The organism is Hymenobacter terricola (assembly GCF_017921975.2).
Classification (GTDB): domain Bacteria; phylum Bacteroidota; class Bacteroidia; order Cytophagales; family Hymenobacteraceae; genus Hymenobacter; species Hymenobacter terricola.
Genome location: NZ_JAGEMO020000004.1, coordinates 1 through 229754 on the forward strand (window position 1 = coordinate 1; position 229754 = coordinate 229754).

The 229754-nt window shown below is 61.9% G+C and carries 199 protein-coding genes, 3 tRNA genes, 2 pseudogenes and 1 riboswitch (1 of these 205 running past the window's edge); of the genes and pseudogenes, 116 read left to right on the forward strand and 88 right to left on the reverse strand.

The annotated features are described in order from the left end of the window. Window positions 1–157: 157 nt before the first annotated feature. The 3 genes and pseudogenes from J4G38_RS05025 to J4G38_RS05035 all read left to right on the forward strand — a co-directional run bounded on the left by J4G38_RS05025 (window position 158) and on the right by J4G38_RS05035 (window position 2659). Window positions 158–964 (forward strand): hypothetical protein, encoded by an 807-nt coding sequence (locus J4G38_RS05025; protein WP_210516356.1) that lies wholly within the window; start codon window positions 158–160, stop codon window positions 962–964. A 627-nt stretch (window positions 965–1591) separates the two neighbouring features. Beyond that, window positions 1592–1861 (forward strand): annotated as a pseudogene (locus J4G38_RS05030) (IS982 family transposase); the annotation flags it as partial. 117 nt (window positions 1862–1978) lie between these two features. Then, window positions 1979–2659, forward strand: coding sequence for a hypothetical protein (locus J4G38_RS05035; RefSeq protein ID WP_210516352.1), 681 nt, complete (start codon window positions 1979–1981; stop codon window positions 2657–2659). Here J4G38_RS05035 and J4G38_RS05040 read toward each other — a convergent pair. After that, on the reverse strand, window positions 2568–2855 hold the full coding sequence (locus J4G38_RS05040) for an SRPBCC family protein (RefSeq protein ID WP_210516350.1): 288 nt from the start codon (window positions 2853–2855) through the stop codon (window positions 2568–2570). The genes J4G38_RS05035 and J4G38_RS05040 overlap by 92 nt on opposite strands. Before the next feature lie 3 nt (window positions 2856–2858). Then, a complete protein-coding gene (locus J4G38_RS05045) occupies window positions 2859–3317 on the reverse strand; it encodes a peroxiredoxin (protein ID WP_210516348.1) in 459 nt (152 codons plus the stop codon). 94 nt (window positions 3318–3411) lie between these two features. Here J4G38_RS05045 and J4G38_RS05050 point away from each other — a divergent pair, with 94 nt between their 5' ends. The 3 genes from J4G38_RS05050 to J4G38_RS05060 all read left to right on the forward strand — a co-directional run bounded on the left by J4G38_RS05050 (window position 3412) and on the right by J4G38_RS05060 (window position 7025). Continuing rightward, window positions 3412–4110 carry a glycosyltransferase family 2 protein gene (locus tag J4G38_RS05050; RefSeq protein ID WP_210516346.1) on the forward strand — a complete coding sequence of 233 codons (699 nt, stop codon included), beginning with the start codon at window positions 3412–3414 and terminating at the stop codon, window positions 4108–4110. A gap of 78 nt (window positions 4111–4188) precedes the next feature. Next, on the forward strand, window positions 4189–5643 hold the full coding sequence (locus J4G38_RS05055; protein WP_210516401.1) for a glycosyltransferase: 1455 nt from the start codon (window positions 4189–4191) through the stop codon (window positions 5641–5643). 26 nt (window positions 5644–5669) lie between these two features. After that, the gene (locus J4G38_RS05060; protein ID WP_210516344.1) at window positions 5670–7025 is read left to right on the forward strand and encodes a glycosyltransferase 87 family protein; all 1356 of its coding nucleotides are present in this window, start codon (window positions 5670–5672) and stop codon (window positions 7023–7025) included. Between the two features lie 49 nt (window positions 7026–7074). Here J4G38_RS05060 and J4G38_RS05065 read toward each other — a convergent pair whose 3' ends face one another. The 7 genes from J4G38_RS05065 to J4G38_RS05095 all read right to left on the reverse strand — a co-directional run bounded on the left by J4G38_RS05065 (window position 7075) and on the right by J4G38_RS05095 (window position 11633). Beyond that, complete coding sequence (locus tag J4G38_RS05065) at window positions 7075–7980, reverse strand: hypothetical protein (RefSeq protein ID WP_210516342.1); 906 nt, start codon at window positions 7978–7980, stop codon at window positions 7075–7077. Between the two features lie 29 nt (window positions 7981–8009). Then, complete coding sequence (locus tag J4G38_RS05070; RefSeq protein WP_210516340.1) at window positions 8010–8699, reverse strand: TIGR04282 family arsenosugar biosynthesis glycosyltransferase; 690 nt, start codon at window positions 8697–8699, stop codon at window positions 8010–8012. Continuing rightward, window positions 8692–9234: a rhodanese-like domain-containing protein gene (locus tag J4G38_RS05075; protein ID WP_210516338.1), complete on the reverse strand. Its 543-nt coding sequence runs from the start codon at window positions 9232–9234 to the stop codon at window positions 8692–8694. Before J4G38_RS05075 ends, J4G38_RS05070 begins: the two co-directional genes overlap by 8 nt. A gap of 20 nt (window positions 9235–9254) precedes the next feature. Continuing rightward, complete coding sequence (locus tag J4G38_RS28910; protein WP_317198182.1) at window positions 9255–9341, reverse strand: DUF3641 domain-containing protein; 87 nt, start codon at window positions 9339–9341, stop codon at window positions 9255–9257. A gap of 118 nt (window positions 9342–9459) precedes the next feature. Next, window positions 9460–9999, reverse strand: a complete 540-nt coding sequence (locus tag J4G38_RS05085) for a heme NO-binding domain-containing protein (protein ID WP_226163166.1) — start codon at window positions 9997–9999, stop codon at window positions 9460–9462. 142 nt (window positions 10000–10141) lie between these two features. Next, window positions 10142–11065 carry an anti-sigma factor gene (locus J4G38_RS05090; RefSeq protein WP_210516333.1) on the reverse strand — a complete coding sequence of 308 codons (924 nt, stop codon included), beginning with the start codon at window positions 11063–11065 and terminating at the stop codon, window positions 10142–10144. 7 nt (window positions 11066–11072) lie between these two features. Continuing rightward, window positions 11073–11633, reverse strand: a complete 561-nt coding sequence (locus tag J4G38_RS05095; protein WP_226163168.1) for an RNA polymerase sigma factor — start codon at window positions 11631–11633, stop codon at window positions 11073–11075. A 246-nt stretch (window positions 11634–11879) separates the two neighbouring features. Between J4G38_RS05095 and J4G38_RS05100 the strand changes: the two genes are divergently transcribed. Then, on the forward strand, window positions 11880–13274 hold the full coding sequence (locus J4G38_RS05100) for an NAD-dependent succinate-semialdehyde dehydrogenase (RefSeq protein ID WP_210516331.1): 1395 nt from the start codon (window positions 11880–11882) through the stop codon (window positions 13272–13274). 91 nt (window positions 13275–13365) lie between these two features. On the opposite strand, the gene J4G38_RS05105 is transcribed toward J4G38_RS05100, so the two are convergent. From J4G38_RS05105 to J4G38_RS05115, 3 genes are all read right to left on the reverse strand, one after another. Then, on the reverse strand, window positions 13366–14133 hold the full coding sequence (locus J4G38_RS05105; protein ID WP_210516329.1) for a YdcF family protein: 768 nt from the start codon (window positions 14131–14133) through the stop codon (window positions 13366–13368). Window positions 14134–14196: 63 nt separating this feature from the next. After that, the gene (locus J4G38_RS05110) at window positions 14197–14556 is read right to left on the reverse strand and encodes a thioredoxin domain-containing protein (protein WP_210516327.1); all 360 of its coding nucleotides are present in this window, start codon (window positions 14554–14556) and stop codon (window positions 14197–14199) included. Between the two features lie 114 nt (window positions 14557–14670). Further along, on the reverse strand, window positions 14671–16422 hold the full coding sequence (locus J4G38_RS05115) for a DUF885 domain-containing protein (protein ID WP_210516325.1): 1752 nt from the start codon (window positions 16420–16422) through the stop codon (window positions 14671–14673). A gap of 248 nt (window positions 16423–16670) precedes the next feature. Here J4G38_RS05115 and aspA point away from each other — a divergent pair, with 248 nt between their 5' ends. The 5 genes from aspA to J4G38_RS28560 all read left to right on the forward strand — a co-directional run bounded on the left by aspA (window position 16671) and on the right by J4G38_RS28560 (window position 23863). After that, entirely contained in the window at window positions 16671–18077 is a 1407-nt protein-coding gene (gene aspA / locus J4G38_RS05120) for an aspartate ammonia-lyase (RefSeq protein WP_210516323.1), read from the forward strand. Window positions 18078–18229: 152 nt separating this feature from the next. After that, complete coding sequence (locus J4G38_RS05125; RefSeq protein ID WP_210516321.1) at window positions 18230–20038, forward strand: SWIM zinc finger family protein; 1809 nt, start codon at window positions 18230–18232, stop codon at window positions 20036–20038. A 122-nt stretch (window positions 20039–20160) separates the two neighbouring features. Next, window positions 20161–21180: an aldo/keto reductase gene (locus J4G38_RS05130; protein WP_210516319.1), complete on the forward strand. Its 1020-nt coding sequence runs from the start codon at window positions 20161–20163 to the stop codon at window positions 21178–21180. Between the two features lie 53 nt (window positions 21181–21233). Beyond that, entirely contained in the window at window positions 21234–22262 is a 1029-nt protein-coding gene (locus tag J4G38_RS05135) for an aldo/keto reductase (RefSeq protein ID WP_210516317.1), read from the forward strand. 140 nt (window positions 22263–22402) lie between these two features. Beyond that, window positions 22403–23863: a DNA/RNA non-specific endonuclease gene (locus tag J4G38_RS28560; protein ID WP_262905924.1), complete on the forward strand. Its 1461-nt coding sequence runs from the start codon at window positions 22403–22405 to the stop codon at window positions 23861–23863. 19 nt (window positions 23864–23882) lie between these two features. Here J4G38_RS28560 and J4G38_RS05150 read toward each other — a convergent pair whose 3' ends face one another. From J4G38_RS05150 to rsmA, 8 genes are all read right to left on the reverse strand, one after another. After that, window positions 23883–24851 (reverse strand): hypothetical protein, encoded by a 969-nt coding sequence (locus J4G38_RS05150; protein ID WP_210516315.1) that lies wholly within the window; start codon window positions 24849–24851, stop codon window positions 23883–23885. 442 nt (window positions 24852–25293) lie between these two features. Beyond that, window positions 25294–25599, reverse strand: a complete 306-nt coding sequence (locus J4G38_RS05155) for a hypothetical protein (protein WP_210516313.1) — start codon at window positions 25597–25599, stop codon at window positions 25294–25296. After that, the gene (locus J4G38_RS05160; protein WP_210516311.1) at window positions 25581–26039 is read right to left on the reverse strand and encodes a hypothetical protein; all 459 of its coding nucleotides are present in this window, start codon (window positions 26037–26039) and stop codon (window positions 25581–25583) included. The genes J4G38_RS05155 and J4G38_RS05160 overlap by 19 nt, the downstream gene beginning before the upstream one ends. 12 nt (window positions 26040–26051) lie before the next feature. Next, window positions 26052–26894, reverse strand: a complete 843-nt coding sequence (locus J4G38_RS28915; RefSeq protein WP_210516309.1) for a nuclease A inhibitor family protein — start codon at window positions 26892–26894, stop codon at window positions 26052–26054. A 215-nt stretch (window positions 26895–27109) separates the two neighbouring features. Continuing rightward, the gene (gene greA, locus J4G38_RS05175) at window positions 27110–27586 is read right to left on the reverse strand and encodes a transcription elongation factor GreA (RefSeq protein WP_210516307.1); all 477 of its coding nucleotides are present in this window, start codon (window positions 27584–27586) and stop codon (window positions 27110–27112) included. Window positions 27587–27714: 128 nt separating this feature from the next. Further along, a complete protein-coding gene (locus J4G38_RS05180; RefSeq protein WP_210516305.1) occupies window positions 27715–28653 on the reverse strand; it encodes an NAD(P)-dependent oxidoreductase in 939 nt (312 codons plus the stop codon). 4 nt (window positions 28654–28657) lie between these two features. Beyond that, window positions 28658–29023, reverse strand: coding sequence for a hypothetical protein (locus J4G38_RS05185; protein ID WP_210516304.1), 366 nt, complete (start codon window positions 29021–29023; stop codon window positions 28658–28660). 40 nt (window positions 29024–29063) lie between these two features. Continuing rightward, complete coding sequence (gene rsmA, locus J4G38_RS05190) at window positions 29064–29891, reverse strand: 16S rRNA (adenine(1518)-N(6)/adenine(1519)-N(6))-dimethyltransferase RsmA (RefSeq protein WP_317198180.1); 828 nt, start codon at window positions 29889–29891, stop codon at window positions 29064–29066. Window positions 29892–30059: 168 nt separating this feature from the next. Then, window positions 30060–30153: riboswitch (SAM riboswitch) on the forward strand. A 320-nt stretch (window positions 30154–30473) separates the two neighbouring features. Between rsmA and J4G38_RS05195 the strand changes: the two genes are divergently transcribed. From J4G38_RS05195 to J4G38_RS05320, 25 genes are all read left to right on the forward strand, one after another. Then, window positions 30474–31211, forward strand: coding sequence for a phosphoadenylyl-sulfate reductase (locus J4G38_RS05195; RefSeq protein ID WP_210516303.1), 738 nt, complete (start codon window positions 30474–30476; stop codon window positions 31209–31211). An 81-nt stretch (window positions 31212–31292) separates the two neighbouring features. Beyond that, window positions 31293–32207, forward strand: a complete 915-nt coding sequence (gene cysD, locus J4G38_RS05200) for a sulfate adenylyltransferase subunit CysD (protein WP_210516302.1) — start codon at window positions 31293–31295, stop codon at window positions 32205–32207. Window positions 32208–32311: 104 nt separating this feature from the next. Continuing rightward, entirely contained in the window at window positions 32312–33553 is a 1242-nt protein-coding gene (locus J4G38_RS05205) for a sulfate adenylyltransferase subunit 1 (protein ID WP_210516301.1), read from the forward strand. A gap of 115 nt (window positions 33554–33668) precedes the next feature. Then, window positions 33669–34478: a uroporphyrinogen-III C-methyltransferase gene (gene cobA / locus J4G38_RS05210; RefSeq protein WP_210516300.1), complete on the forward strand. Its 810-nt coding sequence runs from the start codon at window positions 33669–33671 to the stop codon at window positions 34476–34478. 57 nt (window positions 34479–34535) lie between these two features. Further along, entirely contained in the window at window positions 34536–36419 is a 1884-nt protein-coding gene (locus J4G38_RS05215) for an assimilatory sulfite reductase (NADPH) flavoprotein subunit (protein WP_210516299.1), read from the forward strand. A gap of 308 nt (window positions 36420–36727) precedes the next feature. After that, window positions 36728–39625: a TonB-dependent receptor gene (locus J4G38_RS05220; protein WP_210516298.1), complete on the forward strand. Its 2898-nt coding sequence runs from the start codon at window positions 36728–36730 to the stop codon at window positions 39623–39625. Between the two features lie 145 nt (window positions 39626–39770). Beyond that, window positions 39771–41465, forward strand: a complete 1695-nt coding sequence (locus J4G38_RS05225; RefSeq protein WP_210516296.1) for an NADPH-dependent assimilatory sulfite reductase hemoprotein subunit — start codon at window positions 39771–39773, stop codon at window positions 41463–41465. A 20-nt stretch (window positions 41466–41485) separates the two neighbouring features. Next, a complete protein-coding gene (locus J4G38_RS28920; protein WP_210516294.1) occupies window positions 41486–43012 on the forward strand; it encodes a TSUP family transporter in 1527 nt (508 codons plus the stop codon). 149 nt (window positions 43013–43161) lie between these two features. Continuing rightward, the gene (locus J4G38_RS05240) at window positions 43162–44616 is read left to right on the forward strand and encodes a leucyl aminopeptidase family protein (protein WP_210516292.1); all 1455 of its coding nucleotides are present in this window, start codon (window positions 43162–43164) and stop codon (window positions 44614–44616) included. 52 nt (window positions 44617–44668) lie between these two features. Next, window positions 44669–45697 carry a 4-hydroxythreonine-4-phosphate dehydrogenase PdxA gene (gene pdxA, locus J4G38_RS05245; RefSeq protein ID WP_210516290.1) on the forward strand — a complete coding sequence of 343 codons (1029 nt, stop codon included), beginning with the start codon at window positions 44669–44671 and terminating at the stop codon, window positions 45695–45697. Between the two features lie 104 nt (window positions 45698–45801). Next, a complete protein-coding gene (locus J4G38_RS05250; RefSeq protein WP_210516289.1) occupies window positions 45802–46335 on the forward strand; it encodes a YceD family protein in 534 nt (177 codons plus the stop codon). A gap of 70 nt (window positions 46336–46405) precedes the next feature. Then, window positions 46406–46636 carry a 50S ribosomal protein L32 gene (gene rpmF / locus J4G38_RS05255; protein ID WP_210516287.1) on the forward strand — a complete coding sequence of 77 codons (231 nt, stop codon included), beginning with the start codon at window positions 46406–46408 and terminating at the stop codon, window positions 46634–46636. A gap of 116 nt (window positions 46637–46752) precedes the next feature. Beyond that, a complete protein-coding gene (gene plsX / locus J4G38_RS05260; RefSeq protein WP_210516285.1) occupies window positions 46753–47694 on the forward strand; it encodes a phosphate acyltransferase PlsX in 942 nt (313 codons plus the stop codon). A 150-nt stretch (window positions 47695–47844) separates the two neighbouring features. Beyond that, entirely contained in the window at window positions 47845–48855 is a 1011-nt protein-coding gene (locus J4G38_RS05265; protein ID WP_210516283.1) for a beta-ketoacyl-ACP synthase III, read from the forward strand. Window positions 48856–49022: 167 nt separating this feature from the next. Then, window positions 49023–49586 (forward strand): elongation factor P, encoded by a 564-nt coding sequence (gene efp / locus J4G38_RS05270; RefSeq protein ID WP_210516281.1) that lies wholly within the window; start codon window positions 49023–49025, stop codon window positions 49584–49586. Window positions 49587–49661: 75 nt separating this feature from the next. After that, window positions 49662–50123, forward strand: a complete 462-nt coding sequence (gene accB / locus J4G38_RS05275) for an acetyl-CoA carboxylase biotin carboxyl carrier protein (RefSeq protein WP_210516393.1) — start codon at window positions 49662–49664, stop codon at window positions 50121–50123. Between the two features lie 104 nt (window positions 50124–50227). Continuing rightward, the gene (accC, locus tag J4G38_RS05280) at window positions 50228–51574 is read left to right on the forward strand and encodes an acetyl-CoA carboxylase biotin carboxylase subunit (protein ID WP_210516279.1); all 1347 of its coding nucleotides are present in this window, start codon (window positions 50228–50230) and stop codon (window positions 51572–51574) included. 93 nt (window positions 51575–51667) lie between these two features. Beyond that, the gene (locus J4G38_RS05285) at window positions 51668–51943 is read left to right on the forward strand and encodes a hypothetical protein (protein WP_210516276.1); all 276 of its coding nucleotides are present in this window, start codon (window positions 51668–51670) and stop codon (window positions 51941–51943) included. Continuing rightward, window positions 51943–52314 (forward strand): type II toxin-antitoxin system VapC family toxin, encoded by a 372-nt coding sequence (locus J4G38_RS05290; RefSeq protein WP_210516274.1) that lies wholly within the window; start codon window positions 51943–51945, stop codon window positions 52312–52314. The genes J4G38_RS05285 and J4G38_RS05290 overlap by 1 nt, the downstream gene beginning before the upstream one ends. 41 nt (window positions 52315–52355) lie before the next feature. After that, a complete protein-coding gene (locus tag J4G38_RS05295; RefSeq protein WP_210516272.1) occupies window positions 52356–52733 on the forward strand; it encodes a hypothetical protein in 378 nt (125 codons plus the stop codon). A gap of 122 nt (window positions 52734–52855) precedes the next feature. Further along, on the forward strand, window positions 52856–53215 hold the full coding sequence (locus J4G38_RS05300; protein ID WP_210516270.1) for a hypothetical protein: 360 nt from the start codon (window positions 52856–52858) through the stop codon (window positions 53213–53215). 297 nt (window positions 53216–53512) lie between these two features. Beyond that, entirely contained in the window at window positions 53513–54118 is a 606-nt protein-coding gene (locus J4G38_RS05305) for a hypothetical protein (RefSeq protein WP_210516268.1), read from the forward strand. 510 nt (window positions 54119–54628) lie between these two features. Next, a complete protein-coding gene (locus J4G38_RS05310) occupies window positions 54629–55249 on the forward strand; it encodes a Uma2 family endonuclease (protein WP_210516266.1) in 621 nt (206 codons plus the stop codon). A gap of 112 nt (window positions 55250–55361) precedes the next feature. Continuing rightward, complete coding sequence (locus J4G38_RS05315) at window positions 55362–56765, forward strand: dihydrolipoamide acetyltransferase family protein (RefSeq protein WP_210516264.1); 1404 nt, start codon at window positions 55362–55364, stop codon at window positions 56763–56765. 161 nt (window positions 56766–56926) lie between these two features. After that, window positions 56927–57124, forward strand: coding sequence for a hypothetical protein (locus tag J4G38_RS05320; RefSeq protein WP_210516261.1), 198 nt, complete (start codon window positions 56927–56929; stop codon window positions 57122–57124). A 72-nt stretch (window positions 57125–57196) separates the two neighbouring features. On the opposite strand, the gene J4G38_RS05325 is transcribed toward J4G38_RS05320, so the two are convergent. Beyond that, window positions 57197–59887 carry a valine--tRNA ligase gene (locus J4G38_RS05325; protein ID WP_210516260.1) on the reverse strand — a complete coding sequence of 897 codons (2691 nt, stop codon included), beginning with the start codon at window positions 59885–59887 and terminating at the stop codon, window positions 57197–57199. Between the two features lie 372 nt (window positions 59888–60259). Between J4G38_RS05325 and J4G38_RS05330 the strand changes: the two genes are divergently transcribed. After that, window positions 60260–61174: a carbon-nitrogen hydrolase family protein gene (locus tag J4G38_RS05330; RefSeq protein ID WP_210516258.1), complete on the forward strand. Its 915-nt coding sequence runs from the start codon at window positions 60260–60262 to the stop codon at window positions 61172–61174. Between the two features lie 121 nt (window positions 61175–61295). Then, the gene (locus J4G38_RS05335; RefSeq protein ID WP_210516256.1) at window positions 61296–62504 is read left to right on the forward strand and encodes an N-acetyl sugar amidotransferase; all 1209 of its coding nucleotides are present in this window, start codon (window positions 61296–61298) and stop codon (window positions 62502–62504) included. Between the two features lie 67 nt (window positions 62505–62571). Here the strand turns inward: J4G38_RS05335 and J4G38_RS05340 are convergent, their stop codons facing one another. After that, window positions 62572–62922, reverse strand: a complete 351-nt coding sequence (locus J4G38_RS05340) for a 4Fe-4S dicluster domain-containing protein (protein ID WP_210516254.1) — start codon at window positions 62920–62922, stop codon at window positions 62572–62574. A 192-nt stretch (window positions 62923–63114) separates the two neighbouring features. Here J4G38_RS05340 and J4G38_RS05345 point away from each other — a divergent pair, with 192 nt between their 5' ends. Then, window positions 63115–64128 carry an aldehyde dehydrogenase family protein gene (locus tag J4G38_RS05345; RefSeq protein WP_210516252.1) on the forward strand — a complete coding sequence of 338 codons (1014 nt, stop codon included), beginning with the start codon at window positions 63115–63117 and terminating at the stop codon, window positions 64126–64128. A gap of 108 nt (window positions 64129–64236) precedes the next feature. Further along, entirely contained in the window at window positions 64237–64542 is a 306-nt protein-coding gene (locus tag J4G38_RS05350) for a hypothetical protein (protein WP_210516250.1), read from the forward strand. A 5-nt stretch (window positions 64543–64547) separates the two neighbouring features. Here J4G38_RS05350 and J4G38_RS05355 read toward each other — a convergent pair whose 3' ends face one another. From J4G38_RS05355 to xerD, 8 genes are all read right to left on the reverse strand, one after another. Further along, window positions 64548–65417 (reverse strand): nucleoside phosphorylase, encoded by an 870-nt coding sequence (locus J4G38_RS05355; protein ID WP_210516248.1) that lies wholly within the window; start codon window positions 65415–65417, stop codon window positions 64548–64550. A 108-nt stretch (window positions 65418–65525) separates the two neighbouring features. Next, complete coding sequence (trhO, locus tag J4G38_RS05360) at window positions 65526–66467, reverse strand: oxygen-dependent tRNA uridine(34) hydroxylase TrhO (RefSeq protein WP_210516246.1); 942 nt, start codon at window positions 66465–66467, stop codon at window positions 65526–65528. 233 nt (window positions 66468–66700) lie between these two features. Continuing rightward, complete coding sequence (locus J4G38_RS05365) at window positions 66701–67333, reverse strand: NeuD/PglB/VioB family sugar acetyltransferase (RefSeq protein ID WP_210516244.1); 633 nt, start codon at window positions 67331–67333, stop codon at window positions 66701–66703. Window positions 67334–67433: 100 nt separating this feature from the next. Then, on the reverse strand, window positions 67434–68765 hold the full coding sequence (locus tag J4G38_RS05370; protein ID WP_210516242.1) for a hypothetical protein: 1332 nt from the start codon (window positions 68763–68765) through the stop codon (window positions 67434–67436). Next, window positions 68762–70063, reverse strand: a complete 1302-nt coding sequence (locus tag J4G38_RS05375) for a DUF2851 family protein (RefSeq protein ID WP_210516240.1) — start codon at window positions 70061–70063, stop codon at window positions 68762–68764. The genes J4G38_RS05370 and J4G38_RS05375 overlap by 4 nt, the downstream gene beginning before the upstream one ends. A gap of 156 nt (window positions 70064–70219) precedes the next feature. Continuing rightward, complete coding sequence (locus J4G38_RS05380) at window positions 70220–70864, reverse strand: LolA family protein (protein ID WP_210516238.1); 645 nt, start codon at window positions 70862–70864, stop codon at window positions 70220–70222. 146 nt (window positions 70865–71010) lie between these two features. Next, window positions 71011–73980, reverse strand: a complete 2970-nt coding sequence (locus J4G38_RS05385) for an FtsK/SpoIIIE family DNA translocase (protein WP_210516236.1) — start codon at window positions 73978–73980, stop codon at window positions 71011–71013. Window positions 73981–74245: 265 nt separating this feature from the next. Then, window positions 74246–75145: a site-specific tyrosine recombinase XerD gene (gene xerD / locus J4G38_RS05390; RefSeq protein ID WP_210516234.1), complete on the reverse strand. Its 900-nt coding sequence runs from the start codon at window positions 75143–75145 to the stop codon at window positions 74246–74248. Window positions 75146–75322: 177 nt separating this feature from the next. Here xerD and J4G38_RS05395 point away from each other — a divergent pair, with 177 nt between their 5' ends. From J4G38_RS05395 to J4G38_RS05420, 6 genes are all read left to right on the forward strand, one after another. Then, window positions 75323–75769, forward strand: a complete 447-nt coding sequence (locus J4G38_RS05395; protein WP_210516232.1) for a type II 3-dehydroquinate dehydratase — start codon at window positions 75323–75325, stop codon at window positions 75767–75769. Between the two features lie 312 nt (window positions 75770–76081). Further along, entirely contained in the window at window positions 76082–77149 is a 1068-nt protein-coding gene (locus J4G38_RS05400) for an aminotransferase class V-fold PLP-dependent enzyme (protein ID WP_210516230.1), read from the forward strand. A gap of 158 nt (window positions 77150–77307) precedes the next feature. Further along, entirely contained in the window at window positions 77308–77868 is a 561-nt protein-coding gene (locus J4G38_RS05405) for a MarC family protein (protein ID WP_210516228.1), read from the forward strand. A gap of 59 nt (window positions 77869–77927) precedes the next feature. After that, window positions 77928–78398: a ribonuclease HI gene (gene rnhA, locus J4G38_RS05410; protein WP_210516226.1), complete on the forward strand. Its 471-nt coding sequence runs from the start codon at window positions 77928–77930 to the stop codon at window positions 78396–78398. A gap of 8 nt (window positions 78399–78406) precedes the next feature. Further along, entirely contained in the window at window positions 78407–78811 is a 405-nt protein-coding gene (locus tag J4G38_RS05415) for a hypothetical protein (protein WP_210516224.1), read from the forward strand. 43 nt (window positions 78812–78854) lie between these two features. Then, window positions 78855–79580, forward strand: coding sequence for a tRNA1(Val) (adenine(37)-N6)-methyltransferase (locus tag J4G38_RS05420; protein WP_210516222.1), 726 nt, complete (start codon window positions 78855–78857; stop codon window positions 79578–79580). Between the two features lie 59 nt (window positions 79581–79639). Here J4G38_RS05420 and J4G38_RS05425 read toward each other — a convergent pair whose 3' ends face one another. The 3 genes from J4G38_RS05425 to J4G38_RS05435 are packed head-to-tail and all read right to left on the reverse strand — an operon-like array spanning window position 79640 to window position 83057. After that, a complete protein-coding gene (locus J4G38_RS05425; RefSeq protein ID WP_210516220.1) occupies window positions 79640–81286 on the reverse strand; it encodes an AMP-binding protein in 1647 nt (548 codons plus the stop codon). Between the two features lie 45 nt (window positions 81287–81331). Further along, the gene (locus tag J4G38_RS05430) at window positions 81332–82024 is read right to left on the reverse strand and encodes an ATP-binding cassette domain-containing protein (protein WP_210516218.1); all 693 of its coding nucleotides are present in this window, start codon (window positions 82022–82024) and stop codon (window positions 81332–81334) included. Window positions 82025–82082: 58 nt separating this feature from the next. Then, the gene (locus J4G38_RS05435; RefSeq protein ID WP_210516215.1) at window positions 82083–83057 is read right to left on the reverse strand and encodes a hypothetical protein; all 975 of its coding nucleotides are present in this window, start codon (window positions 83055–83057) and stop codon (window positions 82083–82085) included. Window positions 83058–83776: 719 nt separating this feature from the next. Between J4G38_RS05435 and J4G38_RS28925 the strand changes: the two genes are divergently transcribed. Both J4G38_RS28925 and J4G38_RS05445 read left to right on the forward strand, forming a co-directional pair. Then, window positions 83777–86005 (forward strand): fibronectin type III domain-containing protein, encoded by a 2229-nt coding sequence (locus tag J4G38_RS28925; RefSeq protein WP_210516213.1) that lies wholly within the window; start codon window positions 83777–83779, stop codon window positions 86003–86005. 51 nt (window positions 86006–86056) lie between these two features. Then, complete coding sequence (locus J4G38_RS05445; protein WP_210516211.1) at window positions 86057–86533, forward strand: hypothetical protein; 477 nt, start codon at window positions 86057–86059, stop codon at window positions 86531–86533. A gap of 190 nt (window positions 86534–86723) precedes the next feature. On the opposite strand, the gene J4G38_RS05450 is transcribed toward J4G38_RS05445, so the two are convergent. Beyond that, a complete protein-coding gene (locus tag J4G38_RS05450; protein WP_210516209.1) occupies window positions 86724–88070 on the reverse strand; it encodes a saccharopine dehydrogenase family protein in 1347 nt (448 codons plus the stop codon). Window positions 88071–88200: 130 nt separating this feature from the next. On the opposite strand from J4G38_RS05450, the gene J4G38_RS05455 reads away from it, so the two are divergent. Then, window positions 88201–88719 carry a cytidine deaminase gene (locus tag J4G38_RS05455; protein WP_210516207.1) on the forward strand — a complete coding sequence of 173 codons (519 nt, stop codon included), beginning with the start codon at window positions 88201–88203 and terminating at the stop codon, window positions 88717–88719. Beyond that, window positions 88716–89369, forward strand: coding sequence for an alpha/beta hydrolase (locus J4G38_RS05460; RefSeq protein ID WP_210516205.1), 654 nt, complete (start codon window positions 88716–88718; stop codon window positions 89367–89369). Before J4G38_RS05455 ends, J4G38_RS05460 begins: the two co-directional genes overlap by 4 nt. Before the next feature lie 27 nt (window positions 89370–89396). On the opposite strand, the gene J4G38_RS05465 is transcribed toward J4G38_RS05460, so the two are convergent. From J4G38_RS05465 to J4G38_RS05480, 4 genes are all read right to left on the reverse strand, one after another. After that, entirely contained in the window at window positions 89397–90146 is a 750-nt protein-coding gene (locus J4G38_RS05465) for an SDR family NAD(P)-dependent oxidoreductase (protein ID WP_210516391.1), read from the reverse strand. Between the two features lie 92 nt (window positions 90147–90238). Next, on the reverse strand, window positions 90239–91042 hold the full coding sequence (gene porT / locus J4G38_RS05470; RefSeq protein WP_210516203.1) for a type IX secretion/gliding motility protein PorT/SprT: 804 nt from the start codon (window positions 91040–91042) through the stop codon (window positions 90239–90241). Further along, window positions 90991–91719: a bifunctional demethylmenaquinone methyltransferase/2-methoxy-6-polyprenyl-1,4-benzoquinol methylase UbiE gene (gene ubiE, locus J4G38_RS05475; protein WP_210516201.1), complete on the reverse strand. Its 729-nt coding sequence runs from the start codon at window positions 91717–91719 to the stop codon at window positions 90991–90993. The genes porT and ubiE overlap by 52 nt, the downstream gene beginning before the upstream one ends. A 178-nt stretch (window positions 91720–91897) precedes the next feature. Continuing rightward, window positions 91898–94138 carry an OmpA family protein gene (locus J4G38_RS05480; protein ID WP_210516199.1) on the reverse strand — a complete coding sequence of 747 codons (2241 nt, stop codon included), beginning with the start codon at window positions 94136–94138 and terminating at the stop codon, window positions 91898–91900. Window positions 94139–94574: 436 nt separating this feature from the next. On the opposite strand from J4G38_RS05480, the gene yihA reads away from it, so the two are divergent. The 3 genes from yihA (at window position 94575) to J4G38_RS05495 (ending at window position 96424) form a co-directional block, all read left to right on the forward strand. Continuing rightward, entirely contained in the window at window positions 94575–95195 is a 621-nt protein-coding gene (gene yihA / locus J4G38_RS05485) for a ribosome biogenesis GTP-binding protein YihA/YsxC (protein ID WP_210516197.1), read from the forward strand. 85 nt (window positions 95196–95280) lie between these two features. Next, window positions 95281–95742 (forward strand): energy transducer TonB, encoded by a 462-nt coding sequence (locus tag J4G38_RS05490; RefSeq protein WP_210516195.1) that lies wholly within the window; start codon window positions 95281–95283, stop codon window positions 95740–95742. A gap of 121 nt (window positions 95743–95863) precedes the next feature. Then, the gene (locus J4G38_RS05495; protein ID WP_210516193.1) at window positions 95864–96424 is read left to right on the forward strand and encodes a DUF5606 family protein; all 561 of its coding nucleotides are present in this window, start codon (window positions 95864–95866) and stop codon (window positions 96422–96424) included. Between the two features lie 68 nt (window positions 96425–96492). On the opposite strand, the gene fbp is transcribed toward J4G38_RS05495, so the two are convergent. After that, window positions 96493–97551 carry a class 1 fructose-bisphosphatase gene (fbp, locus tag J4G38_RS05500; protein ID WP_210516191.1) on the reverse strand — a complete coding sequence of 353 codons (1059 nt, stop codon included), beginning with the start codon at window positions 97549–97551 and terminating at the stop codon, window positions 96493–96495. Window positions 97552–97793: 242 nt separating this feature from the next. Here fbp and J4G38_RS05505 point away from each other — a divergent pair, with 242 nt between their 5' ends. The 5 genes from J4G38_RS05505 to rsgA all read left to right on the forward strand — a co-directional run bounded on the left by J4G38_RS05505 (window position 97794) and on the right by rsgA (window position 102902). Further along, on the forward strand, window positions 97794–99059 hold the full coding sequence (locus J4G38_RS05505; RefSeq protein WP_210516189.1) for an aspartate kinase: 1266 nt from the start codon (window positions 97794–97796) through the stop codon (window positions 99057–99059). Window positions 99060–99130: 71 nt separating this feature from the next. Continuing rightward, window positions 99131–99904 (forward strand): enoyl-CoA hydratase-related protein, encoded by a 774-nt coding sequence (locus J4G38_RS05510; RefSeq protein WP_210516187.1) that lies wholly within the window; start codon window positions 99131–99133, stop codon window positions 99902–99904. Window positions 99905–100054: 150 nt separating this feature from the next. After that, a complete protein-coding gene (locus J4G38_RS05515; protein WP_210516185.1) occupies window positions 100055–100639 on the forward strand; it encodes a peroxiredoxin in 585 nt (194 codons plus the stop codon). A gap of 47 nt (window positions 100640–100686) precedes the next feature. Further along, window positions 100687–101937: a 3-deoxy-D-manno-octulosonic acid transferase gene (locus J4G38_RS05520; RefSeq protein WP_210516183.1), complete on the forward strand. Its 1251-nt coding sequence runs from the start codon at window positions 100687–100689 to the stop codon at window positions 101935–101937. Window positions 101938–101951: 14 nt separating this feature from the next. Further along, window positions 101952–102902 carry a ribosome small subunit-dependent GTPase A gene (gene rsgA, locus J4G38_RS05525; protein WP_262905927.1) on the forward strand — a complete coding sequence of 317 codons (951 nt, stop codon included), beginning with the start codon at window positions 101952–101954 and terminating at the stop codon, window positions 102900–102902. A 71-nt stretch (window positions 102903–102973) separates the two neighbouring features. Here rsgA and J4G38_RS05530 read toward each other — a convergent pair whose 3' ends face one another. Further along, window positions 102974–103576 (reverse strand): fasciclin domain-containing protein, encoded by a 603-nt coding sequence (locus J4G38_RS05530; RefSeq protein ID WP_226163171.1) that lies wholly within the window; start codon window positions 103574–103576, stop codon window positions 102974–102976. Window positions 103577–103781: 205 nt separating this feature from the next. Between J4G38_RS05530 and J4G38_RS05535 the strand changes: the two genes are divergently transcribed. Then, on the forward strand, window positions 103782–104243 hold the full coding sequence (locus J4G38_RS05535; protein ID WP_210516177.1) for a peptidylprolyl isomerase: 462 nt from the start codon (window positions 103782–103784) through the stop codon (window positions 104241–104243). 154 nt (window positions 104244–104397) lie between these two features. Here the strand turns inward: J4G38_RS05535 and J4G38_RS05540 are convergent, their stop codons facing one another. Next, window positions 104398–104979, reverse strand: coding sequence for a DUF3109 family protein (locus J4G38_RS05540; RefSeq protein ID WP_210516175.1), 582 nt, complete (start codon window positions 104977–104979; stop codon window positions 104398–104400). 101 nt (window positions 104980–105080) lie between these two features. On the opposite strand from J4G38_RS05540, the gene J4G38_RS05545 reads away from it, so the two are divergent. From J4G38_RS05545 to J4G38_RS05560, 4 genes are all read left to right on the forward strand, one after another. Then, window positions 105081–107330 (forward strand): ATP-dependent helicase, encoded by a 2250-nt coding sequence (locus tag J4G38_RS05545; protein ID WP_210516173.1) that lies wholly within the window; start codon window positions 105081–105083, stop codon window positions 107328–107330. Between the two features lie 86 nt (window positions 107331–107416). Continuing rightward, a complete protein-coding gene (locus tag J4G38_RS05550) occupies window positions 107417–108157 on the forward strand; it encodes a DUF4290 domain-containing protein (RefSeq protein WP_210516171.1) in 741 nt (246 codons plus the stop codon). Between the two features lie 119 nt (window positions 108158–108276). Further along, window positions 108277–109581, forward strand: coding sequence for a UDP-N-acetylglucosamine 1-carboxyvinyltransferase (gene murA, locus J4G38_RS05555; protein ID WP_210516169.1), 1305 nt, complete (start codon window positions 108277–108279; stop codon window positions 109579–109581). A gap of 147 nt (window positions 109582–109728) precedes the next feature. Further along, entirely contained in the window at window positions 109729–110610 is an 882-nt protein-coding gene (locus tag J4G38_RS05560; RefSeq protein WP_210516167.1) for a DUF4349 domain-containing protein, read from the forward strand. A gap of 65 nt (window positions 110611–110675) precedes the next feature. Here J4G38_RS05560 and J4G38_RS05565 read toward each other — a convergent pair whose 3' ends face one another. The 7 genes from J4G38_RS05565 to J4G38_RS05595 form a co-directional block, all read right to left on the reverse strand. After that, entirely contained in the window at window positions 110676–111014 is a 339-nt protein-coding gene (locus J4G38_RS05565; RefSeq protein ID WP_210516165.1) for a phage holin family protein, read from the reverse strand. 27 nt (window positions 111015–111041) lie between these two features. Then, complete coding sequence (locus J4G38_RS05570; protein WP_210516163.1) at window positions 111042–112139, reverse strand: agmatinase family protein; 1098 nt, start codon at window positions 112137–112139, stop codon at window positions 111042–111044. A gap of 122 nt (window positions 112140–112261) precedes the next feature. Then, the gene (locus J4G38_RS05575; protein WP_226163172.1) at window positions 112262–112894 is read right to left on the reverse strand and encodes a chemotaxis protein CheC; all 633 of its coding nucleotides are present in this window, start codon (window positions 112892–112894) and stop codon (window positions 112262–112264) included. A gap of 56 nt (window positions 112895–112950) precedes the next feature. Further along, on the reverse strand, window positions 112951–114591 hold the full coding sequence (locus tag J4G38_RS05580; protein ID WP_210516161.1) for a chemotaxis protein CheA: 1641 nt from the start codon (window positions 114589–114591) through the stop codon (window positions 112951–112953). Window positions 114592–114696: 105 nt separating this feature from the next. Continuing rightward, the gene (locus J4G38_RS05585) at window positions 114697–115098 is read right to left on the reverse strand and encodes a response regulator (RefSeq protein ID WP_226163174.1); all 402 of its coding nucleotides are present in this window, start codon (window positions 115096–115098) and stop codon (window positions 114697–114699) included. A 63-nt stretch (window positions 115099–115161) separates the two neighbouring features. Continuing rightward, window positions 115162–115692, reverse strand: coding sequence for a chemotaxis protein CheW (locus tag J4G38_RS05590; protein ID WP_210516159.1), 531 nt, complete (start codon window positions 115690–115692; stop codon window positions 115162–115164). Window positions 115693–115796: 104 nt separating this feature from the next. Beyond that, window positions 115797–120701: a HAMP domain-containing protein gene (locus J4G38_RS05595; protein WP_226163176.1), complete on the reverse strand. Its 4905-nt coding sequence runs from the start codon at window positions 120699–120701 to the stop codon at window positions 115797–115799. Window positions 120702–121055: 354 nt separating this feature from the next. On the opposite strand from J4G38_RS05595, the gene topA reads away from it, so the two are divergent. Next, a complete protein-coding gene (gene topA / locus J4G38_RS05600; RefSeq protein WP_210516157.1) occupies window positions 121056–123530 on the forward strand; it encodes a type I DNA topoisomerase in 2475 nt (824 codons plus the stop codon). 90 nt (window positions 123531–123620) lie between these two features. Continuing rightward, window positions 123621–124490 carry a DUF4846 domain-containing protein gene (locus J4G38_RS05605; RefSeq protein WP_210516155.1) on the forward strand — a complete coding sequence of 290 codons (870 nt, stop codon included), beginning with the start codon at window positions 123621–123623 and terminating at the stop codon, window positions 124488–124490. Window positions 124491–124540: 50 nt separating this feature from the next. Here J4G38_RS05605 and J4G38_RS05610 read toward each other — a convergent pair whose 3' ends face one another. Beyond that, entirely contained in the window at window positions 124541–125203 is a 663-nt protein-coding gene (locus J4G38_RS05610; protein WP_226163178.1) for an HAD family hydrolase, read from the reverse strand. 255 nt (window positions 125204–125458) lie between these two features. On the opposite strand from J4G38_RS05610, the gene J4G38_RS05615 reads away from it, so the two are divergent. The 7 genes and pseudogenes from J4G38_RS05615 to J4G38_RS05645 all read left to right on the forward strand — a co-directional run bounded on the left by J4G38_RS05615 (window position 125459) and on the right by J4G38_RS05645 (window position 130717). Then, window positions 125459–126346, forward strand: a complete 888-nt coding sequence (locus J4G38_RS05615; RefSeq protein ID WP_210516153.1) for an oxidoreductase — start codon at window positions 125459–125461, stop codon at window positions 126344–126346. 23 nt (window positions 126347–126369) lie between these two features. Continuing rightward, window positions 126370–127202 (forward strand): annotated as a pseudogene (locus tag J4G38_RS05620) (SDR family oxidoreductase). Window positions 127203–127236: 34 nt separating this feature from the next. Beyond that, entirely contained in the window at window positions 127237–128046 is an 810-nt protein-coding gene (locus J4G38_RS05625) for a helix-turn-helix domain-containing protein (protein ID WP_210516151.1), read from the forward strand. Between the two features lie 192 nt (window positions 128047–128238). After that, window positions 128239–128955, forward strand: coding sequence for a pirin family protein (locus J4G38_RS05630; RefSeq protein WP_210516149.1), 717 nt, complete (start codon window positions 128239–128241; stop codon window positions 128953–128955). A 108-nt stretch (window positions 128956–129063) separates the two neighbouring features. Then, on the forward strand, window positions 129064–129354 hold the full coding sequence (locus J4G38_RS05635) for a hypothetical protein (RefSeq protein WP_210516147.1): 291 nt from the start codon (window positions 129064–129066) through the stop codon (window positions 129352–129354). A gap of 53 nt (window positions 129355–129407) precedes the next feature. Continuing rightward, window positions 129408–130004, forward strand: coding sequence for a nitroreductase family protein (locus tag J4G38_RS05640; RefSeq protein WP_210516145.1), 597 nt, complete (start codon window positions 129408–129410; stop codon window positions 130002–130004). Then, a complete protein-coding gene (locus J4G38_RS05645; protein WP_210516142.1) occupies window positions 130001–130717 on the forward strand; it encodes a pirin family protein in 717 nt (238 codons plus the stop codon). Before J4G38_RS05640 ends, J4G38_RS05645 begins: the two co-directional genes overlap by 4 nt. Before the next feature lie 146 nt (window positions 130718–130863). Here the strand turns inward: J4G38_RS05645 and J4G38_RS05650 are convergent, their stop codons facing one another. Further along, the gene (locus J4G38_RS05650) at window positions 130864–131364 is read right to left on the reverse strand and encodes a hypothetical protein (protein ID WP_210516140.1); all 501 of its coding nucleotides are present in this window, start codon (window positions 131362–131364) and stop codon (window positions 130864–130866) included. Window positions 131365–131396: 32 nt separating this feature from the next. Then, window positions 131397–132773, reverse strand: coding sequence for an AAA family ATPase (locus tag J4G38_RS05655; protein ID WP_210516137.1), 1377 nt, complete (start codon window positions 132771–132773; stop codon window positions 131397–131399). 367 nt (window positions 132774–133140) lie between these two features. Here J4G38_RS05655 and J4G38_RS05660 point away from each other — a divergent pair, with 367 nt between their 5' ends. Continuing rightward, window positions 133141–133851: a hypothetical protein gene (locus J4G38_RS05660; protein WP_210516135.1), complete on the forward strand. Its 711-nt coding sequence runs from the start codon at window positions 133141–133143 to the stop codon at window positions 133849–133851. A gap of 105 nt (window positions 133852–133956) precedes the next feature. On the opposite strand, the gene J4G38_RS05665 is transcribed toward J4G38_RS05660, so the two are convergent. The 4 genes from J4G38_RS05665 to J4G38_RS05680 all read right to left on the reverse strand — a co-directional run bounded on the left by J4G38_RS05665 (window position 133957) and on the right by J4G38_RS05680 (window position 137433). Continuing rightward, window positions 133957–134814: an SDR family NAD(P)-dependent oxidoreductase gene (locus J4G38_RS05665; protein WP_210516133.1), complete on the reverse strand. Its 858-nt coding sequence runs from the start codon at window positions 134812–134814 to the stop codon at window positions 133957–133959. A gap of 83 nt (window positions 134815–134897) precedes the next feature. Continuing rightward, window positions 134898–135800, reverse strand: a complete 903-nt coding sequence (locus J4G38_RS05670) for a helix-turn-helix domain-containing protein (protein ID WP_210516131.1) — start codon at window positions 135798–135800, stop codon at window positions 134898–134900. Window positions 135801–135899: 99 nt separating this feature from the next. Then, entirely contained in the window at window positions 135900–136391 is a 492-nt protein-coding gene (locus J4G38_RS05675) for a hypothetical protein (protein ID WP_210516129.1), read from the reverse strand. A gap of 28 nt (window positions 136392–136419) precedes the next feature. Continuing rightward, window positions 136420–137433 carry a carboxypeptidase-like regulatory domain-containing protein gene (locus J4G38_RS05680; protein ID WP_210516128.1) on the reverse strand — a complete coding sequence of 338 codons (1014 nt, stop codon included), beginning with the start codon at window positions 137431–137433 and terminating at the stop codon, window positions 136420–136422. 224 nt (window positions 137434–137657) lie between these two features. Here J4G38_RS05680 and J4G38_RS05685 point away from each other — a divergent pair, with 224 nt between their 5' ends. The 6 genes from J4G38_RS05685 (at window position 137658) to J4G38_RS05710 (ending at window position 145030) form a co-directional block, all read left to right on the forward strand. Next, window positions 137658–138350: an SIR2 family NAD-dependent protein deacylase gene (locus tag J4G38_RS05685; RefSeq protein WP_210516126.1), complete on the forward strand. Its 693-nt coding sequence runs from the start codon at window positions 137658–137660 to the stop codon at window positions 138348–138350. 2 nt (window positions 138351–138352) lie between these two features. Next, window positions 138353–138691: a metal-dependent hydrolase gene (locus tag J4G38_RS05690; RefSeq protein ID WP_210516124.1), complete on the forward strand. Its 339-nt coding sequence runs from the start codon at window positions 138353–138355 to the stop codon at window positions 138689–138691. Continuing rightward, a complete protein-coding gene (locus J4G38_RS05695; RefSeq protein ID WP_210516122.1) occupies window positions 138688–138921 on the forward strand; it encodes a hypothetical protein in 234 nt (77 codons plus the stop codon). Before J4G38_RS05690 ends, J4G38_RS05695 begins: the two co-directional genes overlap by 4 nt. A gap of 342 nt (window positions 138922–139263) precedes the next feature. Continuing rightward, the gene (locus tag J4G38_RS05700) at window positions 139264–142998 is read left to right on the forward strand and encodes a BamA/TamA family outer membrane protein (RefSeq protein ID WP_210516120.1); all 3735 of its coding nucleotides are present in this window, start codon (window positions 139264–139266) and stop codon (window positions 142996–142998) included. A 152-nt stretch (window positions 142999–143150) separates the two neighbouring features. Continuing rightward, window positions 143151–143945 (forward strand): hypothetical protein, encoded by a 795-nt coding sequence (locus tag J4G38_RS05705; protein ID WP_226163180.1) that lies wholly within the window; start codon window positions 143151–143153, stop codon window positions 143943–143945. Window positions 143946–144040: 95 nt separating this feature from the next. Then, the gene (locus tag J4G38_RS05710; RefSeq protein ID WP_210516116.1) at window positions 144041–145030 is read left to right on the forward strand and encodes a Ppx/GppA phosphatase family protein; all 990 of its coding nucleotides are present in this window, start codon (window positions 144041–144043) and stop codon (window positions 145028–145030) included. Between the two features lie 187 nt (window positions 145031–145217). Here J4G38_RS05710 and ppk1 read toward each other — a convergent pair whose 3' ends face one another. After that, on the reverse strand, window positions 145218–147578 hold the full coding sequence (gene ppk1, locus J4G38_RS05715) for a polyphosphate kinase 1 (protein WP_226163182.1): 2361 nt from the start codon (window positions 147576–147578) through the stop codon (window positions 145218–145220). Window positions 147579–147772: 194 nt separating this feature from the next. Here ppk1 and J4G38_RS05720 point away from each other — a divergent pair, with 194 nt between their 5' ends. From J4G38_RS05720 to J4G38_RS05740, 5 genes are all read left to right on the forward strand, one after another. Then, window positions 147773–148339, forward strand: a complete 567-nt coding sequence (locus tag J4G38_RS05720; RefSeq protein ID WP_210516114.1) for a hypothetical protein — start codon at window positions 147773–147775, stop codon at window positions 148337–148339. Between the two features lie 4 nt (window positions 148340–148343). Beyond that, window positions 148344–148676 (forward strand): sigma factor, encoded by a 333-nt coding sequence (locus J4G38_RS05725; protein ID WP_210516113.1) that lies wholly within the window; start codon window positions 148344–148346, stop codon window positions 148674–148676. Between the two features lie 51 nt (window positions 148677–148727). Next, window positions 148728–148925 (forward strand): DNA translocase FtsK, encoded by a 198-nt coding sequence (locus J4G38_RS29125; protein ID WP_210516111.1) that lies wholly within the window; start codon window positions 148728–148730, stop codon window positions 148923–148925. A 121-nt stretch (window positions 148926–149046) separates the two neighbouring features. Continuing rightward, complete coding sequence (locus J4G38_RS05735) at window positions 149047–149772, forward strand: hypothetical protein (protein ID WP_210516109.1); 726 nt, start codon at window positions 149047–149049, stop codon at window positions 149770–149772. Between the two features lie 47 nt (window positions 149773–149819). Next, the gene (locus J4G38_RS05740) at window positions 149820–150722 is read left to right on the forward strand and encodes a helix-turn-helix transcriptional regulator (protein ID WP_210516107.1); all 903 of its coding nucleotides are present in this window, start codon (window positions 149820–149822) and stop codon (window positions 150720–150722) included. Between the two features lie 5 nt (window positions 150723–150727). Here J4G38_RS05740 and J4G38_RS05745 read toward each other — a convergent pair whose 3' ends face one another. The 3 genes from J4G38_RS05745 to J4G38_RS05755 all read right to left on the reverse strand — a co-directional run bounded on the left by J4G38_RS05745 (window position 150728) and on the right by J4G38_RS05755 (window position 154893). Beyond that, complete coding sequence (locus J4G38_RS05745) at window positions 150728–151108, reverse strand: RidA family protein (protein WP_394371009.1); 381 nt, start codon at window positions 151106–151108, stop codon at window positions 150728–150730. 67 nt (window positions 151109–151175) lie between these two features. Beyond that, window positions 151176–153170: a DNA topoisomerase (ATP-hydrolyzing) subunit B gene (gene gyrB / locus J4G38_RS05750; RefSeq protein WP_210516105.1), complete on the reverse strand. Its 1995-nt coding sequence runs from the start codon at window positions 153168–153170 to the stop codon at window positions 151176–151178. Window positions 153171–153408: 238 nt separating this feature from the next. Beyond that, window positions 153409–154893, reverse strand: a complete 1485-nt coding sequence (locus tag J4G38_RS05755) for a T9SS type A sorting domain-containing protein (protein ID WP_210516103.1) — start codon at window positions 154891–154893, stop codon at window positions 153409–153411. Window positions 154894–155600: 707 nt separating this feature from the next. Here J4G38_RS05755 and J4G38_RS05760 point away from each other — a divergent pair. Beyond that, window positions 155601–158399, forward strand: a complete 2799-nt coding sequence (locus J4G38_RS05760) for an N-acetylmuramoyl-L-alanine amidase (RefSeq protein WP_210516100.1) — start codon at window positions 155601–155603, stop codon at window positions 158397–158399. Window positions 158400–158475: 76 nt separating this feature from the next. Continuing rightward, entirely contained in the window at window positions 158476–160467 is a 1992-nt protein-coding gene (locus J4G38_RS05765; protein ID WP_210516098.1) for an IPT/TIG domain-containing protein, read from the forward strand. Window positions 160468–160557: 90 nt separating this feature from the next. Here J4G38_RS05765 and J4G38_RS05770 read toward each other — a convergent pair. The 3 genes from J4G38_RS05770 to J4G38_RS05780 all read right to left on the reverse strand — a co-directional run bounded on the left by J4G38_RS05770 (window position 160558) and on the right by J4G38_RS05780 (window position 160891). Next, window positions 160558–160631, reverse strand: a tRNA-Arg gene (locus J4G38_RS05770). A 19-nt stretch (window positions 160632–160650) separates the two neighbouring features. Beyond that, window positions 160651–160724, reverse strand: a tRNA-Pro gene (locus J4G38_RS05775). Between the two features lie 79 nt (window positions 160725–160803). Then, window positions 160804–160891 (reverse strand) — tRNA-Ser (locus J4G38_RS05780). A gap of 156 nt (window positions 160892–161047) precedes the next feature. Here J4G38_RS05780 and J4G38_RS05785 point away from each other — a divergent pair. The 9 genes from J4G38_RS05785 (at window position 161048) to hisS (ending at window position 173895) form a co-directional block, all read left to right on the forward strand. Beyond that, entirely contained in the window at window positions 161048–162028 is a 981-nt protein-coding gene (locus J4G38_RS05785; RefSeq protein ID WP_210516096.1) for a VWA domain-containing protein, read from the forward strand. Then, window positions 162025–163029, forward strand: coding sequence for a hypothetical protein (locus J4G38_RS05790; protein ID WP_210516094.1), 1005 nt, complete (start codon window positions 162025–162027; stop codon window positions 163027–163029). Before J4G38_RS05785 ends, J4G38_RS05790 begins: the two co-directional genes overlap by 4 nt. Window positions 163030–163187: 158 nt before the next feature. Continuing rightward, window positions 163188–164372 carry an acetyl-CoA C-acyltransferase gene (locus J4G38_RS05795; RefSeq protein WP_210516092.1) on the forward strand — a complete coding sequence of 395 codons (1185 nt, stop codon included), beginning with the start codon at window positions 163188–163190 and terminating at the stop codon, window positions 164370–164372. Between the two features lie 120 nt (window positions 164373–164492). Beyond that, window positions 164493–165944, forward strand: coding sequence for a toxin-antitoxin system YwqK family antitoxin (locus J4G38_RS05800; protein ID WP_210516090.1), 1452 nt, complete (start codon window positions 164493–164495; stop codon window positions 165942–165944). Between the two features lie 604 nt (window positions 165945–166548). Next, window positions 166549–169086: a TonB-dependent receptor domain-containing protein gene (locus J4G38_RS05805; protein WP_210516088.1), complete on the forward strand. Its 2538-nt coding sequence runs from the start codon at window positions 166549–166551 to the stop codon at window positions 169084–169086. 109 nt (window positions 169087–169195) lie between these two features. Beyond that, the gene (locus tag J4G38_RS05810; protein WP_210516086.1) at window positions 169196–169945 is read left to right on the forward strand and encodes a DUF4386 domain-containing protein; all 750 of its coding nucleotides are present in this window, start codon (window positions 169196–169198) and stop codon (window positions 169943–169945) included. Between the two features lie 73 nt (window positions 169946–170018). Then, window positions 170019–171965 carry a M28 family peptidase gene (locus tag J4G38_RS05815; protein ID WP_210516084.1) on the forward strand — a complete coding sequence of 649 codons (1947 nt, stop codon included), beginning with the start codon at window positions 170019–170021 and terminating at the stop codon, window positions 171963–171965. Window positions 171966–172033: 68 nt separating this feature from the next. Further along, window positions 172034–172162 carry a hypothetical protein gene (locus J4G38_RS28570; RefSeq protein WP_262905928.1) on the forward strand — a complete coding sequence of 43 codons (129 nt, stop codon included), beginning with the start codon at window positions 172034–172036 and terminating at the stop codon, window positions 172160–172162. Between the two features lie 311 nt (window positions 172163–172473). Further along, on the forward strand, window positions 172474–173895 hold the full coding sequence (gene hisS, locus J4G38_RS05820; RefSeq protein WP_210516082.1) for a histidine--tRNA ligase: 1422 nt from the start codon (window positions 172474–172476) through the stop codon (window positions 173893–173895). A 60-nt stretch (window positions 173896–173955) separates the two neighbouring features. Here the strand turns inward: hisS and J4G38_RS28930 are convergent, their stop codons facing one another. From J4G38_RS28930 to J4G38_RS05835, 3 genes are all read right to left on the reverse strand, one after another. Continuing rightward, entirely contained in the window at window positions 173956–175323 is a 1368-nt protein-coding gene (locus tag J4G38_RS28930; RefSeq protein WP_210516080.1) for a T9SS type A sorting domain-containing protein, read from the reverse strand. A gap of 618 nt (window positions 175324–175941) precedes the next feature. After that, on the reverse strand, window positions 175942–176313 hold the full coding sequence (locus tag J4G38_RS05830) for a hypothetical protein (protein ID WP_210516076.1): 372 nt from the start codon (window positions 176311–176313) through the stop codon (window positions 175942–175944). An 80-nt stretch (window positions 176314–176393) separates the two neighbouring features. Next, the gene (locus tag J4G38_RS05835; RefSeq protein ID WP_210516074.1) at window positions 176394–176882 is read right to left on the reverse strand and encodes a nuclear transport factor 2 family protein; all 489 of its coding nucleotides are present in this window, start codon (window positions 176880–176882) and stop codon (window positions 176394–176396) included. Window positions 176883–177165: 283 nt separating this feature from the next. On the opposite strand from J4G38_RS05835, the gene J4G38_RS05840 reads away from it, so the two are divergent. Genes J4G38_RS05840 through J4G38_RS05850 form a run of 3 tightly spaced genes read left to right on the forward strand, consistent with a single transcriptional unit; the run spans window position 177166 to window position 180185 of the window. Further along, window positions 177166–178350: a sensor histidine kinase gene (locus J4G38_RS05840; RefSeq protein ID WP_210516072.1), complete on the forward strand. Its 1185-nt coding sequence runs from the start codon at window positions 177166–177168 to the stop codon at window positions 178348–178350. Further along, entirely contained in the window at window positions 178347–179471 is a 1125-nt protein-coding gene (locus tag J4G38_RS05845; protein WP_210516071.1) for a sensor histidine kinase, read from the forward strand. Before J4G38_RS05840 ends, J4G38_RS05845 begins: the two co-directional genes overlap by 4 nt. A gap of 6 nt (window positions 179472–179477) precedes the next feature. Continuing rightward, complete coding sequence (locus J4G38_RS05850; RefSeq protein WP_210516068.1) at window positions 179478–180185, forward strand: LytR/AlgR family response regulator transcription factor; 708 nt, start codon at window positions 179478–179480, stop codon at window positions 180183–180185. 102 nt (window positions 180186–180287) lie between these two features. Here J4G38_RS05850 and J4G38_RS05855 read toward each other — a convergent pair whose 3' ends face one another. After that, window positions 180288–180773: a DUF305 domain-containing protein gene (locus tag J4G38_RS05855; protein ID WP_226163184.1), complete on the reverse strand. Its 486-nt coding sequence runs from the start codon at window positions 180771–180773 to the stop codon at window positions 180288–180290. Between the two features lie 178 nt (window positions 180774–180951). Here J4G38_RS05855 and J4G38_RS05860 point away from each other — a divergent pair, with 178 nt between their 5' ends. The 5 genes from J4G38_RS05860 to J4G38_RS05880 all read left to right on the forward strand — a co-directional run bounded on the left by J4G38_RS05860 (window position 180952) and on the right by J4G38_RS05880 (window position 186582). Continuing rightward, window positions 180952–182367: a chloride channel protein gene (locus J4G38_RS05860; RefSeq protein ID WP_210516064.1), complete on the forward strand. Its 1416-nt coding sequence runs from the start codon at window positions 180952–180954 to the stop codon at window positions 182365–182367. Window positions 182368–182414: 47 nt separating this feature from the next. Beyond that, window positions 182415–183656, forward strand: a complete 1242-nt coding sequence (locus J4G38_RS05865; RefSeq protein ID WP_210516062.1) for a cation:proton antiporter — start codon at window positions 182415–182417, stop codon at window positions 183654–183656. A gap of 41 nt (window positions 183657–183697) precedes the next feature. Next, complete coding sequence (locus tag J4G38_RS05870) at window positions 183698–184117, forward strand: hypothetical protein (protein ID WP_210516060.1); 420 nt, start codon at window positions 183698–183700, stop codon at window positions 184115–184117. 92 nt (window positions 184118–184209) lie between these two features. Continuing rightward, window positions 184210–185151: a mechanosensitive ion channel family protein gene (locus J4G38_RS05875; RefSeq protein WP_210516058.1), complete on the forward strand. Its 942-nt coding sequence runs from the start codon at window positions 184210–184212 to the stop codon at window positions 185149–185151. Between the two features lie 18 nt (window positions 185152–185169). Further along, window positions 185170–186582, forward strand: a complete 1413-nt coding sequence (locus tag J4G38_RS05880) for a DUF389 domain-containing protein (protein WP_210516056.1) — start codon at window positions 185170–185172, stop codon at window positions 186580–186582. 161 nt (window positions 186583–186743) lie between these two features. Here the strand turns inward: J4G38_RS05880 and J4G38_RS05885 are convergent, their stop codons facing one another. Continuing rightward, window positions 186744–188096 carry a vanadium-dependent haloperoxidase gene (locus J4G38_RS05885; protein WP_210516054.1) on the reverse strand — a complete coding sequence of 451 codons (1353 nt, stop codon included), beginning with the start codon at window positions 188094–188096 and terminating at the stop codon, window positions 186744–186746. Between the two features lie 346 nt (window positions 188097–188442). On the opposite strand from J4G38_RS05885, the gene hutH reads away from it, so the two are divergent. Then, the gene (gene hutH / locus J4G38_RS05890) at window positions 188443–189936 is read left to right on the forward strand and encodes a histidine ammonia-lyase (RefSeq protein WP_210516052.1); all 1494 of its coding nucleotides are present in this window, start codon (window positions 188443–188445) and stop codon (window positions 189934–189936) included. A gap of 195 nt (window positions 189937–190131) precedes the next feature. Further along, window positions 190132–192039, forward strand: coding sequence for a T9SS type B sorting domain-containing protein (locus J4G38_RS05895; protein WP_210516050.1), 1908 nt, complete (start codon window positions 190132–190134; stop codon window positions 192037–192039). A gap of 182 nt (window positions 192040–192221) precedes the next feature. Here J4G38_RS05895 and J4G38_RS05900 read toward each other — a convergent pair whose 3' ends face one another. The 6 genes from J4G38_RS05900 to J4G38_RS05925 all read right to left on the reverse strand — a co-directional run bounded on the left by J4G38_RS05900 (window position 192222) and on the right by J4G38_RS05925 (window position 198346). Then, complete coding sequence (locus tag J4G38_RS05900; RefSeq protein WP_226163186.1) at window positions 192222–192938, reverse strand: LytR/AlgR family response regulator transcription factor; 717 nt, start codon at window positions 192936–192938, stop codon at window positions 192222–192224. Continuing rightward, a complete protein-coding gene (locus tag J4G38_RS05905; protein WP_210516048.1) occupies window positions 192938–194044 on the reverse strand; it encodes a sensor histidine kinase in 1107 nt (368 codons plus the stop codon). Before J4G38_RS05905 ends, J4G38_RS05900 begins: the two co-directional genes overlap by 1 nt. A gap of 100 nt (window positions 194045–194144) precedes the next feature. Beyond that, entirely contained in the window at window positions 194145–195479 is a 1335-nt protein-coding gene (locus J4G38_RS05910; RefSeq protein WP_210516046.1) for a TolC family protein, read from the reverse strand. Continuing rightward, a complete protein-coding gene (locus J4G38_RS05915) occupies window positions 195479–196606 on the reverse strand; it encodes an ABC transporter permease (RefSeq protein WP_210516044.1) in 1128 nt (375 codons plus the stop codon). Before J4G38_RS05915 ends, J4G38_RS05910 begins: the two co-directional genes overlap by 1 nt. 112 nt (window positions 196607–196718) lie before the next feature. Beyond that, the gene (locus tag J4G38_RS05920; protein WP_210516042.1) at window positions 196719–197654 is read right to left on the reverse strand and encodes an efflux RND transporter periplasmic adaptor subunit; all 936 of its coding nucleotides are present in this window, start codon (window positions 197652–197654) and stop codon (window positions 196719–196721) included. A gap of 2 nt (window positions 197655–197656) precedes the next feature. Then, window positions 197657–198346: an ABC transporter ATP-binding protein gene (locus J4G38_RS05925; protein ID WP_210516040.1), complete on the reverse strand. Its 690-nt coding sequence runs from the start codon at window positions 198344–198346 to the stop codon at window positions 197657–197659. Between the two features lie 552 nt (window positions 198347–198898). On the opposite strand from J4G38_RS05925, the gene J4G38_RS05930 reads away from it, so the two are divergent. Then, the gene (locus J4G38_RS05930) at window positions 198899–199192 is read left to right on the forward strand and encodes a hypothetical protein (RefSeq protein WP_210516039.1); all 294 of its coding nucleotides are present in this window, start codon (window positions 198899–198901) and stop codon (window positions 199190–199192) included. A 316-nt stretch (window positions 199193–199508) separates the two neighbouring features. Here J4G38_RS05930 and J4G38_RS05935 read toward each other — a convergent pair whose 3' ends face one another. Together J4G38_RS05935 and J4G38_RS05940 are read right to left on the reverse strand one after the other, a co-directional pair. Beyond that, window positions 199509–200345: an oxidoreductase gene (locus tag J4G38_RS05935; RefSeq protein WP_210516038.1), complete on the reverse strand. Its 837-nt coding sequence runs from the start codon at window positions 200343–200345 to the stop codon at window positions 199509–199511. A gap of 27 nt (window positions 200346–200372) precedes the next feature. Then, window positions 200373–200990, reverse strand: a complete 618-nt coding sequence (locus J4G38_RS05940; protein WP_210516037.1) for an FMN-dependent NADH-azoreductase — start codon at window positions 200988–200990, stop codon at window positions 200373–200375. A gap of 184 nt (window positions 200991–201174) precedes the next feature. Here J4G38_RS05940 and J4G38_RS05945 point away from each other — a divergent pair, with 184 nt between their 5' ends. Further along, on the forward strand, window positions 201175–201738 hold the full coding sequence (locus J4G38_RS05945; RefSeq protein WP_210516036.1) for a Crp/Fnr family transcriptional regulator: 564 nt from the start codon (window positions 201175–201177) through the stop codon (window positions 201736–201738). 14 nt (window positions 201739–201752) lie between these two features. Continuing rightward, window positions 201753–202247: an ester cyclase gene (locus J4G38_RS05950; protein WP_210516035.1), complete on the forward strand. Its 495-nt coding sequence runs from the start codon at window positions 201753–201755 to the stop codon at window positions 202245–202247. 8 nt (window positions 202248–202255) lie between these two features. Here J4G38_RS05950 and J4G38_RS05955 read toward each other — a convergent pair whose 3' ends face one another. The 3 genes from J4G38_RS05955 to J4G38_RS05965 form a co-directional block, all read right to left on the reverse strand. After that, on the reverse strand, window positions 202256–203146 hold the full coding sequence (locus J4G38_RS05955; RefSeq protein WP_210516034.1) for a helix-turn-helix transcriptional regulator: 891 nt from the start codon (window positions 203144–203146) through the stop codon (window positions 202256–202258). A gap of 82 nt (window positions 203147–203228) precedes the next feature. Continuing rightward, complete coding sequence (locus J4G38_RS05960; protein ID WP_210516032.1) at window positions 203229–203630, reverse strand: VOC family protein; 402 nt, start codon at window positions 203628–203630, stop codon at window positions 203229–203231. A 67-nt stretch (window positions 203631–203697) separates the two neighbouring features. After that, window positions 203698–203955 (reverse strand): hypothetical protein, encoded by a 258-nt coding sequence (locus tag J4G38_RS05965; RefSeq protein WP_210516030.1) that lies wholly within the window; start codon window positions 203953–203955, stop codon window positions 203698–203700. Between the two features lie 161 nt (window positions 203956–204116). On the opposite strand from J4G38_RS05965, the gene J4G38_RS05970 reads away from it, so the two are divergent. The 4 genes from J4G38_RS05970 to J4G38_RS05985 all read left to right on the forward strand — a co-directional run bounded on the left by J4G38_RS05970 (window position 204117) and on the right by J4G38_RS05985 (window position 206489). Continuing rightward, the gene (locus J4G38_RS05970) at window positions 204117–204698 is read left to right on the forward strand and encodes a TetR/AcrR family transcriptional regulator (RefSeq protein ID WP_210516029.1); all 582 of its coding nucleotides are present in this window, start codon (window positions 204117–204119) and stop codon (window positions 204696–204698) included. A 96-nt stretch (window positions 204699–204794) separates the two neighbouring features. Further along, complete coding sequence (locus J4G38_RS05975; protein WP_210516028.1) at window positions 204795–205238, forward strand: DoxX family protein; 444 nt, start codon at window positions 204795–204797, stop codon at window positions 205236–205238. 10 nt (window positions 205239–205248) lie between these two features. Further along, complete coding sequence (locus J4G38_RS05980; RefSeq protein WP_210516027.1) at window positions 205249–205827, forward strand: GNAT family N-acetyltransferase; 579 nt, start codon at window positions 205249–205251, stop codon at window positions 205825–205827. Window positions 205828–206147: 320 nt separating this feature from the next. Further along, window positions 206148–206489, forward strand: a complete 342-nt coding sequence (locus J4G38_RS05985; RefSeq protein ID WP_210516026.1) for a hypothetical protein — start codon at window positions 206148–206150, stop codon at window positions 206487–206489. Window positions 206490–206565: 76 nt separating this feature from the next. On the opposite strand, the gene J4G38_RS05990 is transcribed toward J4G38_RS05985, so the two are convergent. The 8 genes from J4G38_RS05990 to J4G38_RS06025 all read right to left on the reverse strand — a co-directional run bounded on the left by J4G38_RS05990 (window position 206566) and on the right by J4G38_RS06025 (window position 221225). After that, window positions 206566–208755 (reverse strand): alpha-galactosidase, encoded by a 2190-nt coding sequence (locus tag J4G38_RS05990; RefSeq protein WP_210516025.1) that lies wholly within the window; start codon window positions 208753–208755, stop codon window positions 206566–206568. A 57-nt stretch (window positions 208756–208812) separates the two neighbouring features. Beyond that, a complete protein-coding gene (locus J4G38_RS05995) occupies window positions 208813–210168 on the reverse strand; it encodes an MGH1-like glycoside hydrolase domain-containing protein (RefSeq protein WP_210516024.1) in 1356 nt (451 codons plus the stop codon). A gap of 158 nt (window positions 210169–210326) precedes the next feature. Continuing rightward, on the reverse strand, window positions 210327–212330 hold the full coding sequence (locus tag J4G38_RS06000) for a sialate O-acetylesterase (RefSeq protein WP_210516022.1): 2004 nt from the start codon (window positions 212328–212330) through the stop codon (window positions 210327–210329). Window positions 212331–212595: 265 nt separating this feature from the next. After that, window positions 212596–214911, reverse strand: coding sequence for a beta-glucosidase BglX (gene bglX / locus J4G38_RS06005; protein ID WP_210516020.1), 2316 nt, complete (start codon window positions 214909–214911; stop codon window positions 212596–212598). A gap of 74 nt (window positions 214912–214985) precedes the next feature. Further along, entirely contained in the window at window positions 214986–216563 is a 1578-nt protein-coding gene (locus J4G38_RS06010; protein ID WP_210516018.1) for an ADP-ribosylglycohydrolase family protein, read from the reverse strand. 158 nt (window positions 216564–216721) lie between these two features. Beyond that, the gene (locus J4G38_RS06015) at window positions 216722–217717 is read right to left on the reverse strand and encodes a GRP family sugar transporter (RefSeq protein WP_210516016.1); all 996 of its coding nucleotides are present in this window, start codon (window positions 217715–217717) and stop codon (window positions 216722–216724) included. 146 nt (window positions 217718–217863) lie between these two features. Then, entirely contained in the window at window positions 217864–218781 is a 918-nt protein-coding gene (gene rbsK, locus J4G38_RS06020) for a ribokinase (protein ID WP_210516014.1), read from the reverse strand. Window positions 218782–218939: 158 nt separating this feature from the next. Next, a complete protein-coding gene (locus J4G38_RS06025) occupies window positions 218940–221225 on the reverse strand; it encodes a glycoside hydrolase family 3 C-terminal domain-containing protein (protein WP_210516012.1) in 2286 nt (761 codons plus the stop codon). Window positions 221226–221536: 311 nt separating this feature from the next. On the opposite strand from J4G38_RS06025, the gene J4G38_RS06030 reads away from it, so the two are divergent. Then, a complete protein-coding gene (locus J4G38_RS06030; RefSeq protein ID WP_210516010.1) occupies window positions 221537–223885 on the forward strand; it encodes a GH92 family glycosyl hydrolase in 2349 nt (782 codons plus the stop codon). Window positions 223886–223981: 96 nt separating this feature from the next. Beyond that, window positions 223982–226261 carry a glucosidase family protein gene (locus J4G38_RS06035; RefSeq protein ID WP_210516007.1) on the forward strand — a complete coding sequence of 760 codons (2280 nt, stop codon included), beginning with the start codon at window positions 223982–223984 and terminating at the stop codon, window positions 226259–226261. A 238-nt stretch (window positions 226262–226499) separates the two neighbouring features. Here J4G38_RS06035 and J4G38_RS06040 read toward each other — a convergent pair whose 3' ends face one another. Together J4G38_RS06040 and J4G38_RS06045 are read right to left on the reverse strand one after the other, a co-directional pair. Then, a complete protein-coding gene (locus J4G38_RS06040; RefSeq protein ID WP_210516005.1) occupies window positions 226500–227234 on the reverse strand; it encodes an IclR family transcriptional regulator in 735 nt (244 codons plus the stop codon). Window positions 227235–227325: 91 nt separating this feature from the next. Then, complete coding sequence (locus J4G38_RS06045; protein WP_210516003.1) at window positions 227326–228093, reverse strand: SDR family oxidoreductase; 768 nt, start codon at window positions 228091–228093, stop codon at window positions 227326–227328. A 388-nt stretch (window positions 228094–228481) separates the two neighbouring features. On the opposite strand from J4G38_RS06045, the gene J4G38_RS06050 reads away from it, so the two are divergent. Then, on the forward strand, window positions 228482–229754 hold the 5' portion of the coding sequence (locus J4G38_RS06050; protein ID WP_210516001.1) for a SusC/RagA family TonB-linked outer membrane protein. 1883 nt of this gene lie beyond the right edge of the window; only the first 1273 of its 3156 coding nucleotides appear in the window; the start codon lies at window positions 228482–228484; its stop codon lies off the right edge, out of view.

The following is a 229754-nucleotide window of genomic DNA, read 5'->3' on the forward strand; positions in this document are numbered from 1 at the left end:
CAGCGCAGCCGCCAAAGTACGGCCTCCACGAACAAGCGCGTGTCCTTGGCCGTCACGCCGCAGGCATTCGCTTGGCCCGGCAAGAGTGGCGAAAGGCGTTGCCAGTGCGGGTCGGTCAGGAATGTGCGGTCTTTTTGCATCTTCAAAGCTACCTTAATTGTTCACACGTCCTAGCTCTCCGTTTGAGAACGTCCGCGACACAGCTGCTTGGAGCAAAGGCGAAAACAACTTGTACCTAAGCCACCTCAACCTGCTGTTGGGTTCCTACGCTCGGCAGGTACCAGCAGGTGAGCGCAACGCTTACGCTGCGTTGCATGCGCAGCTCTCCCGCTTTTTAACGGCCCGCCTGCGCGCAGCCTCGACATTGAATGCTCCCTCCTACGGTGAAACGCCGGATTCCCTGTGGGTAGCAGATAATGCGGTGACGTTGCAGAGCCTTTATTTACATGACCAGCTTGCGCGAACCAACGCATCGGCTTTGCTACGGCAGCAGTGGGTAAGCTTCATTACCAACAAGGGCTCTCGGCCGGATGGCTTGCCCTTTTCTGAGCTTACTCTGCATCGCCCGCCCCGGGGATGTGCCAACTCGTGGATGGCTAAATACGGTGCTACTTCAACCCCGGCTTTTACCGCGGCGCTCTGGAGTCAATACAAAAAAGCTTTTAAATACAATCTCGGCCTGCTGAGTGTGTTTCGCGAGTACCCGTCGGAGAACAGCCTGCCCGCCGATTACGACTCTGGACCAATCATTTTTGGGGCGGGTGCTGCTGCCACAGGCCTAGCGCTGTGCGGAGCCAAGTACCAAGGAGATTACTACACGTATTTTCAGTTGGTTAATGCCCTCAAGGCTGCCGAATTAGGTGCTAGTGCGCTGACTTTTGCTTTGAGGGATGAACAATGGGCTTCGGTCAGTGAGAGCTGGCTTTCCAAAGCCATTCAATTCAATGCCGCTAGCCACCAATAAGTCGCTTACCGCGGTTTACCATGTAGCGAATCCATGGGATGGCAATTGCCCATTTAGGAGAAGTTATAGCGAATAGCCACAATCATTGCCATCTAGTATTTAGTGTTTGCCGTTACGTATATTTGGCTATCTAAAAGGGTGTAAAATGGGTCCGGCCCCACCACCGCCCCCAATAATTTTAACCAAAGGACTTAATTATTTTAATTAACTAATTCGCAACGCGTTACACTGCACTATACAGGGCTTGCACTGGTTCCGTCCAGACCGCTACCGCTTGCTAAAAAGGCCATTTCCAGTACGGAAATGGCCTTTTTGTTTTTTCGGTGGCAGAGCAGGAGGTTTATGTTGGCTTGTAAGCCTATATCATATAGAGAAGAACCGGGGCCGGCAACGCGATGGCTTACCCATATGTGCTCAGAAGCATTGAAGGTGACATTGCGCCAGCTGTGTTACCAAAGCGCCCATCTCTTCAGTTAGTAGGTTTCGCACATCATCACGACCAGCGCGTTGAGCAGAGAGTTCTTGCAAACCCAAGTTGCGGAGGGCCGGATTGGGGCATAAAAAAGTCTGTTCCAGCAGGAACAGAGTAGGTTTGAAGTATTCAACGCTTCACTCCTTGCTTTGACCATGACGGAACAGACGGTGGCAATAGACTGCTTTATTGACGATTTGCTGACCCAATGCCGCCCGGCGTGGGCACCCGCACCGGACCCCCGCCAGCACCTGACGGATGCGCAGGTGTTGACCACGGCCTTGGTCGCGGCTCGTTACTTCGGCGGGAACCTCGCCCAGGCCCGGCGGTGCATGCAGGCGCATTGGGGGCAGCGGCCGTTGCATAAAAGTGGTTTCTCGCGCCAGTTGCACCGGTTGCAGCAGGAGCTGACCGAGGCCGTCGCCATCCACGCCAAGCAGGAGCGCTACGAAGAAGCAGCCAACCTGATTTGGCTCAAGAGTGCCCTGGAGAACGGGTACGACAAGCTCCGCCGAGCCTAAGAACGCCGCCCACCGCCACCCTTGCAACCATTACCTAGCAACCTAACCCAACAGGAACTGACCAACGCCGTAGCCAAGAACTACCCCCTCTACCTGTCAAAGGTGAAGGACGGCGTACGCTTCAAGCTGCGCATCAACCTCACCCAAGAGCAGGTGACCGAATTGGTGCACGACGTCGTGGCCAGCATGCTGGAGCGGCACGAGAAGGGACTAATCACCTTCGAGAGCGAGGAGAAGTCTACCGGCTACGTGCTCTTCGGGGCGTGGTGCAACTACCGGGCGCAGGCGCAGAAGGCGAGCAACCACGTCAAGCGTGAGCGGGGCATCGTCCACGACGGCGAGAACCAGCACCTCATCCCCAAGGCAGTGAAGTCACACTTCGACGTCTACCAGTACGACGACTGGGCCGGCACCGAGGGCGGCATCAGCACCGCAGAGCGGACCGAGCAGGACTACCGTGACGACTACTACGCCGAGCTATACACCCTATTGTTTACATATCTCGATGACTGCGTAGCCGATGAGTTCTTCAAGTTTGACGAGGTCAACATCTACAAGCAGTATATCCTGAACGACTGGACTATGAAGAAGTTGGTAGCCAATAGTAATTTCAAGAGGGCTTACGTGAGGTCCGGAATGCGCCCCGCACCAGCTCATCCCGCAAATGATGCGGCGGCGTGGCGGCTGTTATCCGCACCGTGAGCCGCTGCCGGATGCCGAAGTGCCGCGCCTCCCAGGCCACCACATCGCCGAGGGCAAGCTGGCCGCTGGCGGGGCGGGCCACCACCCGCTCGCCGGTCTGTTGCGCAGAATCGAGGTGGGCCTGCACATTCAGGGCCAGCGCATAGCAGGCAGCGGGCGGGGCCTGCACCAGCATTTCCAGCTCGATGCGCGCCACGGGCTAGGCGGGCAGGCCCTCCAGCACTTTCTTGGCGTTGCTCACATGGTCCGTCGCTCCGCTCAGGGAGTTGAAGATGTACTGGATGACGCCGTTTTTGTCAATCACGAACGTGACACGGCCGGGCAGCAGGCCCAGCAGGGCGCGGGGCACTTCGTAAAGCTTGCGCACTTTTCCGTCGGTGTCGGCCAGCAGCTCGAAGGGCAGGCGATGCTTCTGGGTGAATTTCTGGTGCGACTGCTCACTGTCGGAGCTGACGCCCACTACTTCAGCGCCAAGGTCTTTAAAATCCTCGTACTGGTCGCGGAACGAGCAGGCTTCGGCCGTGCAGCCGGGCGTGTCGTCCTTGGGATAAAAATACAGCACGATGCTGCGCTTGCCGCGCTGGTCGGCAAGGCGAAACGTGGCACCGGAAGTAGTGGTGAGGGTGAAATCGGGAGCGGGCTGGCCTACCTGGAGCATGTGACGGAATGGTTGAATAACAGCCGCAAGGTAGCGGCGCAGTTCGGCTTTACGGCGGTGGCGGCATCTTTGTGGTCTTTTAGCAGTTGTTTCCATGCCCCAGCCCCGCGTCAGCGTCATCATTCCCGCCCACAACGAAGCGGGGGCCATTGCTTTAGTGCTGGCTGAAATCCCGGCGGGGTTGGCCCAGGAGGTCATTGTGGTCGATAATAATTCGACCGACAACACCGGTGAAATTGCCGGCGCCGGCGGGGCCACCGTGCTCCGCGAGCCGCGCCCGGGCTACGGCTACGCCTGCCTGGCCGGCATGGCCCACGCCTACGGGCAGCCGCAATCCAAGCAGCCCGACATCGTCGTATTTCTCGACGGTGACCACTCCGATTTTCCTGAACAGATGCCCGAGCTCCTGGCGCCGCTATTAAGCGGCACGGCCGACATGGTCATCGGCTCGCGGGCGCTGGGGGTGCGCGAAAAAGGTTCGCTGCTGCCCCAGCAACGGTTCGGCAACTGGCTGGCTTCGCGGCTGCTGCGCCTGCGCTACGGCGGCACCGTTACGGATTTGGGTCCTTTCCGGGCCATCCTCGCGCCTGCCCTGTTGGCCCTGCACATGGAAGACAAAACCTATGGCTGGACCGTGGAAATGCAGGTAAAAGCCGCCCGGCAGGGCCTGCGCACCGTGGAAGTGCCCGTGCGCTACCGCAAGCGCATCGGCACCAGCAAGGTATCGGGCACGGTGCGCGGCACCATCGGGGCGGGCTACAAAATTCTGTGGACGATTTTTAAATATTGGTAAGCTTCGGGGCAATGGCCCGTCTACTGGCTCACCCGGTTACAATTCAGCTGTGTTGTTCGCTTCTATTTCCTGCTTTTGATGCCCCTGCTGGCCATTTTTCTGGTAGTGGTGTACGGCCTGTGCCTGCTGTTTATTCTGTTTTTCAGCGTGGGCCAGTGGCAGCTCACGCGCCTGGCGCTGCGCGCCTACGCCGCGCCGCCCGCCTTGCCCCCACCAGCCCCGGCCGCCTGGCCCCGCGTGCTGGTGCAGCTGCCGCTTTACAACGAGCAAAATGTGGTGGAGCGCATAATTGACGCCGCCGCCGCCCTCGACTACCCGCCCGAGTGGCTGCACATTCAGGTCCTCGACGACTCGACCGATGCTACCGTGGCGCTGGCAGCGGCCCGCGTGGCCCATCACGCGGCCCAGGGCCTCAGCATCAGCCACGTGCGCCGGCCCACCCGTGACGGCTACAAAGCCGGGGCCCTGCGCCACGGCCTGCTGGAAAATGATGATGAATTCATCGCCATTTTTGACGCTGATTTCGTGCCTGAGCCCGATTTCCTGCGCCGCACCATTCCGTACTTCTTACAGGATGCGCGAGTGGGCGTGGTTCAAACGCGCTGGGGCCACCTCAACGAGAATGAGTCGCTGCTGACGCGCCTGCAAGCCTTTGGACTCGATGCGCACTTTCTGGTTGAGCAGGTGGGCCGCACGTTTGCCGGGTATTTTATCAACTTCAACGGCACGGGTGGCGTGTGGCGGCGCGCCTGCATCGACGATGCCGGCGGCTGGCACGTCGACACCCTCACCGAAGACCTCGACCTGAGCTACCGCGCCCAGCTGCGCAGCTGGCGCTTCGTGTACCGCCCCGAAATAGTGTCCCCGGCCGAGCTGCCCGCCGTGATGGACGCCCTCAAATCGCAGCAGTTCCGCTGGACCAAGGGCGCGGCCGAAACCGCCCGCAAGCACCTGGGCACCATGTGGCGGTCGTCGCAGCCGCTGGCGATTAAGCTGCAAGCCACCTTCCACTTGCTCAATAGCAGCGTGTACATCGTCATCATGCTCATGGCGCTGCTGAGCGTGCCGCTGGTGTTTGTGCGCGAGCAATACCGCGAGTATAAGGTGGTGTTTCAGCTGGCTTCCGTTTTTTTGGTGGGGTTCACGCCGCTGATTTATTACTACTATTCGGCGTGGCGGCTAGCTCATCCCGACAAGCCGCTGTGGCACTATCCGGGCTTTTTTCTCTTGTTTTTGTCGGTTTCAATGGGGCTGGCGCTGCACAACGCCCGCGCCGTGACGCTCGGCTGGCTGGGCCGGCGCACGCCCTTTGTGCGCACGCCCAAGGTGGGCACCGGCGGCGCGGCGCGGCGGCGCTACCGCACGGGCGGCGTTGGAGGGCTGGTGGTGCTGGAGGGGGTGCTGGCGGTGTATTTTGCGGTTGGGCTCGGGGCCGGCGTTTATTTTGGTGATTTCGGCTTGCTGCCCTTTCATTCGCTGCTCACGGTTGGCTTTGCAGCGGTATGCTATTATTCAGTCCGCCATGCCCGATAAGGACGCGGCATTTTTTTAGACAAAAATTGGCAGCCAGGCTTCCCTCGATTTCCCAAATCATTGCGCTGCTGCTCTCCGGGGCGGCCTACGCGGGCCTGGCGTATGCTACGCCGCGCGCGGAGTTTGGGCAATTGACGGGCTTGTTTGGGGTGGCGCTGCTGGCTTATGCGTGGCTATTGCAAAGCAAGCTGCCGGCGCGCTGGGGCTTGGCGGCGGCGCTGCTGTTCCGGCTGCTGTGGCTGCCGGCCATGCCGGCTTTGTCCGACGATATTTACCGCTTCCGCTGGGATGGCTTGCTGGTGGCGCACGGGGTCAATCCCTTCCAGTTCCGGCCCGATGAAATCATTGCCGACGGGGCCCGCACCGCTATGCAGGATGCACCCAGCCGGAACCAGGTCCTGCCGCAGCTGCAGCAGCTTTACCGGCTGCTCAACTCGCCGCACTATTACTCGGTGTACCCGCCAATTTGCCAGTTCATCTTTGGCGCGGCGGCCCGCCTGTTTCCAACTTCCGATGCCGGCTTTGCTTTCAGCCTGCGCGTCGTCATTCTGGCGGCCGAGATGGGCACGGCCTGGCTGCTCCTGGCCCTGCTGCCGGCGCTGGGCTGGCCTCCTGAACGGGCACTTCGCTACCTGCTGCACCCGCTGGTCATCACCGAGCTTTCGGGCAACCTGCACTTTGAGGGACTGCTGGTTTGCTTTGTCCTGCTGGCGCTGTGGCTGCTGAGCCGGCAGCGCTGGGCCATTTCGGCGGTGGCGCTGGGGCTGGGCGTGGCCACCAAGCTGCTGCCACTGCTGGCGCTGCCGCTGCTGTGGCGGCGGCTGGGCTGGCGTCGCCTGGGGCGGTATCTGGCGGTGAGCGCGGGCACCTTGCTGCTCCTGTTCAGCCCGTTTCTTTCGGAGGCCCTGTTCATCAACGTCAGCCGCAGCCTCAACCTGTACTTCCGCAGCTTCGAATTCAATGCGAGCATCTACTACCTCCTGCGGCCCATTGGAATCTGGCTTACTACGTACAACCAGATTGCCATTATCGGGCCTTCGCTGGCGCTGCTCAGCGGCCTCATTGGCCTGGCACTGACCTGGCGGGAACGCCGCCCGAGCCTGGCCAGCCTGCCTCAAACGCTGCTGCTCATGCTCACGGCCTACTACGCCCTGGCCACCACGGTGCACCCCTGGTACCTCACGCTGCTCATCGGCCTAAGCCCGTTGTCGCGTTTCCGCTACCCGCTGGTGTGGGGCGGCCTGGCCATCCTCTCCTACGCGGCCTACCGCACCAGCTCATACACCGAAAGCCTCTGGCTGGTGGGCCTCGAATATGCCGTCACATTTGCCGTACTGGCCTGGGAGCAGGCCCGAAGCTCACCAGGGAACGCGGAAATCTGAGGCCGAACAGCCCGTTTTCACCACCCCATCCTCCGGCAAGTCCCGCGCTTTATTTCGGCCAGTAGGCGAAGCGGCGGGTTGATTTCAGCAGCAGGGTGCGGCCGTCCCAGGTGGTTTGCCGGAGCAATACGTTGGGGTACTCTTTGGCAAACCAGTACACGTTTTCCTTGCCCGGGGCCAGGGCCACGGCCACCCGCCACGCGGGAGCGGCGGTTTCGGCAGGGGGCGCCGGGGTAGTGGCCAGGTGCGCCTGGTAGTACACGGGCGGCTTGGCCTGGTTGGTTTGCTGCAGGTCCAGCACCACGAGCTTGAAAACGGGCAGCTGGTCAAACTTCAGGGTGCGCAAGGTGTACGGCAGGGCATCTTCGAGGAAGACATCGCGGCGCAGGTCGCGGCTGTTGGCGCCCTGGCCGTCCCAGTAAGAATGGTACCACATTTCAAAGTTCACGCCGTCGTCGATGATGGATTTGAACGTGTTGCCGCACCATTCCTGCGACGAGGACGTCATTTTGTACAGCGCCACGGGCTGGTCGCGCCGGAAGAACAGCGACGTCAAATAATGGTACGGGTACTCATCGGCCGCAATGCTGCAAAACTGGTTGACTTTCATCACCGGGAACAAATCGACCCGCTTGTAGTCGTCGGTTTTGACGTTGAACTCCTGGTTGAATTCCTCCTTTACCGTAATCTGAGTATACTCGAACGTGCGCTTCTTTTTGTAAATAGTGCGCTCTGCATCGTAGGTCGCCACCTCGGCCAAGCCATCTTCCCAGTACTTGCGCAGGGCCCATTGCTGGTCGAAATAGGGCAGCATGGCCTGCAATGCCTGCGCCGAAGCCGGCACCCGGCCCGCCGCTTTCTCCTCGTTGGGCCCCGTGCAGCCCATCAGCCAGCCGCCCAGCACCATTGGCAAGAAGAGACGTCGGACAGGGAATTGGGGGAAAGCAAACGGCATTGGTTCAGCAAATGTAGTTGGCAGCAGCCCTATTGTTGGATGCGCATTGCTCCTGGAATTGCCTTATCCTCGGGGAGCATGGCGGCCCGCCACGTCGCCAAATCGGCGACCGTGTCTACGTCGTGCAGCTCGGGCAGCAGGGCCACTCGCCGGCCCAGTCGGTGGGCATCGGCCAGGGTATCGGCCAGCACCGAAGCCGTACTCCAGGCCTTGTGCCGGAACAGCTCCGGGTGCGGCTGGCGCAGGCCCAGCAGGTAATAGCCGCCGTCGGTGGCCGGGCCCAGCACCACGTCGTGGTCGGCCAGCAGGGCAAATGCCTGGGTTAAATGACTCGCGCGCAAGCCGGGGCAATCGGTACCGATGATGGCTACCCGGCCGGCCCCCGCCGCGAAGGCCGCCGCAAAAGCAGCCGTCATGCGCGCGCCCAAATCGCCGGCTTGCTGGCAGCAGGTGGTGATTTCGGCCCACTCCCGCCCCTCCGCAGCCGTGGGCGCGGCGCCGGCGGCATCGGCCAGCCAGACGGTAGCGGGCACGCCCGATTCGGTAATGGCCGTGCGGGTAATGGCCAACAGCTCGTGGTAAACCGCCAGCGCCGCCGGCTCGCCAATGCCGGCCGCCAGGCGGCTTTTTACCCGGCCCAAAGCGGGCACCCGGGCAAACACCAGCAGGTGTTCGCCCGCGCCTGGCAGGTGGGCTTCCATCGAATTTAGTTTACTCATACACTTTGTTTCCGCGCTTCAGCCACGGGCTCCACAACGCCGAATACGGGTGAACATTGCTCGTGGCACCTTCGGCATTATACACTGGATGTCCTTCGTTCACCCACTCGAATAAGCCGCCGTACAGGTTGCGCACATTTCGAAATCCCAAGGCGTGCAGCCGCTCCCCCAGCCGCTCGCTGCGCACGCCCACCGAGCAGTACACCACCACGGGCAGCTGACGGCTGATGCCTTCGAAATTTTCGGTGGCGAGCGAATCGTAGTTCACGAACTGCGCGCCCCGGAGGTGGCTCACCCGAAATTCGGCCGGGGTGCGGGCATCGAGCAGCAGCGGAGCCGGCCGCTGCTGCAGCTCTTGCGCCAGCGTGGCGGCGGGCACGGTGGGCACCGTGTTGCGGTACATGGCCCGCAACAGCTGGCGATAAGCACCACTTGGTCTGCTGGGCTGCTTCACGTCGGCATCGGGATGGCTACAGGCGCTCGCGGCCAGCAAGCCACAGCAAAGGCCGGAAAGAGCTGCACGTGTGAAAGCCATGGAATGGGTTTAGAAAGGAATCAGGCGGTGACCCCGCCGCAACTGGAGCCAGCCCCCGCCGTGCAGCCGTAGCAGTGCCCGCTCACCACACTGCTGCGCGCCTCCAGAGCAGCTTAGTCGCGGATGTGGCGCGTGGCCGGGGTCGTCACGGGCAGGGCCCGCATCTGAGCGTCGCTCATGGTAAATACGGGTGCGTAAGAAAGTAAAACAGCGCGGTTTTCCGGGCTAGGAGCGGCGCACGTGAATGCGTACCCGCTCGCCATCCTCGGTAGTGGTGGGCTGCACGTCGATGCGGTCGGCCTCGTCGTAATAAGTGGCCAGCCCACGCACGATGCCCACGGCAAGGCCGCCCATCCGCCGGGGCGAAACGTAGTCAATCAGCAGTTCATTCGGCCCTAACCGACTGACTTCGAGCACGGGCGGAGAGTTTTCGAGGTTTTCATGGCGCACCTGCTTGTGCATGGTCAGCTCGGTATGTTCCAGCATGTCGAGCGTTTTCCACTCGGGCTTCAGCAGCTTCTGGTACATATACATGAGGTCGGGCACGAGGTATTCGCCGAATTTTTCATGCAGCTCACCCGCTGAAAGGCCGGTCATCTCCGCGGCATGGCCCACCAGGGCATAAATATGCGCGTCGGGATACACCGTTTTGTGGTCAAACTCCACATTTTCCAGCCCGGAAAGCTCCACGAGTTTCACCCAGGTACTGTGGTCATACTGGGTCTGAACGTAGCGTTTCAATAACGTAAGAATGGTGCCGTGCATGAGGGGTAAACGCTATGGGGTTGAACGGTAAATACAAGTACCGCCTGCCAGCCGCATTGGCTAACAGGCGGCAAGTAACAGAATCGCGCGAAGACGGGCCAGAGGCCTACTTACCTTTTTCCTGGTTCAATTGTTCACTGCGCTAAATATTGCCTACCACCGTCATCGTGCTCAGGGTGGGGCTGGCGCTCCCGCCGGCGGGTTCTATCGTCATGGCGAAGGTTTGGGCGCTGGCAATGTCTTTCATGTGCTGGATTCCTTCGCCGGTGGCAGTGGCCACGGTGAGCACGCCGGCGTCAATCGGCTTGCCTTTGTCGAGGGCCCACAGCTGGTATTGCTTATCGGCCGGCAGCGCGGGCAGGCTCCTCACATCAACGTACACCTTGTGGGTGGCGGCGTTGAAAAGGACCTTGGCGTGGGCCGTGGGCGAGGTTTTGGTGCCGGCCAGGGCCACGGCGCGGAACTCGTCGCTGCGCAGCACCTGGTTTTCCTGGCGCAGGTCGCCGAGCTTCCGTTCCACCACGGTGGTGGTGGTGGCAAACTGGGCTTTGTCGTTTTGCAGGGCCACCACATCCGCGCTGGCGTCGCGCCAGCGGGAATACAGCAGGGCATTGCCCGCGAGGCTCAGAATGAGGGCCACCGAGGCGGCCATGGCCCAGCTCGACCGGCCGGCCGGGGCCGCTGCCGGCATGGGCGCCGATGACATGGGGCGCACCACGGCTTCGCCGGCGGCACTGGGCTGGGGCACATAGGCCGGAGTCGCGGTAGTTGAGCTATTGGCCTGGGCCACGGCGTCCACATCGGCGCGTAGGGTGCTGCTGGTTTTCGGCGCGGCAATCCGGGCCATCACGTTCGCCAATACCCGTTCGCGCATGCCGGCGGGCGGCGTGATGGCGTGGGCTTCGGCATAAAACCCGAGGGCCTGCTGCACTTGCGTGAGTTCCTCGCGAATTTCCGGGTGCTGAGCGGCCTGGGCTTCCACGGTGGCCTGCTCAGCCGCTGAAAGCTCACCGAGAGCGTATTGCTCCAGGATGCCCGATTCTATATAGTCTTGGATGTTTTCCACGATTTATTCAGCGAATAAGTTTGCTAAGGACTTTGATGGCGGTGCGGGCGCGGGTTTTCACCGTACCGAGGGGAATGTTAAGCTCCTCCGCCACCTCACTTTGCGTGAAGCCTTCGAAATAGAGCAGGTCGATTATCTGACGCTGTTCGGGAATCAATTTTTGGGTAATTTCCTGCAGGCCGATGTGCTCGGGGCGGAAGGTCGTGGGCGCTGCCTGGCGCTGCGCCGTCAGACTATCGTCCAGCCCCTGAGTGCGGCTACCTACGCGGTGCTGTCGGGAGCGGATTTTATCGATGCTTAGATTCCGGCAAATATTAAGCACCCAGGTGAAGAGCCGGCCCTTGCCGGGGTCGTAGCTGGCAAACGCATGCCAGATTTTTACCAGCGCTTCCTGCAACACATCTTCCGACTCGTCTTCGGCCTTGACGATGCGAAAAATGACACCGTAGAGCGCCGCCGAATACCGTTCGTAGAACAGCGTCATGGCCGACTCGTCGCGCGCCTGCAGGCGCCGGACAAGGTCCGCCTCGGCGGCGGGCGGTAGGGAAATAAGGGAATTATCGGACACGGGAGTAACAGAAAGTGAGAATTGTGAAGCCGGAATCAGCTAGTAAAGCCGCCATCAACGCTTTTGTTAGGGGCACGAAAATACAGTACCCGGCGCATTTGGCCGTATACGGCACAAGCTGGGCTGCAACCGAACTTTGCGCGCGCAACCCGACGGGGCGGCGGGCGGCCCACCGCCACTGCCCGAGGCCCGCCTGCTGGCGCGGCCGGTCGCGCCCTTCCACTCTCCTATTTCCCCCACTCTATCATGCCCATCGAATCGTTTAACCCCCATACTGGCCGCGTGCTGCGCCGTTTCACCGCCTTCAGCTGGGCCAAAACTGCGCGCATTCTTGGCCAGGCGCACCGGGCGGCGGCTACCTGGCCGGCCACCACGTTTGCCCACCGGGCCGGCATCCTGCGCCGCGCGGCGGCCTTGCTGCGCGAGCGCCAGCACGACCTGGCCCGCCTCATGGCCCTCGAAATGGGCAAGCCCGTGACCGATGGCCGCGCCGAAGCCCTGAAATGCGCCGCCTGCTGCGACTACTACGCCGAGCACGCCGAAAGCTTCCTCAGCGACGAAATCATCAAAACCGACGCTGGCCGCAGCTTCATCAGCTACCAGCCGCTGGGCGTGGTGCTGGCCGTGATGCCCTGGAACTTCCCGTTCTGGCAAGTGGTGCGCTTTGCCGCCCCGGCCCTGATGGCCGGCAACGTGGGCCTGCTCAAGCACGCTTCCAACGTGCCGCAGTGTGCGCTGGCGCTGGAAAAGATTTTTCACGACGCGGGCCTGCCGCCGGCCTGTTTTCGCACCCTGCTCATCGGGTCTGATTTGGTGGAGCAGCTCATTGCCGACGACCGATTGAAGGCCGTCACGCTCACCGGCTCGGAGGGCGCGGGCGCGGCCGTGGCGGCGGCGGCCGGGCAGCACATCAAGAAAACCGTGCTGGAGCTGGGCGGCTCCGACCCCTTCATTGTGCTGGCTGATGCCGACGTGGCCCTGGCCGCCAAAACCGCCGCCCAAAGCCGCATGATTAACAGCGGCCAAAGCTGCATCGCCGCCAAGCGCTTCATCGTGGAAAAGCCCGTTATCAAAGAATTCATCAACCTAATGAAAACCCACCTGCTGGCCCTGCGCCCGGGTAACCCACTCGATGACACGACTCAGTACGGCCCCCTGGCCCGGCCCGACCTGGCCGATGAGCTGAGCAAACAAGTGAGCGACTCGGTGGCGAAGGGCGCGAAAGTCGAGCTATTCGGTGGCCAGGCCAAGCCCGGCACGGCCCTGTTCCGGCCCATGATTTTATCGAATATCAGCCCCGGCCAGCGTGCTTACTCGGAAGAGTTGTTCGGCCCCGTGGCCCTGGTGCTGGAAGCCAAAAACGCCGATGATGCCGTGCGCCTGGCCAACGATTCCCGGTTCGGCCTGGGCGCGGCCGTGTGGACGAAGGACGTGCGGAAGGGTGAGCAAATGGCCCGGCAAATTGAAAGCGGCGCCGTTTTCGTCAACGGCCTCGTGAAATCCATGCCCGAGCTGCCGTTTGGCGGGGTGAAAAAGTCCGGCTACGGACGAGAACTGTCCTACCTCGGCATCCGCGAGTTCGTCAACCAGAAGTCGATTTGGATTGGCAAGGAAGCCGTGCCAGTGGCCAAGACAGAGTAGGAACGCGCCACGGCGCGTTCGATACAAGCACAGTTCCTGTTTTGGGTTGCCGGAATTATCCTTCGCACGCCGAACACGCCGTGGCGCATTCCTACAAATACCCCATCACCTTATAGGTGAGCCAGCCCGCCATTTCGTGAATTAACAGGCTCCAGTTTTCCAGGGCGGTAGGGCTGGGAACCAGCCAGTAATCGGGCGTCACGCTCCGGTCGGAACTGCGGAAGCCCGCCGGAAAAATAAGAGGGCGGAGTCCCGCTTTCTGAAAGCAGCCCAGCGCCCGCCGCTCATGAAAGGCCGATGTTACCAGCACCAGTGTGTCCAGCCCGGGGTGCGCGGCCACTATTTGTTTGGTAAATAGTGCGTTTTCGTGGGTGTTGCGGCTTCTTTCCTCCTCGATGATGGCCGAGTTGGGCACGCCGCCCAGGCGCAGCAGCGTTGCCAGCTCGCTGGCTTCGGTGTGCGCCTTCCCAAGCACTGCGCCCGAGCCTCCGGAGATGATGATGCGGCGCACCCGCCCCGCCCGGTACAGCCACAGCGCGCTGGTAAGGCGGTCGGCGCCGGGGCCGAGGTACACCCGGTCGTGCGGCGATTTATCGACCTGCGAGATGCCGGTGAGCAGCACGGCGGCATCGGCGTGGCGTGGCAGGGCGGCGAGTGGCACGGCGGGCCGCTCCCAGGCCAGCATCGCCTCGTTGCTGAGGGCCGGGCTGGTGAGGACGAGTAGTAGCCCAAACGCGGCCCACAGCCATTGCCGTTTCCGTCGGGGCTGCCGGGCCACGAGGGCCGCAATCAACAGCCCGAACAGCCACACCGTGGGCAGCAGCACGAGGTCGAGAATTTTGGAGAGCAGAAAAAACACGGCCAAATGTAGCCCGCAGGCACTAAAAAGCGGCTCCCTTTAGATTTACAGGTTACAGATGCCTTATCCTTTGGACGGGGAAAAGCGGCGCAGGCGGTCAAGCTGGGCCCGAACGTCGGCATCGGTGGCGTGCGTGTTGCATTCCAGCAGACGGCCCTGGCAGTAGCTCACAAAAAACGGGGAGGCACGCTCGGCCATCAACAGCCTGGCCACGGGGTTTTCCTCATGGCCGAGGCGCATGAAAAGAATGTCCTGGTACACCGCTTCCCCGGCAAATTTATTAAAGGAAGGCGCTAGCAACTCACAGATAGCACAGTTTTCGGCAGTGAATTTGGCAAATACCTTGAGGTGGTTATTGGTGTATTGGCGAAGCCCTGCGTCGTTGGTGTCGAGGACAGCGGAGACGGGGATGGTTTCAGACATGGAATGGCAGCAAAAATACCCCTAATGGGCCACCGCAAATACGGTGGCCTACACACAAGAACAATCCTCCAATAGTTCAGGTCTGGCGCGAATAAGATGCGTGAAATCCTGCTATTACTTCCGCAACAGCAGCTCGCGAATGTATTTCACCGGCGCGCTGCCGTAGCTGAGGAAGTTTTCGTGGAAGGCTTTCAGGTTGAACTCCTTGCCCTCTTTCTGCTTCAACTCCTCGCGCAGGGCATAAATTTCGGAGTAGCCGGTGAAGTAGCTGCTGAGCTGCACCTGGCTGAGCGTGGCGCGCAGCCACTTGCCCTCGGCCTCTGCTTTTTCCTGAAAGCCCTCGCGGCGCAGCATGGTCACCACGTCGCTCTGGCTCATGTTATCCACCTGAATGGCGTGGTCGATGACGGCGTTCAGGGTCGAGCGCATGTTCCATTTGTCCCAGAGCAGCCACATTTCGTCGGAGTTGTGGCCGTAGCCGTTTTCCAGCATCATGCGCTCGGCGTACACGGCCCAGCCCTCCACCATGGCCCCGTTACCGAAAATGCTTTTCACCAGCGAGGGCGAGCGGTTGGCGTACACCAGCTGGGTATAATGGCCCGGAATGGCCTCGTGGATGTTGAGAATCTGGAGGGTGTAGTCGTTGTATTCGCGCAGGTAGCTTTCGGCCTGGGCGGGCGTCCAGTCGGCGGGCAGGGGCTCCACGTTGTAGTAGGTGTTGGCGCCCTTGTCGTAGGGGCCGGGGGCCGACACGCTGGCCCCCGCGCCGCTGCCGCGCATGTAAAGCGGGGTTTCGCGCACCACCAGCGGCTTGGTAGGGTCCTGGGTGAGCAGCTTGTGCTCGTTCACAAAGGCAATGAGCGTGGGAATCTGGCGCTTCACGGCGTCCACGAAACCGTCGCGCGGGGCGTGCTTCAGCGTCAGCTGGTTGATGACGGCCGTGATGAGAGCCAGCGTATCGGCGGGGGCTGGCTGGCCGGGCAGGTACTTGGGAAAGAGCCGGGCGGCGCGGTGCCCCATGTCGTGCAGCAGCACGGCCTTGTGCTGCAGGGCCTGCTGATAAATCTCGGCCGCCGTGAAATGCGACTGGATTTCGTAGGCAAATTTGGCATCAAAAAGCTCCTTGCCGATGCGGAACGAGCGAAACGGGCCCTTGGGCAGCACCTCGGTTTTGAGGAAGCCGAGGTAGTCCTGCACGGCGGTGCGGGTGGCCGCGATGCGGTCGGTCAGCGTCTTTTTCTCCGCCGCGCTCAGGCTGGATTTCCGTACCGAATCGGCCAGGGCCGCCCCGAATACAGCCATGCCGCCTTCGTTTTGCTTGATGCCCAGCCGGGTGTGCTCCTGCGTGGGCGTGCGGAGGTTGGCCCTGGCGGCGGCGTAGAACTCGGCGGCGTGGCTGATTTTATCGGAAATGTTACGCAGGCGGCGGGCGAGCGGAAAGTGGCGGCCATTCAGCAAGTCGCCCACCGAGGCCCCGAGGTTGTAGCCGGCGGGGTTCCACTGCCAGGTTTTGAGCGTGTCGGTGTACCAGCGTTCGGCGCGCAGCTCGTTGCGCAGCAGGCGCAGGTCAATCTGGTTGTTGGGCGAGAGGCTGTCGAGGCCGAAGCCGCCCAGCGTGGCCAGGTATTTCCGGGCGAAGGCGTCGTCATTCTGCCGCTGGGCGGCGTTGGGAATCAGCAGCAGCGAGTCGTAGTTGTGGTAGCCCTGGCTGGACGCGTAATCGGGATTTTGCCGCCACAGGGCTTCAATAAACTGATTTTTAACGGCGTCGAAACGGGCATCGGGGCCGGTGGCAGCAGCAGGTTTATCGGCGTGGGAGCAGCTGGCAGCGGCCAGGGCCAGCAAGGGCAGGTAGCGGAGTTTCATGGGTGGGATTTGGGGGTTAAACAGACCGTCATGCCGAGCGCAGCGAAGCATCTCGCGTGCAATAGTGACTCAACCGATTGGGTTATTGCCCCGAGCGAGATGCTTCGCTGCGCTCGGCATGACGGCCAACGGACCCAATGGCCCCAAAGGAACGCCCCAAACCGGCCACGTTGCAAAGCGCCGCCGTAGGTTTGTCCTGCCATCCGGCCATTCCGTACAAGCTCCACCATCCCACCCAAAAATTCCTCATGCCAACCTCCCGCATCGAACACGATTTCCTCGGCGAACGCAGCCTGCCCGATACTGCCTACTATGGCATTCAGACGCTACGTGCCCTCGAAAACTTTGCCATCACCGGCATTCCCATCAAGAACGAGCCGCTGTTTGTGCAGGCGCTGGCCTACGTGAAAAAAGGCGCGGCCCTGGCCAACAAAGAGCTGGGCGTGCTGCCCGCCACCATCGCCGAGGCCATTGCCGCCGCCTGCGACCGGGTGGCCACCGGCGAGTTCGACAACCAGTTTCTCACCGACATGATTCAGGGCGGCGCGGGCACTTCCGTGAACATGAATGCCAATGAAGTCATCGCCAACGTGGCCCTCGAAATCATGGGCCACGGCAAAGGCGAGTACCAGTTCTGCCACCCCAACAACCACGTCAACTGCTCGCAAAGCACCAACGACGCCTACCCCACCGCCTTCCGCATCGCGCTCAACAACAAGCTGGTGGGCTACCGCGAAACCCTCGGCGCGCTGGCTGATGCCTTCGCCCAGAAGGGCGAGGAATTCCGCGACATCCTCAAAATGGGCCGCACCCAGCTCCAGGACGCCGTGCCGATGAGCATGGGCGACGAATTCCGCGCCTTCGCCACCAACCTGCGCGAGGAGCTGCTGCGCATCGACGACTCGCGCCGGCTGATTGACGAAATCAACATGGGCGCCACGGCCATCGGCTCGCGCATCAACGCGCCCACCGGCTACCCCGAGCTCGTGACCGAGCACCTGCGCACCATCACCGGCCTCAACCTGAGCCTGGCCGGCGACCTGTTCGAAGCCACCTACGACACGGGCGCTTACGTGCAGCTTTCCGGCGTGCTGAAGCGCACGGCCGTGAAGCTTTCCAAAATCTGCAACGACCTGCGCCTGCTCTCTTCCGGGCCGCGCACGGGCATCAACGAAATCAACCTGCCGCCCCTGCAGCCGGGCTCCAGCATCATGCCCGGCAAGGTGAACCCCGTGGTGCCCGAAGTGGTGAACCAGACGGCCTTTTACGTCATCGGGGCCGACCTCACGGTGACCATGGCGGCCGAAGCCGGCCAGCTCCAGCTCAACGTGATGGAGCCGGTTATCAGCTTTGCCCTGTTCACCTCGATTTCCTACATGACCAACGCCTGCCGCACCCTGCGCGACAAGTGCGTCATCGGCATCACGGCCAACAAGGAGCACGCCGAAAGCCTCGTGCGCAACAGCATCGGCATCGTGACCCAGCTTAACCCCGTCATCGGCTACGAAGCATCGGCCGACATCGCCAAGGAAGCGCTGAAAACCGGCAAGTCGGTGCACGACATCGCCGTGACCGAACGCGGGCTGCTGACCCAGGAAAAATGGGACGAGATTTTCACGTTTGAGAACCTGATTCGGCCGGTGTTCATGCGGTAGAAACGCATATTTGCGTCTCATCGTTTAACGTCATGCACACCTGGCGTCCGCGCAGCCGAAGCCAGGTGTGCATGACGTTCAGGTTTCAGGACGTCCTGTTGCCGCATGACGGGCTTTTTCACCCTAACCCCGTCATCCATCCATTCTGTCCCATGTTCACCCGTCAAACCCTGCGCCACCTCGCCAATGCCAGCAGCTTCGAGCGCGGCGAAGACTACTACGACGAAGGCAACGTGACCCGGCTGCGCCGCGAGGAAGACACCTTCCGGGCCACCGTGCGGGGCAGCCGGGGCTACCGCGTGGCGCTGCGGCTGGCGGCGGCCGGCCCCGAATTCGAGTGCAACTGCCCCTATGAGTTCGGCGGCATCTGCAAGCACGAAGTGGCGCTGGGCCTGGCCGTGCTCGATGCCTACGGCACCAACCTGGCCCCGGCTACCCCCGCCAAACCGGCCGCCGCCAGCGAGCTGGCCGCCGCTGTGCAGGCCGCCTGGGCCAACCGCAAAAAAGGCGACAAGCTGCGCTTCCTCAAGCAGGCGCTGGCCAAGAGCGACGACCTGGCCCGCCAGTTCCTGGGCTTCGGCCGCCAGCCCCCGGCCGTGTCCGGCGAGGCCCTGCTGGCCAGCCTGCCCACCCGCCTCGCCGAGACGCTGGAGGTATTGGAATTCGACGAGGAATTCTACGAGAATAGCGAAAGCTACTATGAGGAGGACGAAGGCGACGGCCTCGCCGAAGCCGTGGAAGCGGCCCTGCGGGAAGCCCTGGCTCCGTTCGTGGCCGAGCTGCTGGCCCTGGCGCGGGGCGGGCAGCTCACCGATGCCCTGCGCTACTGGACCACGGCCAGCGCGGCCATCTACCAGATTGAGGAGCCGGCCAGCGACGACTACGGCTCCTTCGGGCACTACGGCACCGACGTGCTGCGGCAGTGGCACGCCGACCTCACGGCCGCCGGCTGGCCCGCCGGGCTGCTGGCGGCCGTGCTTCCGCCCGCCGAGCTCAAAGCCGCCCTCAACTGGCTGGGCCAGTACCTGGCCAACCCGCCCGCCCGGTGGCCCGATTTTGAAGCCAGCTGGCAGCCCCTGGTTCTGGCCCTGGCCGCCGACCCCACCGCCGTGGACCTGCTGCCGACGGCGCTAAAAAAAGCCGACTTTACTCCCGACACCCTGGCCCGCCTGGCCCTGCAAAGTGCCCAAACCCGGCCCAACGACGCCGCCTGGGCCGAAGCCGCCGAAAGCCTGCTGCCCACTGATGCCGCCGTAGCCCAGCAGCTCCTGAACTTCTACGCCACCCGCGCCGAGCGGCCCGCCCTGCTCCGCGCCGCCACCACGGCCTTCACCACCTGGCCTGACCAGTTTGGCAACTTCGTCCTGGCCACTTTCACCGCCGCTCAGGCCCCCGACCTCTACCGCGCCGCCCTGCGCCACCGCACCCTGGCCAACGCCAGCCTCGAAGACTTTGAGCGCCTGCGCCCGCTGCTCACGCCCGCCGCCCTGGCCGCCTTCGTGCAGGCCGCCGTGGCCGCCGCCCAGGCCCGGCGCGGCAGCGTGGCCTTCGCTGCCGAGCTGCTGGTCCGCACCGCCGATACCGCCGCCCTTCAGGACTTTGTGCTGGGCCTGGAATGGCTGGCCATCAGCCCGCCCTACCACACCGAGATGGCCCTGCTGCGCCTGGCGGCCCAGGCCCCCACGCCCCTCATGCTGGAGCTGGAAACCCGCACCCGCGCCTACCTCAACGGCCGCGCCAACGCCAAGCGCGGCCACTTCCTGTATGAGCGCATCGGCCGCTGGCTGGCCACCGTGCGCGGCGAAGCCCCCCGCCTCACCGAGCCCGTGCTCCGCCTGGCCCTGGAGCTGCGCCAGGAATTCCCGACCCTGCACGGCCTGCGCGACGCCTTGCGCGCCGAAGGACTGTTACCCGGCGAGCCCGCTACCCCGAAGAAGGCCCCTGGCCGGCGCGGCCGGTGAGCACTGGCGCCAGGCCAACCCGCCTGAACATTACGGCGCTGGGGGCCGGGGGTGAGGTGAACCCACCGCCCAACAATCCCTCCCTTCCCCTCGTTACCCCCCCTCACCTCCGCTCTTCAAGCATGAAATACAACCTGCTGGGCCGCACTGGCCTCAAAGTTTCCGAGCTCTGCCTCGGCACCATGACCTTCGGCACCAACCCCGGCCGCTTCGCCGCCATCAGCGGTGTCGACCAGGCCGGCGCCGATGCCCTCACCAAGCGCGCCGTGGAGGCGGGCATCAACTTCATCGACACGGCCAACGTGTACTCCGAAGGCGCGTCGGAAGAAATGACCGGCCAGGCCATCCGCAACCTCGGCCTCAAGCGCGACGACCTCGTGCTGGCCACCAAAGTGCGCGGCAAAATGGGCGACGGCCCCAACGATTCCGGCCTCACCCGCAAGCACATCATGGCCCAGGTAGAAGCCAGCCTCAAGCGCCTCAACACCGATTACATCGACCTCTACCAGACCCACTCCTTCGACCCCCTCACCCCCCTCGATGAAACCCTGCGCGCCCTCGACGACCTCGTGCGCTCCGGCAAAGTCCGCTACCTTGGGGCCAGCAACGTGGCCGCCTGGCAGCTGACGAAAGCCCTCGATATTTCGCACTACGAGCACCTGGCCCGCTACGTGTCGCTGCAAGCCTACTACACCATCGCTGGCCGCGACCTGGAGCGCGAGCTAGTGCCCCTGCTCCTCGACCAGCAGGTGGGCCTCATGGTGTGGAGCCCCCTGGCCGGCGGCTTCCTCAGCGGCAAATACACCCGCGAAAACCAGCGGGGCGAAGGCCGCCGCAGCGGCTTCGACTTCCCGCCCGTCAACAAAGACCTGGCTTTCGATATCATCGACCAGCTAAAGCCCCTGGCCGATGCCAAAGGCAGCACCGTGGCCTCGCTGGCCCTGGCCTGGCTGCTGCACCAGAAAGTGGTGAGCACTGTCATCATCGGAGCCAAGAAAATGGACCAGCTCGAAGACAACCTCAGAGCCGTCGACGTCCAGTTCACGCCCGAAGAGCTCCAGCAGCTCGACGAAGTAAGCAAGCTCACCCCCGAATACCCCGGCTGGATGCTGGCCTTCACTGGCGGCGACCGCCAGGCATAAAAGGAGCGGGCACAGCCCTACCGGGTACGACCCCGCGCCATCATAACATTTCTATGGAATACCGTCAATTAGGGGCCTCCGGCCTCCAAATCCCCGTTCTCAGCTTCGGCACCGCCACTTTCGGGGGCGGCAACGAATTCTTCAAAGCCTGGGGCAATACCGACGTGGCCGAAGCCCGCCGCCTCATCGACATCTGCCTCGAAGCCGGCGTCAACCTCTTCGATACGGCCAACGTGTACTCGCGCGGCCGGGCCGAAGAAATTCTCGGCAAAGCCCTCGAGGGCCGTCGCAACGAGGTACTGATTTCGACCAAAGCCACTTTCCCGATGGGCGACGGCCCGAACGATTTCGGGTCCTCCCGCCAGCACTTGCTCAAGGAGTGCGACGACAGCCTGCGCCGCCTCGGCACCGACCACATCGACATCTACCACCTCCACGGCTTCGACGCCCGCACCCCCGTCGATGAAGCCCTCCGCACCCTCGACGACCTGGTGCAGAGCGGCAAAGTCCGCTACATCGCCTGCTCCAACTTTTCCGGCTGGCACCTCATGAAGTCGCTTTCCGTGTCGGAGCGCCACGGCTGGGCGCGCTACGTGGGCCACCAGGTGTATTACTCGCTCATCAACCGCGAGTACGAGTGGGAGCTGATGCCGCTCGGCCAGGACCAGGGCGTGGGGGCCATCATCTGGAGTCCCCTGGCCAGCGGCCGGCTCAGCGGCAAAATCCGCCGGGGCCAGCCCGCTCCGCCCGAAAGCCGCCTCCAGCAAGGCGGCGGCCAGGGCCCCGACGTGCCCGACGAATACCTGTTCGGCATCATTGACGTGCTCGACCAGCTTGCCGCCGAAACCGGGAAAACCGTCCCTCAAGTGGCCCTCAACTGGCTCTTGCAGCGCCCCACCGTCACCAGCCTCGTATTCGGGGCCCGCAACGAGGAGCAGCTCCGCCAAAACCTGGGGGCCGTGGGCTGGAACCTCACCCCCGGGCAAGTGGCCCGTCTCGATGCCGCCAGCGCCACCCCGCCCATCTACCCCTACTGGCACCAGCGCGGCTTCCCCATGCTCAAGTCCTCGGTGGTGCTGTAGGTAAGCACCCATTTCCATCAAAAAGCCCCGCTGGTAATTCCAGCGGGGCTTTTCTTGCTTTAACCGATTCAGAACGTCCTGTGTCGATGCGGATGCGGCCAAAACCCCGCTCCCAGCACGCCGCCTTTTATCTTCGCCCCATGCTTCGCCTCATTCCCTTTGCCGCCGCGTTTGCCCTCCTGGCCTGCTCCCAGCAGCCCACCGAAACGGCAACTTCTTCCCAAACCTCCCGCGCCCGCAGCTCGCAGGTGCCCGCCCCCAGCCCATTCCCCGAAACATTCGAGGCCGGCAGCAAAGGGGCCTACGAAGAGGCCGACGAGCCGCTGGCCACCGGCCCCTGGCATTTTCAGGATGCCCTTATCGGCAGCAGCCCGCAGGACCACAAGTCCGGCCAGCACGCCGCCCGCCTGCGCAACCTGGGCCGCATCACCATGCAGTTTGATGCGGTGGCCGGGGTGCAGCGCATCACCATCAGCGCCGCGGCCTATGGCCAGGACGGCCCCAGCACCTGGGAGCTGTGGCTGAGCCGCGACGGGGGCCGCACCTTCGCCCGCACCGGCGCACCCGTCACAACCAGCGGCCCCACGCTCGTGCCCCATGTGTTTGCCGGCACCGCCAATGAGCCCCTGCGCCTGGAAATCCGCAAAACCAGCGGCCCCAAAAACCGGCTCGATTTCGATGACATCACCCTCGAAACCGCCACCGGCCCCGCCGTGGCCACCGGCAAGGGCGTCACGGGCGGCTACTTCGAAAACCGGAACCAGCCCCAGCCGCCCCAAACCGGCCAGCCGCCCGCGCCCGCCCAGCCCACCACCCCCGTTGGCCCGGACGCCGCCACCGCCGATGGCAACCTCGCCCTCGGCAACCCCAGCGGGGCCACTTCCGACCCCGCCAACGCCACCAACTACCTGTTGGTGCACCCCGAATACACGGTGGGCTACAACGCCACGCGCGGCATCCCAACGTGGGTGAGCTGGCACGTTGGCCGCGCCAGCCTCGGCCAGGCCCCGCGCCAGAACAACTTTCGCCCCGATGCCGCCCTGCCCCGGCAGTTCTACCAGGTGACGCCCGCCAGCTACGCCCGCTCCGGCTTCGACAAAGGCCACAACTGCCCCAGCGGCGACCGCACCGCCGACCTCGACGCCAACGCCGCCACCTTTCTCATGACCAACATGGTGCCCCAGGCCCCGCACAACAACCAGCAAACCTGGGCTCACCTCGAAGAATACGGCCGTTCCCAAATCCAGCGCGGCCAGGAAATCTACGTCATCATGGGCAGCTACGGCCGCGGCGGTACCGGCGCCAACGGCTTCGCCACCGCCCTCGACCAAAACCGCGTGACCGTGCCCGCCCGCATCTGGAAAGTCATGGTCATCCTGCCCGAAGGCCGCAACGACCTCCAGCGCCTCAGCACCGACCCCACCGTGCGCGTGCTGGCCGTAGACACGCCCAACGACAACGGCATCGACCCCGATTGGAAGAAGTACCTCACTTCCATCGATAAAATCGAAGCCGCCACCGGGCTGGATTTGCTCAGCGCGCTGCCCACCGCCACCCAGGCCCGCCTGCAAAAGCTGGTCGACAGCGGCCGGGCCCAGTAGCGCAGGCTTTGTACTTGGCTTAAAACCGCCGCGTGAGCGCCAGCCCCGCGCCCCCGGCCCGGCCCGGGAAGCTCACCACGCCCACCGCCGTGTGCTTTAGCCCGGCTTTATGATGGCTCAGCAGGTTCCACGCACTCAGCGCCACCGTGGCTGCGCCCACCCCAATGTTCAAGGTTGACACCGTGCGCTCCTGCGCGTAAGATTTGCCCGCTGGTGGGTTCCAGCCGATGTATAGCCCCCCGCCCGGCTCATCGGCCGGCATCCGCAGTGCGCCCAGCACTATTTGTGCGGTACCGCTCAACACGCCCGCATACGCCGCGCCCCGGCCCGCTTCCGGCCGGTTAAACCGGCTGGCGTTGGCGGCACCCAGCATCACGTTCACCCCGCTCCACACCGCCGAGCCCACCGCGTAGCTCGTGGGAACTGGCTCCGAAGTAACGGTCGGCGTCGAGGAGCCATAGGTGGGCTGAATGAGCGCGCATTCGGCTTTGGTCAGGCCCGAAGTCCGGACCCATTCCGCCAATGCGGGCGTGCTCATATCGGCAATAAGGTCATACTGGTGCACTTTATTGATGCGTTCGGCCACGGGCCGCCCCGCCGTTTCGGCCACCAGATAGCCCACGGCGCACAGCCGCCCGGCGCGGTCGATGAAGCAGGCGCGCCGCTCGCCGGGGTAGTCGTAGTTGCGCGGGAATACGCCCGCCACCCAGTAGCGGTGCAGCAAATCCAGCACCTGCGTGCGCCGTTGGGCCAGCGCGGGGCCAAGGCCGGCGGCCGGGTGCTGCCGCAACCAGCGCTCCGCATACGCCAGGTGCGCCTGCACCCGCACGTCGTCGTTGGTCGCGGCCGTGGGTTCGTGGCCATAGGCGGCCACGTAGCCGGCATTGCCCACCAGGACATTCACTTGGTCGCTAGCCAGCGGGGCCGGCTGCTGCTGGCAGGCGTTTAGTCCCAGGCTGAACAACAGGAAAGCATACAGTTTTTTCATCGGACAGGGAAGGCATAATCCGTGGGAACGTCCCCACGTTTCTGCCTGACCGCCAGCCACCAGTTGAAGTTGCGTGTCGTCACAAATTAGTTGAGCACAACTAAATAGGCACTGCTTTGACGCACGTCGACCCAATTAGGGTCGCAACCACATTGCTTGTGCACAATCACTTGAATAGTTATAATAAGAACGTTCTCCTTGCTTAAACGCAAGGGCTTACCTCGGTTTAACTGCCTAAAACTGGCTTGCTTCCCAAACGTACTTGCCACCTCCGACAGCACTGGAATCTTCTGTAAGTGCTGGCCCTCGAACCCGCAGATGCGCCTAGGAACGTGGAAACGGGCTATGTTGCACTGCCTATGAATTGAGTTCAGGTAAGGAGCAGTTTGAAGTGTAGTACGTTTCAGATAGCGAACATTGTTATTTATTGTGCTGCTAAAATCTAGCTGTGTAAGCCTTCTGATTTAGCAAAAACCTCCGTATCGGCTTCGTGCGGGCTAACACGCAGCGAGGAAATAGCTCCTCTTGTTTCGGGGTCAGTAGTCTGCCATAATAGCTCCAACAAAGGGTCCATTATTTCATCGAAAGATTTACCAACTGACCATGGCGCAAAAATGCGAACGATGTAGGTACCATTTCCGAAACCAGAATCATCCTCATCCAACCGCGCAATGCGGAACTTGAGGTTGCCTGCATAACCTAATTCCTCGAACTTATGTAGGCGCTTTTTTAATTCGTCTCTATCCATTGTAAAAACCCGTTGGGCCCCGTTAAGAAATTCAAAAAGCTTTGTACGTCAACAACATTAACCGGCTCTGGCAATTGGTATCGCAAACCTTCATTCCAGCTCTCAAGCAATTGTTTATATTTCAAAAAACCTATTTCGTTCTGCTTCCTTTGGTCATAAGCAGGTTTGAGGCCACTCACAGCCAATAACAAAATCAGTTTGTGGGTTTTCACTAAATTACGCAAATCTCGCAGCCCAAGGAATTCGTCATTTTTATCTGTGCCTTTCTCGTCAAACAGCCAAGGTAAACCAAGGCGTTCAGCAATCTTAGCTTTGAGTGCAAGCTCAACGCCATAGCCAGCTAAGTAAAAAGCTCCATCAATACGGCCGTTTGTCACCAACACCTGCGCCTCATCAAGTCGCAATTGAGCAAGTAATCGAATATCCTCTGGTGTTTTCATATTCTCATATTCTCAGGTTTCCGTCAGCACCGTTTTGAAGCCAGTCAGCGTCCCGTCCATTGCGCGGCCCAGCGCGTAGGCGTGGAGTTGCGGACCGCTGCCCACGCGGTACACCTGCGTGCCATCAAGGTCCTGCTTCATAAACATTTGCAGGGCCTTGTAGCGATTGGAAAGCGCCACGTCATTCAGCACGCCGTCATCGGCCGTGTGATTGCGCAGGAACTGCGTCAGTTCCACGGTTTCTACTTTGGCCCCGTCGGGCTCGCCCAGTAGCTGGAGCAGCGCGGTGGTGGCCAGCGCACCGCCGGGCGCGGCGTAGGCCACGGCTTCCAGCGGCGCGTCCGATTCACTCATGAAGTGCAGGCCGGCCACCAGTTTTTGCAGCTCCGGCGGCACGGCGGCCCCGGCGGCCGTTCTGGCGGCCGTTCCGGCGGCCTTGGCCTCGGTCAGCCCGCTGCCGCCGTCCACTTTGGCGGCGATGGCGGCGGCCAGCTCCTGCATTCGCGCCTCGGCCACTTTGATTTTGGGGTTGGCGAAGTTCATATCCGCCACCTTGTTCATCGGGATGAGGTGAATGTGGGCATGCGGCACTTCCAACCCAATCACGGCCACGCCAATGCGCTTGCACGGCACGGCCGCCTGCACGGCCTTGGCCACGCGCTGCGAAAAAACATGCAGCGCCGCCAGCTCATCGGCCGGCATATCAAAAATGTAGTCAATTTCCTGTTTCGGAATTACCAGCGTGTGGCCTTCCACCAGCGGCGTGATGTCGAGAAAAGCCAGGTGGCGGCCATCCTCGGCCACTTTGTACGCCGGCAGCTCGCCGGAAACGATGCGGGAGAAAATCGAAGGCATGGGGCGTTAGTTGTTAAGTATTCGTTGTCAGTTGCTGGCCAACCGACGCAAGTAAACGAGAACCAGTCACTCAAAGCCACGCAACCGCCAAAAAACAAGTAGGGCAGCACCTCACGGCACTGCCCTAACAACTGACAACGAGCAACTGACAACGAGCAACTGACAACGAGCAACTGACAACGAGCAACTGACAACGAGCAACTGACAACTAAAAGCTACCGCGAAATCTCCAGAATCTCGAACTGCAGCTTGCCGGCCGGCACCGTGATTTCGGCCAGGTCACCAGCCGATTTGCCCAGCAGACCCTTGCCAATCGGCGACTTCACGGAGATTTTGCCGGCGGCCAGGTTGGCTTCTTCCTCGGCTACGAGCGTGTAGTCGAGCACCATGTTATTTTTCAGGTTTTTGAGCTTCACCTTGCTCATGATGAGCACCTTGGTGAAGTCCATGTTGGTTTCGTCGATGACGCGGGCATTGCCCACCACCTCTTCGAGCTTGGAAATTTTCAGCTCCAGGAGGCCCTGGGCGTCCTTGGCGGCGTCGTATTCGGCGTTTTCGCTTAGGTCGCCTTTGTCGCGGGCTTCACGCAAGTCCTCGGCCGCTTTGGCCCGGCCCCGGACCTTGAGGTCCTGGAGGTCGTCTTTTAGTTTTTGCAGGCCCTCGGGGGTGTAATAATTTATCGTGGTGGCCATAAGAGTAGATGCTTGACGGTTTGGCTAAAAAGCAAGGAGAACGGCTGGCAATGCCAACCGTTCTCCCTCCTTAGGTTCGCTGCAAAGATACGCAAAACGAATTAGCCGCCCGCCGCCTCGCCCTGCTGCTACGCTCGAAAGGCCCGAATCTTCTCCACCAGCACTTCATTAATACGAACGTAGCTCTGGTGCGTCCAGCCCCCGATATGCGGCGAAAGCACCACGTTCGGCGCGCTGCTCAGGAAGTTGAACGCGGCTTGCTGGCCGGCCGTGAGGCTGTTTAACTTTTCGTTATCGAGCACGTCGAGCGCCGCGCCGCGCACCGCGCCCGCTTGCAGCCCTCGCACCAGGGCGGCGTGGTCCAGCACCTCGCCACGGGCTGTATTCATCACCCAAACAGGCTTAGCAAAACCGGACAACAGTGCCTCATTCACGAAATGATGGTTGGCCGGCGAGTACGGAATGTGCAGGCTCAATACCTCAGTGCGGGCCTGCAATTCGGGCAGACTCACTAAGGCAGCGCTAGCATCGGCCACCACGGCCGGGTCCTTATCATGCGCCAGCACGGTGCAGCCAAAGGCGCTGAGCCGCCGCGCAAAGGCCCGCGCCATGTGCCCGTAGCCCAGCAAGCCAATGGTTTTGCCGCCAATTTCCTCGCCCCGGTTGGCCTCGCGCTGCCACTGGCCCTGGCGCACTTCCATATCGGCCCGGGCAATGTTGCGCAGCAGGGCCAGCAGCAGCCCCACGGCGTATTCGCCCACGGCGTCGCGGTTGCCCTCGGGGGCGTTGAGCAGAGTCACGCCGGCGGCCGCCATCGCGGGCTCGTCGATGTTGTCGGTGCCGGCGCCGGCGCGAGCCACGTAGCACAGCTGCGGCCCCTGGGCCAGTAAGTCGGCCGTCACGCGCAGCTTGCTGCGCACCATCAGGCCTTCGTAGGGAAAGGCGGCCAGGGCGGCTGGGACTTCGGCGGCGGTCAGGTTGGGCCGGTAGTCGGCGCTGACGCCGATGTCCGTCAGCATTGGCAGCAGTGACGGATGCATTTCGTCAATAATGAGGCAATGACTCATGGATTTAAAATTCTGTCGAAAGTCGTAAGATAGTATCGCCATTAGGTTGCTGCCGTTTCAGCCGAAACGTGCGGGCATCCACCGGGCCTATGGTTGTTTTTCTGGCTACCGCATCAGTGGCCGCACGCTGCACAAACAGGTAATACTGCGCTTCCTCCCGCACCGCCCGATGCCCGGAATCTACTCCAATTGCGCTGACGTTTTCAATCAATGGTACATTGTTTTCACCCGATAAGCCTTTGAAATACAAAACGGTTCTGGTGTCCGTCGATGTCTCAGCGAAATGTTTGCCGACCATAAGATGCTGGTTATTTTCATCAAACCAAAAACATCCCGTGAGGAAGAAGGCACACCCCAATCCCATTGCCAAGCGCTCGACCAGACGCGTAATCAGGAGGTTTAGTCCGCGCTTATTCTGAAATGTCGCTCAAATCCAAGTCGGGCAGTTCTACGCCCAAACCGGCATTGTGCTGGGCCACGCGCTGCGTGAGGCCCACGAATTCGGCCACGCCCAACTGCTCGGCCCGCTTGTCGAAAATGGGGTCGGTGGTGGCTTCAGCGGGCATTCCGAAGGGTTTCAGGGCGTTGCGCAGCGTCTTGCGGCGGGTTTGGAACGCCTGCTTTACGACCCGGAAAAACAGCTTTTCGTCACAGTCCAGCCGGAAGGTTTCGTTGCGGGTGAGGCGCACCACGGCCGACTCGACTTTGGGCGGCGGCAGGAAAACGTGCGGCGGCACGGTGAACAAATACTCGATTTTGTAGTAGGCCTGGAGCAGCACGCTCAGGATGCCGTAGGTCTTGGAGCCGGGCGGCTCGGCCAGGCGCTGGGCCACTTCTTTCTGAATCATGCCCACCACTTCGCGCACCTGCTGGCGGTTGTTGAGCACCGCAAAAAATATCTGACTGCTGATGTTGTAGGGAAAATTCCCGATGATGGCCAGCGGCTGGTCCGGGAACATCGTGGCCAGGTTCTGCTTCAGGAAATCGGTGGCGTAAATGCGGCTTTCCAACGCCGGATAATGCTTTTTCAGGTAGGCCACCGACTCCGTATCAATCTCCACCACACTGGTTTGGTAAGCGGGGTTTTCGAGTAGGTATTGGGTCAGCACGCCCATGCCAGGGCCGATTTCGAGGACTTGCTGCACGCCGTCGGGCAGGCGCAGGGCCGCCACAATGTTGCGGGCAATGTTGGGGTCGGCCAGGAAGTGCTGGCCAAGGTGTTTTTTGGGTCTAACCACAGAATGAAGCAGCGGCGGCTGGGTGCACCGACAGTGGAACAAAGGTAGCAGCGGCACCGGGCGGACTGGCCGCAACCCGAATTTTTGCCACCTGTTTCAGGGTGTCATTTGCAATTACAAAATTTTGGCATTTATCTTTGAGCCATCAATTCTTCCAAAAAAGGATTGTTTTTATACAGAGGCGTGGAGAGACAGGCTCGACGAAACGCCGGCAACCCTCAGCTAATCACTGAAACGGTGCCAAGTCCTGGACATATAAAAACAAGTTGCCGTGGAAACTTCCAACACCCCCCGCTTACTCCGTACCACCGCCTTTGCTTCGTTGCAAGCGTGTTGTTGTATGCAGTGCCTGCCCGTCTGTATGATGACGTCGGCAACGGGTTGTTGAGCTAGTTCCTCTCCCCTTCCGGCCGGTTTCGTAGCTCCAAAGCGCTGAATTCAGCGCGCTTTGGCTGCGCCCATTTCCGACTATTTCCGGCATAGTCTGCCCGCGTCCGCCCGAACAGGTTTCGGGCACCGGGCGCCCCCTCCATCTGGCGTTTCCCCACTCCCACCCAGGGAAAGCCACATCCTTTTTGCATCATGCAAGTCGCATCGGAGGCGCTGGTCACGGACCTGCGCCAGCAGGTGGCGGGGCGCACCGCCCTCGAAACCCTGGCCCTCGTGGCCGAAACCTTCCCCGGAAAAGCCATTTTCTCGACCTCCTTCGGGCTCGAAGACCAGATTATCAGCCACCTGATTTTCACGCACAACCTGCCCATCAAGGTATTCACGCTGGATACGGGCCGCAATTTCCAGGAAACCTATTCGACCTGGAACAAGACCCTGCTGAAGTACGAGCGGCCCATTGCCACCTATTTCCCGCGTCAGGAAAGTGTAGAGCTGCTACTCCGCACTAAGGGACCCAACAGCTTCTACGACAGTGTGGCAGCCCGCAAGGAGTGCTGCGGTATCCGCAAAGTGGAGCCGCTGGCGCGGGCCCTGGCCGGCCAGCAGGCCTGGCTCACGGGCATCCGGGCCGAGCAGTCGGCCAACCGCCAGGAGATGCACCCCGCCGAGTGGGACGCCAGCCACCAGCTGGTGAAAGTGCACCCGCTCTTCAACTGGACCTGGGACGACTGCTGGGATTTCGTGCACGAGCACAGCATTCCTTTCAACCCGCTGCATCTGCAAGGGTTTGTGAGCATTGGCTGCGCGCCGTGCACAAGGGCCATCGCGGCGGGCGAGGACTTCCGCGCCGGCCGCTGGTGGTGGGAAGACCAGTCCGCCAAGGAGTGCGGCCTGCACGACACGGCCGCTGAAATCGTGGCGGAGCGCTAACCAAGGCCCTTTTTATTCACTGTCATTTTATGGATTCCTACCCGCCGGGCTTTTGAATCCGCCTACTTTTTCATCCTTCTGATGAGCTCAATACCCTCCCTCGACTATCTCGACCGGCTCGAAGCCGAAGCTATTCACATCCTCCGCGAAGTAGCCGGCCAGTTCGAGCGGCCCTCGCTCCTGTTTTCCGGCGGCAAAGATTCCATCGTGCTGGTGCATCTGGCTAAAAAGGCCTTTCGGCCGGGTCGGTTTCCGTTTCCGCTGGTGCACATCGACACCGGCCACAACTTCCCCGAGGTGCTGGAATTTCGCGACCAGCTGGCGGCTGAATTGGGCGAAAAGCTCATCGTGCGCAGCGTGGAGGCCACCATTAAGAAGCAGAAGCTGCGCGACGGCACCGGCAAATTCCCCAGCCGCAACCCACTCCAGACCTACACGCTGCTCGAAGTCATTGAGGAATTCGCGTTCGACGCCTGCATCGGCGGGGCCCGGCGCGACGAGGAGAAGGCCCGCGCCAAGGAGCGCATCTTCAGCATCCGCGACGAGTTTGGGCAGTGGGACCCCAAGCGCCAGCGCCCCGAGCTGTGGAACATCTACAACGGCCGCATTCAGCGGGGCGAAAACGTGCGCGTCTTCCCCATTTCGAACTGGACGGAGCTGGACGTGTGGCGCTACATCCAGCGCGAAAGCATTGCCCTGCCCAACATCTATTTCGGCCATTCCCGCACCTGCGTGGTGCTGCCCAGCGGCCAGCTGCTGGGCCTGAGCGAACACCTCACCCTCGACGACGACGACGAAATTGTGGAGCGTCAGGTCCGCTTCCGCACCGTGGGCGACTCCACCTGCACGGCCGCCGTGGAAAGCGACGCCGTGACCATCGACGACATCATCGCCGACCTGCTGCTGGCCAAAGTGAGCGAGCGCGGCGCCACTCGTTTGGACGACAATATCTCCGAAGCTGGCATGGAAGACCGGAAACGCAACGGATATTTTTAATTTTTTGATGTGAAAATGTGCTGGTGTGCTTGATGTAAAAATCCATCGAAAACGGCCTTCAATCAGCACATTCATCATATTTCCGCATCAGCACATTATATAAAATGGACCTTCTCCGATTCATCACCTGCGGCAGCGTCGACGACGGCAAGAGCACGCTTATTGGCCGCCTGCTGTACGACAGCGACTCCGTTTCCTTGGATGTACTGGCAGCCATCGAAAACCGGCCCGCCGTGCACGGCGCCATCGATTTGGCTTTGCTCACCGACGGCCTGCGGGCCGAGCGCGAACAGGGCATTACCATCGACGTGGCGCACAAATATTTCACCACGCCACGCCGCAAATTCATTATTACCGACGCGCCCGGCCACGTGCAGTACACCCGCAACATGGTCACCGGCGCGAGCAATGCCGACCTCGCTATTGTGCTGGTGGATGCCCGCCTGGGCGTGATTGAGCAGACCCGCCGGCACACGCTGGTAGCGGCGCTGCTGGGCATCAGGCAGTTTGTGCTGGCCGTGAATAAGATGGATTTGGTGGGCAACGACGAGGCCGTTTTCGACGCCATCGTGGCCGAGTATACGACCGTGACGCGCCAGCTCGACGTGGCTGATGTGGTGGCCATTCCGCTCAGCGCCCTGCACGGCGATAACGTGGTGCGGCGCTCCCACAAGCTGGCCTGGTACGCCGGTCCCAGCCTGCTGGAGCATCTGGAGCAAATCGACGTGACCGAGGATGTGAGCGCCGACGAGCCGCGCTTCCAGGTGCAGTATGTAATTCGGCCGCAGCAGGTTGACTTGCCGGACTACCGGGGCTATGCCGGCCGGATTCAGAGCGGCGTGTACCGCAAGGGCGACAAGGTGCGGGTGCTGCCTTCGGGCCTCGAAACCGAGATTGAAGCCCTCGAAGTGGGCCAGCAGGAAGTGGACACGGCCGTGGCGCCGCAGGGCGTAATCATCCGCCTGCGCGATAATGTGGACGTGAGCCGGGGCGATTCCATCATCGTGGCCAGCAGCAAGCCGCACGTGACGCGGGCCTTCGAAGCCACGCTCTGCTGGATGGACGAGCGCACCCTGGAGCCGGGCCAGAAGTTCCTGCTTCAGCACCACACAGCCCTGGTGAAAGCCTCCGTATCGGCGCTGCTGAGCAAGACCAACGTGGAAACCCTGCTTCGCTCCGCCGCCGAATCGGCCCACCTGAACGACATCGTGCGGGTGCGCATCAAAACCGCCGTGCCGCTGGTGGCCGACGCCTACCAGAAGAACCGCGCCACGGGCGCCTTCATCCTGCTCGATGAGCAAACCGGGGCCACCCTGGCCGCCGGCATGATTGACGCGACGGAATAGCTTATAGCTGTTAGTTGCTGGTTGTCAGTTGCTAGTCCATTCTAAAACTGCTGCTAACACCAAAACTTTGACAACCACACCTGACAACCAACAACTGACAACTGACAACTAGAAAATGTCCAGCCTCACTCCTTCTTTCGTGCCTCGCCTGACCGTCGTCGGGGCCGGCCCCGGCGACCCGGAGCTGCTTACCCTCAAGGGCCTGCGGGCGCTGCACGAGGCCGATGTGGTGCTGTACGACGCGCTGGCGAACGACGAGCTGCTGGCCCATATGCGGCCCGGCGCGCTGGCTGTTTTCGTGGGCAAGCGCCGGGGCGTGCGGGCGCATTCGCAGGACGAAATCAACGCGCTGATTGTGCGCTACGCCTGGCAATATGGCCACGTGGTGCGCCTGAAGGGCGGCGACCCGTTCGTGTTTGGGCGCGGCCGCGAGGAAATGCTTTATGCCGAAGCGCACGGCTTGGCCACGGCTTACGTGCCGGGCATCAGCAGTGCGGTGGCGGCGGCGGGCAGCATCGGAATTCCGGTTACGCACCGGGGGCTGAGCGAGGGCTTCCGGGTGATTACGGCCACTAATGCCCAGGGGCAGCTTTCGAATGAAATCCGACAGGCGGCCCGCACGCCCCGGGTCACGACGGTTATTCTAATGGGATTGAATCAGTTGCCGACCATTACCGCCTTGTTTCAGCAGTTTGGCGGGGCGACGGTGCCGGTAGCCATCATCCAGAACGGCACGCTGCCAAATGAGCGCATCGTGACCGGCACCGTGGCCGATGTGGCCGCCAAAGCCGCCGATGCCGGCATCGGCGCGCCGGCCGTCATCGTGATTGGCGAAGTGGTGCGGCTGGTGAAAGAAGCGCCGCTGGCCCGGGTTGCTTTTTCGGTCCTGCTGACGGTGCGCGAGCAATATGCCAAAGCTGCCTGATAGTCTAACCCTCTCCTTCCGTGCCCATTTTTTTCTCCTGAATTCTTTCCTATCGATATGCCTACGCCCGCAAATATTTCAGCCAATCCCGCTGGCTTCGACGACGATACGCTGCAACGCCTGACCTCCGGTCTCAACGCCCAGCAGCTGCTGTGGCTGAGTGGCTACCTGTATGGCCGCGCCGGTGCCGGCGCATCGGCACCGGCGCCGGCAGCATCATTTGCCAAATCGGTGGGCGCCGCTCCGCAGCTGCCGCGCCTCACCATTCTCTACGGCTCCCAAACCGGCAACAGCAAAAAGGTGGCCCTGCAAACAGCCGAATTAGCCCGCCAGCGCGGCCTGACCGATGTGGTGGTGCAGGACATGAACGACTATGCCGGCCGCACCCTCCAAACCGAGCGCCGCCTGCTGGTGGTGGTGAGCACCCAGGGCGAGGGCGACGCGCCCATCTCGGCCGAGGACCTGCACCAGTTCCTCGGCAGCAGCAAGGCTCCGAAATTGCCCGAGCTGCGCTACGCCGTACTGGCCCTCGGCGACCGCAGCTACCTGCAATTCTGCCAGACCGGCCAGGAATTCGATGAGCGCCTGGCCGCCCTCGGGGCCCAGCGCCTGGTGGAGCGGGTGGATTGCGACGTGGATTTCCAGGAGCCCGCCCGGCAGTGGGCCGAGCGGGTGCTGGCCGAATTGCTGGCCGGGGCGCAGTTGGATTCCGTTGCGGCCGAAGTCGGCATTCGGCAGGAAGCCACGCCGTCGAGCCGGATAGTGGTGCCCGCCGGGCCGGCCGTGAATTTCCCCCTCGGCATCGAGTTGGAAGAACCGCTGGAATACTCGCGCCACAACCCGTTTTTTGCGCCGGTGCTGGAGAAAATTCAGCTCAACGGCCGGGGTTCCTCCAAAGAAACGTTCCACCTGGAATTGTCGCTGGCTGGGTCGGGCCTACGCTACGAGCCGGGCGATTCCCTGGCCGTGCTGCCCGTGAATGGGGCCCAGTTGGTTGCCGAAGTCGTGCAGGCCGCCCGTCTGCACGCCGATGCGCCGGTGCGGCTCGATGAGACGGAGCTGGACCTCGCCACCGCCCTCACCGGCCACCGCGAGCTGACCACCCTCACCCGCGACGTGCTGGAGCGCTACGCGGGCCTGTCCCCCCGGCACGGCCGCCTGCGCGAGCTGCTCGATGGTGACCGCACGCAGCTGCAACACTACCTCTACGGCCGCGATGTAGCCGATTTGCTCACCGAATACCCGGCCGAATTATCGGCCCAGCACCTGGTTGCGGTGCTCCGGCCCCTGCAGTCGCGGGCCTATTCCATCGCCTCCAGCCTGTTGGCCCACCCCGACGAAGCCCACCTGACCGTGGGCGCGCTGCGCTACCACGCGCAGGGCCGCCACAAGCGCGGCGCGGCTTCGACCTTTTTAGCCGAACAACTGGGCATCGACGGGCTGGCGCGGGTTTTCGTGGAGCGCAACGAGTACTTCAAGCTGCCGACGGACCCCGATACCGACATCATCATGGTGGGCGCGGGCACGGGCGTGGCCCCGTTCCGCGCCTTTGTGGAGGAGCGGGTGGAGCTGGGCGCTGCCGGCCGCAACTGGCTGCTGTTCGGCAACCCGCACTTCACCACCGATTTCCTCTACCAAACCGAGTGGCAGCAGCACCTCAAGCGCGGCGGCCTGCATCAGTTCGACGTGGCCTTTTCCCGCGACCAGGCCGATAAGCTCTACGTGCAGCATCGCCTGCTCGAAAACGCCCGCGACGTATTCGGCTGGCTCGAAAACGGCGCACATTTCTACGTCTGCGGCGATAAAACGCGCCTGGCCAGCGCCATCCAAACGGCCCTCACCACCATTGTGCAGCAGCAAGGCGGCTTCTCGGCCGACGATGCTGCCGCCTACGTGCATAACCTCAAAAAGCAGCGCCGCTACCTGGAGGACGTGTATTAAACGGCCGTCATGCAGAGCGCAGCGAAGCATCCCGCGTGCCACTACTAATCCAATCGATTGAATTACTACCACCCGCGAGAGGCTTCGCTGCGCTCTGCATGACCGCCTAAAATGGTCTAAAACTACTGGCTACTCCACTCTTTCTGAGCTATGAAAACGCTTACCATCCCAACGCTAATTGCCCGATACAGCCTCATTGGCTGCTGTTGTTGAATCTGCCTTCGCCCCTGCACCAGGCCCAAACGCTGGCACTGCCCATCAAGCCCGGCTGAGTCCCTTCAACAACTTCCCTGCAATCATTTTTTGAGATGAAATTTTATTCCTCCACCTTTTGGCTGTTTTTACTGCTGCTGCTGGTCAGCGCGACGGCCGCTTTTGCCCAAACCGAGCTCATTGCCATCAGTGGTGAAGTGCGAGAGAGAGGCACCAACGAACCCCTGCCCGGCGTGAGCGTGAGCGTGAAAGGCGCTACGATGGGCACCCAAACCGACCCTGCGGGCAAATTTGAGCTGCAAGCCAAGCTGCAATATCCGTTTGTGCTGGTGTTCAATGCCATCGGCCACGATGCGCGGGAAATCGAAATTGCCAAGGGCAGCCGGCGCATCGCCGTGTCGCTGGATTCCCGCGAAATCATCACCAACGAAGTCGTGGTATCGGCTTCGCGGGTGGAGGAAAGCCGGCTGAAATCGCCGGTGGCCATTGAAAAGCTCGATATCCGGGCCATCAAGGAAACGCCCGCACCGAGTTTTTACGACGCCTTGGAAAACGTGAAAGGCGTGCAGATGACCACCAGCAGCCTCACCTTCAAAGTGCCGAACACGCGGGGCTTCAACATTCCGAACAACTTCCGCTTCATGCAGCTGGTGGATGGCGTGGACATGCAGGCGGCCACTCTGGGCGTGCCGCTGGGCAACGCCATCGGGCCGACGGAGCTGGACATTGCCAGCGTGGAAATCACGCCCGGCGCGGCCTCGGCGCTCTACGGCATGAACGCCATCAACGGCATGGCCAACCTCACCACCAAAAGCCCCTTCACCTACCAGGGCCTGAGCGTGTACCAGAAAGTGGGCGTGAACCACGTCGACGGCATCGACCGCGACCCGAGCGTGCTCAACGAAACGGCCATTCGCTATGCCCAGGCAGTCAATAACCGCTTTGCCTTTAAGGTGAACGGCAGCTTTATGCGCGGCACCGACTGGCTGGCCAACACCCAAACCGACCAGAACCCGCAGAATCTGGCCTCGGCCAACCCGCGCTTCCCCGAGCTGAGCGGCCCCGCCAACCCCGCCGCCGACCTCTGGAACCGCTACGGCGACGACAACAGCGGCAACGTGAGCATCACCATCCCCTACAACGGCCGCAACGAAACCTTCAACGTGCGGCGCACCGGCTACTACGAGCAGGACCTCACCAACCCCATCGTGCGCAACATCAAGGCCGACGCCAGCCTGCACTACAAGCTGAAGGAAAACCTGGAGCTGAGCTACGGCTACCGCTTCGGCCTGATGGACGGCGTGTTCCAGCGCGGCAACAAGATTCAGCTCGACGGCGTGACCGTGCAAAACCACAAAATCGAGTTGAAAGGCAAGGACTTCACCGCCCGCGCCTATATGCTGCTTGAGGACACCGGCAACTCTTACAACCTCAACCCGCTGGCCCTGAACCTGGACCTGCAAAACGGCTCCAATACCGTGTGGGGCAACAAATTCAGGACCGAGCTGCAAAGCCGGCTCACCGCTGGCACGGCCCTGGCCGCCGCCATGCAGCAGGCCCGCGTGGTAGCCGATGCCGGCCGCGCCCAGCCCGGCACGGCCGCCTTCAACGACCTGAAAAACCAGATTATTCACACCAATAACTGGGACAGCGGCGTGAACGTACCGGGCGCGCCCACCCCCGGCGGCGCGGCCCTCACCCAGCGCAGCCGCACCTACCACACCGAAGGCACCTGGAGCCTCGGCGACCGCATCAAGTTCGCCGATGTGCTGCTCGGGGCCGATGCCCGCCTCTACGAAGTCATTCCCGACGGCAACAACTTTGTGGATTTCAGCCGCCCGCTGGCCGAGCGCATTCAGGCCGGTGGCAACAACCTCTACTACAAGAAAGCCGGCGTGTTCGGCCAAGCTACCAAGCTCTTGCTGCAAGACCGGCTGAAGCTAACCGCCTCGCTCCGGGCCGACTACAACCCCGAATTTTCGCCCAAAATCAACCCGCGCATCGCCGCCGTCTACACCGTGGCCGAGCAGCACAACTTCCGCGCCTCCTACCAGAACGGCTGGCGCTTTCCCTCGCTGTTCGAAGCCCTGTCCTTCGTGAACAACGGCAACGTGCGCCGCGTGGGCGGCCTGGCCCGCGTGAACGAAGGCCTGAACTACCTCGATAATTCCTACACGCTGGCGTCCATCACCAACTTCAACGCCGCCGTGAATGCCTACGTGGCCGCCAATTCCGGCAGCACCGCTGCCCAGGCCGCCGTCCGCCCCGAAATCCGCAGCCTGCTCACCGTCGGCCACCTGCCCACCGAGCAGCCCGAGCAAATCAACGCCTACGAGGTCGGCTACCGCAGCGTACTCTTCGACAACAAGCTTTCCATCGACGCCGACGCCTACTATAACATCTACTCCGGTTTCCTGGGCCAGGTCGAAGTAAGCGTGCCCAAAAACGCCACCGGTCAGCAAGTAGCCGTGGGCTCCGATGACGCCGTGCTGGCCGCCCTCAACGCCAACCGCTCGGCCCGCCAGGACCGATACCGCGTCTATACCAACGCGTTGAACAAGTACAAGAGCTACGGCTCGACGCTGGGCCTGACGTATAACTTCTACCAGAAATTCACTATTGGCGGCAACGCCAGCTACAATAACATCTCGGCCAATAGCCAGTCCGACATCTTCGTCACTGGCTTCAACACCCCGAGATGGGCCACCAACGTGAGCTTCGGCAACCGCGAAATCGTGCACAACATGGGTTTCAACGTGGTGTGGCGCCACCAGGACTCGTTTTACTGGGAAAGCCCGCTGGCCAACGGCCAGGTGCCCGCCTACCAAACCGTGGACGCCCAGGTGAACCTGCGCGTGCCCGTCCTCAAAACCACCATTAAAGTAGGCGGCGCCAACCTGCTGAACAACCGCTACATCCAGTACGCCGCCGGCCCCACCATCGGCGGGCTGTATTACGTGGCGTTGACGTTTGATAATACGGTAATCCGGTAACGATTAACCTCACCCCCGGCCCCTCTCCTGCGGAGAGGGGAGCCTGACAATTTCTGACAGGAGCATAACCAGTGCCCCCTCTCCGCGGGAGAGGGGGGCAGGGGGTGAGGTTACCTAGCCGCGCAGCCTTTACAAATTCCATATCATGTCCTCCAAACCATCCGAAGTAGAAGTCGTCAAGGACGCCAGCAACTACCTGCGCGGCAGCATCGTCGAGAGCCTGGGCAACCGCATCACCGGCGCGCTGAACCACGACGACACCCATCTCATCAAGTTCCACGGCTCGTATCAGCAGACCGACCGCGACCTCGACAGCGAGCGCAAGCGCCAGAAGCTGGAGCCGCTGTTCTCCTTCATGATTCGGGTGCGGGTGCCCGGCGGCGCGGCCACGGCCCCACAGTGGCAGCGCATGACCGAGCTGTCGGACGAGTACGGCAACGGCACCATCAAGCTCACCACCCGCCAGGCGTTCCAGCTGCACGGCGTGCTGAAGCGCGACCTCAAAAGCACCATTCAGGGCTTCAACGACGTGCTGCTGGACAGCATCGCGGGCTGCGGCGATGTGAACCGCAACGTGATGTGCAACCCCAATCCGCACGAGTCGGCCGTGCACCAGCAGGTGTACGAGGCGGCCACCGCCATCAGCGCCCACCTCACGCCGCGCACCACCGCCTATTGGGAGCTGTGGCTGAACGGCGAGCAGCAGACCACCACCGAGGCCGCCGACGAGGAGCCGATTTACGGCAAAACCTACCTGCCGCGCAAGTTCAAAATCGCGCTGGCCATCCCGCCCTACAACGACGTCGACATCTTCGCCAACGACATCGGCCTCATCGCCATCGAGGAAAACGGCCGGCTGCTGGGCTTCAACGTAGCCGTGGGCGGCGGCCTGGGCATGACCTTCGGCATGCCCGAAACCTATCCGCGCCTGGCCGACCTCATCGGCTTCGTGCCCGCCGATAAAGTGGTGGAGCTCTGCGAGAAAGTCGTGACCATTCAGCGCGACTGGGGCAACCGCGAAAACCGCAAATTTTCCCGCCTCAAATACACCATCGACCGCGTGGGCCTGCCGGTTTTTCAAGCCGAGCTGAACCAGCGCCTGGGCTACGACCTCATCCCGGCCCGCTCCTACCGCTTCGAAAGCTCCAGCGACGCCTTTGGCTGGTCGGGCGATGCCCAGGGCCTGTCGCACCTCACCTTGTTCATCGAAGGCGGCCGCATTCACGACCTGCCCGGCTACGGCCTGAAAACCGCGCTCAGCGAAATCGCCAACTTTCACACCGGCGATTTCCGCCTCACCGGCAACCAGAACCTGATTCTGGCCAACATCGAGGCCACCCATCGCAGCCGCATCCAGGCCATTCTGGAAGCGCACGGCGCCTGGCCCGGCACCGCCCGCCAAACGGCATTGCGCCAGAACTCCCTGGCCTGCGTGGCCCTCAACACCTGCTCCCAGGCCTTTGCCGAAGCGGAGCGCTACCTTCCTCAATTACTTGACAAGCTGGAAACGGTAATCCGCACTCACGGCCTGGCCCAAGCAGGCATTCTGATTCGGATGACGGGCTGCCCCAACGGTTGCGCTCGCCCCTACCTCGGCGAAATTGGCCTGGTGGGCAAAGCTCCCGGCCGCTACAACCTGTACCTGGGGGCCAACTACGCCGGCGAGCGTCTGAACAAGCTCTACCGCGAAATGCTGGACGAAGAAGGCATTCTGCGCGAGCTCACGCCCCTGCTGGCCGCCTATGCCGCCGGGCGTAACCAAGATGAACGGTTTGGCGATTTTGTCATCCGGCAAGGCTACGTGGCAGCAACTACCCACGGCCTGAACTTTCATAATTGATATTTCCTCTCGATATTGTCATGCCAACCTCGCTCATGGACCATCCCCTGCCGGCCTCCCCAACGGCCGGAGCCGCTGGCTCCGATGCTACGCCCAACCCGCTGTTTCCGGTTTTTCTGAAGCTGGAGCAGTTTCGGGTTTTGCTGGTGGGCGGCGGCAACGTGGGCCTGGAGAAGCTGGGGGCTATTCTGCGCAACAGCCCGGCCACGACCGTGACGGTAGTAGCCACCATTTTCCTGCCCGCCCTGCGCGAGCTGGCCGCCCGCCATACCCGCGTCCGGCTCATCGAGCGCCCGTTTCACGACAATGACCTGCCGGGCCACGACCTGATATTTGTGGCCACCGACGACCCCGCCCTCAACCGCCACATAAAGGCCGGAGCCAGCGAGTTGGGCATCCTCACCAACGTGGCCGATACGCCGGCCGAGTGTGACTTCTATCTGTCCTCCGTGGTGCAGAAAGGCGACCTGAAAATCGCCATTTCTACCAATGGCAAATCGCCCACTGTGGCCAAGCGCCTGCGCGAAGTGCTGGAAGAAACCCTGCCCGAAGAGTTGGACTCCCTGCTTCAGCAGATGACCATCATCCGCGGTCGGCTCAAAGGCGACTTCGCCCAAAAGGTAAAATCCCTCAATGCCGTGACCGCCGAACTGGCCAACGGCCCGGCCTATGAATCGCCGGCTACGGCCTACTGGCGGCGCACGGCCACCGGCGCGCTCATCGCCTTCGCTGGCTTCATCGCGCTCAATATTCTCTCCTATTATTTCACCTGGGCCCAGGCCGTTCACCTGCTGGAGTCTTCCACCACGTTCTACACCTTTGTGGCCGTGGGCTTTATCGCGCAGCTGATTGACGGCGTGCTGGGCATGGGCTACGGCGTGGTGTCGGCCATCAGCCTGATGTCCTTGGGCCTGCACCCGGCGGCCGTGAGTGCCAGCATTCACACCGCTGAAATGTTTGCCAGCGGCGCATCGGGCTACCATCACTACAAGTTTGGCAACGTCAACAAGAAACTGTTCAAAGTGCTGCTGCTGCCGGGCATTGCCGGCTCGGTGGGCGGCGCCCTGCTGCTGGCCCACTACGGCGAGCAGTACGCCGCCTGGATTAAGCCCATCCTGGCCGTGTACCTGCTCATTCTGGGCGTTCGCATCATCACCCGGGCTTTCAAAAAAACCGATAAGCGCCGCAAGGTGAAGCACGCGGGCTGGCTGGCCGGGGCCGGGGGCTTCCTCGATTCGTTCGGCGGCGGGGGCTGGGGGCCGCTGGTTACCAGTACCCTCATTGCCAACGGCCGCACCCCGCAATACGTCATCGGCACGGTGAGCATTACCGAATTCTTCGTCACGTTTGCCAGCGCCTTCACTTTTTTTGCCGTCATGGGGCTTTCGCACTGGGAAATTGTGCTGGGTCTGATTGTGGGCGGCGTGGCCGCCGCGCCCATTGCGGCCCGGCTGGCCGGGCGCATCCCCACCCGCTGGATGTTTGTGGGCGTGGGCCTGATGGTAATTTTCTGGAGCCTGTGGGCCCTGCGCAAGGTGTACTTTTGAGGCTATTCTATGGATAGAACGTCATGCTTCGGCTGCGCTCAGCGTGACGTTCTTCTCTTACCAAAAAACTACGAATTAGTAATAGTAAACCGGCCCGTTGCCCGGACTCGGCTACCTTCGCGTCCGTATTACCTCAGCTACTCCCGTTCATGTCCCTCGCCCTTGCCCACGTAGCCGCCGCGCCGGCCCAATCCACGCAGGTATTCATCCTGCCCCACGGCACCACGGCCCTGCCCACGGCCGCTGCCGGAGACTTGCCCGCCGCTGCCACCAGCTACGTGGAAAAAGCATTGGCCGACGACCAGAAGCTTATCCACCTCAACCATTTCAGCCACCACCACTACTATGTAGTGCTGGCCGATAAGCCCACTGCCGCGCAAGTAGCCGAAGCCCTGCGCCGCAGCGGCCACACCCTGCTGGGCCTGCTGAAAACCGAAAAAGTAAGTGAGGTTTTCCTCCAAAACCTCACCAGCACGTCCAATGCGGCCCTGCTGCTGGCCGAAGGCCTGGCCCTGAGCGCTTACCGTTTTGACTACAAAACCGACGAGAAATCGCGCAAAGCCCCGACGCTGACTCACGTTTATCTGGTCGATAAAGCCGCCACCGTGGCCCAAATCCATGAGCTCAACGGCCTGCTGCAAGGTGTATTTCTGGCCCGCGACCTCGTGAACGCGCCGCTCAACAAGCTCAACGCCATGCAGCTCGCCGAGCGCATCGCCGAAGCCGGCGACGAAGCCGGCTACACCACCGACATCTTCGACCTGGCAAAAATCGAAGCCCTGCGCATGGGCGGCCTGCTCGCCGTCAACCTTGGCTCGCCCGAGCCACCCACCTTCAGCATCCTCGAATACAAGCCCGCCAACGCCCGGAACGCCAAGCCCTACGTGCTGGTGGGCAAAGGCGTGGTGTTCGATACCGGCGGCCTCAGCCTCAAGCCCACGCCCAACAGCATGGACATGATGAAGTGCGACATGGCCGGCGGCGCGGCCGTGGCCGGCACCATCTTCGCCCTGGCCAAAAACCACGTTCCGCTGCACGTTATCGGCCTCGTGCCCGCCACCGACAACCGCCCCGGCGGCCTCGCCTTCGCCCCCGGCGACGTGCTCACCATGCACAGCGGCCTCACCGTCGAAGTGAAAAACACCGATGCCGAAGGCCGCCTGCTCCTCGCCGACGCCCTCAGCTTCGCCAGGAAATACGAGCCCGAGCTGGTCATCGACCTCGCCACCCTCACCGGCGCGGCCGTGCGCGCCCTCGGCACCGAAGCCTCCGCTTCCATGGGCACCGCCGGTGCGGCCACCATGCAGCAGCTCTCCGAAGCCGGCTATGCTGTGCACGAGCGCCTGCTGGAATTCCCCCTCTGGGACGAGTACGCCGACCACATTAAGTCCGACATCGCCGACCTCAGCAACCTGGGCAAAGGCGAAGCCGGCCACATCTCGGCCGGCAAATTCCTGGAGCGTTTCGCCGTCGGCTACCCTTGGGTTCACCTCGACATCGCCGGCCCCGCGTACCTGACAGCTGCCGAAAGCTACCGGGGCAAAGGCGGCACCGGCATGGGTGTGCGCTTGCTCTATGAGTTTTTAACGAAACAGCTTGCTTAAATAGCACGTCGTGCTGCGCGCCGCGCAGCACGACGTTTCAGTATAATATAAAATGCCCCACAACCTCCCCCGCCTCGGCTTTTCCGTGGGCGACCTTGCCGGAATCGGCCCCGAAGTCATCTACAAAACCCTGCTCGATGAGCGGCTGCTGAAAATCTGCACGCCCGTTATTTACGGCACTGCCACAGCTCTTTTCGCGGATTTCCCCGACGCCTCCGACGCGGAGCACCTCACCTTCCGTCAGTTGCGCGACGCCGCCGATATTGCTCCCGGTCGCCTCAACGCCGTGACCTGCTGGGATGAAGACTTCGTGCTCGCGCCCGGCCAGCCGTCGCCCGCCACTGGCCAGGCGGCCCGCGAGAGCCTTCTGGCTGCCAGCCGCGACCTCAAAGCCGGCAAGCTCGACGCCCTCGTCACGGCCCCCATCAGCAAGGACAACACCCAGGCCGACGACTTCCGCTACCCCGGCCACACCGAGTTTCTGACCAGCTTTTTCGAAGCCCCCGAGAGCCTCATGTTCTTGGTTGATGAGGACTTGCGCATTGCCACCGTCACGGGCCACGTCCCGCTCAAAGACGTGCCTGCCCGCCTCACGCCCGAACTGCTGCGCACGAAAATCACCTTGTTGCTTAAGTCGCTGAAGCAAGACTTTGGCATTCTCAAGCCGCGTATTGCCATCCTGGGCCTCAACCCCCACGCCGGCGAAAACGGCCTGCTGGGCAGCGAAGAAGGCGACGTAATAACGCCCGTTATCCAACAGTTTGCCCAGGACGGCCACCTCGTTTTCGGCCCCTTCCCGGCCGATGGCTACTTCGGTACCCAACAGTTCCGGCAGTTCGACGCCACGCTGGCGCTCTACCACGACCAGGGCCTGATTCCGTTCAAACTCATGGCCTTCGAGCGCGGCGTAAACTTCACCGCCGGCCTGCCGGTGGTGCGTACCTCGCCCGACCACGGCACTGCTTACGGCATCGCCGGGCAGTTTAAGGCCGATGAGTCATCGTTTCGCGCCGCCGTGTATCTGGCCTGTGAAATATGGAAGCAGCGCTGGACGGAAGCCCAGCCGCGCTCGGTCCGGTAGCCCGGAAGTAGCCCGCTGAGCACACTATCGCAGAGAAAGTTGGAGGTGTTTTTTGGCAAAAAGCCGAAATTTCACTACTTTTGCCCCCTGCTATCAAGCCGCTCGTGAAAAAAGAAAGCCAATACGACCTCAATCTTGCCAGACTGACGCTGAAAACGCATCATTTTGAGTACGAGTTGGGTCCCGACTTTTTTGCCTTATTCGACCAACCTTTGGTGGAAGAAGGCCAGCTGCACGCCGATGTGGAGGTGGTGAAAACCGAGCGGTTGATGACTCTCAACTTTCACATCACCGGCACCGTGCGCCTGACCTGTGACCGCAGCCTCGACGAGTTCGACCAGCCGCTGGACATTCAGGAGCAGCTGCTGGTACGCTTCGGCGATGAAGCCAAAGAGCTGGACGACAACGTGCTGCAAATCACGCCCGAAACCCAGACCCTACCGCTGGCCCAGCACCTCTACGATTATATCGGCCTCGCCCTGCCCATGAAGAAGCTGCATCCGCGCTTCCAGGACGAAGCCGACGACAACCCCGACGCTCCCACCAAGCTCATCTTCAGCACCCGTCCTGCCGATGATGCGCCCGATGACGACGAGCCGGCCGACCCGCGTTGGGCCGCCCTGCGCAACCTGAATTAATCCGTCAGCGCCCCGAGTCGCTTCCCCAACTCCTAACCCGTAATTCAAAAACTCATAATTCTCCGCAACCATGGCTCATCCTAAGCGCCGCACCTCTTCCGCCGTTCGCGACAAGCGTCGTACCCACTACAAGCTGACTCCTAAGGCCGTGACCTTGTGCCCCAACACGGGCGAGCTGCACCTGCGCCACAAGGCGTACGTGGTTGACGGCGACCTGTACCACAACGGCCAGCTGGCCATCAAAAACTACTCGAAGGTGAGCGCTGCGCCCGCCGCCGACGCCTCGGGCGACGACGAATAGCGCATCAGGTTGTTACTTCGCGGTACCAAACGGTCCGGCTTCGCTCCTTTTTTAAGCCAGCGGAGCCGGATTTTTGGTAACTTCTCTCTCCGCTGACTTCCCCAAACACCTCGTTCATGAAAATAGCCCTCGACGCGATGGGCGGCGATTTCGCCCCCCAAGCCGCCGTGGCGGGTGCCCTGCTGGCCGCCGAACAACTCGCCGGCCGGGCCACCATCGTCCTTATTGGTCAGGAAGATGCCGTACGGCCCCTACTCCAGGCCGCCGGCCCCGCTGGAGCGGCGCTGGAGTTTGTCCACGCGTCGCAGATTATCGACATGGGCGAACACCCGGCCAAAGCGTTCCAGCAGAAGCAGGACTCCAGCATCGCTGTGGGCTATAAAATGTTGCTGGCGGGTGCAGTCGATGCTTTTTGCTCGGCTGGCAATACCGGGGCCATGCTCGTGGGCGCCATGCTCACGGTGAAGGCCGTGCCCGGCGTTATCCGGCCCGCCATCGCCAACTTTGTTCCCAAGCTGGCCGGCCACTTCGGCATCCTGCTCGACGTGGGCGCCAACGCCGAGTGCAAGCCCGAGATGCTGGAGCAATTTGGCGAATTGGGCTTTTTGTATGCGCAGTATGTGCTGGGCATTGCGGAACCGAAAGTGGGCCTCGTGAACCTGGGTGAAGAAGAAGGCAAGGGCACGCCCATCACCCAAGCCGCGCACCAGTTGCTGAAAGCCAACCCGCACCTGCATTTCGTGGGCAATATCGAAGGCCGCGATATGTTTAACGACAGGGCCGACGTGATTGTGTGCGACGGCTTCACAGGCAACATCCTGCTCAAAATGGCCGAGTCCATCTACGAGATGATGGAGGAAAAGCACCTTCACGACCCGTTCTTCGACAAGTTTAATTACGAGGCCGTGGGCGGCTCGCCCATCCTCGGCATTAATGACAATGCCATCATCGGACACGGCCGCAGCACGCCGCTGGCCATTGGCAATATGCTGGTACAGGGCTTCAACATGGCCGACTCTGGCATTGTCGACCAAATAAAAGCTACTTTTAAGACCTGAACACGGCCCCCAGCCGTGGAAAAACCTCCGGCTCCGGCCGGATTTTTTTTAGATACTTTTCGGCTCATTGCCGGTGCGTTAAGGACTTGGCAGGAACACTTGCCCGGCCCCGATTCCCATATCTCGCTTGCCCCGCCTACTTTTGCCCGTATGAAGATTACTGCTGCCATTACCGGCGTGGGCGCCTATGTGCCCGATTATGTGCTGACCAATGCCGAGCTTGAAAAGCTGGTCGATACCAACGACGAATGGATTATGTCCCGCACCGGTATCCGGGAGCGCCGCATCCTGAAGGGCGTCGACCAAGGCTCGTCCGTAATGGGCACAAAAGCAGTGCAACAGCTGCTTGACAAAACCGGCACCAATCCCGATGACGTGGAGTTGCTGATTTGCGCTACCGTGACGCCCGACGTGCTGTTTCCGGCCACGGCCAACATCATTTCCAACGGCGTGGGCATCACCAAAGCCTTCAGCTACGACCTGAATGCGGCCTGCTCCGGCTTTCTCTACGCGCTGGCGACGGGAGCGCAGTTCATTCAGGCGGGCACGTATAAAAAGGTGATTGTGGTGGGGGCCGACAAGATGTCGGCCATCGTAGACTACACCGACCGCGCCAACTGCATTCTCTTTGGCGACGGCGCTGCTGCGGTGCTCCTCGAACCCAGCACCGAGGGTTTAGGCATTCTCGACCAAGTGCTGCGCTCCGACGGCAGCGGCGAGGCCTACCTGCACCAGAAAGCGGGCGGTAGCCGCCGCCCGCCATCCCACGAAACCATTGACCGCCGCGAGCATTTCATTTACCAGGAAGGTGCTACGGTGTTTAAGTTTGCGGTGAAGAGCATGGCCGACGTGGCCGCCCAGGTGATGGAGCGCAACCACCTCAGCAACGACGACGTGGCGTGGCTGGTGCCCCACCAAGCCAACAAGCGCATCATCGACGCCACCGCCAACCGCATGGGCGTGGGCCCCGAGAAGGTCATGCTCAACATTCAACACTACGGCAACACCACCAACGCCACCATTCCGCTGTGCCTGACCGATTACGAAAGCCAGCTGCGCAAGGGCGACAACCTGGTGCTGGCAGCTTTCGGCGGCGGCTTCACCTGGGGTTCAATTTATCTCAAATGGGCCTACGACGGCGATAAAGTGGCGGCGAAATAGCCGCTGTATACTGGCGGTTCGCTGGTAGTCCCGGTCCTTATCCCCCAGGGCCTCGTACTTCAAATGCCAGAGCTGATATCCACACGTTTATCTCAGCCTACAGTTCAAAAAACACCCACAACAACAAGCCAACGGCTAGCCGCTAGTAGCTTACAGCAACAACAACCATGGCAAGTACCGCCGACTTCCGCAACGGCCTCGTTCTGAACTACAACAACGAGCTGCACGTCATCACCGAGTTTCAACACGTGAAGCCCGGCAAAGGCCCCGCTTTTGTGCGCACCAAAATGCGCAACATCAAAACCGGCCGCACCATCGACAATACCTTCAACGCCGGGGTGAAAGTGGAGACGGCCCGCGTGGAGCAGCGTCCGCACCAGTTCCTCTACAAAGACGATTACGGCTACAACTTCATGGACAATGCGACCTTCGAGCAGGTGGTGCTGCCCGAGGCCATGCTGCCCTTTGCCGACCTGATGAAGGAAGGCCAGGAAGTAACCATCCTCATGCACGCCGAAACCGAGCAGCCGCTGACGGCGGAGCTGCCCACCACTGTTGACCTGGTGGTGACGTACACCGAGCCCGGCCTGAAAGGCGACACCGCTACCAACACCCTGAAGCCCGCCACGGTGGAAACCGGTGCCCGCATCCAGGTGCCGCTGTTTATTGATGTGGATACCAAAATCCGTATCAAAACCAGCGACTACAGCTACGTCGAGCGCGTGAAATAGCCGTTAGTGAACAGCTAATAGCGCTCAACTAACCGCTCATTGAATATGTCAAATTCGCCCAAAAAGGACGCTGCCATGAAAGCCAAAGAAATACAGGAATTGCTCGATTTTATTGCCAAATCGGGTTTGAACAAAGTCAACATTGAAACCGAGGAATTCAAAATTTCGGTGCAGCGTGACCCTAATACCAAACAAGTAGTGAGTGTGGCCGCCCCCATGGCCCATGCGCCGGCCCCGGCGGCCGCACCAACTCCGGTGGCCGCCCCCACCCCGGCCACTCCGGCCGAGGCACCAGCAGCCAGCTACAAGTCCCTGAAAGCGCCCATGATTGGCACTTTCTACCGCAGCAGCGGCCCCGATACGCCGGCCTTCGTGCAAGTGGGCGACATGGTGGAGAAAGGCCAGGTTATCTGCATCATCGAAGCCATGAAGCTGTTCAACGAGATTGAGGCGGAGGAAAGCGGCCGCCTTGTGAAGGCGCTGGTGGAGAATGCCACACCCGTGGAATACGACCAGCCGCTGTTTTTGATTGAATAGCGCCGTTTGAATTATGAGTTATGAGTTATGAATTATGAGTTCTCATCCAACTCGTAACTCATAACTCATAACTCATAATTTTTTACCTCATAACTCAACGAACCGTGTTTAAGAAAATTCTCATCGCCAACCGGGGCGAAATCGCCCTGCGCATTATCCGCACCTGCAAGGAAATGGGCATCAAAACGGTGGCCGTGTACTCGACTGCCGACAAGGAAAGCCTGCACGTAAAGTTTGCCGATGAGGCCGTGTGCATCGGCCCGCCCGCTTCGGCACTCTCCTACCTGAGCATGCCCAATCTGATTGCGGCGGCTGAAATCACCAATGCCGACGCCATTCACCCCGGCTACGGCTTCCTCTCGGAAAACGCGGAGTTCTCGCGCATCTGCGCCGAAAACGGCATCAAGTTCATCGGGGCCTCGCCCGAGATGATTAACCAGATGGGCGACAAGGCCACGGCCAAAGCCACCATGATTAAAGCCGGCGTGCCGGTGGTGCCGGGCTCGGTGGGCCTGCTCGAATCGGTGGAGCAGGGCAGGAAGATTGCCAATAAAATCAAGTACCCCGTCATCATCAAGGCCACGGCCGGCGGCGGCGGGCGCGGCATGCGCATCATCCACAGCGACGACGAATTCCAGAAAGCCTGGGACGATGCGCGGACGGAATCGAAGGCCGCGTTCGGCAACGACGGCATGTACCTGGAGAAGTACGTGGTGGAGCCGCGCCACATCGAGGTGCAGATTGTGGGCGACCAGTTCGGGCACGTCGCGCACCTGTCGGAGCGCGATTGCAGCATCCAGCGCCGCCACCAGAAGCTGGTGGAAGAGGCCCCGTCGCCGTTTATGACGGACGCGCTGCGCGAGAAAATGGGCAAGGCGGCCATTGCCGGGGCCTCGGCCATTGGCTATGAGGGCGTGGGCACGATTGAGTTTCTGGTGGATGCCAACCGGGATTTCTACTTCATGGAGATGAACACCCGCATCCAGGTGGAGCACCCGGTGACGGAGGAAATCATCAACTACGACCTCATCAAGGAGCAAATCAAGGTGGCGGCGGGCATCCCGATTTCGGGCAAAAACTACTTCCCGAAGATGCACGCCATGGAGTGCCGCATCAACGCCGAGGACCCGCGCAACGGCTTCCGGCCCGCGCCCGGCCGCATTACCACGCTGCACATCCCCGGCGGCCACGGCGTGCGCGTGGATACGCATGTGTATGCCGGCTACCAGATTCCGCCCAACTACGATTCGATGATTGCCAAGCTCATCACCGTGGCCCAGACCCGGGAGGAGTGCATCGTGAAAATGAAGCGCGCCCTGAGCGAGTTCGTGGTGGAAGGCGTGAAAACGACCATCCCCTTCCACCTCGCGCTGATGGATAATGAGCAGTTCCGCGAAGGGAATTTCACGACGGCTTTCCTGGAGCAGTCGTTCGATTTCTCGACGATATAAGCAGTTGAAGTAGCCGTGGAAAAGGCCGGTTAAATAACCGGCCTTTTCTATTTGCCTGAACGGCTTGCCGTTTCTTTCCGTTATCTTGGCACTATGCAACCGCACATTCTGACTATCCCAGACGATGAAAACTACCGCCAACTTGTTCGGCTGGTGGAAGCTATTGGCTTACAAATTAGTACTGATGGCTTGGTTTCCAAACAGGAAAATCTAGCTTCAGCCCACGTTATCCGGCCCGCCCTGACGGAAACCGAACGGCAGCGCCACTTGGCCGTCATTGCCCGTGGTGGCAGCGGCCAGAGCATCGCCGACCCCTTGGCCTGGCAATGCGAAGTGCGCCAGGACCGCCCGTTGCCCGGCCGCGACTAATGGCGTACCTGCTCGATAGCAACCTGCTTATCTATTCGGCCGACGCGGCGCATGCGTTTTTACGGCCGCTGGTGCAAGACCCGGCCAATTATGGTTCGGCTGTTTCGCAGGTAGAAACGCTCGGGTTTCACCGGTTGGTTTTGGCCGACAAGTTCTATTTAGAGTCAATATTTACCCTCCTCGGCGTTTTGCCCGTTAGCCAACCGATTATTGAGCGGGCAACTGTTTTGCGCCAACAGCAACGCATGACGCTTGGCGATGCCCTCATCGCGGCAACCGCTTTGGAGTATGGCTTGGCAGTAGCAACCCGCAACATGAGCGACTTTACGCCCGTTGTGGTCTTATCCGTATACAATCCTTTTGTATCGTGATGGGCCGGGTAATTCGTCCTAGTGAATCCCTCATGGGCTCAATGAAAACACGCACTAAAAACAACCAGTTGCTGGCCTGCTTTCTTTTAAGCGCGGCCGCCCTCGCCCTCACAGCCTGCGCCGATGCCTGCAACGGCAACATCGAAACCCTGGTGCTCTTTGCCAAGCCGGGGCCAAAGGGCGTGGGCCGCGCCACCTACGTCGATGTGCTGAACAAGCCCGGCCTGGGCATCAAAAAGACGCTGCTCTACGAGGGCAAGGAGTTCGGCACGTTCGAGCACGTCGTCATCATCAACGACCCGGAAGGCCGGTTTGCCAAAAACAGCAAAATCTGCTTCACCACCTACCGCACGAATGCCCCCGAGACGGGCGGCGACCTGACCGAGGAAGGCATTCCCGAAATCACCGTGGAGAAGTAACCGGTCGCCTCCGGCCCCTAGCCGTGCAACCCCACCAGCGGGCCGGAACTCTTACGTGGAGTTCCGGCCCTTTTCTTTGCTTGATGCGTCCATTGCTACTTGCCTGCCTGCTGCAATCCCTTATGTCCTGTCCGCTGAGCCGGGCGATGGCGCAGGCCGCAATGACGCCCCCGCCGCCTCGGGATACGGCCTACGCAGTGCACAACTTGTTTCGGGAGCGCCGGCACGGGGCCTTGCAGGGAGCTTCGCTGGGCCTGGCCGGGGTGTCGGGGGCAGTATTCGAGGTGGTGAACCATCAGCCCAAAACGTCGGCGGCCATTATTATCGTCACCGCCTTCTTCACCGTGCTGGATATCCGGCAGCTGGCCCGCTACAGTGAAAGCCGGGAAGGCCTCATCGTGCGGCAATACGAGCAAGGCTGGCCGGTGCCGGCCGATGTTCGCCGCCGGCTGCGGCGCAAGCATTTTCGGGCGCTGAAGTAGCCCCGGCTCTGGCTGGGGCCGCGCGGCCCCTGACCAGAGCCGGAAGCAGGCGCGGCAGCGCGGGCCTTTCCCCAGTCGCGGCGGGGTTTTTCCCCGCCTCGGCGGGGGGCGGCCCAGGCGCGGCTGGCTTTTCTCCCGCCCCGGCCGGGCCACCTCCCGCCGAGGCAGGCTTTCCTCCGGCCCCGCCCGCCGGGCAGCCAGTCCCGGCCCCAAGAAACCCAGGAGCCGCGGCACGCGAAATTCATTCAAAATCAGCTACTATTGTACAGTTACTACCCCCAACTCTCTGTTTTACTTATGGCCGATTTCTTTCCCAACTCGCTACCGACTCTCACCGACTGGGTGGCCCTGCAAACCCGCAAGCGCCCCGACTACGCCGCCGCCCTCGGCCTCACGCCCCAGGACGTGCAGGAACGCGCCGCCGCCGACGCGGCCGTGCTCAAGGCCACCACCGACGCGGCCGATGCCCTCAACACCTCGGCCGCCCTGGTGAGTGCCCGCGACGAGGCCATCCGCAGCTACTCGGCCCAGGCCCGCGCCGACATTGCCCGCGCCAAAACGGCCCCCGGCTACACCGAGGCCATCGGCAAAGATTGCGAGTGGCTCAGCTCAGCTGGCGCCCTCGACCCCGCCACCCTCCAGCCCACCCTCGCCATCAGCGACTCGGCCGAGGGCCTGGTGCTGAAATGGAGCAAAAACGGCCAGGACGGCGTGAACGTGTACCGCCGCCCCGCCGGCACCGCCGTCTGGGGCCGCGTGCTGGCCTTCGATTCCCGCTCGCCCTACATCGACACCGAAACCGGCCTCAGCGGCTCCTACGAGTACTACGTGCAGCTGATGAAGGACGACCGGCCCGTGGGGCAGGCCTCGGACATCGTGGCGGCGATGCACGGGGGGCGGTAGTTAGGCCCTTTTGACTTCTACAATTAAAAAAAGGGTTGGTGCGTTTCCCGAAAGGAAATTCACCAACCCTTTTTGGCCTTATGACTCTTCGTTTTACTGTACTACAGAAAGGCTATTTCTGGCAGTTTATAGGCATCCTGTTCTGTATTGGCATACCCATTCTGATTGAGTTGATATGGAATTGCGACCCGCTTGAGGACTGTGACACCAAATTGCCCAGCCCCTGGGGCGAACTGTGCGGAGTATCACTCGTCCCCGCGTTCCTGTTGGGGATGGGGTTTTACTGGGTTGGGGCTGCCCACATTTTTATTTCTAATGCCCGGCCAGTACATAAGCTGTTAGCCGTTGGGGTACCACTCGTGCTCATTTGGTTAATGATGCGGAGTCTGTCCTGAGCGTCCGAAGACTTAGCCACCGTTTTCTAGCCTCACCATGTAAAACTCCGCCCCTGTCGCCCCACGTGCGGTTTGCTTCTGCCGCTACCTTTGCGGCTCTCGAAACCCTGGCCCCATGCACCCCGACGATTCCATGTACCAGCGCCGCTACACGGTGGCAGAATATTTCGCCCTGGAGGAGCAGTCCGACATGCGGCACGAGTATTACCGCGGCGAGATTTTCCCGATGGACGGGATTGGGCCGGAGGCGATGGCCGGGGCCACCTTCGCCCACAACACCCTCAAGCAGAACTGCGTGATGGCCCTGCGCCAGGGCCTGCGCGGCAGCGGCTGCCGGGTATTCGATGAAAACGTGCGGCTCGCCAGCGCCGACGACGACCATTTCACCTACCCCGACGTGCTGGTGACCTGCCACCCCGCCGACCGGGCCGAAACCCGCGTGGTGCGCCACCCCGGCCTCATCATCGAAATCCTGTCGGCCAGCACCGAGCTGCGCGACCGGGGCTGGGAATTCCAGCAGTACCAGCGCCTGCCCGACCTTCAGCAGTACGTGCTGGTGCCGCAGAAGCGGATGCTGGTTGAGAGCTATACCCGCACCAACCACGGCACTTGGGAGCTCACCACCCTGCGCCAGCTCACCGACACGCTGGAACTTGTTTCGTTGAAAATGGGCGTGCCCCTGGCCGCTATTTACGAAGATGTTGAGTTGCCGCCGCTCCGATTAGCCGACGTTTAACTCACTCTGAACGCCCCCGCCGCTCCTTGCGGCGGGGGCGTTCGGCTTTCTGGCTACCTTTGCCCCACCAAACTCCCACCCCAACTACATTCCCAAAAATACCCCACATACTATGGCACGAGTGGAAATGACGATGCCCAAAATGGGCGAAAGCATCATGGAAGGCACTGTCCTGAAATGGCTCAAGCAAGTTGGCGACGCAATTGAGCAGGACGAATCAGTACTGGAAGTGGCCACCGACAAAGTTGACACCGAAGTGCCGGCCATCTATGCCGGTGTGTTGCAGGAGATTCTGGTGCAGGAAGGCCAGGTAGTGGCCGTGGGTGCGCCTATCGCCATCATGGAAACCGATTCTGCTGCGGCTGGTGCTGCCGCTCCGGCCAGTTCGCCCGCCGCCCCGCAGGCCGCCCCCGCGCCTTCCAGCAACGGCAGCGCCGTACCCTACCTGCCCGAGCCCCAAGCTCCCCAGGCGGTCCAGCCAGTGGCCGGCGCCGAGCATCAGCCCGGCCGTTTTCTCTCGCCACTGGTGCTCAGCATCGCCCGCGAAGAAGGCGTGAGCATGACGGACCTGGAGTACCTGCCCGGCACCGGCAAGGAAAACCGCGTCACCAAAAAGGACATTCTCGACTACGTGGCCGCCGGCAAGCCGGCCCTGACGGGAGTGGCCGCAGCCACGGCGTCGGTGGAAGCGCCTGCGGTGGCCCCCGCGCCGCAGCCACAGGCCGCCCCGGCCGTGCAACCCGAAAAGCCTGCCGCCAGCACCTCGCCAGCCGCCCCGGCCACCAGGCCCGCGCCCAGCGTGAGCGGCGGCCAGGAGCTGATTGAGATGGACCGCATGCGCAAGATGATTGCCCAGCGCATGGTGGATTCGGTGCGGATTTCGCCCCACGTCACCAGCTTCGTGGAAGCCGATGTGACGGAGTTGGTGAACTGGCGCAACAAACACAAAGACGCGTACAAGAAGCGCGAAGGCGAAAACCTCACCTTCACGCCTATTTTCATCCAGGCCGTGGCCCGCGCCATCCAGGATTTCCCGATGATTAACGTGTCCATCGACGGCGACTACATCATTAAGAAGCGCGACATCAACATTGGCGTGGCCGTGGCCCTGCCCAGCGGCAATCTCATCGTGCCCGTCATCCACAACGCCGACCAGCTCAACCTCAACGGCCTGACCAAGAAGGTGAATGACCTGGCTGCCCGCGCCCGCATCAACAAGCTGAAGCCGGAAGACCTCGAAGGCGGCACCTACACGCTGAGCAACGTGGGCTCGTTCGGCAACGTGATGGGCACGCCCATCATCATGCAGCCGCAGGTGGCCATCATGGCCGTGGGCGCCATCAAGAAGAAGCCGGCCGTGATTGAGACGCCGCAGGGTGACCTCATCGGCATTCGTCACTTCATGTTCCTCTCGCACAGCTACGACCACCGCGTGGTGGACGGCTCGCTCGGCGGCATGTTCGTACGCAAAGTGGCCGATTATTTAGAGCAGTTTGACCCGAACACGGCCATATAAGCAGCCTGATTGAACAATAACAGGACGTCATGCTCATCTGGCGTCCGCGCAGCCGAAGCATCTCGCGGGTGGTGGTAATCCAACCTACTGGGTTTACTATGGCACGCGAGATGCTTCGGCCGCGCGCAGCATGACGTTCTGTTTTAGCCTTCTTAACTCTTATGAAAAACATTGTTTTCCTCGGGGCGCTGGTGCTGGCGCTGGGCCTTATCGGCTATTTGTACCAGCAGCTTGACGCTACCGAAAAGGCCTTAAAGCTGTCGGAGCAACGCTTTGCCGATTGCCAGAAAGTCACGTTCCAGCTGCAAAATCAGTTAGCTCCGCTGCAAAAGAAGCAGCCCGGCGGCGTGCCGCAGTAAAGTGCCCGCCCCGCACAAAAAAAGCCGCTTCTCAGTACTGAGAAGCGGCTTTTTTTGTGTTGAAGCTGCTGCTTACAGGCCTTTCAGCGCTTGCTCCAGCGCGGCAATTTTCGCTTCGGCATCGGCCAGCTTCTGGCGCTCGCGCTCCAGCACGTCGGGCTTGGCATTTTGGGCAAACTTCTCGTTGCCCAGTTTTTTCTGCACCGAATCGCGGAAGCCCTGAGCATATTCCAGCTCCTTTTCGAGGCGGACGCGCTCGGCGGCCAGGTCGATGTGACCTTCAAGGGGAATAAAAAACTCGCTGCCGCCCAGCACGAAATTCACCGAAGCGGCGGGGCCGGCATCGGCAAAAGTAACCTCCGAAATGCTGCCCAGCTTGCGGATAATGCCGTCGTAGGCAGTTACCAGGGCGGGGTCGTCGGTTTTAGCAACCAGGGCCAGCGGCTTGTTCGGACCAAGGTTCTTCTGGTTGCGCACGGTGCGGATGCCGGCCACGATGGCCAGGGCCTTGTCCATATCGGCCAGGGTGCGGGCAGCATTGGCGGGCACTGCGGCTTTGGGCCAAGAGGCCACGGTCACGTAGTCGCGGGGGCCGCGCTCGGCCAGCTCGTGCCACAGCTCTTCGGTGATGAAGGGCATGAACGGGTGCAGCAGTTTGAGCAGCGTTTCGAGGAAGCCGATGGTGTGGCGCAGGGTTTCGGCATCGATGGGGTGCTGGTAGGCGGGCTTCACCATTTCCAGGTACTGCGCGCAGAAATCGTCCCAGGTCAGCTTGTACACCGTCATCAGCGCGTCGCTCATCCGGAACTTCTCGAAATGGTCGTCGAGCTCCCCAATGGCGGCCTGCAACCGGGCATTGAACCACGCCACCGGCTTTTCATTCACGAAGGGCAGCGCGGCATCTACTTCCCAGCCTTTCACGAGGCGGAAGGCGTTCCAGAGCTTGTTCGAGAAGTTGCGGCCCTGTTCCACCAGCTTGATGTCGTAGAGCAGGTCGTTGCCGGCGGGGGCCGAGAAGAGCATGCCCGTCCGCACGCCGTCGGCGCCGTACTGGGCAATTAGCTCCAGCGGGTCGGGCGAGTTGCCGAGTTGCTTGCTCATCTTGCGGCCCTGCGCATCGCGCACAATGCCGGTGAGGTACACGTTTTTGAACGGCACTTCGTGGCGGTATTCCAGGCCGGCCATAATCATGCGGGCCACCCAGAAAAACAGGATGTCCGGCCCCGTCACCAGGTCGTTGGTGGGGTAGAAATAGTTGATGTCGGCGTTATCGGGGTCTTTGAAGCCGTCGAACACCGAAATCGGCCACAGCCACGACGAAAACCACGTATCGAGCACGTCCTCATCCTGGCGCAGGTCGCTGAGTTGCAAGTCGGCCCTGCCAGTTTGGGCGCGGGCGTGCTGCAAGGCGTCCTCGGCGGTGAGGGCCACTACGAAGGTGCCATCGGGCAGGTAGTAGGCCGGAATCTGCTGGCCCCACCAGAGCTGGCGCGAGATGCACCAGTCGCGCACGTTCTCCATCCAGGCCCGGTACATGTTCTTGAACTTGGGCGGGTGCAGGCGCACGGTGTCGTTTTCCACCACTTCGAGCGCCGGCTTGGCGAGGTGCTCCATTTTCAGGAACCACTGCAAGCTGAGCTTGGGCTCAATCACGGCCTTGGTGCGCTCCGACGTCTGCTGAATGCTGGCGTACTCCTCAATTTTAACGAGCAAGCCGGCCTCCTGCAAATCCTTGGCAATCTGCTTGCGCGCCGCAAACCGGTCCTGGCCCACGTAGAGCACGGCCTTTTCATTCAGCGTCCCGTCGTCGGCCAGAATGTCGATGACGGGCAGGTTGTGCTTCACGCCCAGCTCGTAGTCGTTCAGGTCGTGCGCCGGGGTCACTTTCAGCGCCCCGGTGCCGAAATCCATCGACACGTATTCGTCAAAAATCACCGGAATTTCGCGGCCCAGCAGCGGAATCCGCAATTTAGCGCCCGCCAAGTGCGCAAAGCGCGGGTCGTTGGGATTCACGGCCACGGCCACGTCGGCCATAATCGTCTCGGGCCGCGACGTAGCCACGGTTAAATAGCTTTTAGCTGCTGGCTGCTGGCTATTAGCTTCGTTCGAAGAAGGGCTAACGGCTAACTGCTGAGAGCTATCAGTTATAATTTCGTAGTTGAGGTAATACATTTTGGCCTGTACGTCCTTGGCAATCACCTCCTCATCGGAGATGGCGGTGCGGCCTTCGGGGTCCCAGTTCACCATGCGCACGCCGCGGTAAATCAGGCCCTTGTTGTACAAATCAACAAATACGCGGAGCACGGCCTGGGTCAGTTCGGGCTCCATGGTGAAGCGCGTCCGGTCCCAGTCGCAGGAAGCCCCGAGCTGCTTAAGCTGCTCGAGAATGATGCCGCCATACTTCTCTTTCCACGCGAAGGCATGTTCCAGAAACTGCTCGCGGGTGAGGTCGGTTTTCGCAATGCCCTGCTCCTTCAGCAAGGCCACCACTTTGGCCTCGGTGGCAATGCTGGCGTGGTCGGTGCCGGGCACCCAGCAGGCTTCCTTGCCCTGCATGCGGGCGCGGCGCACCAGCACATCCTGGATGGTATTGTTCAGCATGTGCCCCATGTGGAGCACGCCCGTCACGTTGGGCGGCGGGATGACCACGGTGTAAGGGACTTTTTTCGGATTGGGTTTGGCCTTAAAAAAGCCTTGTTCCTGCCAACGCTGGTACCATTTGGCTTCAACGTCGGTGGGCGAATAGGTGGTGGCGAGAGACATGGGGAATGATAGGAGAAGCAGAAAGGGCAAAAATAGGCATTAGAACCGGGCCCGGTCACCAGCCAGCCTGGTAGCGCCGCCGACTCAGTGCAGTATCGGAAACGCTTCACAGAAACTTCACATCCAACAACTTTTCGTTTGAAAAGCGCTTCCTTCAATAAACGATGCCCACAGGCAAGCATCGGGCTGAAATAGTCCTTGACTTTCAGAAGACTGACCCCACGGCTGGTTCTGATTTGCTTTCGTACCGGCTACTATTTGGTGCTGTGCCAATGGAGTTTTTTTTTCCGACGACTTCATTTGAGCATCAAAGTCTAATCACGCGTTTGTACCTTCCGGGTGCTTACGACTTTTTCATCCGCAACTCATTCGATGGCTTCGCTATTTCGTTTCCGGAAAGCTCCTCCCGTTGCGCCGCCATTGTTCGAAGTACCTGCTCCAGTGGGCATCCTGCGGGTAGGCCTGGGCCAGTTGCTGGTAGAGGGCGGTGAGCCGGCCCGCAATCTTGCCCGCGCCGTGGAGCAAATTGCCCAGGCCGCCGCCGAAAACTGCGACCTGGTGCTGCTGCCCGAAACCCTGGATTTTGCCTGGACGCATCCCAGCGCCCTCTACGAAGCCCAACCCATCCCCGGCCCCTTCAGCGACCTATTATGCCAGGCCGCAGTGCAGCACGGCATTTATGTGTGCGCCGGCCTCACCGAGCGCGGGCCCGACGGCCGCAACTACAACGCCGCTGTTCTCATCGACCCGCAGGGCGATATTATAGTTAAATATCACAAGATTAACTTGTTGAGTATTGAGCAACCCTTCTACGCCGTGGGCCAGACCCTGAACGTAGTGGATACCCCGCTGGGAAAAATCGGGGTGAATATCTGCGCTGACAATTACCTCGACGGCCTTTCCATCGGCCACACGCTGGCCCGAATGGGTGCCGAATTCATCATCGCCCCAGCTTCCTGGACCGTGGATTACTCCATCACCGAAGAGCACGACCCGTACGAGGAAAAATGGGTTAAGCCATTTTCAATCCTTGCCAGGCTTTATAACGTAGTGGTAATTAGCACGACATCGGTCGGCTACATTGTGGGCGGACCCTACGAAGGCAAGAAAAGCGTGGGCTGCTCCCTGGCCGTTGATGCCAACGGGGTGCAGGCCCGCGGGGCCTTCAATGAGTTTGCCGGCCAGCTGGTGGTGGCCGATTTGGCTCGCCCCCACCGCCCCGAACGGGGCACCGACATTGGCGTCATGCTCCTATGCAAAGGCTATAAGTTTGACCAGTTGCCCTAGTTTTTTCCCTGCTAGCCTTCTTTTATCTACTTCCTTTTATTCTTTTCCTTTCCAGTGCTACCCTCCTCGTCTTTGCTGCCAACTCACTTTTCCTTTTGCAGCCCTTCTATTTCAGCCGCCTTTGCTCACTCAATTACACCCCACCGACAACCGGATTTCAACGGAACACGCCGCTGATTATCAGCGCTGCACCCGTTGCGTAATGGACACCACCGCGCCAGGCATTACTTTTGACGACGCGGGAACCTGTTCTTTTTGCGAGGTCCATGACCGTATGGAACAGGCGTTTCCGTTGGGCGAAGCCGGCCGCCAGAAGGTGCGAAACCTGGCCGGCGGCATGCGCCGGGCGGGCCGCGGCCGCCGCTACGACTGCGTGGTGGGCCTGAGTGGCGGCCGCGACAGCACCTATACCCTGTGGTATTGCGTCACCCAGCTCCAGCTGCGGCCGTTGGCGGTACACTTCAACGATGGATTTGGCAACCCCGTGGCTGGCGAAAACATGGTACGCACCTGCCAGCGCCTGGGCGTGGAACTGCGCACTATCACCTCGGACTGGCGCGAATCAAAAGACTTAAAAATCGCCTTCCTGAAAGCATCCGTGCCCGATATGGAAGAAGGTACTGACCTCGGCATTGCTACGGCGCTCTATGGCGTTGCTGCGAAGGAGGGCGTTCAGCACGTCGTCATTGGCCAGTCGTTTCGGACGGAGGGCATTGCCCCGCTGAGCTGGAATTTCCTTGATGGCCGTTATTTACGCGCCGTGCACAAGCAATTTGGCACCGTGCCGCTGCGGCGCTGGCAGCCCAACGACCCCGGCTTCAATCTGGGCATCAAGGAGATGGTTTATTACGCCTTCGTCCGGCGAATCAAAACCGTAACGCTGCTGTATCACCTCGACTACGTGCGCACTGAAGTCGACGAGTTGCTGGAGCGCGAATTGGCCTGGAAAAGCCCGGGCGCGCACTATTTTGATGACCTCTACCAAAGCCTTATTTATTACCTCAACCGCGTCAAGTTCAATATCGACCGGCGGCTATTTAATTATTCGGCCCTGGTGCGCTCGGGCCAAATGAGCCGGGAAGTGGCCCTGGACCGTATTTCCCGCATCAATTCCATCGAGGACGATGCGGTCATAGCCCTCTGCATAAAGCGCCTGGGCCTGACAAGGGCAGAATTTGATAACATGGTGGCCGCACCGCCCAAAACATTTCACGACTACCCCAACAGCTACGCGTTTCTGCGGCTGTTCAAGTGGCCCATTAAGCTGATGAGCCGGTTGAATCTGATTCCAGAATCGGCTTACGACAAGTTCTTTAATTGCGGCACCTGAACTTTTGTGCGCAAAAAAGGCCGCTTCCTGAGAAGCGGCCTTTTTTGTCGGGTATTGGCAGAAAAAGCTACGCGGCGATGTGCAGCCACTCTTTCTTTTCCAGCAGACGCTCGCGGGTTTCGCGGTAGTCCGGGTCATCCACGCAGCAATCCACGGGGCACACGGCAGCGCACTGCGGCTCTTCGTGGAAGCCCACGCATTCGGTGCACTTATCCGATACGATGTAGTAGTATTCGTCCGAAACCGGGGTTTGTGGGGCCGTACCGGCTACTATGCTGCCGTCGGCGGCAGCCACCTCTTTGAGGCTTGTGCCGTCGGACCAGCGCCATTGGGCACCGCCTTCGTAAATGGCATTGTTGGGGCATTCCGGCTCGCAGGCACCACAGTTGATGCACTCGTCGGTTATCATGATGGCCATGGGGCGTCGGGGGGTCTGGGTGAAGAAGAACCAAAGCGGAACGAGCAGGCTTTACGTAAAACGCTCGCGCCGCGCCGTCCTTTGGGCCTACAAAATTAACCAACAACGGGCGGGTTTGCATGGTTTGACCCAATTTTGCCGGGTATTCTTCTGCCGTCCCCGGGAAACTGCCCGGCCCGCCCCACTTTTTATATGAATCACGCCGAACGTTTAGCTGCCTTTATTGCCCTGGGCCAGCGCCTTGCCACCCTTCCTGCCGACGAGCTGACTACCCTGGCGGCCCGCGCCCGTAACCAAAACGCCTGGTTCGACGAGCCGAGCGTGACTGCCGCCGTGGCCGGCATTGCGCACCTGCTGGCCGAGGAACCGCTGCGGCGCTGGGCGGCGCGCTACCCGCCCGAGCCCACCACCGTGCACCGCATCGGCGTGGTGATGGCCGGCAACATTCCCCTGGTTGGTTTTCATGATATGCTGTGCGTGCTGCTCAGCGGCCACGTGTTGCAGGCCAAGCTCAGCGCTTCGGATACCGTACTGATGACCTGGGCGATAGAGGGGCTAACCCGGCTGGAACCGCGCTTCGCGGACTTCATTCAGGTGCTGCCCCGACTGAACGAGGCCGAAGCCTTTGTTGCCACCGGCTCGGACAATACGGCGCGCTACTTTGAATTTTATTTTGGCAAAAAGCCGCACCTCATTCGTCGCAATCGCACCAGCGTGGCCGTGCTCACGGGCCAGGAAACCAGCGCGGAGCTGGCCCTGCTGGGGCCCGATATTTTCCAGTATTACGGCCTGGGCTGCCGCAACGTGAGCAAGCTGTTTGTGCCCGAAGGCTACGATTTTGTTCCCTTGCTGGATGCCCTGCAGGTGTGCGAGGGCGTGCTCAACCACCACAAATACAACAATAACTACGACTACAACAAGAGCATTCTGCTGGTGAACCGGGTGCCGCATTTCGACAACGGCTTTTTTCTGATTACCCGCGACCCGAAGCTGGTTTCGCCCATTTCGATGGTGTACTACGCCGAATACACTAGCGAAATCGACCTCGTGGACCAGCTCACCGACGTGGCGGCCCAAACGCAGTGCGTGGTGTCGGCCGGGGGGCGGTTTGCGGGCAGTATGCCGTTTGGCCAAGCCCAGTCGCCCGGCGTGGCCGAGTACGCCGACCGCGTGGACACAATGGAATTTCTGGCCCAGCTACCCTAAATTTTTTTTGGCAAAAGCGTAGACTGACGCGGTTTATTTACCGTTTATGGCTGTGTCCGGGCCATTTTTTCCGCCCGGCATTTCCACCCCCTCGCTTCATCCCTTGCCATGTCGTTTACATCATCCGCAGCAACCGTCGAAATCGTTGAAAAAGAAGACTTAACCACCATGCACTTCGCTCACGACGATGTATTGACCGACGAAACGGCCCGCCAGCACCGCCGGGCCGATGCCGAACGGGCTGTGACCCTCGGCAACGCTTACCACGGCAAGCTGGATATTTATTTTCAAACCGCTGACGGGGTCACCAAGCGCATGGCCACCACCGTTTGGGCCGCCGATGCCAACCACATCACCCTCAAGTCGGGCGCTTCGTTGCCGCTGCGTGCAGTGTTGGGCTTCGATTTTTACTAATCCGGCTAAATCCGTGATAAGGTGCGCTCAATCATGGCATCGACCACGGCCCCGGCGTTTTCAGCGAATTCGCCGGTAGCCCGGTTGGCCACGATGGCATTCAGGGAAAGGACTTCATGGCCCAGCAGGCGGCCTAGGGCATAATAGCCGGCCGTTTCCATCTCAAAATTGCTGAGGCGGAATTCCCCCTCCGCACTTTGGTGACGGAAGTTCTGGAGCCGGCTGATGTAGTCGGGCTGGCGCAAATCGAGGCGCAGGCTGCGGCCCTGCGGCCCGTAAAAGCCCGGGCAAGTGAGGGTGTTGCCCATCGTCATGCCCGCGCCCAGCTGCTCCCGCAACAGGTCGGAGCCCCGCACCACGTAGGGCGCGTAGGGCAGCGCCAGCGCCTGCTGCAGCTCGGTGGCAATTTCGGTTTCCAGGCCGGTTTCCATCAAGGGGTAGAATTGCATAAGGCTGTCGAGGCCGACGGCGTGCTCGGTGGCCAGCATCGTGCCAATGGGTACATCGGCCTGCAAGCTGCCGCTGGTGCCCAGCCGAATGATGCGCAGGCTGAGCCGCTCCTCAACCGGGCGCACGGTGCGGGCCATGAAGTCGATGTTGACCAGCGCATCCAGTTCGTTCATCACGATGTCGATGTTGTCGGTGCCCATGCCGGTGCTGAGCACGGTGAGGCGCTTGCCGCGGTAGTAGCCCACGTGGGTCACAAACTCGCGGTGCGTGCCCTCAAACTCGATGGAGTCGAAATGCCGGCTCACCTGCGCCACCCGGCCGGGGTCGCCCACGGTCAGGATGGTGTCGGAAATGTGGTCGGGCAGCAGGTTGAGGTGGTAAATGCTGCCGTCGGGGTTGAGGATGAGCTCGGAAGAGGGAATCATAATGTGAATTAAGAATTAAGAATTAAGAAGGAAGAATTCAAAATGAGAGGTTAAAACTGTCGCATACGACGACCTATTTTTACTTCTTCATTCTTAGTTGCTACTTCTTCACTTGGCGTAGGAGGCGAGCCCCTGGGCGGGGTTGTAGTGGTTGCTGAGTTTGGGATATGCGCCGGTGCCGTCATACGCCCGCTTGTCGGGGTGGGTGGTGCAGGCTTCGGAGCAGGCACCTTGCAGCGTTTCGCCGCAGGCTTCGCAGAGTGGCAGGTGGGCGTTGCAGTGCGGGTTGGCGCAGTTAACGAGGCGGTTGCTGGGCTGCTGGCAGTGCTGGCAGCGCGAAATCACGGTGGGATTTACGCGGTTCACGTCCACGGCCACGCGGTTGTCGAATACGTAGCACTGGCCATCGAAGTCCTCGCCGCCCGCCTCAATGCCGTACTTGATGATGCCGCCGTGCAGCTGGTACACGTTTTCGAAACCTTGCTCCAACAGGAATGCGCTGGCTTTTTCGCACTTCACGCCACCGGTGCAGTAGGTCAGAATTTTCTTATCCTTGAACTCCATCAGCCGCTCCACCCGCTCGGGGAAGTCGCGGAAGTTTTCCATGTCCAGCGTCACGGCATTTTTGAAGCGGCCGAGGTTGTACTCATAATCCGAGCGCACGTCTACCACCACCACGTCGTCGCGGTCCTTCAGGGCCTTAAATTCTTCGGGCGAAAGGTGCTGGCCGGTTTTCTCGTGCGGCCGCACGTGGCGCAGGCTGCTGTGCACGATTTCGGGCTTCACCCGCACGTGCAGCTTCTGGAAAGTGTGGGCCGGCACCTCGTCCACTTTGAATTCGAGGGCGGCGAAGCGCGGGTCGGCCTTCACGACAGCCATGTAACGCGCGCAGCTTTCGTGGGTGCCGGACACGGTTCCGTTCAGCCCCTCGGCGGCCACGATGATGCGCCCGCGCAAGTCCAGCTCCAGGCACAGGCGGTGATGCTCGTCCCGAAACTGCTCCGGGCTGTCGAGCGGTGTATAGCAGTAATAAAGAAGAACCTGATACATGTTAAGCTATGAGTTAAAAAATGAAGCTGTTTAGGAATTCACCAGAACATTTGCGTCTCGTCGTTGAACGACAAAGGCGGGATTCGTTCAACGACGAGACGCAACTATGCGTCTCTACATCCTCGAACTGAATTTCTAACCAGCTTCAATATGAGTTATGAATTACCAGTTATAAGTAAGTCGGCCCGCCGATGGAAACTCACAACTCATAATTTTTAACTCATAATTCCCTTTTACACTTTCACGGCCGGGTTGCCAAATACCGTTTGACCGTTCGGCACATCGGCCACCACCACCGAGCCCGCGCCAATGCGCGCTTTGTCGCCGACTTTGACCCCGGCCACCACCACGGCCCCGGCCCCGATGAAAGCCAGCTCGCCCACCTGCGCATCGGCCCCGATGAGGGCACCGCTGCCCAGCTGCGCAAAGTCACCAACGGTGGCGCGGGCTTCAATCACGGCGTTGGCGCCCACCAGGCAGCCGTCGCCGAGGATGGCGGTGGCAGCCACTACCGCATTGGGCCCCACGTAGTTGCCGTGGCCCAGCGTGGCGTGCCCCGATACGCTGGCACGCTGATGTATGGCGTTCACGGGCACGGCTTCGTACTCCGTGCGCAGCATTTGGGTGAGGCTGCGGCGGCTCGCGGTATCTTCGGTGGCCACAAACACTTCGCATTTTTTACCGAGGAGCTTCAGCAGCTCGCCGTCGTCGGTGTTGCCCATCACGGGCACATCGAGCAATTCGGTGCCTTGCAGCTTTTTGTCGTCGTCGAGCAGGCAGTACACCACAACATCGTTGGAGAGAAACGCGTCGAGGGCGGCGGTGCCAACTGTTTGGGCACCAAGAATGATAACGGGGTTTTCCATGGGTGGGGTTTCGGAGTGCGGGGCCAATTGGCCAGCGGCAACGGGCCGCCGGAATTTCGCCTGGAAAGGCAAAGGTACGGCAACCGCCGCAGGAGCTGTTTTATGCGGGAACCTTCGGCGCCAGGGCAGCAGGCCAACCGCGCTGATTGTTCAAACCAAGGCGCCGGAAGGCGGCGGCCGCGTAATCGTTTTGCAGCAGCAGCAGCAGCAAATAAGGCGTCATAACGCTCCGGTAGCGGTGCAAGGTGCCCAGATTGGCAGTGCTTATGCCCAAAAGCGCGGCCAGCGCCAAACACTGAATAACCAACGCCAGGACCAGGCCAAAAGGCAGATGCCCATATTTACCGCGCCAAGCCGCCAGCAGAGCCGCGGCCAATGTACTCAGGAGCAGCAAGTTTTCAAGGCCGGCAAGGATGTATGGCCCTTCGAACGACTCACCCAGCCAAGGCCGCGTAAGGGTGTTTGCAATTGCCTGAGGAACGTGGCGCAGGACGCTTTCGGGAGTGGGCCGCAGGTCCGGATAATCGATAAAGGTTTTTCCAGCCGATGCGTGGACGCCCTGAGTGCGCATATACATCAGCTGGCTGGTGAACTTATTCAGCCGGAAAACGATGCTCACCTCCGAAGCTACCCAGGCACCACCACTCAGCACCAGCACAGCCACCCCTACTTGCAACCACCGGCTGCGAACAAGCCCTAAGCGTTGCAGCACGCTCACGACAATCAACACGGTTAAACCACCAAAAAGCGGCACAGCGAAGAAGTAGCGCATTTTAAAATGCAGTATTCCCAGCAAGAGCAGGCCCGTAATTCCTAACCAAAGCCTGGTCCCCGTCACCCTTTTCCCTCCATAAAACAGCTCGATAAACACCGCTAGCATCCAGGCTCCGCTCCCCAGAACCACCGATTCTTTCACAATTCCTGATGCCCAATAAATGACCGATGGCCAGAGCACAAAGGCAAGCATTCCGGCCGCGACCGGCGTTTTTGGAAACGTCTGGCTCAGAGCTCGCACCAGTTGCCAACACCCCACAAAGCAGAAAATTGACAGATACACTGCATTGAGCCAATTGGTGCCCATTGAAGCCAAATTGGTAACGCCCAGCACTTTGGCAAAAAAGAAAGTGTTGGACATTCCGTAAAAAACCACTTCCCTTCCTGCGAAACGCATTTCGTCACTCCCCAGCGTATGAATTGCGGCCGCCGGGTCGACCCAAAACTGGGCCGTCAGCAGCCGCCCATAGCCACTCATGCGTTCGGCATCCTGGACCAAATGCCGGGCGTGCACGATGCCAACCAGCAGCCGCGCTCCCAACCCGAAAGCCAGGGCCGCCCGCACCCAGCCCCGCGCCTGCCGCCACTGCCGCCCCAGCCACGGCAGCAGCACGGCCAGCAGGGCGGCATTGAGGAAAATAGCCAGCGCCATCTTCATCGGGCCACCCGGGGCTGCTGCACCAGGCGGCTGCCAATGGCGCAGTGCAGGCAGCGGCGCGGGGTGCAATAGTTCTTGTGCAACGCCAACAAGCCCTGCGAATCGGCGGCCGTGCGGTGGGCAAAGCCCAGGGCAGCATACACGTCGGTGTACTGGTTATGTTCAGCCGGCAATTCGCTGAGCAACGCTACGCTGCTTTCGACCAGCGCGGGCTGGCCCACGTGCCGGGCGTAGGCCACGCGCAACGGCACCACCACGTTGGTGATGAGCAAATCGGTGCTGCTTTTGCCCAGGGCCGGCACCTTGCCCGGCCGGCCGGGCCGGAAGTGCGTGCGCCAATACTCCGGCACCGGAGCGCGAAAAAACTCCGTGAGCGCGGCTACGCTTTGTGCCGTCAGCAAGGCATCGAACAGGGCCGGGCGGGCGTGCAGCAAGCCCGCAAGCTGGCCCAGCCGCACCGGTGGAAAATTGGCCGGCCGCAGGCGCAGGTAGTTCCAGTCGTGCACCGCCAGAGCGGCCGCGCCCAGGGCGTATTTGTGCCGCAGAAACTCGTATTCCTGCTTCAAGTCCTGAATGTACTTGTCAGCCACAGTTTCCTCATTATCAACAAGAAATCCGGCCTGCCCAAACAGTAACGCCTCTAGTTGCCGCTGGTCGTGGCGGTGGCGGCGCAGCACGGCCAGGGGCAGGGCTTTGGCCAGCTGGGTCAGGGGCTCACTGTTTTTCTGGAAGCCGAATGCCGCCATCAAGGCGTGGTAAGTGGTGGCTTCCCAGTCCTGAGCCAGGTGCTGGTGCAGCGCCATGATGGCGTCGGCTTTGTGCTCGACGCGCTCCATCAGGGCGCGCTCGGTCATCATCGTTTTGGTAATTTCAGCCACCAGACCGAGCAGCGGAGCACAGGGCAAGGACGCGACTGCGGGAGCCTCTACCAGGGCGTGGTAGCGCGCCAACAGCTCGGGCGCCAGGCGGGCTTGCAGCGCCAGGGCCGGGATGCGGCTGCCGTTGGTGCGGGCCACATCGGCATCGTGGCTGCCCACGACGTGCAGGATTACCTGGTCGTACTTGGGGTCAGTCTGGTGGCTATGCCGGACCCAGTCCGAGGCGCGCAGATGGATTTCCACGGCCCCGTTCCATTCCACTTCGCCGAGGCGCAGGCGGGCATTGAGGAAGTCGGGGCCGGCGTCGGCGTTGCGGTGGCCGGGACGGAGTACCTGGATTTCCTCCCCCCCGGCCGTGCGCAAGTCGGCCTTATCGAAATACTGGTGCTGCCAGACGTAGTGGAGGAAATCTTCGCGCATGGCGGTAAAATTAGTTGTCAGTTACTCATTGTCAGTTGTTAGTTCAGGAACCAGCGCCTGGGCCGCAAAAAACACAAGCGGCCCGCTCCTTCAAAGAGCGGGCCGCGGTTCAGTATCAGCCTGACAACTGACAACGAGCAACTGACAACCAAACACCTAGCGCAGGTCTACCACTTTCACGCCCTTGTACTTGGCCTTATCGAAGGCAAACGTACCGGCATCGGTAGGCGGGTTAGGCTGAAATTTCTTGATGTAGAACGTGTACTGGTTGCCGTTCTTTTTGAACATCTGCCAGCTTTTCACGGAAGCATCCTTTTTGCGCACCTTCAGGCGCACTTTAAACACGTCATTCTGGCGGTTTTCCGGCGAAAGCTCGATGACATCCAGGGCTTCGCCGCCCTCCTGCACCTGTTGCACATAGTTGTACTTGTAGCCCTTTTTATACATCGTATAAATCTGGGATGGCGACATTTCCTGCGAATCCGGGTCAGAATCGGAGATATTTACCTCGTTTTCGTTCTTGAGATAGGTCCAGGTGGTTTTGCCGTCGTTGATGACTTCCTGGCCGCTGATTTTCAGTCGGAATTTCTGGCCACTCACCACAATATCGCCGTTGATGTTCTGCTTCACTTTGGCGCCGGGGTTTTCCAGCGTCTGGGTAAAAGTGGCCTGGAACGCTTTCAAGGCCTGATACTTGGCGCTCATCTGGTCCAGGATTTTACCAGCTTTGGGGTCCTGCTGAGCGGCGGCGGGCAAGGCCAGCGAAGCCGCGAGCAACAGGAGAGAGAATGATTTTTTCATTAGAAGGGGGGAACTGAGAGCTTCTGTCGGATGCTCAGATAGCCAGATACGGGTTTCGTTTAACAAACGACCGGCCAGAATGCGAATGAAGACCCGATGAAGACAAAAATAGTTCGCCGTGAAAGCACGAGCTTATGCGGCCACGTTTACTTCATGCTGTTCAACAGCTGCTCCAGCTGGTACTCGTCGGGAATGAGCACGTCGCGGGCCTTGCTGCCTTCGAACGGACCCACGATGCCGGCGTGCTGGAGCTGGTCGATTAGGCGGCCGGCCCGGTTGTAGCCCAGCTTCAGCTTGCGCTGGAGCAGGCTGGTGCTGCCCTGCTGGTGCAGCACGATGCAGCGGGCGGCTTCGTCAAACATGGTGTCGCGCTCGGAGGGGTCCATTTCCTCGTTGCCGCTGCCGGCGTCGCCGTCGGCCCCGGCCACTTCGGGCAGCAGGTAGGCGTCGGAATAGCCCTGCTGCCCGCCGATGAAGTCGCAGACGCGGTCCACTTCCGGCGTGTCGATGAAGGCGCACTGCACCCGAATCAGGTCCGAGCCGGCCGAGAACAGCATGTCGCCCTGGCCGATGAGCTGGTCGGCCCCGCCGGTGTCCAGAATGGTGCGCGAGTCAATTTTGCTGGTCACCTTAAAGGAAATCCGGCAGGGAAAGTTGGCTTTGATGATGCCGGTGATGACGTTTACGCTCGGGCGCTGGGTGGCCACGATGAGGTGAATGCCGATGGCGCGGGCCAGCTGCGCGAGGCGCGCAATGGGGGTTTCCACTTCCTTGCCGGCGGTCATCATCAGGTCGGCCAACTCGTCGATTACCAGCACGATGAAGGGCAGGAAGCGGTGGCCTTTCTTGGGATTGAGGCGGCGCTCGATGAACTTAACGTTGTACTCCTTCAGATTGCGGCAGCCGGCTTCTTTCAGCAGGTCGTAGCGCCGGTCCATCTCCATGCACAACGAGTTGAGCGTGTTCACCACCTTTTTGGTGTCAGTGATGATGGCCTCGTCGGTGTCGGGCAGCTTGGCCAGGTAGTGGCGCTCAATTTTATTGAAGATGCTCAGTTCTACCTTTTTGGGGTCGACGAGCACAAATTTCAGCTGGGCCGGGTGGCGCTTGTAGAGCAGCGAGGCCAGAATTACGTTCAGCCCCACCGACTTGCCCTGGCCCGTGGCCCCGGCCATGAGCAAGTGGGGCATCTTGGCCAAATCGGCCACGAACACCTCGTTGGTGATGGTGCGGCCGAAGGCGATGGGCAGGTCCATTTCGGTGCGGGCAAACTTCTCCGAGCCCAGCACCGAACGGATGCTCACCATCTCCTTTTTCGTGTTCGGCACCTCGATGCCGATGGTGCCTTTGCCGGGAATGGGCGCGATGATGCGGATGCCCAACGCGGCCAGGCTCAGGGCAATATCGTCTTCGAGGGCCTTGATTTTGGAGATGCGCACGCCGGCTTCGGGCACGATTTCGTAGAGCGTGACCGTGGGGCCGATGGTGGCCTTGATGCTGGCAATGCTGATGCCGTAGTGGCCCAGCGTTTCCACGATGCGGTCCTTGTTGGCTTCGAGCTCTTCCTTCGTGACCTGGGCCTTGGCCTGGCCGTAGTCATTGAGCAGCTCCAGGGTGGGAAATTGGTAGCGGGGCAGGTCCAGCGTGGGGTCGTAGTTCACGTTGGGCATGGCCTCGGTGTCCTCGTCCTCATCGGCCACCGCAGCGATGTCGGCCCCGGCGTTCGGGTCCAGGTCGTCGCGGCCGGGCAGGGTAATTTCCAGGGAGCGGGCCTGGGGAGCGGGAAGTGGGGAGCGGGGAGCGGGCAGGTCGCCATCGGCCAAATCGGCCAGCGAAAGCGGTGTGGGAATGGTGGACGCGGGCACGCCTGGAGTCACGGCTGGCGCTTCCGGCGTGGGCATTTCAATGGAGAACGCCGGGCCCGTAGGCGCCAGCGGCACGGCAGCAGCGGCAACCGCCGCAGTGGCGGGCATCACAGCAGCGGGCGCGGCCAGCGTACTGGCCACGCTTAGGGCCACCCCTGCGCCGGGGCGTGGGGCGGGCTCAAACTCCTTGGTGGCCGGCGCTGCTTCCTCTGGTTCGTCGGTGCTGAGCTGCAGAGCCGGGCGGGCGGCTTGCGCGCCGCTGGCGGCCACGGTAGCCGTCGAAATTGCTGCCGATTCCTGCACCGGGGGTTTTGCTTTGGGCGGCGCCGCCACAGCCGCAGGGGCTACGGCGGCAGCTTGCTCGGCGGCAATTTCGGCTTCCAGCTCGGCGTCTTCGTCGGCATCGTCCTCGGTGCGGAGGCGGCGGAAACTGCCCAGGTTGAGGCTGGTGACGTTGAAGAAGAACACTACGAACGAAATCAACGCGAAGGCCAGCAGCAGCACCGTGCCCCAGCCAATGAGGCTGTCGAGCCAGGACGCGGCCTCGAAGCCCACGCCGCCGCACAGAAAATCGAGCCGGTGGGCCAGGGCAGGGTCGGCGCCGGGCGAGGCCAGGCTCACCACCACGTAGCCCAGCAGCACGCTCAGCCAGGCCATGGTGAACAGGCCCAGTGCCAGCACGTAGCTCACCGAGCCGCCTGCGGTGCGAAACACAATCTTATACCCCAGAAAAAACACGATGGGAATGAGGGCAAACGCCGCCACGCCAAACAGCTTGTAGATGAACAGCTGCGCGGCCCAGGCGCCCAGCAGGCCCAGCCAATTGCCCGATTCCTGCCCGGCTTCTTTCACGGGAACGGTTCCCATGGCGGCCACTACGCTCTGGTCGGCGTGGCCCGTGAACAGGAACGAGGTGAAGGCGATGGTGAGGTATAGGCTCCCCAGCAGGAGGCCAAAGCCAATGAACAGGTGAAAGCGCCGGTCGCGCAGCATGGCCAGCACATTGCTCACCCCCGGCAACGGCCCCCGTGGGGCGCGGGGTGGCCTGGGGGCGGCGGGCCGCTGACCGGGAGCCGCGGGCCGGGCATTTTTAGGCACGTTGGCGGCCGCGGGACGGGGCTCCGGGCGGGCCGGAGCGGGCTCGGGGGCCGCGCCGGCGGGGCGCGCCTCGTTGCGCCGCGGCTGCCGGGGCTCGGCGGGGCGGTTGGCAGAGGAGCCGGCGGGGGTGTTTTTATAACGATTATCTGCCATTCTACGGAAGCATAAAGGCCAAATCTACGCAATTCACGGCGGTTTTTAGCGCGGCGTGCCCCGCTCCTGCCCTGCTGTGCGCTGCAACTTGGGCTGCTGTTCAGCTTGTTCGTCACGGGCGCGGGCCGCTGCCTTCACCGCTTCTACTACTCCTGCCTTTTGCGCACCTGGGCCATGCCCACGCCCATTTTTCGTCATCAACAAAGCCAGTGGTTAATGTGCGGTCTGTTTCGACGGCTCCAACTACTAGCTGGCTGGCGGCGACCTAGCTGCGCGGGTGAAACTCGGTGATGACCTGCCGCAGATAGTCCCGGTCGAGGTGCGTGTAGATTTCGGTGGTGGTGATGCTGGCGTGGCCCAGCATTTCCTGCACGGCGCGCAGGTCGGCGCCGCCCTCAATGAGGTGCGTGGCGAAAGAATGCCGCAGCGTGTGCGGGCTGATGGTTTTGCGCAGGCCCGCCTGCTCGGCCAGTTTTTTGAGGGTGGTGAACACGGTGATGCGCGACAGCGGCCGGCCGCGCTGGCTCAGAAACGCAAAATCCTCGGCTCCGCTTTTGATGTCGAGGTGCCCGCGCACGCCGCTGAGGTAGAAATTGAGGTGCTTGAGGGCTTCGCGGCCAATGGGCACGAGGCGCTCCTTGTTGCCCTTGCCCACCACTTTCACAAAGCCCTGCTCGGCGTACATATTGCTCAGCCGCAGGTCGCAGAGCTCGCTCACGCGCAGGCCGGAGGAATACATGACTTCAAGCAGGGCGCGGGCGCGTAGGCCGTCGTCGGTACTCAGGTCGATGATGGCCAGCAGCTGCTCGATTTCGGGGTAGCTGAGGGTGTCCGGGAGATGGCGGCCGGTTTTGGGGGCTTCCAGGGTATCGGTGGGGTCCAGCTTCAGCAGGTCTTCCATGATGAGGAAGTTGAAAAACGCCTTGAGGCCCGACAGCGTGCGGGCCTGCGAGGTGGCGCTCAGGCCCAGCCCTTGCAGCGTGGCCAGAAAATCGCGCAGCACCGGCGTGGTGATTTGCGTGGGGCCAACGTGCAGCTTCTCAAACAACAAAAACTGCTGGAGCTTGCCTACGTCGCGCACATAGGCTTCCACCGAGTTGGGCGAGAGCGACTTTTCGAGGCGCAGGTAGCCGTCGAATTGTTTAATTGCCTGGGGCCAGGTCATTTCATTTACCAACTATCAATTAACCTTTAACGCCCAGACGGGCGCTAATGGCGCGGGAAAGCCGCCGATGTAGCTTGCAGCCCCAAAGAACGCAGCCAATTACCGAAACGGCCGGCATGTTAATGAACCTGCGCCGCCGGCGTGCTAAATGTTAACTGATAATTGTTAAATGAACTAATGGACATCCTCATCCTCAACGGCCCCAACCTCAACCTGCTCGGCCGCCGCGAGCCCGGCATCTACGGCAACCGCTCGTTTGAAGACTTTTTCCCCGAGCTGGCCGAAGCTTTTCCCAAACTCACGCTCACCCAGTTCCAATCGAACCATGAAGGCGCCATTCTCGACAAGCTCCACGAAGTGGGTTTCTCGCTCGATGGCATCGTGCTGAACGCCGGCGGGCTCACCCACACCAGCGTGGCCCTGGCCGATGCCGTGGCCGCCATCAACACGCCCGTGGTGGAGGTGCACCTGAGCAACCTGGCCGCCCGCGAGGATTTCCGCCAACGCAGCTTGTTTGGCCGGCACTGCGCCGGCAGCATCAGCGGCTTCGGGCTGGAGAGCTACCGGCTGGCTGTGCAATGGTTCGTGAACCAGCAGCCCAAGCGGGTGGGGTTTCGGGTGTGAGGCAACGTCGAATGTTTACACTGGCTGTGGGACGGAGGCGCCGGGTCCTCGTGTAAGTTACATTAGCCTTGGGAGGGAGGCGCCGGGCACCAATGTAAGTTGCATTGGCCATGAGAAGACGGTGCCGGGTGCCGATGTAACTTACATTGGTTATGGGAAGACGGTACCGGGTGCCGGTGTAAGTTACATTGGCAAGGCAATAGCCCGGCCGAGCATCTCGTGTCAAACCGCGTGCAAAATCCTTCCCATGCGGGTTTGCGTACCCGCTACCTTTGCCCCGGCGGTGCCCCTCCCCTCTAGCTTCAACTCCTCATGTATACTTTCAATCCCGGGCCTTCGGCCGTATATCCCGCCGTTCGCCAGTACCTCACCGATGCCTTCGACGAGGGTTGGCTCTCGGCCCCGCACCGCTCCGAAAAAGTAACCAGCCTGGTGCGCCAGACCGTCACCGACCTCAAAACCAAGCTCAACGTGCCGCAGGACTACACGGTCCTGTTCACCAACTCGGCCACCGAATGCTGGGAAATCCTGGCTCAGAGTCTCACCCCGCGCCGCTCGTTTCACCTTTATAACGGCGACTTTGGCGAGAAGTGGATGAAGTATGCCCAGGCCCTGCGGCCGGCCAGCACGGGCCTGTCGTTCGGCCTCGATGAGGTGCCCGACGTGGCCAGCCTCCCCTTCGCCCCCGACGATACGGATTTGGTTTGCATCACCCAGAACGAAACCAGCACCGCCACCCAGCTGCGCGAGGGCTTCATCCTGAACCTCTACAACCGCCTCGGCGGGGCCCTGCTGGCCGTGGATGCCACCAGCTCGCTGGCCGGCCTGAACCTGAAATACATCAAGGCCGACGTCTGGTTTGGGTCGGTGCAGAAGTGCTTTGGGCTGCCCGCGGGCCTGGGCGTGATGATTTTGTCGCCCCGCGCCGTGGCCCAGGCCAAAGTCGTGAACGACCGGGCGCATTACAACGGCCTGCCCGCCGCACTGGCCCAGATGCTGAACTACCAGACCAACTACACGCCCAACGTCCTCGGCATTTACCTGCTGAGCCGCGTGCTGGCCGACCGCGAGCCCATCAAAACCGTGCACCAGCACCTCGTGGACCGCGCCGAGAAGCTCTACGCCTTCTTCGAGCAGGCCACCCCGCTCCAGCCCTTCGTCACGAACCCCGAAACCCGCTCCACCACCGTCATCGGCCTCAAAGGCGAGCCGGCCCTCATCGAGGAAATCAAAGCCAAAGCCAAGGAAGCCGGCCTGCAGCTGGGCAGCGGCTACGGCCCGCTGAAAAACACCACCGTCCGCATCGCCAACTTCCCCGCCGTGCCCGATGCCGCCATGGAAGCCCTTGTGCAGTTTTTCGCCAAGGAATACCCTGGGTAATTAGAGATGAATAAGGAGTAAAAGAACGTCATGCTGAGCGCCGCCGAAGCAGCTCGCTTCGGGCAGTAAATCAATCGTGAAAAGGCCCTTGATTAGTAGTAGTAGCAGGCGAGCTGCTTCGGCGGCGCTCAGCATGACGTTCAAAAATCAGTTCAACCGTGCTCAACTTCCAGCAAATCCTCTCCGTTACGCTCACCCTTTTCGCGGTGATTGACATCATCGGCTCCATTCCGATTATCATTCAGATTCGGCAGCGCGAGGGGCAGATTAAGGCCGAGCTGGCCACCTTCGTGGCGGGCTGTCTGATGGTGGCTTTCCTGTTTCTGGGCCAGAGCATTCTGCGGCTTTTTGGGGTTGATAATGAGAGTTTTGCCCTGGCCGGGGCGGTCATCATCTTCCTCATCGGGCTGGAAATGATACTCGGCATCGAACTGTTCAAATCCAACCTCACGGCCAGCACGGGCTCCATCGTGCCCCTGGCGTTTCCGCTCATCACCGGGGCCGGCACCATGACCACGCTGCTCTCGCTGCGCGCCGCCTACACGCTGCCCAACATCCTGGTCGGCATCCTGCTGAACCTGGTTTTCGTGTACGTCGTGCTCAAAACCAGCCCCTGGATTGAGCGCCAGCTTGGCAAAGCCGGCGAAGATGTGCTCCGCCGCGTGTTCGGCGTGATTCTGCTGGCCATCGCCATCAAGTTATTCAAAGCCAATTTTTAACCATTGACCGTCATGCTTCGGCTGCGCTCAGCATGACGGTCTTATCATTCCTGATTCCCTTGATTCACCTGTTCACCGACGGCTCGGCCCGCGGCAACCCCGGCCCCGGCGGCTACGGCGCCATCCTGCGCTACGGCCCCCACGAAAAGGAGCTGACCCAGGGCTTCCGCCGCACTACCAACAACCGCATGGAACTGCTGGCCGTGATTGTGGGCCTCGAAGCCGTGACCCGCCCCGAGCTGCCCATCCGCGTCGTCTCCGATTCCAAGTACGTGGTCGATGCCGTGGAGAAAAAGTGGGTGTTCGGCTGGGAAAAGAAGCCCGATTTTGGCAAGAAGGCCAACGAGGACCTGTGGCGCCGCTTCCTGCGCATCTACAAGCAGCGCAACGTCACCTTCCACTGGATAAAAGGCCACGCCGGCCACGCCGAAAACGAGCGTTGCGACGTGCTGGCCGTGCAAAGCGCCCTGGGAAAAGGGCTTTTGGTGGATGAGGGGTACGAGGCCATTGTGGGAGCGTCGTCACTCTAAGCAAACTCATGTACAACCACATTAATTTCTCGGCAGAAAGCCCTGATTACAAGGTTTATGCTCTTGATGAGACTGTCTATCTTAAACAAAAAGCTCAATGCCACACGCTAACCGATTTTGAGGAAACGGATATTTACGTTGGGCATCACTACGGCAACCCGACTTCAGCCTTGATTATGAAGGCCGAAAAATATGTTATCGTGGCTGGACACGGTTTAACGATTTTTGATATCAGGACTGGGACAGAAATTACACCACTAAATCTAGAAAATATAAGCTGGACCAATGCGCTTCATCAAGACGAATTGGACGATGTAAACCTAGAGTTTAGATCTATTGCTTACTCCAAAGAAGACAAGCTTCGAGTCTTCAAAATGAATATATTAACCAGCGAATTGACCTTGCTGGATTAAAAACTATACTCATTCAGCAGGCCCAACGGCACTATTTCCTCTTTTGCCCAACGACTTCTTCCAGTTCCAGCAATTCCGCATCGAGCAAAGCGCCTGCGCCATGAAAGTGAGCACCGATGCCTGCCTGCTGGGCGCGGCCGCCGACCTCACCGGCGCCACCCGCCTGCTTGATATCGGCACTGGCACCGGCCTGCTGGCCCTCATGGCCGCCCAGCGAAATGCCAGGGTGGAGATTGAAGCAGTCGAGATTGAAGCCGCCGCCGCCGCCCAGGCGGCGGCCAATGCGGCGGCCAGCCCGTGGGCAGCGCGCCTTAGGATTCACGGCCTGAGTCTGGCCGATTACGCGGCGACGCAGCCCGCGCCGTTTAGCCACATCGTCTGCAACCCGCCGTTTTTCCGGCAGTCCCTGCGCTCGCCCGATGCGGGGCGCACCACCGCCCGGCACGAGGCGGCCGACACCCTTTCCTTTGAGGCCCTGGCGGCTGGTGCGGCGGAGTTACTGGAGCCAGTTGGCTTGCTGACGGTATTGCTGCCGCCGCCGGAGATGCACGAATTTGAGCAAGTAGCGGCGGCGATGGAACTGCGGCCGGCCACGCGGCTGGTGGTGCGGCACCGGCCCGGCAGCCGGCCGCTGCGGCACATCACCGGGTTTCGGCGAGGGGCAACTAGGGCTGTGGAAACGGAAATGACTATTCGGATGGCGGAAGATGATACCGTTTATTCCGCCGAGTTCCGGGCCCTGCTGGCGGGGTTTTACCTGGCACTGTAGCGCGGACTTGTAGTTCGCGAGTTGATACTATTTTCATACTCGCGGACTACAAGTCCGCGCTACGCCGTTTTCACGGCGGCAGCGGCTTGCAGGCCCAGCTCTTCCACGGCTTGCTCACGCATCAGGTATTTCTGAATTTTGCCGGTTACCGTCATCGGGAAACCGTCCACAAATTTCCAAAAAACCGGGATTTTACTGGTGGAAATGCGGTTTTTGCAGAAGACCATGATTTCCTCGCCGGTGGCGGCGTGGCCTTCTTTCAGCTTCACCCAAGCCATCACCTCCTCGCCGTAGCGCAGGCTGGGCACGCCGATAACCTGCACGTCGGCCACGGCCGGGTGCGTGTAGAGAAACTCCTCCACCTCGCGAGGATAGATGTTGTCGCCACCCCGCAAAATCACGTCCTTGATGCGGCCCACGATGTTCAAGTACCCCTCGGCGTCGATGGTGGCGAGGTCGCCGGTATGCATCCAGCGGGCAGAATCGATGGCGGCGGCCGTGGCTTGCGGGTTGTTCCAGTATCCCAGCATCACGGAGTAGCCGCGGGTGCACAGCTCGCCGGGCGTGCCGCGCGGCACGAGGCGGCCGGTTTCGGGGTCCACCACTTTCACTTCGAGGTGCGGGTGGACGTGGCCCACGGTGCTCACGCGCTTGGCCAGTGGGTCAGCGGTATAGCTTTGGGCCGAAACGGGCGAGGTTTCCGTCATGCCGTAGCAGATGGTGACTTCGCGCATGTTCATCAGGGTTTGCACCTTGCGCATCACTTCCTCGGGGCAGGGCGAGCCGGCCATCACGCCGGTGCGCAGGCTGCTGAAGTCGAACTGCGAAAATTCGGGGTGCTCCAGCTCGGCAATGAACATGGTGGGCACGCCGTAGAGCGAGGTGCAGCGCTCATCCTGCACCGCCCGCATGGCCGCTTTCGGGTCGAATGCCTCGGAAGGAATGACCATGCAGCTGCCGTGCGACACGCAGGCCAGGTTGCCAATCACCATCCCAAAGCAGTGGTAAAACGGCACCGGAATGCACACCCGGTCGGCGGCCGTATAGCGCAGCGTTTCGCCAATAAAATAGCCGTTGTTGAGGATGTTGTGGTGCGAGAGCGTGGCCCCTTTGGGGAAGCCGGTGGTGCCGCTGGTGTACTGAATGTTAATGGAATCATCGAACTGCAATTCGGCTTCGCGGGCAGCCAGCTCTTCATCGGGCACCCCCGCACCGCTGGCCAGCAGGTCCTCCCAGCCGTCTTCGAGCACGATGACGTGCTCCAGCGCCGGGCACTCGGCGCGCACGCTGGCGAGCAGCGCCACGTAATCGGTTTGCCGGAATTTAGCCGCCAACAACAGCACCCGGCACCCCGATTGGTTAAGCACGTATTGCAATTCGGAAGCCCGGTAGGCGGGGTTGATATTCACCAGAATGGCCCCCACCCGCGCTGAGCCAAACTGCGTGACGACCCATTCCGAGCGGTTCGGCGCCCACAGGCCCACCCGCTCGCCGGCTGCTACGCCCAGCGCCAGCAGGCCCTTGGCCAGCTGGCTGGTTTGGGCCCACAGCTCCCGATACGTGGCGCGGTAGCCCTGGTGGGCCACCACCAGGGCCTCCTGCCTGGGGTAGCGGGCCACGGTACGGCGCAGGTTTTCGCCAATGGTTTCGCCTAATAGCGGCGTGGTGCTGGGCCCGCTGAGGTAGGAGAGCGTGGGAACTTGCATGGAATGAGGCTGTAGGGAACTGCCAAGTTACTACGCCGCTGCACGTTATAATAGTGAATCCAGCAGCCCCAGCTTTTCGCGGTGCAGGCTACTCAGCAGGTCGTTTTCGAGGGTCCCGAACTCGGCGGCGACGTAGTGGCGCTGCACCCGCCCGCCCACCAGCACGGTTATCTCATCGGCCGTTTCGGTGAGGGCCCCCAGGATGTGCGAAGTGAGCAGAATGCCGGTGCCCCGGTCACGCAGCCGCTTCAGGATTTCCTTGAGCAACAGGTTGGCTTCCAGGTCGAGGCCGTTGAAAGGCTCGTCCAGAATCAGGTAATCGAACTGCTGCACCAGCAGGGCCAGCAGCGCCAGCTTCTTGCGCATTCCGGCCGAGTATTCGTCGGCGTATTGGTCGAGCGGGAGTTCCAGCAGCGCATTCCAGCCCGTGAAATCGGTGATGGCGCGGCCCCGGGCTTGCAGGCAGAACTGCAGGTACTCGCGCCCGGTGAGGCGCGGGTAGAAATACGGCTCGTAGGGCAGCAGGCCCGTATGCTCGCGCACGGCCGGCCCGGCCGAGTCGCGCACGGTGCCGGCAAAGTCGTTTTCCAAGCCGTAGAGGCAGTTGAGCAAGGTGGTTTTGCCCGCGCCGTTGGCTCCCACCAGCCCGTGAATGGTGCCGGGCCGCAAGGTCAGGCTCACGTCGTGCAGCACGACGTGACTGCCGTAGGCTTTGCGCAGGTTCAGGACTTCAAGCATGCCGATGCTGTGTTAAAAGTTGAGAGTCAAAAGAGAAAACCCGTTTCAATTTTCACTTTTACCTCTCAACTTTTAACTCCTTCTCCCCCAGCACCGCCCGCAGCCGGCGCTGGCTTTGCCACATCAGCCCGCCCACCGCCACCAGCAGCAGCACCGGGTACACGGGGTTGCCGGGCAGCACCAGCGCCACGCCCACCACCAGCGCCTGCGTGGTGCGAATGTGCGTGGCATTGGGGTAAAAAGCGTACTTGGTCAGAATAATCATACCCACCAGCCCCAGCCAGGCCAGCGCCACGGCCACCGCCCCGCCCCTGCCCGCCGGCCCCACGGCCACCAGCCAAAAAAATGGCAGCGCCGTGAGGGCCGCACATCCCAGGCCCAGCAGCAAGCGCCGCTGCAGAAACTGCCGGGGGCTGCGCGCGGCCATGGCCAGCATCGTCACCGGCTCGGGCGTGCCGAAGCAGCCCAGCGCCACCAGCAGCCAGCCGAGCAGCGCCAGCATCGGCCCCAGCGGCGAGGGGTGCTGCCACACGGCCCCGGCCAGCAGCAGCGGCCACGCCCACAGCCCGCCCAGCCGCAGCCCGCTCACCCACTCAAACGCCTCGCTCCGAAACAAGCTCCGGCTGCGGTGGCGCGTGCTGCGGCTTTCCCGCACCGGGGGCAGCGCGGCCGCCCAGGGTGCCAGGGCCAGCGTGAGCCCGGCCGCCGCCCAATCACCGAACCCCAGCAGCACCACGGCTACGGGCAAGGCCCACAGCCCATATTCCACGGCCAGCCAACGCCGGAAATCCGGCGCGCTGGTGGCCAGAAAGCGCAAGTCAGCCCGCTGCCGATGGGCCGAGGCCAGCAACAGGGCCACCACAACTGGCACCGCCCACTGCCCCGCCGGGTGCCGTGCCGCCAGCACCAGCGCCCGGCCGAGGACCAGCAACAGCACCGGTACCAGCAGCGCCAGCCGCACCCACCCAACTTCCAGCAGCAGCCGCCACGCCAGCCGGCGGCGCAGGGTCAGGTAGGCTTGAAGTGCTGGCATAGGCGAATGTAACGCCGGCCACGGGGTAGCTATTGCCCAGCACCACGCTTCAGCCGGCCGATGGATAAATATGCTAAACCATAGCGTATTTTCTATTGATTCCGCGGTATCTAGCGAAACCTTTTCACCAACCGGCTGACATGATGCGGAAATCTACCTCCCCCCAATATTTAACCTTCGTTATATTACTGCTGTGGCTAACCAGCAACTTTAGCGCCTGGGCACAGGCCCCTCCCGCCAACGACGAGCCATGCGGGGCCGTGGTGCTGACGCCCCAAGGGGTATTCTGCACCACCCCGACTTTGGGAACCAACCAAGGTGCCACTCCCACTAACCCGCCCAACGGCTACGTGAATAACAGCGGCTGCGGTGCCACAACGGTGGGTTTTCCGATGGATGTCTGGTATAAGTTCACGACTACCGTTACTGGTCTGGGAAGTACGGGTGCCACTATTACTGTGACGGGCAATGCCGCGGGGCAGTTGCGGCTTTATTCGGCTCCCAGCTGTGCCGGACCGTTCACGGCCGTAGGATGTGCGACGGCTGCTGTATTTAATACTTCTGCGCCTACCCTCGCAACATCCCTCCTGTTGCCCAATACTATTTATTATCTGCGGGTAAGCGGATATTCTGACACGACGCCTACCGGCCCATTCTCGGTATGCGTATCCGACGGACCGGGCTTTATTCCCTGTGCGGCTCCCGCGCTGGGTCCACTTGTGTACATCAACGCTGCCCACACGGCCGCCACCATTTCATTCGTCCCCTCAGCCAATAGTCAGGGGCCTTATAATGCCCAACTCAACTTAATTCCTTTTCTGGGGGCTGGGGGGCAGTCGGTGTTCTTCACGGTCACGCCGCCTAGCATTTCGTTGACGGGGTTGCTGCCCGGCAATCGTTACGACCTCTACATCACCGGTGCCTGCACCACCGGGGGGCAAACATCTGTTCGGTTCCCATTTACCGTGGCCGTGCCAAATGATGAGCCGTGCGGGGCCACGCCGTTGCCCCTCGACACCGCCACCACCTGCACACCGGTCATGGGTTTTGTGACTGGAGCCACTACTTCGGCTCCTAACGGCTATGCCAACCCCGGCTGCGGGGGATTGGCTACGGCGCCTGATGTGTGGTACAAGTTCACCACTGCGGCCACCGGACCCGGAAGCACCAGCATCGTGCTAACGGCTAACAATGTGATAGCCGCAAGCCAGTTACGCGTATTCGCGGCACCGTCCTGCGCCGGGCCGTTTGCGGAGCTGGCCTGCTCGTCCCCAAATGCCAGCAACGTGGGAGCCACGCCCCTACAGGTCACGGGCCTAGTGCCCAACACCACTTTTTACGTATCGGTGACCGGGATAACCTCCGGCACCGGCAACACCTTTACGCTGTGCGCTTCGGCATTGCCCCCGGCCCTGCCGTGTGCCAGCCTGTTCGCTGTCTATGTTCCTTCTACGCTGCTCACGCCCACGGCGGCGTCAATTTCTTTGGCGGCGGTCACGGGCAGTGCGGCCCCTTTGAGCTATACCATTACCTGCACCCCGGCTGCCGGGCCGCCGGTGGTGCTGACAGTGCCCTACGCGCCTGTTCCACCGCCGGCAGGGTCTATGCAGGTGTATAGCACGGTCACCGTGACCGGCTTGCTGCCCAATACTTTTTATACGGCGTCTGTTGTGGCGAACTGCGCCAGTGGCGGGCCATCGGCGGCGGTGAGTACCACCTTCACCACTTACGCCCCGAGCACCACGGCGGCCAACGACGACTGCGCTACCGCCCTGGCTTTACCCGTGAGCACTGCCTGCGTCCCGACCCTGACGTCCGACGTGAATGCCCATCAATCTTTGCCTTACATTCCCGCATGTGGCTTTATACCGGGGCCGGACGTTTGGTTCAGCGCCACGGTGCCGGCCAATGGTGTGCTGCAGATTGCCACCGGGCCCGCTACAGGTTCGGCAGTTGCCTATGTGGGGGTACAATTTTTTTCGGGGACGTGTGGGGCCCTCACTTCGCTGGACTGTAGCACCGCCGGCGCGTTTCCGCTCGTGCGCCGCACGGGGCTTATGCCGGGGAGCACCGTGTATGGCCGGGCGTGGCAGCCAGGAAGCGGGCCGGGTGGACCTTTTACCATTTGCGCCACCACGGACGTGACGTGCCCGCTGGCCACCAACTTGGCCGCTTCGGCACTTACCACCACCTCAGCCACGCTCACCTTCACCCTGCCCGCCGGCAACGCGGGCTACGTGCTGACCTACACGCCGGCCGGGGGCCCGGCCCAAACTCAAACCGTCACGGGCTCGCCGGTGGTGCTCACCGGCCTGACGCCCGGCAAGGCCTACACCGTCGCCCTCACCGGCAGCTGCACCGGGGCGGGGGCGGGCACGGTGCGTACCAGCTTCACCACGCCGGCCGTGCCCAGCTGCGCGGCCCCCAGCGCGGTGTACGTCGGCAACCTCGGCGCCACCACGGCCGGCATCGGCTTCGTGACCAACGCGGCGGCCAGCAGCTACACCGCCACTTACCAGGCGGCCGGCGGACCAGTGCAAACCGTGTCGCCCGCGCCCACGGCCTCGCCCGTCCTCCTCACCGGGCTGGTGCCGGGCACGGCCTACACCGTGTGCGTGGCCAGCACCTGCCCCAATGGCCTGGCGTCGGCCCCGGTGTGCGCCACCATGTTCAGCACCCCGCTGGCTTCGCGCACGGCGGCCCTGGCCGCCCAGGTCAGCCTGTTCCCGAACCCGGCCAGCCGCTCGGCCACGCTCCGCGTGCCGGCGGCCCTGCGCGGGCCGGGGGCCTCGGTGCGCCTGCTCAATGCCCTGGGCCAGGTGGTGCGCCGGCAGCCGCTGGCCGCCGCCGACACGGCCCTTGACCTTGCCGGCCTGCCCACCGGCCTCTATTCCCTGCTGCTGGCCACGCCCCAGGGGCCGCTGGTCAAGCGCCTGGTGGTGGAATAATTCGCTACCTTTCAACCGTTTCTTTTTCACCCTCATTTACCCAAAATTCCCATGCCCAAAGGTTCCAACTACCCCGGCGTTGTCGACGCTGCGTCGCTGCAAAAGGCCCAGAAAGCCACCGCCGATTTCAAGAAGTCGCTCGACTTCGTCCCCAACCTGGGGCCCGACGTGCTGACCTCGGCCACCATCACGCCGGAGCGCCTGCCCCTGGCCGACAAGGCCCTGGAAGTGGCCCTGGCCGCCCCTGATGTGATGCGCCGCGCCTTCGACCCGCAGCGCCTCACCGACAAGCTGGCCTACTACCGCGCCCTCAACGGCCTGCGCAACGACCTGGCCACGGCCGACAAAAAGCTGAAAAATGCCCTCAACGTGCTGGGTGCTGATATGATGTTCGACATCGGCCACATTCACCACGACATAGAAGAAGACAACGGCGAAACCGTGGACCTGGGCCCCATGCGTGCGCAGCTGCACGACTACTACACCCACGACGGCGCCGCAGATACCGCCGCCACGAAGAAACCCTAGCCCACCGCTCCCTTCCGAAGCACCCAAACGGCCTTCCCGACGACCCCAAGGGACATTGGGAAGGCCGTTTTAGTGGTTGCAACCACGGTTTGGGTACTTCGAAGGACGGTTTGGGTGGTTCGAAGGACGGTTTAGGTCCTTCGAAGCACGGTTTGGGTCCTTCGAAGCACGGTTTGGGTCTTTCGAAGGACTACGCCTCCTCCTCGCTGAAGCGAATGCCATAATCAGCCGCCAGTTCGTCCAGAATGGGCTCGTACAGGTCGGCCCCCACCGGAATCAGCACGCCGCGCCGGGACACTTCACCGCGCAGCAGGCGGCGCACGGCCATGCCCAGGGGCAGGCCCACGGTTTTGGCCATGCCGGTGTGGGTGGCGTCGTCGCCCACCACGGCCAACGACGAGGTGAGGCGGTGCATGGCCCCGCCCAGCTCAAACTCGAAGAGGTGCTGCATCACAATCAGGTCGTGGTCGTGGGGTTCGAGCTGCCACTTTTCGGCCAGCAGGCGCTCCAGCAGCTGGGCCGGTGTGGCGTGGGCATGGCCCACATGCCGGTCTGAAAACAGGCCCAGCCAATGCAGGCGGCCCATTTCTTCGCCGGCCGGGTTCAGGCCGAGGTAGGTGGCCACGCGCTGCGCCAGGTCGAGGTGCGGGATGGGGGACACCGGCAAATACGCCGCTACCAGCTCGGCCCAGGTCATGGTTTCGGGGTTGTCGAGGTTCACCGAATCATCGGTCAGGCCCAGGCGCACCAGCGCGTGCCAGGCGGCGCAGTAGCCCGGCCGGCGCAAGGTGCCGCGCAAAATGGTCGGAATGTCATCGAGCCCGTACGGGGCGCGGTAGCTCAGCGAGTCGCGGTTGGCGTAGCCCTCAAACTCGCCGTATTCGGGCACGGCCAGCGTCTCCGTACGCGCAAACAGCTGCTGATACGGAATGAAGCGCGGCCGGCCATTTTCCAGGAATTTGGCCGTGCTCTGGCCGGCCAGCACCACGTTGCGCGGGTTCCAGGTGAACTTGTATTTCCAGGGATTGTCGCCCTCCGCGGCCGGGGCCAGCAGCCCACCGCAGTAGCTTTTGAAAGACGTAATAACCCCGCCCCGCGCCCGGATGTGGGCAATGGCCCGCATGGCCGACATGTGGTCCAGGCCGGGGTCGAGCCCGCATTCCATGAGCAGCGTCACTCCAGCTTTTACCGCCCCGGCGTGCAGCTCCTGAATCTCGGGGCTCACGTAGCTGGCCGTGGCCAGGTGGCGGCCGTGGCGCACGCAGGCCCGCGCCACCACGGCGTGCAGCGCGGCGGGCAGCATGGAAATCACCGCGTCGGCCTGGGCCACCAACTCGTCCAGGCGGGCTTCATTATCCGTCGAAAACGGCACGGCGTGGGCGTATTCGGTGTGCGCGGCCAGCACCGGCACCAAGTGGGCCGGGTTCACGTCGGCCACGGTCAGAAACCAGTTTTCGGTGGGCGCGTGGCGCAATAAATACTGGATGAGGGACGAGGCCGAGCGGCCGGCACCAAGGAGAAGAAGGCGGGAGGTCATGCGGCAAAAGTAGAACGCCTGCGGCTTAATGAGGAATAAAGAATGGAGCAAGAGGTTTCTAACTTCCTCATTATTCATTCCTCATTACGCCGCAGGCGCCTTACCTTCGCCGCCCCCTAATTCCATTTACATGGCTAGCATTTCCCGCCAGCAGCTCATTGCCTACGAAGAGCTGGACTCTACTGCCGACCTCAGCGCTGACGAACAGACCATCTGGCAGGCTGCCCGCGATGCCACCGCCCATTCCTACGCGCCGTATTCCGGTTTCTGCGTGGGGGCCGCCCTGCTTCTGGCCGACGGCACCGTGTTCCGGGGCACCAATCAGGAAAATGCGGCCTATCCTTCTGGTCTTTGCGCCGAGCGCACCGCGTTGTTCGGGCTCGCCGCCAATCAGCCCAACCACGCGCCCATCGTGGCCATGGCCGTGGCCGCCCGGCCGGCCGGCGGCGACTTTGGCCCGGCCCTCCCCTGCGGCGCCTGCCGCCAGGTGATGCTGGAGTACGAAACCCGCCAGGGCCAGCCCATCCCGCTGCTGCTGCCCAGCCGCGCCGGCACCATCCTGCGCTTCAGCACCCTGGCGGCGCTCATGCCGTTCAACTTTTCTGCCGACGACCTGCCCCCCGCGTCGCCTGCCGCAACCCAACCATGACCGAACACCACCTTGCCGTCACTCGCTCGGCTCGCTACTACCAGTTGGGCGAATTATCTGCCGAAACCCAGCGGATATGGTTTGTGTGCCACGGCTACGGGCAGTTGGCCGCCTACTTTTCCCGTCATTTTGCTTTCCTTGCCGAAGCCGACCCGTACACCGTCGTCGTCGCGCCCGAAGGCCTCTCCCGCTTTTACCTCAACGGCAACGGTGGGCGCGTGGGCGCCAGCTGGATGACCCGCGACGACCGTCTGCCCGAAATCGACGACCACGTCAACTTCCTCAATCAGCTGTCCCAAAAAGTGCTGGACGAATGCCTCCCCAGCGTTCAGGTCACCGTATTGGGCTTTTCGCAAGGCACGGCTACGGCCAGCCGCTGGCTGGCGCAGGCCCATTTTCGGCCCGCCCACCTCATCCTCTGGGCCGGCGGGTTTCCCGAAGATATTGAACCCGCCACCACCCAAAACCTCCTGCAAAACCTGCCCCTGACCGTCGTCATCGGCTCCGATGATGAGTACATCCCGGTTGCGCAGGCCGAGCAACAACACCGGCATCTGCAACAACTCGGGGCCGCTGCCCGCTTCATCACCTTCCCCGGCAAGCACGAGCTAAACCGCGCCGTGCTGGCAGAGCTGGCAACTTCGGCGTAGCCAATCCCGCTAGCTCTGGCTGCAGCCCTATTTTCGCGCAATCGTCGTAGCCGCGCCTTGCGCGCCCGCCAATACCAGCACTTCGGCAATGGTGACGTGCGGCGGCCGGGTCACCATAAACACGATGACATCGGCGATGTCCTCGGCTTTCAGGGGCTCGAAGCCTTCGTATACTTTAGCCGCCCGCGCCTCGTCGCCCTTGAAGCGCACCTGCGAAAACTCGGTTTCTACCGCGCCGGGGTTCACCTCGGCCACCCGCACGCCGGTGGGCAACAAGTCCAGCCGCATGGTTTTGGTGAGCATGTTCACGGCCGCCTTGGTGGCGCAATACACGTTGCCGTTGGCGTAGGCCTCCTGCCCGGCTATCGAGCCAATATTCAGGATAAAGCCGCTTTTCCGCGCCGTCATGCCGGGCAGCAGCGCGTGGGTCACGTTCAGCAGGCCGCGCACGTTGGCGTCCAGCATCTGGTCCCAGTCGGCGGGGTCGCCGCTTTGGATGGGCGCCAGGCCATGCGCGCCCCCGGCGTTGTTCACCAGCACATCGGGCGCTTGCAGCTCGGCCGACAGCGTGGCCACGGCCGCGACTACCGACGCCCGGTCGCGCACGTCAAACGTGAGCACATGCACCGGCACTGGCGCCAGCTGGGCCGCCAGTTCATCCAGCCGCTCGCGCCGCCGCCCGGTCACCACCAGCTGAAAGCCCGCCCCCGCCAGGGCCACCGCCGTGGCCCGGCCAATGCCCGACGATGCGCCGGTAACAAAAGCTACTTTCATAATTGGTTATGGATTGCTGCTTCGGTTGCTTCTGGTTGGCTACTCACTGTCAGCTTTTATCCAACGACAAGCCACTACCAACGAGTAGCAAAGCCTTAGTTCTGAATGTTGATATAGAGCGTCACCGCGTTGGTGCTCATGCTCTGCAAGCTCCGGCTGAACAGGTCATTGTGGTACACAAGCAGGTTTTTCAGGCCGTGCGAAAACCGCAGCTCCGGTGCCAGCTTGAACAGGGGATAGAATAATTCCAGCCCCACGCCGTACTCCAGCGTCAGGTCGCTGTCCAGGGCCCGCAGCTGGTTGTGCAGCGGGTCGCTACGGCGGTTGCTGGCCGTCAGAATGGGGTTGAGGCCGGCAATCATGTACATCCGGGAGTTGCGCCGCCGGTCCGACTGGTACTTCAGCAGCAGCGGAAACTGAATCACCGTCGACGTCACCTCCTGCGTCACCACCGAATCCGGGGATGAATACCCGTGAGGGGTAAATTCTACCTTTCGGGTGAGGAAGTTCACCCCCGGCGCGAACCGCAGAATAAAGGGCGACTCCGGCCCGCCCAGCCGCGCATCGCCAATAAAGCCCACGCCCAGGCTCGGGCTGATAATTGAGTTGGCCGTGACCGTGCGGTTGGCGATGTAAGTGGCCGACTGCTCGATAATAAACCGCGACGCCGAGAAGCTCACGTACATACCGGGGTGAAACCATCGGTCGTCATAAGCCGGCAGGTTGTTCACCGTAATGGACTTTAGGCTGCCGTTCTTGCCCCGATTGGCTTTCGAGCTGGCTTTGCGTTGCGCCAGTGCCGCCGTGGGCACCAGCAGCACAAGCAGGCCCAGCAGTGCGAGGCGGTTTAGTTGTGCGCCGTGTAAATGGAGCTTATGCCGAAGGTGAGTGGTTGCCATGCAGGTTCTTTAAAGCCGACTTTAGCCAGAATGGCCAGAAAGTCGGGGCCGTCGGGAAATGCCTGCACCGAAGCAGGCAGGTAAGTATAGGCTGACTGGTCTTTGGAAATCAATTTGCCAAAAACCGGCAGCACCCGACGGAAGTAAAAATTATAAGCTTGCTTGAGCGGAAAAGCGGTCGGCTTGCTGAATTCGAGGATAACGAGTTTACCACCAGGCCGAAGCACCCGCCGCATTTCGGCCAGTCCGGCTTCCAGATGCGCAAAGTTGCGCACCCCGAAAGAGGCCGTCACCGCGTCGAATTCACCATCTCCGAAGGGCAGGTTTTCCGAGTCGCCCAGTTCAAGTTGAATGCGGTGCCCCAGGCCTTTGGCGGCCAGCTTGCGCCGGCCCACCTCCAGCATGCCTTCCGAAATATCCACGCCGGTCACTTGCGCGTCGGGCGCGGCGGTGCGCAGGGTTTCAATGGCAAAATCGGCCGTGCCGGTGGCAATGTCCAGGATGCGCGCCGGGCGCAAGGTTTTCAACTCATCCACCGCTTTGCGCCGCCAGTAAATGTCGGTGCCCGCGCTGAGGAAGTGGTTGAGGAAATCGTACTTGCCCGCGATGGAGTTAAACATCTGGGCAACCTGCGATTTCTTATCGGCGGAGTTGTCTTTGTAAGGTAATACGGCCATGAGCGGGCGCAAAGAACGGGAATGAAGCGGGAAAATTGTCTCCCCCCAACGCCAAAACGGGCAGGTTTGTTAGCCCAGGCGGCCACAAAAGAATTGCCGCGGGCTGGCAAAGGCCTAAAAAAGAGCGGGCCGGGCAATCTGCCCGGCCCGCTCCCCTACCTAGTGGCCTGAACGATACTTAGTTCTTGGCCTTGATTTTGGTTTTTTCGCCGCTGGCGTCCTTTGCTTTGCCTTCCAACTCACCGTTTTTGGTGGTCGTCTTCGTATCGCCGCTGGGGCCTTTGGTTTTCACCTTCACTTTGTCCGAATCCTCGTCTACCTTGGTTTTCACCTTTGAGCCGTCGGCCGTTTTCACCTTGCTTTTGCCGGGGCTCAGCGGGGTAGCAGTGGTCGTAGTGGTTGAGGTTTCCGACGTAGTCGGGGCAGCAGTAGTTGGGGCCGTCATAGCAGGCATCGCTTCGCCTTCTTTCAGCACCACCTTGAACTCGTCGCGGCGGTTAAGCTGCATGTTCTCGGGCGAATCGTTCGGCGCGGCCGGACGGCGCTCGCCGTAGCTCACCGTAGTCATACGGGTTTCGGTAACGCCTTGCTTCTTGAGGTATTTGAAGGCGGCCTCAGCACGGTTCTGGCCAAGTACCATGTTGTACTCGTCTGTGTTGCGCGAGTCGCAATGGCCTTCAATTGAGATGTTGACGCCCACGTTGGCCATCAAAATCTGGCTGATTTCATTCAGACGCGTAATCGACTCCGGACGCAGCTTGTACTTATCGGTATCAAAATAGATGTTCTTCGAAGCGAACATGTTATTCTGAGTCGTGTCAACGTAATCGATGTAGAAGTTCTTGACAATCGTGGTCGAGTCGTTCGTCGACACCGGAACGGGAAATTCCTGCGTTTCGATGTTCTTACCGTCTTTGCTCACGGCCACCTGGTAAGTCCGGCCCGAAAGCACTGCTACCTGGTAAGCACCGTCAGGCTTGGTCACATCACGGAAACTCAGTGCCGATTTATCAGCCGTTGAGCCGCTGAATACCAGCTCTACGCCCGGAATCACGGTCGTGCTGTCACGCTTCGAGAACACCTTACCAACGATGTTGGCGTTCTTGATGTAGTTGATGGTGTAGATGTCCTTTTCGCCGTAGCCGCCGATGCGATAGCTGCTCAGGTAGGCATACGAGCCGTCTGGGCTCAGGCGGTAGTAGGAGTCATCGTCCGGCGTGTTGACGGGGTAACCCATGTTCTGGGCAGCGCCCCACTTGCGGCCGGCTTCGTCGTATTCCGACTTGAAAATGTCGTAGCCGCCCATCGTGTTGTGGCCGCGCGACGAGAAATAGAGCGTTTTGCCGTCTTTGCTCAGGTACGGGCTATCGTCGTCGTACTTGGTGTTAATGTTGGCACCGAGCGACTTGGCCGGGCCCCAGTCAGAGCCAGTTGAGGTACGGGTCGATACGTACAAATCCAACGTACCGTCTTCCGAATACTTACCGGTCGAGAAGTAAATGGTCAGGCCATCGGGCGTGATGAACGCATCCGACTCAAACGCCTTCGAGTTGATGTTGCCATCCAACGGTTTCGGGGCCGACCAGTCGCCGCCCGTTTTATCGGTTACGAAAATGTCACCGTTGTTGTCGTTGCGGTACATCAACAGCTTCGTGTCGTTATCGAACAGTTGAATAGAGGCGTCGTGGCCTTTGCCATTCAGCACGCCGCTCAACGAGCGCGGCTTCTGCCAGTTCTCGTCGTCAAGACGCGAAGCTTCGAAAATGTCTTCGTAATACTCGCCATCGGCGGCGATGCTTTTGTTTTTCTTGTCGCTTGGCGCGCCGGTGGCGCCGGTCACGTTCTCGCCGCGCGAGGTAAAAATGAGTAGTTTATCATCGGACGAAATAACCGGGCTGTGCTCCGAGAATTGCGTGTTGATGGTCGGGCCCAGGTTCTTCACAAAGATGTCCTTGGGCGAGTTGAACTGCACCTTGGCATTCTTGCTGTGCTGAATGAGCTGAGTCAACTCTTCTTTGCGCTGGTCGTTCTTTTTCAGCGTGGCGTTGTAGGCCTGGAAGTGAGCCACGGCCTCATCAAAGTTGTAGTTGAGGTGGTCGACCCGGCCGAGCCAGTACTCCACGTCTTTCGAAACTTTGGGCTTGATTTTTTGCGCCTTGTAGATGTAGTCGCTCGCCTTCTCCTTGTCAAAAGACATGTAGGAAATGCCAGCGTTGAACAGGGCCTTGGCGTTATTCGGGTCTTTAGCCAGCACCTTCTCATAGTACGGAATAGCGGCGCGGTAATTTTCCTGCTCGAAGAACTTGTTGCCGGTTTTGAGGTCCTTACGCGTGCTTTGCGCCTCGGCCGGGGAGGCGATAGCGGCGGTAAGGGCAACGGCGCACGACGCTTGCAGTAACCTTCTGGATAAGTTGTCCATTGGAGGAGATGTTTGAAAAAAAGAAATTTCTGAAGGGGTTGTAAGAAGAAAAACGCCGCGTAGTGGCAGAGGCAGCGAAACTATATTTTGGGCTTATACTGAAATTCTACGGTAGGGTTAGGCTTTAATGCCGTTTTGCCCCGAAAGTAACCGTATCAAACAGGCCGACACCCTATCCAAGGCCTCGTCATGAAAAGGATAATGACGGGCAAAGATAGGTTTTTTGCTTACTAAAAGCGGTTTCTGGCAAGATTTCGGCCATTAAACTGCGGGCGTGTGCGGCGGCAGCGGCCCGCTGGATTGGCGGGCATGCCGCGCAAATATAGAGGCACCAACGAAATAGCAATCCATTCACACATTTTTATTTGTTCGGCTATGGCTTGGTTTCGGGTGTAATTTTGGGGCCTGTACCATTTGGTTATTTGCCTGCTCCTCTATGATTATCCGCGATGCCCGTTTTTTAACCAGTAATTCCCGGGCCGATTTGTGCCCGGCGCCCACCCTGCCCGAATATGCCTTTATTGGCCGCTCCAACGTGGGCAAATCGTCGCTCATTAATATGCTGACGGGCCGCAATGGCCTGGCCAAAACGTCGGCATCGCCGGGAAAGACGCAATTAATTAATCATTTTGTAATTAACGACAATTGGTATTTGGTCGATTTGCCGGGCTATGGGTACGCTAAAGTGAGCAAAACCTCACGGGCGGAATGGGCGAAGATGATTAATTACTATCTGCTGCACCGGGCCAATTTGATGTGCGTGTGCGTGCTCATTGATTCGCGCCACGCGCCGCAGGCCGCCGACCTGGAATTCATGGAAAAGCTGGGCTCCGAGGGCATTCCTTTCGTGATGATATTCACCAAATCAGACAAGCAATCGACGGCGCAAACCAAAGCGCTGCTGGCCGAGTATCTGCGCAAAATGAGCGAAACCTGGGACGAGCTGCCGCGCTATTTCCAGACTTCGGCCGAAACCGGCCTGGGGCGCGATGAAGTGCTGGAATTCATTGCCGACATAAACAAACAATGGGAGCCTGATGCCGCGGCCAATGCGTAGATTGGCCCTTAAATTGCCAATTGCGGCCCGCGCCCCAATGGTCGTTTTCCCCTTCTTGTTTCCCCGCCCCTCTTTTAAAATAATCATGACGAAAAATGCTTCCATTTCGCGGCTGGCCCTGGGCCTGCTGCTGGCTGCCGCCGCCCCGGCCGTGGCCCAAACCGCCCCCAACACCACGCCCGCGCCCAAAACGCAGGCTGAGCAAGGAACCGGTATTGCCTCCGCAGGCAAGGTCATTCCGGTGGCCGAATACTACGACGGTGGCCAGACGGCCATGTACGACTTCATTGGCAAGGAGCTGAAATACCCGCTCATGGCCAAGCGCAACCGCATTCAGGGGCAGTGCATTGTGAGTTTCACCCTGAACCCCGACGCCACGCTGTCGGGCATCAAGCTGGTGAAGCAAGTGGGCGGCGGCACGGGCGAAGAAGCGCTTCGCGTGGTGCGCCTGCTCAAGTTTAAAAAGCCGGAGTATCCGATTCTGACCAGCCTGCCCATTACGTTCAAGCTGGGCGTGACGGGCTCGAACGCGACGGAAGGACAATAATCCGTAGTTTTGCACTGAAGAATGAGGAGTGAAGACTGAGGGATGAGCATTGGCAACGGCCACTTGCTCAGCTCTCGTTCTCCATTCCTCATTCTTCATTCCTCATTCTTCATTAAACAAGATGCCTTACGAATTGCAAGAGTTGGCCGCCATCAGCGGCATGCCTGGTCTTTACCGCCTGGTGCGCGCCGCGCGCCACGGCGTGCTGGTGGAAAGCCTCGACGAGAAAGCCACGCGTACCCTGGCTCCGGCCCGCAACAAAGTGTCGCTGCTGTCGGAAATCTCCATCTACACCCAGGACCCCGACGAGACCGTGCCGCTGACGGAAGTGTTTGACCGCATTTATCAGCAGCACGGCACCACGGTGCCCGTAACGGCCAAGTCGAGCGAAGGGGAGCTGACCGACTTTATGGCCAGCGTGATTCCGGACTATGACCGCGACCGGGTGTACCTCTCCGATATTAAGAAAGTAGCCAACTGGTTCGGCATCGTGAGCAAGTACCGCCCCTACCTGGAAGCCGGTGCTGCCCCTGCCAACGAATCAGCCGCCGACGAGCCCACGGCCGACGAGCCGCTGAGCACCGGTGGCGTGATTGCCGCGGCCGACGAAGCCCCGGCAGCCGAAGGCAACCCCGAGGCCACCAAGGCCCCTGCCAAGAAAAGCGGCAAGAAGGCCGAGTAGCACTCCCTAAAACCCACAAAAAAAGGCCGCTCCTGATGCAGGAATGGCCTTTTTTTTGTGGGCTATGTTTATTTGGTAACGGCAGCTTTTGGTGCCGCCTCCATCTCTTCGGGTTGCTCATTGGGCTGCTTCTCTTTTACCAAGCAGGCTTCGGCTTGCTCCACTAATTCTTTGCTGCCGATGAAAACGGGGCAGCGCTCGTGTGGCAGCTTGGGCTCGATTTCCATGGTGCGCTGGAGGCCGTTGCTGCTTTTGCCGCCGGCTTGCTCCACGATGAAGGCGAGCGGGTTGCACTCGTACATGAGGCGCAGCTTGCCCGAGGGGTTTTTGGCCGTGGCGGGGTAAATGTAGATGCCGCCCTTGAGCAGGTTGCGGTGGAAATCGGCCACCAGCGAACCAATGTAGCGGGCCGAAAAATTATTGTCCTTGCACTGCTGCACGAAGGCGGCCACGCCGGGCGAAAAGGAGTCGGAGCTGCCTTCGTTGATGGAGTAGATATTGCCGGTTTTGGGCGTCTGGATGTCGGGGTGCGAGAGGAAGAATTCGCCCAGCGAATGCTCGTAGGTAAAGCCGTTCACGCCGTTGCCGGTCGTGTACACCAGCATGGTGCTGGAGCCGTAGATGACGTAGCCGGCGGCTACCTGGTGGGTACCGGGCTGCAGGCAATCGGCTTCCGTGCCCTCGCGGCCGGTGGGCGACACGCGGCGGTAGATGCTGAAAATGGTGCCGATGCTCACGTTCACGTCAATGTTGCTCGACCCATCCAGGGGGTCGATGGCTACCACGTACTTGCCCTGGTTGTTGCCGGTCTGAATCATTTCATCGTCCTCCTCGGAAATGATGGTGCAGACTTCGCCACCGTTGCGCAGGGCCCGGATGAAGCGGATGTTGGCGATGACATCGAGCTTCTGCTGGTCTTCGCCCTGCACGTTTTGGCTGCCGTAGGCCCCGGCGATGTCGATGAGGCCGGAGCGGTTGATTTCGCGATTTACGATTTTGGCGGCCAGCGCGATATCACGCAGCAGCTGCGACAATTCTCCCGTGGCGTAGGGAAAATCTTCCTGCTTGCGCATGATGAAGCGGTCGAGGGTGGTGCCGACGGGCAGGGCCAGTTTGTTGTGGTCCATAATGGAAGGTTGAGTGGGGAACAGCGGGCGACAAATTTACCTGCAATTCATCCAAAAAACTAGGGGTGCGGGCCGGCAAATTGCGTTGTCGGCCATTGAAACGCTGACGGTCGAGCCTGCCTGGAGCAGTGGAAGGGCCTGGGGAGGCCGCCGAGTACCCGAAAGTCGTATCTCACTGCCCAGAATCCTTATCGCACGCCCCAGAAGTGGCCTTTCCGGCGGGGCTGCCTACTTTTGGGGCCATGAGTGAATTGACAGGACTCCAGGTTTACAAATTCGGTGGCGCATCGGTGAAGGATGCGGCGGCTATTCTTAATCTTCGGCGCATCGTGCGGGAATATGGCAGCAATGCCTCCTTACTGATTGTGGTGTCGGCGATGGGCAAGACGACCAATGCGCTGGAGGAGATTTTTCAGTTGGCTTACGCAGGCCAGGATTATGCGAGGCCCTTGGCCGGGTTGGAAATGTTTCACCGCGAAGTTGCGGCTGAACTACTGGACCCGAGCGAGGTTGAAATGGCACTGAATGAGTATTTGGGGGACCTTCGTCAGTCATTGGCGGAATTAATTCCGGGCAACTTCGACCAGCAATATGACCAAATAGTGAGCTACGGCGAACTGTTGTCTTCGCGCATCGTCGCGGCTGCCATCGATGGCAACTGGCAAGACTGCCGCGAACTCATCCAAACCGACACTACCTGGCGCGAAGGCAAGGTTGATTGGGTGGGCACCGAAGCGGCCATCTGGAACATGCTGCGGCACAAAGGAGGCCCGCCCATGCACCAAGTGCCCGTTGTGACGCAAGGCTTTATCGGCCGGGCGCCCGATGGATTGACCACTACCCTCGGCCGTGAAGGCTCGGATTACACGGCCGCCATTTTCGCCTACTGCCTGCGGGCCGAGTCGGTAACCATCTGGAAGGACGTGGCGGGCCTGCTGAATGCCGACCCCAAAATCTTCCCGGACACGGTGCGCTACCCCGAAATCAGCTACCGCGAAACCATTGAGATGGCCTACTACGGGGCCTCCGTTATTCACCCAAAAACGCTAAAGCCGCTGGCTGAGCGCAACATTCCGCTGCGGGTGAAGTCGTTTCTGGACCCCGAGGCGGAAGGCACGCTCATTCACGACTGCCGGCACGCGGCGCTGGCCCCGGCCATTATCCGCAAAACCGACCAGTGCCTGCTCTCCTTCGCCAGCAAGGACTTTGCGTTCATCTCGGAAGAAAACCTGGAGGTGATTTTCGGGGCCCTGGCCCAGGCCAAGCTCAAGATTAACGTGATGCAGAATTCGGCCATCAGCTTTTCGGTGTGCACCGATTTTTCGGAGCGCCGCATCAGCCAGCTGCTGGATTTGCTGCGCGAGCAATTCACGCTGCACTACAACACCGGGCTCACGCTGTTCACCATCAAGAACTACGACGCGGCCAGCGTGGCGCGCCTCACGGCGGGGCGCGAGCTGCTGCTGGAGCAGCGCACGCGGGGCACGTTTCAGTTTGTGTGCAAGTAGCGCGGGCTTTTAACCCGCGTGTCGCACGGTTCATTCACTCGCGGACTACAAGTCCGCGCTACATTTTTCTTATGGAATTCCTCCTCGTAACGCCCCAGTCCCGGCCCGGTGTGGCCCTCATCCAGCTCAACCGGCCCAAGGAACTGAATGCCCTGAACGGGCAATTGGTGGGGGAAATCCGCGACGCGCTGCAAGCCCTGGACGCCGACGAGGCCGTGCGCGTGGTGATACTTACGGGCAATGAGCGGGCGTTTGCAGCCGGGGCCGACATCAAGGAAATGGCCGGCAAGACGGCGGTAGACATGTTTCTGGACGACCGGGCCGGCACGCTGGAGCAAATCCGCCGGTTCCGCAAGCCGCTGATTGGGGCCGTATCGGGCTTCGTGCTGGGCGGCGGCTGCGAGCTGGCCATGACCTGCGACATGCTGATTGCGTCCGAAACGGCGCAGTTTGGGCAGCCCGAAATCCGGCTGGGCATCATCCCCGGCGGCGGCGGCACCCAGCGCCTCACCCGCGCCGTGGGCAAGGCCCGGGCCATGGAAATGGTGCTCACCGGCGAGTTCATTTCGGCCCGGGAGGCCCACCGCGTGGGCCTGGTAACCCGCGTGGTGCCCGTGGGCCAGTACCTGGAAGAGGCCTATCGGCTGGCGGCCCGCATCGCGGCTATGAGCCCGGTGGCCGCCCGCCTGGCCAAGGAGGCCGTGAACCGGGCATTTGAAACGCCGTTGGAAGAAGGCCTGCAGTTCGAGCGCAAAAACTTTTACCTCGCCTTCGCTTCCGAAGACCAGAAGGAAGGCATGGCCGCGTTTGTGGAAAAGCGCAAGCCGGCGTTCAAAGGCCGGTAAGCTGACGATTTAAAACAGGCCGTCATGCGAAGCATCACGCTCGCTTCGTTGCAACGGCTGATTACTACCCCGAGCGAGATGCTTCACTGCGCTCTGCATGACGGCCTACTGACTCATAACTCCTAATTCATACCTCCTAATTCCCTCCCAATGGCAGTTCTCGTGGGCAAGCGCGCCCCTTCCTTTAAAGCTACCGCCGTTATTGATGGCACCTTCGAAGAAGATTTTTCACTGGACCGCTACCTGGGCAAAAAGCACGTTCTGTTCTACTTCTACCCCGCCGATTTCAGCAAGGTGTGCCCGACCGAAATACTGGCTTTCCAAGACCGACTGGAAGAATTTGAGCGCCGGGGCGTGGCGGTGATTGGCTGCTCTACCGACTCGCAATATGCCCACCTGGCCTGGCAGCTTCAGCCCCGCGACAAGGGCGGCATTGCCGGCGTGAAATACCCGCTGGTGGCCGATGCCACGAAAACCATTGCGGCCAATTACGACGTGCTGGGCGGTCATTACGACTATAATGAGCAGGGCGAAATGACCTACGTGGGCTCGCCCCTGGCCTATCGGGGCCTGTTTCTTATCGACAAAGACGGCATCGTGCGCCACCAGCTGGTGAACGACCGCCCCCTGGGCCGCAGCCTCAACGAAGCCATTCGCATGATTGACGCGTTGCAGTTCTTCGAGAAAAACGGCGAAGCCTGCCCCGTCGATTGGGAAGCCGACACGCAATTATAACGGGAGCCAGCGTCGGGGAATGGGCCTGCTTGGCGTAATTTTGGGCCTTGCTGTTCTTCTACGACATTGCTTTGGGCCTGTATGGCCTGCTGTTGCGCCTGTTGGCGCCGTTTGTGCCCAAGGCGGCGGCCTGGGTGGCGGGCCGCCGGGGGCTGCTGGCCCACATTCGTCAAACGATTGGGGCTGATTCGGCCCCGCGGGTGTGGTTTCATTGCGCTTCGCTAGGCGAGTTTGAGCAGGGCCGGCCGCTGCTGGAAGCGTACCGCCAGGCCCACCCCGGCACCAAGCTGGTGCTCACGTTCTTCTCGCCGTCGGGCTATGAAATCCGCAAAAAATGGCCGGGGGCAGACTATATTTTCTACCTGCCGCTCGATACCCGCCGCAATGCCCGTGCTTTCCTCGACGTGGTGCAGCCCCGGCTGGTGGTGTTTGTGAAGTACGAATTCTGGTACCACTTTCTGAACGAAGCCCACCGGCGCGGGATTCCGGCCATCGTGGTATCGGCCATTTTCCGCGCCGACCAGGTTTTCTTTCAGCCCTGGGGCGGCTTTTTCCGTCGAATTCTCACGCACTTCGCTCACATTTTCACCCAGAATGAAGCATCGGCCGAATTGCTGCGCGGCATTGGCCTGACGCAGGTGAGCGTGGCCGGCGACACCCGGTTCGATACCGTGGTGGCAACGGCGGCGGCCGCACCGAAAGCATTGCCCGTGGTCGATGCCTTCGTGGCCGATGGCGCGCCGGTGCTGGTGGTGGGCAGCAGCTGGCCCGAAGATTTGCCGGCCCTGACACCGTTGCTGCGGCGTTATCAAAATAAAGTACGTGTCCTCGTGGCGCCGCACGAAATCAGCGAAACCAACCTGCGCTTGGTAGAAGAGGCGCTGCCGGGCCAGGTAGTGCGCTACTCGCAGGCCGATGCGGCTACCGTGGCCCAGGCCCGCGTGCTGTTGTTTGATAACATGGGCTTGCTGAGCCAGCTTTACCGGTTTGGTCATTACGCCTACATCGGGGGGGCATTTGGCAAGGGCCTTCACAACACGCTGGAAGCGGCGGCGTTCGGCCTGCCCCTGTTCTTTGGGCCGACGTATGCCAAGTTCCAGGAAGCAGTGGAGCTGGTGGAGCTGAAATGTGCCTTCCCGGTGCACAACGCGGCGGAACTGGAAGCTGCGTTCACGTATTTGTGGCACAACGAAGACGCCCGCCTGCGCTTGCAGGACGCCATGCTCGACTACGTGCACGGCCAGGCCGGCGCCACCCGCATCATCATGGCCGCGTTGCCCGGCCTCACCCGCTCATGACCCCGGATACCTCCTTGCAAATTGCTCCTAACCTGCTGCTGCACGGCACGGTGATTAAATCCACCGGCTCGTGGTACATCGTGCGCGGTGCCGAAACCGGGCAGCTTTACCGGTGCCGGCTGCGGGGCAAATTCAAGATAAAAGGCCTGAAAGCCAGCAACCCGCTGGCCGTGGGCGACCACGTCGAATTCACGGTGGAGGCGCAGGGCGAAGGCGCGGCCGTTATTTCCGCCATCGTGCCGCGCCGCAACTACATCGTGCGCAAGTCGGTGCACAAAACCGGCCACGTGCACATCGTAGCGGCCAACCTGGACCAGGCAATGCTGGTGGTCACGCTGGTGTCGCCGGCCACGTCGTTCGGGTTCATCGACCGGTTTTTGGTCACGGCCGAGGCCTACCACATTCCCGTTACGCTGCTCTTCAACAAAACCGATTTGTATGACGCCGACGGGTTTGAGTACCAGGCCGAAATCGCCGGCATGTACGCCAGCCTGGGCTACCCGAGCCGCACCTGCGCCGCTACCACTGGCGAAGGAGTAGCCGAAATCGACCAATTGCTCGACGGCAAAGTGAGCCTGCTAGCCGGCCATTCCGGCGTGGGCAAAAGCACGCTCATCAACGCTCTGGTGCCCGACCTCGACCTGAAAACGGCCGAAATCAGCCAGTTTTCGGACAAAGGCGTGCACACCACCACTTTCGCTGAGATGCTGGAAGTGCGCCCCGGCACGTTCATCATCGACACGCCCGGCATCAAAGAGCTGGGTCTGGTAGACATGCCGCCTGCCGAGTTGGCCGGCTACTTCCCCGAAATGCGCGCTCTGCTCAACCAGTGCCGCTACCACAACTGCCAGCACACCCACGAGCCCGGCTGCGCCGTGCGCGAGGCCGTGGACCAGGGCCGCATCGCCCTCCCCCGCTACGACAGCTACCTGAGCATGCTGGCCGGCGAGGACAACCGGCATTAGTCCGCGCTTGAACAACAAAAAAAGCGGCAACTCCTTCCGGAATTGCCGCTTTTCGTATCATTTGGCTCGAATTACTTGGCCATTGGCAGCACCACCGTGTCAATGACATGAGTTACACCGTTGCTGGAAATAACGTCGGCGATTTGCACGGTGGCAGGAGCGTCTTTGCCGTTGCCCACCATCACCTTGCCGTCTTTCACCGTGATGTGCAGCTTTTCGCCGTTCACGGTAGTCAGTTCCTGGCCATCCTTCAAATCAGCAGCCACGAGGCGGCCGGGAATGACGTGGTAGGTGAGCACACCGGCCAGTTTGGCTTTGCTGGCGGGGTCCATCAGGCCGGCCACGGCGCCTTTCGGGAGTTTGTCGAAGGCGGCGTTAGTGGGCGCGAATACAGTGTAAGGGCCGGGGCCGCTCAGGGTTTCCACCAGGCCGGCCTGTTTCACGGCGGCTACCAGAGTACTCACGCTTTTGGCACCTGAGGCATTCTGCACGATGTTTTTGTCGGCCGTCATGGCCACGCCGTCCACCATCACGCCGTTGGGCTTGGCCATCCGGGCCGAGTCACCGGCCATGGCCGCCACCGAATCGGCGGGGTTGACGGTGCTGGTGGGCGAGGTTTCGGTAGTGGCGGGTTTGTCGTTGCCACAGCTTGCCAGCAAGAGCGAGGTAGCCAAGGCAGCAAGCAAAGGAGTGAAATGCTTTTTCATGAAAGGGGTACTGTGAAAAAAGGTTGGAAGGGTATAAGCCAATAGGGCAGTCGAGCTTACGAAGAAACAACACCGGACGGTTGTTTCTTACCTCTTTCAAATTCTTACCTTCGCCCCCCGGAAGCGCCGCCGCTATCCGCGAAATCTGTTTAATCCGCTAAATCCGCGATACATGAAAACCGCAGAAATCCACACCAAGAAAGGTGTAATGAAAGTCGAGTTCTACGAGCAAGACGCCCCGAAAACCGTCAAAAACTTCACCGACCTGGCCCAGAAAGGCTTCTACGACGGCCTGAAATTTCACCGCGTCCTCCCGAATTTCGTCATCCAGGGCGGCTGCCCCAACACCCGTGAAGGCGCGAAAGGCATGGCCGGCACCGGCGGCCCCGGCTACAAAATCGACTGTGAAACCAGCGGTGCCCACCAGTACCACGAGCGCGGCGTGCTGAGCATGGCCCACGCCGGCAAAAACACGGGCGGCTCGCAGTTTTTCATCGTGCACTCGCGCGACAACACCTCCCACCTCGACCGCGTGCACACCGTATTCGGCAAAGTAGTAGAAGGCCTGGACGTTATCGACCAGATTCAGCCCAACGACGAAATCGAGAAAATTGTCGTGAGCGAAGAGGCCTAAGCCTCACACCCTGAAAATAGTAGAACGTCATGCTGAGCTTGTCGAAGCATCTCTGCCGCGCAACTAATTCATTTTAGTATTGCAGCAGAGATGCTTCGACAAGCTCAGCATGACGTTCTTTTTTGTCTTGCCCGTCTATACTTCGTGCCCGCCCCTACTTCTTTCCTTCCGGCGTCGGGTGCTCAATTTCCTGCACTAACTCCCCGTACCACCTCTCGCCGTACTTGCGAATCAGCGGCTCCTTGAGAAACTGGTACACCCTCACGCCCAGCGTGCCGCCAAACTCGCAGGCAGGGTTGCAAATGCCCCAGCGGTCGTAGTTCAGCGCATCGAACCCTTCGTACTTCGTGATGCGAATGGGGTACAGGTGGCAGCTGATGGGCTTTTTGAACGTGGTAGCCCCGGCCAGATAGGCCTGCTCGATGCCGCATTTCAGGATGCCGCGCTCATCATAGAGCGCGTAGGCGCACTCCTTATCGTCAATGGTTGTTGTGCTGAAGTCCCCCTCCCAGTCCTTGATGTAAAGGCCCTGGGCCTCAATGGCGGCGCGGCCGGCATCCGTAAGAAAGGGCTTGATATTGGCGTATTCCTGCTCCAGAATCTTCAATTCAGGCTCTTCGAGGGGCGCACCGAGGTCGCCTTCCACGCAGCAGGCGCCTTTGCAGGCTTCGAGGTTGCAGACAAAAAAATGGTCGGCGATGTCGTCGGAGATGACCGTTTCCTGGATAATAATCATTGTACAAAGGTAACTCCGAAGGCGGGGGTAGAAATTCCTTTCGCCCCCCGCCCCCAGGTCCGTACCTTTGTAGAACCGCCCAAAAGGCAGCTTATTCGCACATGGCACTAGATTATCTTTCCCTCCTAAATCCGTCGCAGGCCGGCGCGGTGATGCAAACCGACGGCCCCTGCATGATTATCGCGGGTGCCGGCTCGGGCAAAACCCGGGTGCTCACCTACCGCATCGCCCATCTGCTCGAAAAAGGCGTCGACCCGTTCAATATCCTCGCTCTCACCTTCACCAACAAGGCCGCCAAGGAAATGCGCGCCCGCGTAGAAAAAGTGGTGGGCCCCAACGCCCGCAACCTCTGGATGGGCACTTTTCACTCGGTGTTCGCCAAAATACTGCGCTCCGAAGCCGATAAAATCGGCTACCCGCGCAGCTTCACCATCTATGACTCTCAGGATAGCAAAACGCTGATGGGACAGATTGTGAAAGAGTTGGAGCTGGATGACAAACTTTACAAACCAAGCCTGGTGCTGGGCCGCATTTCCGCTGCCAAAAACAAGCTGATTTCGGTCAATCAATACCTCAACGACGCAGCCATAAAGGCCGATGACGAGGCGGCGCTCCGGCCCAAAATAGGGGTGCTGTATCAGCAGTACCAGCAGCGCTGCTTCAAGGCCGGCGCCATGGATTTCGACGACCTGCTCTTCAACACCAACGTGCTGTTCAAGGACCACACCGACGTGCTGAACAAGTACCAGAACATGTTCCGGTTCGTGATGGTGGACGAATATCAGGACACCAATTATTCACAGTATTTAATTACCCGCAAGCTGGCGGCCAAGGAGCGAAATATCTGCGTAGTGGGCGACGATGCGCAGAGTATTTACGCCTTCCGCGGCGCGGATATTACCAATATTCTCAATTTCGAGAAAGACTACCCGGAATTGCAGGTATTTAAACTGGAGCAGAATTACCGTTCCACCAAAAATATTGTGTGGGCCGCTAATTCGGTTATTAAAAACAACCAGGCGCAATTGCGTAAAGACGTATTCTCGGAAAACGAAGAGGGCACGCTGATTGAAGTCATAAAAGCCGCTTCGGATAACGAGGAAGGTAAATTGGTGGCGAATTCGATTTTTGAGGACAAGATGAATGGGCATCTTTCCTATGACAATTTTGCCATCCTTTACCGCACCAATGCACAAAGCCGCGCGATGGAAGAATCGCTGCGGAAATTAAATATCAAATATAAAATTGTTGGCGGCCTGTCGTTTTATCAGCGCAAGGAAATCAAGGATTTAGTGGCCTACTTGCGTTTAACCGTCAATCAAAATGACGAGCAGGCTATTCGCCGGGTAATTAATTATCCGAAGCGCGGCATTGGCGACACCACCATCAGCAAGCTGATTACGACCGCCGACGAAAACAACCATTCGCTGTGGGAAGTGGTGGCCAATGCCGACCAGTTTCTGCCGGCGCGGGTATCGAATCCGGTGGTTGGTTTTGCCGAAAAAATCAAGAGCTACATCGTGGTAGCCGCGAAAGAAGACGCGTTTGAGGCGGCCAAATTCATCGCCAAGAACTCCGGCATGCTGGAGGAATTGTACGCCGACAAAAGCATCGAAGGCCTCTCCCGCTACGAGAACATGCAGGAGTTGCTCAACGGCATCAAGGAATACGTGGACGACCCCGAGCGCGAGGACAAGAGCCTCGGCGCCTTTTTGCAGGACATTGCCTTGGTGACGGATTCGGACCTGAAGGACGCCGCTCAGGAAGGCGAGGCCGTGACGCTGATGACGATTCACTCGGCCAAGGGCCTCGAATTTCGCAACGTCTACATTGTAGGCATGGAGGAAAACCTGTTTCCGAGCCAGATGATGATTACCTCGCGGGCCGATTTGGAGGAAGAACGCCGGTTGTTTTACGTGGCCATCACGCGGGCCGAGAAGAAGCTCACGCTGAGCTACGCCACCTCGCGCTACCAGTGGGGCAACCTGCGCAGCTGCGAGAAAAGCCGCTTTCTGGATGAAATCGACCCGCAATACGTTAACTTTAAATTTGCAGCCGGGCCCAGCACGGGCGCCGAGTCGCCGTTTCAGCACGTCTTTGAGCGCCGCTCGAACCTGATTCCAACGGCCCCGCGTAAAGTGGTTGCCACCAAGTACGTGGCTCCGGCCGACTTCACTCCTTCCGACACGTCCAAGCTGCAAACCGGGCAGCGCGTGGAGCACGCCAAGTTTGGCTTCGGTGTGGTTAACGCGCTCGAAACGCAGCAGGGCACCACCAAAGCCACCATTCTGTTCGAAGAAGTGGGCGAGAAAGTGCTGTTGCTGAGCTTCGCCAAGCTGCGCGTCCACTAACTTCCGCGCCCTTTGCAGGCAAGGCTTAGCCAAAGTCCTATCTTTGGCCCGAATCCCGTCTTTGGCGGATTCTCTTTTTGTTTTTTATGACCGACATCACCACCCTGCCCTTCCACCTGCAACTGCTGGTGCGCGAATACGGGCACAGCACGTACCAGCTCATTCAGGGCCTGGCCCAGATTGAGGACGTGGCCGAGCGCACCAAGCGCGCCGGACAGATTGTGCAGCTCATGCTGCGCCTGCAGCCCTCGCTGCGCGACTTGCCCGAAGTGCAAACCCGCCTCTGGAACCACCTGCACGCCCTGGCCGGCGAGGAAGTAGAATTGGACGCGCCCGTGGCGTTGCGCAGCCTAACCGTGCGGACCCAAAAGCCCGCCCGGGTCCCCTACCCCCGCCAGGCTCCCAAGCTGCGGGTTTACGGCGCGGCCATCGAGGCCCTGATTGCCAAGGCCCTGACGCTGGAAGACCCTGCCGAGCGCGAACAAGCCACCGTGCAGATTGGCCGCACGATGAAGTTTCTGTATCGCCAGCACAACAAGGAAAACGCCAAAGACGTGACCATCCTGCGCCATTTGGGCGAATTGTCGGGCGGAAAACTTCAGCTAGACCCAGCAGTGGTCGACAGCGAAAACCTGTTTGAAATGGCTCCCGGCCGCACGCCGGCCATTGTCGTATCCCAGCCGGTAGCCCGGGAAGGCCAGGGCCAGGGCCGCGACCGCCGCGAAGGGCGCGACAACCGCGAGGGGCGCAGTAGCAGCTTTAGCAATAAGAACGGCAAAAAACGTAAAAAAGGCGGCCGCCAGGAACCCCAGCAGCCGCCGCAATAGGTTTTTAGTTGTCAGTTGTTCGTTGTTTGTTGTTAGATAATTCTGTTGAAACTCTAACAACGAACAGCAAGCAGCTTGCAACTACTAGCTAAAAACCAACAACTGACAATTATTACAGAATGGCAGCATTTGAAGTACGCGGCGGCAAAGCGCTGCGCGGTGAAATCACGCCCCAGGGCGCCAAAAACGAAGCCCTCCAGATTCTCTGCGCGGTATTGCTGACCCCGGAGCCGGTGACCATCAGCAATATCCCCGATATCCGCGACGTCAACAAACTTATCGAGCTGCTGCGTGACATGGGCGTGAAAGTGGGCAGACTGGCCTCTGACACGTACATTTTTCAAGCCGAGAACGTCAACTTAGACTACCTGGACACTCCCGAGTTTGTAGCTCAGGCAGGCTCGCTGCGTGGCTCGGTCATGATTCTCGGGCCCATGCTGAGCCGCTTCGGCCGCTGCCAGCTGCCCAAGCCGGGAGGCGACAAAATTGGCCGTCGGCCGATGGACACCCACTTCCTGGGCCTCGAAAAGCTGGGCGGCAAGCTCACGCTGGAAGGCACCGATTTCTACCGCATCAAGGTCGAAGGCAAGCTCAAAGGCACGCACATGCTGCTCGATGAGGCCTCGGTGACCGGCACGGCCAACATTCTGATGGCCGCCGTGCTGGCCGAGGGCACCACCACCATCTACAACGCGGCCTGCGAGCCTTACCTCCAGCAGCTGTGCCGGATGCTGGTGCGCATGGGGGCCAATATCCAGGGCATTGGCTCCAATCTGCTCACCATTGAAGGCGTAGCCAGCCTCGGTGGCACTGAGCACCGCATGTTGCCGGACATGATTGAGATTGGCTCCTTCATTGGCTTGGCGGCCATGACGGGCTCCGAAATCACCATCAAGGACTGCCAGATTCCGGAGTTGGGCCTCATCCCCGATACGTTTCGCAAGCTGGGCATTCAACTCGAATTCCGGGGCGATGACATTTACATTCCAGCTCAGTCGCATTACGAAATCGCCACTTACCTCGACGGCTCTATCCTCACCGTATCGGACCATACGTGGCCGGGTTTCACCCCCGATTTGCTGAGCATTGTGCTCGTAGTGGCCTGTCAGGCCAAGGGAACGGTGCTCATTCACCAGAAAATGTTCGAGAGCCGCCTGTTCTTCGTGGACAAGCTTATTGACATGGGCGCGCAGGTCATTCTCTGCGACCCGCACCGCGCCACGGTCATCGGCCTTGACCAGCGCACCAGCCTGCGGGGCATCACCATGACCTCGCCCGATATCCGGGCTGGCGTGGCTTTGCTGATTGCGGCGCTGAGCGCGGAAGGCACCAGCACCATCCTCAACGTCGAGCAGATTGACCGGGGCTACCAGCATATCGATGAGCGCCTGGTAGCATTGGGAGCGGATATCCGGCGGATTTAACCTTGCTTTTTCTGTTTCATAAAAATGTCCGGCCCAAGCAGCCGGACATTTTTATTTACCGCTATATGGGTTACTTCTGGTTGTTCGTTGGCATGAAAGGCAGCTGCGCAGCTTCTGTTTCGGATTTCACTTTAATGCTGATGAATCATGAAGTATCCCCTGGGGGTTGCCCTTGGGCTGACAGTGCTATTGAGCAGTTGCAGCCACGCCAATGAAAAAATGGAAGCCAGCGAGCGTGCTCCAGCCGACGCAAATATGATGATGGCAGCCCCACCGCAAGCCACGCGGGAGGATGACGCCATGGCCGAAGTTGCAACCATGCCACTGCCGGTTCCCAGGGCCGTAGTCGCTCCCTCGCGGCTGCTCATCTACCACGCCGACTTGCGGCTGAAGGTGGCCAGCCTGCCCCGCGCCAGCGCCAGCCTCGACAGCCTGGTGCAGCGCAACGGCGGCTACCTGAGCGCCGCCACTGAGGCCCGTGCCGATGGCGAATGGCGCCAGGCCATGACCATCCGGGTGGTGCCGGCGCGCTTCCAGGCCCTGATGGCGGCTTTGGGTGGCCTGGGCACCGTGGAAGAAAAAAAACTGACCACCGACGATGTCACGGCCCAGCACGCCGACGTGGCCGCTCGCCTCAACACCAAGCGCGCCGTGGAAAAGCGCTACATCGACCTGCTGGCCCGCGCGAAGAAAATCAGCGAAGTGCTGGAAGTGGAAGGCAAGATTGGCGAGGTGCGCGAAGAAATAGAGAGCACCGAAAGCCGCCTCAAAACGATGAACGACGAAGTGGCCTACTCCACTATTTCCCTGACCTGCTACCAGCTCCTGCCCCAGCCCGTGCCCGAAGCGCCAGTGGTATCCTTCGCCAGCCGCATGGTGGAGTCATTCTATACCGGCTGGACGCTGCTGACGGGCTTGCTGATTGGGGTAGTGGCCATCTGGCCTTTTCTCATCTTCGGCGGCGTGGCGTGGTGGGCAGCGCGGCGCTGGCGGCGCGGCCCGTTGCCTGCCGTCAGTGGCAAGGACTAATAAAGCAAAAGCCCGCGTAAGTGCCCGAAACAGGCACCTACGCGGGCTTTTGCAGTCAGCGGTGACTAATCAATGACCATATCAACCACGGAGTTTACCAGGGACACTGCGATGCTGAATAACAGTGCGTTGAGAAAGCCGTGCACGTCGAAGCTGCTCATCAGGTAATCAGCGAGCTTGATAATGATGACGTTGATAACCAGCAGAAACAGGCCCAGCGTGAGCACCGTGATGGGAAAGCCCAGAATCTGCAGGATGGGCTTCACGATGGCATTGAGAATGCCCAGCACGATAACCAGAATGGCGGCACTCCCGACGCCGTTCAGCGTGACACCAGGCAGCACCATGCTGAGGCCGTAGACCAATACGGCCGTGAGAATGAATTTGAGAATAAAACCGAGCATGGCAACAAGGGTAAGTGTGAAAGAAGGTTATTCTGCGGCCGATACCCCTTTGGCAACGAGCCGGCCCTGAGATACGGCCATCCAGTTACAAAGTTGGTAGAGCAGGCGCGCGCCCACCATAGCGTTCCATTCCGTATCGCCGGGGGCGACCTCGTTCAGGTCGCAGCCGATGATGGTGATGCCGGCCCGCACGATGGAGCGCAGCAAATACGTGGCTTCTTCAAACTCCAGGCCGCCGGGCACGGGCGTGCCGGTGCCGGGGCACAGCTTGGGGTCGAGGCCGTCAATATCAAAGCTGATGTAGATTTTGGGCGGCAGTTGGGCGATAATTTTGCCACAGACTTTCTTCCAGGATTTCTTGGCGAATTTCTCGTCGCTCAAAAACCGCTGGCTGAACAGGGCCACCCGGCCATTGGACTGTTCAATTACATCGGCTTCCTGCTGGCACATGTCGCGAATGCCGACTTGCACCAGTTTCTTCACCTGGGGCAGCTCCAGCGCATTGTGCATGATGCTGGCGTGCGAATACTTGAAGCCCTCGTAGGCCGGGCGCAGGTCGCAGTGGGCGTCAAATTGCAGAATGGCAAAGGCTTCGTGGCGTTCGGCCAGCGCGTGCAGGTAGCCGAGGGGCGTGCTGTGGTCGCCCCCCAGCACCACCACGCCTTTGCCCGCGTCGAGCAGGGCGCCGGTCTTGGCCTTGAGCCACTGGAGCATCTTTTCGCCTTCGGCCGTGGCTTGGACGGGCACTCCGGCAAGCTTTTTCTGGTCGGCTTCGGGCCGGCCTTCCTCCAGCCAGCCAATGTAGTCGGCGGCCAGCGGGCGCAGCTCGCGGCTGGCAGCGGCAATGGTTTCGTCGGCCTCTTCCATGGCCAGGCCCAGCTTCCAGGCCTCGGGCAGGTCCGAGTCGTACAGGTCAACCTGCAGCGACGCTTCACGAATGGCAGCCGGTCCTTCGGCGGTGCCGGCGCGGTAGCTCACGGTGACTTCCCACGGCACGGGCACCACCACTACCTGGGCTTCGTCGGGCGTGAAGGGCAGGCCAAACAGGCCGCCCGCCGCGTCGCCAAGGGCGTTAGGGTCAAAGGAAGCTATTTTTTTTGCGAAAGAGGTGTCAGCTTTTGACATCGGAATTTTTCAGAAAAGTGGAAATAAGAAACGCGGCAGTCAGGCCTGGTAAGCATAAAAGAACGTCATGCGCATCTGGCGTCGGCCAGATGCGCATGACGTTTTGGGTATTCACTCAATTTCTACGCCGACATCTGGCTGCCCAGGAAGTCGTAGCTGCGAATAATTTCCAGGATTTTCATGAATGTTACCCGGTCAAAGAACAGCATCAGGGGCAGCTCCACCATATTGTCTTTGTCGGAAAACTGCGTGATAACCGAAAAAATCAGGGGTTGCAGCTGCTGTTCGGGCAGCAGGCTTTGCATAGTGTCGGCAATATCGCCGCGCGGGGCCGTGGGCGGCGCGCCGTAGATATTGGCCTTGAGAATGTTGGCCAGCTGCGTAACCAGCGCACCGGTGATGATATTGCTGATTTCGAGCAGCAGCGACTCTTGCAATTCATTCACTTCCAGGGTTTCGGAAGTCTGCATGCGCAGACACACCCGGGAAAGGCGCTGAATGTGCTGGCCCGAAAAGAACATCAGGGTCGTGCCATTGAAATCACCCCGGATATCGGACTGAATGGGGACGTGCTTGGACTGGTATTCCCGCACTTTGCGCAGAATATCGTCGCTCATCAGCAAGTCGATGTTCGGCACTTCCAACAACACCCGTTCCTGGGCAATTACTGCGAACGAATCGGCGGCACGGGCCAGGCCGATGTTCAAAATCTCGCGGATTATATCACGCTCTAAGTCGGTCATCGATAAATCCATAACGTCGAATATAGGGGGAAGTGCAGCTGCGAGGACTGGGGTGAAAGAAAGGAGAATTAAGGGCGTTTGGCTAGAAAGAGGCGGGTAAGGGCGGGCACGTCGAGCACGAGGCAGACCTGCCCGCTGCCGAGCAAGGTAACGCCCCCAAACAGGTCGATGGTATCCAGGGGCTTGCTCAGGGGTTTGATGACGATGTTTTGCTGGCGGATAAACCGGTCAACCAACAAACCCAGGCGGCGGTTATTGTAGTTGACCACCAGCACTTGCTGGGGTCCGCTCAGGTCGGCTTTGGTGGCGGGGGGCAGGGGTTCGTCGCCCTCGTCATACAGCAGCTGTTGCAGCGGAATGAGCGGCACGGCCTGTTCGTGAAAATGCGTCACCAGCACGCCGCCCACCACCGAAATCTGGCCGGGATGCAGGGCCAGCACGGTGTCGGTGTGCAGCAGCGGCACGGCGTAAGGCCGCTCGTCCACTTCCACCAGCAGGGCGCCTTTCACGGCAATAGAAGTTGGCAGCACCAGCGTAAACGTAGTGCCCACCCCCATCTGAGATTCAACGCGCAGCTGGCCACCCAATGAATCCAGCGCCAGCTTCACCACGTCCAACCCTACGCCCCGGCCCGAAATATCGGTAACTTTCTGGGCCATTGAGAAGCCGGGTTCGAACAGGAAGGCCCACACGGCCCGCTCATCCAGGGTGGCGGCGGCGCTGGCGGTGGTCAGGCCGCGCTCCACGGCTTTGCGGCGCACGGCTTCGGTGTCGATGCCGCGGCCGTCGTCGCTCACTTGCAGGAGCACATCGTCGCGTTCCGTAAGGGCCGAGAGGGTGAGCCGGCCCACGGGAGGCTTGCCGGCCTGCTGGCGTTGGGCGGTGGTTTCGAGGCCGTGGCTGACGGCGTTGCGCACGAGGTGCAGCAGGGCATCGGTGATAATCTGCAGGATGTTGCGGTCAATCTGCACGTCCTGCCCGCTCAGCGTGAGCTCAACTTGCTTGTCTTCGGCAGAAGCCACATCGCGCACCACCCGCGGAAACTTGTTCAGGAGCACGCCCACGCCCACCAGGCGGGCATCCATCACGCTGTACTGCAAATCGTCGGAAATGCGGAACAAGTGCTGGGCCGTGGCCAGCAGGGCGGGGTTGCCGATTTCCTGCGCCAGGGTCATCACCCGGTCGCGGTCAATCACCAGCTCCCCCACCAGGTTCAACAGGTTATCGAGCTTTTTGACCTGGATGTACACCAGGTCCGACAGCTCCATTTTTTTATTGGACTCTTCCTCGGTATCCTCCGTTTCCACCTCTTCCAACACCGGCGCTTCGCCGCGCACGAGGCGGTCGAGGTTCTCGAGCAAGGCAGTTGCGTCAGGCAAGGGCTGATTGGCGCCCACGGCCCGAATCATGCTACCCAAGGCGTCAACCCCGGCAAAAACCACCCGAATCAGCGGACCACTAAACGCGCGCTCCTTGTCCCGGACCAGCCCAAACAAGGTTTCGAGGTGATGCGCTACTTCGCCGAGGTCCGTGAAGCCCATGGCGCGGGCGTTGGCCTTGAGGTTGTGCATGAGCCGGAACAGCTCATTGAGCGCCGGGCCGGCGTTGGGGTTGCGCTCCAGCTCGCTCAGGTGCCGGCTCATGGAGTCGTAATACTCCAGCGCCTCGGCCATAAACAGCTCCCGATATTCCTGGTCGCGCGTTTTCATTGGCCGGAAATGCTTGTTTTAACCACTCGCCGCTTCACCACGCGCTGCCTCGGCCCGTTGTTTCCAACGGGTGGCAGCACCAGCACGAAGCGTTGGCGCCCCACCTTACGCGGCCGTTTCCGAAGCGTCGCTTTGCAGCGCCGCGCCCACGATTTCCAACACTTTCTCTTCCGAGAAGGGCTTCACGATGTAGGCCAGGGCCCCGTTTTCAATGGCTTCGGTCACAATAACCTCCTGCCCCACGGCGCTGCACATCACCACCTTGGCAGTGGGCTGAATCTGACGTAAGCTCTTGAGCACATCCAACCCGGTATTATCGGGCAGAATCACGTCTAGGGTAATGAGGTCGGGGGCAGTCGAAGTAGCCATTTCCAGGGCCTGCGCACCGTTTGCGGCTTCGCCCACTACTTCGTAGCCGGCGTCGGTGAGCATATTTTTGAGCATCGTGCGCATGTAAAAAGAGTCGTCAACGATGAGAATGCGCTTGTTCATGGAATTTGGGGACATGATAATAAAAAGGGAGGAGGACCGGGCTGGCATACCCTGCCCCCGCGTTGTACGGGTGGGAGCCTACGAAGATGCCCCTTTTCCCGGCAGCCGCATCACCTCGCTTGGGGTCAGCAGCTTGCGCATGTCGAGCACGATGATGATGCCGCCTTCGGGCAATTTGGCGATGCCTTCGAGGTACTTGTTGCGGGTGCTGGAATCCTGCACGAATTCGGGGGCCGGCTCAATCTGGCTCAGCGGCAGGGTGAACGGGCGGGGCACTTCGCGCACCATCAGGCCCAGGGTGTAGTCGGCCGCTTCCACGGCCACGGTGTAGCTGCGCTCGGGCAAGGGCCGCCCGGCCGGCCGCAGCCGAAACCGCTCTTCCAGGTCAATAATGGCAATAATATCGCCACGCAGGTTGGCAATACCTTTAATAAAGGGGGGTGTTTTGGGCATGCGGGCCACTTCGGGCGTCACCGTTACCTCCTTAACCTGCTCAATGCGGATGCCGTAGTCCTCATCGCCCAAACGAAACACGATGAGCTGGACCAGCTCGGCGGGTTTGGCACGTTCGGCTTTGGGAGCAGGAGCGGCTAGTTCAATCTCAGCCATATGGGTGGTAGTCCGTATTGGGTTATCGCAGTTGGCAGTCAATAGTCAGCAGGTTGAAACCGGAAAACCTGGCTACTGAATACCCCTGCGTATGCTGTCAACAATTACTTGGCTTTGGCTTTCGATTTGGGTGCGGCCGCTTTGCCGGCTGCGCCGTTTTCAGCGGGCCGGCCATTCTTGGCGGCTGCTCCTGCCTTAGTCGCCTGCTTGGCCACGGCCGGCTGATGTGCAGTGGCCACCGCTTCGGTGCGCGCCGGGCTAGCCGGGCGTTCAATTCGGCGCGACGCAGGGGCTGCTAGCGGCGCTGCCGGCTCGGGGCGGGCGGCTCGGCGCATCATCCCATTCTGGCGGCCATTTTCGGGGGCTGCCGGCGGAGCGTCGTGGCGAGCGTGGTCCCGGCGGGCGCTCATGCCGTTTTGCGGAGCAGAGGCGTAGGTCTCGCGCGAGCGGTAAGTCTCGCGGTTGCTGGTGCCGCGCCGCACGGGCAGGGGCTCGGGTTCAGGCTCATAGTAGGAGCTGAGCTGGAAGGTTTCCAGACCGGCCTGGAGGTCGTCGGCAATATCGGTGAGGCGCTGCGAGCTGGTGGTCAGCTCCTGCATAGCCGTCGACAGCTGCTTGGCCGTGCCCGCCACCTGCTGCGTGCCGGTAGCCGTTTGCTCGGCAATGGCTACCACTTCCTCCACGTACTTTACCACGTCGCCGATGGAAGCTTTCTGCACCTCGGTGGCCGTGAGAATGTCGCGCGAGGTGCGCAGGGTTTCCCCGCTGCTGGTGGCAATGTTCTTAAAGGCCGAACTGGCTTCAAACGTGGCATTTTTGCCTTTCAGTACCCGGCCTTCCATGGTCGAAATTGCGGTTGCGGCCGAGGTCGTGTCCTTCCGAACGTCCTCAACCAGCGTGGCAATTTCATTGGCCGATTTGCGGGAGCCTTCGGCCAGCTTGCGGATTTCTTCGGCTACCACGGCGAAGCCGCGGCCGGCTTCCCCGGCGCGGGCGGCTTCGATGGCGGCGTTCAGGGCCAGCAGGTTGGTTTGCGAGGCGATGTCGGTAATCACGCCCAGCGACTTGCTGATTTCTCCCGACCGCGTACTCAGTACTTCAATGGTGCGCGCCGTTTGAACGGCGGCGCTGGAGATTTCCTCCATGTTTTTCACCACTTCGGCCACCGTTTTCAGGCCCAGCTGCGAGGTTTGCTCCCCGAGGATAGCCGCCTTGTTCACCACGTCGGCTTTGTTGGCCGTTTCCTTGGTGGCCTGCATGATTTCTTCGATGAGCTTAAACGCCTGGTCCGTTTTCAAGGCCTGGTTCTGCGCGCCTTCGGCCATTTGCTGCATGGCCAGGGCCACGTCAACAGTCACGCGGCTCATTTCCTGCCCTTTACCCGCCATTTCTTCCGAAGAAGTACCCACAATTTGCGAGGAATCGTTGATTTCGCCCAGCAGCTCGTTCAGGTTTTCCACGGCCAGGTTAAGGGCGCTGGACATGGCCAGAATGTCGCCCGTGGTGGCCACTTCCACGCGCTGGGTTAGGTCGCCTTCCGAAATGGCACGCACCACGCGGCTCACTTCCAGCACCGGCGAAGCGATGGATTCGAGCAGGGCATTGAGCGTATCCACCAACTCTTTCCAGGAGCCCGACACGCCGCCCACGGTGGCGCGCTCGGTCAACTTGCCCTCCACACCGGCCACTTTAGCCACGCGGCTAACTTCGACGGCGAGGCGGTTCAGGTCGTCCACCATGCTGTTGATGGTGTCCGCCAGGTCGGCCACTTCGCCTTTGGCTTGCAGGGTCAGCTTCTGGGTCAGGTCACCTTTCGAAACGGCGGTTACCACTTTCACCAGTCCCCGTACCTGCGTGGTGAGGTTGGAGGCCATGTAGTTTACGTTGTCCGTCAGGTCTTTCCACACGCCGCCCACATTGGGCACGCTGGCCTGGCCGCCGAGCTTGCCCTCGGTGCCCACTTCCTGGGCCACGCGGGTTACTTCGCCGGCGAAGATGTTGAGCGAGTCCACCATCTGGTTCAGGTTGTCCTTCAGGTCCAGCAGCTCGCCGTTGACGTTGACCGACACCTTCTGGCTCAGGTCGCCGCGCGATACGGCGGTGGCCACGTTGGCGATGTCGCGCACCTGCGAGGTCAGGTTGCTGGCCATCGTGTTCACGTTGTCCGTCAGGTCCTTCCAGGTGCCGCGCACGTTGGGCACTTTGGCCTGGCCGCCGAGCTTGCCCTCGGTCCCTACTTCGCGGGCCACGCGGGTTACTTCGTCGCCGAACGTGTTCAGCGAGTCCACCATTTCGTTGAGGTTTTCCTTCAGCTGGAGCAGCTCGCCGCGCACATTCACCGTGATTTTCTGGCTCAGGTCGCCTTTGGCTACGGCGGTGGCTACGTTGGCGATGTCGCGCATCTGCGAGGTCAGGTTGCTGGCCATCGTATTCACGTTGTCCGTCAGGTCTTTCCAGGTGCCGCTTACTTTCGGCACGTTGGCCTGGCCGCCGAGAATACCTTCGGTGCCCACTTCGCGGGCCACGCGGGTTACTTCGCCGGCGAAGATGTTGAGCGAGTCCACCATCTGGTTCAGGTTGTCCTTCAGGTCCAGCAGCTCGCCGTTGACGTTGACCGACACCTTCTGGCTCAGGTCGCCGCGCGATACGGCGGTGGCCACGTTGGCGATGTCGCGCACCTGCGAGGTCAGGTTGCTGGCCATCGTGTTCACGTTGTCCGTCAGGTCCTTCCAGGTGCCGCGCACGTTGGGCACTTTGGCCTGGCCGCCGAGCTTGCCCTCGGTCCCTACTTCGCGGGCCACGCGGGTTACTTCGTCGCCGAACGTGTTCAGCGAGTCCACCATTTCGTTGAGGTTTTCCTTCAGCTGGAGCAGCTCGCCGCGCACATTCACCGTGATTTTCTGGCTCAGGTCGCCTTTGGCTACGGCGGTGGCTACGTTGGCGATGTCGCGCATCTGCGAGGTCAGGTTGCTGGCCATCGTATTCACGTTGTCCGTCAGGTCTTTCCAGGTGCCGCTTACTTTCGGCACGTTGGCCTGGCCGCCGAGAATACCTTCGGTGCCCACTTCGCGGGCCACGCGGGTTACTTCGCCGGCGAAGATGTTGAGCGAGTCCACCATCTGGTTCAGGTTGTCCTTCAGGTCCAGCAGCTCGCCTTTTACATCGACGGTGATTTTCTGCGAAAGGTCACCTTTCGATACGGCCGTAGCCACGTTGGCAATGTCCCGCACCTGACTGGTCAGGTTCGAAGCCATCGTGTTCACGTTGTCCGTCAGCTCTTTCCAGGTACCGCCAACGCGGGGCACTACGGCCTGACCGCCCAACTTGCCCTCGGTGCCTACTTCGCGGGCCACGCGGGTCACCTCGTCACCGAAGATGTTGAGCGAGTCCACCATCTGGTTGAGGATGTTCTTCAGCTCAAGGATTTCGCCTTTCACGTTCACCGTCATCTTCTGGCTCAGGTCGCCGCGCGCCACGGCGGTAGCCACGTTGGCAATGTCGCGCACCTGCGAGGTCAGGGCCGCGGCCATGTCGTTTACGTTGTCGGTCAGGGCTTTCCACACGCCAGCCACGTTCGGCACGCTGGCCTGGCCGCCGAGTTTGCCCTCGGTACCCACTTCCTGGGCCACGCGGGTTACCTCGCCCGCAAACAGGTTGAGCGAGTCCACCATCTGGTTCAGGTTCTGCTTCAGCTGCAGGAATTCCCCTTTTACATCGACGGTCACCGTCTGCGTCAGGTCGCCTTTGGCCACGGCCGTGGCCACGTTGGCAATGTCCCGTACCTGCGAGGTCAGGTTCGAAGCCATGTAGTTCACGTTGTCGGTCAGGTCCTTCCACACGCCGGCCACGTTGGGCACCACGGCCTGGCCGCCGAGGCGGCCTTCGGTGCCCACTTCCTGGGCCACGCGGGTTACCTCGCCCGCAAACAGGTTGAGCGAGTCCACCATCTGGTTCAGGTTCTGCTTCAGCTGGAGCAGCTCGCCTTTCACGTCCACCGTTACTTTCTGGCTCAGGTCGCCTTTGGCCACGGCGGTAGCTACGTTGGCAATGTCCCGTACCTGCGAGGTCAGGTTCGAAGCCATGTAGTTCACGTTGTCGGTCAGGTCTTTCCAGATGCCGGCCACGTTGGGCACCACGGCCTGGCCGCCGAGGCGGCCCTCGGTGCCCACTTCCTGGGCCACGCGGGTTACCTCGCCCGCGAACAGGTTGAGCGAGTCCACCATCTGGTTCAGGTTCTGCTTCAGCTGCAGGAATTCCCCCTTTACATCGACGGTAATTTTCTGGCTCAGGTCGCCTTTGGCTACGGCCGTGGCCACGTTGGCGATGTCCCGCACCTGCACGGTGAGGTTCGAGGCCATGTTGTTCACGTTGTCGGTCAGGTCTTTCCAGATGCCGCCGACATTAGGCACGCTGGCCTGGCCGCCGAGTTTGCCCTCGGTGCCCACTTCCTGGGCCACGCGGGTTACTTCGCCGGCAAAAATATTCAGGTTATCAATCGTCTTGTTGATGGTTTCGGCCATCAGCTTGAAGTCGCCCGACACCGGAATCTGGAAACTCTCGTCCAGATTGCCGCGGCTGATGTTCTTCAATACCTTGCCTACTTCCAACACCGGCACGGCGATGCTGTCCACCAGGCCATTGATGTTGTTAATCATGTCACGCCAGAAGCCGGCGGCACCGTCGGCCGAGGCCCGGGCCTTGAGGTTGCCTTCTACCCCGGCCACTTTCGAAATGCGCGACACCTCCCCGCCTACCCCGCCAATCATTTCCACCATGGAATTGTAGGCTTCGGCGATTTCGGCAAAAATGTCATCGTTCTGTTTGGTCAGGCGCACCGACACATCGCCTTTTTTGAAGGCGTCGAGGGCGAACAAAACCCGGTTGAGCTGGTCGTTGACGTAGCCAGGGTCCTGGGTGTCGACCGAGCCGCGAGAACCGCCGCGTTTGCGGGTCAGGTCATTATTGGTCCGGATTACATCCAGGGGCGAAACCGCCCCGGAATCCGGCATTTCATTGGCAGCATCATCCGTAGCAGCCCCCGCGGAGGCCCGACGAGGCTTAGATTGCGGAGTCTTAGGGGAAGCCATATAGTAATAGGTATCAATCGGATGAAAGGAGGACAGAATCGAAAGGCGAAGTACGGGGTTCCCCGCCAAGAAACAAAGATAGGTGCGCCTGCCGTGGCAATGAACTACCCCGGGCTTTTGTCCTGTTCAAGGAGGCCGGGCGCGGCTAGATTATTGCTGGATGCGTTACCGCTGGGATTTATCCGGCATCTTTGCGGCCAATTTCAACATTTCGTCACGGCCTGACGTTTCCATTCTCCATACCCCTTCGGCTTGCCGTCACCCTTACCCGTTCACATGGTCAAGAATTTAGTTATCGTCGAGTCGCCGGCCAAGGCCAAAACCATTGAAGGCTACCTGGGCCAGGATTTCGTGGTGCGCTCCAGCTACGGCCATGTACGCGACTTGCCGAAAGACAACAACGCCATCGATATTGCTAATGGCTTCAAGCCAACTTACGTAGTATCACCTGATAAGCGCGAATTAATTGCCCAGCTAAAAAAACTTTCCAAGGAAGCCGAAACCGTCTGGCTCGCGAGTGACGACGACCGCGAGGGCGAAGCCATTTCGTGGCACCTGGCCGAAACGCTGAACCTGCCCGTGGCCAAAACGCGCCGCATCGTGTTCCGCGAAATCACCAAGAATGCCATCCTGGGCGCCATTGCCAACCCGCGCGAAGTCAACCAGGATTTGGTGAATGCCCAGCAGGCCCGCCGCGTGCTCGACCGCCTCGTGGGCTTCGAATTGAGCCCCGTGCTCTGGAAAAAAGTAAAACCGGGCCTTTCGGCCGGCCGGGTGCAGAGTGTGGCCGTGCGCCTCGTGGTGGAGCGGGAGCGCGAAGTGGCCAGCCATTTGAGCGCCAGCGCCTACCGCATTGTGGCCCGCTTTGATGCCGGCCGGGGGGCCGTGCTCGAAGCCGAATTGCCCACTCGCTACAAGGTGCGGGCCGAAGCCGAAGCCTTTCTGGAGCGTTGCGTAAGTGCTTCGTATCAGATTGAAAGCCTGGATAAAAAGCCTGGCAAACGCAGCCCGGCGGCCCCTTTCACCACTTCCACGCTCCAGCAGGAGGCTTCGCGCAAGCTGGGCTTCTCGGTGGCACAGACGATGAGCGTGGCCCAGAAACTCTATGAAGCGGGGAAAATCAGCTACATGCGGACCGACTCGGTGAACCTGTCGGGCGAGGCCCTGGCGGGCGCGCAAGCTGCCATTACGGCCGCTTACGGGGCCGAATACCACCACACCCGCACGTTCAAAACCAAATCGGCTTCGGCCCAGGAGGCCCACGAAGCCATCCGGCCCACCGATTTTGGCATGGTGAAAGCGGGCTCCGATGCGTCGGAGCAGCGTTTGTACGACCTGATTCGCAAGCGGGCCATGGCTTCGCAGATGGCAGAGGCCGTGATTGAGCGGACCACGGCGGTGATTGGCATCAGCACCCAGCCGGGCGTGACGCTATCGGCGACGGGCGAGGTGATTACGTTCGAGGGCTTCCTGAAAGTGTATGCCGAGAGCAAGGACGACGAGGACGAGGAAGACGCCAAAGACGGCGAATCGAGCTTCTCGCGCGGCCTGCCGCCGCTGAGCGTGGGGCAGGATTTGCCTTTACAGCGCCTGAGCGCCACGGAGCGGTTTTCGTCGCCCCCGGCGCGCTACACCGAGGCTTCGCTGGTAAAAAAACTGGAGGAAATGGGCATTGGCCGGCCTTCGACTTACGCGCCCACCATCAGCACGGTGCAGAAGCGCGGCTACGTGGAAAAAGATACGCGTGAGGGCAAGGAGCGCAAGTTCCATGTGCTGACGCTGGAAGGCGCCGCCGTCAATACCGAAGTCAAAACCGAGAACTACGGGGCCGAGAAAGCAAAGCTGTTTCCGACCGATACGGCCATGGTAGTCAATGACTTTCTGGTGGCACATTTCCCGGTGATTGTGGACTACCAGTTCACGGCCAAGGTGGAGGACGAGTTCGACCAGATTGCCAACGGCCACGAGAACTGGACGCAGATGCTGACCGGCTTCTACGGCAAGTTCCACGCGACCATTGAGGCCGGGCAGGACATTGAGCGCAACACCCTGGGCAGCACCCGCGAAATCGGGGTGCATCCTGAAACGGGCGAGAAAATAACCGCCCGCCTGGGCCGCTACGGTCCCTACGTGGCCCTGGGCGACATCGCCGACCCGGAAGTGAAGCCGGCCTACGCCAACCTGCGCAAAGGCCAGTTCATTGAGAGCATTACGCTGGAAGAAGCGCTGGAACTGTTCAAGCTGCCGCGCATCATTGGCCAGTTTGAAGAGAAGGACATGACGGCCGCGCTGGGCCGTTTTGGCCCATATATTCGCCACGACAGCAAGTTTTTCTCCCTCACCAAGGAGCAGGACCCGCACACCATCACGGCCGAAGAAGGCGTGACACTCATTGAGCTGAAGCGCAAGACGGACGCCGAACGCCTCATCAAATCCTTCCCCGAGAACCCCGATATTCAGGTGCTGAACGGTCGTTTCGGGCCGTACATCGTGGCGGGCAAGAAGAACGTGAAAATCCCCAAAGGCGAAGAGCCCACGGAGCTGACGCTGGAGCGCTGCATCGAGCTGGCTGATGCCACCCCCGACAAGCCCGCTAAAGGTGGCCGCTTCGGCAAGAAGGCTGCCCCGGCTGCCAAAGAGGAAAAAACCGACCTGCCGGCCAAGAAAAAACCGGCAGCAAAAAAGGCCGCCGTAAAGAAGCCTGCCACTAAAAAACCGACGGCCAAAAAAGCCACTGCGAAGGCGAAATAATTGCCGCCTTCCAACGTTGGAGCCCGAACAAAAAAGCCCGCACTCCGCGGGCTTTTTTGCTTCAGGCCCATGGTAATCTCCCCACTTCTCATGCCGCTAGTCCTGCTGTCACTGCCGGCCGGTGGCCTCACCAGCTCATTAGCGGCGCACCTTGCGGACTTTCCGCCGGTTTCGACAATCCGGCCCGCCGGCCTCTCCTACCCTTGGCTGGCCCGGCCCAGCAGCGCCGGCCAAACGCTGGCGTCCCGCTTCCCGGCTCCGGCTGGGTGCCGGCGCGTGGTGGTAGGTGCCAGTTCCTGGGGCGAGTGGCTGCGGTACCTGCCGTTGCGGCCCGCCGGCACCAAGGCCCGCCTTTACAATGGCGCGCTGAAAGACCGACCCGACGTGGTGGCCGCCGTAGTCGACATCGACGTGGGTACCCAGGATTTGCAGCAGTGCGCCGATGCCGTTATTCGCCTGCGGGCCGAATATTTGTTCAGCCACGACCCCAATAAGGTGCATTTCCACCTTACTACGGGCTATGACTTCTGGTTTTCTGACTACGCGGCCGGCAGGACTTTTAAGGTAAAGGGCGAAGTAGTGACCCCGGCCCCACGCCCGGCCGAGGCACCCACCCACGCGGCTCTTGGGCGTTACCTCATTCCTGCCTTCGGCTACGCAGGCACGCTTTCGCTCAGCCGCGAGCTGCGCGCCAAGCCCCTGGCAGCGGTGCAGCCCGGCGATGTGCTCATTCACGGGGGCGCGCCCGGCCACGCCGTGCTGGTGGTGGATGTGGCCGAAAACCCCACGACGCATCAGAAATTCATGCTACTGGCCCAGAGCTACATGCCGGCCCAGAACATCCACGTATTGCGCGAGGGCTACGGCGCCACGGCCTGGTTTCCGGTGGTGCCGACTGATGCGGCCGTGAGCACGCCGGAATGGGAGTTCGGGGCGAATGAGCTGGGGCAATTTGAGTAGCACCGCCCTCGTTCACTACCCTAACGGGGCCGGTGGACGTGGATGAGGTTCTACGATGGTTCTATTGCCTCGATGCCCACCGCCGTCAGTTCCGAGAAGTCCTGGATGACGCGGTCAGCCAGCCTCAAATCCTGGCCGGCCGAATGCGGGCTGGCGTAGCCAATGCAATAAATACCGGCCGCCCTGGATGCCGCCACGCCATTGGCGGAGTCTTCGATGACGATGCAGTGGGCCACGGGCGTTTCGGCCACGGCGGCCGCGTGCAGGAAAATGGCCGGGTCGGGCTTGGAGCGCACAAAATCCTCGCCGCTGACGATGTGCGAGAAGTATGGTCCCAGCCCAAACCGATTAAACACCCGCGCAATGGTAGCCTTGGAGGCTGACGAGGCCACCACCAGCTGCACATCGTGCCGCCGCAGGTCCTCAATCAGCGTCCGCACGCCGGGCAGCAGGTCGAGGCCGGCATCTTCGTCGAAGGACTTGTTGAATAGCTCCCGCTTGCGCAGCAGCAGGGTTTCTACGTCCTGGGGCAGGTTGTATTTCTGCTTGAGGTGCTGAAACACGTTGCGCGTGGACTGGCCCAGAAACGTGGCGTATTCGGCCGCAGTCACGGCAATGCCCAGCTCGGCAAACTGCGTGAAAAACGCGTGGTGGTGAATGGGCTCGGTGTCGATGATGACGCCGTCCATGTCGAAGATTACGGTACTAATCATGGGGTGGTGCGCAAGGGGCTAACTGCGGGCAAAGGTATCTGTCCATTCCGTTCAGGCGGCCATCGCCCGCCAGCACTTCCGCAACCAATGGAATCGTCTGCTCCGGCCCTCAGAGCGCAGGCTTGTGCCACTGCCCAGGTTATCAATGACGCAAAGCACGCAGTGAGCTTTTCAACAAACCAAATTTGAGCCATTCAACAAAGCAGCCCGTCGCTTATCGCCGGACCTTTATGAGGAACATAACCCCTGAAAAACATGGACAACGTATGGTTTATCACGGGCAGCGCCCGGGGCCTGGGCCGCAGCCTGACCGAAGCCGTTTTGGCCCGCGGCGGCCGGGTGGCCGCCACCGCCCGCCAGCCCAGGCAGCTGGCCGAACTCGTTACGCAGTACGGCAATCAGATTCTGCCGCTGGCGCTGGATGTGACGAATACGGCGCAGATACAGGAGGCGGTGGCCGCCGCCGTGGCCCACTTCGGGCGCATCGACGTGGTGGTGAACAACGCCGGTTTCGGCATCACCGGCGCGGCCGAAGCCTTCACCGACGAGCAGGTACGCAGCCAGCTCGAAACGAATTTGTACGCACCCATCGCCGTGACGCGCGCCGTGCTGCCCTACCTGCGGCAGCAGCGCAGCGGGCACATCCTGCAAATCAGCTCCGTGGGCGGGCGCGTGGGCAATGCCGGGCTCTCTATTTATCAGGCCGCCAAGTTTGGCCTGGGGGGCTTCACCGAAGCGCTGGCCAAGGAAGTGGCGCCGCTGGGCATCCGGGTGACGGCGGTGGAGCCCGGCGGCTTCCGTACCGATTGGGCCGGGGCCTCGATGAGCTTCGCCCCGCCGATAGCAGGCTACGACGCCGTGAACCAACGGGCCGACTTCTTTGCCAGCGGGCAGTTTGTGCCCGTGGGCGACCCCGACAAAGCCGCGCAGGTGATGATAGATTTGGTTGGAAACCCCGCGCCGCCCGTGCATTTGGTGCTGGGCAGCGAAGCCGTGGCCATCCTAAAGCAAGCCGATGCCGCCCGGCAAGCCGAATTCGAACATTGGCTCCCCGTGAGCGTCTCCACTGACCACGACGCGGCCGGGAACTTCCTGGACACCGAAATGGGCAAGTCCATCACCCGCGAAACCGGCCGCGAATAATCCGCGAATCCCTCCAATCCCCCATGAATAAAACCGTGCTAATTACCGGCGCCTCGTCCGGCATCGGCAAAGCCGCCGCCCTCAAGTTTGCGGCCGAGGGCTGGAACGTGGTGGCTACCATGCGCGGTCCGGAAAAAGAACAGGAACTGACCCAGCTGCCCAATGTGCTGGTGACGGCGCTCGACGTGCAGCAGCCCGCCACCATTGAGGCTGCCCTGGCCGCCGGAATTGCCCGCTTCGGCCACCTCATGCGCTGATGAACAACGCCGGCTACGGCCAGAACGGCTTGTTCGAGGCCATGACGCCGGCGACGATTCAGGAGCAATTCGCCGTGAACGTGTTCGGCGTGATGAACGTGACGCGGGCCATTCTGCCGCATTTCCGGGAGCGCCAGGCCGGCCTGATTCTGAACATCAGCTCCGGGGCCGGCCGGTTCACGCTGCCGTTGGTGTCGATGTACGCGGCCTCCAAGTTTGCCCTGGAGGGATTTTTCGAAGGCTTGTCGCACGAGTTGGCCGCGCTCAACATCATCGTCAAGATTATTGAGCCGGGCGGAACGGACACCAATTTCAATGCCGTGGCCCAGGCACAATTTGCCCAGCGCCCCGACCTCACCGACTACCAGCCCTTCCTGGCAGCGGCCGGGCAGCTATTTGCCGGCAGGCGAATCAAGTCGATAACCGCCAAGGAAGTGGCCGATGTGATTTACACGGCCGCTACCGACGGCACGCCCACCTTGCGCTACGCCATCGGCAACGCCGATTTCCACCGTCGCCTGGAGCAGCAGAAGCAGCTGCCCGACCAGGAGTATATTGATTCCATCCGGGAAAGCTTCCTGCAGTTTTTGCCCCGTTGAACGGGGTAGCACCGTCATCCCCCTTTCTTGCGCCATGTCCGAACAAGCAGAAACCCCGCCCCGGCCCCCAATCCTCTATTCCTGCTACTTCAGCCGGAGCCGGGAGGGCGAGCAATTTGTGCCCGAGCACATTCTCAGCTACCAGCTGGCCGGCACGCTCACCACGAATGATGGCACCAGGAAGCAGGTATTCCGGGAAGGCGATTTGTGGCTTAGCAAGCGCAACCACCTCGTCAGGTTCAGCAAGCAGCCGCCCGCGCACGGCGAGTTCAAGTCGCTCTCCATTACCCTCGACCAGGAAACCCTGCGCCGCTTCAGCCTCGAATATGGCTACCACGCCGGGAAGCACAGCGCCAGCTCCGAAACCATTATAGAACTGGAAATGAACCCGCTCTACCGCAGCTACCTCGACTCGCTGCAGCCCTACGAGCAGCTGGCCCAACCCGGCAGCGAAGGCCTGCTGACCCTCAAAGTCCGCGAAGCCATTATGCTGCTGCTCAAGTCCAACCCGGAGCTCCAGCACGTCTTATTCGACTTCTCCGAGCCTGGCAAAATGGACCTGGAAGCCTTCATGAGCCGCAACTTCCACTTCAACGTGCAACTGCGCCGGTTTGCCTACCTCACGGGCCGCAGCCTGGCCACGTTCAAGCGCGATTTTGAGAAGATATTCCGGCTCTCGCCCAGCCGCTGGCTGCAGCAGCGCCGGCTGCAGGAAGCCCATTACCTGATAAAGGAGAAAGGCCAGGCCCCTTCCGAGGTGTACCTGGAAGTCGGGTTTGAGGACCTGTCCCACTTCTCGTTCGCCTTCAAGAAAATGTACGGCGTGGCCCCTTCCAAACTGTGATGCCCCGCCGGCATATTTCAGAAACCGGGCGAAATACAAGGAAAAAGCCTTGCTGGTCGCCAGCGGGGCTTTTTTGGTTTTGGGGCCCTCGCCTTCACAAGCCGGCGCAAAATATATTTTTTTCAGGAACAATGTATAGACATTAAATGTATGTACATTTGTCACACCGACACCACTAAGACTTTTCCTATCATGGCCCGCACCATTCTGCATCTCGCCAATACCCGCAGCCACGTCAATCATGGCTGGCTCAACTCCTTTCACACCTTCAGCTTCGCCGGCTACAACAATCCCGAGCGCGTGCACTTCGGCGCGTTGCGCGTACTCAACGACGACACCGTGGCCGGCGGCATGGGCTTCGGCAAGCACCCGCACGACAACATGGAGATTATCTCCATCCCGCTTTCCGGCGATTTGGAGCACCAGGATTCGATGGGCAACAAAACCGTCATCCGCGAGCACGACGTGCAGGTGATGAGCGCCGGCACCGGCGTGGCCCACTCCGAGAAAAACCACAGCACCAAGCAGGAAGTGAAGTTTCTGCAAATCTGGGTGTTCCCCAACAAGCGCGGCATCAAGCCCAACTACGACCAGGCAACCTTCGCCCCGGCTGCCCGCCACAACCAGCTCCTGCAAGTGGTATCGCCCGCCGGCGACGGCACCAACCCGCACATCCAGCAGGATGCCTGGTTCCACCTCGGCAACCTGGACAAAGGCTTTACCACCGACTACGCCGTGAAAAAAGCCGGCAACGGCGTCTACGCTTTCGTGCTGGAAGGCGACGTGACCATCAACGGCCAGGCCCTGCACCGCCGCGACGGCTTCGGCATCTGGGAAACGAATAAGCTGGCCATCAGCGCCGACAGCAACGCCGAGCTGCTGTTGATGGAAGTACCCATGGAATTCTGATTTAGTTGTCAGGTGCTCGTTGTCAGTTGCCAGTGATGTTCTGGCAAGCGGCTCTTGGAACCTGGCAACCGACAACGAGCACCTAACAACTCTTTACTTAAAATCAGGATGGCCACTCCTTCATTTCGCAGTTCTGCGGTGCGGCAAGTGCTGCGCCGAATCTACCCGCATCAGGCCATGTGGTACGCCCACGAGCACCTCAAGGGCCGGGGGCTGGGCCCCGTGCGCCTCGCCGATGCGGCCGGGCTGATGGAAACCTTCGCCTATTCGCTCATCCCGCTCGAAGCCCAAAGCGTCGTCCAATTTTTGCTGGGGCTGAACACCGAGCTCTGCAAAGCCGGGCCCGTCGAAAAGCCCCGCCCCGACGCATCCGCCGCCCGCGAACCGGCCGAAGCCTAACGGGGCTTCCGCAGCCGTCGTCCCCCCACCGCACCTCCATTCAGCATCACCTAATGAATTCCGCTCCCACCACCTACCCCGTCCACGACCTCATCCGCAGCCGCTGGAGCCCCCGCTCCTTCTCGGCCCAGCCCGTGGCGCCGGACACCCTGAACCAGGTTTTTGAAGCCGCCTCCTGGGCCTTCAGCGCCATGAACGCGCAGCCCTGGCAGTACATCTACGCCCACAAAGCCGACACGGAGGCCTTCCAGAAAATCCTCGATTGCCTGATGCCCGGCAACCAGCCCTGGGCCAAGAACGCCGCCGTGCTCGTCATCGCCCTGGCCAAAACCCAGCTCGACAACGGCCAGCCCAACGGTGCGGCCCTGCACGACCTGGGCGCGGCCAACGCCACCCTGTTTCTCGAAGCCACCGCCCTGGGCCTGCACGGCCACGTCATGGGCGGCTTCGACCGCGAAAAGACGCGCCGCGACTTCAACCTGCCGGAGGGCCTGACCCCGGTCGTCATCCTGGGCCTGGGCTACCTCGGGGCGGCCGACCAGCTGGAAGAGCCCTTCCTGAGCCGCGAAACGGCTTCGAGAACACGCAAGCCGGTATCCGAGTTTGCTTTCCAAAACGAACTGCCCACCACTGAACCTGCCGCTGTATGAAAACCCGCCTCACCCGCGCCGCCGAGCGCGGCCTCAAAGACATCGGTTGGCTGAAAAGCAACCTTTCGCTCAGCTTCGGCCCCTACCCCGACCCCGAGCGCAGCGGTTTCGGCTTGCTCCGCGTCTTCAACGACGACGTGGTGCAGGCCGGCGGCGGCTTCGGCATCCACGGCCACGCCAACATGGAAATAATCTCCGTGATGCTGGCCGGCAGCATGAACCACAAGGACACCCTCGGCTACACCGAAGTGGTGCACCAGGACTGGGTCCAAATCATGAGCGCCGGCTCGGGCCTGCGCCACGAGGAGCACAACGTGGGCGACACCGACGTGAATTTCCTGCAAATCTGGATTGAGCCCAAGCTCCAGAACGTGGGCCCGCGCTACCAGCGCCGCCAGTTCCCGGAAGCCAAGCGCCCCAACCAGCTCACCACCATCGTGAGCAACGAGGAAGGCCAGGCCCACTGCTGGATAAACCAGAACGCCAAGCTTTCCCTGGGCTACTACACCGAAGCCCAAACGGTGGACTACACCTTCAAGCCGCTCAATAAGCTGCTGTTTCTGTTCGTCATCAGCGGCTCCGTCACCGTGGCCGGCCAGGAAGTGGGCACCCGCGACAGCCTCGGCATCTGGGAAACGGACAGCGTCAGCATTGAAGCAGCGGCCGATACCCGGTTTCTGCTCATCGAGTGCCCGATTACCCACTTAAGCTGAACGGCAGTAGCGCGGACTTTGTAGTCCGCGTCCCCGCGCCTACCGCATCGTGCTGCCACGCGAACCACAACCGAAGGTCAGCGCAGCTAAGATTCGCACTACTGAAAACGCGCCGCCGCTCCTGTTACGGGAGCGGCGGCGCGTTTTTACGTACTTGCCGGAACACAGCGCGCCTTCCCAACCTCGGCCCCGTCTTCAATCCACGCAAGGCAGGCAGCAGTATCATCCGTGGGGTTTACCCAAGCCACCGGCTGGGGCACTTTCAGCACCTTTTTGTGCTCGCTGAAAAGGCGGAAAACGTTTGTCTCCATCGACAGCACGATTCTATCCGTGGCCAGCGCATTTTCCAGCAAATGCAGGTCCTTCAGTATTTCTTGTCGAACCTCTTCGGTACACGCTATTTTTTTGGCGCGGGCCGCTAATCCACTATCCGGCTCCGGTGCCAGAATGTGCCAGAGTTTTCTCGCCTTCATCCGGACCAGCCACCGCTTGGAATAACCCGACTGATGCTTTTGCCACTCCATAAATTGCGTGGCCGATAGCACAACGTAGTGCTGGCCTTCAAACATCGTTTCCATTACCCGCCGGCAGGCATCCGAAACCGGATGCAGGCTTTCACTAGCCGAAAACGCCACGTTGGTATCCACCACTAATCGGCGCGAAGTTGCAGGCAGCCGCATTATTTCACTGCGTTGCCAAAGTGCCGCACTCCCACCGCCGTCAGGTACGCATCCTGCGCTTTCAGCTCTACGTCGCCAAAATCTTCCGGCCATTTCCCATACGCCCCATCTTCATCCGGCTGCACATAAGTTACCTGCGTGGCGCCTTTCGCATCCCGCGCAAACCAGTGCAGCGCCACGTCGGTGTTCTTAATGCGCTCCTGCGCAATCAGCGTCTGCACTGTCAGCAATAGTAGGCTGCTGTGCGTTTCCACAATCACGCGCACGCCCCGGTTGGCGGCTTCGGCCAGCAGCTCCGCCATTGCCACCTGCGCCCGGGGGTGCAGGTGCAGCTCCGGCTGCTCCACGTACACAATCTGCCCCTCCTGCGCCGCGATGAGGGCCACCAGTATCGGCAGCACCTGCGACACGCCGATGCCCACGTCGGCAATGTTCACCATGTCGGCTTTGCGGGGTTTGCCTTTCGCGCCGGCGGGCAGGCGGCTCACGCTTAGCTCGACTTCGTTAGCGTTTTTCACCTTGGCCGTGACCGAATCGGTGAGGCCGAGGCGACGGAGGTAGTCGTTGAGTTTCTCTAGTTTTTCAGTGTCTTCCTGCTGCTGCCATTGGCTGACAGTGCCAGCAGCGTAGAGGTCGAAAGTGCCTTTGATTTGGTGATTATAAAAAGTGGCTCGGTATGTACGTTTTGGCCTGTCCCGAAGGCCGGGAACGTGCATCAATTGAACTAAAATACTTTCCAAATAAGCTGACTCTCTGACTGATATTTGGCCGCCTTCTTGGCTATTCATGTAAAAGGCCAGAAACCCGTTATCAACCTCTAGACTTAAGACAGCATGGTTGTCTTTAAGAAAGCTAGTCATCATTCGTTTTGCTTTCTTCGGCAATAGCTCTTGCAACTCGTGTTGATTTAGAGTTGGTGAAAGCAAGACTCTTTTCCCAAATTCATCAGTGGTCTGCTGGCCGGCTAAATAAAAGTTATTGCCTCGCTTTTCGTACCGAAGTTCTATTGCTTTTATAATTGGACTATCTTCAAAATCATTAGCACCTACTATTTCAATAATATAACCCGCTTCGGAATTTCCGATTTTACTCACCAACTCCCCCGCCGTTTCTGCCTGCACATGCGCCCCATCCAGCACCAGCGCACCGGCCGGCTGATACGGCGCTTCCATCGTCTGCTTAATTAACAGCAGCGGCTGCATGATGCTGGATTTCCCCGAGCTATTCGTGCCCGCCAGCAGCGTGAGCGGCCGCACATGCAGCGTGGCATCCACCAACGACTTGTACCCCTGCACCCGAATTTCTTCGATGAGCATATAGGGCGGGCGGTTGGCCGGCGCGGGGGCTGCCGGCGCGGAAACTTGTTTTTTAGCCATGGCGGCAAAGTACGGCCTCACTTTGCAGATTTACCGCCAAAGGGCACACCCGGCTTTCTGATAAACTCAACAATTCTCACTAACTAGCGTCCCGCTTAGCCTCACCCCCGCCACGCTTCCCCTCACTCCGGCCCCAACCTCCCTCACTCCGGCCCCAACCTCCCTCACTCCGGCCCCAACCTCCCTCACTCCCGCCCCAACCTCCCTCACTCCCGCCACGGGTTTCCTCACTCCCGCCGCAGGTTTCCTAGGCCAAGTCTCACGTAGAAAAACACAACTCCCGCCTTTCCACACCCCGGCCGCACCTTTCCTCACCCCGGCCCCTGCTGCGCTCTCCCATTTTTTCATCGTTGCTTACCCCACACGCATGTTAACCGCCAAGCAGGACAACCGCCTCAGTGCCGCCGAAACCCTTTCGGCCGCCCTCAAGCAAGACCCCACCCCCTACGCCAAGGACAAGGCCCTGACCACCGTCGCCGGGCGCCTCGACCAAATCATCGCCGACATGCAGCCCCTGCGCCAGCAAGTGCAGGGTGCCGTCCAGACCGGGGCCCCCACCGGCGGCAAGTCCGATAAGGAAACCGCGCGCGCAACCCTGGCCGTGGTCACCGCCGAAATCGCCGGCGACGTCTTTGCCTACGCCTCCGACCCCGACAAGAAGCAGCCCGCCCTGCAAGTCCTCGCCGACTACAGCGAAGCCACCCTGCTCCAGCTGCGCGGCTCCCGCCTCTCCGACGTGGCCAGCGCCCTGCTCGCCGAGTTGCCCCAGCACCAGGCCGTGCTCGAAGACGAATACGGCATCGATAAAACACGCACCCTGGAGCTGCAAGACGCCATCAAGGCCTACGGCGACCTGAAAACGGCCCCGCGCCAAACCCAAATCGACGGCAAAGCCGCCCGCACCAGCCTTCGCACCGAATTTGCCGAGCTCGGGGCCTTGCTCGCAGACCGTTTCCAGCGCCTCATGCGCAAATACAAGCGCAGCAACCCCGATTTCTACAACCGCCTCAAGGCCGCCCGTGCCGTGGTCGACCGGGCCGGTTCCGCTACCAGCGGCGCCACGCCGCCCAAGGTCTAGCCCCTTCAACCCCCAATACGAAAATGGCCCGCAGCAGCAGCTATGGGCCATTTTTTGTTGATTGAAAGCACGTCATGACGTTCATTCCCATTCCGCTACCACCACCTACGCCACCGCAAAATCCGTGGCCGTGGCCTGCACTTTCCACTGCTCCATATCCTGCTGCACGGCGGCAATTTTCTGGCCGGCTACCTGGTAGGCGTCGGGGCCGAGGAAGAGGGAAAGGGGCGGCTGCTCCACCGCGCTGATTTCGATGAGCAGGGCCACGGCTTTGGCCGGGTCGCCGGGCTGCTGGCCGTTGATTTCCTGCTCGTGGGCGGCCTGGGTGTCGCGCACTTCCTGGTACGCGTCAATGGGCTGTTGCGGCGTGCTCACCGAGCCGGCCGAGAGAAACTCCGTCCGGAAATAGCCGGGGTACACCACCGTGGCCCTGATGCCGAAGCGGGCCACCTCCGCGGCGTAGGATTCCGTGAGGCCCGCCACGGCAAACTTGGTGGCGCAGTACACCCCAAAGCCGGAGAAGTTGCCCGAAAAGCCCCCGATGGACGAGATGTTGAACACCCGCCCCGCCTGCTGGGCCCGCAGCTGCGGCGTGGCCTGCCGCAGCACGTTCAGCAGCCCAAACACGTTGATGTCGAAATTCTGCCGCGTCTCGTCATCCGTCAGCTCTTCGAGGCTGCCAATCAGGCCGTAGCCCGCATTATTCACCACCACATCAATCCGCCCGAAGGCCGCGACGGTGGCCTGAATGGCCCGCCCCACGCTGGCTTCATTGGCCAGGTCAACTTGCAGGGGCAGGAAGGTTTCGGGGGTGCCGGTGCCCACGGCGCGGCGCAGGTCGTCGGCATTGCGCGAGGTGGCGGCCACGGCGTAGCCTTGTTCCAGAAGCTGCTGCACCAGCAGCAGGCCCAGGCCTTTGGAGGCACCGGTTACAAACCAGGTTTTCTTACTTGAGGTCGTCATAAAAAGGTGCTTTTTGTACCGCACAAAAGTAGAGGCGCCCCCCGCCGGCTCACTTACCGCAATCAAACCAATGCTTACAAAAATCAAACAGCCCGCGCCGCCGAGGGCGTGTGGCCGGTGTGCTTCTTGAAAAAGTTGTTGAAATGCGCCGCTTCCTCAAAGCCCAGGCTGTAGCCGATGAGGCCCACCGGCCAGTCGGTGTGCTTGAGCAGCGCCTGGGCCTCCTGCACCAGGCGCTCGGCCAGGAGCTGGGTGGTGGTTTTGCCGGTCACCTCCTTCAGGGCGCGGTTGAGGTGGTTGGTGTGCACGGCCAGCTGGCTGGCGAAGGCCTGCGCCGTGCGCAGCTTCACTTGCTGCCCCTGCACCTCGATGGGAAACTGCCGGGCCAGCAGCTCGGTAAAGAGCGAGGCAATGCGGGTGGCGGCGTTGCTTTCGCGGTAGAGCGTGGTGGCCGGCTGCAGCTTCTGGGCCCCGTGAATCAGCTCCAGCACGTAGGCCCGCAGCAGGTCGTACTTGTAGGCGTAGTCCGATTCCAGCTCGTCGAACATCTTCTGAAACAGCTGCCGGGCGGCGGCCTGCTGCGCTTCGTTCAGAATGTAAATAGGCTGCCCGTCGGGCAGAAATACCGGAAAGTCGGCCAGCTTGATGCTGGTGTGCTGCTGCAGGAAATGCTCGGTAAAAATGCAGAAAAACCCGCTCTGCTTCTCATCGAAAGGCTCCCAATGGTACGGCACCTGCGGGTTGGCAAACAGCAGGGCGTTGCCATCCACGGCCACGCTTTTGTCGGCGTAGTGGTAGGTGCTTTGCCCGGCCACGAAGGTAATTTTATAAAAGTCCTTCCGGCTGAAAGGCAGGCACTGCGCGGCGGGCCCCACGAAGTCATCGAGCCGAAAGACGTTGAAATGGCCGATATCCTGGCGCAGGTTTTCGGGCATCCAGTTAACTTTAACGCGGTAAAAGTCTTCGAGTGAATGAGTAGCAGGCATGGTCAAAGTTACGTAATTCAAACGGCCACCCCATCACCGAGGGCCTGAAAACCGGCCTTGTGAGCACCCAGCTGGCCGGGCTGCTACCTGCCGCCCCGGCTATTCTGCGGTTGGTGCCAGGCCGGCTTTGGTGGCCGGGGCGGGTTCGGGTTCGTGCGGCGCGGCCACGAAGAAGGCGCCGAGTGCCAGGTTCAGCAGGCTCTGGACGCCGGTGAGCGGCAGGCTGGCCTGCTTCAGGGTCTCCAGCACCGGCCGGCTGCCTTCGGCCTGGTTGTTAAGGGCCATAAGCAGGGTACCGAGCAGCGCCAGCCCGTAGAAAACCGACAGCACAAAGCACAACCGGAAATAAAACTGGCTGCTCATCGCCGGGGCCGCGTCGGTTTCAGCCGAGCGCAGGGTGCCCAGCATCAGGAGCAGCGTGGGAAACAGGAACGGGCTGTACCACTGCCACACGGCGGTTGAATCCTGGTAGAAGCGGCCGGCGCCGTGCAGGGTATTGAACCCCAGCAGAGCTGTGGGCAGCGCGGCCATCACAAACCACAGCACCGACAGGCGGCGCTGCGCCTGTATTTTGGTAATGAAAGACGACATCGGGCAAGGGAGTGAGGCTGGCAAAAAGCTACGGCACGATGCCCGCTTTTGCCAGATGGGTAAGACCGGAAAAGAGGCTCGGGTCGACCAGATGCGCCGGTTTGCCGTCCTCTTCTTGCAAGAATTCATACACCAGCACGGTTACCACGCAGTCGGCGGTGAACCGGCGCCGGCCGATGGTGGCCGGCAGCTCCGAAAGGCCCTTTTTCAACCAGTCAGTCGCTACTTTCTTCGGCATTCGCTCGTCCGCGGTCACAAACGGCGTTGGGGTAACCGTGAATACGATGACGCGGTAGTGCCCTTTATTGGCGAATAAGGCATTTTTCAGCCACTCCAACAGGTTTCGGGCGTGCGGCATGGCCTCGCTCCAGCGCTCGGGCTCGGGCCGGGGCGTGGCCTGGTCGTCGGTCTGCTCCAGCTGCGTCACCAACGCAAAGCCTTCCGGAATGGAGTAGTAGGCCCGGTAGCTGTAGCCGGCCCGCTGCAGGGAGGCGCTCAGGCGGGCGTCCACATCGCGCAGGCGCTTGGCCCCCACCAAAAACGGGGCCGGCAAAGGGCAGCGGGTGGAGGGCTGGGGCGGTGGCCACGCCAGGTTGGGCACCACCGACGAGATATGGGTGCTATAGCCGATAGTCACCACCTGGGTCAGGTCAGTGGAGTCTTCAGCCAGCGTCAATTTTCCCATCGGTACTTCCAGGGTCTGGCCTTTGACCAGCATGGGCCGGTTTTCCATGACCACGAGCCTGAGCGGTTGATATCCGACAAAAAACAAATTCAGGCTAACGGGCCCGGGAGGCAGTTTCTGCACCAGCGAGTCGGCTACCAACAGCTTAAAACCGCCCTGCGCATCGGTTGATGCCCCACCCGCAGTACCCGCCAATGAAACCGTCGCGCCCGGTATCGCGCTGTCCTTTTTGTCCACCACCTGGCCCGTAATCAGCAGCCGGCCGGGCGCCGTGGGCTGCCCCGGCGCCGGCCGGGCCAGCCCGAAGAGCACCACCCACACTACCCAGAACGAGCCCCGGAAACAGCACGGCTTCATGTATCAGCTAGAAAAGCGCACAATGCATTATTGCAAGTATTATAATATTCAATTTATATAAAAATTAGCGAATCCGGTTGTTCTTTTTGATTTCTTCACTTGCCGTTCGCGAAGTTTTTCCAGCCCACCACCGAAGCCACGCCGGGGGATTCAACCGCCTTTTTCGTTCAGGAAGCCGTTGCCAGGCGTTGGCCGCTACCTTTGCCGTTCACCTTTTCGCTACCATGAAACACCTCGTTGTCCTGACCGGGGCCGGCGTTTCCGCCGAGTCCGGCATCCGCACCTTCCGCGACACCAACGGCCTGTGGGAAAACCACCGCGTGGAAGACGTGGCCTCGCCCGAAGGCTTTGCCCGCAACCCGGCGTTGGTGCTCGATTTCTACAACCAGCGCCGTGCCCAGGCCCGCACCGTGCAGCCCAACGCCGCCCACCTGGCCCTGGCCGGCTTCGAGGAAGCGCCCGGCTGGCGCGTCAGCGTCATCACCCAGAATGTGGACGACCTGCACGAGCGCGCCGGCTCCACCGACGTGCTGCACCTGCACGGCATGCTGAACCAGATGCGCTCCGTGGGCAACGACACCCTCGTTTACGACTGCCCGGGCGACATCACCCTGGGCGACCTCGCCCCCGACGGCCAGCAGCTGCGCCCGCACATCGTGTGGTTTGGCGAGCTGGTGCCCGCCATCGAAGAAGCCGCCGAAACCGTGGCCACCGCCGATGCCCTGCTCGTGGTGGGCACCTCGCTGCAGGTGTACCCCGCCGCTGGGCTGCTGCACTACGCGCCCGCCATGTGCCCGGTCTTCGTCATCGACCCACACCAGCCCGAAGCCGGCCGGCGCGGCGTGCGCTACGTGGCCGAGGCCGCCAGCACCGGCGTGCCCCGGATATTGCGGGAGCTGGCCGGCAAGCCTTCCTGAGCATGGCTTCCGCATTCGGCCACGCCGCCCTGGGCGCGACCCTGGGCAAGCTTCTCCTCCCCGACCGTCGGCACTGGCCCTACTGGCTAGCGGCTGGCTGCTGCGCCGCCCTGCCCGACCTCGACGCCATCGGCTACCGGCTGGGGGTGCCCTACGATGGGTTGTGGGGCCACCGCGGGCTCACGCACTCGCTGCTGGCCGCGGCGGTAGTTGCGGCGTTGGGCACGGGCATTGGCCAGCTGGTTCGCCCCGAGCGCCGCCCGGCAGCCGCCCGGCAGCCGGGCGGCTGGCCGGGCTGCTATTCCTGGCCACGGCCTCGCACGGCCTGCTCGATGCCATGACCACCGGCGGCCTGGGCGTGGCCTTTTTCAGCCCCTGGGACCTGAAGCGCTACTTTTTCAGCCTGCGGCCGATTAAGGTTTCGCCCATCAGTATCCGGGCTTTTTTCAGCGGTCGCGGGCTTCGGGTACTGGCCAGTGAAGGCTTGTGGGTGGGCCTGCCGTGCCTGCTGGCCCTATGGCTCCAGGCGCTGGTGCAGCGCATGGAGCCGAAACCGCAATGGCCTGCCTAGAGCGGTTTCGGAAGCAGGATGCGAGCGCGGCAGAGTCGCAACGGGTTGCGTTTCTACCGCGCTTGGCTGCTGTACACGAACGTAAAAAGGTGTACAGGCAACAAGGGCCACCGCCCGACTCACGGGAAAATAACCGGGCAGCGGAAGGCTGAAGCGCAGCCGCTGGCGGCGGCGGGACAGTGCCAGCGCCTATCCCGGCAATCAATATATTAGGGACAATGGTATTTAGATACACATTCCCGAAATTGAACAGAAAAAAAACAGAAATGGCCCTTTGCTCTAGGCTGAAAATAACCGCATGCCGGTCGTCTAACGTAGAAGAAAGCCTTAACCCTTCTCTCTATGCCCCTTCGTTACGTTCGCGCCTTGCTCATCGGGCTAGGTATTACCGCTGCCGCTACTGCCTCTGCCCAAGCTCCTGCTCACACCGTTTTCCTGCTTGGCAACACCGCCCAGGCCGATTTGCCAACTGCCCGCCTGCAACAGCTGCGCCATGCGTTGGAACAGCAAACGGGGCCTTTCACTGTGGTTCACCTGGGTGATATTGTGGGTAATACCGGCCTGGTAGCCAAAGGCGATACCGCGCTGGCGCAGACCGAACGCAGCCGCGCCGATGCCCTTATTGCCCTGGTAAAAGGCCTGCCGCAGGGTAAAATCTACTTCCTGCCGGGCGATAAGGACTGGGCCAACTCCGGCCCCGACGGCCTCAAAGCCGTGCGCCGCCTCGAGAAATACATCGAGAAGCAGCTGCCCGGCCAGAACGCTTTCATCCCCACCAACGGCTGCCCCGGCCCCGAAGTGGTGGATGTGGCCCCGCTGGTGCGCGTGGTGGCCATCAATACGCCGTGGTTCACGCACCCCTTCGACCGGCCCGAAGCCCCCGACACCGACTGCAAAACCCTGACCAAAGAGGAATTCCGCGAGCAATTGCAGGACCTGATTGACGACACCAAGAACAAGAACGTGCTGCTGTTGGGCCACCATCCCGTGGTAACCAACGGCGTGTACGGCGGCCACGAACCGCTTTCGCGCCACCTTAGCCCGCCCGTGTTCGGCACCATCTACGCCGCTTACCGGCAGAACGTGGGCACCCCGCGCGACCTGGCTAACCCGCGCTACCAGGACCTGAAAAAGGAGCTGCTGAACACGCTGCAAAGCAACCCCGGCGTGGTGTATGGCGCCGCGCACGACTATAGCCTCCAGCTCACGCCTTTCCAGGGCAACTATCACATCGTCAGCGGTAGCTTTGCCGAAAGCCAGCACGTTGGCGCCCGGGGCGAGTCGCTCTACAGCAAAAGCGAAGAAGGCTACACCACCCTCGAATACTTCGCCGACGGCATCGTTAAAACCCATATCTACACCTTTGGCAGCGGCGACCAGCCGGCCAAAGACGCGTACACCGCCACCCTGTTCCGCTCGGCCTGTGGAAGCACGGCTGACCAAAATGCCCCGGTCAATCCGTTCATTGCCTGCCCTACCGCCAGCACCGTAGCCGAAAGCAAGCCCGACGCACCCTTCCAGGCCACTACCACCGTGGTGGCCGGCCCCGAATACAAGCCCACCGGCAGCAAAACCTTCTTTATCGGCGACATTTACCGGTCTTCCTGGCTGCAGCCGGTGGCCGTGCCCACGCTGGATTTGGCCACCGAGAAAGGTGGCCTGCGCCCCTACGGCAAAGGCGGCGGGCGCCAAACCACCTCCCTCAAGCTCATTGCGGCCGACAGCTCGGAATACGTTTTTCGCTCGGTAGACAAGGACGTGACCAAAATCCTGCCGCCGGAGCTGCGCAATTCCATTGCCTCCGATGTGCTGCGCGACATCACGGCCACGGCCAACCCGTACTCCAACCTGCCCATCGGCTACCTGCTGGACCAGACGGACATTCTGCACGCCCGGCCCCGCCTGTTCCGTCTGCCCGACAACCAGCAGCTCGGCCCCTACCGCGAACAGTACGCCGGCCTGCTCGGCACCCTCGAAGACAGCCCCAAAGACCCCAAACCCAACCTGCCCGGCTTCGGCGGCTCCGATGAGGTGACGCGCAGCTTCGGCCTGTTTCGCAAGCTCTACAAGGACCACGACAACCACGTGTACGAGCCCGCCCTGGCCCGCGCCCGCGCCTTCGACATGCTGGTGGCCGACTTCGGCAAGCACGAGGACAACTGGAAGTGGGCCGGCTACAAGCAGGCCAACGGCGGCGTGCTCTACCGCCCCATTCCGCGCGACCGCGACCAGAGCTTCACCCTCTGGAATGGCTTCCTCACCTACCTTGCCAACCGCGAGTGGGCCGTGCCCAGCATCGAAGGCTTTAACACCAAATTCCAGGACATGAAAAGCCTGAACTGGCCCGCCCGCCACCTGGATAGGTTCCTGCTGCAGGGCCTCACCCGCGAGCAGTGGCAGGAAGCGGCCAAGTACCTCCAGGCCAAAATCACCCCCACCGTTATCGATGAGGCCACGGCGAAGTTGCCTACTGAAATTCAGGACAAATCCGGCAAGGACATCAACCGCAAGTTGAAGGCGCGGATTCACGAATTGCCCAAGGCCATTGATGAATATTACCTACTCCTCGCCCGCCGCGTGGACGTGGTGGGGTCCAACAAAGGCGAGGTGTTCCAGGTGAATAGACTGCCCGATGGCCAGGTCCGCGTGCAGCTATTTGACCGGGCCGGGGACACCGAAAATGCCAAGGGCGCGGCCCTATTTGACCGCACCTTTAAACCCCACGAAACCGAGGAAGTGTGCCTCTACGGCCTCGGCGGGAAAGACGTATTTACCGTGACCGGCGACGGCGGGAAGCACAGCATTCTGGTGCGCGTCATTGGCGGCGATGGCAAGGACCGCATCACCGACGACTCCCGGGCCGCGGGCCTGCGCACCCTCACCAAAGTCTACGACGTGGCCGATAACGAGCTGAAGCTCGGGCCGGAATCCGACAACCACACCAGCACCCGTCCCGGCGTGAACGAGTACGACCGGGAGCAGTTCGAGTTCAACTCTTACCGCCCCAGCCTCTCGCTTTTTTATAACGCCAACGACGGTTTTGGCGCGGGCGCGGGCATCACGTTCCTGCGGCAGGGCTTCCGCAAGCCCGGCTACAAAAACATGTACAGCTTCGACGTACAGGGCAGCGTGAATGGCCTGTTCCAGCTCACGGCCAGTACCCGGCACCGCTATGCCATTGGCAAAATCGACGTGGGCGCTTCGGCCAGCTACGGCAGCTATTTTCCCTTTTACCGCTTCTTCGGACTGGGCAACAACACGGGCTTCAGCCAGGATTTGTACGACAACAAATTCTACAACGCCCGCTACAAAGGCTACACCCTCAATGCCTTTCTGGAGCGCACCTTCTTCCAGCGCAGCGTCATCCGCGTTGGCCCCACTTTTGAAGATTACACCAGCAGCTTCGCCAACAATACCTACCTCGGCACCATCGATAGCCGCCCCACCGACCAGCGTCCCAACACCAGCCCCCAGCGTCTGCTGGGCCTGAACGGCGTGTTCGACCTCGACCTGCGCAATCGCCAAAGCTTCGCCCAGCGCGGCGTCCGCATTCGGGTGCAGCACGACTCCTACACCCAGTTGAGCGACAATCTCGACAGCGCCCGCACCAAAAAATCCACCTTCGGCCTCACCCAGGCCTTTGCCGAATATTACGGCACCGCCAAAATCGGCATCCCCATCACCCTGGTTCTAAAGGGCGGCGGTGCCAAAAACTACGGACCCGACGCCGCCATTCCCTTCTTCAAATTTGCTAGCATTGGCCAGAACGAGGGCCTGCGCGGCTACTACCGCAACCGGTTCAGCGGCGACGCCAGCCTGTATTACAACACCGAGCTGCGCCTCGCTCTTGGCCAAATCAAGAACAACTTCCTGCCCTTCTACTACGGCGTGTTCGGTTTCTACGACCAGGGTCGGGTGTATTACCAGGACGCCTCGCCCGGCGGCTGGCACTCCGGCTACGGCGGCGGTTTCTACATTGCGCCGGTGGTGGAGTCGCTGGCCTTCTCCGTCTCCTACCAAAAATCAGCGGAAAGCAGCCTGATTCAGTTCGGCTTAGGCTTCCGGCTTGATAAGTAGGCCAGCCGCAGCCACTGGTTGTGCCTTCCGCACACGGCGAATGCGTTGAACCTTTTGCCGGCGCTGCAGTCTTACCAAGGAAGTTGCGGCGGCCAAAATGGCCGGGCCGCGCCAGGATTGTGGGACATATGAGTTTACGACCTGCTATCCTTTTGCTGCGGGCGCTTTCAAACGCAATTGCGGGGATACTACTGCTGCAATTCCTTGCCATCGGCACCGGCCAGGCCCAGCAATTGCCCGCTTCCCAGCCTGCCGCCGTCGACCTGGTGGACGAGGCGCGCAACATCTTCCCCCGGTTGGCCGCGCACGACTCGCTGGCCTTGCAGCACGGCCGCAAGTCCCTGCTGCTGATACCCGTGGTGGGCTACACCCAGCAAACCAGCGGCGTGGCCGAAATCGCGGTAAATATGGCGTTCGAACGGCCTTCGGCCAACATGTCGACGCTCGTTGCCGCTGGCGCCTACACCCTCAATCAGCAGCTTATTCTCACGGCCACTTCCTCGGTGTGGGCAAAAGACAACCGCTGGAATTTTGTGGGCGACTGGCGCCTGATGCACTACCCGCAAAGCACTTTTGGCCTGGGCATGTACACCTCCACCACCGAGCGGGTGGTGTCGATGAACTACGAACACTTCCGGTTCTACCAAAGCGCGAACCTCAGCCGGGGCTTTATCCAGGGCCGTTTTCGGGGCAAAAACCTGATTTACGGCGAAACGGAATACCGCTTCGGCCTCACGCGCAACCGCCTGCTAGGAGCTGTCGTCTTTGCCAACGCCGAGAGCGTGACCGAGCAGGAAAGCGGGCGGTTCGAGAAAGTGGTGCCGGCGGCGGGCGCCGGCCTGCGGGTCTCCGTCAACAAAGTATCCCACACCAATTTATCCATCGACTACGGCTTTGGCACCGACGGCTCGCGCGGCCTGGCGTTGAACCTGGGCGAGGTGTTTTAGGATTTCCGGCCCCGTCGTATCCTGCGCTCGTCGCAAAAAGGCCCTGTTTTTTAAGTCGGTGCCTATCTTTGAGTTTTCCGCCTAACCCCGCCTGAATGCACTTCCCTCTCCGTAAGCTCGCCGCCATTGATATAGGGTCCAACGCCGTGCGGTGCCAGATATCGGCGGTGCTCTACTACGAGGGGCGCTACCGCCTCAAGCGCGTGGAGTACGTGCGCTTCCCCATGCGGCTGGGCGAAGACGTGTTTGCCACCGGCCGGATTTCGCCGGGCAAGGAAGAGCAGTTCGTCAAGTTCATGCACTCCCTCAAGCTCTTGATGGAAGTGCACGACGTGGCCCATTACCTCGTGTGCGCCACCTCAGCCATGCGCTCGGCCGCCAACGGCCCCGACATCGTGGCCCGCGTGCGCGAGCAGCTGGGCATGGAAATCAAAGTCATCGACGGGCAGGACGAGGCTTTCTACATCAACCGCGTCATCGAGCATATTCTCGAAGACAAGCGCCACTACCTGCACATCGACGTGGGCGGCGGCAGCACCGAGTTCAATATCTACCACGACCGCCGCAAAGTAGCGGCCCAATCCTTCGAAATCGGTTCCATCCGGCGCATGCAGCAGGAAGAAAGCGGCGCCGCCAACACCGAAGCCCAGGCCGAGCTCTGGACCCGCATGGAAGCCTGGGTGCGCCACAACGCCCGCGAGTACCACGTCACGCGCGCCATCGGCACGGGCGGCAACATCAACAAGCTCTACAGCCTCACCTCGGCGGCCCCCAACAAAGCCGTCACCCGCCGCAGCCTCGAAACCACCCTTGCCCGCCTGGCCGGCCTGAGCATGAACGAGCGCGTGAACGTGGCCATGCTCAATCCCGACCGTGCTGATGTCATTGTGCCCGCCGGCCACATCTACCTGTCCGCCATGCAGTGGGCCAACGTCAACAACATGGTCGTGCCCGATATTGGCCTGAAAGACGGCATGCTGCAAGCCCTGTTTGAAGAGTTTTTCGACGATATTAACCCCGGTGTCGGCCATCCCGCCCACCTGCCCGTGCCCGACATGCAAAACCAGCCTGCTGAACTGGAATAGCAACCCGCCTCGCGTAAGGCGAAGGTATCCTGCTGCCCACAACGGCTTGCTCTAAGTTGCGATAAGCCCTGAAAGGTAAAAGCCCCGACTCTGTCTAGAGTCGGGGCTTTTTGCTGCATATCTGCTCGTCGCTTCAGGCGGAATAATGAGCCGGATAGTCGCAATAATGGGCAACCTCTGGCCCCGGTTACGCGCGAATTGCTCCCGCCCCGACTGCCTCCTCATCGACGTGGCCCACGGGCGTGGCATCGTCCTCGCACGCCTCGTCGTGTTCGCCATCGCCCTCCCCAAAAGCGTCATCGGCCGCCGCATCGGCTGCTTCAACAGCGGCAAGGGTAGCGGCTTCATCACTGGCCACGAGGGCGGCAGCTACATCAACCCGGCGCTGGGCCTGCACCCCGAGCAAGGCCAGCAAGCCTTCCGGCGTGGCCGTGGCCAGCTGCGCTTCGTCGCGTCGGAAGAAGTCTTTGTGCACGTTCACCACCGGCTCGCCGGGCGCGGGCTGCTGCCGAATGTAGGCGCCATCCTCGCGCATCACGTAGCTATTCTGGTTGTCCATCATATTCATCATCAGGATATTGATAGCCTCGCGTTTAAGCTGTGGATTAACAATTAAAAACAGGGCCTCGATGCGCCGGTCAAACGAACGCACCATGATATCAGCCGAGCCGGCGTATACCCGCGCCTCACCACCGTTGTGGAAATAGAACAGCCGCGTGTGCTCCAGGTATTCGCCCACGATGCTGCGCACCTCGATGTTTTCGCTCAGTCCTGGCCGGCCCGGCCGCAGGCAGCAGATGCCCCGCACGATAAACCGAATGGGCACGCCCGCCTTGGCCGCCTTGTAGAATTCATCGATAATTTCCTTGTCTTCCAGTGAATTCATCTTCATCACGATGCCGCTGGACTGGCCTTTTTTGGCGTGCTTCACCTCTTCCCGAATCAGGTGGATGAGTTGCTGGCGCATGTCCTTCGGTGCCGTAATGAGGTACTCATAATCATCGGGCTGCGAGTGCCCGGTGATGACATTGAAGAATTCCGACACGTCGTGTCCGTAGGTGTCGTTCGTGGTCAGCAGGCTCACGTCGGTGTAGAGGCGGGCGGTTTGCTCATTATAGTTGCCCGAGCCGATGTGCACGTAGCGCGTCACCTTCTCCCCTTCCTTGCGGATAATCATGAGCAGTTTGGTGTGCGTCTTGTACTTGCTCACCCCATAAATCACGAAGCAGCCGGCTTTTTCCAGCCGGGCCCCTTCGCGGATATTCTTCTCTTCATCAAACCGGGCCTTCACCTCAAACAGCACCGATACGTGCTTGCCATTCTCGGCCGCTTTCAGCAGCGCGGCGCTCACGCGGGAGTCGTCGGCCAGGCGGTAGATGGTCTGCTTGATGCCCAGTACGTGCGGGTCCACCGCCGCCTGCTCCAGCAGGCGCACCATGGGCTCGATGCTGTTGTACGGGTGGTGCAGCAGCACATCGTGGTGCTTGAGGTACTCGAACAGGTTGTCTTCCGCGCCCTCAGGCAAGCTGAGCGGCGCCACCGATGCGGGCATTCTGGCCGTTTTGCCCCGAAAATTAGGATGGCGCACAATCTGCCACAGCCCTTTCAGGTCAATCAGCGAGTTGATAACGAACACGTTGCCGTTGTCAATATTCCACCGCTCGCGTAGCACCTGCATCATCGCCGGCGAAGCGTTGGACTCTACCTCCACGCGCACCACGCGGCCGCGCTTGCGGGTTTTGAGGCCCACCTGAATTTCCTTAATAAAGTCGTTGTCGATGTCATCCGACTCTTCCAAAGTAAAATCCCCGTTCCGGGTAATGCGGAACAGGTCCGCCGACACGATTTCGACGTTGCGAAACAGGCGCGGCAGAAATTCGCGCACCACTTCCTCAATGGGCACGAAGATGACCTTATCCTTGCGGGTCAACTCAAAAAAGCGGGTCAGGTTCTGCGGAATCTGCACGAAGGTGAGCCGCTCCTGCCCTTTTTCGGCTTCGCCATCCAGCCCCAGGGCCAGGCCGTTGCCGATGCGCGTCATCACCCCGAAGATGAGCATCTGGTTCATCATCAGCGGGAAGCCGTGGTACGAGTCGTACACCATCGGCGTGAGCAGCGGAAACACGGTGTTCTTAAAGTAGCCGTCCACCTTCTTCACTTCCAGTTCCGTGAGGTCGGCCATCTTAAGGATGTTGAAGCCGTTCTTCTCAAAGTTGGGCTTCAACTCGTTCAGATACGTCAGGCTTTGGTCGTTCACAAACCGGTGCGCGAAATCCAACAGCTTGCGCCGAAACGGCAATTCCCGCAGGCCCGAATAGTCAATCCGCTCCTTACCGTAATCGAGGTAATTGTACAGCGACCCCACCCGAATCATAAAAAATTCGTCGAGGTTAGAGCTGGTGATGGCCAGGAACTTGAGCTTATCAAACAGAGCCCGGCTGGGGTCCTGCACCTGGTCGAGCACCCGGTAGTTGAACCGCAACCAGCTCAGGTCGCGGCTAATGTATTTGCTTTTGCGGATAAGGTCGGCGGACTTGAACAATTTCATAATCACGGATTTTTCGGATTTATAACGGATTGCACGGATTTTGTAGACGATTCGGCCGTTTAGGCACAAAATAACAACTTCGCGAGCATCTATCAGGAGTCGGAGCAAAAAGAAAAAAGCCGCACTGCGCCGAAAACGACACGATTTGGCGGCTTGGCCCTGCACCTTTGGGTCGGTATCCACTCCTCCGCGCTATGTCCACCGCCCACCCCACTCCTGCCGCCCTCGCCGAAACGCTGCTTTGCGATTGGGAAGCCCTTGCCCAGCCCACGTCCACGCTCGCCTATCAAACGGCCCGCCTCCGCCTGCTGGTTCAACTCACCGAATTCAGCGCCCTCCTCCTGCGCCCGGACGACGTCAACATCGACCCCGACGATGCCCGCGCTCCCCTGCGTCACGCCACCGCTTTCCGCCTGGGCCGCGCAGAGGCCACCGGCCCCCACCGCGCCGCCCGCCTCTGCCCTCTGCTCGCGGCCAACCTACTCTGCTTTCCCCCCATCGCCCCGCCACCCGGCCTGCAACCAATCGCCGCGCTACTCAGCCTGCAAAGCGGCCTCTACCATGAATTGGAAATGGACGAGCTGACCGAAATCGTGGGGGCCGTGCAGCAAACCATCCTCACGCAAGAAGTGGAAATGATTTTCGGCCACGGCATTTCGCCCGAAGCAGAAGAAGCTGAACTACTGGTGTGGCTGTTGGTGGGGTATGCAGCCGCTGAGGAAACTGCTGTTCCCACCTCATCTACCACCCGCAACATCTGACGGAATGCGCCAACTCAACATCACCAAAACCCCTACCCCCGCCCAACAAGCCGAAGCCGCCGAGGCGCTGCGGTGGCTTGAGCAACAGCCGCTGCCGGTTGGCTGCCCGACGGAGCTATACACAGAATATCTCGCGCCTAATTTTCGCTTTATTATTTCGCTAGCCTCGCAGTACCAGAACCAAGGGCTGAGTTTAGCAGAGTTGGTAACGGCTGGTCACGCGGCGGCAATTGCATGCATCGTACGCCACGGCGAACGGACGGAAAAACTTACAGATTGGTTGGCTTGGTGGGTGCGGCAAGGGATGTTGGAAGCAGTGCAAAAAAAACCAACCTAAGCTTTGTCTATCTTTCGCCACTCATTTCATAGATTCGGATATTTTTCAAATATGGACACATCTGCCAATTTTGTCAATTCACACACCTCTGCTTTTGCGGCGGCGGCTTCTCTCTGCGTACGCCTTCAGCAGGCAAGTTCTAGCCTATTGCAGCGGAAGCTGAAGCTTGGCTACAACCACAGTAAACACTTTCTAATCCACTGCACAAGCCGGTGTCATCGCTCCAAAGCAAGACGACGACTAGGGTAAATACCCGGTGTTGATTCCTACCGAATCGGCACTGGCCCAGCTACCGCCGCTCACGGAGTAACATCAGTTAAGTATTCTCGCATAATTTGCGCAGCATTTAACCTTTTTATTACATAAATACATGAACACCATAAACGAAAAGCTTCACGCACTCTACGCATCTAAATGGCAAAATTTAGTTTCGGGCATGAAGTCAATTTTACAAGATGATAATCGGGAGGCAACTCCAGCTTCTCCTTTATTAATCAAAATTGATGATGAAAATGCATATGAGCAAGCTGACATTAAGCTCATGATTTTTGGTCAGGAAACCAACCGTTGGTACGAAAGCTTCCATGGCGACATGGATGCAATAATTGGGTATTATGATGAATTTTTTAATGAAGGACAATACTTGTCTTATCATGGACACTTTTGGAATGGTGTCTTGCGATTTTTTGAGCTTTTAAAATCCAAATACCCTGGTAAATCAATTTACCTAGTCTGGAACAACATTGCTAAGATTGGTAAAGACGAAGGAATAGGATTTCCACCAGACGATATTCATGAGGTTGAACGAGAGCATTTCTCCGTAATTCAAGAGGAAATAGCTATTTTGAAACCAACCTTAGCGCTATTTTTGACCGGCCCGCGTTACGATTCAGTGATTGAGGAAATCTTTGGGCAGACAAGTTTTAACCAAGTCAATGACAATTTCTCGTCGCGGCAATTAGCCAGTTTGTCTTTACCAAATATTGTGATTGCTTTACGCACTTACCATCCCGGTTATTTATGGCGTAACGATATCAATCACTATTTCACCGCAATTCTCGACCAAATTGACCTTCAACTACCTAATACTTATTAACTCAATGACGTTTTTATTTGCTCAATGCAGATAGAACAGCTTTCCCCATGCCCACCCACCCCGCCCACGTCCGCCAACGCGAGGTCCTCTGCTACCTCCAGCGGGCGGGGCAGCCGGTGCCTTTCGCCGCCATCCAGCGCTTCATTCTGGAGCTAAGTCCGGCCGGTGACCTCCACGAGGGCTACTCCGAGCGCACCTTTCAGCGCGACCTGCCGCTGATTGCCGAAACCTTCGGCTTCACCATCAAGGCGAAGCGCAACCAAGGCTACTACCTGGCCGAACAGGAGCTGCTGCTGCCCGACCAGCAGCGGCTCCTCGAATCGGTTGAGCTGCACGCGTTTTTCCAGTTACCGAAGGCCCTCGGGCCATTTGTGCAAACGGAGCCGCGCCGGCCGTTGGGCCTGGAGCACCTGCGGCCCCTGATGCGGGCCGCCCAAGCTGGCGAAGTAGTCGAGTTTGAGTACCTGAAACACTGGCACGCGCACCCGCAACGCCGCACCGTCGGGCCGCTGCTGCTGCGCGAGTTTCGGGGCCGCTGGTACGTGCTGGCCGAGATGGAAGGCAGCAACCGGCTGGCCTGCTTCGGCCTCGACCGCATTCAGGACCTCACGCCCACCGGCCGGTATTTCACCCCCTCGGCCGATTTCAATCCTGCTACTTACTTCGCCCATGCTTTCGGCATCATCCGCCCCATCGATGGGCAACTGCCCGAGCAAATCCGGCTCCGCTTCACCCTGGTACAGGGCCGCTACGCGCTGAGTTACCCTTTGCACGCCTCGCAGGAAGTGCTGCTGACCACCGACCAGGAAATCCACCTGCGCCTCACCGTGTACGACACCCACGACCTGCGCATGGAACTGCTTAGCTACGGCCCAGAAGTGGAGGTACTGGCCCCGCCCGCCCTGCGCGACTGGCTGCGGAAGCAGCACTATGCCGCGGCACAAGCCTAAATACGCTACTCCGCGATAATGGCCGTGGCCTCGATTTCCACCAACAACCTGGCATCAATCAAGGCCTTAATTTCTACCATGGAGGTGGCTGGCCGGATTTCACCAAACACTTCGCCATGCGCCCGGCCCACCGCTTCCCATTGCGAAATGTCGGTCACGAACATGCGCGTCCGCACCACGTCGGCAAACGAAGCTCCGGCGGCGTTCAGCGCCTCACCAATTTTCTCCAGCACCCGCTGCGTTTGGGTATAAACATCGGTGCCGGTCACCACGTCCCCGTCCTGGGCCGTGGTACCGGCCACTTCCACCACGTTGCCCACGCGCACGGCGCGGGAGTAGCCCACAATGGGCTCCCAAGGGGCACCCGAGGAAATAAGCTGTCGCATCAGTTCAGGTAAAAAGCAGGAAAAGAAAAGGCCCGCTTTGCAGCGGGCCTTTTCAGTAGAGCTATAATTATACGTCCAGTTTGGCGTATTTGGCATTTCGCTCGATGAAATCCCGTCGCGGGGCTACTTCGTCGCCCATCAGCATGGAGAACAGGTGGTCGGCCTCCGAGGCCGATTCTACCGTTACCTGCTTCAGGGTGCGGGTCATGGGCTGCATGGTAGTGGTCCAGAGCTGTTCGGCGTTCATCTCGCCAAGGCCCTTGTAGCGCTGCACGTTCACGGTTTCGGGCTTGCCCCGGCCGAGGTCTTCCTGGGCCTGCTGGCGCTCCTCTTCGGTCCAGCAGTAGCGCTCTTCTTTGCCGCGCTTCACGAGGTAGAGCGGCGGCAGGGCAATGTAAATGATGCCCCGGTCCACCAGCTCGCGCATGTAGCGGAAGAAGAACGTCAGAATCAGCGTCCGGATGTGCGAGCCGTCGATGTCGGCGTCGGTCATGATGATGACCTTGTGGTAGCGCAGCTTGGTGAAGTTCAGCGGGCCCGATTCGGTGCCGTCGTCCTCGGTGGTGAAGGCCAACGACTTGCGCTCGTTGAAACTCACGCCCAGCGCGGTAATCATGTTCTTGATTTCCTCGTTCTCCAGAATGCGGTGCTCCTGCGCTTTCTCCACGTTCAGGATTTTACCGCGCAATGGCAAAATGGCCTGAAACGCCCGGTTGCGCCCCTGCTTGGCCGTGCCACCAGCCGAGTCTCCTTCGACGAGGTACAGCTCGCAGATTTCGGGGTCCGACTCCGAGCAGTCGGCCAGCTTGCCCGGCAGGCTGTTCGACGAGAGCACGCCCTTGCGCTGCACCATGTCTTTGGCCTTGCGGGCGGCGATGCGGGCCTTGGCGGCCAGAATCACCTTTTCCATGATGCGGTTGGCCTGGTTGGGATTCTCGTCCAGATATTGGGTCAGGATTTCGCCCACCACCGAGTTCACCGCGCCGCTCACCTCGGAGTTACCGAGCTTGGTTTTGGTCTGGCCTTCGAACTGGGGCTCCTGCACTTTCACCGAGATAACGGCCGTGAGGCCCTCGCGGAAGTCATCACCGGTAATCTCCACTTTGGCTTTTTCGAACAGCTTGTTCTTGTCGCCGTAGGTTTTGAGCACCCGCGTCACCGCCGAGCGGAAGCCCGCAACGTGCGTGCCGCCCTCAATGGTATTGATGTTGTTGACGTAGGAATAGACGTTTTCCTGGTACGAGGTATTGTACTGCAGGGCCACTTCTACCGGCGTGCCACCCTTCTCGCTCTCCACGTAAATGGGCTCGGAAAGCAGCGAAGGCCGCATGTCGCCGTCGAGGTACTGTACGAAATCGCGCAGGCCGCCGGTCGAGAAGAATTCTTCGCCCCGATACTGGCCATCGGCCAGCTTCTCGCGCAGGTCAACGAGGGTGATGCGAATGCCTTTGTTGAGGTAGGACAGGTCGCGCAGGCGCGAAGCCACCGTGTCATAGCGGTACTCGGTTTCCGTGAAAATGGTGGCGTCGGGCAGGAACTGCACTTCCGTGCCGTGCTCGTCGGTATCGCCCACTTCCTTAACGTCGTATTGCGGGAAGCCGATTTTGTATTCCTGTTCGTACTTGTGGCCGTTGCGGCGCACGGTCACCTTCAGGTCGGTGCTGAGCGCGTTCACGCAGCTCACGCCCACGCCGTGCAGGCCGCCGGATACTTTGTAGGAGCCTTTATCGAACTTGCCACCGGCGTGCAGCACCGTCATCACCACTTCCAGGGCCGATTTGCCCTCCTTGGCGTGCCAGTCCACCGGAATGCCGCGGCCGTTGTCGCGGACGGTGACGGAGTTGTTTTCGTTGATGGTAACGTTAATCAGGTCGCAGTGCCCGGCGAGGGCTTCGTCGATGGAGTTATCGACTACTTCCCACACCAAGTGGTGCAGGCCTTTCATTCCGGTGTCGCCGATGTACATGCTGGGCCGTTTGCGCACGGCCTCCAATCCTTCGAGTACTTGAATGCTGTCGGCGGAATAGTCTGACTGGGGGATTTTCTCTTTCGTTTCGCTCATGTGGGCGGGGTTAAATCAGGTCATAAAACAGCCCATCGGGCCGCTAGGTACTGAACACTCAAAAGTACATATTTAATCCCATTTTAAGGAATTTTCGCGGCTTTTACCCTCGAATTTTTTCATTTCCCACCCACTGGTGCCAGTTGAAAAACCCAGCTGCGAAGTCGCAGAAAATCAGCCACAAAAAAAAGCCTTTCCCCGAGGGGAAAGGCCTTTTTACTACCCACGTAAAACGTAGTTAGTCAATCACAATTTTCTGGGTGGCAATGCCCGCGTCCGAACGAACCTGCAGGGTATAAATGCCCGTTTTCTCAGCGCTGAGGTCCAGGTTGATGGTTTGGGAACCGATGGCCGTGGCGCTCAGCGTTTGGGCGGCTACCTGACGGCCCAGGGCGTCAACTACGGTAAGTTTGGAACCGGCTTTCACCGTCGAGCCCAGGTCGACTTTGAATACGCCCGAGGCGCTGGGGTTGGGATAAACGTTCAGCGCGCTTTGGAGAGCGGCGTCGCGGGTGGACGTAATAGTGCGCGAGAACTTGAATACTCCGCCCACGCCGTTGGCATCGGTCAGCAAGCCGCCATAGCCCACGGTGCTGTTGGCGGTGGCACCCTGAATCAGGTCGAGGGCGAAGAAATAGCCGGGGTTGGTCGCAACAGTGTTCGAGTAAGTGGTCATGTTCGTCCAAGTAACCCCATCGGAGCTGTAGGAAGAGCCGTAATCGGTGGCCAACGCAGTGGGAGTGGTCAGCGGATAGCGGGCACCAACACTATAGTACAGGCCATTGACTGCGTCGATACCGTACCGGAAGAAGTTGCCGGTAGGCGAGCTAGCCGGGGTAATTGCCGTCCAGGTAGCGCCGCCATCGGCGGTACGGGCTACATTCAGCGCCGTGATGGCACCGGCCACAACCGTGTAGCCGTAAGCAATGCCGTCGAGGTTGTTGCTCTTGAATGCCAGCTGGCTCACTGCGCCCACAATGTTCGGAATCAGCGCGGAGGCCGTCCAGGTCACCCCGAAGTCAGTGGTTTTGAGCACCCGAACCTGAGCGGCACCGTTTGCCGAGGCCAAGCCGGTCCACATGGTGCCCGGAGCCGACTTCGAACCGAAGAATGACCCGGCATTGCCGTATTCCTGGGCATTGAGCGGGGCCGGAACGCCCGAAGTGAGGCGGGTCCAGTTTTCGCCGCCGTCGGTGGTGCGCAGCATTTCGAAAGCCCCGCCGGTGGGGTCGCCCAGGGATACGCCGGTGGTGGCGTTGAACATGTACACCCAGTTGCAGAAGCCGCTAACAAATTTCCCGACGGTCTTATTAGTCCAGGAGTTGCCACCGTCGATGGTTTTCACGATTTCACCGCCGTAGGTGGTAGCACCGCTGTAAGTAGCGCCCGGGTACGCTGCGGCTACGGCAATTAAGTTCGAGGTGCCGGCAATGTTGCCCACCGTCGCGTTGCCGGTCACCGTGATGCCGCCGAAATTGAATTGGTCGCCCGCCGCATTGTTGGTCACCATGTACGTGCCGGGAATGGTGGCCGTGGTGCTGCCGGTGGGGGGGGTTTCCGTGGTAAGAATCCACGCCGAGTTGGCCGTCATGGTGTTGATGTCGGTCACGCTGTAAGCGCCAAAGACGTTGGTCGTAGGAGAGTTAACCAGGGTCCAGGGGGTTTGCGCGTGGGCGTTGCAGGCCAAACCTAGCAGACCCAAGAAGAGTAATGATTTTTTCATGGCAACAAAGAGTTAACGCTGAAATTGGGGTGGAGGAAAAAATTAAAAAAGGGGAGTTGGGGCAGTAGGAAAGATAGAGGGCGATACAACATTGGAATCAAAAATCCGCTTTTGCGAGCCCAAGGTAAGAACTCCTGCCGTTTTTTCACAAATTCAACGCCGCTTTACTGTCTGGCACTTCGGACAGTGCAGACAGTAGAAAGCTTAACCAGACGGGGCTTCCGGCATAGTTTGGAGTGCCAGTCGCCTTGCCTCCGGGCGCTTAGCAAGGCTGAGTGAGCTTGCTTTGGAAATGAGGTAGCCATTTAGTACGATAGGTTGCATTGCAGGTTATGGTTGAGCTATTTGGACATGCCGTTCCCGCAACCCAACTATCTAACAATCAATCATTTATTAGCGAGTTGTGTCATTAAAGAACGGAAATGGTGTTTGTTTTGAGGTTGTTCGGGCGCGCCAGGTTTGAGGTGGGACCAGCAGTTGCTTGAGCATGTAGGGAGTAAGGTTTCGGCGCCTGTGCCTTGTTCTGGAACAAGCAATTCAGTGGTGGCACTGATGCGGAGCGCAATGGACACGGGTAGTTTTGGCTGTTGACAATTAGTTGACAAGCGCCTGTGGACCGAGCTGATTATTTGACTGTAGCAAGACCTTAAGCTCCGCTTTCGCTGCTGCCAGAGGGCCAGGGCACATTTTCCACCCCACCCCAACGCATGGCGCCCACTCCCACCCTGCCCGCGCGGCTCAATCTCAAGGTAGATTTTATCAACGTAGGCGCCCGCAACCGGTCGGGCCGGCCCCTCGCGCCCACGTTCATCACCATTCATAACACGGCCAATGCTGACCGCGGAGCTGACGCGCTGATGCACGCCCGCTACATGAAGGGCGCGGAGGCCCAGCAGCGACTGGTGTCCTGGCACTTCAGCGTGGACGACCAGCAGTGCGTGCAAAGCCTGCCGCTGCACGAGCAGGGCATGCACGCCGGCACCGGCCTGGGCAATGCCAGCAGCATCGGCATTGAGATTTGTGAAAACGCGGGCATCGACCAGCCGGCCGCCAATAAGCGGGCGGCCCTGCTGGTGGGCGCGCTGCTGCGGCGGCTGGGGCTGGCCATTTCGCACGTGGTGCCGCACAAGCATTGGTCGGGCAAGCAATGTCCGCACCTGCTGCTCGACGACCAGGACACGATTAAGGGCTTCCTCAAGCTTGTGCAAACGGAGCTGGACGCGCTGCCCGCTTTGGCAGCTCTTGCCGCCGCCATGGCACCGCTGGCCGCGTCCAAAGGCCGCACCAGGGCCGGAGCCAAACCCGCCGTGGCGTCCGATGCTGACACTACGCCCGCCATGGCAAAAGCGCCGGCGCCCACCGACCAGCTGTTTGCGCTGGACGCCGAAGGCACCAGCCGCGACACCGTGCGCAGTGCCCAGCGCATCAGCGTGGCCGCCCCGGCGGGCCGCCCAAAATCCGCCGGCACCTCCAAAAGCTACGTGCTGAATGCCCGGCCCGACACGCTGGACTTTCGCGACACGCTGTTTGTGCCCACCCTGCGGGAGGTGCCCGCCACCCGGCCACTGGGTCAGTTCCAGAAGCTGGCCAGGCAGTACGGCGTGCCGGTGCTGGACCAGGGCCAGGAAGGCGCCTGCACGGGCTTCGCGCTGGCCACGGTGGCCAACTATCTATTGGGGCAGCGCATTCAGCCCTGTGAGCCCGTATCGGCGCACATGCTCTATACCATGGCCCGCCGCTACGACGAATGGGAAGGCGAAGCCTACGAGGGTTCCAGCGCTCGCGGCGCCATTAAGGGCTGGCACAAGCACGGCGTCTGCTCCGAAAAGGATTGGTCCAGCGACGGCACGGATAACCACCGCCTGACCGGCGAGCTGGCGCAGGCCGCCGGCCGCTGCCCGCTGGGAGCGTACTTCCGCGTGAACCACAAAGACTTAGTGAGCATGCACAATGCCCTGGCCGAAGTGGGCGTGCTCTACGCCACGGGCATCGTGCACGAGGGCTGGCAGAACGTGGACGCCACCGGCCGGATTGAGATGGGCGACACGCGCCTGGGCGGCCATGCCTTCGCGATTGTGGGCTACGACGAGCGGGGCTTCTGGCTGCAAAATTCCTGGGGCCCGACGTGGGGCCACCAGGGCTTTGCCCACCTCACCTATGATGACTGGCTGGCCAATGCCACCGACGTGTGGGTGGTGCGCCTGGGCGTGCCCGTGCAGCTGCGCACGGCGCAGGGTGTGGCAGCCGCCCGCTGGAGCGGGGCCGTGCGGGCCAACGCCTACAGCTTTGCCGACCTGCGCCCCCACATTATCAGCATCGGCAACGACGGGGCGCTGCGGCCCACCGGCACTTTTGGCAACGACGAGGAAGAAGTGCGCCACCTGCTACTGGAAGAATTTCCAAAAATCACCAAAGACTGGCCGCGCAAGCGGCTGCTGATTTACGCCCACGGCGGGCTGGTGAGCGAGGACGACGCCTTGCAGCGCGTGGCCGAATACCGGGCCGAATTGCTGAAAAACGAAGTGTACCCGTTGGCCATTATCTGGCGCAGCGACTTCTGGACCACCATCACCAACCTGCTGCAGGACGCCCAGCGCCGCCGCCGGCCCGAAGGCTTTCTGGGGGGCGCCCTGGATTTCGTGCTCGACCGACTCGACGATTTTCTGGAGCCGGTGGCCCGCAGCGTGGGCGGCCGCCTGCTGTGGCAGGAAATGAAAGAAAACGCCCGCCTGGCCACCGAAAGCCCGCAGGGCGGCCTGCGCGTGACCCTGGGCTACCTGATGGATTTGCTGCATCAGCTCGGCGAGGATGTGGAGCTGCACCTCGTGAGCCACAGCGCGGGCTCCATCATGCTGGGGCCGTTGGCGCAGCTGCTCACCACCGTGGGGCGCATACCGAGCGGGCCGATGGCGGGCCAGCAGGGCTTTGGGCGCCAGGTGGCCAGTTGCACTTTCTGGGCCCCGGCCATTACCACCGAGCTGTTTCTGGAAACCTACGCGCCGGCCATTCGGGCGGGCAGCATAGCGCGGGCGGCGGTGTTTGCCCTGCACGACGGCGTGGAGCAGGACGACAATTGCGCCAATATCTACCACAAGTCGCTGCTCTACCTGGTGTCGAATGCGTTTGAGGATGCAGCCGTGCGCCAGGCCTTCCCGCACGACCGCGCCACGCCGCTGCTGGGCATGGAGAAATTTGTTTCGGCCGCCAGCAAGTTTGCCGACCTGGCCGTGGTCAAGCTCATTCAGGACAAGCTGCTGGAACTGGTGCTGGCCCCCAACATCGACAGCCGCACGCCGGCCACGGAACAATCGGCCAGCCGCCACCATGGCGATTTCGACGACGACGAGCTAACCGTGAAAGCCACGCTGGCCCGCATCCTCGGCCCCGGCGCCGCCAAAACGGCCCTGCTGGCCGCTGCGCCCGAGCTGAGCGTATTCCGCAGCAACGAAATGCACCTGCAGCAGATTCGGCAGGACCTGCCGGCGCCCGTGCGCAACACCCGGTAGCGCTTGCAGCAGATGGCCGCCACAAGGGCTTTTCGAAGCAACGCCTAGGCCTTACCTTCCGGCTTTCTTTCGGCCCATGCTTCCTTGGTTACGCGCGTATTATCGTCTGAGCTGCTGGCTGCTCCTGGCTTGGCTTCCGTCTTTTCAAACCCAGGCCCAAACGGCCGCCCCGGCATTTGACCAGGTGGTGCCCGTAGCCAACCAATTGCTGGGGCCCTTTCCTACCTCTGAGCCCACTGGCCTGGTCATCGACAACTGGGGCAACACCTACGTGACGGGCTACTTCAGCGGCAGTGCCCAGTTTGGAAGCTTCACGCTGGGCACCAGCACTCCTTCGGTCACCCAGCGACGGTTTCTGGCCAAGCTGGATGCCAGCGGCACCTACCTCTGGGTCATAGAAATAGGCGGCCGGCCCCTTACGAATCCTGCGCGCACGGTGGCCGTAGATGCGGCCGGCAATGTGTACCTGGTGGGCAGCTACCTCACCGCCAGCATCGATTTCGGCCCCTTCCGGCTGACCGGCAGTGGCACCCACGCCACCTTATTTGTGGTGAAGCTCGCGCCCAACGGCACCTACCTCGGTGCCTGGCAAGCCGAGGGCACCAGCGTAATCGATGCCGGCGCCCTGGACCTGGACAGCGCGGGCAACATTTACGTAACGGGAGCTTTTGCGCCCGGCACGGTCATCTTCGGCACTACCACGCTCACCAATACCCAATCGAGGTACTATGCCGGCGATGTTTTCGTGGCCAAGCTAACCCCGGGCGGCACCTGGGCGTGGGCGGCCCAGAGTGTCACCACCTATGGCCGGGATGGCGATGGCGCGGCCGCCATTGCCGTGAATGCCCAAGGCGAAACCTACATCACGGGCTCGTACACCAGCCCTACCGTGGACTTTGGCACCAGTACGCTCACCAGCGCCAATTTCTTTACCACCGATGCTTTCGTGGCCAAAGTAGACGCCAGCGGCCAGTGGCAGTGGGCCCATCGCATCGGCGGGGGCTCGTATGACGACGGCGCCGAAATTGGCCTGAACAGTGCCGGCGAGGTGTACGTGTACGGTAGCTTTCAGGGCCAGATGGACGCCGCAAGCTGGCTGCAGCCCGCCAACACCAATGGGGCCTACGAGGTGTACGTGGCCAAACTTGCCCCCACCGGAGCCGTGCTATGGGCCAGCAGTGCCGGCGGCACCGCCTTCGAGCTTCCCTCCGGCATGGCCATCGACGCCGCTGGCAATGCCTACGTAACCGGCTATTTCGATAGTGTGGCGTCTCATTTTGGGGCCGCCACCCTTTCCAACCCCAACGGCGGCTACAACTACGATGCCTTCGTAGCTAAAATTGACGCGGCCGGAACCTGGCAGTGGGCGCAGCAAACCCAAGGCAGTGGCGATGACCGCGGCTACGCCGTGGCCCTCGACCCCAGCGGTATTGCCTGGGTACTTGGAGCAGGCCGTAGCATCAACGTCGGTTTTAGCAGCCTCAACCTGCCCGGCAACGTACCCGGCGTGACGGGCTTTTTGGCGCGGCTGGCCTCATCGCCCTACCTGCCGTTGGTGGGAGGCATTGTGCCCGGCAGCGGCGCCCCCGGCCAGCAGGTCACCATCACCGGCGCCCGGTTTGTGGGGGTAACCGGCGTTTCGTTCAATGGGGTGCCGGCCACGGCCTATTCGGTGCAGTCCCCGACTACGCTGGTGGCTACTGTACCCGTGGGCGCTACCTCTGGCCGGGTGGCCGTGAGCACCGCCGCGGGCAGCAACGGCCGGGCGCCGGTATTTCAGGTCACGCTCGCAACGGCAACCGCAGCCGCGCACCCGGAAAACCAGGCCATCTGGCCCAATCCGGTTCCGGAAGACCGATTGCTGCACATGGCCTGGCCCCTTGGAGCGGCCCCAACGGCACCCGTTGCGGCGTGCCTGCGCTCTGCCGTTGGGCAAGTGGTGCGCTCTTTTGTGGTGAGCCCCCAGTACCCAACCTTGTCGCTGGCGGGGTTGAAGCCGGGAATGTACTCGCTGACCGTAAAAGTGTCGGCACAAGCACCCGTGGTCTACCGTCTGCTGCTGCAATAGCCGGCTCTTCAGTTACCATTGGCCTGACCAGGCAGGCTATAAAATCAAAAAGGCCGTTTCCTTCTGGGAAACGGCCCTTTTATGACGGTGTGGCCCCGTTTGGATTCGAACCAAAGACCGACTACTTAGAAGGTAGTTGCTCTATCCAACTGAGCTACGGGGTCGAAACGGGGCAAACAAATGTCGGGGTGGCAGGATTCGAACCTACGACCTCCTGGTCCCAAACCAGGCGCGATACCGGGCTACGCTACACCCCGAAAAAAAATAATGTTGAGTGTAGATGGCTACCTGGTGGGTGGAGCCCCAACGGGAAGCTTTCGCAACCCAACATTATAGTGGAGAGGGGGGGATTCGAACCCCCGGTAACCTTTAGAGCTACGGCAGTTTAGCAAACTACTGGTTTCAGCCACTCACCCACCTCTCCAGGTTGGTTTCGCTTCCGTCCGAAGCGGGTGCAAATATACGGGCCGAACTCAAACGCCCGCACCAAAGCCGAAAAATTTATCTTTGAGCGCGAAAAAAAACCGGCAACTGCCTGCTGGGTGGCACCTTTGCCTTTCGCTTTTTATGTGTTCCGCACTTGCTAACCTGGGCAACTCCTGATTTTCTGGCCGTGGGGCTGGTCGTGGCTGTGGGCCTGCTGCTGCTCATTCGGCAGTGGCGACGCGGCGGGCGGCTGGGCCGGGCGCTGGGCAGCCGGGCCCGGCACCGCGGCTGGAAGGTGCTGCTGCGGGTGCTGGCGGGTGCGGCGCTGCTGGTAGCGGCGCTGGGGCCGTCGTTGGGCGTGAGCCAGCGGCCGGTACGCACCGCCGGTAAGGACGTGTGGCTGCTGGTCGACGTGTCGCGGTCGATGGATGCGCCCGACGTGGCCCCTACCCGGCTGCTGCGCGCCCAGGCCGAATTACAAGACTTGGTGGCGCAGTTTCCGGCCGACCGGCTGGGGCTGGTGGTGTTTGGAGCTGAAGCGGTGGTGCAGTGCCCCCTTACCTATGACCAGGAGGCCGTACAGGTCTTTATCAGCACGCTGCGAACCAAGCTGCTGCCGGCGGGCCCCACCACGTTGCGGACTCCGCTGGAACTGGTACTGAGCCGGCTGAATCCGGCCCCTGGCCTAGCCACGGCGGCGGTGCCCCGCGCCACCGCGCTGGTAGTGGTGAGCGACGGCGAGGATTTTGGGGAGAACCTGGAGCCGGTCCTGCGGTTGCTGGGCCGGACCGGGACACGGGTGTATACGGTGGGGGTGGGCACGGCGGCAGGCGCTAAAGTCCCGAAAGCTGGCGGCGGATTTTTGCTGGATAACCGCGGGCAGGCTGTGCAAAGCCGCCTTCGGGAAGCTCCCTTGCTGCAACTGGCGGCGCAAACCGGTGGGCAATACGTGGCGTTAAATAACCAGCAAAACGGGTTTGGGCAGCTGCTGCAGGACTTGCGCACCATGCAGGGTGCCGCCGAACAGGTGCGCACCGTGGCCGTGGCCGACAACCGCTACCGCTACCCGCTGGCCGCCGCCCTGCTCCTGCTGGCGCTGGACGTGGCGCTGACTATTACCATCATTCGTCCATGAAATACCTCGCGCTGCTGCTGGTACTGGCCTTGGGTGGACCCGCGTGGAGCCTGCTGACGTGGGTGCACCACCGCAACGCGGCCGTGGCGGCCGGCACGGCTGCCTACGCTCGTGGCGACGCGGCTGGAGCAGCTACTGCTTTTGCCGGGGCTTTAGCCGCCAAAACCCGACGGGTGCCTGACTCGCGCCTGCTGCTCAACCTTGCCCATGCCCAGGCACAAGCTGGCCAGCTCAGCGCGGCCCACGACACCTACGGACGCTTACTAACCGGCACTCCGGCGGCTCTCGGCAGCGTGGCCCGCCAGCAGCTGGCTGTGCTGGCGGCGCGGCAGGGCCAGCTGGCTCAGGCGCTGAGCCTATTGCGGCAAGCTCTGCTGCTCGACGCCAGCAACAGCGGCGCGCGCTACAACTACGAAGTGCTGAGTGACTACGTGGCCCGGCGACCAACCTCGCCGAGAATCTCGCCGCCCGAGGGACCGAAACCGGAGGCCCCCAAGCCGGCGCCGGATAAAAACGCGGCGAACAAACCCAAGCCCGCCGACAAAGCCGGCACCGACCGCAAAGGCGAAATCAACGATTCGAGGCCCGCTCCTACGCCAAATACACCGCCCGCGCCGCGCCCCAGCCCAGCCGGCCGGCCCAATAATAAGCAGCCCGGCGCCGCGCCCGGCAATGCTGCGACCGGTGGCCGCGCGCCCGGCGCGGGTACACCACAGTCTGTGGGCAGTGGCGGGAAGCCCGGCACCCAGCGCGGGCTGGACCGCAGCAGCGCCGCCCCAAACTCGGCCGCCAACGGCCGGAGCAGCCGCCCCGGCACCGATGCGGCAACCCCGGCCGATTTGAGCCTGCAAACCCAACGCGAACGACTGCAGGCCATGAACCTCAGCCCCGCCCAGGCCCGCCAGCTCCTGGAAACGCTGCGGGCACAGGAGCAGCAGTATTTGCAGCAAGTCACGCGGCCCGCCGCCCAGAAGCCGGACCCCAGCAAGCCGATGTGGTAATTGTAGCGCGGACTTTGCGAGTCCGCGCGAGTACATAGCCGGGTTTCGTTCGGACGCGAGCGCACAATGTCCGCGCTACAACGCTGCTGCCCGTTCTAAATCCGTACTTTTGCGGCCTGATTCAACCTCCCACCCCCAACCCTTTTTATACCCACAGTATGCAAACCAAAGAAGTTGTCATCATCTCGGCCGTCCGCACGCCCATTGGCTCGTTTGGCGGGGCATTGTCGTCGCTGTCGGCCACGGAGCTGGGCGCCATTGCCCTGAAAGGCGCGCTGGAGAAGGCCGGCGTGGCCCCCTCGGAAGTGGAGCAGGTGATTATGGGCAACGTGATTTCGGCCAACCTGGGCCAGGCCCCCGCCCGGCAGGCCGCCAAAAAAGCCGGCTTGCCGGATACCGTGGAGTGCACGACGGTGAACAAAGTGTGCGCTTCGGGTTCGAAGGCCATCATGTTTGCGGCCCAGGCCATCATGCTGGGGCAGGCCGACGTGATACTCGCCGGCGGCATGGAGAGCATGAGCAATGTGCCCTATTACCTCGACAAAGCCCGTTTTGGGGCCAAGTACGGCAATGGCCAGATGATTGACGGCCTCGTGCGCGACGGCCTCTGGGACCCTTACCACGACTACGCCATGGGCAACGCGGCCGAGCACACGGCCAAGGAAATGGGCATCACCCGCGAGCAGCAGGACGCTTTCGCCATCGAGAGCTACACGCGCAGCGCCGCCGCCGCGAAGGCCGGCAAGAAGAAGGACGAAATCGTGCCCGTAACCATCGAGAGCCGCGGCAAAACCACGGTAATGGACGACGACGAGGAATACCTGAAGGTTGATTTCGCCAAAGTGCCCGGCCTGAAACCCGCCTTCATCAAAGAGGGTGGCACCGTGACGGCGGCCAACGCCTCGACCCTGAACGACGGTGCCGCCGCCGTGCTGCTGATGAGCCGCGAGAAGGCCGACGCCCTGGGCCTCACGCCCATCGGTCGCATCCTGGGCTTTGCCGATGCCGAGCAGGCGCCGGAGTGGTTCACGACTTCGCCCGCGCTGGCTATTCCGAAGGCGCTGAAAAACGCCGGTAAGACGGCCGCCGACGTGGACTTTTACGAAATCAACGAAGCTTTCTCGGTGGTGAGCCTGGCGAACAACCAGCTGCTGAACCTGGAAGGCAGTAAGGTAAACGTGTACGGCGGGGCCGTGAGCCTGGGCCACCCGTTGGGCGCTTCCGGGGCGCGCATCGTGACCACGCTGCTGAACGTGCTGAAGAACGAGGGCGGCAAAATCGGCGTCAGCGGCATTTGCAACGGCGGTGGCGGGGCCAGCGCCATTGTGGTGGAGCGGCTGTAATTGACCGTAGCCTTTGATAAATGAAGCCTCATCGATTCCTCGGTGGGGCTTTTTTTGGCCCGAATTTTAGCGCCCGCCCTCCTGCTGCACGGAAACAGCATTTCCTGCGTTCTTTGGCCTATGAAATATTTGTTGCCCTTTTTTCTGTTGCTGCTGGCCTTGCCTTCGCACGGCCAGCGGCTGCGCCGGCTCATATCGTATTATGACTCGACCAAAGTGTATAAGCGGGAAGTGTACACGGCTTTGGTGGCGGCCGATACCGTGCCCCAGGGCACGTACAAGCGGTTTTATCGCACCGGCAAGCTGGAGCAGCAAACGAGTTTCAACCAGGGCAAGCGCGACTCGGCCTACGTGGAATTTCATCCCAGCGGCACCCGGCGGCTGGAGGCGACGTACCGCGACGGCATTCGGCAAGGGCCGTTCAAGACGTATTACGACGACGGCAAGGTGGCGCAGGCCGGCTTTTTCGTGGACGACGAACCCAATGGAGAGTTAACGTATTTCCACCCCGACGGCTCGGTGCGCCTGAAGACCACGCTGGTGAAGGGCCAGCCCAACGGCGCGCTGAAAGCTGTGTATCCGGATGGCAAGACGCAGGCCGAAATCAACTACGAAAACGGCCAGCCCAACGGCGCAGTGAAGTTTTATTACCCCAACGGCGTCGTGCAGAGCGAGGGCAGCTTCACGCGCGGGCTGCTGTCGGGGCCCTACAAAACGTATTACCCGAACAGCCAGATTGAGGTGGAAGTGCTGGCCGATAAGAACGGCCGCGGGCGCTACCGCAGCTACTACCAGAGCGGCAAGCTCCAGACCGAGAGCACCTACTCTCCTGCTTCGCTGGTGCAGCGCCCGGTCAAGAACCAGCTCGGCGACGACCTCACCAAGCGCGTGCTCCCGCCCACCGGCACCAACAACCTCGATGGGCCCGCCACGAGCTATTACGAAGGCGGCCAGGTGAAAACCAAGCTCACCTACCGCAACGGCATCCCAACGGGCCACGGCCTGGAATACTTCGAAAACGGCAACCTGCACGAGGACACCGACTACGGCAACAACGGCCGCGACCGCAAAATCACGCGTTACCAGGATGCCCCTGGCCAGCTGGTGCAGGCCGAGGAGCAGTACAAGAACAACCGCCCCGCCGGCACCTGGCGCGAGTATTACCCCGATGGCAAGGCCGTGCGCAAGTCCGAAACCTACGGCCCCAGCGGCCGCATCGTGGGCGAGCGCCTCACCTACTTCGAGAACGGGCAGGTGCAAACCCGGCAGCCGTATCTGAACGGCTTTATGGCCGGGGTCGGGCAGGAATATTTCCCCTCGGGCAAGGTGCGCAAGGAGACGACTTACGTGCGCAGCATGCTCCAGGGCACTTTCCGGGAGCTGCGCGAGGACGGCACGCTGGCCGTGAGCGGCCTGTACCGCAACAGCCGCCAAAGCGGCATCTGGACCTACTACAAGGAAGACGGCAAAGCCGTGGACCGCACCGTAACCTATCGCAACGGCCAACTGGTAACCGACCCCGTGAAACAGCCTAAAGCCAAACCACGGCCCCCTCTCAAGCGAAAACAGTAGCCTGATACTGCCGGCGCGCATCGTAACCGCGCTACCAGAAATGCATTAAGCCGCGTAGCGGTGACAGCTGGCCCCAGGCCTCTGCCACTGCTGCGCGGCTTTTGTACGTGGTACCAAGTAGCGTTGCGAACAACCTGCGCCGCTGGGTGGCTGGCCAATTTTCAGTTCGGGATTGTAATGACTTTGGCCATTTCGCGATAAAGTGGTGGTCTTTCAGTAGAACTGCCAGCCGCTTGGGCAACCGAAATACCCCGGCCTGCATCTGACAACCCGAACCCAAACATCTGGAAATCGCCTGACCGGCAAATGCCAAAATAATTTTTTACCCTGGTTATCACTGATAATCAGACACTCGAAAATTATAAAGCTTTGCTCAACGGAAAATTAATCAACCAGTACCTTGCGTTACAAAGTACCTGCTTTACATTTGTTCTGTTGTTAGCCTAGTAGCTGACGTCAGCGTGTACCAAAGACGGCCCGCTACCCAGCTGCGCCACCTCACTCACCGGGGTTTGGGCGACTGAGCTACTCTCCTCCGCAGCGGAACCGCGGCCGCTGCCCGACCTGAGTTGCCCCTCGCCCCTCCACATTTCACCTCTGCACCATGAAAACTTTGTTCACGATTTCAACACCATCTTCCCCCGTCGGCCGCGCATTGCGGGGCCTGGCCGTGGTGGCGCTGTTGCTGCCTTTGGGCGCGGCGGCCCAAACCGGCGGCCCTGGCAGCGTAAGCGGCAGTTTGGTAGAAGCCGGCACCGGCCAGGCCGTGCCCTTCTCCGACGTGCTGCTGCTGCGCGCCGCCGATTCTACCTTCGTGGCCGTGGCCCAAACCACCGAGCAGGGCACGTTTAAAGCCGCTGCGCTGCCGCTGGGCACGTATTTGCTGCGGGTGCAGGACCTAAACTACAAGCCCCTGCGTCGCCGCTTCAAGCTGACGGCAGCCACCCCGACGCTGGAATTTTCCAGCTTAAAAATGACCGCCGCCACGGCCACCAAACTGGGCGAGGTGGTGGTGACCGGCGAGAAAGCCACCGTGGTGGAAGAGCTGGGCAAGCGCGTGATTAACGTGGAAAAAGACCTGGGCAGCGTGGGCGGCACGGCCGTGAACGTGCTCCAGAACGTGCCTTCGGTGGCCGTGGACGTGAACGGCACGGTGAGCCTGCGCGGCAGCTCCAACCTTACCATCCTCATCGACGGCAAGCCGGCGGGCGTGAGCAACGGCGGCCCCGGCGGCGGCCAGAGCCTCGACCAGATTCCGGCTTCGCGCATTGCCCAGGTGGAGGTGATTACCAACCCCTCGGCCAAGTACGACGCTTCGGGCGGCGGCGGGGTTATCAACCTCATTACCAAGAAAAACACCAAGCCCGGCACCAACGGGCAGGCCTCCCTCACGCTGGGCACGGCCGATAAATACAACGGCAGCCTGAGCCTGAACCGCAAGGTGGGCAAGGCCAGCTGGCAGCTGAGCTACAACGGCCGCGACCAGACCTACCGCAGCCACGGCCACAACGAGCAAACCGCCCTGCTGCCCACCGAAACCGGTACTTCTACGGTGCAAACAGCGCAGGTCGGCACGGGCTCGCAACAGCACGCCAGCCACAACCTGCGCCTCGGCGTGGACCTGGACCTGGGCCACGAGCAAACCCTGAGCCTGGCCGTGTCGCCCGGCACCGAGACGGAAAACGAAAGCGAGCAGCAAAGCCTGACCCAGCAAACCAACGGCGGCCCCATCAGCCGCATCCTGGGCCTGCAAGAGCTGAAAGTGAGCGTGAAGCTGCTGGAATACGACGGCAACTACCGCCGCACCTGGGAAAAACACCCCGGCCGCGAGCTCACCGGCAGCTTTGGCGGCGTGGTGATTGATGCCACGGTGCCCGTGATTCAGCGGCAGACGGCCGAGGTGGGCTCCCTGGCGCAGGCCGGCTGGCGCCAGCAGCTGGGCGTGAACGCCGACATCGAGTTTGGCCAAATCGACTACGTGCATCCCTTCGGCGAAGGCAAGGGCCGGCTGGAAATGGGCCTGAAAGGCGAGCGCCAGGGCAACCGGGGCAGCAACGGCTTCGGCGTGCAGCGCGATGAAACTCACCCCGACGAGTACCTGGCCGACCCCATGCGCTCGCTCACGTACGACTTTACCCAGGTGGTATCGGCGGGCTACGTGACGGTGCAGCGGCCCCTCGGCAAGCACTATAACGCCCAGGCCGGCCTGCGCTCGGAGTATACCAATGGCACCGGCAACGTGCTGGGCGGCAGCGGCCAGGGTGCTTTCACCCTGAACTACCTGAACTTCTTTCCTTCGGCCACCATCAGCCGGGAGTTTGGCAAGGAAGCCGGCCAAAACCGCTTGCAGCTGAGCTACGCCCGCCGCCTCGACCGGCCCGACTTTATGCAGCAGCTGCCGCTGCCGGTGTACCAGGACACCCGCAGCTACCGCCTCGGCAACCCCGCGCTGCACGCCGAATACAGCAACAACATTGAGCTGGGCCACCAATTGACGCTGGGCCAGGCCACCATCACCACCACGGTATTTGCCCGCATCACCACCGACGCCATCCAGCGCATCCGGGAGGTGGACACCACGGCTACCCGTCTGGCCGGGGCCGGCACCGCCCTCATCACCCGCGAAACCTACCGCAACTCGGGCCGCACCACCAACCTGGGCGCCGAATTCAGCCTGAGCCAGCCCCTGGCCAAGTGGTGGCGCATCAACACCAGCGGCTCGGTATACCGCAGCGCAATTGCTACCAACGGCCTCGGCAATGCCCGCAGCGCCCTGGCCGCCAGTGCCCGCCTCACCAACAACTTCACCGTGCGGCCTACTTTGGACGTGCAGCTCAGCGGCAACATCACCTCCAGCGTGCTCACGGCCCAGGGCCGGCAATTGGCGCAGGGGCAGGTTGATTTGGCCCTGCGCCAGCGCCTGTTTTCGGACCGCGCCGCCCTCACCCTCCGCGTGTCGGACCTGCTGAACACCAACCAATACACCCGCATCATCGACACGCCTACGCTGCAAACCACAAGCTACAGCAAGCGCGAAACCCGCGTGGGCTGGCTGGGCTTCACCTGGTACATCGGGGCCAGCAAGCCAGGCAAGAAGATTGACGCCGTGCCCCAGGGCGGTAACGGCGGGTTCGGCGGCTGATAGTGGCCAGGCTGGCCGTAACCGGACGGATAAGGCACGGCATGCCGTTCTTTATCCGTCGGCGCCAACCCGCCGCCTGATAACCCTTTCAAACTTCCCTCCGGACAGCATGAGCCCCAACAACAAAATGGCCCGGATTGCCGGCCTCCTGTATCTGGTTGTCATCGCTACCGGACTGTTTGCCGAGGTATTTGTGCGGCAGGCGCTGGCGGTGCACGGCAATGCCCTGGCCACCTTCCACAACATCCAGCACTCGGAAATGCTGTACCGGGCGGGGTTTGTGGCCGACCTCTGCAACTTCGCGGTGGGGCTGCCGGGGGTGCTCATCATGTACGTACTGCTGAAGCCGTTTGGCAAATACCTGGCCCGGCTGGCCATGTTCTTCGTGCTGGTGCAGACGGCCGTGACTGCCGCCAATTTGTTGAACCAGCTGTCGCCGCTGCTGTGGAGCGGCACCGACCAGGTCCGGACCGTTTTTTCTCCGGCCCAGCTGGCAGCGCTCGCCGCGCATTCGCTCAACATGCAGGAGCTGGGCTACGGCATCGGGCTGTTCTTTTTCGCTTTCTATTGCATCATCATTGGCCACCTGCTTTTCCGGTCGGGGCTGGTGCCCCGGGTTTTTGGCGTCCTCTACGCGCTGGCCGGCTTCAGTTACCTGGCCAACTCGCTGGTGTTGTTTCTGTCGCGGCATTTTGCCAACCCCTGGTTTCCTTATTTTGCCGGGGTTTCCTTTCTCGGCGAGCTGGCACTGTGCCTGTGGTTCATCATCAAGGGAGTGCGGGACAAACCAGCCCCCGGCGAAACCATTCCCCAAAGCCCGGCCGCCGGCCCGGCCCTGCTGACGCAACCGGCCCGCTAACCGGCCTCCAATCGCTACTTTAGCGCCTTCTGCTACGCCGCTCCCCCTTTCTTTTTTTCACTGTTCTGCTTTCATGAAAACTCCGTTGTACCTGACCCTGGCCGGCTTGCTCACGGTCGGCCCGCTGGCCGCGCAGCCCGGCAAAGTCAAAATCAAGACCAAGCCCGGCCGTACGGAAGCAACTGCTCCGAACGCCCCCGCCCCAGCCGCCACGCCCACCGACTGGTCGCTGCCCTACGCCGCCACCATCACGCCCGCCGGCCTCAAAGCCGACCTCGACGTGTTGGCCTCCGATGCCTACGAGGGCCGCGAAACCGGCAAGAAAGGCCAGAAAATGGCCGCCGACTACCTCGCCAAAGCCTTCGCGGCCGACGGCCTGGCCGGCCCCGTGGCGGGCTCCGACAACCCCTACATCCAGCACTTCGGCATGAAGCGCACCAGCCTCGACCTGCCGGCCAGCACCGTGAAAGTGGGCGGACAGACCTTCCAGGGCAAGCGCGATTTCTACGCGGCCCTGACCGAAGCCTTCGCTGCGCCCACGCCGCTGCAACCGGTGTTTGTGGGCTACGGCATTAAGGAAGAGAAGTACTCCGATTTCGCTACCGCCGCCGATTACAAGGGCAAAGACATCATTCTGCTGGCCGGCGAGCCCCTCACGGCCCAGGGAAAATCCCTGCTCGGCCCCGATGGCAAGCCCAGCCCCTACGCCCCCACCACGCTGGAAGGCCTGGGGGCCCGGCGGCGGTCCATTTTCCCGCTGGGCGCGCGCTCCATCACGGTGGTAATGCCCACCGCCGCCGCCTTTGCGGCAGTTCCCAAGGGCTACGACCAGCTGGTTGGGCACGAAGAGCTGGCTTTTGACGGCGAAAAGGAGAAAAAGGGCGGGTTTAACATCTTCGTGGCCTCGCCCGAAATGGGGGCCAGGCTGCTGGGCACCACCCCGGCCGGCCTCGACAAATACCGCCAGGCCGTGGCCAAGGCCGGCAAGCCGGTGGCCGCGCCCTTCAAACCAGCCGCCGCTACGGCGCAGGCCAGCCTGCATTCGGAGCCCTTCACCACCGAAAACGTGCTGGGCTACCTCGAAGGCGGCGACAAGAAGGATGAAGTAATCGTGGTATCTGCCCACTACGACCACCTCGGCATCAAGGACGGCGTGGTGTTCAACGGGGCCGACGACGACGGCTCGGGCACGGTGAGCGTGCTGGCCATGGCCCGCGCCTTCACCCAGGCCAAAAAAGAGGGCCACGGCCCGCGCCGCAGCCTGCTCTTCCTGGCCAATACCGGCGAGGAAGAAGGCCTGCTCGGCTCGCAGTACTACACCGACCATCCCATATTCCCCCTGGCCAGCACCGTGACGGACCTCAACATCGACATGGTGGGCCGCGTGGACAGCTTGCACCAGGGCAAGGGCGACTACGTGTACCTGGTGGGTGCCGACCGCCTCTCGACCGAGCTCAATACCCTGAGCGAAGCCACCAACCAGCAGTACAACCCGGTGGCCCTCGACTACAAATACAACGACCCGGCCGACCCCGAGCAGATTTACTACCGCTCCGACCACTACAACTTCGCCAAGCACAACGTCCCGATTATCTTCTACACCAGCGGCCTGCACCCGCAGTACCACAAGGCCACCGACGACGTGGCCCTGATTGACTTCCCGGCCATGGCCCGCCGCGACCAGCTCATCTTCCACACGGCCTGGGCCCTGGCCGAGCGCGACACCCGCGTGGCCCTGAAACCGGAGTTTCTGACCACCGGCTTCACCCCCGCCCCCGCCGACCTCGACCGCTACGTGGGCACCTACGCCAGCCCCCAGATTCCCCTGAAAATCACCTTCACCCGCGAGGGCAGCACCCTCAAGTCCCAGGCCACCGGCCAGCCCGCCTTCGCGCTGGAACCCGTGAGCAAAGACGTGTTCAAATTCGACCAGGCCGGCATCCGCGTCGAGTTCGACCCGGCCCAGCCCCTGTTCAAGCTGAAGCAGGGCGGCGGCGAATTTGAATTCAAGAAAGAGTAATTCCTGATACCTGCCTTTTTTCTGCGAAAAGCCCCGTCGTCGGTTCGTCCGGCGGCGGGGTTTATTTTTTGGTGTGGATTTTCCGGCTCGCCCGGCGGGCGGCTTATTCCTACAAGGAGCTGGACGCCCTTAAAAACCAGCTCGAAGCCGCCGAAACGCTGCTGGCCAAGAAATCAAGCGCCATTCTAAGTTATTAGTCATTAGCGGGCAGTTGTTCGTGGCTTTATAAGCGTTTGACTGACAACAAACAACCAGCAACCAACACCCCGTTTACTTCTGAATAACTACTTGATTGGCGTGGGCCGGAAATTCACCAAAGACAGCGACCAGTACGAACAAGTGGGTGGCGTGCGCGAGAGCGAGCGCCAGAAGTCGGGCCCCAAAGCCAAAGCTGCGTCTAAGCCGTAAGCACGCCCTTCGCAGCATTGAAAGCCGCTTTCCTCGATTGAGGGAAGCGGCTTTTTCGTTTGGCGGTTGTCGTGTAGCGCGCCGTTACCTTTGCCCCGTTATGCAAAAACCGAGTATTCCGAAAGGCACCCGCGACTTTGGGCCGGCCCAGGTGGCGCGCCGCCAGCACATTTTCAATGTCATCCGCCGCACGTTCGAGTCGTTTGGCTTCGCGCCGCTCGAAACGCCGACGCTGGAAAACCTGTCCGTCCTCACCGGCAAGTACGGCGACGAGGGCGACCAGCTCCTGTTTAAAGTCCTGAACTCCGGCGATTTCGCCAAGGACGTCACGGCTTTCGATTTAGAAACCGGCTCGAAAGCCCTGCTGCCCAAAATTGCCGAAAAAGGCCTGCGCTACGACCTCACCGTGCCTTTTGCCCGCTACGTGGCCATGAATCGGGGCACCCTCACCTTCCCCTTCAAGCGCTACCAGATGCAGCCCGTGTGGCGCGGCGACCGGCCAGCCCGAGGACGCTACCGCGAGTTTTACCAGTGCGACGCCGACGTGGTGGGCACCGACTCGCTGCTCTGCGAAGCCGAAATCGTGCTGATGACGGCCCAGGTGCTGAACGGGCTGGGGCTGGATGATTTCACCATAAAAATCAACCACCGGGGCGTGCTGCGCAACATCTACCAGGCGCTGGGCAGCGAGGGCAACGAGACGGGTTTGTTCGTGGCCATTGATAAGCTCGATAAAATTGGGCGCGATGGCGTGACCAAAGAGCTGCTGGAACGTGGCTTTTCGGAGCCCACGATTGAGACGCTGTTTGCGCTGCTGAGCGTGGCGGGCAGCTACGAAGAGAAGCTGCAGCGGCTGATGGCGGGCTTCGTCACGGCCGGCGTGGAGCCGGACGGGGTGCGCCCCGGCGACGAAGAATCGGACGAGGCGATGGCCAACTACCGGGGCCTGACGGAACTGGCCGAGGTGCTGGACTTGCTCACCGCCTCCGGCTTCCGGCAGTTCGACCGGCTCGAATTCGACCCCACCCTGGCGCGGGGCCTCTCCTACTACACGGGCTGCATTTTCGAAGTAAAAATCAACAACGTGCAGATGGGCAGCGTGAGCGGCGGCGGGCGCTACGACAACCTCACCGGCTCGTTTGGGCTGCCGGGCGTGTCGGGCGTGGGCTTCTCGTTTGGCGTCGACCGCCTGTACGACTGCCTGGAGGCGCTGGATTTGTTCACCGTAACGGCCGAAACCCCCACCCGCTGCCTCATCACGCACTTCGACGTGGCCAGCGGCCGGGCCGCGCTGCCGCTGCTGGCACAATTGCGGGCGGCCGGCATCCCCAGCGAGTTGTACCCCGATGCCAGCAAGCTGCAAAAGCAGTTCAAGTACGCCGACGCCAAGGGCATTCCCCTGGTAATCGTCCTCGGCCCGGAGGAGATTGCGGCCGGCGTGGCCAAAATCAAAATCATGGCCTCGGGCGTGGAGCAGGTGTTGCCGCTGGGTGAAGTGGTGGCCGCCCTCACGGTAGAGTAGCCACGAGGCAGCACCACGGGCCGCAGTTACGCGCTGCGCGCAAAACTGCGGCCCGTGATGCTACTGCACTACCACGCGGCGGCTCACTTCCTGCCCGGCCAGCGTGCCGCGCAGCACATACAGCCCCGCCGGCAGCCCGCGCAATGATAGCGCCGCAGCCGGCCCGGCCTCGGCATAAGCGCGCACCGGCCGGCCCAGCGCATCGTACAGCCGCAGCTGCCTGGCGGTAGCACCCAGCGGCAAGCGTACCCGCAGCTCACTCGTGGCGGGATTGGGAAAAACGTCGAAACCGGCGGCCTCGGCGGCCCTTTCGGTGCTGAGCAGGGTGCCGGCGTTCTGCATCCGGCCCGCGCAGACGTCCTGCCCCGTGGGGGCGGCCCCGGCCGAAGCCCAGAAGAACTGCACCGAACCATTGGGCTGGGTTACGGGCGCGGAATCGACGCTGGCGAGGCGGTCGGGGTCCACGGTGTGGAGGGCCACGCCATTGACGGGGAAGGCCAGCGTGGCATCGGGACGGATTTTCTGGGCCCGCAGGCCGGTGCCGGCACTGTAGGTGGTGACGTAGAAGGCCATCACGGAGCCGTTGTCGGAGGCGGCCAGCCTGGGGTAAGGCGTAAATGCCGGCAGGTTGTTGACCAGTACGCCGGTGGCGGGCCAGGCCAGGGTCCCGGCGGCATCTACTTTCTGCATGTATTGGAACGCGTTGCTGGCCGGCGGGATATCATCGTTCCACACCACCCAAAGGGCATTATTGTACCACAGGGCATCGGGCAGGGACTGAAACGAAAGATTGGTGGTCAGACTGACGTAGCCTGGAGCGGCCCAGCCAGGCGTGCCGGTGGGCAGCACTTTCGACACCAGCGGGTCGCCCGCGTTGGACGTCCACACCACGTAGAGGTTGCCGGCCGGGTCACGCACCAGGTGCCAGTCGGAGCCCCGGCCGGAGGCCCCGCCCGCCGAAATGGTGGTAAACGCGCCCCAGGCAGTGCCTTGCAGCGTGAAATGCTGCGCATAGATGGGCGAACCAAACCCGCCGGCGCTGGCCACCATGTAAAACCCGTTGCCACCATCGCTGATGGTGCGGTAGTAATCGGAAGGAAAAATCCCGACCGGGGCCACGTACACCTGCTGGAGATTCATCGGCCAGCGCCGCACCCCATTCGCATTCACCCGGTTGAAGGTGAAGCGTGCCCCGCCCCCGTTCACGCTCAGCGCGTGGGTGACGGTGGCGCCCGAGTCGTTGGGCATCACGTTCAGCGCATCTTCCGATTCGTAGATAATGGCCGGCCGGCTGTAGGCCGCAATGAGCGTGGGCGTGCTCCACTGGGCGGTGCCGGCCGCATCGTAGAACTGGCAGCGCACCGAGTCGCCGCCGATGCCGAACGCGCCCTGCACCCAGGCCAGCAGCAGGCCGCCGCGCCAGGGCACGGCCTTTCCCGAAAATGTCGCGGCCCCGGGTCTGGACCAGGCGCAGGCCGTTGGCGGCCAGCAGCGGCACCCCGGCGGCGTTCAGGTGCTGCACGTAGAGGCCGGTGCCCGCGCCGGAGTTGTTGCCGGCGCGCTTGTCAATCCAGGCGATGTAGGAGCCGCCCGCGCCGTCGGCAAAGGCCTGCACGCCGAACTGGTTGCCCGCCGCATTGCACACGAACACGGTTTGGCTGGCCACGGTTGAAAACTGGGCGCGGGCCGGGCTTGCCAGCAACGCCAGCAGCAAGAAAAAACCACTCAGCTTACTTGCCGATAACAATGCGAAAGGATGTTTCATGGCAAGCTCAGGTTGAAAAGGGAGGAATGGGAAGCCGGAATTCGGAATTCGGCCGCGTCATGGCAGCATCACACTGACAGCAGCCCAGTTAAATAATATATTATAAATATATTATTTATTACAGTTTCGGGGGCGGTGTGCAGCAGCGCGGACTTTGTGGTCCGCGTCCCAGAACGAGCTAGTGGCGCGGGAACGCGGACTACAAAGTCCGCGCTACTGCCTGGGGCGTACAATGATGCCGAAACTGCTCTGATAGAGCGCGGCCTAATTCCAACTAGCCATTAGCGGGCGGCGTAGAGGCGCTGCATGTGGCGGTGCTGGCCAAATTGCTGCGCCAGCACCGCGTTGGATTGGCCGGTAGCGGGGTCGCGCAGCACCTGTTGCAGGGCCAGGTTGAGCTGGCGGGTGGCACGGCGGCACGGGCCGCGGCGGGCCATGTCGAGGCAGAGGTTGTCGAGCCGCTCTTCATACACGAGCTGGTCCTGGCCGTTGTAGAAGCGCACGATGCTGTAGTTGTGGGTGGTGAGGTTGGTTTCGACGTTCCAGTAGCCGGCGGGAGCGGTGCTGACGGGCAGCGTTTGGGCATGGGCGAGCGGCGAAATCGAGACGAAGAGCAGCACAAGGCCGAGGCGGAAAATGAGGGAGTTTTTCATGGTTAGAAAAAGCTTGAGAGTGAGAATTTGAAATACTAAGCGGTTGTTAGAGAAGCAGCCAGGCTCTTTGCTGCTGGCAGCTACTGGCCTACATAGCGGGTAAGCACGTAGGTGCCCTGGCCGGAAATTGCCTGCCACTGCCCTTCAATATGTTGGAAGATGGTGGTTCGGCGCACGTAGATGAATGACTCGCCGGCGGGGGTGCGGATTTTGATGCGCTTGGTTCCGGTTAGCGAGGCCACGTTGCCGGAATAAGCGAAAATGTCGAACTGCGGCGCCATGCTCTCCACCGTCACCCACGGCCCATGAATGAGGGTCTGAATCTCGGCGGCCTTGTTGTTCAGGTCGCCATTGGGGGTGCAGTTGTAGTAGGTGGAGGCGAAACGCCGCGCAAAAAATGCCGAATCCCGGCCCACCATGGCCCGCATTTGCTGGGCGTCCTCGTCGTAGAAATAGGCTTTGGCTTCGTCGTAGGTGGAGAATGCCGTTGGGACCTGGGGCGCGGACGATTCTTTTTTGCAGGCGCCGAGCGGCAACAGCAACCAGAGGAAGTAGGTGTATTTTTTCACGGCTTTGGGGGAATAAGGGTGAATTGGATTGGGCCGCTGAACGCCTTGGCAAAGCCGGTGATGGAGCGTTGAAGTACCCAAAGATGGCCGCCTGAAAAACCCATTGCTTGCATATTCGCCCGGCACCGCCCACGGGGCGCAATACGACCGCGGGCCGCCGACCAATGGGTGGTTTGGTTGTTGGTCGATGAACGGCAACAGTTGGTCTACAAAGCGGATTTTTAACGCCTTAGCTACCCGCAATTCAATATATTTACGCTCAGGCTAACCCACCGATTGCGGCATGGCACAGACGAACCCCCAATGGCTGACCCACGCGCTGCGGGCCATAGACGAGCGGCGCTGGCTGCGGCACGGCCTGTTCTGGCTGGTGCGCACGGTGGTGCTCACGTGGCTGGTGACCTACATCATCCACGTAGCCGTGAACGTGCGGCTGGGACTGCGCGACATGCTCCTGCTGCTGGTGCCGCACATGCTGGCCACCTACGCGCTGCTGTATGGCGTGCTGCCCGCGCTGTGGCAGGGCCGCCGCACGCGCTTCCTGCTGCTGCTGGCGGGGTGGGCGCTGCTGAGCCTTACGCTCCATCATGCCTTCCGGTATTTCGTACTGGTGCCGCGCTACGTAGGCCTGAAAACCCCCATTTCGGACGCGCACAATGCGCTTTCGCCCGGCCCGTTCATCGTGTTGCTGATTACGGCCGGGGTGGCGGCCTGCCTGCGGGTGTACCGGCAGTGGCGGCAAAAGGAGCTCGACAATGCCCAGCTCACGCACGACAACTACCAGGCCGAGCTGCAGCTGCTTAAGGCCCAGATTCACCCGCACTTCCTCTTCAACACCCTCAACAATCTGTACGCCCTCACGCTCCGGCAAGCAGACCAGGCGCCGGAGGTGGTGGCGCGCCTCACCGGCCTGCTGCAATTTGTGGTGGAGCAGGGCGACGCGCCGCTGGTGACGCTGCGCGACGAAGTGGCCCTGCTGCGCAACTACATGGCCCTGGAGCAGCTGCGCTACGGCCCGCGCCTGACGCTGGAATTCCGGGCCGACGACCTGCCCGCCACGGCCCAAATAGCGCCGCTGCTGCTGCTGCCCCTGGTCGAAAATGCCTTCAAGCACGGCTCGGCCGAGCAGGTGGGCCGGGCGCACATCAGCGTGGTGCTGGCCGTGGAAGCCGGCCACCGCTTCACCTGCGTCATCATCAACACGAAGAATGACACGGCCGCCGAGCCGACGCAATCGGGCATTGGCCTGCGCAACGTGCGCCAGCGCCTTGAGCTGCTGTACCCGCAGCGGCACCGCTTCGAAACCGAAGCCCGCGCCGACACTTACATCGTGCGGCTGACGCTGCAACTCCCCGGCGGGGAGATGGCCGACGCCCCGCCAGCCGCCCCGCTCCGGCAGTTGGCGGCGGCTGGCCAACCGGCCGTTTCGGAGTTTTCCCAAAGCATTGCTCACCCCCACCACGCATGAAAAACTGGCTGCACCACCGGGTAGCGCGGCACGTTCTGTTCTGGGCGGCAGTGTCGGCTTTTTTGTGGCTGATTCAGCTGCCCAATCCGGCGTTTATCGGCGAGCGGCTGTACTGGCGCACGTATCTGGTGTCGCAGCTGCCCACTTTGGTGCTGGGCACCTACTCGCTGATGTACGGGCTGCTGCCGCGCTTGCTGCTGCGCCGGCAGCCGGGGCAGTTTCTGCTGCTGCTGCTGGGCTGGCTGGTGGTCTGCGGGCTGGTTTCGAACTTGCTGTGGCTGTTTTTCGGCAGCTACCTCACGCCCGTGGTGTTCGGCGGCAAGCCCTTCCTGAAGTTGGATTGGGGGGAGCTTATCGCCGACCTGAACGCGGGTTTCTTCGAGATGCTGATTGTGGCCGGCATAGCCAGCGCCATTAAGGTGTTCAACCAGTGGTACGAGCAGCGGCAGCTCAGCCTGCTGCTGCTGCAACGCAAGCTGCACACCGAGCTGGAGTTGCTCAAGGCCCGGCTCCAGCCCGCGTTCCTGTTCAATACGCTGCGCACGCTCCAGGCCCTCACGGAGCAAAAATCGCCCGAATCGCCGGCGGCGGTGCTGCACCTTTCGGCCCTGCTGCGCTACCTGCTCTACGAAAGCCAGCTGGCCGAGGTGCCGCTGGCCGAAGAAGTGGCGCTGATGCAGCACTACGTAGCCCTCGAACGGCTGCGGCTGGGCTCGCGCGTGGAAGTCTCGCTCAGCTTCAGCGGGGCCCTGGAAGCGCATACCATTGCCCCGCTGCTGCTACTGCCGTTCGTGGAAAACGCGTTTCGGCACGGGGCCGACACCCGCCAGGACTACCCGTGGGTGAGCCTCGATTTGGTGGCGAAGAAAAACTCCTTTACCTTCAAAGTAATCAATAGCCGGCCGCAAACCGGCCCTGCCCCGGACGAGGAAACCGAGCTGGGCAGCGTGCGGGAGCGTCTCGCCCGCCTCTACCCCGACCAGCACGAGCTGAAAATGGTGGCCGACCCCGACACGTTCCTGGTGGTGCTGCACCTGCGGCGCGCCCCCACGGCCGCCACGGCGGCTTCGTTGCCCGCCGCGCGGCCCGCCGTGGCCCCGGAATTCCACCCCAATGCATAGCCGGCCATGAAACTACATTGCTTACTTGTCGACGACGAGCCCCCGGCGCTGGAAGTGCTTGAATCTTACGTGCGGGAGGTGGCGCACCTGGAGCTGGTGGGCACCTGCGGCAATGCCCTGGAGGCCTTCGGCATCCTCCAGCAGCGCCCCGTGGATTTGCTGTTTCTCGACATCAAAATGCCCAAAATGCTGGGCACTGATTTCCTGCGCAGCCTGCGCCACCCGCCGCAGGTCATCTTCACCACCGCCTACCGCGAATACGCCTACGAGGGCTTTGAGCTGGATGCGGTAGACTATTTGCTGAAGCCGATTTCGCTGGAGCGGTTCCTGAAAGCAGTGGCCAAGGCCAACAAAACCGAGGCCGCTCCCGCCCCGCCGCCCGAACCCGCGCCGCCCGCGAACGCGGAGGCTTTCCTCTATTTCCGCATCGACCGGAAGATGGTGAAAGTGGTGCTGCGCGACATTCTCTACATCGAAGGCCTGAAGGACTACGTGAAGATTCACCTGACGGCGGGCCCGGTGCTGGTGGTGAAGCAAACCATCAGCGGGATGGAGGAAAAGCTGTCGGAAAGCAATTTCCTGCGCATTCATCGCTCGTTTATCGTGGCGCTCGATAAAATCCGAACCTACAGCGCCCGGCACATCGAAGTGGCCGACCAGGAGCTCCCGATTGGCCGTCTCTTTCACCAGCGCGTGGATGAGGTACTGGGCTGAGCGCCGGAACTCAGAACGTCCTGCTTAGACAAGCTCAGCAGGACGTTCTTTCGAAACGATTTTCCTGAATTCTCAAACCACTTCGGCAGATGTGGCCGGCCCCTATTGCTGCTCCAGGCGCTCAATCATGGCCTTCATCTCTTCGATTTCCCGCTTCTGGGTGGCGACGATGCCATCGGCCAGCTTGCGCACCTCGGGGTCTTTGATGGAAGCCCGCTCGCTGGTGAGAATGGCGATGGAATGGTGCGGAATCATGGCCTTCATCCAGCGCGTGTCGTTCACGAAGGTCTGGCTGCGCACCAGGAGCAGCGCCCCCACGAACAGCGTGAGGCTGGCCCCCATGATAAGGCCGTTCGTCGTTTTGTTGGGGTACATCATGGGCATCATCAGCAGCATCACTACGGCCATGGCCGTCACCATCAGCACCGTCATGTAGAAGCGGGTGAGGCTGAAATAGACGTGGTCGAGCTCGTAGGTATTAAGGTACATAACCACATACATGATGACGAAGGAAATGGCCAGCGTCAGCAGAAACTTGCGGTAGTGGCCTTGGGGCATAGCGGCGTTGGGAGGGCTCAGGTGCATCATCAAAAAGGAAGGTATCTGGCAGGCGCACGCTACTTCCAACCATTGGAGCGGCGGCCTTGATTAGCCAAACGGGCGATGAAGGAAGTAAGTTGTGTCACCATCCGGCCGCCAAATCGGTTACATAACCAGCGGCCGCGGTGGTGTTGCTGCCCGGATTACCCGCACCTTTGCGTCTTCTATGTCTGATTCTCCCTCCCGCTATGCCCGCGTGCTGGCCTGGTTCGACCGCGTCTTTATCCAACCGCTGTACACGGCGCGGGTGCGGCGCCTCATCCTGCAAAGCGTCCCCTTCTGGATTGCCTCGCTGCTGACCGGGCTCATGGCCGTGGGCTACGAAAAAGTTTTTGCCTGGGCCGAGGACGTGAGTTTTACCTGGCTGCGCCTTGCGCCGGCGCTGGCCTTTGGGCTCACGCCGCTGGCCTTCCTGGCCTCCTGGGCGCTGGTGAAGGGACTGGCCCCGGCGGCGCGGGGCAGCGGCATTCCGCAGGTGATGGCCGGCATCGAGCTTTCGACCCCCGTGCAGCACCGGCACACGGCCTACCTGCTGAGTTTGCGGGTGGCCGCAGTCAAGGTTCTCAGCAGCGTGGTGCTGCTGCTCGGCGGCGGCGTTATTGGCCGCGAGGGGCCCACCATTCAAGTATCGGCGGCCATTTTCCGGGCCATCAACCGCCTGCAGCCGGCGGGCTGGCCCCAGCTCTCGCGCCAGATTGCGCTGGTGACGGGCGGGGCGGCCGGGCTGGCGGCGGCCTTCAACACCCCGCTGGGGGGCATCGTGTTCGTGGTGGAGGAGCTGACCCAGATTCACCTCTCGCGCTTTCGCATGGCCGTGTTCAGCGCCGTGATTATCGCCGGGCTCACGGCCCAGCAGTTCCTGGGCTCCTACCTCTACCTGGGCTTTCCGAAGGTGACCTCGCCGGCCGGCTGGTACCAGGCCCTGGTGATGGTGGCGGCCGTGGCCTGCGGGCTGGCGGGCGCGTATTTTGCCAAAACCCTGCTCTGGCTCAACGGCTACCGCAAGCGCTTTGTCACCCTGCAGGCGCAGGCGGGCTGGGTGGTGGGCTGCGGCCTGCTGCTGGCCGGCCTGGCCTACGTGGTGGGGCCCGACGGCGTGGGCACGGGCAAGCCCATCATCAACCGGCTGCTGTTTCAGAACGACGGCGTGACGCCGGGCTACCTGTTTCCGGTGCGCTTTGCGGGCATGGCCCTGAGCTACAGCAGTGGCGGGGCGGGCGGCGTGTTTGCCACTTCGCTGAGCGCGGGCGCGCTGCTCGGCGACGGCATCGCGCGGCTGGCCCACGTGGCCGTGGCCGACCGCAACCTGCTGATTCTGGTGAGCATGGTGGGGTTTCTCACGGGCGTGGTGCGCTCGCCGTTCACGGCCGCCATTCTGGTGCTGGAAATGACGGACCGGCACTCGGCCATTTTCCAGCTGCTGATTGGGGCCATGCTGGCCCAGGCCGTGGCCGCGCTGGTGGACCCGCACTCGCTGTATGAGCACCTGCGCCAGGGCTTCATCCGCGAAACGCTGAGCCAGGAAGATGGGCCAGTAGCAAAGGTTGCCGCCTCTCCTGCGGCCCCCACCCCGCAGCCGTAGCCGGCGGTTCCACGAACCCCGGCTGCCGCGAGCCGTTAATCCCAGGGATGAGTCTATTTTCCTTTTCGGCCGCCCTGCTGACGCTGGCCGCCCTGTTCTCCTATCTGAATGCCCGTTTTTTGCGTCAGCCGGCGGGGATTATGTTTTTGCTGCTGGGCGTGGTCGCGGCCATGGGGGTCCTGGCTGGGGGGCGCGTCGTGCCGGGCTTTACCGCCACCGTCCGGGCAGCGTTGCTGCAATTTGATTTCACGGAGTTCCTGATGGGCTCGGTGCTGAGCTTCCTGCTCTTTGCCGGCGCGCTGCACGTGCGGGTGGAGGCCCTGAAAGCGGTGTGGCAGAGCATTGCGGCCTACTCTACGCTGGGCGTGCTGCTGGCCACGGCCCTGGTGGGCGTGGGCACCTATGGCCTGTTGCACCTGGCCGGGGTGGCGCTGCCGCTGCTGCCTTGTTTGCTGTTCGGGGCGCTCATTGCTCCCACCGACCCCATTGCCGTGCTGGGCATTCTCAAAACCACGGACCTGGATAAGAACATCGAAACCAACCTGGCCGGCGAGTCGCTCTTCAACGACGGCTTCGGGGTAGTGGTGTTTGCCACCCTGCTGAAACTGGCCACGCCCGGCGAAACGCCTGGCGCGGGCTCGGCCGCGTTGCTGCTGTTGCGCGAGGCGGGCGGCGGCCTGCTGGCCGGGGCGGGGCTGGCCTACGCGGGCTACCGGCTTATCAAAACCGTGGACCACTTTCAGACCGAAGTCATCCTGACGCTGGCCCTGGTGATGGGCGGCTACGCGCTGTGCCACGCGCTGGGCGTGTCGGGGCCGCTGGCCATGGTGGTGGCGGGCCTGGCCATTGGCAACGTAAGCCGCAGCGACGCCGTGTCGGATACCACCCGCGACTACCTGGAGAAGTTCTGGGAGGCGCTCGACGAGGTGCTCAACGCCGTGCTCTTCGTGCTCATGGGCCTGGAGCTGGTGGTAATTGGGTTCAGCCCGTTTTACCTGGGGCTGGGCGTGGCGGCGGCGGTGCTGGCCCTGCTGGTGCGCTACGTGGCGCTGGCCCTGCCCACGCGGCTGCTGGGCCTGTCGCGGCAACTGCCGCCGCGCACGCTGGCTATTCTGAGCTGGGGCGGGCTGCGCGGGGGCATTTCGCTGGCGCTGGCCCTGGGCCTGCCGGACGGCCTGCACCCGGAGGTATTTGTGCCCATGACGTTTGCCGTGGTGCTGTTTTCGGCCGTGGTGCAGGGGCTTACGTTAAAGAAGCTGCTGGGCTGGCTCACCCCCCGCGCTGCCTGACCGGGCCCTTGGCCCCACCATTGTTGCTTGTACCCCTTTTGATGCTCCCCACCCAACACTATTTCTCCAACGCCGTCGGCTCGGTCGATTTCTCGCCCGAGGGCGGCTACCTGTACCTGCACTGGTCGGGCGCGCCCATGACGAGCCCCGAGTTTCGGGCCCTCTACACGCACGCCCACAACCTGCTGCGGCGCTACCCGCTGCGCGGCCTGCTGGCCGACCACCGCGCCATGCCCGCCGCCCCCACCCCTGCTGACCGCGACTGGCTGCTGAATACCTGGCTGCCCGCCGTGCTGAAAGACACCGCCTTTGCGCGCTACGCCGTGGTGCCCACCCTCGCGCCCGAGCACCGCCTGCACACGCCTGCCGTGGCCGCGCAGCTGCGCCGGGCAGTGTCCACCGCCTTTTTTGAGGAGCTTCCGCCCGCCTCGGAATGGCTGCGGGCCGATGAGGCTGTTTAGGTAGCCCATTGAGCGACATCTGATGAACGTCATGCTTCGACAAGCAGATGCCAGACAGAGCATGACGTTCCATTTATCAGCCAGTTATACTTATGCTAGAGGACTTTACCGCCGTCGCCCATACCTACTGGACACAGTTTCTATTTGTGCTGCCGCGCCTGCTGGTGGCGGCCGTGCTGCTGGCCGTGGTGTGGCTGGCTTCGGGCCGGCTGCGCAGCTTCCTCTCGGACAAGCTCGCGGCCCATTCGGCCGACCCGCTGCTCACCAATTTCCTCACGCAGGTGGGGCGCTGGCTGCTGGTGCTGGGCGGCTTGCTGCTGGCCCTGCAAATCATCGGGTTCTCGGGCGTGGTGGGCGGGCTGCTGGGCGGGCTGGGCTTGTCGGCGTTTCTGGTGGGCTTCGCCTTCAAGGACATTGCCGAGAACTTCCTGGCCGGCGTCATTCTGGCCTTCAACCGGCCCTTCAACGTGCACGACAGCATTCAGGTGAAAGAATACATGGGCCGGGTGATGGAGCTGAACCTGCGCACGACCCGCATCAAGACCTACGACGGCAAGGACATTTACGTGCCCAACGCGGTGCTGCTGAAGGAATCCGTCACGAATTTCACCCGCGACGGCTTCATCCGGCAGGATTTCGTGGTGGGCATCGACTACGACGCCGACGTACCCGGCGTGATGGAAACCATCCTCGGCCAGTTGCGGCAGGAGGCCGAAGTGCTGCAAACGGCCCCGCACGAGCCCTTCGTCATCGTGGATGAGCTGGCCACCAGCACCGTGAACCTGAAGGTGTTTTTCTGGGCCAAATCGGAAGAGTACCGGCGCGGCGTGCTGCAGCTGCGCTCGCGCCTGCTGAACCGGGTGAAAACCGTGCTCATGGCCGCCGACAACGTGTCGCTGCCCTCCGACATCGTGGAGGTGCAGTTCCCGAAAACCCTGCCCGAGCTGCGGGTGCGCCTGATGGACACGGAAAAAGCCGAGCCAGACTCAGACGCGGCGGGCAGCCCTTCCCCTGCCACCTCCCCCGAAAAATAACGCCCCCGCTCCCTGCCTATGCTGGACGTTCTGCGCCGCTTTCTGCACGCCCGCTTCCTGCTCACCGATGATATGGCCGACCCGGCCGAGATTCAGGCCGACGTGGAAGCCGGCGTTCCCTTCCGGGGTACCAACCTGTGGGTGTTGATTTTCGCCATCCTGGTGGCGTCGGTGGGGCTGAATGTCAATTCCACGGCCGTCATCATCGGGGCCATGCTTATTTCCCCACTCATGGGGCCCATCGTGGGCATCGGCTACGGGGCGGCCACGCTGGAGCTGGGCCTGATTGAGCGCGGGCTCAAGAGCCTGCTCACGGCCTCGGTGTTCAGCCTGCTGGTGTCGGCGCTTTACTTCCGCCTCACGCCCCTCACCGATGCCGGCTCCGAGCTGCTGGCCCGCACCACGCCCACCACCTGGGACGTACTCATTGCCCTGTTTGGCGGGGCGGCCGGGGCCGTGGCCCTCACCCGCAAGGGCCACAGCAACGCCGTGCCGGGCGTGGCCATTGCCACCGCCCTCATGCCGCCGCTCTGCACGGCCGGCTACGGGCTGGCCACGGCGCACTGGTCGTTTTTGTTCGGGGCGCTGTATTTGTTTTCAATTAACTGCGTCTTCATTGCCCTGGCCACGTTTCTGGTGTGTCGGGTGCTGCCGCTGACCAGGCACACCTTCGATACTGACCGGCGGGCCCGGCGCGTACGGCTCATCATCTGGGCAGTGGCGCTGCTCACGGCCGCGCCCAGCGTGTACCTGGCCATCGGCATCGTGCGCGACGGCACCTTCACGCACAACGCCCAGCGCTTCGTGGAAGAGCAGCTGAACCTGCCGGGCACCTACGTCGTCACCAGCCGCATTCTGCCCCAGGCGCACAGCCTCAACGTGCTGCTGGCCGGCCAGCGCCTCACCGACGCCCAGCTGCTCAAGGCCCGCACCCAGCTGCCACGCTACCGCCTGGCCGGTGCCGTGCTCACCGTGCGCCAGGGTCTGGCCCGCCTCGACTCGGCCGACACGCAGGCCCTGCGCAGCCGCGTGCTCGAGGATGTGCGCAGCCGCCAGGAACAAACCCTGATGGGCTACGAAACCCGCCTGGGCCAGCTCCAGCAGCTGCTGGCCCACCCCGACAGCGCCACCGCCGGCCTGCCCGGCGCGGCCGCGCTGCTGCGCGAAGTGCAGGTGGAGCACCCCGCCGTGCGCCAGCTCGGCCTGAGCCGCCTGGTGCGCCCCGCCACCGACTCGCTGCGGGCCGATACCACTGTGCTGGTGGCCGTGCGCACCCGCCGCCCGCTGCCCGCCGACGAGCAGCAGCGCCTGGCCAACTGGCTGCGCCTGCGGGCCGGTGGCCGCCAGCCCGTGCGCCTGCTGGTTGAGCCCCAGAGCGTGCCCGCACCCGCGCCAACCCACGCCCGCCCACTGCGGGCATCCAGACGATAGGCAGAGCAGGAGCCGGTGTTTCGAGGCAGCCGGCCCGGCTACTGTCCGCTTCGGGTCCCCCTCGCCGACTAATCGAAGGGCATCGGCTTTAAATGTTTCGTCGTATTTGCGTCGATTGTCGGGCGACGACCCGCTCGCTTGCCTGCTGGCTCAAACGCCGCTTATTTAAAAACCAGCTTCGCGTTGATGGTCTGACCCACTTTTTTGCCCTGCACCAGGCCTTTTTCGATGGATGGCCGGTAGTGAATGCCACCGTAGAGGCGCGAGATTCCGGCCTCCGCAGCCGCCTGCTCAAACGAGGTGTACGAACGACTGCCCAGGCCAAACTGCGCGTAATTCTGGTCGGTGAAGGCATAGCTGGGGCCGAATACTTCGGTCAGGGCTTCGGCGGCCGAGCTGGATACGGTGGCGTGGCCGGCGCTGTATTCGGGGTGGCCGGGCGTGGGAATCAAGGGGCTCCAGGTGGGTTGGCCCATTGCGCTGCGGATGTAGGAAACCGGCCGCAGCAGGTTGTAGGTGTACTTGGCTTTGAGGCAGCTGATGGTGGCGTCGTTCATGTACATACCCAGCTTCGCGTAGGCCAGCACGGCCTTGTCCAGCGGCGCATTTTCCCGGCTCAGCACCTGCGCCAGAATGGAAACCCAGTGCCCCGGGGGGGTGAAGCTGCGGCCATTGGGCACGTCGTTCCAGAACAGGGCAATGGCGGTCTGCTCGGCGGTGCGGGCCTGCGCAATATCCAGTACCTCCTTCACCATCAATTGAAACGGCGAGCCCAGCGTGGTCGAATACGCGAGCGGCGGGCCGGGGTCGGCCCCGTCGCCGCTGCCGGCCACCAGCGGCCGGTTGCTGCCCCAGAAGGGGAAGATGGGCGGCCCGAAAGCCGGGGGCGTCGGCACCCACATACCCGGCCCGGTGGGCGGCGTGTACACGGCGGGGTTGTCGTAGCCATCGGTTTTCGACCACTCAAACACGGCCCCGGCCACCTTTTTTCCAAAGTCGATGGAACGACTGACAACTTCCGGGGCGAGGCTGGCCTGGTAGGCCGTTTTGTTGGCCGCCTCCAGCGAATCCATCGTGGCCAGATTCGCTGGAGACGCGTTGGCGAACATGGTCCGGCTGATGGCCGCCAGGGCCGCATTGGCGCTCAGCGGCCAGTTATAGACCTGGCTTTTATCGGTGGCCGGCATCCCGGCCAGGCCGTTCAGCTGGCCGGCCAGCGAGCGGTAGCCCGCCATGCCCGGCACCACGGCTTCGTAGCCCACAATGCCGGCGTAGGCAAACGGCCGGCCGAACACATTCGCGGTGGTAACCGGCGTGGTGCGGGCCAGCTTGAGTTGCATATTAAGCCACGTCACGGCCACGTCGGCCCGGTAAGAGTCGGTGGCGGGCGACGGGTCGGGCGCGGGTTCAGCGTTGTCGGAGCAAGCGGTATTGAACATCAGGCAGCCCATTATCAGGAGTTGCCCCACGCGGCCAATGGCGCCTAAGCGGAACGTACTAGTAATAGTTCTCATGGCTAGTGACGGGTATGATGGGAGGGTTTTCGCGGCCCGGTGCCTCACGGGCTGTGGTTGGTTACAGCCCAAAATTGCACGCCCCGCCAGCGCGCCGCTCGCTTTGTCGTCCGGCAGCAAATCCCCGTCGACAGACAACTGCAAACCGGCGTCAAACGACATTCGGGGCTGTTTCCTGGCTGATTGCGCCTGGCATTCAGCCAGGAAACAGCCATCAGCAGCGAGTAAACAGAACCACTGTTTCCGCGAAGGACTTCAGGTCCGGCGCATGGCGGGGAGTCGGCCAGCGCGCTGGCGGCGGAAATTGCGGCTATTTTTGCGGCCACCCCTCACCCCTTTTCCCCCGATGCCCACCCACACCATTTCGCCCGCACAGCCCCTCACCCTGGCCGCGCTGGCCACCCTGCTGGCCGACGGCCGTACCGTCGAGCTTGGCGACGATGCCAAAGCCCGCATTACCGCCTGCCACGAGTACCTGCACCAGCGCCTGGCCCACGACGACGCCCCGATTTACGGCATCAACACCGGTTTTGGCTCGCTCTACAATGTGAGCATTGCCCCCGAGGCCCGCGCCCAGCTGCAAGTCAACCTGATGATGTCGCACGCCTGCGGCACCGGCGCCGAAGTGCCCCAGAACCTCGTGCGCCTCATGCTGCTGCTCAAAGCCCAAAGCCTGAGCTACGGCCACAGCGGCGTGCAGGTAGCCACCGCCGAGCGCCTGCTGGCCATGTACAACCGCGAAATGCTGCCCGTGGTGTACGAGCAGGGCTCCCTGGGCGCGAGCGGCGATTTGGCTCCGCTGGCCCACCTCTGCCTGCCGCTTTTGGGCCTCGGCGAAGTAAATTACCAGGGCTACCGCCTGAGCGCGACCGACGCCATGAGCCTGTTCAGCTGGGCCCCGCTGGCGCTGCAAGCCAAGGAAGGCCTGGCCCTGCTCAACGGCACCCAGTTCATGCTGGCCTACGCCGTGGATGGCGTATTGCGCGCCCAGCGCCTGGCCGCCGCCGCCGATGTGATTGGGGCGCTGTCCACCGAGGCCTTTGGGGGCTGCACCGACCCGTTCAGTGAGAACCTGCACCGCATCCGGCCGCACGCCGGGCAGGTGCTGGTGGCCCGGCGGCTGCGCGAGCTGCTAGCCGGCTCCGAGCTGCAAACCCACCCCCGCCTGGCCGTGCAGGACCCCTACTCCTTCCGCTGCCAGCCGCAGGTGCACGGCGCCAGCCGCGACGCCCTGGCCTACGTGGCCCAGGTGGTCGAAACCGAGTGCAACTCGGTAACCGACAACCCCAACATCTTCCCCGACGATGACCAGATACTGAGCGGCGGCAACTTCCACGGCCAGCCCCTGGCCCTGGCCCTCGACCACCTGGCCGTGGCCATGGCCGAGCTGGGCAGCATCTCGGAGCGCCGTACCTACCAGCTCATTTCCGGCCAGCGCGGCCTGCCCACCTACCTCGTGGCCGAGCCCGGCCTGAACTCCGGCCTGATGATTCCGCAGTACACCGCCGCCGGCATCGTGAGCCAGAACAAGCAGCTCTGCACGCCCGCTTCCGTGGATAGCATTGTGAGCAGCAACGGCCAGGAAGACCACGTGAGCATGGGCGCCAACGCCGCCACCAAGGCCCGCCGCGTCATCGAAAACGTGGAGCAGGTGCTCGGCATCGAGCTGCTCACGGCCGTGCAGGCGCTGGCCTTCCGCCGGCCGGGCCGCACCTCGCCAGTGCTGGAGCGCGTGGTAGAGGCGTTCGGGCAGGAAGTGAAATTCGTGGTGCGCGACCGGGTACTTTATCCGGATTTGCATAAAGCCGCCGCCTTCGTCCGTAAGTTTGACTGGCAATAAAGGGGCGATTTTCACGTAGAGCACTGGCTGAGGCCGGGCTTTTTCGGAGAGCAAGCCGCCGAAAAAACATTGCGCATCCCGGGGCATGCTGCCACGGCCTGCGTCACGAGTCTGCTTATGAAGTTGGTGAACCGTTCTTTTTTGCTTTTGCTACTCTGCCTGCTTGCAAGCGCGGCGCGCGGCCAGTGCGTCACCATGCCAAACGACCTCACTGCTTTCAAGGCAATTGATGTGGCCACTGGCACCGAAGTAGCCGCTTTTTGCGTGGGCCGGGGGGTCCGGTTTGAGGCCCGGCCCAACCGCAGTATTCCGGCTAATCTGCTTTACTACGGCGTATTACCTGGGGCAGGAACGGTGTTTCCCGGCTGTTCGCCACCCAACCCGCTGCCTTATACCTACACCCCCACCAGGGCCGAAGTGGGCATGGTAACCGTCTCGGAGCTGGCCAATGACACCCGGGTGGGCGGAATCACGACGTACTACATCCGCACGTTTCGGGTGTACGACACGCCCGCGCCGGCCTTCACCATCGCGCCCTGCCCCAGCGGCTCCGCGCTGGTCACCGTTACCGATGCGACCTACGACAGCTACACGGTGCAAATCGGCGCGGGGCCGTCAGCGGCCATCACGCGCAATCTGGCCACGGTAGTGCCCTTGCCCGCCGGGGCCACCTCCGCCACCGTCACCGGCCATTACCTGGCCAACGACGTGTGCGAAGGAACCAGCACGCAAGCCATCGCGCCGCTGCTGCCGCCCCAGATTCCGACCTTTACCCGTCTTGAGTTGGCCGCCCCGTTGCCCAGCACCGCCACGCTCACGGTGGGCCAGCTGCCGGCCGGCTACCGCTACACCCTGCAACTAGCCGATGCCAGCGCCCCCGGCGGCTTTCGGACCGTGACCAGCATTCCGGCCGGCAGCACCACCTTTGCGCTGCCCAGCGCCGCCGCGGGTTGCTACCGGCTTTTTCGCGATGATTTCTGCGGCACCAGCCCGGCGCCATCCGCCACCATTATTTGCACGCTCAGCCTCACCGCCACCTCGGCCCGCAACCGCAACCAGCTGCTGCTGAGCGATGCCGGCAGCCCCAGCACCACCTACACGGTTACGCGTAATGGCTCGGCAATAACCACCCTCACCCCTGTTCCGGGCGGCCTGGAAGATGCCAACGTGCAGTGCGGCACCGCCTACACCTACCAGATAACGGCCACGCAGCCGGGGGGCGGGGTAGCCGTTTCCAACCCCTTCACCATCACCACGGTGTCGGCCCTGCCGCCGGCCCAGCCCCAGCTGCTGGCCAGCTTCAACCTGAATAATGCCGTGGTGCTGACGCCCTTGCTGGCCACGCCGCTCACCGCCGGCAGCAGCCTGCGCTACCACCGGGCCAGCGGCGGCCAGCCACCGGTAACCTTCGGCCGCGTGGATGTCAGCGGCGCCGGAATCCGGGATTCGACCGATTTGGCCGAGCTGCGGGCTAGTCCGCCGTGCTACTCGGTGGACCTCACCGATGTGTGCGGCAACGTTTCGCCCGAAAGCGCCAGCACTTGCCCGTCCCTGCTCACGGCCAGCCCCGCCAGCCCCGACGGCAGCAGCGCCGCCCTCACCTGGACGGCTTTCACCGGCCCCAATCCTGCCATTCCGGCCATCTACGTGCTCCAGCGCCTGGCCGCCGATGGCACGGTGCTGAGCCCCGTGCCCGTAAGTGGCAACTCTTTCATCGATTTGACCCCGCCCACCGACCGCCAGGTGCTGCGCTACCGCCTCCAAATCAGTGGCGCGGGCCTGCCGCCGGGCACGTTCAGCTACTCCAACCTCGCCACCGTCACGCGGCAGCTCTTCCTCAACATTCCCACCGCCTTCACGCCCAACGGCGACGGCCTGAACGACGTGCTGGAGGTCAAAGGCAAGTACCTGAACAACTACGTCTTCGTGGTAGTCGACCGCAACGGGCAGGAAGTGTTTCGCGGCACCCAGCGCAGCAAAACCTGGGACGGCACCATCCGGGGCCACGCGCCGGTGCCGGGGGCCTACGTCTGGCGTTTTCAGCAAACCGGCGAAGATGGCAAAACCTTCACCGCCACGGGCGCGGTCACGATTTTGAAATAAAAAGCGGGCCGGAGCCAACCGCCAGCCCGGTTGCCACATCCTTGAAACGGAACCGCTGGCGCACATTTCGGCAGTTCCCTTGTTAACTGCTCACTGACAACTAATCATTGAATACCGACACCATGGCATTCGACCTCCCCGGCATGTCACATATTTATCTTTAAAACTGCACTAATACCAAACTACGAGCCCAGCCGGTCGCTGATGGCCTGGGCAAAGGCGGCCGCGTAGGTGTCGCCCACGGGGATGATGGCTGCGCCCAGGTAGATGCGGTTGGTGCGGATGGAGTCGATGTGGCGCAGCGCCACCAGGTACGAGCGGTGCACCCGCACGAAGCCACGCGCGGCCAGGCGCTCCTCGTAGGCCCGCAGCGAGCCCAGCGTGACGACCGGCTTGCCGGTGCGCAGGTGGATTTTGAGGTAGTCCTTCAACCCTTCCAGGTACAGAATATCCCGGATGTTGAGGCGCAGCGTATGGTAATCGGCTTTCACGAAGAGGTAGTCTTCGTCGGCCGGGGCGGCCGGGGCGGCGCGGTTTTGTCGCGCCGCGTGCTGCTCCTGCGCCCGGTGCGCGGCCCGCATAAACCGCTCAAAAGCAAAGGGCTTCACCAGGTAATCGACGGCGGCCAGGTCGTAGCTCTCGGCGGCGTACTGCTGGTAGGCGGTGGTGAAAATCACCAGGGCCTCGGGCCGGAGGCTGCGCACGAAGTCGGTCCCGGTCAGCTTGGGCATCTGGATGTCGAGGAAAAGCAGGTCCACCGGCTCGGCCTGGAGGATGGCCAGGGCATCGAGGGCCGTGCGGGCGGTGCCCACCAGCGTGAGGAAGGGCAGCCGCCCCACAAACTCGGTGAGCAGGCGCAGGGCCAGCTGCTCATCATCAACCAGGAGGCAGCGCAGCATCAGACGGAGGCGGTGAAAGGGCGGGGAGACGGTGCCGTGGGGGCCGGAACCGCTGTCAGTTGAAGCTGAAGCTCAACGGTGAAGAAGTCCCCCTCCTGCCCCGCCTGTAGCCGGTGGCGGCCGGGGTAGAGCAGGGCCAGCCGGCGCTCGATGTTGGGCAGGCCCAGGCCGCCGGGCGCGGGGGCCGGCCGCGCGGCCCCGGCAAACCAGCGGTTGCGCACTTGTAGCCGCAGCTCGTCGTCGGTCACGCGCAGGCGGATGGCGATGGGCGAGGGCTGTTCGTGGCTCAGGCCGTGCTTGAAGGCGTTTTCCACGAAGGGAATGAGCAGCATGGGCTCGATGAGCTGCCCGGCGCAGTCGCCCTCCACCTCGAACGTCAAAAACAGGTGCTCGTCCACTTGCAGGCGCTGCAAATCCAGGTAGTTTTCGAGATACTCCACTTCGCGGGCCAGGGCCACGCGGGGGGCATCGGCCTCGTAGAGCATGTAGCGCAGCAGGTGCGAGAGCTGGAGGATGGCCGCCGGCACGTCGTCGGACTTGAGGTGGGCCAGGGAATAGATGTTGTTGAGGGTATTGAACAGGACGTGCGGGCTGACCTGCGACTTGAGCAGGGCCAGCTCGGCGACGAGGTGGTCGGTGGCCAGGGCCTGCCGGCGGCGCTCGGCCGCGAACCACTCCCCGGTGATGCGTTGCCAGCTGCTGAGCGCCCAGACCCCGCCAAAACTCACGAGCAAAGCCGCCGCGGGGGGATGCAGCGCATCGGGCGGCGGCAGCAGCGCGTGCCGCTCCAACAGGCTGCGCAGCAGCATGATGATGCCGCTTATCAGCCCCCCGGCCAAGCCTACGCTGCCAAAGTAGCGCCCGGCCTGCCGCCGGGCCAGAAACCGGGGCAGCAGCACCAGCGAATTCAGGTAGTAGAAGCCGGCCATGAGCACCGTGGGCACCACCAGAACCCAATAAGCAAACCCCGTGAGCGGCACCGGGGCCAGCAGCGCCGCCACCACCAGCGGCAGCACCGCCACCCCGCTCCAGGCCAGCCCGTGCAGGGCCACCCGCAGCCAGAACCGGTCGGGCAAGTGCCCTTTGAACGTGAGGAAGTCGAACATAGAGGCAGGAAGAGCGGGCGCGGACTTTACTTAGCGGCAACGTGACCCAAATCCGCGACGATTGGCCGCCGAATTTAGGCAATTGCTGGTTGCGGGCGCGTCAGAAGCTACCCGTGGCCTTCGCGTAGCTGAGCTTGGCCACCAAGTACGAGTAGGCGGCTTCGAGGTGGTTTTGCTCGGCCTGCTGCGCGGTTTTTTCCGCGTCCAGCACCGTGGCGTAGAGCACCGCGCCCAGCCGGTAGGTTTGCTGCTGGGTCTGGGCGAGCTGCCGGACGAGGGCCAGGGTGGCGGCGGTGCGTTGCAGGTTGCGGGCGGCGTTGGCCAGCTCGGTTTGGGCCTGCTGGGCCTCGTAGGCCACGTCGGCCTGGGTTTGCTGCAAGTCGAGGGCGGCCTGCCGGGCGTGCAGCTCGTAGGCTTGCAGGTCGGCTTGCTTGCGGAACTGCGCGGTGAGCGGCAGCGCAAAACGTACGCCCACGTAGTTGTACGGCCCCCAATTGTCGCTCAGGTAGTTGAAGTTGGCCCCCAGGAACTGCGTGGAATAATTGGCGTAAAGCGACACGGTAGGCTTGAGGCCGTCGCGCACCCGCTGGGTTTGCAGGCGGTAGCCCTCCTGCCGCAGGCGCACCTGCCGGATTTCGGGGCGCTCGGCCGGGGCGGCGGTGCTGTCGAAGACGTAGCTCGTGACCTGGTCGGCTTCCAGGTGGTCGGTCAGCGCCAGGGCGGTGCCGGGTGGCAGGTTGAGGCGGTAGCGCAGGGTGGTCAGGCTAAGCTGGTAGCGTTGGGCGGCCTGCTGGGTGGCCAGGCGGGCGTTGTCGTAGTCCACCTGCGCCCGCAGGCGGTCATTGGGCAGCAGGGTACCGAGGCGGAGCTGCCCCTCGGCCAGGGCCAGGTAGCGTTGGTAGCGCTGTTCTTCGGCCTGGGCGGTGGTCTGTTGCAGCTCCTTCAGCAGCACGTTCAGGTAGGCTTCGGCTATCTGCACCTTCCGGTCGGTTTGCTGCTGGGCGTTTTTCTCGATTTCCAGCCGGCGGGTGTTGTCAGCCACCTGGGTGTCGGTGTGCAGGCCGGGCTGGTAGAGCGGCTGCGAGAGGCTGAGCGAAAGGATGGTGTTGTTCTTCGCGCCCAGCGCCACCCGCTGGCGCTCAGTAGTGGGCCCGAAGCCGGCGGGCAGCACCGTTTGCTGGAGCTGGGTGTTGTAGCGCACGTCGCCGGTCAGGCTCAGCTCGGGCCGCCAGGCGTCGCGGGTTTGGCGGACGCTGGTTTCGGCCAGGGCCACGTTCAGGGCGTTGGCCTGGGCGTCGTAGCGGGTGCTCAGGCCCAGGCGGATGGCCTCGGGCAGGCTGAGCCGGGTCTGGGCCCCGGCGGCGGGGGCCAGACCCAGCAGCAGCCCCAGGGCCGCGCATCGGCCCAGCCAATGAAGAATAAGAGGACGCTTCATTACATTCGAAAAATCTGGACGGGTTCGAGCTTGGTAATCCGGCGCATGGCAATGAGGCTGCTGACGAGGCTGATGAAGAGCGTGACCCCGACCAGCGCCCCCACCACCCAGGCCGGAAAGGTCATTTCCATCTCGCCGCCAGCGGTGGCCGCTTTCATAAGCAGCAGCAGGCCGCCGGCCACCACGAAGCCCCCGGTGGCGTAAAACAGCGCCTGAAGGAGAATGAGGCGGCGGATGAGGCCGTTGCCGCCCCCAATGGCCTTGATGGTGCCGTAGTCGCGGATGCGGTCGTTGACCGACGAGTATAGGGTGAGGGCCACGATGGCAAAGCCGCCGACCACCGAAAACACCACCATCAGCAGGAAGCTGGCCACCACGTTGCTGGTCGTGAGCATGTAGCGGGCGGTTTCGGTGCCCAGCTGCCGCCCGGTAAGGGCCCGCACCGGCCCGATTTCGGCGTTGATGCGCCGCAGCACCTCGGCCCTGGGAGTTTGGGTGGTGTCCAGGCTGACGAGGTAGGCGCTGACGAAGTGCAGGCTGAGGCCGCTGAGCTGCCGCGCCCGCTCCAGGGTGGTGATGGCGTAGGAGGAGCCAAACCCGGCGAGGCCCACCGACAGCCCGCTGAGGTACACACGCTGGTCGTTGATGGTGAAATGGTCGCCCACCCGAATGCCGTTGAGCTTGGGCACGTCGGTCTGGTTGACGATGACGGCCCCTTCGTTAATCAGGTCGTTGAGGTTGGTGCCGGCCGCGTACTGCCGGGCCGCGCCGAGGTAGTCGGGGGCCTGGATGCCGATAAGCTGCATGGAGAGCTTGGCACCGGCCGGCGACTTGCCCGAGCCTGCCACCAGCACCAGTGGATGCACCGCCCGCACCCCCGGCAGGGAGGCCAGCTCGCGGCCCACGCGCACGTCCACGTTCAGGAGCTGCTGGGCCGACTGGGTTTTGGCGTTCACCACCCACACGTAGTCGGGGTACTGCCTGGCCAGCCCCTGCACGTTGCTCAGCATGCCGTTGAATGTGCTCAGCTCCAGCCCAATCATCACCACCGATACCACGATGCCGGCCAGGATGCCGAGCAGGTTGCTGCGGTCGTAGGTCACGAACCGAAAGGCGGAATGCCACATGGCCAGAGGGTAAGTAGTTGTTTAGAAGTAAACGGGTTGTTAGTTGCTCGTTGTTAGTTGTAATTCAAGTGCTTATAAAGCTGCTAACAACTGCCAACGAATGACTAACAACTTAATTGAGGTGAATAAGGCAATCAACGCGGCTGTTGATGAGCACCTGGCCGGGGTCGTCGAGCCGAATCTTGACGGTGCGGACCCGGCGGTCTTCCTGGGCCGTCTCGTCCTCGAACAGCGACTTCTTTTCCAGGTAGCCGGCCGCGAACACCACCCGGCCGGTGGCCACCACCCGGCCCGTGGCCTGCGACTTGATGTCGGCCCGCTGGCCCTCGTGGATGCGGTCGGCAAACAGCTCGTCTACCTCGGTGCGGGCAATGAGCGGGCCGCTGGGGGCCAGCTGGCCCACTTTGGTGCCGCTCGTCACGAAGGCACCCTCGTCCACGGACCACGAGAGCAGCCGGCCGGCCAGGGGCGCGGCCACGGTTTTCTGGCCCACCTGCACCTGGCGGTAGCGGGTATCGGCCCGCGTCTCGCCCACGCGGGCGGCGGCCTCGTGGGCTTCGGCCCGGCCGCGGGCGTAGTTCTGGCGGGCGGTGGCGGCGGCGGTTCCGCTGGTTTGCAGGGCTTGTTGGGTGAGGCCCTGCACGGCAAACAGCTGCTGGTTGCGGGCGTAGTCGGCCTGGGCCTGGTCGGCGGCAATGCGAAGCTGGGCCAGGTTGGCTTGCTGGGCGGCCAGGGCGGCTTGCTGGGTGGTGGTTTTGGCTTGCGCCAGGCGCAGCTGGGCCTGGTCGGCCTGGCTGTCGAGCAGCAGCAGCGGCTGGCCCTGGGTTACCACGGCGTTTTCGGCCACTTTTTTGGCCCGCACCCGGCCATCGGTCCCGGCGAAGATATCGAGCAGGCCGGCTTCGGGTTCGATGCGGGCCACGCCCAGCACCTGGGTCACGGGTTGGGGCGCGGCGGGGGCCTGGGGCTGGTCGGCCAGCCGGCCCTGGCAGGCGCTGAACAAGGCCGCGAGCAGCCCGGCGAAGCAAAGAGAATGGATGCGCGGCATGACTAGTGGGTAAGCTGTTGGAGGTTGATGGGCGTTACCTGGCCGTTGCGCACTTCCACGGCGCGGTCGGCGTACTCGGTCAGGCGGGGGTCGTGCGTGACCACGGCCACGGCTTTGCCGCCGCGGGCCAGGCCGCGCAGCTCCTCCATCACCGTGCCCACGCTGTCTTTGTCGAGCGAGGCCGTGGGCTCGTCGCAGAGCACCAGCCGGGGGTTAGTGACCAGCGCGCGGGCAATGGCGATGCGCTGCTGCTGGCCGCCCGAAAGCTGCTTGGGGAACTTGCGGCGGTGCTCGGTCATGTTCACCTTGGCCAGGGCCTCGGCGGTGCGGCGGTTCACTTCGGGCCGGGGCAGGCCGAGCATTTCCAGCGGGAAGGCCACGTTTTCCTGGGCATTGAGCGGGGCCAGCAGGTTGAACTGCTGGAACACGAAGCCGATGGTGTGCAGCCGCAGCGTTGCCATCTGGGTGGCCGACAGCGTGCTCACGTCGGCGCCCTCAATCAGGAGGCGGCCTTCCGTGGGCTCAATCAGGCAGCCGATGAGCGAGAGCAGCGTGGTTTTGCCCGAGCCCGACGGCCCGATGATGAGCAGCAGCTCGGCCTCGTTCACGTCCAAGGTTGTGCGGTCGAGCGCCGTCACCAGGCCGGCGGGCGTGGTATAAATCTTGTTGGCCTGGCGAAGCTGCGCGAGCATGGAGCGCTGGAATATAAAGAGTGGAAAATTAGGGCGGCAAGCGGCCCGGCGCTACGGGATTTTCAGCCGGCGCACCCGGCGCGAGTGGGCGTTGAAGCAGCCCAGCGCCCCGCCCGTGAAGTTGGAGATGGGGTTGGCGGGCGTGGAGCTGAACACGGGCCAGCGGTGAACGGGACGAAGGTATCGGCCCGTTTTGCCCGTGCTGCGCCTTTTTATAGCAACTCCCGAATATTTTCGACCAACCGGCCCGTTTCTTCTGCTTGCTTACCACCTGGTAGTCGCCCATCGGCAACCTTGCCAACCCCTGGAGCAAAAACTTTCCATCCGGCAGCCGGTGGGGTGTTTTGCAATCGTGTTCGGGTGCTGATGTCGGATTAGGTTTTTTGCCGCGTCTGCACTGGCCTTTCAAGTTAGCCTGGCTACCGCTTGCTCCACCCCGCCCGCTGGCCACGCCCACTGGACGCTGCGCCTGCTGGCCGAGCGCCTGGTCGAGTTCCAGGTGCTGCCCCAGACCAGTGCGGCGATAGTGGGACGGGTGCTAAAAAACATGAATTGCAGCCCTATAAACGGCAGATGTGGGTGATTCCTCCGGCGCAGAATGCGGCCTTCGTCCGCGCCACGGAGCAGGTGCTGGACGTGTACCAACAGCCCCATGACCCGGCCCGCCAGGGCGTGTGTCTGGACGAGTCCCCTAGGCAGTTGCTGCGCCAAAGGCGCCCCCCGCTGCGGCGGCCCAACGGCAGCACGCGCTACGACGGTGAGGACCACCGCCAGGGCGTGGCTCAGGTATACATGCGAGCCGCTGGCGGGCCGCAGCCGGGTCCAGATACGTGCCCGTGTAGCTGATGACCTGGCTGCTCATCAGAAACTGCCCGTAAAGCTGTGCCGTCACTCTTCTGGCTTTTTCTTTCAAGTTAACCCTTTTGTGTAAGTCCTGATAAAGCAAGACGTATGCGGACCCGAAAGTCACTTCCGATGCTTCAGAGGCTGCTGGCGGGAACCACTGCCAACGGTTTTACTTTGCACCCATGAAGTCGCTCTAAATTCCCAGCTACGCAGCCAAACAGAGATAAAATTGGGCCCGAGTCCATACTTCAACTCGTCGGACGTAAAAAGGCCGGTTCCCGACGACAGGAACCGGCCCTTACCAACCCATTTACCCTTAAAATACCGCCCCCGCTGCCACCTCGCGCCCGGCGTTCAGGTCCGCTTGCACGCTGTCCAGCTTGGCTTGAATCGTGCCCAGGGCTACCTTACCCAGCGGCAGGCGCAGCGGCGGATTGTCGCTGTTCACTACATCGAGAATGGCTTGCGCGGCTTTGGCCGGGTCGCCTTCCTGCTGGCCGTTCACCGTCCCCATGCGCTGGCGGAAGGCGCCGGCCGTGCCATCGTAGGCGGCCAGTTGCGCGGCGGCCAGGCGGAAGCTTCCCCCCGCGAAGCCCGTACGGAACGGCCCCGGCTGCACGACGGTGAGCCGGATGCCCAACGGCCCCACTTCCTGCGCCAGCGCCTCCGAAAAGCCTTCGAGGGCGAACTTACTGGCGTTGTACAGTCCGAAACCGGCAAAGGCTTTAAAGCCGCCGTGCGAAGAAATCTGCACGATGTGGCCCCGGCCCTGCGCCCGCATGAGCGGCAATGCCAATTGCGTGAGCCGCAGCGGGCCGAACACGTTGGCCTCGAAAAGGGCGCGGGCTTCGGCTTCGGAGGTTTCCTCCACGGCCCCGGCCAGGCCGTAGCCGGCGTTGTTCACCAGCACGTCGAGCCGGCCGATGTCGTGGGGGAGGCGGGCGAAGACTTTCTCGGCCCCGGCCGCGTCGGTCACGTCGAGCACTACGCCCAACGCGTCGGGCTGGTGGCGGTTGGTGAACCGGTCGGCCTGCGCCGCGTCGCGGAAGGTGCCGATGACGAAGTCGCCGTGGGCGATGACGGCTCCGGCCAGGGCGCGGCCCAGGCCGGACGACACGCCGGTGATGAGCCAGGTTTTTTGCGAAGAAGGCATAAGGGAAGCGTTTTGGTTCTGAGAAAACTAGGCGGCCGTCACTTCGGCAATGCGCTGGTGGGCGGCGGCCGTCGTGCGCTCCAGCGCGGCCGGGTCCACGCTCGTGCCTTCCACCGTCAAAAACTCCACCGACGTAATGCCCAGAAAGCCGAGCAGCTCTTCGAGGTAGGGCGCGACAAAATTGAAGCCCGTAAACGGCGAATCGTGGTAGACCAGGCCGGCGGCCACGGCCACGTAGGTGGGCCGGTCGGGCACGAGCCCGTGCAGGCCGGTTTCGTCGGCCGAGAACGTGCGGCCGATGCGGGCCACCTGGTCGATATAGGCCTTGAAAGCGGCGGGGATGGCAAAGTTGTAAACCGGCGTGCTGAGGAGCAGCACATCGGCCGCCAGCAGCTCGGCAATCAGCTCGTCCGACAGGGCCGTGGCCTGCGTGTGCTGCGGCGTGTGCTGGTCGGGGGCCGTGTAGAAGCCTTCGATAGTGAGGGCGTCGATTTGGGCGATGGGCGTCTGGGCCAGGTCGCGGACCATGACGCGGCCATCGGGGTGAGCTTGCTGCCAACTGGCTTGAAAATCGTCGGCCAGGCCACGGGAATGGGAGCCGGCCAGCCGGGCGCTGGCATCGATGCGAAGCAGGGTTTGGGACATGATTTGTTGCGTTAGGTGGTACGCCACAAAGGTCCCCCGGCCCCTGGCCCCCCGGTTAGGAGGCGTCCGACCTTCTCCGGTACGTTTCGGACATGACCCTGGCCGATGCGCCCGGCTTACTGCCCGCGTTCTTTGCCAGGGCCGATGCGTCACGCTTCGGCCGTGCTCCTTTTCCCGCCGTGTTATGTCTGATGAATTCTTTTTTACGGCCCTGCCCTTGGTGCCCACCCCGGCGCACACCCGCTTGCTGCGGCAGGTATTCACCACCGAAACCCTGGCCAAAGGCGAGCCCGTGCTGCGGGCCGGCCAGGTCTGCGACCGCCTGTATTTCGTGGAGCGCGGGCTGTTGCGGCACTATTTGTTGCACGAAGGCAAGGAAATCAACACGCACTTTGCCCTGCCCGGCACCTTCGCTACCGACTACGCCAGCCTGACCAGCGCCCTGCCCGCGCCGCTCACGCTCGAAGCCCTGGTGCCCACAACCCTGTGGACGGTGCGCCGGGCCGACATGCTGGCCCTCTACGCCCAGGTGCCGGAGCTGGAAGCCGTGGGCCGCCGCCTGCTGCTGCTGCTGCTGGCCCAGCAGCAGCAGCGCCTGGAAATCCTGCTGCGCGATTCGGCCGCCGCGCGCTGCCGCTACGTGCAGCAGCACCAGCCCGAGCGGCGGCAGGCCGTCCCGTTGCGCCAGCTGGCTTCCTACCTGGGCCTGAGCCGGGAAACGCTCAGCCGGGTGCGCGGAGCCCGATGAGCGCCCGCCATTATGTGCGAACTGTCACCGTTTTGGGGCGGGCCGCCCCCGCAACTTTGCAGCTCACCAATTCCGGCACCCCATGCTTTCGCCCGCCCACCTCGTCCAGGAATACATCGAGCTTATTTTGGAACCAGCAGCAGTTCGACCAGCTGCCGCGCCTGTTGCACCCCGCTTTTCAGGACCATTCGCTGCCGGCCGCCTTGCCCCCTACCGCGGCCGGGGTGCAGGCCTGGGTGCAAGGCACGAGCGCCGCTTTCACCCACCGCACCGTCATCGAGGCGCAGGTGACCGAGGGGGAGCAGTCGATGCTCAAAATCCGAATGCCCCTGACCCACACTGGCGACTGGCGCGGCATCCCGGCCACGGGCCGCACGGTCGAGGCGGTGGGCTACCGCTATTTCCGTTTGGAAAACGGCCAGATTCGGGAGCATTGGCCCCTGCTCGCCGGCAACGCCATCGAAAATCAACTGCGGGAGGCCGGGCACGGCTGCAAGATTCAGGCATAAGCCCGCGCCTACCCCGGCCGGTAGCGGGCCGCCATCGCCCGCTGGTAAGCCGCCGGGCTGAGGCCGGTTTCGGCCCGGAAGACGCGGGCGAAATACGACGGGTCCCCAAAGCGCAGCTGCGCGGCCACTTCGGCCACGGGCAGCTCCGTAAAGGCCAGCAGCCGCTTGGCCTCCAGCAAGGGGCGGGCCCGGATGACCTCGCCAGTCGTGCGGCCGCCGCTGACCTGTTTGCTGACCACGTTGAGGTGATGCGGCGTCACCGCCAGGCGGGCGGCGTAGTCGGCCGCCGTCAGGTGGTCCAGGTAGTGCGCGTCGAGCAGGGCCTTGAACTGCTTGTAGAGCACCACGTAGCGCCGGGCGGGCGCGGCGGCCCCGGCCCGGTGGTCCACGCACCGCTGAATCTGGGCCAGCAGTACCTGCAGCAAGCTTTGGCAGATGACGGCCGAACGGTCCGGGCGGCGGGCCTCGGCTTCCAGGGCGGCTATCGTCTGGCGCACCTCCCCAAAGGCTTCCTTGTCCAGCGGCAGCAGCGGGTTGGCGTAAATATTATCGAGAAAACTTAACTCAAACAGCCGGTCGCGGTCGGTGCCGCCCAGCAGAAAAAAGTCTTCCGTGAACATCACGCTGCCGCCGCCCAGGTGCTCGTATTCCTCGAACAAATGCAGCTGGCCCGGCGAAATGAAGAACAAGGTGCCGCACCGGACCTCGTACGCCACCCCGTCAATGGCCTGGCGGCTCAGGCCGGCATCGGTCCACAGCACTTCGTAGAAGGTGTGGCGGTGCGGGTCCTCCACGTCGGGCTCCACCATCTGCTCAAAACGCGTCACCTCGAACGCCGTGGGGTTATCCGGCTCGTTGAGAAAGTGGCCGATGCGGTACGTGGGGAACAGGTCGGGCATGGGGGGAATTAGCTCATTAAAATACCCTTCTGCAAAATCAGGGCTTTGCAGAAGGGGGCGCCAGGCAGGAAATGCGAGGCGGTTACAATCGGAAATGGGGGTTTTCAATCAAGCCCAGCACGTTGCCCAGCGGGTCCTGTACCGTGGCCGTTTTGATGCCGTCGCCCACCTCGGTAATGGGCGTGTCGGCACTTGCCCCCAGCGCCAGCGCGCGGGTGTGGGCGGCTGCAATGTCGGCTACTCCCCAATAGGTAACGGTGCTGCCCGCCGCCAGCGGGGCGTGGGGGTCGAGGCCCAGCTCGTAGCCGGCCACGTTAAAGCCCACGTAAAACGGCTGCTCGAAATAGGGCCCAAACCCTAACCACTCGCGGTACCAGGCGGTGGCCGCTGCCAGGTCGGGGGCGGCGTAAATGACGGTGCGCAAGCCCAGGACGACGGGTGCTTCTGCAAGGTTTGGGGCGGGGATGGGGTTGGAGTGGTTCATGGGGAAAGTTAAAAGAAGTAAACAACTGGCTCGGCAATGGCTGATAAACCGATACTTATGATTATAATCAGCCCGCATCGATGGCCTCCTGCAACCGCCGTTGCAGCCGGGCGCGGGCCTCACGGGTCAGCCCGACTCCTGCACCGGCGGCCGGCGGCCGGGCCAGGTCTTCCAGGTAGCGGCTTTGCCGGGCGTAGCGCCGACAGTATGCGCAGCGCACCAAGTGCGTCCACAAACGTAGCCGGTGCGGCCAGGGCAGCGCGTTATCCCGGGCTTGTTCGAGGTGAAGCGTAGCCGTATGGCAATCTTGTAAAAATCGAACCATCGGGGTTGCGTAAAGAAGGTGAACAGGCCGGGACAGCCCGCGGGGCTACTTCGGTGACTACCCGGCTAGACCGCGCCCCCGGCGATTCATTACGGCAAAAGTAGCAATTCTTGACTAGTCAATCAAGTTTATTACCTTTGCCCCGTTCACTGCTTTTCCTGATGGCTGGCCGATACAAAGAATTTGACGAAGACGCCGTGCTCGGCCAGGCCCTGGACCTGTTCTGGCAGAAGGGCTACGGCGCCACGTCCACCGATGAGCTGCTGGCGGCCATGCACCTCAACCGGGGTAGCCTTTACCACGCCTTCGGCAGCAAGCGGGGCGTGTACGAGCGGGCCGTGAGTGCCTACGCCCGCCGCAGCCTGGCCGAGCTGCGCGCCTATTTATGCGATGGTCCCGACCCGGCCGCCGCCATCCGGGGGCTGTTCCGCGACCTGGCTCGTCGCACCGACCCGGCCGACGTGGGGCGCGGGTGCTTCTTCGGCAACGCCCTGGCCGAGTTGAGCGTGGCCGAGCCGGAGTTGCAAGCGGTATCGGCGCGGATGCTGCGGGGCATCGAGGAGGTATTTGCCGACGCGGTGGCGCTGGCGCAGGGGGCCGGCACCCTTACCACCACGGTGCCCGCCCCGCACCTGGCCCGCCACCTACTCACCCTCTGGAACGGGTTGTACCTGACCCGCCGCTTATACCCCGGACAGGCGCTGGCGCCCGCAATTGAGCTGGGGCTAAGCGTGCTGACGTGATTTTTTTGACTTATTCTTGACTGACCTGTATAGTTTGAGCAGCTTTCTCGTCTGTCCGGCCAACACTGTGCCCTACACTCTTTTCTTCTCTTTCTCATGAACCCCACTACTCCCCCTTTCGCGGTTGCCCCAATCGCTGTTTCGCCCCCCGCCCGTTGGCCCTACTGGCTGGTCACGGGCCTGCTGGTCGTCTTTATCGGCCTCGGGGCCGTGCTCGATGTAGCCCAAACCCCGGATGCCGTGGCCTTCATCCGGCACCTGGGCTACCCGGTGTATTTCCTGCGCCTCATCGGCGGGTGGAAGTTGCTGGCGGTGGCGGCCCTGCTGCTGCCCCGCCGGCCCCACCTGAAAGAGTGGGCCTACGCGGGGTTGTTTTTCGACACGACCGGGGCCGTGTATTCCCACCTGGCTTCTGGCGACGGCCCGGCCAATTGGGGGCCAGCCTTCCTGGGCCTGGTGCTCACGCTGGGCTCCTACTACCTCTATCGCCGGCGTGCCTCCGCCGGAGCCACCGCCGTTCCAACCAGTTGCTTTTTTTAGCCACCACCTGATGCAAGACCACCCCCCTTCCGCGGGCCAAAGGCCCCTAGCCACTACTGACCTCACCCCGACGCCGCCATCCGAAACCATTCGCCCGGTCGTGCCCGCCGACCTGCCCGCCCTGCTGACCCTCACTGAAGCGGTGGGGTTGTTTACGCCCGAAGAGTTGGCCGGCATGCACGCGCAACTCACCAGGTATTTCGCGGGCACGGCCGACCCCGACGAGTATTGGATTGCCGACGACGACCACGGCCTGGCCGGTGTGGCTTACTACGCGCTGGAACGCATGACGGAGGGCACCTGGAACCTGTACTTCATCGGCGTGCACCCCCACCGCCGCCGCGAAGGCCGGGCGGCGGCCCTTTTGCGCTACGTGGAGGCCACCCTGGCGGCCCGTGGCGAGCGGCTACTGCTCATCGAAACGTCGGGCGATGCCGCCCAGGAGCCCGCCCGGGCCCTCTACCGCCGCGCCGGGTACGACGAGGAAGCCCGCATCCGCGAATTCTACGCGGCCGGCACCGACAAGCTGGTGTTTCGCAAAGCGCTGACTAATCAAGCAAAACCAGCGGAAACCGCCGCATTGAGGTAGGCCCGTAGCGCCCGCCGCACCCCGCTTTCATTTCCACTGTCCCATGCCTTTTTCTTTACGCCTCGGGCTGGCAGGTTGGCTGAGCGGCGCCTGCGTGAGCGCACACGGCCAGCAACCCGCTGGCCGAACCCGGTGCGGGTGGCCGCCCGGGTCGAGCAGGATATTTTTTTTGGGTTCGCGCCGTCCGTTTCCCTCAGCAAGACGCTGGATTCGCTGCGCGAGGTGTCCCTTTATGGCGTGTTCTACCCCAATCCGGCGTTTTTCGGCGTGGAAACGGGGTTACGTTTGGCTATACTTCGCCCGGCAAGGCGTGGACGCTGGTGCCGGGGCTGGGCGTGGTCAGCGGCAGCGTCTTTGTGGAGGGGCGGCCGTTTCTTGTCGGAGAAGGCTACTTCGGCTCGCTGGCCTTCCAGTATGAGCGGGAAAAGAGCTTTGCGCAGGGCTACGGCAGCTACTATGGGGGGCTGCAACGCCGCCGGCCCGATACCTATGACTTTGCCCTTTACTCGCTGCAAGCCAGCCGTGTGCTGACCCGAAAAACGCGCCTGGGCCTGGTGGCCGTGGGTGGACTGGCGCACGGCGACGGCGGCCACCGCACGTTTTTACGGGTGGGCATCAGCCGGTCGTTTTCCCGCACTCACCCACCGTTCGCTCAGCATTAATTCGCTGCGGCCTGGTATAAAACGGCCGAGCCGAAGGTTTTCTCCGTTTTGTTTACCAACACCCCCGCCTGGCCTTTTATTCGGCTAGCACCTCCAGTACGTGACTGGTGAGTTGGGTGGCATCGGGGTCGCTCAGCAGCACCCCCACTTTCATCAGGTAATCGCCGGAGTAGGTGTGGTCGTGCGCAGGCAGTGTGTCTTTCTGGCCGGGCATGAGGTTGATTTCCCGCACCAGATAGCGTTGGGCAGGATTCAGGCCCTGGAACCTGACGGGCAGCACCGGCTCGTGGAAGCGGGTGTGCAGGTTGTAGCTCAAGGCCACGGCGTGGCGCTGGGCTTCGTCCACGTACAGCAGCGCCACCTGGTTGCCCTCGTAGGGCGAGCGGAGGCGGAATACGTCGCCCTGCGCCAGGACGGGCGTCAGGCGCTTGTAGTTCTGTACCGCCTGCCGGCTGAAGGTCAGCTCGTCGACACTGAGTTTACTCACGTCCAGGTCGTAGCCGAGCTTGCCCATCAGGGCCACGTCGGTGCGGAATTTCAGGGTGTGCTGGCGGTTCCAGTTGGTGACGTGGCTGGCCAGGGTGTTGGAAGGAAAGAAGTTGAGGAAGCCCCACTGAATGAAGACCCGCTCGAACGCATCGGTATTATCCGAAGCCCAAAAATCGGTGAAGTACTTCAGCCCGCCGTAGTCGGCCCGGGCCCCGCCGCCGGAGCAGAGCATCATGGGTACGTGCGGATATTTGGACCGCATCCGGTCGAATACCTTGTACAGGCCCCGCACGTAGTCGATGTACAGGTGCGACTGGTCGCGGCCCAGGTAGGGCGAGTAGGCACTGGTCATCATGCGGTTGCAGTCCCACTTCACGTACGCTACGCCCTGGCTCAGCTGCTCATCGACCACCTGGAACACGAAATCCTGGACCTTGGGATTGGTCAGGTCGAGCACCAGCTGATTACGGGAGTAGTCCTCGGGCCGGTTGGGCAGGCGCAGAACCCAATCAGGGTGTTTTTCATAAAGCTCACTCTTTGGATTCACCATTTCCGGCTCCACCCAGATGCCGAATTTGATGCCGGCTTTCGTGGCCGTTTGCACGAGGTGGCCGAGGCCGTGGGGCAGCTTGGCGCGGTCAGGCTGCCAGTCGCCCAGGCCCACTTTGTCATTGTTGCGCGGGTACTTGTTGCCAAACCAGCCGTCGTCGAGCAGGAAGATTTGCGCGCCCAGCCGGGCCGCGTCGCCCATCAGCGAATCGAGCCGGCTTTCGGTGAAGGCGGTGAGCGTGGTTTCCCAGTTGTTGAGGAGCGTGGGACGGGGCGCGGTCCCGTCGAGCACGCCGTAGCGGCGGGCCCAGCGGTGCAGGTTGCGCGAGGCCGGGCCCTTGCCGGCGGGGCTGTACGTGAAGATGAACTCCGGCGTGACGAAAGGCTGATTGGCCGGCAGCGTGTAGGCCGAAGCAAAGGGATTGAGGCCCGGTAATACCCGGAGCGTGTTCAGGTTATCTACCTCGAAGGCCAGCCGGAAGCTGCCCGTCCAGGCCAGGGTGCCGGCCAGGACTTCGCCGCTGGTTTCGGTAGCGGGCTTGTCGAGGGCCAGGAAGAACGAGGGCGTCTGGTACCAGCCGGCACGGGTGCCCCCCAGCTTGGAGTCGATGACTTTGAGGCCGCTGGTGAGCTCCCCTTCCACTTCTTTGGCCTCCGAGGCCCAGTCGCCGTGCAGCTGCGTCAGCCAGTAGTGCGGGGCGTGCAGGCGCAGCATGGCCGAGGCGTAATTGGTGAGCACCACCGGCTTCTTCTCGCGGTGCGTGATTTCCATCCACGTTTTGATGACGTCCTCTTTTTGGTAGGCCGCGAAGTGCAGCCGCACGTCCACGGGGTAGGCCGGGTCGCGCAGGTGCACGGTGGTCGTGATGAGGTCGTCGCCGGTTTGGCTGGTCTGCACCTCGGCAAATACCAGCGCCAGCGAGGGGTTTCCATCAGCGTGGACCATCCCAATAGCGGGCTCGAACAGGTTATCGGTGCCGGCCGGCACGTAGGCTTCACCGGGTGCGGGCATGTAGGCATCGAACGGGCCGGGTTGGGGCAATGATTGCCGGTCGGCCGCCGTCAGCTTCGGGCCGAGGTAGGTTTGGTAGAGCTTCTGGTTGGTACCCACGGTCAGCACCAGGCTCACGTGCTCGGTTTCGATGGCAATGGGGGGCGGGATGGCCTGCGCCCCGGCCGGCACGAAACGACTGAGCAGCAGCAGGCAGCAGAGAAAACGGAGCATCATAAGAAGTCAGGCGGCACGGTATGCCTTGAAAATGGTTGATTTTCACCCTCGGCCGCGCTAGGCCTTGGTTTTGATGAATTCCCGCCAGATGGAAATGGGCACGATGGCCGTCCAGCCGCAGAAATCGGGCTTGGCGGGGTGGCCGTAGCTGGCAAACTCCGGCGCGTAGTTTTCCCAGAGCGTGCCCGTGTGCTCGAAGACCTCGGCCACCGCGCCGTAGAAACGCTGGGCCAGGATGCGGGCCAGCTCGGCTTTGCCCACGAGCTTGAGCCCGCGCAGCACCATGTAGGTGGTCGGGGCCCACACCCCGCCCTGCCAGTACGCGCCGTAGCCCCGGTATTCGGGCTCGTCGGCGGCCATCGAGGGCACGGGCACGGGCCGGCCAAACTTCTTGGGGTCGGTGAGGGGGGCGATGAAGCGGTCGAGGCGGTCGGCGGGCACGCACTCAGCTAGCAAGGCCCAGTACATGCCCACGTGGAAGCGCCGGATGGGCTTGCCGTAGCCCAGGTCGAAGTAGAAGCCGTCGGCCTCGCTCCAGCAGTGCTTATTGATAGCCGCTTTGAGGGCGGCGTGGGCCTGCTCGTGGGCGGGCACGTCGGCGGCGTGGTCGGTGAGTTGGGCAATGCGCTTCAGGTTCAGGGCGAAAAACGCCATCTGGGCCGAAAGGTCGACCAGCCGGCCCTGGATGTTCCACTTGGCGTCGAGGCCGTTATATTGAAACAGCTCCGGATACAGGTGCTTGGCGGGCAGTCCCTTGCCGTCGTCCTTCCAGCCCGGCGGGTAGCGCGGCACGTTGTCCATGCCCATGCCCAGCGTGTCGCCGAAGTACAGGCCATCCTCGCCCCGGTAGGTCTTCTGCAAATACTCGAAGTGGCGCTTCAGGGGCTCGTACACCCGGCGCAGGCGCTCCACGTTGGGCTGTTGGCTGTGCAGCTCCAGCTCAGCAAAGGCCAGCAGGGGCGGGTTGATGCTCACCGGTTGGTTCTTTTCCCAGAAGGGGATGCCGTTTTCCGTGTATTGGCGGCCGATGTAGCCGTCGGCATCCTCCACGCGGTAGAAGTTGTCGAGGGCCTGGGCGATGGGTAACTCCTGCTGGTGGTACTTGGCGTAGCACGTCATGAAGCAGGTATCCCAGTAAAAGATATCGGGCGAAAAAGCTTCGTCCAGGTAGGGCTTTTTAAAAAAGGGCTCCTTCTCGCCGCCCCGAATCTTGGTTTTGGCGATGGTCAGGGCCTTCTCATACATCCGCTTGGACAGCTCGGGCGATACGACGAAGGGCTTGGGGCCAGCGGCGGCTTCGGCGGCGGCAGCTTCGGTGGCGGCAGGCGTCGCCGAAGCGACATCGAGCGGAGCAATGAGGGCGGCGAGGCCGGCGGCCCCGGCGCTTTTGAGAAAAGTGCGGCGGTGAAACATATTGGGAGGTTATGGGGTGATTTGCGTTTCAGGCAGTGGTATTCGGCGCGGCCGGTGGGACCTCACAAGGCCCCTGCTGGGCGGGGTCGGTGGTGAGGAAGCTGTTCAGAAAGTCAACACGACGTGCTTTTTTAGTGCGATTTCTCAGGCGCGACTATTTACTTCACCCCCACCGTGATGCCCGGCCAGGTATCGGTGCGGAAGGGCGCGGCGGGCAAGCCGTCCTTATTAGAGAGGTTGCCAGTGGGGTTGTTGGCCCAGTCGTAGCGCACGGCCACCGGGGATTTCACCTCGTCGCTCTGCACCACCACCTCATTGCCGAACAGTTGCGCCGTGGCCCAGTGAAATTTCTGGTCGGCCCCCGCCACGGCGAATCCTTGCAGCGGAGTGCCGTTTTTCACAATCAATCCCCCGCCAACGTGGTCGAACTTCAGCCGGATAGTGCTGCCCTGCGCGGCCATGCGCTGGTAGGTGGGGCCGCTGTAGACCAGCGACTTCTCGCCGTACACCTCGTGGCGGGCGGCCAGGGCCAGGCGGCGGCCCACTTCCTGCTTGTTGTGGGGATGAATGTCGTCGGCCTCGCCGATGTCGATGGTTGTGGCCATGCCGGTGCGGGACAGGGCCAGCGCCTGGGCCTGGGCTTCGCGCAGCTCGGCCCAGGTGGAAGGCCCCGGCTGCGGCGCGGCCGCCTGGAAGTTGGCCAGCTGCACGAACAGGAAGGGCAGTTCGGGCGTGCCCCAGTGCTTGCGCCAGTCAGTAATCAGGGCCGGAAACAGGGTGCGGTACTGCTCGGCGCGGCCCGTGTTGTTTTCGCCCTGGTACCAGATGATGCCTTTGAGCGCGAAGGGAATGACCGGGGCCACCATGCCGTTGAACAGCACCGTGGGCGTGTTCTGCGGCCCGCCGGGGAAAGGGGAAACCGGCCAGTCTTTGGGGTCGAGGCCGACCTGGTAGTGCCACGCGCCCGCCAGCGGCACGGTGAGGCTGGCCCCCGTCAGGCTCAGCTTGGCGGGCTCGCCCGAGATGCCGCCGTTGCTGCCCAGGTCCACGGCGCGCACGATGACCACGTTGCGGCCGGCCCGCACCAGCGCGGCCGGCACGGCGTAGCGGCGCTCCTTGTTGTAGCCCTCGGTGCTGCCCACGTTCACGCCATTGAACCAGGTGCTGTCGGTGTCGTTTACCGTGCCCAGCGCCAAGGTAAGCGGCTGACCGGCGGCCGTCGCCGGCAGGTCGATTTCTTTGCGAAACCACACCACGCCGTCGTAGGTCTTCAGGGCGGGAATGGTTTCCCAGAAGCCGGGCAGGGTCATCTCGGGCCAGGCGCGGGCATCGAAGTCGGCCGCCGACCAGGGCTTGCCGCCGGGCGGGTAGCCTTTGTCGAATTGCTGGGAGTTGAGCGCGGCCCGCTGGCGCTGGCGAAAGGCCTGGTCGTCATCGGTGAGGCGGGTGGTACGCTGGGCGATGTCGGCCGCGCGGGCCTGGAAATCGGGTAAGGAGCGCAGGCCCTCGGCGCTGGTCCAGGCCTCGGCCGAGGTGCCGCCCCAGCTGCTGCAAATCAGGCCGATGGGCACCTGGTAGCGCTGCACTAAATCGCGCCCAAAAAAGTACGCCACCGCCGAAAAGCCCGCCACCGTGGCCGGGCTGCACACCAGCCAGCCCTTGGTGGTGACGTCGGGCTCGGGGTGGTAGGCCATCACCTGGGCCACGGTGAGGCAGCGCAGCTGAGGGAAGTTGGCGGCGGCAATTTCCTGGTCGGCATTGGCGACAGGCTGGAAGTAGCCGGTGGGGCCGGCTTTCACCTGCATCTCCATGTTGGATTGCCCGGCGGCCAGCCACACGTCGCCCACCAGCACGTCGTCCAGCACCAGCGTATTCTGACCTTTGACAGTCAGCACGTAAGGCCCGCCGGCCGGGGTGGCCGGCAGCGTGGCCTGCCAGCACCCGGCTGCATCGGGGGGCGTGGCGGCGTAGGTTTTGTTCCGGAACGTGATGCTGACTTTTTCGCCCGGCGCGGCCCAGCCCCAGATGGGCAGGGGCTTGTCGCGCTGCAACACCATGTGGCTGCCCACCAGAGCGGGCAGGCGCACGGTGGCCTGGGCGGCTGGAGTCAGCGCCAGCCCGAATAGCAGCCCCACCAGGCTGCCCAGAATGTGACGATGCATAAGCACGAGGCGCAGCAGGCCGTGCTGCTGAATTTCATGAAGCGTTTCCGCAGTTTCCGAGGAGGCTAAAGCCGGCTTTTCGCTTCGCTGAAAAACCGGCCGAGGCTCCTCGTTAAACCCGACGGAAACCGGCCGCTGGTCATGCGGCACCTGCCTGGCTGGGCTGCCTGCTGGCGCAGGGTGAGCGGCGTTGAGTTTAGGGTTCATGGCCTACTGATTTAACAATTGATTCAATAGCTGCTGGCGCTGCTGGCACTGGCCAGCATTATTCCAGCGTAAAATCGGCGGCCTGCACATCGCGCGAGTTGCCGCCCACGAAGACCTGAAAAGCCCCCGGCTCGGCCACGAACTGCAGGTCGTCGTTGTAGAATTTTAGGTCATCCACCGACAGCCGGAACGTGAGCGTCTTGCGCTCGCCGCGCTTCAGCAGCACTTTCTGGAAGCCCTTCAGCTCCTTCACAGGGCGCGAAATCGAGCCCACCAGGTCGCGGAGGTAGAGCTGGGCCACTTCTTCGCCGTCGGCATTGCCGGTGTTTTGCACGGTTACGGTTACCGTCAGGGTTTCGGCGGGGCCGATGGTGGCTTTGCTGAGCGTGGGCTTGCCGTAAGTGAAGGTGGTGTAGCTCAGGCCGAACCCAAAGGGATAGAGCGGCGCGTTGGGCACGTCGAGGTAGCTGGACTTATACTTGTCGTTCTGGTCGCCGAGGGCGGGGCGGCCGGTGTTTTTGTGGCTGTAGTAAATCGGCACCTGGCCCAGCACGCGGGGGAAAGTCATCGTGATTTTGCCGGCCGGGTTGTAGGCCCCGAACAGCACGTCGGCAATGGCATTACCGCCCTGGCTGCCAGCAAACCATGTTTCCAGGATGGCGTCGGCGTTTTCGTCCTCCCAGGTCAGGGTCAGCGGGCGGCCGTTCATCAGCACGAGCACAAGGGGCTTACCGGTCGCTTTCAGGGCCTTGAGCAGCGCCAATTGCCGGCCGGGCAGGCCGATATCGGCCCGGCTGGTGGCCTCGCCGGTCATGCCCGCCGACTCGCCCACAGCGGCCACGATGACATCGGCCTGGCTGGCCACCTGCACGGCTTCGCGGATTAATTCCTCGGCGGGGCGGACATCAAAGGTGAGCTCGCCGCCGGCGTTGAGCTGGTCGAACAGGCGGCGGTCGGCGGTCAGGTTGGCCCCCTGGGCGTACATGAGCTTCACGGCGCTGCCGGCCACGTTGCGCAGGCCCTGTTCCAGCGAAACGGCCTGCTGCCAGTCGCCGGCGGCTTTCCAGCTGCCCAGCATATCGCGCTGGCTGCGGGCCAGGGGGCCAATCAGGGCAATGGTGCCGGCTTTTCTCAGGGGCAGGGTTTGACGCTCGTTTTTGAGCAGCACCAGACTGCGGCGGGCAATATCGCGGCTGGCGGCTACGAACTCCGGCCGGCCCATGGTTTGGTGGGCGCGCTTGTCTGAAATGCCCCGGTACGGGTCCCGGAATAAGCCCAGCCGGTACTTGGCTTCCAGCATGCGCCGGCAGGCCTGGTCGATTTCGGCTGGCGAAACCAGTCCTTTTTTCAGGTTATCGGCCAGGTATTTTAGAAAGGCCTCGCCCACCATGTCCATGTCGACGCCGGCCCGGAGGGCGAGCGTGGCCGCGCGTTGCTCGTCGCCCAGCCCGTGCGCAGTCAGCTCGTTCACCGCGTTGTAATCGGTGGCCACGAAGCCCCGGAAGCTCCATTGCCGGCGCAGCAAGTCGGTCAGCAGCCAGCGGTTGGCGGTGGCGGGAATGCCGTTGATATCGTTGAAGGAGGACATGACCGAGCCCGCGCCCGCCTCGATGGCGGCTTTGTAGGGCGGCAGGTACTCGTTGTACATGCGCTGGCGGCTCATGTCCACGGTGTTGTAATCGCGGCCAGCCTCGGCAGCGCCGTAGAGGGCGAAGTGCTTGACGCAGGCCATCACGGTGTTCGGTTGGGCCAAATCGTTATCCGGGCCCTGGTAGCCGCGCACCATGGCTGCGGCCACGCACGAGCCAAGGTAGGGGTCTTCGCCGGCGCCTTCCACCACGCGGCCCCAGCGCGGGTCACGGGCAATGTCGACCATGGGCGAGAACACCCAGTGCAGGCCGTCGGCCGAGGCTTCCTCGGCGGCGATGCGGGCGCTTTGCTCCACGGCCTGCATATCCCAGGTGGCGGCCAGGCCCAGCGGCATGGGAAACATGGTGCGGTGCCCGTGCACCACGTCGAAACCCAGCAGCAGGGGGATTTTCAGGCGGGTGGCTTTCAGGGCCTGCTCCTGTAGCTGGCGGGCCGCGGCGGGCGTGTAGGTATTGAACACACCGCCCACGTTGCCCCGGCGGATGTTGGCATCCACATCTTTGCTCACCACCGGCCCCGTTACGTCAAAGCCCACGGCCAAGAGGTTCAGCTGGCCGATTTTCTCTTCCAGCGTCATCCGGCCCATCAGTTCATCGACGAAGGCCTGCATTTTGGGGTCCTCGCGGTGGGTAAGTGCGCGTGGGTCGCTGGGCTGGGCGCACAGTGGCGCGGCCAGCTGCAGCGCTCCGGCCAACAAGAAAACGACGCGGTAAAACCTGTTCATGGAGTGAAAAAAATCAGTTTTGGGCTAAGTCAGCAAGCTAACAGCACGTCATGCCGGGCGCAATGAAGCAGAAGCTACTTTACCGCCACCTGGGCCACCGGCTTGTCGGCGTAGAAGTAGGCTTCCTCCAGCTTGCAGGGGTGGTCGGGGCTGGGGTTGAGCAGCTTGAGGCGTACGGTGTGGTGGCCTTTGGGCAGCTGGTATTTCCAGGCCAAATCGTAGCGGCGGGTGGTGAAGGCGCAGGGCAGGGCCACGGTTTCGGGGGCCTGGTTGTCGAGGGTCACCTGCAGTTGCAGCACGTAGTCGGACTGCGCCTCGTACTTGGCCGTTTCACCCCGCAGCACGTAGCCAATGCCATCAAAATCAAAGGTATACTCGTCGGTTAGCGGCTTGTTGATGGCCAGCCTGGCGACCGGGTAGTGGCCCGCGAAATTCTCCTCGAACTTCACCGGCGTGGGCTCTTGCAGCCGGATGGTCACCTGCTCGCCCTCCACCTTGCCGCCGTTGCGGCGCACCATTTCCAGGGCGTGCTTCAGGCCCACGGCGTACACTTTGCTGAGCGAGGTGGTGGTGTATTTGAAGTCGATGCCCTCGGCTTCAGCCAGGCCCTGCTTCCAGTAGGCCGGCAGCTTGTCGTAGCCCAGAATGGTGCCCAGGATGCCGCCGGCCGACGACGGGTTGCAGTCGGCGTCCTGCCCGCAGCGGGTGGCAATGTTGAGCGTTTTGCCGAAGTCGCCGCCGCCGTAGAGCAGGCCAATCACCACGTAGGCCGAGTTCACGGTGGCGTCGATGTCGTAGGGCCGGAACACGCCATCGGGGCAGCCCACGTCCTGGGTCCACTTTTTCTGCACCTCAAACCAGGTCTGCTGCCAGTCGGTGGGGTACTGCTGGTGCCAGCGAATCACGTCGCTGATGCACTGGTGGTAGTTGCTTTGGGCGGGGATGGTTTTCAGGCCCTCCCGCACGATGTAGGGAATGTCGTCGGAAGTGAAGGCCAGCGTGTAGAGGGCGCCCAGGTACACGCCGCCGTAGTAGCCGTCGCCGGAGTTCATGATGTGCCCGATTTTGTCGCTGATGGCCGAGGCCGCGTTGGGCATTCCGGGCGACATCAGGCCCGCGAAGTCGGCCTCAATCTGGTAGTCGATGCAGTCGGCGTGCGGGTTGTTGAGCCACTGCCCCGACTGTGGCGGCTGGATGCCGTGCAGGATGTTGTAGCGCCCGGCCTGGTTGGCGTGCCAGAGCGAGTAGCCGGCGTTGGCATACGCCTTGGCGAAGGAGCCGACGGGCGCGTCGAGGCCCTCCTTCTCAAACACTTCCACGAACGTGAGGTCCATGTAAATGTCGTCGTAGAGGCCCGCGTCCTTTGTCATCGTCTTCTTCAGGTACCCGTCGTACCACGGAATGGGCTGGTAGTCCTGAATGATGGTGCCGTTGTACTTGAACTCCATCGGCCCGCCGTAGGTCACGCCGATGGTCTGGCCGGCCCAGCCGCCCTTGATTTTGTTCTGGAGCGCCGTCTTGGTTAGGGTCAGGGTTTTGGCCGGGCTGGTGGTCGGCGCGGATTTTTTGGGCGGGGCTTGGGCGTAGGAAGCCGGGGCCGCACAGGCGAGTACACAGAGCAGGCTGGCGGCTTGAATCAGGTGTTTTTTCATGAGAGCAGGGTTAATGAGAGGATGGCGCACGCGGGGGACCTCACCCCCTAACCCCCTCTCCCGCAGAGAGGGGGCACCGGTTATGCTGCTACTTTGAAGTCGTCTGGCTCCCCTCTCCGCGGGAGAGGGGCCGGGGGTGAGGTTAAGCGGGCCGGCACCTAGCGGGCCGCGATGATGAGCACCAGCCCCGCGAGATAGCAGGCCAGCATCCCGTTCAGAATCAGGGGCGTGCCCTTGGGCGCGTTCCGGAATTCCTTCCAGATAACGATGCCCCAGATGGCCGCCACCACGGTAGCGCCCTGGCCCAGCCCGTAGGAAATGGCCGGCCCGGCCTTGCCCGACGCGATGATGCTGAAGGCCATGCCCACGCACCAGATGGCCCCGCCCAGCACGCCCATCAGGTGGCTGCGGGCACTGCCCCGGAAGTAGTCGGCGTAGCTGACGGCCTCGCCGCTGAACGGCCGCCGCATGAGTAGGGTGTTGAACAGGAAGTTGCTGAGCAGCACGCCCCCGGCGAAGCAGAACACGGCCGAGTACGGGCTGAGCTTGCCGGCCAGCGGCACGTTGAAATCCGGAAACATGGACGCCGCCACGTACTTGTAGAAGAAGCCCATCAGCAGGCCCGCCACCACGGCCAGCACCAGCCCCCGGCTCGATACTTTTTGCGCCTTCGCAGCTGCCCGCCGGTACGCAAAGGCATTCAGCAAAATGGCCACCACCACCAGCCCCACGCCCAGAAACAGCCGCCCGGAATTGCCCAAGGGGTTGCCCCAGTAATTGACCAGCACGCCCCACACCAGCGCAATACCGATGCCCACCGGAAACGCCACCGACATGCCCGCAATGGCAATGGCAGCCACCAGCAGGATGTTGGCCGCGTTAAAAATGATGCCGCCCAGCACGGCCGAGCCCACGGCCGCCATGTCCGCCTGCCGCAGGTCGGCCAGAAAGCCCCGGCCGGCCTCGCCGGTGCTGCCCAGCGTCAGGCCGAAAAGCAGCGCCGTGAGCACGATGCCCAGCACGTAGTCCCAGTAAAACAGCTCGAAGCGCCACTGCTGCGTGGCCAGCTTCTGGGTGTTGGCCCAGGAGCCCCAGCACAGCATCGTGACCAGGCAGAACAGCACGGCCGTAGCATAGGAATGGATGACAAACATAGGGCAGGATTGTAGTGGCGGATGGATAAGAAAAAGGAAAGAGCACGGTCATGCTGAGCTTGTCGAAGCATCTCTACCGCAGCAGTAATTCAATTGACTCAACGAAGCGGTAGAGATGCCTCGACAAGCTCAGCATGACGGCCTTTTCAGCCGGGCACGCTCTGCGGCAGCTCGTGCCGGTACGGCGCCGAGGCCTGCGCCCCGAGGCGGGTGACCGAAATGGCGGCCGCCTGATTGGCGAAGGCCACGGCGGCGGGCAGGGCCTCTCCTTCCGCCAGGGCCACGGCCAGCGCCCCGTTGAAGACGTCGCCGGCGGCCGTGGTGTCCACCGGCTGCGTGCGCGCAGTGGGGAGCTGCTGCGCCTCGGCGGGCGTGCGCAGAAAAGCACCCTCCCCGCCCAGCGTGATGACCACGTTTTGAACGCCCTTGGCCAGCAGGGCCTGGGCCGCCGCTTCCAGCGAGTCGGCATCGGTAATGGCAATGCTGGTCAGGATTTCGGCCTCCGATTCATTGGGCGTGATAAGGTAGAGCTGCCGGAGCAGCTCATCGGGCAGAGCCTGGGCCGGAGCCGGATTCAGAATAATGCGCTTGCCTAAGCCAGCCGCGGTGCGGGCCGCCGCCAGCACGGTGGGCAGCGGAATTTCCAGCTGCATCAGCACCAGCTCACATTCGGCAAACGGCTGGCTGGCGCCGGCCAGGTCGGCGGCCGAGAGGGTGCCGTTGGCCCCGGGAGCCACCACAATGCTGTTTTCGCCGTGCTCATCCACCGTTATCAGCGCCACGCCGGAGGGGTGGTCGGGGTCAGACAGGATGTAGTCGGTGGCAATGCCTTCGTGCAGCAGCTGCGCCCGGCCCTGGTCGCCAAAGAGGTCGGTGCCGAACTTGGTGATGAACGTGACCTGCCCGCCCAGCCGGGCCGCAGCCACCGCCTGGTTAGCCCCTTTGCCGCCGGGGTTTATCAGAAACTGCTCCCCCAGCACCGTTTCCCCCGGCCGCGGGAAGTACCTGGTGGTGATGACCATGTCGGTATTGGCGCTGCCGATAACTAAAATGTTGCGGTTCATAAGCTGGGGAAAACAGGGTTGGGAAAGATTTTACAGTTTGCCTAAGCAGGCCGTCATGCCGAGCGCAGCCGTGGCATCTTGCTCGCATCGTTGTAACGATTGAGTCACTACCGCACACGATATGCCTCGGCTACGCTCGGCATGACGGTTTCGCGGCCCTACAGCGTCACGCTGCCTTTCAGGCGAATGTCGCGCGAGGAGCTGCCCAGCAGCACGTCAAACTTGCCGGGCTCCAGCACCCAGCCCTTCTTCACCTCGTCGTAGTATTGAAAAGCCTCGCGGTCCAGCGTCAGGGTCAGGGTCTTGGTTTCGCCGGGCCGCAAAAAGACCTTTTCGAAGCCTTTGAGCTCCTTTTCGGGGCGCTTCACGGCGGCCTGCTCGTCGTGGACATACAGTTGCACCACTTCGGCACCAGCCATTTTGCCGCCGTTGGTCACGGTGAGCAGCACGGTGGCGCGCTGCGGGCCGGGCGTCACGGTCAGCTTATCATACTTGAAAGTGGTGTAGCTCAGGCCGTGGCCGAAGGCGAATTGCGGGGCCACGTTGTAGGTGTCGAAGTAGCGGTAGCCCACCCAGATATCATCCTTATAAGTCTGTTTGAGCGGGTTGCCGGGGGTGCTCGGGTATTCGCCCAGCTTCATGGCCGGCGAGTCCTGGAGCTTCACCGGGAACGTGAAGGGCAGCTTGCCGGAGGGGTTCACGTCGCCGAATAGAATGTGAGCCAGCGCGTTGCCGCCTTCCATGCCGGGGTACCAGGCTTCCACAAGGGCGCGGGTCTGGCCCACCCAGGCCGAAACGTCCATCGGCCCGCCGCCGAGCAGCACCACCACGGTATTGGGGTTGGCGGCCTGCACGGCCCGCACCAGCTCATCCTGCCCGAACGGCAGGTTCAGGTCGGGCTTATCGGTGTCCTCGGCGTCGTAGGCGTTGTCGGTCCACTTGGTGTAGTCGTAGCCGTGGAAGGAGCCGCCCACGTAAATCACGACGTCAGCCGCTTTGGCGGCGGCCACGGCTTCGGCAATCAGCGCCGGGTCGGCCTTTTGGCCGCGGGCAATTTTGTAGCCGGGAGCGTAGGTGATGGTTGCCGCGCCGCCCAGCTCGTTTTTCAGCCCTTGCAGGGGCGTGATTTCGTATTTCGCTTTCAGCTGGGCGCTGCCGCCGCCGCCGGCATTCTCACGAGTCGCGTTGGCCCCAATCACGGCAATGCGTTTCACTGATTTTTTCAGGGGCAGAATCCCGTCGTTTTTCAGGAGCACGATGCCCTCCTCGGCCACCTTCAACGCCGTGGCCTGATGCGCTTTGGTGTTGTGGCTGCCCGGCTGCCGCTTGGCATCGCCCAGCATGTGCGTAGCGTACATCAGCCGCAGAATGCGACGCACCTTGTCGTCGAGCAGGGGCACCAGCTTGGGGTCCTTTTGCACGGCCTCTAGCGCGGCATCGGCCAGGTAGAACCGGTCGTAGATGTTTTTGGTCGGAGCCGGCGCGGCCGGGGCCGTACTGGCGGTGGCGCTCTGGTCGAGGCTGTTGTTTTTCAAAACCAGGTCGGTGCCCATTTCCAGGTCGGTGCCGTTGCGCAGGGCATCCATCGTGTTGTGGCTGGAGCCCCAGTCGCTCATCACCAAGCCTTTGAATCCCCATTCCTCTTTCAGAATGGTGTTCATCAGATAGGCGTTTTCGGTGGCGTACTGGCCCCTAAACTTGTTATAAGCGCCCATCAGCGAATACACGCCGCCCTGCTGTACCGCCGCCTTAAAACCGGGCAGATAGATTTCGCGCAGAGCCCGCTCGCTCACGTTCACGTCGATTTTGCTGCGCTGCGTTTCCTGGTTGTTCACCGCAAAATGCTTCACGCAGGCCGACACGCCCTGGTCCTGCACGCCCCGGATATAGCCCACTACCAGCTGCGACACGAGGTACGGGTCTTCGCTCAGGTACTCGAAGTTGCGCCCGTTCAGCGGGGCGCGCACGATGTTGATGCCGGGCCCAAGAATCACGTCTTTGCCCCGGAAGTTGGCTTCCTGGCCCAGCACGGTGCCGTAGGCGTAGCCCAGCTTGCGGTTCCAGGTCGAGGCCAGGGTGTTGTTAGTAGGCAGGTAGGTGCCGGCGTTGGCCGGCAGGTCGACGGGCTTCCAGTCGCGCCCCTGCTCGGGGCGCACGCCGTGCGGGCCGTCCGACATCAGCAGCTCGGGGATGCCCAGGCGCGGCACGCCGCCGGCCGCGAAAGCCGAGTTGGCGTGAATCATGTGGATTTTTTCCTCCAGCGTGAGCTGCTTGAGCAACTTGCCGACTTCGGCCTCGTGGGCCAGCAGGGGCGCCGGTTGGGCCGCTGGCGGGGCCACGGCGGCCTCCGGAGCCTCGTGGGTTTGGGGCGAGCTACAGCCGGCCACGGCGCAGCACAAAGCGGTGCCCAGCAGGGCGGCAATGGGTGGGAATTGCTTGAACATAAAGCACAAGGGAGAGGAGGACAGGTAGTGTTCGGCCAACGGCCGCACCGGATAAGGGGCCGCGGTCGATTAATCACATGGCAAACATACTGTATTTATGGTGAATTGTTATTCGCTATTGATAATGAATATTTAACTCATACTTTTGGCTCAGGTCAGTTAAGGCTACGTCGGCACCGGCCACAAAGCGCCGGCTGCCCGGCCATGACGAGCCGGGTTTCACCCCCCTGTTTCTGTCCCCTGCCGCACTGTAGCCGTGTATCTCACCCAAACCGCTTGCGCAAATCATTTTTTTCTTCCGCCTGCCTGCTATGCATCATTCCTTATTCCTAGGCTTGCTCCTGTTGCTCGGCGCGGTTGGTCCCGCCCGCGGCCAAGTGGCTTCGGGCCCGGCTTCGCTTGCCCCAATTGACTGCGTGGACCCGTTCATCGGGACGCTGGGGGAGGGCAACGTCTATCCGGGGGCGACGGTCCCGTTTGGGTTTATCCAGGCCAGCCCCGATACCGGCCCCGGCAGCGGCGCGGCCGGCTACAAGCTGAACCGCGCCATCACGGGGTTTTCGCAGCAGCATCTTTCGGGCATGGGCGGGCCGCTCTACGGCGAGGTGTCGCTGCTGCCGCTGACGGGGCCGCTCGCCGCCCCCGCCCATTTGGCAGCGGCGGGCAAGTCGGCCGAAACGGCTTCGCCCGGCTACTACGGCGTCACGCTGGCCCCCTGGAACACCCGGGCCGAGCTGACGGCTACGCGCCACGTGGCCCTGCACCGCTACACGTTTCCGGCCCACGAGCAGGCCCACATCGTGGTGGACGTGGGGGCCTGCCTCTACGGCACGGGGGCCGACTGGAATTCGGCCCAACCGATTGGCGGCGAGGTGCACGTGGACGCGGCGGCCCGCGAGGTATCGGGCTACATGCTGTTTCAGGGGGCCCGCGACGAGCGTCCGCTGCGCCTCATGCGGACCTGGAAAGTGTATTTTGCCGCCCGCTTCGACACCCCGCCGGCCTCGTTTGGCACCTGGAACGACCAGGGCACCCTCGCCGAGGACGTGGCCGCCGGGACGGGCCGCGAAATCGGGGCCTGCCTCAACTTCCGGACCCGCGCCGGGCAGGTCATCAACGCCCAGGTGGCGGTGTCGTTTCGCAGCGTCGCGCAGGCACGGGGCTACTTTGCCGAAGTGTTGGCGTTCGATTTTGAGCCCGCCCACCAGGGGGCGCGGGCCGCGTGGCGCACGGTGCTCGACAACATTCAGGTGGAGGGCGGGAGCGCCGACCAGCGCCGGCAATTCTACACGGCCCTGTACCGGGTGCACCTCACGCCCAACGACTGGACCGGCGAAGCCCCCGAACGCTACGGCGACGGCCCGTATTTCGAAAACATCCTCTGCCTCTGGGACACCTTCCGCACCGTGAACCCGCTGCTCACGCTCATCCAGCCCCAGGTGCAGGCCAACGTCGTGAACACGCTGCTGGCCTACTACCAGCACGACGGCTGGACCGGCGACGCCCACAGCGCCTGGACCTACGAGCACGTGCAGAACGGCTCGAATGCCGACGTGGTGATTGCCGACGCCTACGCAAAAAAGCTGCCCGGCATCGACTGGAAGCGGGCCTACGCGGCCATTCGCAAAAACGCCTTCGTGGACCAGGACACCGCCGAGCAGGCCCGCCCGCACATGGGCCGGTACCGCCTCGCGGCCTACCGCCGCTACCACTACCTGCCCACCGACATCGCCGCCTACAAGCCCCAGAGCGTGTCACGCACCCTCGAATACGTGTACGACGATGCCTGCGTGCTGGTGCTGGCCCTGGCCCGCACCTATGGCACGGCGGCCGAGGTGGCCGACCTGGAGGCGCGGCAGCTCTGGTACCGCAACGCCTGGGATGCGCAAACGGGCTTCATGCGCGGCCGCAACCGCGACGGCAGCTGGGTGACGCCCTTCGACCCCGCCGCCCACGAAGAGCACCCCGGCGGCCGCCGGTACTACGAAGGCCACGCCTGGACCTGGAGCTGGTACGTGCCCCACGACGCCCAGGGGCTGATAAACCTGGTGGGCGGCCCCCCCGCCTTCGTCGACAAGCTAAGCGTCGCGGTTGAGCACTACTACCAAGCGTTTAACGAGCCGTGCATGCTGGAAACCTACCTCTTCACCCACGCCGGCCGCCCCGACAAAACCCAGTTCTACGCCCGCAAGGCGCTGGCTAACTTCTCGGCCCGGGCCGACGGCCTGCCCGGCAACGACGACAGTGGCACCACCTCGGCCTGGCTGGTGTGGGCCATGCTGGGCCTCTACCCCAACGCCGGCCAGGATTTTTACTACCTCGGCAGCCCCACGTTCACCAAGGCCACCATCCGGCTGGGCAACGGCAAACTGGTGGTCATCAAGGCGCCCGCCAGCTCGGCCACGGCCCAGTACGTTGGCAGCGCCACCCTCGACGGCTGGACCTGGAACCAGGCCTGGTTTCGGCACCGGGACATCGCCAACGGCGCAACCCTGACGCTGGGCATGAGCCCGCAGCCTTCCGGCTGGGGCAATAGCCTGCCCCCACCGTCTCTTTCGGCGCGCCCGCAAGCGGACAAGGCTGTCTTTCAGGACTTACGCCGTTTTTTAGCCGAAAAGCGGCGACACGTTGGTAGTCTGTTTTTTGCCGTCTGGTTTTGAGCCGCAAAGCGGCGGTACTTGACATGTGCGCGGAGTGTCGCCGCTTTGCGGCTAAGAAAATGTACTAACTACCTAATTATTATATTTTTATCAATAATGCCACACAAGAAAGCCTGCATAATGGCCCGGTTTATTCTCCTTATTGCCCTGCTTGGGCACTGGCAGCTCGCAACGGCGCAAGGCGCTGGCCGTTGGTCGTGGTCGGCCGCCGGACTACCCGTTTACCAATACACCGGGCAGCTGCCAGCCCGGGCCGTTGATAAGGAAGGCAAAGATGCCATGCTGCCCGACGACCCGTATTTCCTGCTCGGCAACTACCGGATGACCCTGTTCACGCACGCCAGCGGCATTTACCAGTTCCTGACCGGCGAACGGGCCTGGGCCCGCATCAACGGCGGGGCGCAGCCCAACTACGGCTGGAACGATGCCCGCCTGCGCGTCGATGGCCAGACCACGACCCTGACCGGCGTGCACTCCATTGCCGCCGACCCCGGCATTACCCGGAAGCATTTCGGCGTCGGCTTCGCCCGCTACCATTACCAGCTGAACGGCGCAATCAGCTGCACGCGAATTATTTCGGTCAAGCCTTCGCCGAAAATCAATACCGGCAATCCGGCGTTTGTCGTGACCGTCATCCTGAAAAATACCGGTTCAAAAACCCGGAAAATCGGGTATTCCGAGCGCATGCTGGTGAACTACGTGTTGAACAGCACCCAGTTTACCGACCAGCAAAAGCGCCCGCTGCTTTACCGCTCCACCGTCGCCGTTGATGCCCGCCGGCAACTGGCGCTGGCCGAGGTGAGCTACGCCCCCAACACGTTGCTGGCCATTCCCGGCAAGGAGGCCCGGTACAGCTACGACGTGAGCCCGCCGGCCGTGTTCATGCACGCCCAACCTATTGCCGGCAAGCAGATTGAATCCGTCGTGAGCGCCAACCACGACACCCTGGCCACCTCAATCAGCACCACCCTGAAACGCGGCGAAACCAGGACCTTTCACCTCGTCACCGGGCTGGCCGACCACCGGAATTTTGCCGACGTGCAACAGCAGGTCGACGCCTTATTCGCAGGCGCGGAGCTGAATAACCCGACCGAGGGCCTCTTTGCCCGGCAATGGAAAGCCCGGCTGCCCGACCTCGCGGCCGAAAAAGACGAAGTGCTGCGCCGCGAAATGCTTTGGAATGCCCACATGGTGGAAGCCTCGGCCACCTACAGCGACTACTACAAGGAAACCTTCATCCCGCAGGGCACGGTGTACTGCTACCATTTCGGGGATAATATTTCGAACCGCGACCATTTGCAGGCTGCCCTCCCCGCCTGCTACACCAACCCCGAGCTGGCCAAATCGACGATTCGCTACGTCATCATGCACTCCGAAGTGGATGGCGAAATCAAGCGCGGCGACGCGGGCTTTGGCTACTCGCCGCCGTCGCTGTACAAGGAAAGCGACGAGCAGCTCTACTTTTTCAACACCCTGGCCGAGTACCTGCTCATCACCAAAGACTATAAATTCCTGACCGAAAAAGTTGTGTATTATCCGGCCGAAGACGGCAAGCGCGACACCCTGTTGAACGTCGTGAAGAAGTATTTTATCTACCTGCGCGATGAAATCGGCACGGGCCAGATTGGCCTGGTCAAAATGCTGAATTCCGACTGGAGCGACAGTTTCTTCCACGAATATTCGCCCAACCGCTACTCCTGGTCGGCCGAGTCGCAGCTGAATTCGGCCATGGTGCTGGCCATTTTCCCGAAGCTGATGGACGCGCTGCAGAAGTCCGGCACCCCCCAGGCCGCCGGGCTCATCACCGCCCTGGAAAGCTACCGCAGCACCATCGAGCAGGTGTTTATGAAGGACTTGGGCGACCGCAAATTTGCGGCCCGGGCCTACCTCAACTACGATGTCCGGTTTGGCCTCGACAAGGTATGTATCGAGCCCCAGGGCTACGTGCTGCAAATGCCAAACCTGTCGAATGCGCGTAAAAAGGAGATGTACGCCTACATCAAAAGCAAGCTCCTGGCACCCGAAAAAACCGGCATGCGCACCCGCGAAACCCCCCTTTGGAAAGGCAAGCCCGAAGGCGAGGATGGCGGCATCTGGTTTTCGCTGGAATACCCCGTGCTCCTGGGCGTAGCCACCTTCGACAAGCCGGAAGCCTGGGCGCTGCTCAAGCAATTTTCCTTCGATACCCACGCCCGGAATTACCCCAACTACTGGGTGGGCCAATGGACGGCCCCGGACGACCTCAACTCCACCCTCTCCACCCGCGAGGGCCTGTACGCCTTCTGGGAACCCGATTTGCGCCGGGCGTTCCAGGGCTACTGCTCACACCCGCACACCTGGCCGCTGTTCTGCTACTTCAAGCTGCGGGAGAAATAGGGGCGGCGGGGAAGGGTTAAATTGGGTATGCAAGTTGCTGTGCACGGCCGTTCTAACGGTCGCCTCCCCCCCTGCCCCCCTCCGAAAAGGAGAGGGAACACCGGTTTTGCTGCTGACGGATTTGGGTACTGAAGTCGTCCGTCTCCCCCTCTCCTTTTCGGAGAGGGGCCGGGGGGTGAGGCGCCTCGTTGAACGGCCAATTACATCAGCCTCGACTTCGCGCCGCCTCACAGGCTTCTCACCCCAGCTGCTGGTTTATCTGCCGGGAGGCCTGGCGCAGGGCCTGAATGATTTCCTTCTTGCGGGGGGCCGTGCAGCGGCTTTGGGGCAAAAACACACTCAGGCTGGCCACTACGGTAGTTTGCTGCCAGATGGGCACGGCCAGGCCCACAATATGGCTGGGCGAGAGCGTCACCAGCAGCTCATCGGCCCGAATCTGGGCCAGGGTGGCGGCCAGGCCTTCAGGCGTTTCGGTGCCCGGCCAGGTTTCGGCGGCCGGCAGGCCCACGGAGGCCACGAAGGCGGCCAGCTCCTTTTCGGTCATATAGGCCAGCATCACCCGGCCCGAGGCCGTTTCATACACGCTGCGCTCGGTAGGGCTGCGCACCTGGAGGTCCTGGTCACCGTGCACGATGTGCACGGTGAAGCGCTTCTGGTTGCGTATTACACCCAGCAGGCAGGTTTCGTTGAGGCTGCGGGTGAGGTTTTCCATCACGTCGCGGGCCGCCGTTATCAGGTTGAGGCTGTAGGCCTGGTTGTTGGTGAGGTCGTAGGCCTTGGGACCGAGGCGGTAGCCTTTTTTGCGGCCCATGTGCTCCAGGTAGCTTTTCTCCACCAGGGTTTGGAGGATGTTCACGCAGGTGGCCTGGTTCATGTTCAGGCCGGCCGCGATTTCCGTGAGCGAGTACGTGCGATTGGTGTCGCGGGCCACGAACTCCAGGATATCCAGCGCTTTGATAACGACTAAAACCATCGTGTTTTAATGAGGAATGAAGAATGAAGAGTGAGGAATTGATGCTGAGGAAACCGCCGGAGCAATTCTTCATTCCTCATTCCTCATTAAATTACCGTCCCATCCAGCCGCCGTCGACGGTGATGATGGTGCCGTGCACATAGCTGGACGCTTCCGACGCTAAGAAAACGGTAATCCCTTTAAAATCGTCGGGCTCGCCCCAGCGGCCGGCCGGAATGCGCGCCAGAATGCTGCTGCTGCGGTCGGCGTCCTGGCGCAGGGCGGCGGTGTTGTCGGTGGCGATGTAGCCCGGCGCAATGGCGTTCACATTCACGCCTTTGCCGGCCCATTCATTGGCCAGGGCCTTCACCAGGCTGCCGATGGCCCCTTTGCTGGCCGCGTAGCCCGGCACCGTGATGCCGCCCTGAAACGTGAGCAGCGAGGCCGTGAAAATGACCTTGCCGTGGCCGCGCTCAATCATGCCTTTGCCCAGCTCCCGCGCCAGAATGAAGGGCGCCGTGAGGTTGGTGTCGAGCACTTCGTCCCAGTATTCGTCGGGGTGTTCGGCGGCGGGCTTGCGCAGAATGGTGCCGGCGTTGTTCACCAGAATGTCGATGACGGGCGCGTCCTGCTTGAGTTGGGCCAGGAAATCATATATCGCTGTTCGCTTGCTCAGGTCGCACTGATAGGCCCGGAAGGCGCGGCCGGTGGCTTGCACATCGCGTTCCACGTCGCTGCCCGAAAGCTCCAGCGAGGCCGATACGCCAATGATGTCGGCACCGGCTTCGGCCAGCGCCACGGCCATGGCCCGGCCAATGCCGCGCTTGCAGCCGGTAACCAGGGCGGTTTTACCGGTCAGGTCGAAAGGGGAGTTACTCATAATACTGTATCAATGTTGAATTTTAGACAATATTAGAACAATATGGTTGAAAACAAAAATTTATCAAGGCACGCGGAAATTGATTTTGAAGTGGAAAAGACCTGATTTTTTTTAGGTAGTGAGTGAGTGCTAACCTATAGCTCGCTACGATAGGTGTTAATTTGCTAAGAAACGGCTTCTGTTTACTGGAAAAGCTATTTTCGGGCAGGCTACACTACACTGAAATGCCTCGGACCGCAGACTCTCCGGCAGCCAAAAACCGGCACATTGTTGAATAATAAAACCGGGTAATTTCTACTGGCTGAAAAATGATTGCCAGATAAAAAATATTCATTACTATTGTAATGTCGAATGACAATTCCATAATGTCAAACTAAAATCCCGCCCAATGAACAGCTCCTTTACCAGAATCTGGAAAGTTGGCTTACTTGTCCTAAGTTTACTTTTCCCCTTTGCGCCCGCCTGGGCCCAAACCAAGCAGACGGTGTCGGGCACCGTGGCAGATGCCAAAAACCAGCCCTTGCCTGGGGTAACGGTGCTGGTAAAAAACACCACCAACGGCACCTCCACCGGAGCTGATGGTACCTTCACCCTGACGGTGACCACCGACAACCCCACCCTGGTGCTGTCCTACATCGGCTATAAGAGCCAGGAAGTGCCCGTGAGTGGCCGCTCGCAAATCAACGTGAGCATGGAAGGCGACGAGCAGGCGCTGAAGGAGGTGGTCGTGGTAGGCTACGGCACCCAGCAGAAAAAAGACCTCACGGGTGCCATCGCCACCGTATCGGGCCAGGACGTGGCCAAGGTGCCGGTTTCGGGCCTCGACCAGGCGTTGCAGGGGCAGGTGGCCGGCCTGCAGATTTCCAGTTCCTCGGGGGCGCCGGGCGGCAACACCAACATTCTGATTCGGGGCGTGGGCTCCATCTCGGGCGGCAACGAGCCGCTGTTTGTTATCGACGGCTTCCCGGTGTCGGGCGCTGGCGTGGGCAACCCGCTCAATACCATCAACCCCAACGACATCGAAAGCATTGACGTGCTAAAGGATGCCTCGGCGACGGCCATCTACGGCTCGCGCGGCTCCAATGGCGTCATCATCGTGACCACCAAGCACGGCAAGGCCAACCAGTCTCATATTCAGCTCGACGCCTACGCGGGCTATCAGGAAATCGCCAAAAAGATTGAGATGATGAACGCGCAGGAGTTTGCGCAGTTCACCATCGACGGCCGTAACAACGGCTACCTCGACAACACGCCGACTACGCCCACCTTCACGCCCCGCATCACGGACCCCAACAGCGTGCGGCCCACCAACTACCGCATTCCGACGGCGCTGCTCGACCCCTCCTCCCTGGGCGTGGGCACCGACTGGCAGGACGCCATTTTCCGCAAGGCCCGGATTCAGAGCTACCAGGTTTCGGCCTCGGGCGGCAGCGACAACGTGCGCTACGCCGTATCGGCGGGCTATTTTGACCAGCAGGGCATCCTGCTCAACACGGGCCTGAAGCGCTACAGCTTCCGGGCCAACGTAGACGCCAAAGCCACGAAGCGCCTGAGCGTGGGCATCAGCCTGCTGCCGAGCTACACCAGCCAGGACGACCTGCCCTTTGCGGGCCACTACGGCTCGTTTGGCGTCATTCAGGCGGCGCTGGCGCAGCCACCGA

Coding starts and splice junctions, on each gene's coding strand:
- J4G38_RS05045 (WP_210516348.1), bottom strand. CDS start 3,317: ATGCTCCAGGTAGGCCAGCCCGCTCCCGATTTCACCCTCACCACTACT.
- J4G38_RS05050 (WP_210516346.1), top strand. CDS start 3,412: ATGCCCCAGCCCCGCGTCAGCGTCATCATTCCCGCCCACAACGAAGCG.
- J4G38_RS05055 (WP_210516401.1), top strand. CDS start 4,189: ATGCCCCTGCTGGCCATTTTTCTGGTAGTGGTGTACGGCCTGTGCCTG.
- J4G38_RS05065 (WP_210516342.1), bottom strand. CDS start 7,980: ATGCCGTTTGCTTTCCCCCAATTCCCTGTCCGACGTCTCTTCTTGCCA.
- J4G38_RS05070 (WP_210516340.1), bottom strand. CDS start 8,699: ATGAGTAAACTAAATTCGATGGAAGCCCACCTGCCAGGCGCGGGCGAA.
- J4G38_RS05075 (WP_210516338.1), bottom strand. CDS start 9,234: ATGGCTTTCACACGTGCAGCTCTTTCCGGCCTTTGCTGTGGCTTGCTG.
- J4G38_RS05085 (WP_226163166.1), bottom strand. CDS start 9,999: ATGCACGGCACCATTCTTACGTTATTGAAACGCTACGTTCAGACCCAG.
- J4G38_RS05100 (WP_210516331.1), top strand. CDS start 11,880: ATGCCCATCGAATCGTTTAACCCCCATACTGGCCGCGTGCTGCGCCGT.
- J4G38_RS05110 (WP_210516327.1), bottom strand. CDS start 14,556: ATGTCTGAAACCATCCCCGTCTCCGCTGTCCTCGACACCAACGACGCA.
- J4G38_RS05115 (WP_210516325.1), bottom strand. CDS start 16,422: ATGAAACTCCGCTACCTGCCCTTGCTGGCCCTGGCCGCTGCCAGCTGC.
- aspA (WP_210516323.1), top strand. CDS start 16,671: ATGCCAACCTCCCGCATCGAACACGATTTCCTCGGCGAACGCAGCCTG.
- J4G38_RS05125 (WP_210516321.1), top strand. CDS start 18,230: ATGTTCACCCGTCAAACCCTGCGCCACCTCGCCAATGCCAGCAGCTTC.
- J4G38_RS05130 (WP_210516319.1), top strand. CDS start 20,161: ATGAAATACAACCTGCTGGGCCGCACTGGCCTCAAAGTTTCCGAGCTC.
- J4G38_RS05135 (WP_210516317.1), top strand. CDS start 21,234: ATGGAATACCGTCAATTAGGGGCCTCCGGCCTCCAAATCCCCGTTCTC.
- J4G38_RS28560 (WP_262905924.1), top strand. CDS start 22,403: ATGCTTCGCCTCATTCCCTTTGCCGCCGCGTTTGCCCTCCTGGCCTGC.
- J4G38_RS05150 (WP_210516315.1), bottom strand. CDS start 24,851: ATGAAAAAACTGTATGCTTTCCTGTTGTTCAGCCTGGGACTAAACGCC.
- J4G38_RS05155 (WP_210516313.1), bottom strand. CDS start 25,599: ATGGATAGAGACGAATTAAAAAAGCGCCTACATAAGTTCGAGGAATTA.
- J4G38_RS05160 (WP_210516311.1), bottom strand. CDS start 26,039: ATGAAAACACCAGAGGATATTCGATTACTTGCTCAATTGCGACTTGAT.
- J4G38_RS28915 (WP_210516309.1), bottom strand. CDS start 26,894: ATGCCTTCGATTTTCTCCCGCATCGTTTCCGGCGAGCTGCCGGCGTAC.
- greA (WP_210516307.1), bottom strand. CDS start 27,586: ATGGCCACCACGATAAATTATTACACCCCCGAGGGCCTGCAAAAACTA.
- J4G38_RS05180 (WP_210516305.1), bottom strand. CDS start 28,653: ATGAGTCATTGCCTCATTATTGACGAAATGCATCCGTCACTGCTGCCA.
- J4G38_RS05195 (WP_210516303.1), top strand. CDS start 30,474: ATGCAAGTCGCATCGGAGGCGCTGGTCACGGACCTGCGCCAGCAGGTG.
- cysD (WP_210516302.1), top strand. CDS start 31,293: ATGAGCTCAATACCCTCCCTCGACTATCTCGACCGGCTCGAAGCCGAA.
- J4G38_RS05205 (WP_210516301.1), top strand. CDS start 32,312: ATGGACCTTCTCCGATTCATCACCTGCGGCAGCGTCGACGACGGCAAG.
- cobA (WP_210516300.1), top strand. CDS start 33,669: ATGTCCAGCCTCACTCCTTCTTTCGTGCCTCGCCTGACCGTCGTCGGG.
- J4G38_RS05215 (WP_210516299.1), top strand. CDS start 34,536: ATGCCTACGCCCGCAAATATTTCAGCCAATCCCGCTGGCTTCGACGAC.
- J4G38_RS05220 (WP_210516298.1), top strand. CDS start 36,728: ATGAAATTTTATTCCTCCACCTTTTGGCTGTTTTTACTGCTGCTGCTG.
- J4G38_RS05225 (WP_210516296.1), top strand. CDS start 39,771: ATGTCCTCCAAACCATCCGAAGTAGAAGTCGTCAAGGACGCCAGCAAC.
- J4G38_RS28920 (WP_210516294.1), top strand. CDS start 41,486: ATGCCAACCTCGCTCATGGACCATCCCCTGCCGGCCTCCCCAACGGCC.
- J4G38_RS05240 (WP_210516292.1), top strand. CDS start 43,162: ATGTCCCTCGCCCTTGCCCACGTAGCCGCCGCGCCGGCCCAATCCACG.
- pdxA (WP_210516290.1), top strand. CDS start 44,669: ATGCCCCACAACCTCCCCCGCCTCGGCTTTTCCGTGGGCGACCTTGCC.
- rpmF (WP_210516287.1), top strand. CDS start 46,406: ATGGCTCATCCTAAGCGCCGCACCTCTTCCGCCGTTCGCGACAAGCGT.
- plsX (WP_210516285.1), top strand. CDS start 46,753: ATGAAAATAGCCCTCGACGCGATGGGCGGCGATTTCGCCCCCCAAGCC.
- J4G38_RS05265 (WP_210516283.1), top strand. CDS start 47,845: ATGAAGATTACTGCTGCCATTACCGGCGTGGGCGCCTATGTGCCCGAT.
- efp (WP_210516281.1), top strand. CDS start 49,023: ATGGCAAGTACCGCCGACTTCCGCAACGGCCTCGTTCTGAACTACAAC.
- accB (WP_210516393.1), top strand. CDS start 49,662: ATGAAAGCCAAAGAAATACAGGAATTGCTCGATTTTATTGCCAAATCG.
- J4G38_RS05285 (WP_210516276.1), top strand. CDS start 51,668: ATGCAACCGCACATTCTGACTATCCCAGACGATGAAAACTACCGCCAA.
- J4G38_RS05290 (WP_210516274.1), top strand. CDS start 51,943: ATGGCGTACCTGCTCGATAGCAACCTGCTTATCTATTCGGCCGACGCG.
- J4G38_RS05295 (WP_210516272.1), top strand. CDS start 52,356: ATGAAAACACGCACTAAAAACAACCAGTTGCTGGCCTGCTTTCTTTTA.
- J4G38_RS05300 (WP_210516270.1), top strand. CDS start 52,856: ATGTCCTGTCCGCTGAGCCGGGCGATGGCGCAGGCCGCAATGACGCCC.
- J4G38_RS05305 (WP_210516268.1), top strand. CDS start 53,513: ATGGCCGATTTCTTTCCCAACTCGCTACCGACTCTCACCGACTGGGTG.
- J4G38_RS05310 (WP_210516266.1), top strand. CDS start 54,629: ATGCACCCCGACGATTCCATGTACCAGCGCCGCTACACGGTGGCAGAA.
- J4G38_RS05315 (WP_210516264.1), top strand. CDS start 55,362: ATGGCACGAGTGGAAATGACGATGCCCAAAATGGGCGAAAGCATCATG.
- J4G38_RS05320 (WP_210516261.1), top strand. CDS start 56,927: ATGAAAAACATTGTTTTCCTCGGGGCGCTGGTGCTGGCGCTGGGCCTT.
- J4G38_RS05325 (WP_210516260.1), bottom strand. CDS start 59,887: ATGTCTCTCGCCACCACCTATTCGCCCACCGACGTTGAAGCCAAATGG.
- J4G38_RS05330 (WP_210516258.1), top strand. CDS start 60,260: ATGGCTTCGCTATTTCGTTTCCGGAAAGCTCCTCCCGTTGCGCCGCCA.
- J4G38_RS05340 (WP_210516254.1), bottom strand. CDS start 62,922: ATGGCCATCATGATAACCGACGAGTGCATCAACTGTGGTGCCTGCGAG.
- J4G38_RS05345 (WP_210516252.1), top strand. CDS start 63,115: ATGAATCACGCCGAACGTTTAGCTGCCTTTATTGCCCTGGGCCAGCGC.
- J4G38_RS05350 (WP_210516250.1), top strand. CDS start 64,237: ATGTCGTTTACATCATCCGCAGCAACCGTCGAAATCGTTGAAAAAGAA.
- J4G38_RS05355 (WP_210516248.1), bottom strand. CDS start 65,417: ATGATTCCCTCTTCCGAGCTCATCCTCAACCCCGACGGCAGCATTTAC.
- trhO (WP_210516246.1), bottom strand. CDS start 66,467: ATGTATCAGGTTCTTCTTTATTACTGCTATACACCGCTCGACAGCCCG.
- J4G38_RS05365 (WP_210516244.1), bottom strand. CDS start 67,333: ATGGAAAACCCCGTTATCATTCTTGGTGCCCAAACAGTTGGCACCGCC.
- J4G38_RS05370 (WP_210516242.1), bottom strand. CDS start 68,765: ATGAAGATGGCGCTGGCTATTTTCCTCAATGCCGCCCTGCTGGCCGTG.
- J4G38_RS05375 (WP_210516240.1), bottom strand. CDS start 70,063: ATGCGCGAAGATTTCCTCCACTACGTCTGGCAGCACCAGTATTTCGAT.
- J4G38_RS05380 (WP_210516238.1), bottom strand. CDS start 70,864: ATGAAAAAATCATTCTCTCTCCTGTTGCTCGCGGCTTCGCTGGCCTTG.
- J4G38_RS05385 (WP_210516236.1), bottom strand. CDS start 73,980: ATGGCAGATAATCGTTATAAAAACACCCCCGCCGGCTCCTCTGCCAAC.
- xerD (WP_210516234.1), bottom strand. CDS start 75,145: ATGACCTGGCCCCAGGCAATTAAACAATTCGACGGCTACCTGCGCCTC.
- J4G38_RS05395 (WP_210516232.1), top strand. CDS start 75,323: ATGGACATCCTCATCCTCAACGGCCCCAACCTCAACCTGCTCGGCCGC.
- J4G38_RS05400 (WP_210516230.1), top strand. CDS start 76,082: ATGTATACTTTCAATCCCGGGCCTTCGGCCGTATATCCCGCCGTTCGC.
- J4G38_RS05415 (WP_210516224.1), top strand. CDS start 78,407: ATGTACAACCACATTAATTTCTCGGCAGAAAGCCCTGATTACAAGGTT.
- J4G38_RS05425 (WP_210516220.1), bottom strand. CDS start 81,286: ATGCAAGTTCCCACGCTCTCCTACCTCAGCGGGCCCAGCACCACGCCG.
- J4G38_RS05430 (WP_210516218.1), bottom strand. CDS start 82,024: ATGCTTGAAGTCCTGAACCTGCGCAAAGCCTACGGCAGTCACGTCGTG.
- J4G38_RS05435 (WP_210516215.1), bottom strand. CDS start 83,057: ATGCCAGCACTTCAAGCCTACCTGACCCTGCGCCGCCGGCTGGCGTGG.
- J4G38_RS05445 (WP_210516211.1), top strand. CDS start 86,057: ATGCCCAAAGGTTCCAACTACCCCGGCGTTGTCGACGCTGCGTCGCTG.
- J4G38_RS05450 (WP_210516209.1), bottom strand. CDS start 88,070: ATGACCTCCCGCCTTCTTCTCCTTGGTGCCGGCCGCTCGGCCTCGTCC.
- J4G38_RS05455 (WP_210516207.1), top strand. CDS start 88,201: ATGGCTAGCATTTCCCGCCAGCAGCTCATTGCCTACGAAGAGCTGGAC.
- J4G38_RS05460 (WP_210516205.1), top strand. CDS start 88,716: ATGACCGAACACCACCTTGCCGTCACTCGCTCGGCTCGCTACTACCAG.
- porT (WP_210516203.1), bottom strand. CDS start 91,042: ATGGCAACCACTCACCTTCGGCATAAGCTCCATTTACACGGCGCACAA.
- ubiE (WP_210516201.1), bottom strand. CDS start 91,719: ATGGCCGTATTACCTTACAAAGACAACTCCGCCGATAAGAAATCGCAG.
- J4G38_RS05480 (WP_210516199.1), bottom strand. CDS start 94,138: ATGGACAACTTATCCAGAAGGTTACTGCAAGCGTCGTGCGCCGTTGCC.
- yihA (WP_210516197.1), top strand. CDS start 94,575: ATGATTATCCGCGATGCCCGTTTTTTAACCAGTAATTCCCGGGCCGAT.
- J4G38_RS05490 (WP_210516195.1), top strand. CDS start 95,281: ATGACGAAAAATGCTTCCATTTCGCGGCTGGCCCTGGGCCTGCTGCTG.
- J4G38_RS05495 (WP_210516193.1), top strand. CDS start 95,864: ATGCCTTACGAATTGCAAGAGTTGGCCGCCATCAGCGGCATGCCTGGT.
- fbp (WP_210516191.1), bottom strand. CDS start 97,551: ATGGACCACAACAAACTGGCCCTGCCCGTCGGCACCACCCTCGACCGC.
- J4G38_RS05505 (WP_210516189.1), top strand. CDS start 97,794: ATGAGTGAATTGACAGGACTCCAGGTTTACAAATTCGGTGGCGCATCG.
- J4G38_RS05510 (WP_210516187.1), top strand. CDS start 99,131: ATGGAATTCCTCCTCGTAACGCCCCAGTCCCGGCCCGGTGTGGCCCTC.
- J4G38_RS05515 (WP_210516185.1), top strand. CDS start 100,055: ATGGCAGTTCTCGTGGGCAAGCGCGCCCCTTCCTTTAAAGCTACCGCC.
- J4G38_RS05535 (WP_210516177.1), top strand. CDS start 103,782: ATGAAAACCGCAGAAATCCACACCAAGAAAGGTGTAATGAAAGTCGAG.
- J4G38_RS05540 (WP_210516175.1), bottom strand. CDS start 104,979: ATGATTATTATCCAGGAAACGGTCATCTCCGACGACATCGCCGACCAT.
- J4G38_RS05545 (WP_210516173.1), top strand. CDS start 105,081: ATGGCACTAGATTATCTTTCCCTCCTAAATCCGTCGCAGGCCGGCGCG.
- J4G38_RS05550 (WP_210516171.1), top strand. CDS start 107,417: ATGACCGACATCACCACCCTGCCCTTCCACCTGCAACTGCTGGTGCGC.
- murA (WP_210516169.1), top strand. CDS start 108,277: ATGGCAGCATTTGAAGTACGCGGCGGCAAAGCGCTGCGCGGTGAAATC.
- J4G38_RS05560 (WP_210516167.1), top strand. CDS start 109,729: ATGAAGTATCCCCTGGGGGTTGCCCTTGGGCTGACAGTGCTATTGAGC.
- J4G38_RS05565 (WP_210516165.1), bottom strand. CDS start 111,014: ATGCTCGGTTTTATTCTCAAATTCATTCTCACGGCCGTATTGGTCTAC.
- J4G38_RS05570 (WP_210516163.1), bottom strand. CDS start 112,139: ATGTCAAAAGCTGACACCTCTTTCGCAAAAAAAATAGCTTCCTTTGAC.
- J4G38_RS05575 (WP_226163172.1), bottom strand. CDS start 112,894: ATGGATTTATCGATGACCGACTTAGAGCGTGATATAATCCGCGAGATT.
- J4G38_RS05580 (WP_210516161.1), bottom strand. CDS start 114,591: ATGAAAACGCGCGACCAGGAATATCGGGAGCTGTTTATGGCCGAGGCG.
- J4G38_RS05585 (WP_226163174.1), bottom strand. CDS start 115,098: ATGTCCCCAAATTCCATGAACAAGCGCATTCTCATCGTTGACGACTCT.
- J4G38_RS05590 (WP_210516159.1), bottom strand. CDS start 115,692: ATGGCTGAGATTGAACTAGCCGCTCCTGCTCCCAAAGCCGAACGTGCC.
- J4G38_RS05595 (WP_226163176.1), bottom strand. CDS start 120,701: ATGCCGGATTCCGGGGCGGTTTCGCCCCTGGATGTAATCCGGACCAAT.
- topA (WP_210516157.1), top strand. CDS start 121,056: ATGGTCAAGAATTTAGTTATCGTCGAGTCGCCGGCCAAGGCCAAAACC.
- J4G38_RS05605 (WP_210516155.1), top strand. CDS start 123,621: ATGCCGCTAGTCCTGCTGTCACTGCCGGCCGGTGGCCTCACCAGCTCA.
- J4G38_RS05610 (WP_226163178.1), bottom strand. CDS start 125,203: ATGATTAGTACCGTAATCTTCGACATGGACGGCGTCATCATCGACACC.
- J4G38_RS05615 (WP_210516153.1), top strand. CDS start 125,459: ATGGACAACGTATGGTTTATCACGGGCAGCGCCCGGGGCCTGGGCCGC.
- J4G38_RS05625 (WP_210516151.1), top strand. CDS start 127,237: ATGTCCGAACAAGCAGAAACCCCGCCCCGGCCCCCAATCCTCTATTCC.
- J4G38_RS05630 (WP_210516149.1), top strand. CDS start 128,239: ATGGCCCGCACCATTCTGCATCTCGCCAATACCCGCAGCCACGTCAAT.
- J4G38_RS05635 (WP_210516147.1), top strand. CDS start 129,064: ATGGCCACTCCTTCATTTCGCAGTTCTGCGGTGCGGCAAGTGCTGCGC.
- J4G38_RS05640 (WP_210516145.1), top strand. CDS start 129,408: ATGAATTCCGCTCCCACCACCTACCCCGTCCACGACCTCATCCGCAGC.
- J4G38_RS05645 (WP_210516142.1), top strand. CDS start 130,001: ATGAAAACCCGCCTCACCCGCGCCGCCGAGCGCGGCCTCAAAGACATC.
- J4G38_RS05655 (WP_210516137.1), bottom strand. CDS start 132,773: ATGGCTAAAAAACAAGTTTCCGCGCCGGCAGCCCCCGCGCCGGCCAAC.
- J4G38_RS05660 (WP_210516135.1), top strand. CDS start 133,141: ATGTTAACCGCCAAGCAGGACAACCGCCTCAGTGCCGCCGAAACCCTT.
- J4G38_RS05665 (WP_210516133.1), bottom strand. CDS start 134,814: ATGACGACCTCAAGTAAGAAAACCTGGTTTGTAACCGGTGCCTCCAAA.
- J4G38_RS05670 (WP_210516131.1), bottom strand. CDS start 135,800: ATGCCTGCTACTCATTCACTCGAAGACTTTTACCGCGTTAAAGTTAAC.
- J4G38_RS05675 (WP_210516129.1), bottom strand. CDS start 136,391: ATGTCGTCTTTCATTACCAAAATACAGGCGCAGCGCCGCCTGTCGGTG.
- J4G38_RS05680 (WP_210516128.1), bottom strand. CDS start 137,433: ATGAAGCCGTGCTGTTTCCGGGGCTCGTTCTGGGTAGTGTGGGTGGTG.
- J4G38_RS05685 (WP_210516126.1), top strand. CDS start 137,658: ATGAAACACCTCGTTGTCCTGACCGGGGCCGGCGTTTCCGCCGAGTCC.
- J4G38_RS05690 (WP_210516124.1), top strand. CDS start 138,353: ATGGCTTCCGCATTCGGCCACGCCGCCCTGGGCGCGACCCTGGGCAAG.
- J4G38_RS05695 (WP_210516122.1), top strand. CDS start 138,688: ATGACCACCGGCGGCCTGGGCGTGGCCTTTTTCAGCCCCTGGGACCTG.
- J4G38_RS05700 (WP_210516120.1), top strand. CDS start 139,264: ATGCCCCTTCGTTACGTTCGCGCCTTGCTCATCGGGCTAGGTATTACC.
- J4G38_RS05710 (WP_210516116.1), top strand. CDS start 144,041: ATGCACTTCCCTCTCCGTAAGCTCGCCGCCATTGATATAGGGTCCAAC.
- ppk1 (WP_226163182.1), bottom strand. CDS start 147,578: ATGAAATTGTTCAAGTCCGCCGACCTTATCCGCAAAAGCAAATACATT.
- J4G38_RS05720 (WP_210516114.1), top strand. CDS start 147,773: ATGTCCACCGCCCACCCCACTCCTGCCGCCCTCGCCGAAACGCTGCTT.
- J4G38_RS05725 (WP_210516113.1), top strand. CDS start 148,344: ATGCGCCAACTCAACATCACCAAAACCCCTACCCCCGCCCAACAAGCC.
- J4G38_RS29125 (WP_210516111.1), top strand. CDS start 148,728: ATGGACACATCTGCCAATTTTGTCAATTCACACACCTCTGCTTTTGCG.
- J4G38_RS05735 (WP_210516109.1), top strand. CDS start 149,047: ATGAACACCATAAACGAAAAGCTTCACGCACTCTACGCATCTAAATGG.
- J4G38_RS05740 (WP_210516107.1), top strand. CDS start 149,820: ATGCCCACCCACCCCGCCCACGTCCGCCAACGCGAGGTCCTCTGCTAC.
- J4G38_RS05745 (WP_394371009.1), bottom strand. CDS start 151,108: ATGCGACAGCTTATTTCCTCGGGTGCCCCTTGGGAGCCCATTGTGGGC.
- gyrB (WP_210516105.1), bottom strand. CDS start 153,170: ATGAGCGAAACGAAAGAGAAAATCCCCCAGTCAGACTATTCCGCCGAC.
- J4G38_RS05755 (WP_210516103.1), bottom strand. CDS start 154,893: ATGAAAAAATCATTACTCTTCTTGGGTCTGCTAGGTTTGGCCTGCAAC.
- J4G38_RS05760 (WP_210516100.1), top strand. CDS start 155,601: ATGGCGCCCACTCCCACCCTGCCCGCGCGGCTCAATCTCAAGGTAGAT.
- J4G38_RS05765 (WP_210516098.1), top strand. CDS start 158,476: ATGCTTCCTTGGTTACGCGCGTATTATCGTCTGAGCTGCTGGCTGCTC.
- J4G38_RS05790 (WP_210516094.1), top strand. CDS start 162,025: ATGAAATACCTCGCGCTGCTGCTGGTACTGGCCTTGGGTGGACCCGCG.
- J4G38_RS05795 (WP_210516092.1), top strand. CDS start 163,188: ATGCAAACCAAAGAAGTTGTCATCATCTCGGCCGTCCGCACGCCCATT.
- J4G38_RS05800 (WP_210516090.1), top strand. CDS start 164,493: ATGAAATATTTGTTGCCCTTTTTTCTGTTGCTGCTGGCCTTGCCTTCG.
- J4G38_RS05805 (WP_210516088.1), top strand. CDS start 166,549: ATGAAAACTTTGTTCACGATTTCAACACCATCTTCCCCCGTCGGCCGC.
- J4G38_RS05810 (WP_210516086.1), top strand. CDS start 169,196: ATGAGCCCCAACAACAAAATGGCCCGGATTGCCGGCCTCCTGTATCTG.
- J4G38_RS05815 (WP_210516084.1), top strand. CDS start 170,019: ATGAAAACTCCGTTGTACCTGACCCTGGCCGGCTTGCTCACGGTCGGC.
- hisS (WP_210516082.1), top strand. CDS start 172,474: ATGCAAAAACCGAGTATTCCGAAAGGCACCCGCGACTTTGGGCCGGCC.
- J4G38_RS05830 (WP_210516076.1), bottom strand. CDS start 176,313: ATGAAAAACTCCCTCATTTTCCGCCTCGGCCTTGTGCTGCTCTTCGTC.
- J4G38_RS05840 (WP_210516072.1), top strand. CDS start 177,166: ATGGCACAGACGAACCCCCAATGGCTGACCCACGCGCTGCGGGCCATA.
- J4G38_RS05845 (WP_210516071.1), top strand. CDS start 178,347: ATGAAAAACTGGCTGCACCACCGGGTAGCGCGGCACGTTCTGTTCTGG.
- J4G38_RS05850 (WP_210516068.1), top strand. CDS start 179,478: ATGAAACTACATTGCTTACTTGTCGACGACGAGCCCCCGGCGCTGGAA.
- J4G38_RS05855 (WP_226163184.1), bottom strand. CDS start 180,773: ATGATGCACCTGAGCCCTCCCAACGCCGCTATGCCCCAAGGCCACTAC.
- J4G38_RS05860 (WP_210516064.1), top strand. CDS start 180,952: ATGTCTGATTCTCCCTCCCGCTATGCCCGCGTGCTGGCCTGGTTCGAC.
- J4G38_RS05865 (WP_210516062.1), top strand. CDS start 182,415: ATGAGTCTATTTTCCTTTTCGGCCGCCCTGCTGACGCTGGCCGCCCTG.
- J4G38_RS05870 (WP_210516060.1), top strand. CDS start 183,698: ATGCTCCCCACCCAACACTATTTCTCCAACGCCGTCGGCTCGGTCGAT.
- J4G38_RS05875 (WP_210516058.1), top strand. CDS start 184,210: ATGCTAGAGGACTTTACCGCCGTCGCCCATACCTACTGGACACAGTTT.
- J4G38_RS05880 (WP_210516056.1), top strand. CDS start 185,170: ATGCTGGACGTTCTGCGCCGCTTTCTGCACGCCCGCTTCCTGCTCACC.
- J4G38_RS05885 (WP_210516054.1), bottom strand. CDS start 188,096: ATGAGAACTATTACTAGTACGTTCCGCTTAGGCGCCATTGGCCGCGTG.
- hutH (WP_210516052.1), top strand. CDS start 188,443: ATGCCCACCCACACCATTTCGCCCGCACAGCCCCTCACCCTGGCCGCG.
- J4G38_RS05895 (WP_210516050.1), top strand. CDS start 190,132: ATGCCAAACGACCTCACTGCTTTCAAGGCAATTGATGTGGCCACTGGC.
- J4G38_RS05900 (WP_226163186.1), bottom strand. CDS start 192,938: ATGCTGCGCTGCCTCCTGGTTGATGATGAGCAGCTGGCCCTGCGCCTG.
- J4G38_RS05905 (WP_210516048.1), bottom strand. CDS start 194,044: ATGTTCGACTTCCTCACGTTCAAAGGGCACTTGCCCGACCGGTTCTGG.
- J4G38_RS05910 (WP_210516046.1), bottom strand. CDS start 195,479: ATGAAGCGTCCTCTTATTCTTCATTGGCTGGGCCGATGCGCGGCCCTG.
- J4G38_RS05915 (WP_210516044.1), bottom strand. CDS start 196,606: ATGTGGCATTCCGCCTTTCGGTTCGTGACCTACGACCGCAGCAACCTG.
- J4G38_RS05920 (WP_210516042.1), bottom strand. CDS start 197,654: ATGCCGCGCATCCATTCTCTTTGCTTCGCCGGGCTGCTCGCGGCCTTG.
- J4G38_RS05925 (WP_210516040.1), bottom strand. CDS start 198,346: ATGCTCGCGCAGCTTCGCCAGGCCAACAAGATTTATACCACGCCCGCC.
- J4G38_RS05935 (WP_210516038.1), bottom strand. CDS start 200,345: ATGCCTTCTTCGCAAAAAACCTGGCTCATCACCGGCGTGTCGTCCGGC.
- J4G38_RS05940 (WP_210516037.1), bottom strand. CDS start 200,990: ATGTCCCAAACCCTGCTTCGCATCGATGCCAGCGCCCGGCTGGCCGGC.
- J4G38_RS05945 (WP_210516036.1), top strand. CDS start 201,175: ATGTCTGATGAATTCTTTTTTACGGCCCTGCCCTTGGTGCCCACCCCG.
- J4G38_RS05955 (WP_210516034.1), bottom strand. CDS start 203,146: ATGCCCGACCTGTTCCCCACGTACCGCATCGGCCACTTTCTCAACGAG.
- J4G38_RS05960 (WP_210516032.1), bottom strand. CDS start 203,630: ATGAACCACTCCAACCCCATCCCCGCCCCAAACCTTGCAGAAGCACCC.
- J4G38_RS05965 (WP_210516030.1), bottom strand. CDS start 203,955: ATGGTTCGATTTTTACAAGATTGCCATACGGCTACGCTTCACCTCGAA.
- J4G38_RS05970 (WP_210516029.1), top strand. CDS start 204,117: ATGGCTGGCCGATACAAAGAATTTGACGAAGACGCCGTGCTCGGCCAG.
- J4G38_RS05975 (WP_210516028.1), top strand. CDS start 204,795: ATGAACCCCACTACTCCCCCTTTCGCGGTTGCCCCAATCGCTGTTTCG.
- J4G38_RS05980 (WP_210516027.1), top strand. CDS start 205,249: ATGCAAGACCACCCCCCTTCCGCGGGCCAAAGGCCCCTAGCCACTACT.
- J4G38_RS05990 (WP_210516025.1), bottom strand. CDS start 208,755: ATGATGCTCCGTTTTCTCTGCTGCCTGCTGCTGCTCAGTCGTTTCGTG.
- J4G38_RS05995 (WP_210516024.1), bottom strand. CDS start 210,168: ATGTTTCACCGCCGCACTTTTCTCAAAAGCGCCGGGGCCGCCGGCCTC.
- J4G38_RS06000 (WP_210516022.1), bottom strand. CDS start 212,330: ATGCATCGTCACATTCTGGGCAGCCTGGTGGGGCTGCTATTCGGGCTG.
- bglX (WP_210516020.1), bottom strand. CDS start 214,911: ATGAACAGGTTTTACCGCGTCGTTTTCTTGTTGGCCGGAGCGCTGCAG.
- J4G38_RS06010 (WP_210516018.1), bottom strand. CDS start 216,563: ATGAAAAAACACCTGATTCAAGCCGCCAGCCTGCTCTGTGTACTCGCC.
- J4G38_RS06015 (WP_210516016.1), bottom strand. CDS start 217,717: ATGTTTGTCATCCATTCCTATGCTACGGCCGTGCTGTTCTGCCTGGTC.
- rbsK (WP_210516014.1), bottom strand. CDS start 218,781: ATGAACCGCAACATTTTAGTTATCGGCAGCGCCAATACCGACATGGTC.
- J4G38_RS06025 (WP_210516012.1), bottom strand. CDS start 221,225: ATGTTCAAGCAATTCCCACCCATTGCCGCCCTGCTGGGCACCGCTTTG.
- J4G38_RS06030 (WP_210516010.1), top strand. CDS start 221,537: ATGCATCATTCCTTATTCCTAGGCTTGCTCCTGTTGCTCGGCGCGGTT.
- J4G38_RS06035 (WP_210516007.1), top strand. CDS start 223,982: ATGCCACACAAGAAAGCCTGCATAATGGCCCGGTTTATTCTCCTTATT.
- J4G38_RS06040 (WP_210516005.1), bottom strand. CDS start 227,234: ATGGTTTTAGTCGTTATCAAAGCGCTGGATATCCTGGAGTTCGTGGCC.
- J4G38_RS06045 (WP_210516003.1), bottom strand. CDS start 228,093: ATGAGTAACTCCCCTTTCGACCTGACCGGTAAAACCGCCCTGGTTACC.